Annotated in this window: 207 protein-coding genes, 1 other RNA gene and 3 pseudogenes (2 of these 211 cut by a window edge); 94 read left to right on the top strand and 117 right to left on the bottom strand. The window is 60.4% G+C overall.

What is annotated here, in order from left to right:
* A protein-coding gene (dadR, locus tag PI739_RS06950; RefSeq protein WP_003314011.1) for a transcriptional regulator DadR crosses the window boundary here: on the bottom strand, positions 1-348 show its 5' portion. The gene continues 141 nt to the left of window position 1, outside the view; only the first 348 of its 489 coding nucleotides appear in the window; it begins with the start codon at positions 346-348; its stop codon lies beyond the left edge, outside the window.
* A 157-nt stretch (positions 349-505) separates the two neighbouring features.
* On the opposite strand from dadR, the gene dadA reads away from it, so the two are divergent.
* The 6 genes from dadA (at position 506) to PI739_RS06980 (ending at position 6,535) form a co-directional block, all read left to right on the top strand.
* Positions 506-1,807, top strand: a complete 1,302-nt coding sequence (dadA, locus tag PI739_RS06955) for a D-amino acid dehydrogenase (protein ID WP_003367454.1) — start codon at positions 506-508, stop codon at positions 1,805-1,807.
* Positions 1,779-2,132: a RidA family protein gene (locus PI739_RS06960; protein WP_003432191.1), complete on the top strand. Its 354-nt coding sequence runs from the start codon at positions 1,779-1,781 to the stop codon at positions 2,130-2,132. The genes dadA and PI739_RS06960 overlap by 29 nt, the downstream gene beginning before the upstream one ends.
* Before the next feature lie 74 nt (positions 2,133-2,206).
* Positions 2,207-3,280, top strand: coding sequence for an alanine racemase (alr, locus tag PI739_RS06965; protein ID WP_044309689.1), 1,074 nt, complete (start codon positions 2,207-2,209; stop codon positions 3,278-3,280).
* Between the two features lie 125 nt (positions 3,281-3,405).
* Positions 3,406-3,954: a cupin domain-containing protein gene (locus PI739_RS06970; protein ID WP_003314015.1), complete on the top strand. Its 549-nt coding sequence runs from the start codon at positions 3,406-3,408 to the stop codon at positions 3,952-3,954.
* Between the two features lie 24 nt (positions 3,955-3,978).
* Positions 3,979-4,302 carry a c-type cytochrome gene (locus tag PI739_RS06975; protein WP_054081217.1) on the top strand — a complete coding sequence of 108 codons (324 nt, stop codon included), beginning with the start codon at positions 3,979-3,981 and terminating at the stop codon, positions 4,300-4,302.
* A 301-nt stretch (positions 4,303-4,603) separates the two neighbouring features.
* Entirely contained in the window at positions 4,604-6,535 is a 1,932-nt protein-coding gene (locus PI739_RS06980) for an acetyl-CoA hydrolase/transferase C-terminal domain-containing protein (RefSeq protein ID WP_054081218.1), read from the top strand.
* Between the two features lie 54 nt (positions 6,536-6,589).
* Here the strand turns inward: PI739_RS06980 and PI739_RS06985 are convergent, their stop codons facing one another.
* On the bottom strand, positions 6,590-7,114 hold the full coding sequence (locus tag PI739_RS06985) for an Mpo1 family 2-hydroxy fatty acid dioxygenase (protein WP_054081219.1): 525 nt from the start codon (positions 7,112-7,114) through the stop codon (positions 6,590-6,592).
* An 81-nt stretch (positions 7,115-7,195) separates the two neighbouring features.
* Here PI739_RS06985 and PI739_RS06990 point away from each other — a divergent pair, with 81 nt between their 5' ends.
* The 5 genes from PI739_RS06990 to gcvH all read left to right on the top strand — a co-directional run bounded on the left by PI739_RS06990 (position 7,196) and on the right by gcvH (position 12,570).
* Entirely contained in the window at positions 7,196-7,906 is a 711-nt protein-coding gene (locus PI739_RS06990) for a Crp/Fnr family transcriptional regulator (protein ID WP_054081220.1), read from the top strand.
* Positions 7,907-8,022: 116 nt separating this feature from the next.
* A complete protein-coding gene (locus PI739_RS06995) occupies positions 8,023-9,024 on the top strand; it encodes an extracellular solute-binding protein (protein WP_003432198.1) in 1,002 nt (333 codons plus the stop codon).
* A 261-nt stretch (positions 9,025-9,285) separates the two neighbouring features.
* Complete coding sequence (locus PI739_RS07000; protein ID WP_054081221.1) at positions 9,286-10,902, top strand: ABC transporter permease; 1,617 nt, start codon at positions 9,286-9,288, stop codon at positions 10,900-10,902.
* Between the two features lie 154 nt (positions 10,903-11,056).
* Positions 11,057-12,139 (top strand): glycine cleavage system aminomethyltransferase GcvT, encoded by a 1,083-nt coding sequence (gcvT, locus tag PI739_RS07005; RefSeq protein WP_003367434.1) that lies wholly within the window; start codon positions 11,057-11,059, stop codon positions 12,137-12,139.
* 44 nt (positions 12,140-12,183) lie between these two features.
* Positions 12,184-12,570, top strand: coding sequence for a glycine cleavage system protein GcvH (gcvH, locus tag PI739_RS07010; protein WP_003367432.1), 387 nt, complete (start codon positions 12,184-12,186; stop codon positions 12,568-12,570).
* 70 nt (positions 12,571-12,640) lie between these two features.
* Here the strand turns inward: gcvH and PI739_RS07015 are convergent, their stop codons facing one another.
* The 3 genes from PI739_RS07015 to PI739_RS07025 all read right to left on the bottom strand — a co-directional run bounded on the left by PI739_RS07015 (position 12,641) and on the right by PI739_RS07025 (position 15,344).
* Positions 12,641-12,961 carry a DUF2388 domain-containing protein gene (locus tag PI739_RS07015; RefSeq protein ID WP_002551535.1) on the bottom strand — a complete coding sequence of 107 codons (321 nt, stop codon included), beginning with the start codon at positions 12,959-12,961 and terminating at the stop codon, positions 12,641-12,643.
* Positions 12,962-13,101: 140 nt separating this feature from the next.
* Positions 13,102-14,886, bottom strand: coding sequence for a type IV pilus assembly ATPase TfpB (locus tag PI739_RS07020; protein ID WP_003432204.1), 1,785 nt, complete (start codon positions 14,884-14,886; stop codon positions 13,102-13,104).
* A gap of 110 nt (positions 14,887-14,996) precedes the next feature.
* Entirely contained in the window at positions 14,997-15,344 is a 348-nt protein-coding gene (locus PI739_RS07025) for an ACT-like domain-containing protein (RefSeq protein ID WP_054081222.1), read from the bottom strand.
* A gap of 125 nt (positions 15,345-15,469) precedes the next feature.
* Here PI739_RS07025 and PI739_RS07030 point away from each other — a divergent pair, with 125 nt between their 5' ends.
* A complete protein-coding gene (locus PI739_RS07030) occupies positions 15,470-15,949 on the top strand; it encodes an Lrp/AsnC family transcriptional regulator (protein WP_003432206.1) in 480 nt (159 codons plus the stop codon).
* A 306-nt stretch (positions 15,950-16,255) separates the two neighbouring features.
* On the opposite strand, the gene PI739_RS07035 is transcribed toward PI739_RS07030, so the two are convergent.
* On the bottom strand, positions 16,256-17,623 hold the full coding sequence (locus PI739_RS07035; RefSeq protein ID WP_003367425.1) for a CYTH domain-containing protein: 1,368 nt from the start codon (positions 17,621-17,623) through the stop codon (positions 16,256-16,258).
* A 163-nt stretch (positions 17,624-17,786) separates the two neighbouring features.
* Between PI739_RS07035 and argE the strand changes: the two genes are divergently transcribed.
* Both argE and argA read left to right on the top strand, forming a co-directional pair.
* Positions 17,787-18,935 carry an acetylornithine deacetylase gene (gene argE, locus PI739_RS07040; protein WP_003367423.1) on the top strand — a complete coding sequence of 383 codons (1,149 nt, stop codon included), beginning with the start codon at positions 17,787-17,789 and terminating at the stop codon, positions 18,933-18,935.
* 140 nt (positions 18,936-19,075) lie between these two features.
* The gene (gene argA / locus PI739_RS07045) at positions 19,076-20,374 is read left to right on the top strand and encodes an amino-acid N-acetyltransferase (protein WP_003367421.1); all 1,299 of its coding nucleotides are present in this window, start codon (positions 19,076-19,078) and stop codon (positions 20,372-20,374) included.
* Positions 20,375-20,704: 330 nt separating this feature from the next.
* Here argA and gshA read toward each other — a convergent pair whose 3' ends face one another.
* The 3 genes from gshA to PI739_RS07060 all read right to left on the bottom strand — a co-directional run bounded on the left by gshA (position 20,705) and on the right by PI739_RS07060 (position 25,241).
* On the bottom strand, positions 20,705-22,297 hold the full coding sequence (gshA, locus tag PI739_RS07050; protein ID WP_003432210.1) for a glutamate--cysteine ligase: 1,593 nt from the start codon (positions 22,295-22,297) through the stop codon (positions 20,705-20,707).
* Between the two features lie 242 nt (positions 22,298-22,539).
* Positions 22,540-22,923, bottom strand: a complete 384-nt coding sequence (locus PI739_RS07055; protein WP_003367417.1) for a PaaI family thioesterase — start codon at positions 22,921-22,923, stop codon at positions 22,540-22,542.
* Positions 22,923-25,241: a Tex family protein gene (locus tag PI739_RS07060; RefSeq protein WP_054081223.1), complete on the bottom strand. Its 2,319-nt coding sequence runs from the start codon at positions 25,239-25,241 to the stop codon at positions 22,923-22,925. Before PI739_RS07060 ends, PI739_RS07055 begins: the two co-directional genes overlap by 1 nt.
* A gap of 299 nt (positions 25,242-25,540) precedes the next feature.
* Here PI739_RS07060 and ompR point away from each other — a divergent pair, with 299 nt between their 5' ends.
* Both ompR and PI739_RS07070 read left to right on the top strand, forming a co-directional pair.
* Entirely contained in the window at positions 25,541-26,281 is a 741-nt protein-coding gene (ompR, locus tag PI739_RS07065) for an osmolarity response regulator transcription factor OmpR (RefSeq protein WP_003318889.1), read from the top strand.
* 163 nt (positions 26,282-26,444) lie between these two features.
* Positions 26,445-27,755 carry an ATP-binding protein gene (locus PI739_RS07070; protein ID WP_003432212.1) on the top strand — a complete coding sequence of 437 codons (1,311 nt, stop codon included), beginning with the start codon at positions 26,445-26,447 and terminating at the stop codon, positions 27,753-27,755.
* A 249-nt stretch (positions 27,756-28,004) separates the two neighbouring features.
* On the opposite strand, the gene PI739_RS07075 is transcribed toward PI739_RS07070, so the two are convergent.
* The 4 genes from PI739_RS07075 to PI739_RS07090 form a co-directional block, all read right to left on the bottom strand.
* Entirely contained in the window at positions 28,005-28,472 is a 468-nt protein-coding gene (locus PI739_RS07075; RefSeq protein ID WP_003367410.1) for an inhibitor of vertebrate lysozyme family protein, read from the bottom strand.
* Positions 28,473-28,474: 2 nt separating this feature from the next.
* A complete protein-coding gene (locus PI739_RS07080) occupies positions 28,475-28,639 on the bottom strand; it encodes a DUF1328 domain-containing protein (RefSeq protein ID WP_002555679.1) in 165 nt (54 codons plus the stop codon).
* 55 nt (positions 28,640-28,694) lie between these two features.
* On the bottom strand, positions 28,695-28,982 hold the full coding sequence (locus PI739_RS07085; RefSeq protein ID WP_003432215.1) for a hypothetical protein: 288 nt from the start codon (positions 28,980-28,982) through the stop codon (positions 28,695-28,697).
* Between the two features lie 229 nt (positions 28,983-29,211).
* The gene (locus PI739_RS07090) at positions 29,212-30,051 is read right to left on the bottom strand and encodes a BON domain-containing protein (RefSeq protein WP_003367404.1); all 840 of its coding nucleotides are present in this window, start codon (positions 30,049-30,051) and stop codon (positions 29,212-29,214) included.
* Positions 30,052-30,248: 197 nt separating this feature from the next.
* Between PI739_RS07090 and algB the strand changes: the two genes are divergently transcribed.
* Positions 30,249-31,595, top strand: a complete 1,347-nt coding sequence (gene algB / locus PI739_RS07095) for a sigma-54-dependent response regulator transcription factor AlgB (protein WP_003367401.1) — start codon at positions 30,249-30,251, stop codon at positions 31,593-31,595.
* Between the two features lie 10 nt (positions 31,596-31,605).
* Entirely contained in the window at positions 31,606-33,393 is a 1,788-nt protein-coding gene (locus PI739_RS07100) for a KinB sensor domain-containing domain (RefSeq protein ID WP_003367399.1), read from the top strand.
* A gap of 53 nt (positions 33,394-33,446) precedes the next feature.
* Here PI739_RS07100 and PI739_RS07105 read toward each other — a convergent pair whose 3' ends face one another.
* The 4 genes from PI739_RS07105 to PI739_RS07120 form a co-directional block, all read right to left on the bottom strand.
* Positions 33,447-34,226: an N-acetylmuramoyl-L-alanine amidase gene (locus PI739_RS07105; protein WP_054081224.1), complete on the bottom strand. Its 780-nt coding sequence runs from the start codon at positions 34,224-34,226 to the stop codon at positions 33,447-33,449.
* A 95-nt stretch (positions 34,227-34,321) separates the two neighbouring features.
* Positions 34,322-36,394: a GGDEF domain-containing protein gene (locus PI739_RS07110; protein WP_003432224.1), complete on the bottom strand. Its 2,073-nt coding sequence runs from the start codon at positions 36,392-36,394 to the stop codon at positions 34,322-34,324.
* On the bottom strand, positions 36,391-37,266 hold the full coding sequence (locus PI739_RS07115; RefSeq protein ID WP_003367393.1) for an endonuclease/exonuclease/phosphatase family protein: 876 nt from the start codon (positions 37,264-37,266) through the stop codon (positions 36,391-36,393). The genes PI739_RS07110 and PI739_RS07115 overlap by 4 nt, the downstream gene beginning before the upstream one ends.
* 9 nt (positions 37,267-37,275) lie before the next feature.
* Positions 37,276-37,920, bottom strand: coding sequence for a thiol:disulfide interchange protein DsbA/DsbL (locus tag PI739_RS07120; protein ID WP_003432225.1), 645 nt, complete (start codon positions 37,918-37,920; stop codon positions 37,276-37,278).
* 294 nt (positions 37,921-38,214) lie between these two features.
* Between PI739_RS07120 and yihA the strand changes: the two genes are divergently transcribed.
* Positions 38,215-38,850: a ribosome biogenesis GTP-binding protein YihA/YsxC gene (gene yihA, locus PI739_RS07125; protein WP_003341625.1), complete on the top strand. Its 636-nt coding sequence runs from the start codon at positions 38,215-38,217 to the stop codon at positions 38,848-38,850.
* Between the two features lie 241 nt (positions 38,851-39,091).
* Here the strand turns inward: yihA and polA are convergent, their stop codons facing one another.
* A complete protein-coding gene (polA, locus tag PI739_RS07130; RefSeq protein WP_058416125.1) occupies positions 39,092-41,857 on the bottom strand; it encodes a DNA polymerase I in 2,766 nt (921 codons plus the stop codon).
* A 74-nt stretch (positions 41,858-41,931) separates the two neighbouring features.
* On the opposite strand from polA, the gene PI739_RS07135 reads away from it, so the two are divergent.
* Both PI739_RS07135 and PI739_RS07140 read left to right on the top strand, forming a co-directional pair.
* Complete coding sequence (locus PI739_RS07135) at positions 41,932-42,219, top strand: DUF2782 domain-containing protein (protein ID WP_271351604.1); 288 nt, start codon at positions 41,932-41,934, stop codon at positions 42,217-42,219.
* 36 nt (positions 42,220-42,255) lie between these two features.
* The gene (locus tag PI739_RS07140; protein ID WP_271351605.1) at positions 42,256-43,206 is read left to right on the top strand and encodes a homoserine kinase; all 951 of its coding nucleotides are present in this window, start codon (positions 42,256-42,258) and stop codon (positions 43,204-43,206) included.
* A 249-nt stretch (positions 43,207-43,455) separates the two neighbouring features.
* On the opposite strand, the gene znuA is transcribed toward PI739_RS07140, so the two are convergent.
* A complete protein-coding gene (znuA, locus tag PI739_RS07145; RefSeq protein ID WP_072365153.1) occupies positions 43,456-44,397 on the bottom strand; it encodes a zinc ABC transporter substrate-binding protein ZnuA in 942 nt (313 codons plus the stop codon).
* Between the two features lie 67 nt (positions 44,398-44,464).
* Here znuA and PI739_RS07150 point away from each other — a divergent pair, with 67 nt between their 5' ends.
* Genes PI739_RS07150 through PI739_RS07165 form a run of 4 tightly spaced genes read left to right on the top strand, consistent with a single transcriptional unit; the run spans position 44,465 to position 47,271 of the window.
* Complete coding sequence (locus PI739_RS07150) at positions 44,465-44,947, top strand: Fur family transcriptional regulator (protein WP_003425978.1); 483 nt, start codon at positions 44,465-44,467, stop codon at positions 44,945-44,947.
* The gene (gene znuC, locus PI739_RS07155; RefSeq protein ID WP_003367380.1) at positions 44,947-45,735 is read left to right on the top strand and encodes a zinc ABC transporter ATP-binding protein ZnuC; all 789 of its coding nucleotides are present in this window, start codon (positions 44,947-44,949) and stop codon (positions 45,733-45,735) included. Before PI739_RS07150 ends, znuC begins: the two co-directional genes overlap by 1 nt.
* Positions 45,728-46,516 (top strand): zinc ABC transporter permease subunit ZnuB, encoded by a 789-nt coding sequence (gene znuB, locus PI739_RS07160; RefSeq protein WP_003432227.1) that lies wholly within the window; start codon positions 45,728-45,730, stop codon positions 46,514-46,516. Before znuC ends, znuB begins: the two co-directional genes overlap by 8 nt.
* 38 nt (positions 46,517-46,554) lie before the next feature.
* Positions 46,555-47,271: a PA5502 family lipoprotein gene (locus PI739_RS07165; protein WP_271351607.1), complete on the top strand. Its 717-nt coding sequence runs from the start codon at positions 46,555-46,557 to the stop codon at positions 47,269-47,271.
* Between the two features lie 151 nt (positions 47,272-47,422).
* Here PI739_RS07165 and katE read toward each other — a convergent pair whose 3' ends face one another.
* On the bottom strand, positions 47,423-49,573 hold the full coding sequence (gene katE, locus PI739_RS07170) for a catalase HPII (protein WP_003367375.1): 2,151 nt from the start codon (positions 49,571-49,573) through the stop codon (positions 47,423-47,425).
* A gap of 307 nt (positions 49,574-49,880) precedes the next feature.
* On the opposite strand from katE, the gene PI739_RS07175 reads away from it, so the two are divergent.
* From PI739_RS07175 to PI739_RS07185, 3 genes are read left to right on the top strand one after another with little or no spacing between them, the layout of a single operon-like run.
* Positions 49,881-50,888, top strand: coding sequence for a methionine ABC transporter ATP-binding protein (locus PI739_RS07175; protein WP_003317372.1), 1,008 nt, complete (start codon positions 49,881-49,883; stop codon positions 50,886-50,888).
* A complete protein-coding gene (locus tag PI739_RS07180; RefSeq protein ID WP_003317371.1) occupies positions 50,888-51,562 on the top strand; it encodes a methionine ABC transporter permease in 675 nt (224 codons plus the stop codon). The genes PI739_RS07175 and PI739_RS07180 overlap by 1 nt, the downstream gene beginning before the upstream one ends.
* Positions 51,563-51,612: 50 nt before the next feature.
* The gene (locus tag PI739_RS07185; protein ID WP_003432230.1) at positions 51,613-52,386 is read left to right on the top strand and encodes a MetQ/NlpA family ABC transporter substrate-binding protein; all 774 of its coding nucleotides are present in this window, start codon (positions 51,613-51,615) and stop codon (positions 52,384-52,386) included.
* A gap of 234 nt (positions 52,387-52,620) precedes the next feature.
* Here the strand turns inward: PI739_RS07185 and PI739_RS07190 are convergent, their stop codons facing one another.
* On the bottom strand, positions 52,621-53,253 hold the full coding sequence (locus PI739_RS07190; RefSeq protein ID WP_072365361.1) for an SCO family protein: 633 nt from the start codon (positions 53,251-53,253) through the stop codon (positions 52,621-52,623).
* A gap of 69 nt (positions 53,254-53,322) precedes the next feature.
* The gene (locus tag PI739_RS07195) at positions 53,323-53,817 is read right to left on the bottom strand and encodes a cytochrome c oxidase assembly protein (protein WP_003367368.1); all 495 of its coding nucleotides are present in this window, start codon (positions 53,815-53,817) and stop codon (positions 53,323-53,325) included.
* A gap of 280 nt (positions 53,818-54,097) precedes the next feature.
* On the opposite strand from PI739_RS07195, the gene PI739_RS07200 reads away from it, so the two are divergent.
* Complete coding sequence (locus PI739_RS07200) at positions 54,098-54,748, top strand: hypothetical protein (protein ID WP_003367366.1); 651 nt, start codon at positions 54,098-54,100, stop codon at positions 54,746-54,748.
* A 119-nt stretch (positions 54,749-54,867) separates the two neighbouring features.
* On the opposite strand, the gene PI739_RS07205 is transcribed toward PI739_RS07200, so the two are convergent.
* The 5 genes from PI739_RS07205 to PI739_RS07225 form a co-directional block, all read right to left on the bottom strand.
* Positions 54,868-56,400, bottom strand: a complete 1,533-nt coding sequence (locus PI739_RS07205; RefSeq protein WP_054081230.1) for a SulP family inorganic anion transporter — start codon at positions 56,398-56,400, stop codon at positions 54,868-54,870.
* 104 nt (positions 56,401-56,504) lie between these two features.
* A complete protein-coding gene (locus tag PI739_RS07210; protein WP_003432243.1) occupies positions 56,505-57,245 on the bottom strand; it encodes a carbonic anhydrase in 741 nt (246 codons plus the stop codon).
* A 207-nt stretch (positions 57,246-57,452) separates the two neighbouring features.
* Positions 57,453-58,511: a PA0069 family radical SAM protein gene (locus PI739_RS07215; protein WP_003432244.1), complete on the bottom strand. Its 1,059-nt coding sequence runs from the start codon at positions 58,509-58,511 to the stop codon at positions 57,453-57,455.
* A gap of 120 nt (positions 58,512-58,631) precedes the next feature.
* Positions 58,632-59,300, bottom strand: coding sequence for an isoprenoid biosynthesis glyoxalase ElbB (elbB, locus tag PI739_RS07220; protein WP_003432245.1), 669 nt, complete (start codon positions 59,298-59,300; stop codon positions 58,632-58,634).
* Between the two features lie 208 nt (positions 59,301-59,508).
* The gene (locus PI739_RS07225; protein WP_003367362.1) at positions 59,509-60,171 is read right to left on the bottom strand and encodes a DedA family protein; all 663 of its coding nucleotides are present in this window, start codon (positions 60,169-60,171) and stop codon (positions 59,509-59,511) included.
* Positions 60,172-60,402: 231 nt separating this feature from the next.
* Here PI739_RS07225 and hemB point away from each other — a divergent pair, with 231 nt between their 5' ends.
* Positions 60,403-61,413, top strand: coding sequence for a porphobilinogen synthase (gene hemB, locus PI739_RS07230; RefSeq protein ID WP_003317357.1), 1,011 nt, complete (start codon positions 60,403-60,405; stop codon positions 61,411-61,413).
* A 16-nt stretch (positions 61,414-61,429) separates the two neighbouring features.
* Positions 61,430-63,640, top strand: a complete 2,211-nt coding sequence (ppk1, locus tag PI739_RS07235) for a polyphosphate kinase 1 (RefSeq protein ID WP_003432250.1) — start codon at positions 61,430-61,432, stop codon at positions 63,638-63,640.
* Here the strand turns inward: ppk1 and ppx are convergent.
* The 5 genes from ppx to PI739_RS07260 all read right to left on the bottom strand — a co-directional run bounded on the left by ppx (position 63,627) and on the right by PI739_RS07260 (position 68,914).
* Positions 63,627-65,129, bottom strand: a complete 1,503-nt coding sequence (ppx, locus tag PI739_RS07240; protein WP_003367359.1) for an exopolyphosphatase — start codon at positions 65,127-65,129, stop codon at positions 63,627-63,629. The two genes, ppk1 and ppx, sit on opposite strands and share 14 nt — an antisense overlap.
* Before the next feature lie 936 nt (positions 65,130-66,065).
* Positions 66,066-66,800, bottom strand: a complete 735-nt coding sequence (locus PI739_RS07245; protein WP_003432251.1) for an amino acid ABC transporter ATP-binding protein — start codon at positions 66,798-66,800, stop codon at positions 66,066-66,068.
* Positions 66,787-67,437 carry an amino acid ABC transporter permease gene (locus PI739_RS07250; protein ID WP_032609283.1) on the bottom strand — a complete coding sequence of 217 codons (651 nt, stop codon included), beginning with the start codon at positions 67,435-67,437 and terminating at the stop codon, positions 66,787-66,789. The genes PI739_RS07245 and PI739_RS07250 overlap by 14 nt, the downstream gene beginning before the upstream one ends.
* Positions 67,434-68,099 carry an amino acid ABC transporter permease gene (locus tag PI739_RS07255; protein ID WP_003365831.1) on the bottom strand — a complete coding sequence of 222 codons (666 nt, stop codon included), beginning with the start codon at positions 68,097-68,099 and terminating at the stop codon, positions 67,434-67,436. The genes PI739_RS07250 and PI739_RS07255 overlap by 4 nt, the downstream gene beginning before the upstream one ends.
* A 29-nt stretch (positions 68,100-68,128) precedes the next feature.
* The gene (locus PI739_RS07260; protein WP_003365833.1) at positions 68,129-68,914 is read right to left on the bottom strand and encodes a transporter substrate-binding domain-containing protein; all 786 of its coding nucleotides are present in this window, start codon (positions 68,912-68,914) and stop codon (positions 68,129-68,131) included.
* Between the two features lie 250 nt (positions 68,915-69,164).
* Between PI739_RS07260 and PI739_RS07265 the strand changes: the two genes are divergently transcribed.
* The 6 genes from PI739_RS07265 (at position 69,165) to PI739_RS07290 (ending at position 75,250) form a co-directional block, all read left to right on the top strand.
* Positions 69,165-69,869, top strand: coding sequence for a FadR/GntR family transcriptional regulator (locus tag PI739_RS07265; RefSeq protein WP_003365835.1), 705 nt, complete (start codon positions 69,165-69,167; stop codon positions 69,867-69,869).
* A 121-nt stretch (positions 69,870-69,990) separates the two neighbouring features.
* The gene (trxA, locus tag PI739_RS07270; RefSeq protein ID WP_003365837.1) at positions 69,991-70,320 is read left to right on the top strand and encodes a thioredoxin TrxA; all 330 of its coding nucleotides are present in this window, start codon (positions 69,991-69,993) and stop codon (positions 70,318-70,320) included.
* Positions 70,321-70,551: 231 nt separating this feature from the next.
* The gene (rho, locus tag PI739_RS07275; protein WP_002551560.1) at positions 70,552-71,811 is read left to right on the top strand and encodes a transcription termination factor Rho; all 1,260 of its coding nucleotides are present in this window, start codon (positions 70,552-70,554) and stop codon (positions 71,809-71,811) included.
* Positions 71,812-71,938: 127 nt separating this feature from the next.
* On the top strand, positions 71,939-73,405 hold the full coding sequence (ubiD, locus tag PI739_RS07280; RefSeq protein ID WP_003317344.1) for a 4-hydroxy-3-polyprenylbenzoate decarboxylase: 1,467 nt from the start codon (positions 71,939-71,941) through the stop codon (positions 73,403-73,405).
* Positions 73,405-74,373 (top strand): CDP-6-deoxy-delta-3,4-glucoseen reductase, encoded by a 969-nt coding sequence (locus PI739_RS07285; protein WP_003432257.1) that lies wholly within the window; start codon positions 73,405-73,407, stop codon positions 74,371-74,373. The genes ubiD and PI739_RS07285 overlap by 1 nt, the downstream gene beginning before the upstream one ends.
* A gap of 208 nt (positions 74,374-74,581) precedes the next feature.
* A complete protein-coding gene (locus PI739_RS07290; RefSeq protein ID WP_003365840.1) occupies positions 74,582-75,250 on the top strand; it encodes a gamma-glutamylcyclotransferase in 669 nt (222 codons plus the stop codon).
* On the opposite strand, the gene glpT is transcribed toward PI739_RS07290, so the two are convergent.
* A complete protein-coding gene (gene glpT, locus PI739_RS07295; RefSeq protein WP_054081231.1) occupies positions 75,251-76,600 on the bottom strand; it encodes a glycerol-3-phosphate transporter in 1,350 nt (449 codons plus the stop codon). It abuts the gene before it with no gap.
* 274 nt (positions 76,601-76,874) lie between these two features.
* Here glpT and PI739_RS07300 point away from each other — a divergent pair, with 274 nt between their 5' ends.
* Together PI739_RS07300 and PI739_RS07305 are read left to right on the top strand one after the other, a co-directional pair.
* Positions 76,875-77,540, top strand: a complete 666-nt coding sequence (locus tag PI739_RS07300) for an energy transducer TonB (protein ID WP_408637167.1) — start codon at positions 76,875-76,877, stop codon at positions 77,538-77,540.
* Positions 77,537-78,172 carry an energy transducer TonB gene (locus PI739_RS07305; RefSeq protein ID WP_024661631.1) on the top strand — a complete coding sequence of 212 codons (636 nt, stop codon included), beginning with the start codon at positions 77,537-77,539 and terminating at the stop codon, positions 78,170-78,172. Before PI739_RS07300 ends, PI739_RS07305 begins: the two co-directional genes overlap by 4 nt.
* Before the next feature lie 70 nt (positions 78,173-78,242).
* Here the strand turns inward: PI739_RS07305 and PI739_RS07310 are convergent, their stop codons facing one another.
* The 4 genes from PI739_RS07310 to PI739_RS07325 all read right to left on the bottom strand — a co-directional run bounded on the left by PI739_RS07310 (position 78,243) and on the right by PI739_RS07325 (position 82,859).
* The gene (locus PI739_RS07310) at positions 78,243-79,034 is read right to left on the bottom strand and encodes a hypothetical protein (protein ID WP_054081232.1); all 792 of its coding nucleotides are present in this window, start codon (positions 79,032-79,034) and stop codon (positions 78,243-78,245) included.
* 48 nt (positions 79,035-79,082) lie between these two features.
* Positions 79,083-79,352, bottom strand: a complete 270-nt coding sequence (locus PI739_RS07315; RefSeq protein ID WP_054081233.1) for a bacteriocin immunity protein — start codon at positions 79,350-79,352, stop codon at positions 79,083-79,085.
* A complete protein-coding gene (locus tag PI739_RS07320; protein ID WP_054081336.1) occupies positions 79,349-80,980 on the bottom strand; it encodes a pyocin-S2/colicin E7-DNase domain-containing protein in 1,632 nt (543 codons plus the stop codon). Before PI739_RS07320 ends, PI739_RS07315 begins: the two co-directional genes overlap by 4 nt.
* Positions 80,981-81,875: 895 nt before the next feature.
* Positions 81,876-82,859 (bottom strand): NADPH:quinone oxidoreductase family protein, encoded by a 984-nt coding sequence (locus PI739_RS07325; RefSeq protein ID WP_074806610.1) that lies wholly within the window; start codon positions 82,857-82,859, stop codon positions 81,876-81,878.
* 130 nt (positions 82,860-82,989) lie between these two features.
* Here PI739_RS07325 and PI739_RS07330 point away from each other — a divergent pair, with 130 nt between their 5' ends.
* Positions 82,990-83,397, top strand: a complete 408-nt coding sequence (locus PI739_RS07330; protein ID WP_003365857.1) for a flagellar basal body-associated protein FliL — start codon at positions 82,990-82,992, stop codon at positions 83,395-83,397.
* Between the two features lie 6 nt (positions 83,398-83,403).
* On the opposite strand, the gene PI739_RS07335 is transcribed toward PI739_RS07330, so the two are convergent.
* Positions 83,404-83,853, bottom strand: coding sequence for an EVE domain-containing protein (locus PI739_RS07335; protein ID WP_003365859.1), 450 nt, complete (start codon positions 83,851-83,853; stop codon positions 83,404-83,406).
* A 194-nt stretch (positions 83,854-84,047) separates the two neighbouring features.
* On the opposite strand from PI739_RS07335, the gene PI739_RS07340 reads away from it, so the two are divergent.
* Positions 84,048-84,200: a hypothetical protein gene (locus tag PI739_RS07340; RefSeq protein WP_003317333.1), complete on the top strand. Its 153-nt coding sequence runs from the start codon at positions 84,048-84,050 to the stop codon at positions 84,198-84,200.
* Positions 84,201-84,245: 45 nt separating this feature from the next.
* On the opposite strand, the gene PI739_RS07345 is transcribed toward PI739_RS07340, so the two are convergent.
* The 4 genes from PI739_RS07345 to PI739_RS07360 all read right to left on the bottom strand — a co-directional run bounded on the left by PI739_RS07345 (position 84,246) and on the right by PI739_RS07360 (position 85,696).
* Positions 84,246-84,857 (bottom strand): 5-formyltetrahydrofolate cyclo-ligase, encoded by a 612-nt coding sequence (locus PI739_RS07345; protein WP_003365861.1) that lies wholly within the window; start codon positions 84,855-84,857, stop codon positions 84,246-84,248.
* Between the two features lie 94 nt (positions 84,858-84,951).
* A non-coding RNA gene (ssrS, locus tag PI739_RS07350) (6S RNA) lies at positions 84,952-85,130 on the bottom strand.
* A 30-nt stretch (positions 85,131-85,160) separates the two neighbouring features.
* Positions 85,161-85,490, bottom strand: coding sequence for a cell division protein ZapA (locus tag PI739_RS07355; protein ID WP_003317331.1), 330 nt, complete (start codon positions 85,488-85,490; stop codon positions 85,161-85,163).
* Positions 85,487-85,696 (bottom strand): TIGR02449 family protein, encoded by a 210-nt coding sequence (locus tag PI739_RS07360; RefSeq protein WP_002551573.1) that lies wholly within the window; start codon positions 85,694-85,696, stop codon positions 85,487-85,489. The genes PI739_RS07355 and PI739_RS07360 overlap by 4 nt, the downstream gene beginning before the upstream one ends.
* A 150-nt stretch (positions 85,697-85,846) precedes the next feature.
* Here PI739_RS07360 and PI739_RS07365 point away from each other — a divergent pair, with 150 nt between their 5' ends.
* The 4 genes from PI739_RS07365 to PI739_RS07380 all read left to right on the top strand — a co-directional run bounded on the left by PI739_RS07365 (position 85,847) and on the right by PI739_RS07380 (position 90,275).
* Positions 85,847-86,401 carry a YecA/YgfB family protein gene (locus PI739_RS07365; protein WP_003432285.1) on the top strand — a complete coding sequence of 185 codons (555 nt, stop codon included), beginning with the start codon at positions 85,847-85,849 and terminating at the stop codon, positions 86,399-86,401.
* A 74-nt stretch (positions 86,402-86,475) separates the two neighbouring features.
* Complete coding sequence (pepP, locus tag PI739_RS07370) at positions 86,476-87,810, top strand: Xaa-Pro aminopeptidase (protein WP_054081235.1); 1,335 nt, start codon at positions 86,476-86,478, stop codon at positions 87,808-87,810.
* Positions 87,807-88,994: a 2-octaprenyl-6-methoxyphenyl hydroxylase gene (gene ubiH / locus PI739_RS07375; RefSeq protein ID WP_054081236.1), complete on the top strand. Its 1,188-nt coding sequence runs from the start codon at positions 87,807-87,809 to the stop codon at positions 88,992-88,994. The genes pepP and ubiH overlap by 4 nt, the downstream gene beginning before the upstream one ends.
* A 51-nt stretch (positions 88,995-89,045) precedes the next feature.
* On the top strand, positions 89,046-90,275 hold the full coding sequence (locus PI739_RS07380) for a 2-octaprenyl-3-methyl-6-methoxy-1,4-benzoquinol hydroxylase (RefSeq protein WP_054081237.1): 1,230 nt from the start codon (positions 89,046-89,048) through the stop codon (positions 90,273-90,275).
* A 203-nt stretch (positions 90,276-90,478) separates the two neighbouring features.
* On the opposite strand, the gene PI739_RS07385 is transcribed toward PI739_RS07380, so the two are convergent.
* Positions 90,479-91,471: an AraC family transcriptional regulator gene (locus PI739_RS07385; protein WP_003365871.1), complete on the bottom strand. Its 993-nt coding sequence runs from the start codon at positions 91,469-91,471 to the stop codon at positions 90,479-90,481.
* Positions 91,472-92,108: 637 nt separating this feature from the next.
* Here PI739_RS07385 and PI739_RS07390 point away from each other — a divergent pair.
* The 4 genes from PI739_RS07390 to PI739_RS07405 all read left to right on the top strand — a co-directional run bounded on the left by PI739_RS07390 (position 92,109) and on the right by PI739_RS07405 (position 96,207).
* Positions 92,109-93,392, top strand: coding sequence for an MFS transporter (locus tag PI739_RS07390; protein ID WP_003432295.1), 1,284 nt, complete (start codon positions 92,109-92,111; stop codon positions 93,390-93,392).
* Positions 93,393-93,605: 213 nt separating this feature from the next.
* On the top strand, positions 93,606-94,187 hold the full coding sequence (locus PI739_RS07395; protein ID WP_003365875.1) for an alpha/beta hydrolase: 582 nt from the start codon (positions 93,606-93,608) through the stop codon (positions 94,185-94,187).
* An 83-nt stretch (positions 94,188-94,270) separates the two neighbouring features.
* On the top strand, positions 94,271-95,221 hold the full coding sequence (locus tag PI739_RS07400) for a sigma 54-interacting transcriptional regulator (protein ID WP_054081238.1): 951 nt from the start codon (positions 94,271-94,273) through the stop codon (positions 95,219-95,221).
* Between the two features lie 203 nt (positions 95,222-95,424).
* Entirely contained in the window at positions 95,425-96,207 is a 783-nt protein-coding gene (locus PI739_RS07405) for a MetQ/NlpA family ABC transporter substrate-binding protein (protein ID WP_003365877.1), read from the top strand.
* A 299-nt stretch (positions 96,208-96,506) separates the two neighbouring features.
* Here the strand turns inward: PI739_RS07405 and PI739_RS07410 are convergent, their stop codons facing one another.
* Positions 96,507-97,769, bottom strand: coding sequence for a lipase family protein (locus PI739_RS07410; protein WP_054081239.1), 1,263 nt, complete (start codon positions 97,767-97,769; stop codon positions 96,507-96,509).
* Positions 97,770-97,885: 116 nt separating this feature from the next.
* On the opposite strand from PI739_RS07410, the gene PI739_RS07415 reads away from it, so the two are divergent.
* On the top strand, positions 97,886-99,112 hold the full coding sequence (locus PI739_RS07415) for an MFS transporter (RefSeq protein WP_054081240.1): 1,227 nt from the start codon (positions 97,886-97,888) through the stop codon (positions 99,110-99,112).
* Between the two features lie 115 nt (positions 99,113-99,227).
* Here PI739_RS07415 and PI739_RS07420 read toward each other — a convergent pair whose 3' ends face one another.
* Positions 99,228-102,326 carry an autotransporter domain-containing protein gene (locus tag PI739_RS07420; RefSeq protein ID WP_054081241.1) on the bottom strand — a complete coding sequence of 1,033 codons (3,099 nt, stop codon included), beginning with the start codon at positions 102,324-102,326 and terminating at the stop codon, positions 99,228-99,230.
* 217 nt (positions 102,327-102,543) lie between these two features.
* Between PI739_RS07420 and PI739_RS07425 the strand changes: the two genes are divergently transcribed.
* The 8 genes from PI739_RS07425 (at position 102,544) to PI739_RS07460 (ending at position 113,569) form a co-directional block, all read left to right on the top strand.
* Positions 102,544-103,440 (top strand): TauD/TfdA dioxygenase family protein, encoded by an 897-nt coding sequence (locus PI739_RS07425; RefSeq protein WP_003432305.1) that lies wholly within the window; start codon positions 102,544-102,546, stop codon positions 103,438-103,440.
* A gap of 16 nt (positions 103,441-103,456) precedes the next feature.
* The gene (locus PI739_RS07430) at positions 103,457-104,338 is read left to right on the top strand and encodes an ABC transporter ATP-binding protein (RefSeq protein WP_054081242.1); all 882 of its coding nucleotides are present in this window, start codon (positions 103,457-103,459) and stop codon (positions 104,336-104,338) included.
* A 91-nt stretch (positions 104,339-104,429) separates the two neighbouring features.
* Positions 104,430-105,296 (top strand): ABC transporter permease, encoded by an 867-nt coding sequence (locus tag PI739_RS07435; protein WP_054081243.1) that lies wholly within the window; start codon positions 104,430-104,432, stop codon positions 105,294-105,296.
* Positions 105,297-105,334: 38 nt separating this feature from the next.
* Positions 105,335-106,354, top strand: coding sequence for an ABC transporter substrate-binding protein (locus PI739_RS07440; protein WP_003432311.1), 1,020 nt, complete (start codon positions 105,335-105,337; stop codon positions 106,352-106,354).
* A gap of 626 nt (positions 106,355-106,980) precedes the next feature.
* Complete coding sequence (locus PI739_RS07445) at positions 106,981-107,964, top strand: RHS repeat-associated core domain-containing protein (RefSeq protein ID WP_096105869.1); 984 nt, start codon at positions 106,981-106,983, stop codon at positions 107,962-107,964.
* 306 nt (positions 107,965-108,270) lie between these two features.
* A complete protein-coding gene (locus tag PI739_RS07450; protein ID WP_003432315.1) occupies positions 108,271-109,389 on the top strand; it encodes an efflux RND transporter periplasmic adaptor subunit in 1,119 nt (372 codons plus the stop codon).
* Positions 109,386-110,471: an efflux RND transporter periplasmic adaptor subunit gene (locus PI739_RS07455; RefSeq protein WP_003365897.1), complete on the top strand. Its 1,086-nt coding sequence runs from the start codon at positions 109,386-109,388 to the stop codon at positions 110,469-110,471. Before PI739_RS07450 ends, PI739_RS07455 begins: the two co-directional genes overlap by 4 nt.
* Complete coding sequence (locus tag PI739_RS07460) at positions 110,468-113,569, top strand: efflux RND transporter permease subunit (protein WP_044308748.1); 3,102 nt, start codon at positions 110,468-110,470, stop codon at positions 113,567-113,569. Before PI739_RS07455 ends, PI739_RS07460 begins: the two co-directional genes overlap by 4 nt.
* A 29-nt stretch (positions 113,570-113,598) precedes the next feature.
* Here the strand turns inward: PI739_RS07460 and PI739_RS07465 are convergent, their stop codons facing one another.
* The 13 genes from PI739_RS07465 to PI739_RS07525 all read right to left on the bottom strand — a co-directional run bounded on the left by PI739_RS07465 (position 113,599) and on the right by PI739_RS07525 (position 127,042).
* On the bottom strand, positions 113,599-114,099 hold the full coding sequence (locus tag PI739_RS07465) for a hypothetical protein (RefSeq protein WP_054081244.1): 501 nt from the start codon (positions 114,097-114,099) through the stop codon (positions 113,599-113,601).
* Positions 114,100-114,236: 137 nt separating this feature from the next.
* A complete protein-coding gene (locus tag PI739_RS07470) occupies positions 114,237-114,863 on the bottom strand; it encodes a class I SAM-dependent methyltransferase (RefSeq protein WP_054081245.1) in 627 nt (208 codons plus the stop codon).
* A gap of 56 nt (positions 114,864-114,919) precedes the next feature.
* Positions 114,920-115,564, bottom strand: coding sequence for a methionine ABC transporter permease (locus PI739_RS07475; RefSeq protein ID WP_044308745.1), 645 nt, complete (start codon positions 115,562-115,564; stop codon positions 114,920-114,922).
* Entirely contained in the window at positions 115,554-116,684 is a 1,131-nt protein-coding gene (locus PI739_RS07480; RefSeq protein ID WP_054081246.1) for a methionine ABC transporter ATP-binding protein, read from the bottom strand. The genes PI739_RS07475 and PI739_RS07480 overlap by 11 nt, the downstream gene beginning before the upstream one ends.
* Entirely contained in the window at positions 116,681-117,469 is a 789-nt protein-coding gene (locus PI739_RS07485; protein WP_003432321.1) for a MetQ/NlpA family ABC transporter substrate-binding protein, read from the bottom strand. The genes PI739_RS07480 and PI739_RS07485 overlap by 4 nt, the downstream gene beginning before the upstream one ends.
* Before the next feature lie 547 nt (positions 117,470-118,016).
* Positions 118,017-119,375, bottom strand: coding sequence for an LLM class flavin-dependent oxidoreductase (locus PI739_RS07490; protein WP_054081247.1), 1,359 nt, complete (start codon positions 119,373-119,375; stop codon positions 118,017-118,019).
* Positions 119,375-120,580: an SfnB family sulfur acquisition oxidoreductase gene (locus PI739_RS07495; protein WP_054081248.1), complete on the bottom strand. Its 1,206-nt coding sequence runs from the start codon at positions 120,578-120,580 to the stop codon at positions 119,375-119,377. The genes PI739_RS07490 and PI739_RS07495 overlap by 1 nt, the downstream gene beginning before the upstream one ends.
* A gap of 25 nt (positions 120,581-120,605) precedes the next feature.
* A complete protein-coding gene (locus PI739_RS07500) occupies positions 120,606-121,928 on the bottom strand; it encodes an SfnB family sulfur acquisition oxidoreductase (protein ID WP_074806641.1) in 1,323 nt (440 codons plus the stop codon).
* A 388-nt stretch (positions 121,929-122,316) separates the two neighbouring features.
* On the bottom strand, positions 122,317-123,036 hold the full coding sequence (locus PI739_RS07505) for a hypothetical protein (protein ID WP_024661618.1): 720 nt from the start codon (positions 123,034-123,036) through the stop codon (positions 122,317-122,319).
* Between the two features lie 577 nt (positions 123,037-123,613).
* Positions 123,614-124,357: an L-cystine ABC transporter ATP-binding protein TcyN gene (gene tcyN / locus PI739_RS07510; RefSeq protein ID WP_004409156.1), complete on the bottom strand. Its 744-nt coding sequence runs from the start codon at positions 124,355-124,357 to the stop codon at positions 123,614-123,616.
* Between the two features lie 3 nt (positions 124,358-124,360).
* Positions 124,361-125,029 carry a cystine ABC transporter permease gene (gene tcyL / locus PI739_RS07515; protein ID WP_003341471.1) on the bottom strand — a complete coding sequence of 223 codons (669 nt, stop codon included), beginning with the start codon at positions 125,027-125,029 and terminating at the stop codon, positions 124,361-124,363.
* A complete protein-coding gene (gene tcyJ / locus PI739_RS07520; RefSeq protein ID WP_003432330.1) occupies positions 125,026-125,823 on the bottom strand; it encodes a cystine ABC transporter substrate-binding protein in 798 nt (265 codons plus the stop codon). Before tcyJ ends, tcyL begins: the two co-directional genes overlap by 4 nt.
* Positions 125,824-126,043: 220 nt before the next feature.
* Positions 126,044-127,042 carry a D-cysteine desulfhydrase gene (locus PI739_RS07525; protein ID WP_054081249.1) on the bottom strand — a complete coding sequence of 333 codons (999 nt, stop codon included), beginning with the start codon at positions 127,040-127,042 and terminating at the stop codon, positions 126,044-126,046.
* A gap of 197 nt (positions 127,043-127,239) precedes the next feature.
* Here PI739_RS07525 and epsC point away from each other — a divergent pair, with 197 nt between their 5' ends.
* The gene (gene epsC / locus PI739_RS07530) at positions 127,240-128,193 is read left to right on the top strand and encodes a serine O-acetyltransferase EpsC (protein WP_003432332.1); all 954 of its coding nucleotides are present in this window, start codon (positions 127,240-127,242) and stop codon (positions 128,191-128,193) included.
* 12 nt (positions 128,194-128,205) lie between these two features.
* On the opposite strand, the gene PI739_RS07535 is transcribed toward epsC, so the two are convergent.
* From PI739_RS07535 to hutC, 6 genes are all read right to left on the bottom strand, one after another.
* Positions 128,206-128,913 carry an anti-sigma factor gene (locus tag PI739_RS07535; protein WP_003432333.1) on the bottom strand — a complete coding sequence of 236 codons (708 nt, stop codon included), beginning with the start codon at positions 128,911-128,913 and terminating at the stop codon, positions 128,206-128,208.
* A complete protein-coding gene (locus PI739_RS07540; protein ID WP_003365926.1) occupies positions 128,910-129,476 on the bottom strand; it encodes a sigma-70 family RNA polymerase sigma factor in 567 nt (188 codons plus the stop codon). Before PI739_RS07540 ends, PI739_RS07535 begins: the two co-directional genes overlap by 4 nt.
* A gap of 104 nt (positions 129,477-129,580) precedes the next feature.
* Entirely contained in the window at positions 129,581-130,114 is a 534-nt protein-coding gene (locus tag PI739_RS07545; RefSeq protein ID WP_003365928.1) for a DUF3455 domain-containing protein, read from the bottom strand.
* A 104-nt stretch (positions 130,115-130,218) separates the two neighbouring features.
* A complete protein-coding gene (gene nhaA, locus PI739_RS07550) occupies positions 130,219-131,394 on the bottom strand; it encodes a Na+/H+ antiporter NhaA (protein ID WP_003432334.1) in 1,176 nt (391 codons plus the stop codon).
* 49 nt (positions 131,395-131,443) lie between these two features.
* Positions 131,444-132,040, bottom strand: a complete 597-nt coding sequence (locus tag PI739_RS07555; protein ID WP_046718835.1) for a HutD/Ves family protein — start codon at positions 132,038-132,040, stop codon at positions 131,444-131,446.
* Positions 132,037-132,747 carry a histidine utilization transcriptional repressor HutC gene (hutC, locus tag PI739_RS07560; RefSeq protein WP_161420743.1) on the bottom strand — a complete coding sequence of 237 codons (711 nt, stop codon included), beginning with the start codon at positions 132,745-132,747 and terminating at the stop codon, positions 132,037-132,039. The genes PI739_RS07555 and hutC overlap by 4 nt, the downstream gene beginning before the upstream one ends.
* A 204-nt stretch (positions 132,748-132,951) precedes the next feature.
* Here hutC and PI739_RS07565 point away from each other — a divergent pair, with 204 nt between their 5' ends.
* The gene (locus tag PI739_RS07565) at positions 132,952-134,316 is read left to right on the top strand and encodes a formimidoylglutamate deiminase (protein WP_003365936.1); all 1,365 of its coding nucleotides are present in this window, start codon (positions 132,952-132,954) and stop codon (positions 134,314-134,316) included.
* Between the two features lie 89 nt (positions 134,317-134,405).
* On the opposite strand, the gene PI739_RS07570 is transcribed toward PI739_RS07565, so the two are convergent.
* The 7 genes from PI739_RS07570 to PI739_RS07600 form a co-directional block, all read right to left on the bottom strand.
* On the bottom strand, positions 134,406-134,984 hold the full coding sequence (locus PI739_RS07570; protein ID WP_003432336.1) for a lipocalin family protein: 579 nt from the start codon (positions 134,982-134,984) through the stop codon (positions 134,406-134,408).
* Between the two features lie 3 nt (positions 134,985-134,987).
* Positions 134,988-135,242, bottom strand: a complete 255-nt coding sequence (gene bamE / locus PI739_RS07575) for an outer membrane protein assembly factor BamE domain-containing protein (RefSeq protein WP_003403102.1) — start codon at positions 135,240-135,242, stop codon at positions 134,988-134,990.
* A gap of 251 nt (positions 135,243-135,493) precedes the next feature.
* Positions 135,494-136,504 (bottom strand): class 1 fructose-bisphosphatase, encoded by a 1,011-nt coding sequence (locus PI739_RS07580; protein WP_003341445.1) that lies wholly within the window; start codon positions 136,502-136,504, stop codon positions 135,494-135,496.
* 134 nt (positions 136,505-136,638) lie between these two features.
* The gene (locus tag PI739_RS07585) at positions 136,639-137,988 is read right to left on the bottom strand and encodes a DUF3999 domain-containing protein (RefSeq protein WP_054081250.1); all 1,350 of its coding nucleotides are present in this window, start codon (positions 137,986-137,988) and stop codon (positions 136,639-136,641) included.
* Between the two features lie 26 nt (positions 137,989-138,014).
* Complete coding sequence (locus PI739_RS07590; RefSeq protein ID WP_054081251.1) at positions 138,015-140,819, bottom strand: DUF2339 domain-containing protein; 2,805 nt, start codon at positions 140,817-140,819, stop codon at positions 138,015-138,017.
* Between the two features lie 267 nt (positions 140,820-141,086).
* The gene (locus PI739_RS07595) at positions 141,087-143,537 is read right to left on the bottom strand and encodes a glycogen/starch/alpha-glucan phosphorylase (RefSeq protein WP_271351620.1); all 2,451 of its coding nucleotides are present in this window, start codon (positions 143,535-143,537) and stop codon (positions 141,087-141,089) included.
* Between the two features lie 65 nt (positions 143,538-143,602).
* A complete protein-coding gene (locus PI739_RS07600; RefSeq protein WP_154583503.1) occupies positions 143,603-143,740 on the bottom strand; it encodes a hypothetical protein in 138 nt (45 codons plus the stop codon).
* A 77-nt stretch (positions 143,741-143,817) separates the two neighbouring features.
* Here PI739_RS07600 and pip point away from each other — a divergent pair, with 77 nt between their 5' ends.
* The 4 genes from pip (at position 143,818) to mdoH (ending at position 150,048) form a co-directional block, all read left to right on the top strand.
* On the top strand, positions 143,818-144,789 hold the full coding sequence (gene pip, locus PI739_RS07605) for a prolyl aminopeptidase (protein ID WP_003365948.1): 972 nt from the start codon (positions 143,818-143,820) through the stop codon (positions 144,787-144,789).
* A 39-nt stretch (positions 144,790-144,828) separates the two neighbouring features.
* A complete protein-coding gene (gene dtd / locus PI739_RS07610) occupies positions 144,829-145,266 on the top strand; it encodes a D-aminoacyl-tRNA deacylase (RefSeq protein ID WP_024662891.1) in 438 nt (145 codons plus the stop codon).
* 263 nt (positions 145,267-145,529) lie between these two features.
* Positions 145,530-147,473 carry a glucan biosynthesis protein G gene (locus PI739_RS07615; protein ID WP_003432358.1) on the top strand — a complete coding sequence of 648 codons (1,944 nt, stop codon included), beginning with the start codon at positions 145,530-145,532 and terminating at the stop codon, positions 147,471-147,473.
* Complete coding sequence (gene mdoH / locus PI739_RS07620) at positions 147,466-150,048, top strand: glucans biosynthesis glucosyltransferase MdoH (RefSeq protein WP_054081252.1); 2,583 nt, start codon at positions 147,466-147,468, stop codon at positions 150,046-150,048. The genes PI739_RS07615 and mdoH overlap by 8 nt, the downstream gene beginning before the upstream one ends.
* A gap of 338 nt (positions 150,049-150,386) precedes the next feature.
* Here the strand turns inward: mdoH and PI739_RS24855 are convergent, their stop codons facing one another.
* From PI739_RS24855 to ubiE, 13 genes and pseudogenes are all read right to left on the bottom strand, one after another.
* Positions 150,387-151,262 (bottom strand): methyl-accepting chemotaxis protein, encoded by an 876-nt coding sequence (locus tag PI739_RS24855; RefSeq protein ID WP_408637172.1) that lies wholly within the window; start codon positions 151,260-151,262, stop codon positions 150,387-150,389.
* Positions 151,245-152,414 (bottom strand): annotated as a pseudogene (locus tag PI739_RS24860) (methyl-accepting chemotaxis protein); the annotation flags it as partial. The pseudogene PI739_RS24860 and the gene PI739_RS24855, both read right to left, overlap by 18 nt.
* A gap of 118 nt (positions 152,415-152,532) precedes the next feature.
* Positions 152,533-153,396 (bottom strand): methyl-accepting chemotaxis protein, encoded by an 864-nt coding sequence (locus PI739_RS25070; protein WP_445576611.1) that lies wholly within the window; start codon positions 153,394-153,396, stop codon positions 152,533-152,535.
* A gap of 39 nt (positions 153,397-153,435) precedes the next feature.
* Positions 153,436-154,449: pseudogene (locus PI739_RS25075) on the bottom strand (methyl-accepting chemotaxis protein); the annotation flags it as partial.
* Positions 154,450-154,537: 88 nt separating this feature from the next.
* Positions 154,538-155,245 carry a 16S rRNA (uracil(1498)-N(3))-methyltransferase gene (locus PI739_RS07635; RefSeq protein WP_054081255.1) on the bottom strand — a complete coding sequence of 236 codons (708 nt, stop codon included), beginning with the start codon at positions 155,243-155,245 and terminating at the stop codon, positions 154,538-154,540.
* Positions 155,242-156,042 (bottom strand): twin-arginine translocase subunit TatC, encoded by an 801-nt coding sequence (tatC, locus tag PI739_RS07640; RefSeq protein ID WP_003365962.1) that lies wholly within the window; start codon positions 156,040-156,042, stop codon positions 155,242-155,244. Before tatC ends, PI739_RS07635 begins: the two co-directional genes overlap by 4 nt.
* Positions 156,039-156,515, bottom strand: coding sequence for a Sec-independent protein translocase protein TatB (gene tatB, locus PI739_RS07645; RefSeq protein WP_003365964.1), 477 nt, complete (start codon positions 156,513-156,515; stop codon positions 156,039-156,041). Before tatB ends, tatC begins: the two co-directional genes overlap by 4 nt.
* Positions 156,516-156,519: 4 nt before the next feature.
* On the bottom strand, positions 156,520-156,795 hold the full coding sequence (locus PI739_RS07650) for a twin-arginine translocase TatA/TatE family subunit (RefSeq protein WP_003316632.1): 276 nt from the start codon (positions 156,793-156,795) through the stop codon (positions 156,520-156,522).
* A gap of 44 nt (positions 156,796-156,839) precedes the next feature.
* Positions 156,840-157,172 carry a phosphoribosyl-ATP diphosphatase gene (locus PI739_RS07655; protein ID WP_002551631.1) on the bottom strand — a complete coding sequence of 111 codons (333 nt, stop codon included), beginning with the start codon at positions 157,170-157,172 and terminating at the stop codon, positions 156,840-156,842.
* 2 nt (positions 157,173-157,174) lie between these two features.
* A complete protein-coding gene (gene hisI / locus PI739_RS07660; RefSeq protein ID WP_003432368.1) occupies positions 157,175-157,567 on the bottom strand; it encodes a phosphoribosyl-AMP cyclohydrolase in 393 nt (130 codons plus the stop codon).
* A gap of 67 nt (positions 157,568-157,634) precedes the next feature.
* The gene (ubiB, locus tag PI739_RS07665) at positions 157,635-159,254 is read right to left on the bottom strand and encodes a ubiquinone biosynthesis regulatory protein kinase UbiB (protein ID WP_003365970.1); all 1,620 of its coding nucleotides are present in this window, start codon (positions 159,252-159,254) and stop codon (positions 157,635-157,637) included.
* On the bottom strand, positions 159,251-159,874 hold the full coding sequence (locus tag PI739_RS07670; RefSeq protein WP_003316636.1) for a ubiquinone biosynthesis accessory factor UbiJ: 624 nt from the start codon (positions 159,872-159,874) through the stop codon (positions 159,251-159,253). The genes ubiB and PI739_RS07670 overlap by 4 nt, the downstream gene beginning before the upstream one ends.
* A complete protein-coding gene (gene ubiE / locus PI739_RS07675) occupies positions 159,874-160,644 on the bottom strand; it encodes a bifunctional demethylmenaquinone methyltransferase/2-methoxy-6-polyprenyl-1,4-benzoquinol methylase UbiE (protein ID WP_002551635.1) in 771 nt (256 codons plus the stop codon). The genes PI739_RS07670 and ubiE overlap by 1 nt, the downstream gene beginning before the upstream one ends.
* Before the next feature lie 144 nt (positions 160,645-160,788).
* Here ubiE and PI739_RS07680 point away from each other — a divergent pair, with 144 nt between their 5' ends.
* The 3 genes and pseudogenes from PI739_RS07680 to PI739_RS07690 all read left to right on the top strand — a co-directional run bounded on the left by PI739_RS07680 (position 160,789) and on the right by PI739_RS07690 (position 162,027).
* Positions 160,789-161,067 carry a polyhydroxyalkanoic acid system family protein gene (locus PI739_RS07680; RefSeq protein WP_003316638.1) on the top strand — a complete coding sequence of 93 codons (279 nt, stop codon included), beginning with the start codon at positions 160,789-160,791 and terminating at the stop codon, positions 161,065-161,067.
* Positions 161,068-161,128: 61 nt separating this feature from the next.
* Positions 161,129-161,327, top strand: a pseudogene (locus tag PI739_RS07685) (phasin family protein); the annotation flags it as partial.
* A 10-nt stretch (positions 161,328-161,337) separates the two neighbouring features.
* On the top strand, positions 161,338-162,027 hold the full coding sequence (locus tag PI739_RS07690; RefSeq protein WP_054081256.1) for a phasin family protein: 690 nt from the start codon (positions 161,338-161,340) through the stop codon (positions 162,025-162,027).
* Between the two features lie 843 nt (positions 162,028-162,870).
* Here PI739_RS07690 and PI739_RS07695 read toward each other — a convergent pair.
* The 6 genes from PI739_RS07695 to PI739_RS07720 all read right to left on the bottom strand — a co-directional run bounded on the left by PI739_RS07695 (position 162,871) and on the right by PI739_RS07720 (position 170,232).
* Positions 162,871-163,248 (bottom strand): gamma-butyrobetaine hydroxylase family protein, encoded by a 378-nt coding sequence (locus PI739_RS07695; RefSeq protein WP_003316640.1) that lies wholly within the window; start codon positions 163,246-163,248, stop codon positions 162,871-162,873.
* Between the two features lie 92 nt (positions 163,249-163,340).
* Entirely contained in the window at positions 163,341-164,678 is a 1,338-nt protein-coding gene (hslU, locus tag PI739_RS07700) for an ATP-dependent protease ATPase subunit HslU (protein WP_003365974.1), read from the bottom strand.
* A 66-nt stretch (positions 164,679-164,744) separates the two neighbouring features.
* Entirely contained in the window at positions 164,745-165,275 is a 531-nt protein-coding gene (gene hslV / locus PI739_RS07705; protein WP_003392345.1) for an ATP-dependent protease subunit HslV, read from the bottom strand.
* A 206-nt stretch (positions 165,276-165,481) separates the two neighbouring features.
* Positions 165,482-166,177: an SPOR domain-containing protein gene (locus tag PI739_RS07710; RefSeq protein WP_099266747.1), complete on the bottom strand. Its 696-nt coding sequence runs from the start codon at positions 166,175-166,177 to the stop codon at positions 165,482-165,484.
* A gap of 1 nt (position 166,178) precedes the next feature.
* On the bottom strand, positions 166,179-167,915 hold the full coding sequence (gene argS / locus PI739_RS07715; protein WP_054081257.1) for an arginine--tRNA ligase: 1,737 nt from the start codon (positions 167,913-167,915) through the stop codon (positions 166,179-166,181).
* Positions 167,916-168,012: 97 nt separating this feature from the next.
* Entirely contained in the window at positions 168,013-170,232 is a 2,220-nt protein-coding gene (locus PI739_RS07720) for a primosomal protein N' (RefSeq protein WP_003365984.1), read from the bottom strand.
* Positions 170,233-170,401: 169 nt separating this feature from the next.
* On the opposite strand from PI739_RS07720, the gene rpmE reads away from it, so the two are divergent.
* The 3 genes from rpmE to PI739_RS07735 all read left to right on the top strand — a co-directional run bounded on the left by rpmE (position 170,402) and on the right by PI739_RS07735 (position 172,891).
* Entirely contained in the window at positions 170,402-170,623 is a 222-nt protein-coding gene (gene rpmE / locus PI739_RS07725; RefSeq protein ID WP_002551648.1) for a 50S ribosomal protein L31, read from the top strand.
* Positions 170,624-170,636: 13 nt separating this feature from the next.
* On the top strand, positions 170,637-171,440 hold the full coding sequence (locus PI739_RS07730) for a thermonuclease family protein (RefSeq protein ID WP_129484606.1): 804 nt from the start codon (positions 170,637-170,639) through the stop codon (positions 171,438-171,440).
* Between the two features lie 182 nt (positions 171,441-171,622).
* A complete protein-coding gene (locus PI739_RS07735; protein WP_003365988.1) occupies positions 171,623-172,891 on the top strand; it encodes a malic enzyme-like NAD(P)-binding protein in 1,269 nt (422 codons plus the stop codon).
* Positions 172,892-173,244: 353 nt separating this feature from the next.
* On the opposite strand, the gene PI739_RS07740 is transcribed toward PI739_RS07735, so the two are convergent.
* Positions 173,245-175,686: a penicillin-binding protein 1A gene (locus tag PI739_RS07740; RefSeq protein ID WP_376697638.1), complete on the bottom strand. Its 2,442-nt coding sequence runs from the start codon at positions 175,684-175,686 to the stop codon at positions 173,245-173,247.
* Between the two features lie 209 nt (positions 175,687-175,895).
* Here PI739_RS07740 and PI739_RS07745 point away from each other — a divergent pair, with 209 nt between their 5' ends.
* From PI739_RS07745 to hemE, 12 genes are all read left to right on the top strand, one after another.
* The gene (locus PI739_RS07745; protein WP_003365992.1) at positions 175,896-176,960 is read left to right on the top strand and encodes a pilus assembly protein PilM; all 1,065 of its coding nucleotides are present in this window, start codon (positions 175,896-175,898) and stop codon (positions 176,958-176,960) included.
* Positions 176,960-177,535, top strand: coding sequence for a PilN domain-containing protein (locus tag PI739_RS07750; protein ID WP_003365994.1), 576 nt, complete (start codon positions 176,960-176,962; stop codon positions 177,533-177,535). Before PI739_RS07745 ends, PI739_RS07750 begins: the two co-directional genes overlap by 1 nt.
* On the top strand, positions 177,532-178,155 hold the full coding sequence (gene pilO, locus PI739_RS07755) for a type 4a pilus biogenesis protein PilO (RefSeq protein WP_003432147.1): 624 nt from the start codon (positions 177,532-177,534) through the stop codon (positions 178,153-178,155). The genes PI739_RS07750 and pilO overlap by 4 nt, the downstream gene beginning before the upstream one ends.
* Positions 178,152-178,679: a type 4a pilus biogenesis lipoprotein PilP gene (pilP, locus tag PI739_RS07760; RefSeq protein WP_003350151.1), complete on the top strand. Its 528-nt coding sequence runs from the start codon at positions 178,152-178,154 to the stop codon at positions 178,677-178,679. Before pilO ends, pilP begins: the two co-directional genes overlap by 4 nt.
* A gap of 47 nt (positions 178,680-178,726) precedes the next feature.
* Positions 178,727-180,832, top strand: a complete 2,106-nt coding sequence (gene pilQ, locus PI739_RS07765; RefSeq protein WP_271351653.1) for a type IV pilus secretin PilQ — start codon at positions 178,727-178,729, stop codon at positions 180,830-180,832.
* Positions 180,833-180,836: 4 nt separating this feature from the next.
* Positions 180,837-181,355, top strand: coding sequence for a shikimate kinase AroK (aroK, locus tag PI739_RS07770; RefSeq protein WP_003365999.1), 519 nt, complete (start codon positions 180,837-180,839; stop codon positions 181,353-181,355).
* Positions 181,356-181,470: 115 nt separating this feature from the next.
* A complete protein-coding gene (gene aroB / locus PI739_RS07775; protein ID WP_044308720.1) occupies positions 181,471-182,574 on the top strand; it encodes a 3-dehydroquinate synthase in 1,104 nt (367 codons plus the stop codon).
* A 10-nt stretch (positions 182,575-182,584) separates the two neighbouring features.
* A complete protein-coding gene (locus PI739_RS07780) occupies positions 182,585-184,213 on the top strand; it encodes an SPOR domain-containing protein (protein ID WP_003432141.1) in 1,629 nt (542 codons plus the stop codon).
* A 356-nt stretch (positions 184,214-184,569) separates the two neighbouring features.
* Positions 184,570-189,015: a glutamate synthase large subunit gene (gene gltB, locus PI739_RS07785; protein WP_271351655.1), complete on the top strand. Its 4,446-nt coding sequence runs from the start codon at positions 184,570-184,572 to the stop codon at positions 189,013-189,015.
* A 121-nt stretch (positions 189,016-189,136) separates the two neighbouring features.
* Complete coding sequence (locus PI739_RS07790; RefSeq protein ID WP_010438787.1) at positions 189,137-190,555, top strand: FAD-dependent oxidoreductase; 1,419 nt, start codon at positions 189,137-189,139, stop codon at positions 190,553-190,555.
* Between the two features lie 424 nt (positions 190,556-190,979).
* A complete protein-coding gene (locus PI739_RS07795) occupies positions 190,980-194,240 on the top strand; it encodes a dermonecrotic toxin domain-containing protein (RefSeq protein WP_054081261.1) in 3,261 nt (1,086 codons plus the stop codon).
* A gap of 139 nt (positions 194,241-194,379) precedes the next feature.
* Positions 194,380-195,444, top strand: a complete 1,065-nt coding sequence (gene hemE / locus PI739_RS07800; protein WP_003366016.1) for a uroporphyrinogen decarboxylase — start codon at positions 194,380-194,382, stop codon at positions 195,442-195,444.
* Between the two features lie 60 nt (positions 195,445-195,504).
* Here hemE and PI739_RS07805 read toward each other — a convergent pair whose 3' ends face one another.
* The 4 genes from PI739_RS07805 to PI739_RS07820 form a co-directional block, all read right to left on the bottom strand.
* The gene (locus PI739_RS07805) at positions 195,505-196,980 is read right to left on the bottom strand and encodes an N-acyl-D-amino-acid deacylase family protein (RefSeq protein ID WP_054081262.1); all 1,476 of its coding nucleotides are present in this window, start codon (positions 196,978-196,980) and stop codon (positions 195,505-195,507) included.
* Between the two features lie 3 nt (positions 196,981-196,983).
* The gene (locus PI739_RS07810) at positions 196,984-197,844 is read right to left on the bottom strand and encodes a MurR/RpiR family transcriptional regulator (protein WP_003432135.1); all 861 of its coding nucleotides are present in this window, start codon (positions 197,842-197,844) and stop codon (positions 196,984-196,986) included.
* Positions 197,845-199,194 carry a GntP family permease gene (locus PI739_RS07815; RefSeq protein WP_054081263.1) on the bottom strand — a complete coding sequence of 450 codons (1,350 nt, stop codon included), beginning with the start codon at positions 199,192-199,194 and terminating at the stop codon, positions 197,845-197,847.
* Positions 199,195-199,484: 290 nt separating this feature from the next.
* The gene (locus PI739_RS07820; protein WP_074806878.1) at positions 199,485-200,753 is read right to left on the bottom strand and encodes an MFS transporter; all 1,269 of its coding nucleotides are present in this window, start codon (positions 200,751-200,753) and stop codon (positions 199,485-199,487) included.
* A 115-nt stretch (positions 200,754-200,868) separates the two neighbouring features.
* On the opposite strand from PI739_RS07820, the gene PI739_RS07825 reads away from it, so the two are divergent.
* Complete coding sequence (locus PI739_RS07825; RefSeq protein ID WP_003316669.1) at positions 200,869-201,759, top strand: LysR family transcriptional regulator; 891 nt, start codon at positions 200,869-200,871, stop codon at positions 201,757-201,759.
* Between the two features lie 724 nt (positions 201,760-202,483).
* Here the strand turns inward: PI739_RS07825 and PI739_RS07830 are convergent.
* The 18 genes from PI739_RS07830 to PI739_RS07915 form a co-directional block, all read right to left on the bottom strand.
* The gene (locus tag PI739_RS07830; protein ID WP_054081264.1) at positions 202,484-203,710 is read right to left on the bottom strand and encodes a beta-ketoacyl-ACP synthase; all 1,227 of its coding nucleotides are present in this window, start codon (positions 203,708-203,710) and stop codon (positions 202,484-202,486) included.
* Complete coding sequence (gene fabG / locus PI739_RS07835; RefSeq protein ID WP_003432130.1) at positions 203,710-204,438, bottom strand: 3-oxoacyl-ACP reductase FabG; 729 nt, start codon at positions 204,436-204,438, stop codon at positions 203,710-203,712. Before fabG ends, PI739_RS07830 begins: the two co-directional genes overlap by 1 nt.
* Positions 204,435-204,890, bottom strand: coding sequence for a hotdog family protein (locus PI739_RS07840; protein ID WP_003366036.1), 456 nt, complete (start codon positions 204,888-204,890; stop codon positions 204,435-204,437). The genes fabG and PI739_RS07840 overlap by 4 nt, the downstream gene beginning before the upstream one ends.
* Complete coding sequence (locus PI739_RS07845; protein ID WP_058397758.1) at positions 204,887-206,083, bottom strand: beta-ketoacyl-[acyl-carrier-protein] synthase family protein; 1,197 nt, start codon at positions 206,081-206,083, stop codon at positions 204,887-204,889. The genes PI739_RS07840 and PI739_RS07845 overlap by 4 nt, the downstream gene beginning before the upstream one ends.
* A complete protein-coding gene (locus PI739_RS07850; RefSeq protein WP_058397757.1) occupies positions 206,080-206,562 on the bottom strand; it encodes a hypothetical protein in 483 nt (160 codons plus the stop codon). Before PI739_RS07850 ends, PI739_RS07845 begins: the two co-directional genes overlap by 4 nt.
* Positions 206,559-207,293, bottom strand: coding sequence for a class I SAM-dependent methyltransferase (locus PI739_RS07855; RefSeq protein ID WP_058397756.1), 735 nt, complete (start codon positions 207,291-207,293; stop codon positions 206,559-206,561). Before PI739_RS07855 ends, PI739_RS07850 begins: the two co-directional genes overlap by 4 nt.
* Positions 207,290-208,537 (bottom strand): NAD(P)/FAD-dependent oxidoreductase, encoded by a 1,248-nt coding sequence (locus PI739_RS07860; RefSeq protein WP_003432124.1) that lies wholly within the window; start codon positions 208,535-208,537, stop codon positions 207,290-207,292. Before PI739_RS07860 ends, PI739_RS07855 begins: the two co-directional genes overlap by 4 nt.
* Positions 208,538-208,591: 54 nt before the next feature.
* Positions 208,592-210,955 carry an MMPL family transporter gene (locus PI739_RS07865; RefSeq protein WP_054081269.1) on the bottom strand — a complete coding sequence of 788 codons (2,364 nt, stop codon included), beginning with the start codon at positions 210,953-210,955 and terminating at the stop codon, positions 208,592-208,594.
* Positions 210,939-211,553 carry an outer membrane lipoprotein carrier protein LolA gene (locus tag PI739_RS07870; RefSeq protein ID WP_003432120.1) on the bottom strand — a complete coding sequence of 205 codons (615 nt, stop codon included), beginning with the start codon at positions 211,551-211,553 and terminating at the stop codon, positions 210,939-210,941. Before PI739_RS07870 ends, PI739_RS07865 begins: the two co-directional genes overlap by 17 nt.
* Positions 211,550-211,999, bottom strand: a complete 450-nt coding sequence (locus PI739_RS07875; RefSeq protein ID WP_271351661.1) for an acyl-CoA thioesterase — start codon at positions 211,997-211,999, stop codon at positions 211,550-211,552. Before PI739_RS07875 ends, PI739_RS07870 begins: the two co-directional genes overlap by 4 nt.
* Before the next feature lie 65 nt (positions 212,000-212,064).
* Complete coding sequence (locus PI739_RS07880; RefSeq protein WP_054081270.1) at positions 212,065-213,012, bottom strand: lysophospholipid acyltransferase family protein; 948 nt, start codon at positions 213,010-213,012, stop codon at positions 212,065-212,067.
* Positions 213,009-213,743, bottom strand: a complete 735-nt coding sequence (locus PI739_RS07885) for a glycosyltransferase family 2 protein (RefSeq protein WP_003366060.1) — start codon at positions 213,741-213,743, stop codon at positions 213,009-213,011. The genes PI739_RS07880 and PI739_RS07885 overlap by 4 nt, the downstream gene beginning before the upstream one ends.
* Positions 213,736-215,418, bottom strand: a complete 1,683-nt coding sequence (locus PI739_RS07890; protein WP_054081339.1) for an acyl-CoA synthetase family protein — start codon at positions 215,416-215,418, stop codon at positions 213,736-213,738. The genes PI739_RS07885 and PI739_RS07890 overlap by 8 nt, the downstream gene beginning before the upstream one ends.
* Before the next feature lie 10 nt (positions 215,419-215,428).
* Positions 215,429-215,974: a COG4648 family protein gene (locus tag PI739_RS07895; RefSeq protein ID WP_003432112.1), complete on the bottom strand. Its 546-nt coding sequence runs from the start codon at positions 215,972-215,974 to the stop codon at positions 215,429-215,431.
* Complete coding sequence (locus PI739_RS07900) at positions 215,971-216,225, bottom strand: acyl carrier protein (RefSeq protein WP_003432110.1); 255 nt, start codon at positions 216,223-216,225, stop codon at positions 215,971-215,973. The genes PI739_RS07895 and PI739_RS07900 overlap by 4 nt, the downstream gene beginning before the upstream one ends.
* 9 nt (positions 216,226-216,234) lie before the next feature.
* Positions 216,235-216,495 (bottom strand): phosphopantetheine-binding protein, encoded by a 261-nt coding sequence (locus tag PI739_RS07905; protein WP_003316688.1) that lies wholly within the window; start codon positions 216,493-216,495, stop codon positions 216,235-216,237.
* Entirely contained in the window at positions 216,470-217,282 is an 813-nt protein-coding gene (locus tag PI739_RS07910) for a lysophospholipid acyltransferase family protein (RefSeq protein ID WP_271351666.1), read from the bottom strand. The genes PI739_RS07905 and PI739_RS07910 overlap by 26 nt, the downstream gene beginning before the upstream one ends.
* Positions 217,258-217,977, bottom strand: coding sequence for a beta-ketoacyl synthase chain length factor (locus PI739_RS07915; RefSeq protein ID WP_003366073.1), 720 nt, complete (start codon positions 217,975-217,977; stop codon positions 217,258-217,260). Before PI739_RS07915 ends, PI739_RS07910 begins: the two co-directional genes overlap by 25 nt.
* A gap of 308 nt (positions 217,978-218,285) precedes the next feature.
* Here PI739_RS07915 and PI739_RS07920 point away from each other — a divergent pair, with 308 nt between their 5' ends.
* Positions 218,286-219,065 (top strand): ParA family protein, encoded by a 780-nt coding sequence (locus PI739_RS07920; protein WP_003366075.1) that lies wholly within the window; start codon positions 218,286-218,288, stop codon positions 219,063-219,065.
* Positions 219,066-219,251: 186 nt separating this feature from the next.
* Here the strand turns inward: PI739_RS07920 and PI739_RS07925 are convergent, their stop codons facing one another.
* A complete protein-coding gene (locus PI739_RS07925) occupies positions 219,252-219,656 on the bottom strand; it encodes a PAAR domain-containing protein (RefSeq protein WP_003366077.1) in 405 nt (134 codons plus the stop codon).
* A gap of 262 nt (positions 219,657-219,918) precedes the next feature.
* On the opposite strand from PI739_RS07925, the gene mdcA reads away from it, so the two are divergent.
* From mdcA to madM, 9 genes are all read left to right on the top strand, one after another.
* Positions 219,919-221,595, top strand: coding sequence for a malonate decarboxylase subunit alpha (mdcA, locus tag PI739_RS07930; RefSeq protein WP_054081271.1), 1,677 nt, complete (start codon positions 219,919-219,921; stop codon positions 221,593-221,595).
* The gene (locus PI739_RS07935; RefSeq protein ID WP_003366081.1) at positions 221,595-222,470 is read left to right on the top strand and encodes a triphosphoribosyl-dephospho-CoA synthase; all 876 of its coding nucleotides are present in this window, start codon (positions 221,595-221,597) and stop codon (positions 222,468-222,470) included. Before mdcA ends, PI739_RS07935 begins: the two co-directional genes overlap by 1 nt.
* 1 nt (position 222,471) lies before the next feature.
* On the top strand, positions 222,472-222,771 hold the full coding sequence (locus PI739_RS07940) for a malonate decarboxylase subunit delta (protein ID WP_003366083.1): 300 nt from the start codon (positions 222,472-222,474) through the stop codon (positions 222,769-222,771).
* Positions 222,764-223,615 carry a biotin-independent malonate decarboxylase subunit beta gene (locus tag PI739_RS07945; RefSeq protein WP_054081272.1) on the top strand — a complete coding sequence of 284 codons (852 nt, stop codon included), beginning with the start codon at positions 222,764-222,766 and terminating at the stop codon, positions 223,613-223,615. The genes PI739_RS07940 and PI739_RS07945 overlap by 8 nt, the downstream gene beginning before the upstream one ends.
* Positions 223,612-224,412, top strand: coding sequence for a biotin-independent malonate decarboxylase subunit gamma (gene mdcE / locus PI739_RS07950; RefSeq protein ID WP_044308705.1), 801 nt, complete (start codon positions 223,612-223,614; stop codon positions 224,410-224,412). Before PI739_RS07945 ends, mdcE begins: the two co-directional genes overlap by 4 nt.
* On the top strand, positions 224,406-225,044 hold the full coding sequence (locus tag PI739_RS07955) for a malonate decarboxylase holo-ACP synthase (protein ID WP_003432096.1): 639 nt from the start codon (positions 224,406-224,408) through the stop codon (positions 225,042-225,044). Before mdcE ends, PI739_RS07955 begins: the two co-directional genes overlap by 7 nt.
* Positions 225,041-225,976, top strand: coding sequence for a malonate decarboxylase subunit epsilon (mdcH, locus tag PI739_RS07960; protein WP_003432095.1), 936 nt, complete (start codon positions 225,041-225,043; stop codon positions 225,974-225,976). The genes PI739_RS07955 and mdcH overlap by 4 nt, the downstream gene beginning before the upstream one ends.
* Before the next feature lie 69 nt (positions 225,977-226,045).
* On the top strand, positions 226,046-226,462 hold the full coding sequence (madL, locus tag PI739_RS07965) for a malonate transporter subunit MadL (protein ID WP_003366092.1): 417 nt from the start codon (positions 226,046-226,048) through the stop codon (positions 226,460-226,462).
* A gap of 1 nt (position 226,463) precedes the next feature.
* On the top strand, positions 226,464-227,228 hold the full coding sequence (gene madM, locus PI739_RS07970) for a malonate transporter subunit MadM (RefSeq protein WP_054081273.1): 765 nt from the start codon (positions 226,464-226,466) through the stop codon (positions 227,226-227,228).
* Between the two features lie 66 nt (positions 227,229-227,294).
* Here the strand turns inward: madM and PI739_RS07975 are convergent, their stop codons facing one another.
* A complete protein-coding gene (locus PI739_RS07975; RefSeq protein ID WP_054081274.1) occupies positions 227,295-228,221 on the bottom strand; it encodes a LysR family transcriptional regulator in 927 nt (308 codons plus the stop codon).
* A gap of 154 nt (positions 228,222-228,375) precedes the next feature.
* Between PI739_RS07975 and trhA the strand changes: the two genes are divergently transcribed.
* Positions 228,376-228,990, top strand: a complete 615-nt coding sequence (gene trhA / locus PI739_RS07980) for a PAQR family membrane homeostasis protein TrhA (protein WP_003432091.1) — start codon at positions 228,376-228,378, stop codon at positions 228,988-228,990.
* A gap of 106 nt (positions 228,991-229,096) precedes the next feature.
* Here the strand turns inward: trhA and PI739_RS07985 are convergent, their stop codons facing one another.
* The gene (locus tag PI739_RS07985) at positions 229,097-229,816 is read right to left on the bottom strand and encodes a 16S rRNA (uracil(1498)-N(3))-methyltransferase (RefSeq protein ID WP_003366101.1); all 720 of its coding nucleotides are present in this window, start codon (positions 229,814-229,816) and stop codon (positions 229,097-229,099) included.
* A gap of 134 nt (positions 229,817-229,950) precedes the next feature.
* A protein-coding gene (locus PI739_RS07990; protein WP_003366102.1) for an adenosylmethionine--8-amino-7-oxononanoate transaminase crosses the window boundary here: on the bottom strand, positions 229,951-229,994 show its end. Its footprint extends 1,363 nt past the window's final position; the window shows 44 of its 1,407 coding nt (coding positions 1,364-1,407); the start codon falls outside the window, past its right edge; its stop codon occupies positions 229,951-229,953.

Below are 229,994 nucleotides of genomic sequence, written 5' to 3' on the forward strand. Positions count from 1 at the left end.
GACCAGGTAGTCGAAGTCGCCGGACACCAGATGGCACTCCAGCACATGGGGAAGCTTCAGCACGGCACGGCGGAATTCTTCGAAGGTGTCGCCAGACTTGTAGTCCAGGCTGATCTCGACGAATACCAGCAGGCTGGCCTTGAGGCTTTGCGGATTCAGCCGGGCGGTGTAGCCCATGATGATCCCCTCGCGTTCCAGCCTGCGCACCCGCTCTGTACAGGGCGTAGTTGACAGGCCGACCCGCTCGCCAAGCTCGGTGAACGAGATGCGCCCGTCGGCCTGCAGGATGCGCAGAATATTGCGATCGATCTTGTCCAGCTCACGATTTGACTGGTGTTGAGTGCGCACGGGTCATTTCCCCTCTAGCAAAGCGTTTATCGCCGCGAATAAACACCAAATATAGATCTTTATACAGTGAGAAGCACTGCCCATTGCTCAATATACTGCGCACATCCTTGCTTAAAACTTCGAATTATCAGCGGATATCCGCGATGAGGTCATCGACATGCGCGTTCTGGTCCTGGGTAGTGGCGTTATCGGTACAACCAGTGCTTATTATCTGGCGCGTGCCGGTTTCCAGGTGACCGTCGTTGACCGTCAGCCTGCTGCCGCCATGGAAACCAGTTTTGCCAATGCCGGCCAGGTTTCTCCGGGCTATGCCTCGCCATGGGCTGCGCCGGGTGTTCCGCTCAAAGCGCTCAAATGGCTGCTGCAGCGCCATGCGCCATTGGCGATCAAGGCGACGGCGGATATCGATCAGTACCTGTGGATGGCGCAAATGCTGCGCAACTGCACGGCCAGCCGTTATGCCGTCAATAAAGAACGCATGGTACGCCTGTCCGAATACAGTCGCGATTGCCTGGATGAACTGCGCCTCGAGACCGGCATCGCCTACGAAGGGCGCAGCCTGGGCACCACGCAGTTGTTCCGGACCCAGGCCCAGCTGGACAACGCCGCCAAGGACATCGCTGTGCTCGAGCAGTCCGGTGTTCCTTACGAACTGCTGGATCGCGAAGGCATCGCCCGTGTCGAGCCCGCACTGGCCGGTGTGACCGGCATCCTCAGCGGTGCGTTGCGCCTGCCCAATGACCAGACGGGTGACTGTCAGTTGTTCACCACGCGCCTGGCGGAAATGGCCGTGGCGCTGGGTGTCGAGTTCCGCTACGGGCAAAACATCGAACGCCTTGATCACGCTGGCGACCGCATCAATGGCGTGTGGATCGACGGCAAGCTCGAAACCGCCGATCGTTACGTGCTGGCGCTGGGCAGTTACTCGCCGCAGTTGCTCAAGCCGCTGGGCATCAAGGCACCGGTCTATCCGCTGAAGGGCTACTCGCTGACCGTGCCGATCACCAACCCGGACATGGCACCGACTTCGACCATTCTCGATGAAACCTATAAAGTCGCGATCACCCGTTTCGACAACCGGATCCGCGTCGGTGGCATGGCGGAAATAGCCGGTTTTGACCTGTCGCTCAATCCGCGTCGACGCGAAACACTGGAGATGATCGTCGGTGACCTCTATCCTCAGGGCGGCGACCTGACCCAGGCCGATTTCTGGACCGGGTTGCGTCCGACCACGCCCGATGGCACACCGATTGTGGGTGCAACACCGTTCCGTAACCTGTTCCTCAATACCGGCCATGGCACTCTGGGCTGGACGATGGCGTGTGGTTCCGGTCGCTTGCTGGCAGACCTCATTGCCCGCAAGACACCCCGTATCAGTGCTGAAGGCCTTGATATCTCTCGTTACGGCAACACTCAGGAGAATGCACAGCATGTCAATCCAGCGCCAGCTCACCAATGAGCGCATGAGTCAGGTCGTTGTCCACAATGGCACCGTCTATCTGTCGGGCCAGGTCGGCAATGACATGACTGCGGATGTCGAGCAGCAGACCCGAGAGGTTCTGAACAGCATCGAGCGCCTGCTTGACCTGGCCGGCACCGACAAGACGCGTATCCTGTCGGTCACCATTTACCTGAAAGACATCAATGCCCACTTCGCCGGCATGAACAGCGTCTGGGACAAATGGCTGCCCAAGGGTTTCGCGCCTGCACGCGCAACGGTCGAGGCCAAGCTGTGCCAGCCCGAAATGCTTGTTGAACTGTCGGTGGTCGCCGCGCTGCCTTGAGCCTTTTTGCCCGGCGCGTTCCTGCGTCGGGTTCGTCCTCTCCCTTTCCATCCTTTCAGGCAAGTAACGTCATCATGCGTCCAGCCCGCGCCTTTATCGATCTTCAGGCACTGCGTCACAACTACCAATTGGCCCGTGAAAACAGCGGCGGCAAAGCGCTCGCCGTCGTCAAGGCCGATGCCTATGGTCACGGCGCGGTGCGCGTCGCGCAGGCACTGGAGTCACAGGCCGACGGTTTTGCAGTGGCTTGCATTGAAGAAGCTCTGGAGCTGCGTGCGGCAGGCATTCGTGCGCCGGTCCTGCTGCTTGAAGGCTTTTTCGAGGCCGACGAGCTGGCGCTGATTGTCGAGCATGACCTGTGGACCGTTGTACACGCGACCTGGCAACTGGAGGCCATCGAGCAGGCGCGCCTGGGCAAGCCGATAACCGTCTGGCTCAAGCTCGACACCGGCATGCACCGGGTTGGCCTGCATCCTCACGAGTACCAGGCGGCTTATCAGCGTCTGCTGGCAACCGGCAAAGTGGCCAGAATCGTGCTGATGAGCCACTTCTCCCGCGCCGATGAGCTGAACAGCGCCTGCAGTGATGAGCAGCTCGCCGTATTCGAGACCTTTCGCAAGGGGCTGGCAGCGGAAACCAGCCTGAAAAACTCCCCGGCGGTGCTGGGCTGGCCACAGATCCCGAGCGACTGGTCGCGTCCGGGCATCATGCTCTACGGTGCTACGCCGTTTGATCAGGTGCACCCGCTGGCGGATCGCCTGCAACCGGTGATGACCCTGGAATCGAAGATCATCAGCGTGCGTGAACTGCCCGTTGGTGAGCCCGTGGGCTATGGCGCGACATTTGTCTGTGACCGGCCTTTGCGTATCGGCGTTGTAGCGATGGGCTACGCCGACGGCTATCCGCGTCACGCGCCGACCGGCACGCCCGTGCAGATCGACGGCCAGCCGTCCAGACTGCTCGGACGGGTGTCCATGGACATGCTCTGCGTCGACCTCACCGATGTGCCGCAGGCCGGGCTTGGCAGCCGTGTCGAGCTGTGGGGCAAGCAGGTGCTCGCCAGTGAAGTGGCCCAGCGTGCAGAAACCATTCCCTACGAAATCTTCTGCAACCTGCGTCGCGTTCCGCGCATCTATTCCGAAGACTGATTCATCTCTCTGTGCCCCAGGCCGCAGTGGGTCAGGTGTCTGTCGAAGTGTTGTAAATATCGAACGCTGTTGCCATGATGGCGTTCATACCGACTAGACCTGACAAAACCTGGGGGAATATCGCATTGGACGTGGGTGAACGACTGCAATCGATTCGCAAGCTCAAGGGCCTGTCCCAGCGTGAACTCGCCAAGCGCGCAGGTGTGACCAACAGCACCATCTCCATGATCGAAAAAAACAGCGTCAGCCCTTCGATCAGTTCGCTGCGCAAGGTGCTCGGCGGCATCCCCATGTCCATGGTCGAATTTTTCTCGGAAGAATCCGTGCCCGAGAACGCAGCTCAAGTGGTGTACAAGGCCAGCGAGCTGATTGATATCTCGGACGGTGCAGTGACCATGAAGCTGGTCGGCAAATCGCATCAGGGCCGCGCCATCGCCTTTCTCACCGAGACCTACCCACCGGGTGCCGACACTGGCGAAGAGATGCTCGTCCACGAAGGCGAAGAGACCGGCATCCTCGTCGAGGGGCGGCTGGAACTGGTGGTCGGGCTGGATACCTATGTGCTTGAAGCGGGTGACAGCTACTATTTCGAAAGCACCCGGCCGCATCGCTTTCGTAACCCGTTCGACGTGCCGGCACGATTGATCAGTGCGGCCACCCCGGCCAATTTCTGACCCGCCCCTTGCGATGAGTGATGCGTGAAACTGACCCGGAAGATTCTGAGCAGCGCAGGCGTTCTGGCGTTGTGGGCGTTCAATGCGCAAGCCGCCGATACCGCCCGAGTGCCTGACGACATCATCGCGGCCCATTGCGTCGCCTGTCACAGCGTCGGCCTGCTCAACGCGCCGAAGATCGGTGACACAGCGGCCTGGGAACAGCGGGCCCAGCAAAAAGGCGGCCTTGATGGACTGCTGGCCAGCACCATCAAAGGCATCGGCATAATGCCCGCGAAAGGCACCTGCGGCGATTGCACAAACGACGAACTGAAGAGTGCCATCCAGAGCATGTCCGGGCTGAAGTGAGGTGCACGCTCGTTCACACGCTGGAGCGCCTGGCGCTGTACATGCGTGTTGTGGGAGCGAGCCGGGCGACGCTTCGCTCGCTGGCGGAGATGATGTTTAGATCGATGCTTTTTTGGCGATAGTCCACGCCCTTTCGCGAACAAATTCGCTCCTACGCCCTTCGGGCAGAAGCCTGGGAGCCTTTTGTCCCGGGCGTTCCAGGACTTGTGTATAACGATGATGCTCTGCGTGGCAGAGCATGCAGCACTTTGACGTTGTCGTCGGTCCAACCTGCACCCAATAACAATTCAGGAGAGCTGGGATGCCGTATTCCTGTTCCATTGAGCATGCCGTCGATCACGTTCTTGCGCAGCTACCCGAGCATATCCACCTCGGCATGCCGCTGGGGCTGGGCAAGCCCAACCGCTTCGTCAACGCGTTATACCAGCGCATCAGCGAGTTGCCCGAACGACGGCTGACGATCTACACCGCGCTGACACTCGGGCGGCCGACGCCGGGGGAGGGTTTGCAGGCGCGGTTTCTCGAACCGTTTCTGGAACGCGTCTTCGCTGACTATCCAGAGCTCGATTTCCTGGCTGCGCTGCGCCGCGACAAACTCCCTGCCAATATCCATGTGCAGCAATTCTTCATGCAGCCAGGCAGTTTGCTCAACAGCCAGTCAGCCCAGCAAGACTACGTCAGCAGCAATTACAGCCACGCCGCCCGCGACATCAACGCCAACGGCCTGAATCTGGTCGCGCAACTGGTGGCCCGTGACGAGCAGCGTCCAGGCACGTTGAGCCTGAGCTGCAACCCGGACGTGACCCTCGACCTGTTGCCCATGATCGCCAAGCGCCGGGCTGCCGGGGAGACCATTCTGATGCTCGGCCAGGTGCACGCCGACCTGCCGTACATGCCGGGCGACTCGGAACTGGATGTCGACGCCTTCGATGTGCTGATCGATGAAGACGAGCGCAGTACGCTGTTTTCCACCCCCAACATGCCGGTAGGCTATCAGGATCACCTGATCGGTCTGCACGCCAGCACGCTGGTGCGTGACGGTGGCACGTTACAGATCGGCATCGGCTCGATGGGCGATGCACTGACCGGCGCGCTGCTGGCCCGTCAGGCCGATAACGAAACCTGGCGCGGCCTGCTGGCCGAGTTGAACATGAGTAACTGGCAGACCCTGATAGATCGGGAGGGCGGCGTTCAGCCGTTCGCCTGCGGCCTTTACGGTTGCAGCGAAATGTTCGTCAACGGCCTGCTGGTACTCGCCGATGCCGGCATCGTGCGGCGCAAGGTGTATGCCGATGCAGAGCTGCAACGGCTGGCCAACATGGGCACGCTGGATGAGGATGCCCATCCTGGTGGCGTAGTCGTGCATGGCGGCTTTTTCCTCGGCCCGCGCAGTTTCTACGCGCGACTGCGCGAGCTGCCCGCCGAGCGGCTGGCGCAGTTCAACATGACCGCCATCAGCTACATCAACGAGCTTTACGGCCAGGAAGAACTCAAGCGCCTGCAACGCCGCGATGCGCGCTTCATCAACAGTGCATTTACCGTCACCCTGATGGGCGCGGCGGTGGCTGATCAACTGGAAGATGGCCGGGTGCTCAGTGGCGTGGGCGGTCAGTACAACTTCGTGGCGCAGGCCCATGCATTGGAAGGCGCCCGTTCGATTCTGATGCTGCGCAGCTGGCGTGAGTCGGGCGGCGAGGTCAGCTCCAACATCGTCTGGCAGTACGGCCACACCACCATTCCCCGACACTTGCGCGACATTGTCGTGACCGAGTACGGCATCGCCGATCTGCGTGGGCAGACCGATGCGACGGTGATCGAGCGGATTCTGAACATCACCGACTCGCGGTTTCAGTCGGGCCTGATCGAACAGGCGCAAAAGGCTGGCAAGCTACCCAAGGACTTCCGTCTCGATCCGCGCTTCACTGACAACACACCCGAGCGCCTCAAGGACACCGCATCACGCTATCCGTCGCTGTTTACCGAGTACCCGCTGGGGTGCGACTTTACCGCCGAGGAGCGCGATCTGCTGAGAGCCCTGAACTGGCTGAAGAGCAAGCTCAAGCTCACTGAAATCCTCGAGCTGGGCAAGGCGACCCTCGATGCTCCGGACCCCGAAGCCTTCCTTGCGCACTTGCAACGCATGCAGCTCGACCAACCGCAGGGCTTGCGCGAAGAGTTGTATCAGCGGCTGTTGCTGGCCGGGTTGCAGAACAGCACCGGGCTTGCCGGCTAAGAGGCGGGCACTGATCGTTGTTGCTGGTGACGATTGGTGCCCGGCGCTTGGCGCCTAGGTCGTCGCCTTGCGGGTCGCACGCCCGACCGGGCCGACGCGCTCTTCGATGGCGTGCTGCAGCAGTTTGCGCTGGCCCATCAGGAACGCCAGCTCCGCGACCACAAACAGCGGGCCGATGATCAGCCCGGTCAGGTCATCGATGAAGGCCGGTTTGCGCCCCTCGTAGTAATGGCCGACGAACTGGATGATCCAGCCAATCACAAAGAGCCCGACGCCCGCACTCAGCCAGACCATGGTTGGCTGCTGCGCAAGGTTGGCCCCGGCCCAGATGCACAGCGCCAGTAATACTGCCATGAGGATGCCCAGAGCGCGGTCGAGTCGCAGGTAAAAGACCGTCGAGCCCAGGGCCAGAAGCGCCGCCGGTGAAAGCCACAGCCCGCTTATATTCCATCCCGGTCGTGAGAGAAGCACCGCCACGGCCAGCACGATCAGTGGGATACCCACGAAGTGCGTCACGATATTGCGCGAATCACGGTGATAAGCCGCGTATTGGCTGAGATGATCGACAAGGTTTTTCATTATTATTCCTGCCTGAGACGATGGCCAGCGTGAGCCTGATTTCTTGTACAACATGCATGGCTGAAAGAGAAGGGAGCAAAAATGACAAATGGAGTGTCGTGGCGGTCACGATTGCTATCCGATTACTGGTTTTCCCATCTGCCTGCCGATCTGCAGGATAGCCTGCTGGAGGCTGCCCGCCAGCGCCGCAAGACGCCCGGCCAGCGGCTGTTCGACAAGGGCGATCTGCCCTGCGGTGTTTATGTGCTGCTGGAGGGCCGCGTGCGGATCGGCGGTACCCACGAGCAGCGGCTGCTGAGGCACGTGGAACCTGCAAGCGCGCCGTGCTGGTTTGGCGAAGTCTCGCTGTTTGACGGGCTGCCGCGCCGTTTCGAAGTCTGCTCGCTGGAACAGAGCATCTTCCTGCACATCCCGCAGCCATTCCTGGCCCGGCTGCTCGACAGGCACCCCGAGTACTGGCGCTGGTTTGCCGCACTGCTCGGCCAGAAGGTCGGCTTGCCACTGCAGAGCCCCGAGAAAATGCGTCGCCTGCCGCCGCGGGCGCGGGTTGCCTGGCGCCTGTTGATGCTCAGCGAGGGGTATGGCCCGTTGAGCCAGGCAAGACGCCTGATTGCGCTGGACGACATTCAGGCCGCGCAGCGTCTCGCGCTTGCCTCGCCGGCCTTGCTGGAAGTGCTCCAGGACCTGCATGAGCGCAGGATCGTGCGCTTGGGAGAGGGGCACCTGGAGGTGTTCGATGTGGACAAGCTGCGCCGGGTCGCGAACTTTTCCAGAGCCAGGGCTGTGTGCTGATCACCGGTCATGATCGAGCCTGGACACATCCGGTAACGGCTCCGCTGCCGCTTCGATTGAGATAGCAAATGGGATTCACTACCATTTTGCCTCCTTTGCGAACGCGAGATACCCCGATGCAGGCAAGCAAGCGTCTTCTGGCTGCTCTGACACTGACTTTACTGGGCAGCACCGCTCAGGCTGCCGATGAAGTGGTGGTGTATTCATCCCGGATCGACGAGCTGATCAAGCCGGTATTCGATGCGTACACAGCCAGTACCGGGGTGAAGATCAAATTCATCACCGACAAGGAAGCGCCGCTGATGCAGCGCATCAAGGCCGAGGGCCAGAATGCGACCGCCGACCTGTTGCTGACGGTCGATGCGGGCAACCTCTGGCAGGCCGAGCAGATGGGTATCCTGCAGCCGTTCACCTCCCCGGTGATCGAAGCCAACATTCCGCCGCAGTATCGCTCATCGACGCACGGCTGGACCGGTCTGAGTCTTCGCGCGCGCACCATCGCCTATTCCACCGACCGCGTGAAGCCTGCCGAGCTGAGTACCTACGAGGCGCTGGCCGACAAGAACTGGGAAGGCCGCCTGTGCCTGCGTACCGCGAAGAAGGTCTATAACCAGTCGCTGACCGCTACGCTGATCGAAACCCACGGTGCCGAAGCGTCGGAGAAAATCCTCAAGGGCTGGGTCAACAACCTGTCCACCGACGTGTTCTCCGATGACATCGCAGTGCTTGAGGCGATCAATGCCGGGCAATGCGACGTGGGCATCGTCAATTCCTATTACTACGGCCGCCTGCACAAGGAAAAACCGGACCTGGCGGTGAAGCTGTTCTGGCCGAACCAGGCGGATCGCGGTGTGCACGTCAACCTGTCGGGTATCGGTCTGACCCAATACGCTCCGCACCCTGAAGCGGCCAAGGCACTGGTCGAGTGGATGACCGGCCCTGAGGCGCAGAAGATTTTCTCCAGCGTCAATCAGGAGTTCCCGGCCAACCCGAACGTGGCGCCTTCAGAAGAAGTGGCGAGCTGGGGGCAGTTCAAGGCCGACACCCTCCCGGTCGAAGTGGCAGGCAAGCGCCAGGCAGAAGCGATACGCATGATGGATCGCGCGGGCTGGAATTGATTTAATACCCAGTGCCTTATCGTTATACATAAGACTCGTGGGAGCGAGCTTGCTCGCGAAGAGGCCGGCACAGCCCCGTAAATGAGGTGTTTGGACTGTTGCTTTCGTAAGCAAGCTCACTCCCACAAAGGTGTATGTCCGGCCTGATACTACGGTTCATCCCCCCCATTTTCCGGGTGTGTAACGGTGGGCGCTCCAGCGCCCTAGACGAATGACGCAGAGACTTGTCACTCACTCATCCATCCCGATTTCGAGAACACCGTGGCCCATCCTGCCCAACGCCGCTGGTACCCCCTGGTTTTCGCCATCGCAGCGCTGGTCGTGCTGCCGCTGAGCGTTTTGCTGCTGTCGTGGGAGACGGTTGACCAGCAGATATGGTCGCACCTGCTCGAAACCCAGATGGCGCGTCTGCTGAGCAATACGCTGATCCTGGTGCTGGGTGTCGGCGTGGGCGTGACGTTGCTGGGGGTGAGCCTGGCGTGGCTCACCAGCCTGTGTGAATTCCCCGGTCGCCGCTGGCTGGACTGGGCGCTGATGCTGCCTTTCGCGATCCCCGCCTATGTGCTGGCGTTCGTGTTCGTCGGGCTGCTGGATTTTTCCGGTCCGGTGCAGACCCTGTTGCGCGAATGGTTCGGCTCCGGTCTGCGCCTGCCTCGGGTGCGCTCCACCGGTGGGGTGATCATCGTCCTGGTGCTGGTTTTCTATCCTTATGTCTACCTGTTGGCGCGCACGGCGTTTCTGGCGCAGGGCAAGGGCTTGATGGAAGCTGCGCGAGTGCTGGGCAACACACCCCTGCAGGCGTTCTGGCGCGTGGCGCTGCCAATGGCGCGTCCGGCCATCGGCGCGGGGGTGGCGCTGGCCCTGATGGAAACCCTGGCCGATTTTGGTGCGGTGTCGGTGTTCAACTTCGACACGTTCACCACTGCCATCTACAAGACCTGGTACGGCTTCTTCAGCCTGTCCAGCGCTGCGCAACTGGCCAGCCTGCTGCTGTTGGCCGTGCTGGTGCTGCTGTACGGCGAACGCCGCGCCCGGGGTGCAAGCCGACCGGCCAACGAGCGTCCGCGTGGCGCTGCGCTTTACCGGTTGCGCGGCCTCAAGGCATTGGCCGCGAGCTTCTGGTGTGGGCTGGTGTTTCTCTGTGCTTTCGTGGTGCCGATGCTGCAACTGATCGTCTGGGTCTGGCAGCGTGGCCGCTTCGATCTGGATGAGCGCTACACAGGGCTGATTCTGCACACGCTCTATCTGGGTGGCATGGCGGCGTTGATCACCGTCAGTGTGGCGCTGATTCTAGCATTTGCCCGACGTATGGCGCCCACGCCTGCGATCCGCTCCGGCGTCAGCCTCGCCAATTTGGGCTACGCATTGCCTGGCTCGGTACTGGCGGTTTCAATCATGCTGGCGTTCAGTTACCTGGACCGCGAACTGGTCATTCCGCTGTCCGGCTGGCTGGGCGGCGCAGGCAAGCCTTTGCTGCTGGGCAGCCTCTCGGCCTTGCTGCTGGCTTATCTGGTGCGCTTCATCGCCGTCGCCTTCGGTCCGTTGGAGCACAGCCTGTCGCGTATCCGCCCGTCATTGCCTGAAGCGGCGCGCAGTCTGGGGGTCAGCGGACCAAAGTTGTTTCTCAACGTGTATCTGCCGTTGCTGGTGCCAGGGGCGCTGAGCGCGGCGCTGCTGGTGTTCGTCGATGTGCTCAAGGAAATGCCGGCAACCCTGCTGATGCGCCCGTTTGGCTGGGATACGCTGGCGGTACGCATCTTCGAAATGACCAGCGAGGGCGAGTGGGCACGGGCTGCGTTGCCAGCTTTGTCGCTGGTGCTTGTAGGACTATTACCCGTCATTGGGCTGATTCGCCGCTCTGCCCGTCAGACTGGCTAGGTGCGGGGTTCTCACCTTGCGGCTACAATGCGCCGCAATTGGTGCGGTCTGTCAGACAATTCGGTCAGCTGTTACGTGCTGCAAACTCCGGTTTATTGGGGGGCTTGCCGATCTCGTCTGCCCGCACCTTCGCCACGCCCGGAAGGAGAAACCCATGGGACAGCGTACCCCCCTGTTCGACCTGCACCTCGCCCTTGGCGCGAAAATGGTCGATTTTGGTGGCTGGGACATGCCGTTGCATTACGGATCGCAGGTCGAGGAACACCATCAGGTGCGTCGCGACTGTGGGGTCTTCGATGTCTCTCACATGAACGTGATCGATGTGCTCGGCCGTCAGGCCCGGGTCTGGCTGCGTCGTCTGCTGGCCAATGATGTAGACAAGCTCAAAACCCCCGGTCGTGCCTTGTACAGCGCCATGCTGGACGAGAGCGGCGGGGTGATCGATGACATGATCGTCTACCTCACGCCTGAAGGTTATCGGCTGGTCGTCAACGCGGCGACCGGCGTCAAGGATCTTGCCTGGATGCAGGCGCAACTGGGCGACTTCGACGTGCAACTGGTCGAGCGCAGTGAAATGGCAATGCTCGCCATTCAAGGCCCCAAGGCCAGAACCCGTATCGCCGAGCTGGTTTCAAGCGCCCGCGCCGAACTGATCCACCAGCTCAAGCCGTTCGAAGGGCTTGATGACGGTGACTGGTTTATCGCGCGCACCGGCTACACCGGCGAGGACGGCCTGGAGATCATGCTGCCTGCCGAAGAGGCTCAAAGCTTTTTCAATGAATTGGTTGGCGCGGGTATTTCGCCGATCGGCCTGGGCGCTCGTGACACGCTGCGTCTTGAGGCGGGCATGAACCTGTATGGCCAGGACATCGGTGAACATGTTTCGCCCTTGGCCTCGAATATGGCCTGGAGCATCGCCTGGGAGCCTGCCGACCGTGATTTTATCGGTCGCAAGGCACTGGAGAGCGAACGGGCTGAAGGAACCGCCTTCAAACTCGTGGGATTGGTGCTCGAAGAACGCGGCGTTTTGCGGGCGCATCAGGTGGTACGTGTCGCAGAAATTGGCGAAGGAGAGATCACCAGTGGTAGTTTCTCTCCTACGTTGAGCAAATCGATTGCACTGGCTCGCGTTCCGATGGCGACCGCTGACCGGGCCGAGGTGGAAATCCGCGGCAAATGGTACCCGGTGCGCGTGGTGCAGCCTGCGTTCGTGCGCCACGGCAAAACCTTGATCTAACCTAATGGCGGGTTTTCCGCTGACCCGATGTTGAGGATGACTAAATGAGCAATATTCCCGCCGAGCTGCGTTTCGCCGAAAGTCATGAGTGGGCACGTCTGGAGTCAGACGGCACCGTGACCGTTGGCATCTCGGACCATGCACAGGAAGCACTGGGCGATGTGGTCTTCGTCGAACTGCCGGAAATCGGCAAAGTGTTCGCTGCCGCTGACACCGCCGGTGTTGTGGAGTCGGTCAAGGCTGCTTCGGATATCTACTCGCCGGTTGCGGGCGAGGTGATCGAAGTCAACGCAGCGCTGGGCGATTCGCCCGAGTCGCTCAACAGTGATCCGTACGACGCCTGGATCTTCAAGCTCAAGCCAAGCGACGCCAGCGGCGATCTGGCCAAGCTGCTGGATGCAGCCGGGTACAAGAGCGCTATCGGCGAATAACCGATTGCCGCTCACAAAAATGCCGCTCCATGGAGCGGCATTTTTTATGCGCGAAGCTAATCGGCAAGACTTACTGGTTTTCAGCGACCAGATTCTTATCCAGGATCGCGTTGGCCAGTTCCATGTCGGTGGCTTTCAGGCCTGGATTGTCTTTGCGCACCTGCTCGATGGCCGCTTCCAGGAACGGACCGCGGATGCCACCGTCGCTGGCGACGAAGCTGCCTGCGTCGTCCTGGGCGGCAACGATCAGCTTGTGATCCTTGAAGGTCAGGTAAGTCGAGCCGGTGGTTGCACCGGAAGACAGCACATTACGCCAGAAGGTGTCAGCCATCGCTGAACCCATTGGGATGGAAAGCAAGGCTACGGTGGCGACAGCGAACTTGAGACGCATGATGAATTACTCCAGCTGTGGTTGTTCTGAGGGGTTGGATAGCCAAAGCTACGAACTAGTTCAATCAAGGTGTACCGCGTAGTTCACTTTAGCTGGCTCGCCATGCCGCGCGGCCTTCTGGAACAACGCTTTCACCCTGATCAACGTTGTTCGCTCTGCGGTGTCACCCTCAACACTTCCTCGAGTGTAGTCAGGCCTGCCGAGACTTTCTGCGCGCCGGACAGACGCAGGCTGCGCGTACCTTCCTTGAAGGCCTGACGACGCATGGCGGTCAGGTCGAGGTCCGCCGAGATCAATGCCTTGATGTTGTCGGACATGACCATGATCTCGTAGACACCCGCCCGGCCCCGATAGCCGGTATCTCGGCATTCCACACAACCGACTGCCTGATGCGCGCCGGGTGGCACCGGTGCCTGCCAGGGGCGCGTCAGGGTTTGCCAGTCGGTTTCGTTCAGGTTGATCGGGGCCTTGCAGTGCGGGCAAAGGGTACGCACCAGACGCTGGGCCATGACGCCGAGGATGGTCGCCTTGAGCAGGTAGTGCGGCACACCCAGTTCGAGCATCCGGCTGATGGCGCTGGGTGCGTCGTTGGTGTGCAGCGTCGACAGCACCAGGTGACCGGTAAGCGCCGCCTGAATTGCCATTTCAGCGGTCTCCAGGTCGCGAATCTCGCCGATCATGATGATATCCGGGTCCTGTCGCATCAGCGCGCGCACGCCGGCGGCAAAGCTCAGTTCGATGTTGTGCTGCACCTGCATCTGGTTGAAGGCCGGCTCGACCATCTCGATGGGGTCTTCGATGGTGCACAGGTTGACCTCGGAGGTCGCCAGTTTCTTGAGGGTGGTGTACAGCGTGGTGGTCTTGCCCGAACCGGTCGGGCCGGTGACCAGAATGATGCCGTTGGGCTGGCGGGTCATTTCCTGCCAGCGCCGCAGGTCGTCACTGGAGAAGCCCAGTTGGTCGAAGTCCTTGAGCAACACCTCGGGGTCGAAGATCCGCATGACCATTTTTTCGCCGAACGCGGTCGGCAGGGTCGACAGGCGCAACTCCACTTCACGATTTTCAGGCGTGGTGGTCTTGACCCGCCCGTCCTGTGGTTTGCGTTTTTCGGCGACGTTCATCCGCCCCAGGCTTTTCAGGCGGCTGACAATCGCCATGATCACCTGCGCCGGAAACTGGTAAACGTTATGCAGCACCCCGTCGATTCGAAAGCGTACGGTGCCCTGTTCGCGGCGCGGCTCGATGTGAATATCGCTGGCGCGTTGCTGGAAGGCGTACTGAAACAGCCAGTCGACGATATTGACGATGTGCGCGTCGTTGGCGTCAGGCTCCTGATCGCTGGCGCCGAGCTTGAGCAACTGTTCGAAGTTACCCATGTTGCTCATTTTTTGCTCAGAGGCGCTGGCACCGCTGACCGACTTGGCCAGCCTGAAAAACTCCATCGCCATGCGCTGGATGTCTGACGGGTTGGCGACCACACGTTTGATCTGCAGCTTGAGCACATGCGCCAGGTCGGCTTCCCATGAGCGCACATAAGGCTGCGCGCTGGCGATGGTCACCGATTCGCGATCGACCGCCACGGCCAGAATCTTGTGGCGCTGGGCAAAGGCGTAGGACATCAGTGGCGTGACCGCCGCGACGTTGATCTTCAGCGGATCGATACGCATGTAAGGCTGGCCACAGGTTTTGGCCAGCCAGGCGGTCAGGGTTTCCACGTCCAGCTTCTTGCCCGGCCGCTTGAGGTCGTCAAACTGCAGCGAAGCGAGAAACTCGAGGGGATGCAACTGGATGTTCACCGCGCTGCGACGTTGGGTGAGTGCCGTTTCCGCGTCGTCCTGGCCGAGATAGCCTTCGGCAACCAGATCACGCAACACATCATTCAGATCGAGCCAGCGATCCTGTGAAGAGGGGGCCAGGGCTGCCATGTGCGCTCCTTGAGGCAATTCGTCATTGGACGATGAACAAGAGTAGACGCCAAGCGTGACAGCGTTGTTCGTTCTATGCGACCGGGAATTGCCGGAGCAGGCGAATTGATTCAGGCCGTCGCCAGGGCGACACGGGATTGCGCGGTATTGCGGGCGTCGACTTGCTCGACCTCCACTGAGCAGACGTCGATCAGGTTGCGCATTTTTTCACCAATCACTTGTGCCCGATGCCAGCTCAATCTGGAGACCTGAAGATCGATGAGCAGCAGGTTCTCTTGCTGCACGGCACTCAATTGGTCGGGAATCAGGTACTGCATGGCAAACAGGTTCAACACCTGACAGAGCAAGGCAGGCTCGGCTTCGGCGCAGACACGGTAGCGTGCGCAGCACTGCGCATTGCTCGACGACCAGCTATCTGGACGCTGCGAAGGGGGGGTGACGGCTTCGAGATTGGGCATGCTGGTACTCCAGAAGGATGCTGGAAATCTTTGCATGCGTGAAAAGAAATTTCTGGTCCATCATTGGGTGGATTAGTCTTTATAAGACTTGTTAATGCGCCACAGACTGTTTGAGAAAATTAATTATGCAAATCGAGCTGGACAGTTACGATCGCAGGATTCTGGCGCTGCTGCAGGAAGACGCTTCGCTTTCCAGTGCGCAGATCGCCGAGCAGGTCGGTCTGTCGCAATCACCCTGCTGGCGCCGCATCCAACGGCTCAAGGATGAAGGCGTGATTCGCCGTCAGGTGGCGTTGCTGGACCGCAAGAAAATCGGTCTGAACACACAGATATTCGCCGAGGTAAAACTCAATGCCCACGGACGCTCCAACTTCACCGAGTTCACCGACGCGATTCGTGGTTTTCCGGAGGTGCTGGAGTGCTATGTGCTGATGGGGTCGGTGGATTTTCTGCTGCGCATCGTGACGCCGGACATTGAGGCATACGAGCGGTTCTTCTTCGAAAAGCTGTCGCTGGTGCCCGGCATCCAGGAAGTGAACTCGACAGTAGCGCTGTCAGAGATCAAATCCACCACCAGCCTGCCGCTGCTGCGCCAGGGAGGCTGAACTCATACCGGATGCCGAGGTGCGCTTTTGGCTATCGTGCCAATGCTCCGCGTTGGCATGCAGTTCGTGACGCTCTGCGTCACAAGTTTGCGCCGCGCCGCACACTCAAGATCGGACGCAGAGCGTCCAGAACGGCGTCCCCACGCGGAGCGTGGGGACGATAGTTAACCTACGCATCAAGATGACTATCGTGCCAATGCTCCGCGTTGGCATGCAGTTCGTGACGCTCTGCGTCACAAATTTGCGCCGCACCACATGTTCAAGATCGGACGCGGAGCGTGGGGACCAATGCCACGAATCCAGCCCTTACAAGCGCAGCAGGGTTTTCCACGCGCGGCTCTGGAATACGGTGATTGCCTGTTGCACGCGGGCATCGAGGACTTCGTCGCTGATGTCCAGATGCGCCAGTTCTTCCAGCTTGCGCAGTTCGCCATACAAGCGATCCAGTTCCGGCAGGTCCAGCGCGCCGCGTGCCCAGTGCAGCCAGGACTGGATGCGCTCGATGCGGGGCAGTTGCTCTGCCAGGTCTTCCGGCTGCTGCTGATAACGACTTAATTGCAGGGACGTGGCTTCTTCGCCCAGCAGGCGTGGCAGCCAACTGCTCAACAGTGCGGCGCCCTGACGATTGCCGCGGGTGTTGCGTTCGGTGGTCCAGCTGCGGGCCAGCAACCAGCGTGAGGTATTCAGCGAGAACTCGCCCCAGCGCGTGTCCTGCAATTCTTCCAGGAATTGCTCGTGGGCGGCACCGCGTACATCGGCATCGTCCTGCCCGGCCTGAACCAGCGGTCGCCAGTCTTCCAGCAAGGCGTCCAGCGCAGTACGCAGTTGTGCAGTCGAGGTGCGTGGCGCGGCCTGGCCGAGGCTGCTGGTCAGGGCGCGCAGTTCGGCGAGCATCTCGACCCAGTCCTGCAGCAGACGCCAGTGGCCGTTGAAACGGTATTGCTCGGCCAGACGCTGGCTGCTGCCCAGCAGATGCCAGGCCAGCGCGGAATAAGCGTCGTCCAGCGGCGTTTCTGCGTGCAGAGCGGGAGCGTGCAGGCTCAGCGAGTAGCTGCTGGCATCGAGCAGACGATAGCCGCGTTCGGCCTTGCTGATATCACACGGCATCAGCGGCAGCGTTGCAGCCAATTCGGCGGCCAGCTCCAGCAGCGCGGCAGGTTCGCCTTCACGCAGCTCGAGTTCCAGCTCGCAGATTTCTTCCTTCTGCTTGCCCGCCACTACCTGGCCCAGGTCCAGTGCGGCTTCGATCACCACTTTGGCCTTGCCACGGCCCCAGGCGATCTCGGCTTTCTCACGCACGAAATCGGTGGTGAACAGCGGCTTGATGGTTTTCTTGTCCAGATCGGCCAGTTGCTCGGGCCAGCAATCGCCTTCGAGCTTCTTCAGGTCCAGCTTGGCCTTGCTCAGGTCCCAGTTGTATTCATTGCGCTCGGACAGGCCGGCCACGCTTTGCCCGCGAGTCTTCATGGTCTGGATGATCTGATCGCCGTCGCGGCGGATGCGCAGGGCGACTTTGGCCTGCGCCAGCTCACCTTGCGGGGTATCGAAATACTGGTTCGACAGTTCAAGGCGCTCCCAGCCACTCTTGTTGCGCTTCTTGAGCAACGGGTGTTCACGCAGTGCAGCGAGGGTCTCGCGGCTGACGCGGAGTTTGATTTCTGTTTCTTTTTGCATGGCCGGGGGAATCCAAACGCTGATACGGATAAACGGGAGCGCAGCCCATGATTGAACGGCTGCTGAGGCCGTCAGTGTACAGGACATGGCCCGAAACGGTTTATTCCTGGGTTGCTATGGCCCTATGATGGGCCGTGTTCCGTCCCGATTACAGGAAGCGTCCATGCCGTTGCCGTCCATGAAAGACCAGTTCGCCGCCCTGATCGCCGTACCCTCGGTGAGCTGCACTCAGCCTTCTCTGGACCAGAGCAACCGCCCCGTCATCGATCTGCTGGCCGGATGGCTCGGCGATCTGGGGTTTGCCTGCGACATCCAGCAAGTGTCCCCCGGCAAGTTCAATCTGCTGGCGACCTATGGAACAGGCCCAGGCGGTCTGGTACTGGCGGGGCACAGCGATACCGTGCCGTTCGACGAGGCGCTGTGGAAGACCGACCCCTTGAAGCTGACCGAGGTGGATGGCCGCTGGGTCGGGCTGGGCAGTTGCGACATGAAGGGCTTTTTTGCGCTGGTCATCGAAGCGGTGCGTGGCCTTCTTGACCAGCCGTTCAAGCAGCCGCTGCTGATCCTCGCCACTTGCGACGAGGAAAGCTCGATGGCCGGTGCCCGTGCGCTGGCCGAGGCCGGCCGCCCGCTGGGTCGTGCGGCGGTGATTGGCGAGCCGACCGGGCTCAAGCCGATCCGCCTGCACAAGGGCGTGATGATGGAGCGCATCGATATTCTCGGGCGCAGCGGCCATTCCTCCGATCCGAGCCTTGGGCACAGCGCACTCGAAGCCATGCACGACGCCATCAGCGAACTCAAGGGCCTGCGCACGCAGTGGCAAGCGAAGTACCGCAACCCGCAATTCACGGTGCCGCAGCCGACGCTGAACCTGGGCTGTATTCATGGCGGCGACAACCCGAACCGGATTTGTGGCCAGTGCTCGCTGGAATTCGACCTGCGTCCGCTGCCGGGCATGGACCCGGAAGTGCTGCGCTCGGCCATTCGGCAGAAGCTGCAGCCGCTGGCCGAGCTGCATCAGGTACAGATCGACTATGCGCCATTATTCCCCGAATGCGCGCCGTTCGAGCAGGTCGCTGACGCTGAACTCGTGCGTGTCGCTGAACGTCTGACCGGTCATACGGCCGCAGCAGTAGCATTCGGCACCGAAGCGCCTTATCTTCAGCGCCTTGGCTGCGAGACACTGGTGCTCGGCCCGGGCGACATCGCCTGTGCGCATCAGCCGGGGGAATACCTCGAAATGTCACGTCTTGACCCTACAGTGCGTCTGTTACGTCAATTGATCGAACATTACTGCCTGACGCCCCAGTGAGTCAGGCATAACCTGTGTTAATGAAAGCATCTTGAGTAAAAGGAGACTGCGCGTGCTGCCAAGCCTGTTCCGACGATAACCACCACACCGTTGTGCGTGCTTCTTTTTTTCGTCCATTTTTTCTACAGGCTCTTGTTGTCATGCCCGAATACGTCAACTGGCTTCGCCACGCGTCTCCGTACATCAATGCTCACCGCGATTGCACCTTCGTCGTCATGCTGCCCGGCGACGGCGTTGCGCACCCCAATTTCGGCAACATCGTCCACGACCTGGTGCTGCTGCACAGCCTGGGCGTGCGCCTGGTGCTGGTTCACGGTTCCCGCCCGCAGATTGAAAGCCGTCTGGCTCAGCGCGGTATCACCCCGCGCTTCCACCGCGACATGCGTATCACCGATACCGAAACGCTGGAGTGCGTGATCGATGCCGTGGGTCAGCTGCGCATTTCGATCGAGGCGCGTCTGTCGATGGACATGGCCGCCTCGCCCATGCAGGGCTCGCGGTTGCGAGTGACCAGCGGCAACGTCGTCACCGCACGGCCTATCGGTGTGCTTGAGGGTGTCGATTATCAGCACACCGGCGAAGTGCGCCGGGTCGACCGCAAGGGCATCAATCGCCTGCTGGACGAGCGTCATATCGTGCTGTTGTCGCCATTGGGTTATTCACCGACCGGCGAGATTTTCAACCTGGCCTGTGAAGACGTCGCCACCCGCGCGGCCATCGATCTGGCCGCCGACAAACTGCTGCTGTTCGGCGCCGAAACCGGCTTGCTGGACGAGCAGGGCCGGTTGGTGCGCGAACTGCGTCCGCAACAGGTGCCCGCGCACCTGCAGCGCCTGGGTGCCAACTATCAGGCGGAACTGCTGGACGCCGCGGCCGAGGCCTGCCGTGGCGGTGTCGCGCGCAGCCATATCGTCAGTTATGCCGAGAACGGCGCGCTGCTCACCGAACTGTTTACCCGCGATGGCGGCGGCACGCTGGTCGCGCAGGAGCAGTTCGAACTGGTGCGCGAAGCGGCCATCGAGGACGTCGGCGGTCTGATGGACCTGATCACGCCGCTGGAAGAGCAGGGCATTCTGGTGCGTCGCTCCCGCGAAGTGCTGGAACGCGAGATCACGCAGTTCAGCGTGGTTGAGCGCGAAGGGCTGATCATCGCCTGTGCTGCGCTGTATCCGATTGCCGATTCGGAGTCGGGCGAGCTGGCGTGTCTGGCGGTCAATCCGGAATACCGGCACGGTGGCCGTGGTGACGAGCTTCTGGAGCGTATTGAAAACCGCGCCCGGGCCCTGGGTATCAAGACCCTGTTCGTCCTCACCACCCGCACCGCACACTGGTTCCGCGAACGCGGTTTCGAACCCAGCAGCGTCGACCGTCTGCCAAGCGCTCGCGCCTCGCTGTACAACTACCAGCGTAATTCGAAGATCTTCGAAAAGGCGATATAAGCCTGGGGGCGGACGCAGAGCACTCTTGGCTATATTTTGTGGGAGTGAGCTTGCTCACGAAGAGGCTGGCACAAGCCGCCGGAAAGGGACGTTTGAACCGTCCCTTTCGTGAGCAAGCTCACCCACGCCCTTCGGGCAGAAGCGCAGAGCCTTGGGCACGATAGTTGAGATGATCGTTCCTCACGCTCCAGCGTGGGAATGCAGTTCTCGACGCTCTGCGTCGTCAAGAGGACGCGGAGCGTCCAGAAAGGCATGCGACGCAGAGCGCCGCACGATAGTCGCGCCTGCACCGGCACCTTCGAGAGCAAGCTCCCCACAGTGATTGCACGATCAGTTGCTGATCGACAGAATGCTCGCCTGATACGACCCCACGAACGTGTCGAAATCCACCACTTCCTCGGTCGCTTCCAGTTCGGCCTGTTCTTCGATCGAGGTTTTGGCCTGGGCTTCGAAGTCTGCCTGTTCCTGAGCGCTCAGCGGGTGAGTGCGGAAGTATTCGGCATGGACCTGACTCTGGCGCAGGGAGAACGCGGTAAAGCCCTCGTTATGCGCTTCCATGCTGGCCAGCACCTGAGCAGACGGTGTGAGCGCGGTATCGTCGATCTTGGCCTGTTGCACGGCAATCGATTTGAGGTGCTCATCGGTGCCCTGAGCCTGATCGAGCAGGCGGGCAATCGGCGTTATCTTCTCCACCAGCTCGGTTGCCCAGGTCTTGAGATCGACAGGGCGGTTGTCACGCATCAGGCTCAGGCCCGGGCGACGCCCTTCCTTGACCACTGACAGGAAGTTCGAGCTTGCGTTGGAGCATTCGTGGCTGGCCAGTTGCTGGCTTTCCTCGAGGGCGCAATACAGCACGAAGGCATCGATGAAGCGCGACTGCTCCAGGCTGATGCCGGTCGGCAGGAACGGGTTGATGTCCAGGCAGCGAACTTCGACGTACTGCACACCACGGGCCACCAGCGCCTGAATAGGGCGTTCGCCGCTATAAGTCACACGCTTGGGACGAATGTTGGAGTAGTACTCGTTCTCGATCTGCAACACATTGGTATTGAGCTGTACCCACTCGCCGTTCTGGTCATGAGTGCCGACCTCGACGTAAGGCTTGTAAGGCGTGGCCACAGCCTTGCGCAGGCTATCGGTGTAGCTGACCAGATCGTTGTAGCAAGGGGTCAGGTCGGCCTGGGCGTCACTCTGATAACCCAGGTCGCTCATGCGCAGACTGGTGGCGTACGGCAGGTACAGGGTGTCGGCGTCGAAGTGTTGCTCCAGCTGATGCTTGCGGCCGCGCAGGAACCCCGCGTCGAGTGCCGGTGAAGCACCGAACAGGTACATCAACAGCCAGCTGTAGCGGCGGAAGTTACGAATCAGCGCGATGTAGGAATGCGACTGGTAGTCGCGGGCATCGCCGGCAAAGTCTTCGGTCTGCTTGAGCAGCGCCCACGCGTCTTCCGGCAACGAGAAGTTGTAGTGAATGCCGGCAATGCACTGCATGGTCTTGCCGTAACGCAGCGCCAGGCCCTTGCGGTACACGTACTTGAGCTTGCCGATGTTCGACGTGCCGTAATAGGCAATCGGTATGTGCTCTTCGTCCGGCAACGGGCAAGGCATCGACGGACTCCACAGCAGTTCGTTGTCCAGCTTGCTGTAAACGAAGCGATGGATCCGGTCCAGGTTGTCGATGGTCTCGGCCGGGTTCTTCAAGGCTGGCGTGATGAACTCCAGCAGCGATTCGGAATAATCGGTCGTCACCTGACCATTGGTCAGGGCGGCACCCAGAGCTTGCGGGTGGGGCGTCCGGGCCAGTTCTGCCGTTGCGGTAACGCGCAGGCACTCACGCTCGATACCGTGCAGGCACTGCTCCAGCAGAGAGAGGTTGTTACGCTCGCCGAGCAATGCAAGACGACGGTTTAAAAGTTCGCTCAAGGTGTAATCCTTCACGCATCGGTCGCCCCGATATGGGGGTGGACTTGACGGTCTACAAGGGTGAAGAAAGGAACTGGCGTAGTCGCCTGGTGGGTCGGTAGCGCCTGTTCACAATCACTGCTCTTTGTCGTACTACCCAAATGGACTCGGCACCACGCTAATGGTGCCGAAATTAACCCAAATGATGTCGGTACGGCTAGGTTCAGTTCGCAGGGATGCTTTTCATCAGCCCTTGATCAAGTCTAGATCACCGCAAATGTGCCCTGGGCCTTGGCGACGAGCTTGTCGCCCTGAACGACTTCAGCCTCGACCACCAGCGTGCGGCGACCCGCGTGCAGCACCTTGGCGATGCACAGGACTTCGCCCTCGGAGACGCCACGCACGTAGTTGATCTTGCACTCGATGGTCACGCTGCGCTGGTCGAAACCGTGAGCGCTGGAACAGGCCAGGCCCATGGCGATATCGACCAGGCTGAAGATTGCACCGCCGTGCATCACGTTGCCGCGATTGCGCAGGTGCGCCTCCAGCGGCAACGCAACTTCGGCAACGCCCTCGTCCAGACGCCGCAGCTCGCAGCCGAGCATCTTGAAATAGGCGCTGTGGGTCAGATCTTCAGGAATATCCATCAGCGCTTCTTCAGTTGCTTGGCATTGGCGAACAGCGACGCCATCGCATTGTTGGCGGGCGCTGGCGCAGTGGTTTCCTTACGCGGAGCGTTGTTCTGACGAGGCGAAGAACCTGGACGGGCACCGCGTGCGCCATCGATTTTCTCGCCGGGCGTGTCGCTCATGCGCATCGACAGGCCGACGCGTTTGCGCGGGATATCGACTTCCATGACCTTCACTTTCACCACATCACCGGCCTTGACCGCTTCACGCGGGTCCTTGATGAACTTCTCGGACAACGCCGAGATGTGTACCAGACCGTCCTGATGCACGCCGATATCGACGAACGCACCGAAGTTGGTGACGTTGGTGACCACGCCTTCGAGGATCATCCCCAGTTGCAGGTCCTTGAGGTCTTCGACCCCGTCCTGGAACTCGGCAGTCTTGAACTCCGGACGCGGATCACGGCCCGGTTTTTCGAGTTCCTGAAGGATGTCGGTCACGGTCGGCAGACCAAAGGTCTCGTCGGTGAATTTCTTCGGGTCCAGGCGCTTGAGAAAGCTGGCGTCGCCGATCAGCGAGCGAATGTCCCGGTCGGTTTCAGCCGCAATGCGCTGCACCAGCGGGTAGGCTTCCGGGTGAACGGCGGAGGCGTCCAGCGGGTTGTCACCGGTCATGACGCGCAGGAAACCGGCGGCCTGTTCAAAGGTTTTTTCGCCCAGGCGGCTGACTTTCTTCAGCGCCGCGCGGGTCTTGAACGCGCCGTTTTCATCACGATGCGCAACGATGTTCTGCGCCAGCGTGGTGTTGAGGCCGGAAATGCGTGCCAGCAGCGCCACGGAGGCCGTGTTCACGTCCACGCCCACGGCGTTCACGCAGTCTTCCACCACCGCATCCAGGCCGCGCGCCAGCTTGAGCTGCGACACGTCGTGCTGGTACTGGCCGACCCCGATGGATTTCGGGTCGATTTTCACCAGTTCGGCGAGCGGGTCCTGCAAGCGACGGGCAATGGATACCGCGCCACGGATCGACACGTCGAGGTCCGGGAACTCCTTGGCGGCCAGTTCCGATGCCGAGTACACCGAAGCGCCTGCTTCGGAGACCATGACCTTGGTCATCTTCAGACCCGGGTATTTTTTGATCAGGTCGGCAGCCAGCTTGTCGGTTTCGCGGCTGGCGGTGCCGTTGCCGATGGCGATCAGGTCGACCGAATGCTTGGCGCACAGTGCGGCCAGTACGGCGATGGTCTGGTCCCACTGGTTTTTCGGTACGTGCGGATAGACGGTGGCGTAGTCGAGCAGTTTGCCGGTGGCGTCGACCACGGCGACCTTGCAGCCGGTGCGCAGACCTGGGTCGAGGCCCAGCGTGGCACGCTGACCGGCCGGCGCGGCCAGCAACAGGTCGTGCAGATTGTGGGCGAACACATTGATCGCTTCGGTTTCCGCGCCGTCACGCAGCTCACCCAGCAGATCGGTTTCAAGGTGGCTGTACAGCTTGACCTTCCAGGTCCAGCGCACCACTTCGACCAGCCATTTGTCTGCCGGGCGGTTCTGGTTCTGGATGCCGAAGCGCTCACCGATCATCAGCTCGCACGGGTGCATGGCGCCCGGCAATTCTTCACCGACTTTCAGTGCGGAGCTCAAAAAGCCTTCGTTGCGACCACGAAAAATCGCCAGCGCACGGTGCGACGGCATGCTCTTGAGCGGTTCGTCGTGTTCGAAGTAGTCGCGGAACTTGGCGCCTTCCTCTTCCTTGCCCGGTACCACGCGTGCGCTGATCACCGCTTCCTGCTTGAGGAAGCTGCGCAGCTTGTCCAGCAGCGAGGCATCCTCGGCAAAGCGCTCCATCAGAATGTACTTGGCGCCTTCCAGCGCGGCCTTTACATCGGCTACGCCTTTTTCCGCGTCGACGAAGCGGGCTGCTTCTGCTTCAGGGGCCAGGCTCGGGTCGTTGAACAGGCCATCGGCCAGTTCGCCCAACCCGGCTTCAAGGGCGATCTGGCCCTTGGTGCGGCGTTTCTGCTTATAAGGCAGGTACAAGTCTTCGAGGCGGGTCTTGGTATCGGCCAGCTTGATGTCGCGCGCCAGCTCCGGGGTCAGCTTGCCTTGCTCTTCGATGCTGGCAAGAATGCTGACGCGCCGTTCGTCCAGTTCACGCAGATAACGCAGGCGCTCTTCCAGATGGCGCAGTTGCGTGTCATCAAGACTGCCGGTCACTTCCTTGCGGTAGCGGGAAATGAAGGGCACAGTCGAGCCTTCATCCAGTAGTGCTACGGCCGCTGCGACCTGTTGTGGGCGTACGCCGAGTTCTTCGGCGATGCGGCTGTTGATGCTGTCCATAAAACCACCTGGAGTTGTGAGCAAAAAACTGGGCTATGTACGAATTGCCTTGCCTGGGTATCGTGCGCCAGCATTTATTTTCAGGGCTGGCGAACCGCCATGAGTCCGGCGTTGCCTGACTTCGAGGGCGGCGCATTATACCCAGCGAAGCCGGATTAGGGGATCGGCCGACAAATGGGGTGTTTTTTCGGCGAAAACGCAGGCACAAGTGTCGCCTCCAGTAAAATCTGCTAACAATGCACAAGGTGCGCATCACCGCAGCTACGCCATAATGCGCCCCGAGATCAGAGGAGCATCCGATGAGCAGCACCGCACAAAATGCCGAAGGCGAAAAAATCCTTATTGTCGATGACGATCCGGGGCTGAGCAGTCTCCTGGAACGTTTTTTCACCAGCAAGGGCTACCGTGCCCGCGCCGTGGCAAATGTGGAACAAATGGACCGACTGCTGGCCCGTGAGGTTTTCAACCTTGTGGTGCTGGACCTGATGCTGCCTGGCGAAGACGGCCTTTCAGCCTGTCGTCGTCTGCGTGCCGCGAACAATCAGGTGCCGATTATCATGCTGACCGCCAAGGGCGATGAGCTGAGCCGCATCAAGGGGCTCGAACTGGGTGCTGACGATTATCTGGCCAAGCCGTTCAACCCGGACGAGCTGATGGCGCGGGTCAAGGCGGTGTTGCGTCGTCAGGCGGCACCGGTGCCCGGCGCCCCTGGCAGCGAAGACGAGTCGGTCAGTTTCGGTGACTACGTGCTGTCTCTGGCAACCCGCGAGCTCAAGCGCGGTGAAGAAGTGCACATGCTCACCACCGGTGAATTCGCGGTACTGAAAGCGCTGGTCATGCACGCTCGCGAGCCGCTGACCCGCGACAAACTGATGAACCTGGCGCGTGGCCGGGAGTGGGATGCGCTGGAGCGATCCATCGACGTACAGATTTCCCGTCTGCGTCGCCTGATCGAGCCTGACCCGTCCAAGCCCCGTTATATCCAGACGGTCTGGGGCGTAGGTTATGTATTCGTTCCGGACGGTGCCGGAAGTCGCTGATAACCCGGTTGTCGGCACAGACATCCGTCATTGCTGCCAGTTACGTCGATAATCTTTCACAAGCTTATCGACGTACTGGTTTTTTGCGTTCGTCCATCGGGTCCGGCCCGCGTTCGGCAAACCTGCGAGCCTCGCTCGCCCTGCAAAGTGTATGGCTGCAGTTATGAAGACTCCGCTCTGGTTCCCGCAAAGCTTTTTCTCCCGCACGCTCTGGCTGGTGCTCATCGTCGTGCTGTTTTCCAAGGCCCTGACGCTGGTTTATCTGCTGATGAACGAAGACGTGCTGGTCGACAGGCAATACAGCCACGGCGTTGCTCTGACACTGCGTGCTTATTGGGCTGCCGGTGAAAGCGACCGCGATGCGATTGCCGAGGCGGCAGGTCTGATTCGGGTGGTGGGCGGTGGCGTGCCGGAAGGTGAGCAGCACTGGCCTTACAGTGAGATCTATCAGCGGCAGATGCAGGCTGAGCTGGGCGCCGACACGGAAGTGCGTCTGCGGGTACACGCGCCACCCGCGCTGTGGGTGCGAGCGCCGAGCCTGGGTGACGGTTGGCTGAAAGTGCCGCTTTATCCGCACCCGTTGCGCGGTCAGAAAATCTGGAACGTGCTGGGCTGGTTCCTGGCCATCGGGTTGCTCTCCACGGCATCAGCCTGGATTTTCGTGCGTCAACTGAGTCAGCCGCTCAAGCGTCTGGTGTTTGCGGCGCGCCAGTTGGGGCAGGGGCGCAGCGTGCGGCTGCCGGTGAGTGACACGCCGAGCGAGATGACCGAAGTCTATCGGGCCTTCAATCAGATGGCCGAAGACGTCGAGCAGGCCGGGCAGGAACGCGAGCTGATGCTGGCCGGGGTTTCCCACGACCTGCGCACACCGCTGACGCGCCTGCGCCTGTCTCTGGAGCTGATGAACGACAATGAGTTCTCCGAAGGCATGGTGCGCGATATCGAGGACATGGACGCCATTCTCGATCAGTTCCTGGCGTTCATCCGCGATGGCCGTGACGAGGAGATCGAAGAGGTCGATCTGGGGCATCTGGTGCGCGATGTGGTTGCACCCTTCAATGACGATGAAGACAGCATCCGTCTGTGTCTGGAGCCTATTCCGCCCTTCCCGCTGCGTCGGGTGTCGATGAAGCGCCTGCTGACCAACCTGATTGGCAATGCCAAGCACCATGCCGGCAACGGTATCGAAGTCGCTGCCTATGTATCCGGTGACCGAAACGCGCCCTACGTAGTGTTGAGTGTGCTGGACAGGGGGGCGGGCATCGATCCGTCCGAACTGGACACCATTTTCAACCCGTTCATTCGCGGTGATCGCGCACGCAGTGGCAAGGGCACCGGCCTCGGCCTGGCCATCGTCAAGCGTATTGCTGCCATGCACGGGGGTAACGTCGAGTTGAGGAATCGTTCGGGAGGTGGTCTTGAAGCACGCGTCAGGTTGCCACTGGGGCTGATGTTGCCGAGGGATGCAATTTAGGATCGAAGCAGGAAGGAAATATAAAGCGCCGTGCAAGGTCACTGGAGGCGTTCGAAAGGTCGACGCATTCTCGTGGACTTGCACGGCGGCTTGCCTGACCCGGCCCTTGGCGGAGGTACTCCCTGTACCCCTAGGTCACGCCGATCCACTTGATCAACGCGTCCCGGCCCCCTGGTCATGCGCGTACCTTCCTCAGGCCGCACAAAGCCGAAAGGTGTCGACTCCTGGAGTCGACACCTTTCTTCTGAATCAATACCAGTTAGGGTCTTTGCGCAGCTCTTCATTCAAGAGCTTTTGCATACCCTCGTCAGGCTTACCCAGATAACGGTAAGTCGCGTGACGTGTTGGCGATTTGTCTGCGGGAAGACCGGCAGGCACTTCAACCAACATAGCGTAAGCATCTTCCTTGTCGAGGCTGAAAGCCACGATCAGGCGCTTGCTTTTGCACGTATCGGCCGTTTCGCAAAGCGGCCCAACCAGATAGTTGTCGCCATCTTCAGTGGCCGCCGTCATCTGCTGCTCGGAAGCACCGGACAGGTTGATCACCCAATCCGGCAAACGCTCTTCCTTCTTGACGACTTTCGCCCAGGTGGTGCGGTACTCGGGGGCGGAGCTCAGAAGCTCATTGACCCGAGACTGTCCATCATTGGCTGCCATGGCCATGACACTGCCACCCATCAACAGGGCGGCGGCCAGTGTGCGAAATGACGTGTGCATTATCAGCCTCGACCGCGACGACCGAAGAAGAACGACACAACGAACATCACCAGGAAGACGACGAACAGGATCTTGGCGATACCAGTAGCCGTGCCCGCGATACCACCGAAGCCCAGTACTGCAGCGACGATAGCGATGATCAGAAACGTGATTGCCCAACTCAACATGGTGATACTCCTTTTTGATGCCGTTTTAATAAGGGGTGCAGCTTTTAAGGTCGGGTCAGAAAACCCATTTTTGCTGTGGAGCGACTTCATCTACAGAAACCAGGCCGTCAACGTTGCGCAGGCTTGAGGACATGTCCTTGACCGCTGGAGCGCTGACGCCGCGATAGGAGATGCTGCTGGTCTGGATGAATTGCTGTTTTGGTTGAGTTGCCTCGTTGGCTTGATTCCAACGCTGGAACTGCTGAATGGCGATCAGAGTGACGAGCAGGGCAAGGAGCAGAAAAAGACCTTGCTGGATGTGCAGGGGAGAGATACGCAATTGTGAAATACGCTGGCTGTTCATCTGCAAACTCCCCTGGCCTGAGTGGGCATTCAATCTGATGGGTCGTTGTGTATCGACCTTTGTTGAATAGGTTATTGCAGACTGCATGCCAGTTTTTTGAGTGGATTAAAATCCTTTAAAATCAACAGCTTATTAAGTTTGCCGAGAGCGTCCTACCAGCAAGCTGCACGATTACCCCTTTGTAATCGTGCGTTCTGCACGAAGCGTTCGACACGCCGGCCCTGAACTGTCAGCCTGCGCTGCGCGCCATGACCTTCAGTGCGTCGCCGTTGACGCCTTTTACGCCACGAATATTTCGCGCGATTTCCACGGCCAGTTCCTTCTCGGCGAAGTTGGCAACCACGCCATTCAGGCTGACCACACCTGCCTTGGTGTCTACTTTGATATTCAGCCCATCCAGCGTCCGGCTGTAGATCAGGCTCGCCTTGACCTTGCTGGTGATCCAGGCGTCACTCATTTCCTCGGTCGGGGTCAGCGACTGTGGCTGGGTCTTGGCCGCAATCGAGTCGGCCGCGCTGAGGCTGATCAGGTTGTTGACGCTGACCACGCCATCGGTGTTACTCGCCAGGCTGCCCGCCAGTTCCTTCGCTTCAGGGCTTTGCGCGCGGCCCTTGAGGGTGATCACGCCGTCCTTGCTGTCAACATCGATGGTCAGCGCTTCGGTCACGCTGCTCCACAGCAGTTTGGATTTCACCGTCGCGACCAGCGTCGCATCCTCGAAGCGCTGAGCCATGTTGGTCCGTGTGCCGGGCTCGCTGGCAACAGAAGGATCTACCTCCAGCTGGTTGTCGACCTTTTCAATGCCTTTGGTATCCAGCGCGATGCGTTCGGCCAACTCGCGGTCCACTTCGTTTTCAACCTTGCCCTTGAGCGTCGCGGTGCCTTGTTCGACACCCACATCGATCTTGAACGGGCTCAGATGCTTGTTCAGCGCGAAAGCTGTCCAGATCGAACCTTCCTGACGCGCCTCGGCGAGTTGAGTGGGCAGGTCTGGCTGGGCGAGCACCGGGCCGCTGCCCAGCAGCGCAGCGGCGGCCGTGATCAGAGCAATCTTTTTCAGTGAAAACATAGGAGCGTTCCTTTTGCGGTGAGATCTCGTCTCCGAATGGACGGTTTTAACGGCATAAACGCGGATTAATCAGGCTGTTCGCCATTAGCTGATCAGAAAGCTACCATGCATGCCGAAGAATCAATCAGAATTGACCATGCAACTTGCCCGATGATTCCGAGACTAACTGAGACAATTCATTAAGGAGCGTAGGAAAAATGGAAGCAGCCACTGAGAATCAGGGCCGTATTCTGCTTGTGGACGATGAGTCCGCCATCCTCCGCACTTTCCGGTACTGTCTGGAAGACGAAGGCTACAGTGTCGCCACTGCCAACAGCGCTGCCCAGGCCGACACGCTCATGCAGCGTCAAGTATTCGATCTGTGCTTTCTCGATTTGCGTCTGGGCGAAGACAACGGCCTGGACGTGCTGGCGCAGATGCGGATTCAGGCGCCGTGGATGCGTGTGGTGATCGTGACTGCCCATTCGGCGGTGGATACCGCTGTCGATGCCATTCAGGCGGGCGCAGCCGACTACCTGGTCAAGCCGTGCAGTCCTGACCAGTTGCGTCTTGCAACGGCCAAGCAGCTTGAAGTCAGGCAACTGTCTGCCCGTCTCGAAGCACTGGAAGGCGAGGTTCGCAAGCCCAAGGATGGTCTGGATTCCCACAGCCCTTCGATGATGGCGATACTGGAAACGGCCCGCCAGGTTGCCGTGACCGATGCCAACATCCTGATTCTGGGCGAATCGGGTACCGGTAAGGGCGAGCTGGCCAGGGCGATTCATGGCTGGAGCAAACGGGCCAAGAAGTCCTGCGTCACCATCAACTGCCCGTCGCTGACCGCAGAACTGATGGAAAGCGAACTGTTCGGCCACAGTCGTGGCGCCTTTACCGGTGCCAGCGAAAGCACGCTGGGCCGCGTCAATCAGGCCGATGGCGGCACCCTGTTCCTCGACGAAATCGGTGACTTCCCGCTGACGCTGCAGCCCAAATTGCTGCGCTTCATTCAGGACAAGGAATACGAGCGCGTCGGTGACCCGGTGACCCGCCGTGCCGACGTGCGCATCCTGGCGGCCACCAACCTCAACCTTGAAGACATGGTGCGCAGCGGGCGTTTCCGTGAGGATCTGCTGTACCGCCTGAACGTGATCACCCTGAATCTGCCGGCCCTGCGTGAGCGCAGCGAAGACATTCTGACCCTCGCGGACCGCTTTCTGGCGCGTTTCGTCAAGGAATACGCGCGTCCGGCCCGAGGCTTCAGCGAAGAGGCCCGTGCCGCGCTGCTCAATTACCGATGGCCAGGCAACATTCGTGAGCTGCGCAACGTGATTGAGCGTGCCAGCATCATCTGTCCACAGGATCGCGTAGAGGTCAGTCATCTAGGCATGGCTGAGCAACCGACCAACAATGCACCACGTGTGGGCGCGGCCTTGAGTCTGGACGAGCTTGAAAAGGCACACATCGGGGCCGTACTGGCAACCAGTGAAACCCTTGATCAGGCCGCCAAGACGCTGGGTATCGATGCTTCGACGCTTTACCGCAAACGAAAACAGTACAACCTATGAAATACCTCAAATGAAGCTGGCCATGAAGTTGCGCACTCGCCTCTTCCTGAGTATCTCGGCGCTTATCACGGTCGCGTTGCTCGGGCTGCTGCTGGGGCTCGTCAGTGTCATGCAGATGGCCCGTACTCAGGAATCACTGATTCAGCATAACTTCGCCATCCTCGATCTGGGTTTGAAGTTGCGCCAGAACATGGGTGATCAACTGGCGTTGATGACCGGTGCCAATCGCAATGAGGCTGAGCTGGACAGAATCCAGCAGCAGTTCGAAGAACTGCTGGAGGAAGGGTCGGCGCAGGACACCCAGCAAAATGTGCGTAACGGTTTTGAGAAGACCCGGGGCGATTATCAGCGATTCATTGCCACCTGGAAGCAATATGGCGATGATCCGCGAGGCATGCGGGGCAACCCGCAACTGAGCGAGAGTTTCGACGCTCTGCGCAACGGTCTGCTGAGTGTGCATCGCAAGGCACTGGAGAACATCAGCACCGCCGAGATCAATTCCAGGGACCGTGCATTGTGGATCGCCGGCTTGTTGGGGCTGGTCGGGCTGGCGGTGCTGTGCATCGGCTTTGTGACCGCGCACGGCATCGCCCGCCGTTTCGGTGCACCGATCGAGGCGCTGGCCAAGGCTGCCGATCGCATTGGGGAAGGTGATTACGAGGTCACGCTGCCCATTTCCTCGGCCGCAGAAATGAACCTGCTGACCCGGCGCTTCGGCATCATGGCCGAAGCCCTGCGTCAGCATCAGGCGACCAACGTCGATGAGCTTCTGGCGGGCCAGCAGCGCCTGCAAGCGGTCCTCGACAGTATCGACGACGGCCTGTTGATGATCGATCGCCAGGGGCACCTGGAGCACCTGAACCCTGTTGCGCAGCGCCAGCTCGGATGGGACGAGAGTCGCCTTGGGCAAAGTCTCGGCGAGGCATTGAGCCGTCCAGAACTGGATGAGCAACTGCATCTGGTGCTGCGGGGCGGAACGCTGGAGCGCGCGCCGGAAGATCTGGCCATCGAAATCGACGGCGAGTCTCGATTGCTGACCTACAGCATGACACCGGTCAGTCACACCAAGGGCCACATCCTGGGTGCTGTGATGGTGCTGCACGACGTGACCGAACAGCGTGCTTTCGAGCGGGTACGCAGCGAGTTCGTCCTGCGCGCCTCGCATGAGTTGCGCACGCCGGTCACGGGTATGCACATGGCGTTCGGCCTTCTTCAGGAGCGTCTGCATTTCGCTCCCGAGTCCCGTGAGGCCGATCTGCTCAATACAGTCACCGAAGAGATGCAGCGCCTCATGCAGCTCATCAACGACCTGCTGAATTTCTCGCGTTACCAGAACGGTCTGCAGAAGCTGAAACTTGCACCTTGCTCCGTCGAGACCTTGCTGCAGGAAGCCAAGGCGCGCTTCGAGGATCAGGCCCAGGAGCAGGATATTGTGCTGATGCTGGATATGCAGGAGCCCATGCCGCGTCTGCATGCCGATCAGTCTCAACTGGAGCGGGTGCTGGATAATCTGCTGGACAATGCATTGCGTCACACGCCGCCGAACGGCCTGATCCGCCTGCAGGCCAGGCGTCACGGCGAGCGGGCGATCATCAGTGTCGAGGACAACGGTGAAGGCATTGCCTACGGACAGCAGGGGCGGATCTTCGAACCCTTCGTCCAGGTGGGTCGCAAGAAAGGCGGCGCCGGGCTCGGGCTGGCGCTTTGCAAGGAGATCGTCCAACTGCACGGCGGACGAATGGGCGTGTACTCAAGGCCAGGGCAGGGCACGCAGTTCTATATGGCTTTACCGCTCTGAGGGCTTGATCGCCAGGCCCTCATCGGCTGACTGAGCGCCAGCCCCCATGCGCTTCAATTCGAGTGATTGAGCACCTGCAGGATGGCCGCGCTCTGTGCGTCGGGCTCGCCGTCGAAGCGTGCCGGGCGATAGTGCATCTGAAACGCGGCCAGTACCTGGCGCGTAGCGACGTCCAGCTCACCGGTTTGCGGAGTGCTGTAGCCCAGGCGTGCCAATTGCTGCTGGAACCAGGTGATGCTCGGCAGGTTGGCTGCCAGCAATGCCTGACGCTGGGCAACCTGGCGTTCGTCCGGCCAGTTCCCCAGACCTTCGGCAGCGAGGCGTTTCCACGGGAACAGCGGCCCCGGGTCCTGCTTGCGCAACGGGGCGATGTCGCTGTGACCGATGATGTGTTTGGGGTCGATCCTGTTACGTTTGACGATGTCCTTGAGCAGGACAATGATCGACTGGGTCTGCGCTTCGGTGTACGGATACCACAGGCGACCTGTCGGCGTTTCCTTGAAGCCCGGGTTGACGATCTCGATGCCGATCGAACTGGAGTTGAGCCAGGTGCGGCCTTCCCACTCGCTTTCGCCGGCATGCCAGGCACGCGCGTTTTCATCGACCAGCTTGTAGATGGTGGCCTTGCTGTCGTCACCGATCAGGTAGTGGGCGCTGACCTCGCCATGGGTCAGTAATTGCAGCGAGCGTTCCAGCGACGCCGAGGTGTAGTGCATCACCACATACTGGGCTCGGCCATCGAAATTTACCGAGGGGTGGCTGGTGTCCAGCCTGGGGCCGCTGGCGCAGGCAGTGAGGATGAGCATGATAAAGGCGGAGAAATACAGCTTCATGAGGTCGGCAGCGTCGGCAGGAAATGAAACATCATAACAAAATGTGTACAAATAGCATGGGCCGCCGACTATTTGTTCAGGTCAAAATGTTTCAGTCAGCCTTGTTCGATGCGGTTCCGGCCGTTCTCCTTGGCTTTGTAAAGCGCCTGGTCGGCACGTTTGATAGCGGTGTCGCTCCGTTCTCCGGGGCGAAAAGCCGTCAGGCCAATGGACACGGTGATGGTGACTCGCTCACCCTTGAAGTGGAAGGGGCATGACTCTACGGCGGCGCGCAGTTCGTCGAGCAGCGTCAGCCCCGTGGCAGGAGGTGTTGCAGGCAGCAGCATGACAAATTCTTCGCCGCCAAAGCGTGCGAGGAAGTCGTTGGCGCGCAGGCGTTTGCTGAACACATTGGCGACAATCTTCAATACCTTGTCGCCAGCCAGATGCCCGTAACCATCGTTGATGCGTTTGAAATGGTCCAGGTCCAGAATGCAGACCAACAGACTGTTTTTTTCTTCCTGCCACCGGGCCATCTCTTGTTCGAGGCGCTCGCCCCAGGCTGCTCGATTGGGCAGTCCGGTGAGCGGGTCGATCAGGGCCTTTTGACGCTGTTCTTCCAGGTGAGTCCTGAAACCCAGGGCTTCCTGTTCCATACTCGCGACGCGGGCTGCCAGACCTTGCAGTCGCGAGGCCACTTCGCGCTCGCGTGCATCGCGCTTGAGCTGGTAGTGATCCATGGTGCCGAGCAGGGCTTCAAGCCGATTGTCGAGCACCCGCTTGAGGCTGGGCAGATCGGAGGCGTCCTGAACACTGCTTTGCAGACCGCCCACTTGTTCGCGCAACTGGTCGTTGAGGTCGCGCGCGGTGGACTGATCCTCGGCGTGATCTTCACTGGCCGCCTGCAAGTGGCTCTGAAACGATTCGAGCCGTTCATTGAGCTGCTTGAGGTAGGTGCCGAACTCCTGTTGACCGCCGTTGTTGATCGCCAGCATCAGCACCGCCATATCGTCGAGGATCGGCAGCAATTCGTACCAGTTAAGCCCATGTTTCAAGCGTAACTGCATATCCTCAACCTGCGGGCGAAAGTGCTCGGAGAGGGTCAGGTCGTCCAGCAGGCCCAGCAGGGTTTGTTCAATATGCGCAGCCACCGAGCTGTAGCTGGGCTCGGGTGATGAGGGTAGAGCGTAGCCTTCTTCGCCTTCTGCCGTCTCGGGCTGCTGCTCGGCCTCTGCGTCGGGTTCTTCAACTGTCGCGTCGATTGGCGCGGGCCGTTGTTGATAGGGCACTGACGGAACAGGCGCCAGGAGATCCGCGAAATCGATGGGTTCGACAGTGACAGGTGCAGGTTCGGCGAAGGACTCTGCCGGTGCTGGAGCAATATCCGCAGCCGTGACCGATGGTGCAGGTTCTTCAGGCGTTGCAGCGGCGGGTGTCACGACGGCAGGCGTATCGGTTTCCGGGACAGGCGTGGGCGGTGTGCTGTCTGTGGCCGCGGTTGCTACGGTGGCAGGTGAGTCATCGGCCTCGGCTTCGCCATGAGCGATGTCTGCCGGGGCGTGAGTGCTTGCTGCCTGCGGCTCTGCATCGGGCTCATGCGTGTCCGGTGCCGAGGTGGGGTCTTCGGGGTGAGCAGCCTCGGGATGAGTATCGTTGCCTTGGCCTTCGCGCGAACCGAACAGGCGTTGCAGCAATCCCTGGCGCGGACCTTCCTCGGGTTTTTCAACCTGCGTCAGGGCCTGGCCCTGCAAATTGCTCAACTCGCCGAGCAGCAAGGGCAGCTCACGGGCTTGTGAGGCACGCTCTTCAAGCTCCTTGGCAAAGCGCTTGAGTGGCTTGCGTACGTCGCGTGGCAGCGGCAATGACTGCAGTTGCGCAACCAGTGCGGTCAGTGCCGAGCTGATTTGCGCGGCCCGTACTTCGCGGCGTTGTTCAGAGTCCAGTACGGCCTTTTCGAGGCGCGGGATCAGGGCTGCCAGGCCCGCGTCCATATCATCCTTGCGGACAATTTCGCGCATCTCCTTCATGCATTCGTCGACGGCGCGGTCAGAGCCCTCTGCCGCCAGACTGCTGCGTACCAGACCGCGTCGCAACAAATCGAGCCGCGCATCCCAGCGCTTTTCGAGCTTGTCCTGTTGCTCGATCCCTTTAAGGTATTTCTCTTTCCAACGCTCCGCGTCGTCGCTCATGCAAGGCTTCCACCAGAGGGCACAGGCAGTGAGTCCCCACGCAGTGAGTCAGGCAGGCGAATCTCGACAGCGACAGGCAGATGATCGGAAATGGGCTGTGCCAGCACCTGCACACGTTCGAGCGTCAGGGTCGGGCTGAGCAAAATGTGATCGAGGCAACGTTGTGGTCGCCAACTGGGGAAGGTTGCTTCTATCTGCGGAGCCAAAAGCCCCAGGTCCCGTAGCGGCGAGTGTTCCAGCAGGTCGTTGGCATGGGTGTTCATGTCGCCCATCAGCACCTGATGGCGGTAACCGCCGATCAGTTCGCGAATGTAGGCGAGCTGCCGGGTTCGGGTTCGGGTCCCCAGCGCCAGGTGCATCATGACCACGACCAGGGCATCTTCGCCCTCGCCGAAGCGCACGAGAATTGCGCCGCGCCCGGCAGGACCCGGCAGCGGATGATCCTCGATCTTGGTCGGGCGCAGACGGCTCAACACACCATTGCTGTGCTGCGCCAGGCGCCCGAGGTTGCGATTGAGTTGTTGATACCAGTACGGAAAACCACCCAGCTGGGCAAGGTGCTCGACCTGGTTGATAAAGCCGGAGCGCATGCTGCCGCCGTCGACTTCCTGCAGTGCCACCAGATCGAATTCATTGATCAGATCGCCGATCTTCTGCAGGTTGCCAGCTCGACCGCCATGCGGCAGCAAATGCTGCCAGCTGCGCGTCAGGTAATGATGGTAGCGCTGGGTACTGATACCCACCTGGATATTGAAACTGAGCAAACGCAGCCTGCCGTCTTCCGGCAAGCCGTTTTGCAGCAGATGATGTTCGTTGACCTGCGGATCATGCAGGCCAACGATACGGGTACTGCCTTTGCCCCAGCGGCGCATGATGTGCGCTTACTTGGCGGCTGTGCTAGCCGCTCGCTCTTTGGCAATCAGTTGATCGGCAACTTCCAGGGTCTTTTCCGGACCACCGGCAGAACCCAGGTCAAAGCGGTACTTGCCATTGACGATCATGGTCGGAACGCCAGTCACTTCGTACTTCTTGGCCAGTTCCTTGTACTGGGCGATCTTGCCCTTGACTGCGAAAGAGTCGAACGTTTTCAGGAAGTCTTCCTTGTTCACGCCCTGTGTGGCGACGAAGTCAGCCATGTCATTCTTGTCGGTCAGACGCTTGCCGCCTTTCTGGATGGCTTCGAATACGGCGGCGTGAACCTTGTGCTCGACGCCCATGGTGTCGAGGGTGATGAACAGCTGGCCGTGTGCATCCCACGGGCCGCCGAACATGGCAGGGATGCGTACGAACTTGACGTCGGACGGCAGTTTTTCAATCCACGGATTGATCGTTGGCTCGAACGCGTAGCAGTGCGGGCAGCCATACCAGAACAGCTCGACGACTTCGATCTTGCCTGGCTCGGCAACAGGCACAGCGCTCGCCAGCTCGACGTATTGCTTGCCTGCCTCGATGGGCGTGGCGGCCTGGGCGGACATACCGAACAGACTGGCGGCAACCAGAGCGGCGCTGATGATCAGATTACGCATGCTTTACTCCTGAGCAGATTGAATCGCCTTCAAGCGACGGTGGTTTCGACCGGACGCGAAAGCCTGAGTTCGTTAGTGTAACGCTGAGGTTGTAAAAATGGGCGACCGCGGACGGCCTTTTTGCATAAGGAGTGAAGCAGGTCATGTCTGAATGTTCCAGCACACCGGTCAGAGCGGCGCGATACGGTGTGAGTGTGGGCCGGGGGACAGGTGTGTCATTATATGCGCACGCATCCAAACGAAACCGACACCTCTTGCCGCACCCCTTGCAGGCAGGTCTTCACCGGAAATCACATGCAACTCAAAAACCCCATTCTCGGTCTGTGCCAACAGGCCACGTTCATGCTCAGCGCCGCCAAGGTCGACCAATGCCCCGACGACGAAGGTTTTGAGGTCGCATTTGCCGGTCGCTCCAACGCGGGCAAATCGAGTGCGCTGAACACCCTGACCCACGCCAGCCTGGCGCGCACATCCAAGACCCCGGGGCGTACCCAGTTGCTGAATTTTTTCGGCCTGGACGAAGATCGCCGTCTGGTCGACCTGCCCGGTTACGGCTACGCCAAAGTGCCCATCCCGCTCAAACTGCACTGGCAGCGTCACCTGGAAGCCTACCTGGGCAGCCGCGAAAGCCTGAAGGGTCTGATCCTGATGATGGATATCCGTCATCCAATGACCGACTTCGACGTGCTGATGCTGGACTGGGCCATCGCCAGCAACATGCCGATGCACATTCTGTTGACCAAGGCCGACAAGCTGACCTACGGCGCGGCCAAGAACACACTGCTCAAGGTTCAGGCCGAGATTCGCAAAGGCTGGGGCGATGCAGTGAGCATCCAGTTGTTCTCGGCCCCCAAGCGCATGGGGCTGGAAGAGGCTTACACCGTGCTGGCCGACTGGATGGAACTGGAAGACAAGGCGCCTGCGGAGTAAATCGCAGGCAAAAAAGACCCCGGACTTCGCATGGGGAGGGGGAAGTTCCGGGGCTTAAGGTCCAGACCTTAGGGTGGGATCTGGATAACTGCCAACACTTAACACAACTAGGAGCACGATCGATTTTTCAACCAATCGACACGTCTGACTCCTGTCCAAACGGTTAAGTTCCAGCAGTGAAGAAAAGTTCACATTTCCTACAATATTTGACGAACCTGCGCACAGGTTCGCCTCTTCAGGCTCAGTGAGCCTCGTCCCAATTGTTGCCAACCCCCACTTCCACCAGCAACGGCACGGCCAGTTCCGCTGCGCCGCTCATGTGTGGACGGATCTGTTCACTGATCTGATCGACCAGGTCCTCGCGCACTTCAAGCACCAGTTCGTCGTGAACCTGCAGGATGACCCGAGCATCCAGACCGGACTCGTCCAGCCAGCCATTCACCGCCACCATGGCTTTCTTGATGATGTCCGCAGCGGTGCCCTGCATCGGCGCGTTGATCGCCATGCGTTCCGCGCCTTTGCGCAGGGACTGGTTTTTGGCGTTGATGTCCGGCAGGTACAGGCGGCGGCCGAAGATGGTTTCGACAAAACCTTGCTCGGCAGCCTGGGCGCGGGTGCGCTCCATGTAGTTCAGCACGCCAGGGTAGCGGGCGAAGTAGCGGTCGACATACGCCTGTGACTGCTTGCGATCGACGCCAATCTGCTTGGCCAGGCCGAACGCGCTCATGCCATAGATCAGGCCGAAGTTGATCGCCTTGGCGCTGCGACGCATGTCAGTGGTGACGTTTTCCAACTCGACGCCAAACACCTCCGCAGCCGTCGCGCGGTGAACGTCCAGGTCATTGCGGAATGCGTGCAGCAAGCCTTCGTCCTGGGCCAGATGCGCCATGATCCGCAGTTCGATCTGCGAATAGTCGGCGGCCAGCAGCTTGTAGCCCTTCGGAGCCACGAACGCCTGACGGATGCGCCGGCCTTCAGCAGTACGAATCGGGATGTTCTGCAGGTTCGGATCGCTGGAGGACAAACGCCCGGTGACCGCCACCGCCTGATGATAGGAGGTGTGAATACGCCCGGTACGCGGGTTGATCTGCTCCGGCAGGCGGTCGGTGTAGGTGCTCTTGAGCTTGCTCATCGAGCGGTATTGCATCAGCACCTTGGGCAGCGGGAAATCCTGCTCCGCGAGTTCGGCAAGCACGGCCTCGGCAGTCGATGCCTGACCGGTGGCGGTCTTGCTGAGAACCGGCATACCAAGTTTTTCGTAGAGAATCACGCCCAGTTGCTTGGGCGAGCCGAGGTTGAACTCTTCGCCGGCAATGGCGAAGGCCTCGCGTTCCAGCGCGGTCATCTTGTCGCCCAGTTCGACGCTCTGGATGCCCAGCAGGTTGGCATCGACCAGCGCGCCCTGGCGCTCGATACGTGCCAGCACAGGCACCAGCGGCATCTCGATATCGTTCAATACCGGCTGCAGGGTCGGAATCGCGGCCAGCCGTGCGTCGAAGACTTCATGCAGGCGTAGGGTCAGGTCCGCTTCTTCGGCGGCGTAATTGCCCGCCTGCTCCAGGGCAATCTGGTCAAAGCTCAGTTGTTTGGCGCCTTTGCCGGCAATCTCCTGGAAATTGATCGGCGTGTGCGTCAGGTACTTGGCCACCAGGCTGTCGCGGTCGTGGCGGGTGGCGGTGGAGTCCAGTACATAGGATTCCAGAATGGTGTCGAAGCGCACGCCCTGCAGGTCGATGCCTTGAGCCTGATCGCCGTCGATCGCGCAATTGGCAAGCAGGTTGATGGCGAACTTGGCGTGCTGGCCGACCTTGATTTTTTCCGGGTCTTCCAGCAACGGCTTGAGCGCCTTGAGCACGGTGTCGCGGTCCAGCTGCTGCGGCACGCCCATGTATGAATGGGTCAGCGGAATGTAAGCGGCTTCGTGGGTCTGAATGGCGAAGGACAGGCCGACCAGTTGCGCACGCTGGGCATCGGTGCCGTTGCTCTGGGTGACGAAGGCAAACAGTGGCGCGGCCTGCAGCTTCTTCAGCCAGGCATCGAATTGGCTCTGTTCAAGAATGACTTCATAAGCCGCTTCTCTGGCCTCAACGGTCGGCTCTTCGACGGTCAGCTCCTGGCCGGCACGTTTGGCGTCGCGTTGCAGGTCTTCGATCCAGCTCTTGAATTCCAGCTCGGCGTACAGCTCCATCAACGTGTCGCGGTCGGGCTCGCCGCAATGCAATTGATCCAGTTCGATGTCCAGCGGGACGTCGATCTTGATGGTCGCCAGTTCGTAAGACAGAAAGGCCATCTCACGATGTTCTTCGAGTTTGGCGGCCAGGGTCTTGGCGCCACGGATCGGCAGGGAGGCGACCTTGTCGAGGTTCTCGTAAAGCTCCTTGATGCCACCGCCAATGCCGACCAGCAAACCGACCGCGGTCTTCTCGCCAACGCCGGGCACGCCGGGAATGTTGTCGACCTTGTCGCCCATCAGGGCCAGGTAATCGATGATGTGCTCCGGACCGACGCCGAATTTCTCTTTCACGCCCGCGACATCCAGCACGCTGCCGGTCATGGTGTTGACCAGAGTGATATGGCCGTCGACCAGTTGCGCCATGTCCTTGTCGCCGGTGGAAATCACCACTGGACGATCGGCCGCCGCGCTGCTGCGTGCCAGCGTGCCGATCACGTCATCGGCTTCGACGCCTTCGACGCACAGAAACGGGTAGCCCATGCCTTTGACGCAGGCATGCAGCAGGTCGACCTGCACACGCAGATCGTCCGGCATGCTCGGCCGGTTGGCTTTGTAGTCGTTGTACAGCGCATCACGGAACGTCCCGCCCTTGGCGTCGAACACCACCGCGAGCGGGCTTTCCGGATACTGGCGCCGCAGGCTTTTGAGCATGTTGAGCACGCCCTTGACGGCACCGGTCGGCAATCCTTTGGAGGTGGCCAGTGGTGGCAGTGCGTGGAAGGCGCGGTAGAGGTAAGAGGAACCGTCTACCAGGACGAGTGGCGCTTGGGTCATGAGCAGAATCAACCTTTTCGGCGGGGTCGGCGCTAGAATGCGCGAACCATTGACGACAAAGGGACAAGGTTATCATGTGCAAGGTAAATCGACTGATATTGACCGGACTGTTGGCCTTTTGCCCTTTGTTCGCTATTGCAGCAGAAAATCCACCTTCAGCGGCGCCGGACGTTACTATTCGCACCGACGGTGACAGAACCATTCAGGAATATCGCCAGAACGGCTTTCTGTATGCGGTTAAAATCACCCCGAAACACGGCAAACCCTATTTTCTGGTGCGCGCCGATGGTACAAGCCCCAATTTCATTCGTTCGGACCAACCGGACATGCTGATCCCGCAGTGGGAAATATTCAGCTGGTAGCACCCTACATTCACTTCAATCGTTGGCAGTCCTGATATGTCCGTTTTTACCCCCCTGGCTCGGCCCGAGCTGGAAACATTTCTCGCCCCTTACGGGCTCGGCCGTCTGCTTGACTATCAGGGCATCGCTGCCGGTAGTGAAAATACCAATTACTTCATCAGCCTGGAGCAGGGCGAGTTCGTGCTGACGCTGGTCGAGCGCGGCCCGGTTCAGGAGATGCCGTTCTTCATCGAACTGCTCGACGTGCTGCATGAAGCCGATCTGCCGGTGCCTTATGCGCTGCGCACCACCGATGGTCAGGCGCTGCGCGAACTGGCAGACAAACCGGCGCTTTTGCAGCCGCGTCTGCCGGGCAAGCACATCAGCGAGCCGAACACCCAGCATTGCGTGCAGATTGGCGAGTTGCTGGCCAACCTGCATCTGGCGACCCGTGGGCAGATCGTCGAGCGCAAGACTGATCGCGGCCTGGACTGGATGTTGAGCGAGGGGCGCAATTTTCTGTCGCACCTGGGCGAGACCCAGCGGGCGCTGCTTGAAAACAGCCTTCAGGAGATCGAGGCGTTCAAACCACAGATCATGGCGCTGCCGCGTGCCAATCTGCATGCCGACCTGTTTCGTGACAACGTACTGTTCGAAGGGACGCACCTGACCGGGTTGATCGATTTCTACAATGCCTGTTCGGGGCCGATGCTGTATGACCTGGCGATTGCTCTCAACGATTGGTGTTCCCGCGAAAACGGTCAGCTCGATGCTGTCCGCTCCCGTGCCTTGCTGGGTGCCTATGCGGGCTTGCGACCGTTCACGGCGGCTGAGTCGAAGCTCTGGGCGACCATGTTGCGTATCGCTTGCGTGCGTTTCTGGCTGTCACGTTTGATCGCCGCCGAAACCTTCGCCGGTCAGGACGTGCTGATTCATGACCCTGCGGAGTTCGAGCGCCGCCTGGCCGAGCGCCAGGAAGCGCACATTGCGTTGCCGTTTGCGCTCTGAGACCAGACCTGTCTCCGCGCGTCTGAACCCGTCGGAGGGTTGACTCTCGTTCCCATGCTCCGCGTGGGAATGCAGTGCGTGAGGCTCCGCGTCGCAAGAGGACGCGAAGCGTCCAGACCGGCATGCCCACGCGGAGCATGGGCACGATAGTGTTATCCCTGACGACTATCGTTCCTCACGCTCCAGCGTGGGAATGCAGTTCGTGACGCTCTGCGTCACACAGCAGTGCTGCGATGTGGGCGGTGGCAGTCAGAGACTGCTCAGGCAACCTGCCAAATCATCCGCCAGCTTTTGCAGGACTTGCTCGTAACCCTGCGCGGTGGCCGGGGTGTAGCCGCCCAGTCCATCCAGTTCGGCCAGTTTGACCGGCAGGCCGGCGCTCAGGGTTTCGGCCAGGCGCGGGCGCAGGGGTGGTTCGCTGAATACGCAGGTCTTGCCGGCAGCTTTCAGGCGTTCGCGCATGGCGGCGACGTGCTGGGCGCCGGGCTGGATCTCGGCGGCGATGGCGAATACCCCGGCATGCTTGAGCCCATAAGCCTCTTCGAAATAATCGAAGGCCTCGTGGAACACGAAGTAGGGCTTGCCTGCCACTGCGCTGACACGCTGCTTGATACGGCCGTCCAGCGTATCGAGGCGTTTGCTGAAGGCCTCGGCGTTGCTGGCGTAGCGTGCTGCATTGGAAGGGTCGGCAGCGCTCAGGTCAGTGGCCATTTTTGCGGCGATCACCCGCGCGTTGACGGTCGACAGCCACAGGTGCGAATCGAGACTGCCGGGCCGGTGGTCGTGGTCATGTTCGTCTGCGTCGTTGTCGTGATCATGCTCGTGGTCATCATGCGAGGCATTGTCTTCGCCAAAGTGACGCAAGTGCATGCCCGGCAGCGTCTGCACGGCAACTGCAGGCAGTTTGCGGCCCTGAAGGACGCGCGGCAGGAAGGTTTCCATGTCCGGGCCGATCCAGTAGAGCAACTCGACTTCCTGTACGCGCCGTACGTCGGATGGGCGCAGCGCATAGTTATGCGGTGATGCACCCGGTGGCAGAAGCACTTCCGGTGTCCCGACGCCATCCTGCACAGCCGCTGCAATCAGTTGCAGAGGCTTGATGCTGGTCAGCACTCGGACTTCGGCCTGAGCAGGGGCGATGATCAGCAGGCTGACCCAGAAAACAGCAGCAAGATTTAAAAGACGGCGCACTCGAATCACTCATATCAGCCAGGAACGGGTAACATAATAACGTCTCTAGCCAATATCGTCGCTGCTCATGCCCAATACTCCCCTGGCCAGTCGCCCCCATGACCACTCTCACTGCGTGCATTCGGCCCTGGCCGAAGCCGATGCGCTGTGCGCCAAACAGGGTCTGCGCCTGACCACCTTGCGCCGTCGCGTGCTGGAACTGGTCTGGCAAAGCCACAAGCCGCTGGGTGCCTACGACATCCTTGCAGTGCTGAGTGATGAAGACGGTCGCCGTGCGGCCCCGCCAACCGTTTACCGTGCGCTGGATTTCCTCCTGGAAAACGGGCTGGTGCACCGTATTGCCTCGCTCAATGCCTTCACGGGCTGCAACCACCCCACCCACGCGCATCAGGGACAATTCCTGATTTGCCGCCTGTGTCATGCGGCAATCGAGCTGCAGCACCCGGCCATCAGCAATGCCGTGGTCGATGCCGCCGCAGGCGTCGGCTTCGCGGTCGAAGGCCAGACGGTCGAGATCGTCGGCGTGTGCGCTGGCTGCAAGGCCGCTTGATGTCGGATGCATTGATACGTCTGGACAAGGTCGCCGTTACGCTTTCCGGGCAAAACGTGCTGGATGACATCCAGTTGAGCGTCAAACCCGGCGAGATCGTCACTTTGATCGGCCCCAACGGTGCAGGCAAGACCACGCTGGTGCGTGCGGTGCTCGGACTGCTCAAGCCCGACGCCGGTAGCGTCTGGCGCAAGCCGAGGCTGCGTGTCGGCTACATGCCGCAAAAGCTGCATGTGGACCAGACGCTGCCGCTGTCGGTGCTGCGTTTCCTGCGTCTGGTGCCCGGTGTGGATCGCACGGCCGCAGCGTCGGCGCTGGAAGAAGTCGGCGCCGGGAAAGTCATCGACAGCCCGATTCAAGGCATTTCCGGTGGCGAGATGCAGCGTGTTCTGCTGGCGCGCGCGTTGTTGCGCAAGCCTGAGTTGCTGGTCCTCGACGAACCGGTGCAGGGTGTCGACGTGGCCGGACAGGCCGAGCTGTACAGCCTTATTACCCGGCTGCGCGACCGCCACCAGTGCGGCGTGTTGATGGTTTCCCATGATCTGCATCTGGTCATGAGCACCACCGATCAGGTGGTGTGTCTGAACCGTCACGTCTGCTGCTCCGGGCATCCCGAGCAGGTCAGCCATGACCCCGCCTTTGTCGAGCTGTTCGGCAACAATGCGCAGAGCCTGGCGATTTATCACCACCATCACGACCACGCCCATGATCTGCATGGCGCGGTGGTGAATGACGCTGCGTCCCTCCCTCATACTCATGTTCACGGAGACAGCTGCAAGCATGGCTGATTTTCTACTGTATGCCTTGCTCGCAGGCGTTGCGCTGGCCGTGGTTGCTGGCCCGCTGGGATCATTCGTGGTCTGGCGGCGCATGGCTTATTTCGGCGACACACTGTCCCACGCCGCGCTGCTCGGCGTCGCGTTGGGCTTCCTGCTGGATATCAGCCCGACCATCGCGGTGACGTTCGGCTGCCTGCTGCTGGCGGTGTTGCTGGTCACGTTGCAACAGCGCCAACCGCTGGCCTCGGACACGCTGTTGGGGATTCTGGCACCAAGCACCTTGTCGCTGGGGCTGGTGGTGCTCAGTTTCATGCACGAAGTGCGCATCGACCTGATGGCCTACCTGTTCGGCGATCTGCTGGCTATCAGCCCGGCTGATCTGGGCTGGATTCTGGGCGGCAGCACGTTGGTTTTGGTGCTGATCGTCGCGCTGTGGCGCCCGCTGCTGGCAATGACCGTGCACGAAGAACTGGCGCGGGTCGAGGGCCTGCCGGTTGCTACACTGCGCATGACCTTGATGCTGCTGATCGCCGTGGTGATCGCGGTGGCGATGAAAATCGTCGGTGTTCTGCTGATTACCTCGCTGTTGATCATCCCGGCGGCTGCGGCACAGCGTCACGCCCGTTCGCCGGAGCAAATGGCGCTGGGCGCAAGCCTGTTGGGCGTGATAGCCGTGTGTGCCGGGCTATCATTGTCGTGGTTCAAGGACACCCCTGCCGGACCGTCTATAGTGGTTTGCGCTGCAGCGTTGTTCTTGCTCAGCTTTGTTCTACCCAGGCGAGCGGTGTAGACTTGCTCGTTTTTTGCGCAAACTAGAGAATCGCAGGAATGAAGCCGTTCGCCCCACGCTATCTGCTGCTTGTCGCATTTTCCATCCTGCTGGGTGCCTGCCAGAGTGCGCCCACTGTCAAGACGCCTGCCTCCGAGGCCCAGCCTGACGCGTTCGCTCAGCTTGAGCAGAACATCGCCGGTAATGAGCTGGCAACGGCTGAGGACCAATTGGCGGCGTTGCAGGCTGCCAATCCTGCCGACATCCGTCTTGAGCCTTTTCAGCGTCGTTTGGCCGAAGCCTATCTGAGCCGCAGCCAGATCAGCCTGCAGAAGGGTGACATGAACGCGGCGGCCTCTGCGCTGAGCCGCGCACGCGCCCTGATGCCCAAGGCACCGGCGCTGACCAGCGGCGTCAACGGCGCCATTGCCCATGCGCGCAAGGCCGAGCTGGAAAAAGCCGAAGAGGATTTGAAGGCGGCCGAAGCCAGAAGGGTTGCCAAGCTCATCGATCCGTCGGCAGAAAGCACGACAATTGAACTCAAGATCGGCGATATACGTGCATTGCGTCGTCAACTGGACGATATCGCAGCGGATACCGTAGCGTTCAACTGTGAAGTGCTGATGGTGGTGCCGCGCACCGAAGACTATCCGTGGCTGGCCACGTTGCTGACCAAGCGGGTGGTCAAGGCCAATCCGGATTTCGAGCTGCAATTGCGTCGCCAGATCGAGCGCAATGAAAAAGCGCAGATCATCCTGACGCCAGCGAAGCCCTGAGTCGATCCTCCAAAGCGGACGCAGAGCGTCCAGAACTGCATTCCCACGCGGAGCGTGAGGAACGAGAAGTGTTGCGGAGTCTATGTGGGGGCGGGAACGTTCAGAAAGGCGCTCCCACGCCGGAGCGTGGGAGCGATGTAGCAGCGTCAGATCAAGCCGGAACAGCCTTGGCTTTCACTTCACGATCCCACACACGGTGCTGAGCAATCGCGTTGAAGAACGCTTTGAACGATTTGCTATCGGACACTTCCAGCAGCCCGGCATCTTCTTCCAGGCGTAGCAGGCTCAACAGCTCTTTGGCTTCCCCGGCAAAGGAGATGGCCTTGAGGTGCTTGTAGGCTTCCAGGATGAAGTGCAATGCCACGCCGTCGCCTTTCAGGGCTTCGATCGAAGCCTTGCCACCCGGCACGAACACTGCGTCGAACGCTACCGAAGGCAGGCCTTCAGCCGATGCGTCCACTGGCAGGCTCTTGCCGTCAGCTGTCTTGACCGGTGCGGAGGTCGGGCCCAATACCTTGGCGTGTGCGCCTTCGGCAGTCAGTGCAGCCTTCATGGCTTCGACCGCTTTGCCGTCGACGCCGTCAGCCACAAGAATGGCAACCTTGCGCGAAACGATATCGCCAGACAGCAGGTTGACCTGGCTCAGCGCCGGCGACTCTTTTACCGATGTCTGACGCGCAGGTACGGTACCGGCTGTCGGTGCTGGCAAGCCCAGGTTGGCAGCTACACGTTTGGCCAGCTCCAGATCGATGTTGGCCAGAATCTCGTTGACCTGACGGGCACGGATGTACTCGCGCTCGACTTTGCCCAACTCGAAGCTATAGGCCGCGATGATGTGCTCTTTCTCGTGATGGCTCATGCTCTGGAAGAACAGGGTGGCCTGCGAGAAGTGATCGCCGAACGATTCGCTGCGCTCACGCACCTTGTGCGCTTCAACGCGCTCAGGGTAGGTCTCGAAGCCGCCATCTACCGGGCCGGCAGGGGTTTCTTTCGGCCAGCCGCCATCGATCGAGTTCGGCTCGTAGGAGGCGCGGCCCTTGTCGATAGTGGTGCGATGCTGTGCGTCACGCTGACCGTTGTGGTTCGGCGCAATCGGACGGTTGATCGGGATTTCGTGGAAGTTCGGCCCACCCAGACGGCTGATCTGCGTGTCGGTGTAGGAGAACAGGCGACCTTGCAGCAGCGGGTCGTTGGAGAAATCGATACCCGGCACGATATGGCCGGGGCAGAAGGCAACCTGCTCGGTTTCGGCGAAATAGTTGTCCGGGTTACGGTTCAAGACCATCTTGCCCAGCGGGGTGACCGGCACCAGCTCTTCCGGGATGATCTTGGTCGGATCGAGCAGGTCGAAGTCGAACTTGTGCTCGTCCTCCTCGGCAACGATCTGTACACCCAGTTCCCATTCTGGATAGTCGCCCATCTCGATGGACTCCCACAGGTCGCGGCGGTGGAAATCGGTGTCCTTGCCGGCGAGCTTCTGTGCTTCGTCCCAGACCAGCGAGCACACGCCGAACTTGGGCTTCCAGTGGAACTTCACGAAGCTCGACTTACCTTCGGTGTTGATGAAGCGGAAGGTGTGGATACCAAAGCCCTGCATGGTGCGCAGGCTTTTCGGGATCGCACGGTCGGACATGGTCCACAGCACCATGTGCGCGGATTCCGGCACCAGCGAGACGAAGTCCCAGAAGGTGTCGTGAGCCGAGCCGCCCGTCGGGATTTCGTTATGCGGCTCGGGTTTCACCGCGTGCACGAAGTCAGGAAACTTGATGGCGTCCTGAATGAAGAACACCGGCATGTTGTTGCCCACCAGGTCGAAGTTGCCTTCGTCGGTGTAGAGCTTGACGGCAAAGCCACGCACGTCACGCACGGTGTCGCCCGAGCCGCGTGGGCCCTGAACGGTGGAGAAACGCACGAACACAGGGGTCTTTTTGCCCGGATCGCGCAGGAAGCCTGCTTTACTCAGGGCGCCGTGGTCTTCGTAAGTCTGGAAATAGCCATGTGCTGCAGTACCGCGGGCGTGGACGATACGCTCCGGAATACGCTCATGGTCAAAGTGCGTGATCTTTTCACGCATGATGAAGTCTTCAAGCAGCGATGGGCCGCGGCTGCCGACTTTCAGTGTGTTCTGGTTATCGGAAATCTTGACACCGTGATTGGTGCGCAGGGCCTGCTGGGTCGCGTCCGAGCGGAACTGCTCAAGGCTTTCCAGCTTCTCGTTGGTATTGCCACGGTCCAGGGTGTCGGTACCTGCCAATTCGCTCTTGGGCGTTTGGGTTACAGGTGGTGCGTTCTTGCTAGCCATCAGAGACTCCTTATCTCGCCCCAATCATTGAGTTGGGTTCGCTGAATACGACTTCCCTGGCGTAAGCGGGAAATCACGGTATCCAAGAAGTGACCGGAGCAAAAAACAGCCGTTCCTTTTATTTTCGACCTGCGATCACCAACGGTCGTGTTATGTCCATTGCGCAGGACAGCCTGCAAATAAATGCTAAGCACAGCGGGCAGGACAGGCTAAAATGCGCGCCCGGCTCAATCTGGCCGAGGTAACGAAGCAAGTGGAATTGATCCACTGCGCTGATTTTTTAACGCGCCCCCACAAGGTTCGCTCCGTGATCGAGTTTCATAACGTCCACAAAACCTATCGGGTGGCAGGCAAGGAAATACCGGCCCTGCACCCCACCAGCCTGCGCGTCGACAGTGGCCAGGTGTTCGGCATCATCGGCCACTCCGGCGCGGGCAAAAGTACCTTGCTGCGTCTGATCAACCGCCTGGAAACCCCGAGTGGTGGACAGATCGTGGTCGATGGCGAAGACGTCACTGCGCTCGACGCCAATGGCCTGCGCCGTTTCCGCCAACAGGTCGGGATGATTTTCCAGCACTTCAATCTGCTGGCGTCCAAAACCGTGGCCGACAACGTCGCCATGCCGCTGACCCTGGCAGGCGATATGCCGCGCAAGCAGATCGACCAGCGTGTGGCCGAGTTGCTGGAGCGGGTCGGATTGTCCGATCACGCCAAAAAGTACCCGGCACAACTGTCGGGCGGCCAGAAGCAGCGTGTCGGCATCGCCCGCGCACTGGCTACCAAACCCAAAATCCTGCTGTGCGATGAAGCCACCAGCGCACTGGACCCGCAGACCACTGCGTCGGTCTTGCAACTGCTGGCCGAGATCAATCGTGAGCTGAAGCTGACCATCGTGCTCATCACCCATGAAATGGACGTGATTCGTCGCGTCTGCGATCAGGTGGCCGTGATGGACGCCGGGGTGATCGTCGAGCACGGCAGGGTCGCTGATGTGTTTCTGCATCCACAACACCCGACCACCAGGCGCTTTGTGCAGGAAGACGAGCAGGTCGACGAAAACGAACAGCGCGATGATTTCGCTCACGTTCAGGGCCGTATCGTGCGTCTGACGTTTCAGGGCGAGGCCACCTACGCGCCGTTGCTCGGCACGGTGGCGCGGGAAACCGGCGTCGATTACAGCATCCTCGCCGGTCGTATCGACCGCATCAAGGACACCCCTTACGGGCAGTTGACGCTGGCCATCACCGGCGGCGACATGGACGCCGCCTTCGCGCGCTTCACCGCCGCTGATGTTCATATGGAGGTGCTGCGCTGATGGACGCTTTTCTGAACCTGTTTTCCAATGTCGACTGGTACGAGATCTGGGTGGCCACTGGCGACACGCTGATCATGCTCGGTGTATCGCTCGGTTTCACCATCCTGCTCGGCCTGCCGCTGGGCGTGCTGATGTTTCTCACCTCGCCGCGTCAGTTGCTGGAGCACAAGCAGCTTTATGCGACGGTCGGGGTGATCGTCAACATGCTGCGCGCGCTGCCGTTCATCATCCTGCTGATCGTGATGATGCCGTTGACCGAGATCATTACCGGTACGTCACTGGGCATCCTCGGCACGTTGCCGCCGCTGATCGCCGGTGCCACGCCGTTCTTTGCGCGCCTGGTAGAGACCGCCTTGCGCGAAGTGGATCGCGGCATCATCGAAGCCACGCAGGCCATGGGCGCGACGACCCGGCAGATCATCGTCAAGGCGCTGCTGCCTGAGGCGCGCCCCGGCATTCTGGCGGCGATCACGGTGACCGCCATTGCGCTGGTGTCGTTCACGGCCATGGCCGGTGCGGTGGGCGCTGGCGGTCTGGGCGACCTGGCGATTCGTTATGGTTATCAACGCTTCCAGAACGATGTGATGTTCGTGACGGTCGTATTGTTGCTGGTGCTGGTGCAGATTCTGCAGACCATCGGCGACAGACTGGTCGCGCATTTCACACATCGTTGATCGAATCCGTTGGTATTGGCCCGCCTGTGCGGGCCCGAAGGAGTTGTTGCATGAAGAAACTATTGGCCATATTCGCCGCTGTCACCGCCTTGTCCGCGCAAGCCAACGAAACCCTGACCGTCGCGGCCTCTGCCGTGCCGCACGCCGAGATCCTCGAGTTCGTCAAACCGACCCTGGCCAAAGAAGGCGTGGATTTGAACATCAAGGTGTTCAATGACTACATTCAGCCTAACGTGCAGGTGTCGCAGAACCGTATGGACGCGAATTTCTTCCAGCACCAGCCGTATCTGGATGAGTTCAATAAGGGCAAAGGCACTGATCTGGTGGCCGTGGCCAAGGTGCACATCGAGCCTTTCGGCGCTTACTCCGACAAGTTCAAGACGCTGGCGGAGCTTCCCAACGGCGCCAATGTCGCCCTGCCCAATGACGCCACCAACGAAGGCCGCGCCTTGCTGCTGCTGGCCAAGGCAGGTCTGATCACCCTGAAAGAGCCGGGCAACATCCTGTCCAAGCCTTCGGATGTCGTGAATAACCCGAAAGACCTGAAATTCCGTGAACTGGAAGCGGCCACGCTGCCCCGCGTCCTGACTCAGGTCGATCTGGCGCTGATCAACACCAACTACGCCCTGAGTGCCAAGCTCGACCCGACCAAGGACGCGCTGATCATCGAAGGTGCCGATTCGCCCTACGCGAACATTCTGGTGGCCCGCCCGGACAACAAGGACTCGGACGCGATGAAGAAGCTGGTGGCCGCCTTGCAGAGCCCGGAAGTGAAAACATTCCTGACCGAGAAGTACAAAGGCGCTGTGGTTCCGGCGTTCTGATCCGATTGTACCTTGCGGTTCTCGCGCCAGTGCTCTGCGTCCCTTGTGACGCAGAGCGTCGGGAACACCTTATCGCTCCCACGCTCTGCGCTCATAGTTATACAGGCGCGTCGTGGGAGCGAGCTTGCTCGCGAAGAGGCCGGTAAAGCCTCCAGAAAATAGAGCGTTTGGACCAAGTCTTCGTGAGCAATGCGGATCGCCGCCCCGGTCACTCCCGCAGGAATCTCACAGGCCCTAATCCCTTTCCAGCAGCCCCGGCAATTGCTTCACCAGCTTCTGATTGTTCAGCGGTGCGCGGATAAAGCCTCGCTGCGTACCATCCGGGCCGATCAAAGCCAGATTACCGCTGTGATCGACGAAGTAGTTCGCTTTGCTGGTGTCTGCGGGAATGAACGGAATGCTCACGGCATTGGCCAGTGTCTGGATATCAGCGACAGGCGCCGTCAGGCCGATGTACTGCGGGTCGAAGTAGCCCAGGTATTGCTTGAGCTGCTGCGGCGTGTCGCGGTTCGGGTCGACGCTGACCAGTACCACCCGCATGCGCTTGACTGTCTCTTCGGGCAGCTCGGTCCTGATCTGCTTGATCTGCGCCAGGGTCGTGGGGCAGATGTCCGGGCAGAAGGTGTAGCCGAAGAACATCAACGTCCATTGGTCTTTCAAGCCATCAAGCGCTACAGCCACGCCGTTCTGGTCGGTCATGCTCAGGGCCGGTAACTGGCGGCTTTTGGGGAGCAGCACAATACCGGCGTCGTTGAGCGCCGCCTGGTCCTGTGGGGTGCGGCCAGTCAGCACCTGGCTGAGGATCACGCCCAGAAGCAGGGCGACAATGGCAGCAACAATGAAAACGGTTTTCTGAGTACGGGTCATGGTGTCGGCGCGGGTAGTGATCGGCATGCGGCCGGGGATGATGGCCTATATTGCGCACCGAGCCTAGATCTAGGGCGTGGTGACATCGAACAGCGTATAGGCCAGCGTCAGACGTTTTACATCCTCGGGTATGTCACGGTCGACGATGAAGCGTACCGGCATCTCGATGTGCTCGCCCGGCTGTAATGTCTGTTGGGTGAAGCAGAAGCATTCGGTCTTGTGAAACCACGCTGCGGCCTTTCCGGGCGAAATACCCGGTACGGCCTGGGCTTTCATCGGTCTGTCGGTCGGGTTCTGCGCGATGAAGATCATCTCGTTGAGCGCTCCGGGATGGACCTGCATCTGGCGCGACTGCGGGTAGAACGCCCAGGTCATCCCCGCTGCATTGCCGGCAGTGAACAGCACATCGATCTGGCGTGAAGCGTCCTGACCCGCTACGCCATTGTCGTTGTGTCCGGTTAGCACGCCGTAAAGCGACGGCAATGCCAATCCGCACATCAACATGATCACTATTAAACACGTCAAACGCAGAACGAGCTGTTTGGACAAAAGAGGCTGGCTCATGCGTGGCTCACTTTTTATGTCTGACAGCGTGTCGAAATAGCTGCGGGCGACTTCAGAGTAGCCTGCTTATTCAAAACGCGAACTGCAGCGCACCCGCATCGCCGGGGGAAGGCAGTCGTTTTCGGTCAAAAGTTGAGCAAAATATGCCCTGATAGCGCAAATGTATCTAAATGTGAGTTGCATATAGCAAAACCGTCTTAAGCATTTAGTTAAGCAAGCTAACGTATGACTCTCCATCAACGAACCATGGGGTCTGACGCCTCAAGGAGTCCCAGCAGCCATGAACACCGCCGCATTGCGCGAGCAGATACAACTAGCCCATCAACATGAGGCCCGGACCGGCCACTTGCTGCAACAGTTGGAACAAAAGCTCCCACATCTTCATCCCGCCATCCACCTGCCGGAAGTCGACGCGAAAGACGTACTGACGCGTTTCGTCACGGCCTATATCGATCTGGTCCCCGATCTGCTGGACGCTGCCCATGAGGTCGCGCTGCACGCCGGGATCGAAGGGCAGATAAAGCCGGTGTTGAAAATCGCCGAGCATTTTTTCGCGGCCCCGCCTTCCATCATGGATGGGCATGAAGGCCTGGAAAGCCTGTTGGACGAGGCTTATCTGGCGCATCGGCTGGTCGAGGAAGTGAATGACCTGTACATCAAGCATTTCGGTCAGCCGCTGATACCGTCAAATACCACGGTTGCCAGCGTGATTGCCCACCAGTTGATCGGCGAGCAATTTGCCAACCAGCTGGACGAAGCGGTTCACCATGCTGTCGATGAGCTGCTTGATGAGGAGAGTTTCGCGCTGGACTCGGTCGAGGCCTACCGCGAGAAGCTGATCAGCCCTGAAACGGGTGCGGCCTGGCAGCGCTGGCCAAGCCTGTCACGGCAATTGGGCGTCGGCCTGGAGCTGGAGCGCTCCGCGGTCTGATTCAGAGGCCCGAATCACTGTCTTCGCCCGCAATGGAAGGAGCCGGATATCGCTCCGCTGCTACGCGAAGACCCATCCGGCTCACATGTCCCAGAGCTGTGATAACAGGGTAGCGACTGTCAGGCGGCGCCCGAGCCGATCCCCGTTGTCGTGTAGATCCGCCCTTCAAGACGACGCTTCAAGCCACGCGATTCGATAAGCAACCGGGTGCCATGAGCGGCATTCGAACGACCCCATTCTTCCAGCAGTTCCAGACACGAGTGGTCGATGTAGGACAAATTGCCCAATGGCACATGCACCGTGCTGCCCTGCGGAATAGTGCCCAGTGCCTGAGTCAGCGCTGGCACCTTGAGGAACGTTGCGGCACCGACCAGGCGCAGCTCGAATTCCTTCTCGCCCGCCAGCTCGACCACACTGATCTTCAGACGCGAAGCCTTGAACGCCAGCTTCACCAGGGTCAGACCAAAACCGACCAGTACACCGGTCAGCAGGTCGGTGAAGATGATCGCCACGGCAGTCGCCGCATAGGTGAACATCGGCATCCGGCCATAGCGACCCAGACCACGAAACGCCTTCAGATCGACCAGCTTCAGACCGGTATAAACCAGCACACCAGCCAGACTCGCGACCGGAATACTCTGCAGTACGCTCGACAGCAGCAACACGAACGCCAGCAGCCACAGGCCGTGGAAGATCGTCGAGAAGCGCGTGGTGGCACCGGCCTGGACATTGGCCGAGCTGCGCACGATAACGCCGGTCATCGGCAACGCACCGAGCACGCCGCAGAGCATGTTGCCCACGCCTTGAGCGCTGAGTTCCTTGTCGAAGTCCGAACGCTGGCCACTGTGCATGCGGTCAACCGCCGAGGCAGAGAGCAGCGTTTCGGCACTGGCAATGAACGCCACAACGATAGCGGCAACCAGAATGGCCGGGTCGGCCAGGTTCATCAGGTCGGCCGGGCGAAGCCAGTCGATGGCGTCGGCCAGGTTGTCAGGCACTTCGACACGCTTGACCTGCAAGGCCATGAACAGGCTGATGCCGGTTGCGATACCCACGCCCAGCAGCGCGCCGGGTACGAAGCGCAAAGACTGCGGACGAAGTTTTTCCCAGCCCCACATGATCAGCATGGTGCCCAGACCGAGCATACCGGCCTGCATGCCGGTGCCTGGTCCGAAGGCCTGGATCAGTGTGGAAGGGAAGGCGATCAGATTGTCCAGCCCGGAAGGTTTGGGACCGCTGTCGAACATCACGTGTGCCTGTGACAGTACGATCAACACGCCGATACCGGCGAGCATGCCATAGACCACCGCAGGCGCCGTGACCCGGAACCAGCAGCCAAGCTTGAATCGACCTGCCAGCAGCTGAAGTAACCCGGCGAGTACCAGAATAGGACCCAGCATGGCCATGCCGTGCTCGCGTACCACTTCAAAAACCAGTACTGCCAGACCGGCTGCGGGTCCGCTGACCTGCAACGGAGAACCGGCTATCCAGCCGACTATAAGCCCGCCTACGATGCCGGTGATCAGACCTTTGGCCGGAGGCATGCCGGATGCGATGGCGATCCCCATGCACAGCGGCAGGGCGACCAGGAACACGACCACGGAAGCGAGCAGCTCACGTGGTAAAGCGGTTTTCAATGCTGTAATACCCATGACGCTTCTCCGGAATTCTTCAGACGAGGCAAGACGGGCGACGCGCATCCTGCGCAGCCGCCATCAGCTGATAAAGAAGGGCTTGCCGTCAGTCGGACTGGTGATCAGTCGGCTGAAAAGCGTGCTTTCGGTGAAGCCATCGGCGTCGGTCCCGAACCGTCGAGCGGTATGAAACGATCGAGCTCGGCGTCATAAGCCAGGATTTCGCTGGTTTCGATGCTGTAGACCCAGCCGTGAATGAACAATTGGCCGCTGGCCATTTTTGCTGCGACCGAAGGGTGGGTGCGCAGGTGTTGCAACTGGGAAATCACGTTTTCCTGAGTCAGGACCTGCATGGTTTCCAGTTCGCCGCTGCAGCTGCAGTTCTGCTCGACTACCGTGCGGGCAACCTCGGCATGACGCAACCAGGCTTTTACCGTAGGCATCTTGTCCAGGCTGTCAGGGTTGAGCACTGCGCGCATGGCGCCGCAGTCAGAGTGTCCGCAAACGATGATGTGCTGCACGCCCAGTGCAACTACTGCGTATTCCAGAGCGGTGGACACGCCGCCGTTCATCTGGCCATACGGCGGGACGACGTTGCCGACGTTACGCGTGACGAACAGGTCGCCAGGCGAACTTTGGGTGATCAATTCGGGCACGATGCGCGAGTCGGCGCAGGTGATGAACATGGCCCGTGGCGATTGGGCAGTCGCCAGCTTCTTGAACAGCTCTTCCTGCTGGGGGAAGACCTCGTTACGGAAATGTACAAAGCCATCGACGATATGTTTCAACGCTACGTCGGCGCTGTCTGAATGGCTTGATGTGCTGGACGACGTAGCCGAATGCTGTTTACCGATGTCTGTCATGTCTTCATCCTCTCTGACGAATTGATGTGGATTCTTCATGCCTGTTTGACCAGAGCCGGATGTGATCCCTCTCTGAAGGGCATCACGAACAAATCCCTTGAGCGCTATCGCTGATGACACTCCGAGTAACAGACTAATCGCCGAAGCTTAAACGAAACTGAATGCGATGGCTCTGGGACGCGGGTTTGCACGATAGTACCAAGTTCATCACAGCAGCGACATTTGTCCTCCCGGCGGACAAAACGCATCGCAATCGAGTGCAAATCCACCACGTTTGTTCAATCCGAGTCGTTTGATTGCCAAGGCATAGCGTTGAGCCAGCAGGTCGGCAAACGGTCCTTCGCCACGCATTCGAGACCCAAATGTGCTGTCGTACACGGCTCCGCCGCGACTTTGACGAATCAGACTCATCACATGATCGGCGCGTTGCGGGTAATGTGTCTTCAACCACTCGTCGAACAGCGGCGCGACTTCCAGCGGCAGGCGCAGCATGACGTAGCTGGCGCTCAGGGCGCCCGCAGCCTTCGCTTCGCTCAGCAGTGCCTCCAGCTCGCTGTCGTTGATCATCGGGATCATCGGCGCACACAGCACGCCGACCGGGACACCTGCCTGGCGCAATACCCGAATGGCCCGCAGGCGAGCCTTGGGCGCCGCTGCCCTGGGTTCGAGGATGCATTTGAGCTCGTCATCCAGCGTCGTCAGGCTGATGAAGACCGACACCAGCCGCAGCCTGGCCATTTCTGCCAGCAGATCCAGGTCGCGCAGGATCAGCGAGCCTTTGGTAATGATGCTGACCGGATGCCGATAGCGCAGCAACACCTCAAGCGTCGCCCGAGTGATGCGGTACTCCCGTTCGATCGGCTGGTAGGGGTCGGTGTTGGCCCCGAGGGTGATGGGCGCGCAGCGGTAGCCGGGTTTGGAGAGCTGTTGCTCAAGCAACGCCGCCGCGTTGGTCTTGGCGATCAGCTTGGTCTCGAAGTCCAGGCCGGGAGACATGTCCCAATAGGCGTGGCTGGGTCTGGCGAAACAATAGATGCAGCCGTGCTCGCAGCCCCGGTAAGGGTTGATCGACCTGTCAAAGGGGATATCCGGCGAGCTGTTGCGGGTGATTATGCTTTTGGCTGTTTCGCTGGTGACCTGGGTGCCTTGCGTGAGTGGCACTTCCTGATACCAGCCATCGTCTTCAGCCACTGATTGACTGGGTGCGAAACGGTTATGCGGATTGCTGGCAGTACCTCGGCCACGAACCGGATAGAGGCTGGACATCTGGCATTACTCGTATACTGTTCATGCGTACAGTACAGCATAAAGCCCGGATGGATCACTAAGGTCGGCCTGCAAAACACCGCTCGCCTGACGGGCGGTATTTTGCAGACAGGGCGACGGTCAGGCATCGCCCTCGTGAGTCAGCTCCAGCACACGGTCAACCAGCTTATTGATGCCCGAGGCCGCCTCGCTGATGCTTTTGGCGACCATATAGGCAGGCGTGCTGACCAGTTTTCGCGCTTCGTCCTCGACGATGTCATCGACGGCGCATTCTGAATGACTGCCACCCATTTTGGTGATGGCCGCGGCGGTTTCAGGGTCGTTACCGATGGTGCAGGTCACGCCGGGACCATAGATCTTGGCCGCAAGTGCCGGGGTGATGCAGATCAGCCCGACCGGTTTGCCGGCTTCGGCAAACGCCTCGGCGAGCTCCAGCAACCCGGCTTCGACCTGGCAGGCATGGCCTTGCAGGGCAAGGTCGGAAAGATTCTTTGCCGAGCCGAAACCGCCCGGGATGATCAGGGCGTCAAAGTCTTCGGCATTCGCCTCGCGGATGTCTTTCACTTCGCCCCGTGCAATGCGCGCAGACTCGACCAGTACATTGCGCGACTCGGGCATTTCCTCACCGCTCAGGTGATTGATGACGTGATGCTGAGTGATGTCAGGCGCGAAGCACTGAACCTGCGCACCGCGCTGATCCAGGCGCAACAGGGTAAGAACGCTTTCGTGAATCTCGGCACCGTCGTAGACGCCACAGCCGGAGAGGATTACAGCCACTTTTTTCTGCATCGATTTCGGCTCCTTGTGCTTGAGCAACCTAAGGCTTCTTTTAATTTGTCTGTTCAGTTGATCGCTTTGCGGGCCGAGTGTTCAGTTGAGGGATTGCTGGCTGCGCACAAGGTGCATGGGGAGGGTGGTGGTCGCGAGGTCTGCAGCGTCTGTGCGCTGTCGCCGAGCGAGGCCTGTCAGCCTGCGCTCGGGAGAGGTACGGGGGAGTTTATTCGTCGGACTTTTTCGTCAGATCGACGGGCACGGTGACCGGCGTTTCCAGGTCGGAGGCCGCTGCCGATGCGCAGAAGCGGCTCTTTTCTGCACGCTCTTCACGGGCGATGCGGGCGTTCTTGATGCGTCTGCGTATCCACAGGGCCAGCCCCAGCAGTACCAGCGCGCCCAGCACCCAGAGTTCATATTTCTTGACGTTGCCCAGCAAGCCTTCGAGAACCGCGCCGAAGTGGTAAGCAGCCGAACCCAGCGCCGCAGCCCAGACAGCTGCGCCGATACCGTTCAGCAGAAGATAACGCCCGGGTGGATAACCTGACAGGCCGATGGCCACGGGCATGACCGTTCGCAGCCCGTACACGAAGCGGAAGCTCAATACCCAGATATCCGGGTGCTTGCGGACCAGCCGCAGGGCCTTGTCGCCCATGAGTTGCCAGCGAGGCTTGCGCGCCAGGAGCTTGCGGCCGTGCTTGCGCCCCATGAAATACCACAACTGGTCACCCGCATAACTGCCACAAAAGGCCACGAGGATGACGATGTTGAGGTCCATGTATCCGCGAAACGCCAGGAATCCGGCAAGAACCAGAATGGTCTCGCCTTCAAAAAAGGTGCCGAGGAACAGGGCAAAGTAGCCGAATTCGTTCAAGAAATTCTGGAGCATTGTCTGGATGCTGGCGAAATGAACGCGCAGCCTAACGCGCCCAAGGCAATCATGAAAGTGTCCATATGTGTCTCGACGTTAAAGATTCTTGCAACCACAATGGTCGTATCCCCTTGAAGGCCGTGACCGCGACGTGCAGTCGCAGGTCGAACCATGACTGTCACACATTGGTCATAATGGCGGCTTATAACTGTCGCGCTTGCCCGCGTAAGCGGGCTCAGGAGTCTCGCCGTGAGCTTTACCCCCGCCAACCGCCTGTTTCCTCTCACTCGTCTGCGCCGTAATCGCCGCGACGACTTTTCCCGTAGGCTGGTGCGTGAAAACGTTGTCACTGTCGACGATCTGATTCTTCCCGTATTTGTCCTCGATGGTGAAAACCGTCGTGAATCCATCGCCTCGATGCCCGGCGTCGAGCGCTTGAGTGTGGATCTGTTGCTCAAGGAAGCCGAACACTGGGTCGCGTTGGGTATCCCTGCGCTGGCGCTGTTCCCGGTGACACCGCCGGAAAAGAAATCCCTCGACGGTGCCGAAGCCTGGAACCCGGACGGCATCGCCCAGCGCGCGACCCGCGCCCTGCGTGACCGTTTCCCGGAGCTGGGCGTCATCACTGATGTGGCGCTGGACCCGTTCACCACCCATGGTCAGGACGGCATCCTCGACGAAGAGGGCTATGTTCAGAACGACATCACCGTCGACGCGCTGGTGAAGCAGGCGCTGTCGCACGCCGATGCCGGTGCTCAGGTGGTCGCGCCGTCGGACATGATGGACGGTCGCATTCAGGCCATCCGCGAGTCTCTGGAGCTGGCCGGGCATGTAAATGTCAGGATCATGGCCTATTCGGCCAAGTACGCCAGTGCCTACTACGGTCCGTTCCGTGACGCGGTGGGTTCTTCGCTGAATCTGGGCAAGGCCAACAAGGCCTCTTATCAGATGGACCCGGCCAACAGCAACGAGGCCCTGCACGAAGTGGCAGCCGACCTTGCCGAAGGCGCCGACATGGTCATGGTCAAGCCTGGCATGCCTTATCTGGACATTCTGTACAGGGTCAAGGATGAGTTCAAAGTGCCGACCTTTGTTTATCAGGTCAGCGGTGAATACGCGATGCACATGGCCGCAATCCAGAACGGTTGGCTGAGTGAAGGGGTGATTCTCGAATCCCTCACTGCCTTCAAACGCGCCGGTGCCGACGGCATCCTTACCTACTTTGCTGTCCGCGCCGCTCAACTGTTGAAGGGGCAATAGCCTCACAGGAACATTCATGAATACCGAAGCACTCATCGAAGCCGCTGTTCAAGTCGATGTCCCGGAGGCAACGCCCGTGGTCGAACCTGACATCGAAGTAATCCCGGCCATCGAGGCACCCGCCGCTGCGGTGCCCGCTATCGTCGCCCCGAACCTGGACGACAGCAGCCTGTATATCCACCGTGAACTGTCGCAACTGCAGTTCAATATCCGGGTTCTGGAACAGGCGCTCGATGAGTCCTACCCATTGCTGGAGCGGCTGAAGTTTCTGCTGATCTTCTCCAGCAACCTCGATGAGTTCTTCGAGATTCGTGTTGCGGGCCTGAAGAAACAGATCACCTTTGCCCGCGAACAGGCGGGCGCCGATGGTCTGCAGCCGCATCAGGCGCTGGCCAGGATCAGCGAACTGGTACACGGTCACGTGGATCGTCAGTACGCGATCCTCAACGACATTCTGCTGCCGGAACTGGAGAAACATCAGGTCCGCTTCATTCGCCGCCGTCACTGGACGGCCAAGCTCAAGGCCTGGGTACGACGCTATTTCCGCGACGAGATCGCGCCGATCATCACCCCGATCGGTCTCGATCCGACGCACCCGTTCCCGTTGCTGGTCAACAAGAGCCTGAACTTCATCGTCGAGCTTGAAGGTATCGATGCCTTCGGGCGCGACTCCGGTCTTGCGATCATTCCCGCGCCGCGTCTGCTGCCGCGTGTGATCAAAGTGCCGGAAGATGTCTGCGGGCCTGGCGACAACTTCGTGTTCCTGTCGTCGATGATCCACGCCCACGCTGACGATCTGTTTCAGGGTATGAAGGTCAAGGGCTGCTACCAGTTCCGCCTGACCCGAAACGCCGACCTGGCGCTGGACTCCGAAGATGTGGAAGACCTGGCGCGCGCACTGCGTGGCGAGTTGTTCTCGCGTCGCTATGGTGATGCGGTACGTCTGGAAGTGGCGGATACCTGCCCGAAACACCTGTCGGACTACCTGCTCAAGCAGTTCAACCTGAACGAGTCCGAGCTGTATCAGGTGAATGGTCCGGTCAACCTGACACGTCTGTTCAGCATCACCGGCCTGGACAGCCACCCCGAATTGCAATACCCGCCGTTCACGCCAGCCATTCCCAAGCTGCTGCAGAACAGCGAAAACGTTTTCAGCGTGGTCAGCAAACAGGACATCCTGTTGCTGCACCCTTTCGAGTCCTTCACGCCAGTGGTCGACCTGCTGCGCCAGGCGGCAAAAGACCCGCACGTGCTTGCGGTACGCCAGACGCTGTATCGCAGCGGCGCGAACTCGGAAATCGTCGATGCGCTGGTCGATGCCGCGCGTAACGGTAAGGAAGTCACTGCGGTGATCGAGCTGCGTGCGCGTTTCGACGAAGAGTCCAACCTGCAACTGGCCAGCCGTCTGCAGGCCGCCGGTGCAGTGGTGATCTACGGCGTGGTCGGCTTCAAGACCCACGCCAAGATGATGTTGATTCTGCGTCGCGAAGCGGGCGAGATCGTGCGTTATGCGCATCTCGGGACCGGCAACTACCACGCCGGTAACGCGCGTCTGTATACCGACTACAGCTTGCTGACCTCCGATGACGCGTTGTGCGAAGACGTCGGCAAACTGTTCAGCCAGTTGATCGGCATGGGCAAGACGCTGCGCATGAAGAAGCTGCTGCATGCGCCGTTCACGCTCAAGAAAGGCATGCTCGACATGATCGCCCGCGAGACGCAATTTGCGCTCGACGGCAAGCCTGCGCACATCATCGCCAAGTTCAACTCGCTGACCGATCCGAAGATCATCCGGGCGTTGTACAAGGCCAGCCAGTCCGGAGTACGCATCGATCTGGTGGTGCGCGGCATGTGCTGTCTGCGTCCGGGCATCGCCGGGGTTTCGCACAATATCCATGTGCGCTCGATCATCGGCCGCTTCCTGGAACACACGCGAGTGTTCTACTTCCTTAACGGCGGCGACGAGCAGATGTTCCTGTCGAGTGCCGACTGGATGGAGCGCAACCTCGACAAGCGCGTCGAGACCTGCTTCCCGGTGGAAGGCAAGAAGCTGATTCTGCGTGTGAAAAAGGAACTGGAAAGCTATCTGACCGACAACACCCACAGCTGGCTGTTGCAGCCGGACGGGCGTTACGTGCGCAGCACGCCGACCGGTAATCAGAACCCGCGAAGCGCCCAGGCGACCCTTTTGGAGCGCCTGAGCAACCCGGTCCTCAGCGTACGCTGAAGACGATGCCGACTCGGGTCAGCCACTCCGCTTCCAGGGCGAAGTCGGCCTGAGTCAGCTGGTTGTTGTCCAGCCAGCCTTTCGGGAATTCGGCGTCCAGATTCGGGCCGTCGGCACGCAACACCACACGTGGCATCTCTTGGGTGCCGCGAATGTGGTGAAACAGAATCGCAAAGCGCAACAGCACGCACAAGCGAATCAGCTTGATGCCTTCGTCGCCGAAATCGGCGAACTTGTCCTTGGGAATATTACGGCGATGACCGCGCACCAGCAGTGCGAGCATTTGCTGGTCTTCGCGTGAGAAACCGGCCAGGTCGGAGTGCTCGATCAGGTACGCGCCGTGCTTGTGGTAGTGATAGTGGGCGATGTCCAGGCCGATTTCGTGCACCTTGGCCGCCCAGCTCAGCAGTTCGGCGTAGCTCTCGTGCTGTAATTCCCAGCTCTCGGCGACTTGCTCCAGTGCATGCAGCGCCTTGGCTTCGACGCGTGCCGCCTGTTCCAGATCGACGTGATAACGCTCCATCAGCGAGCTGAGCGTACGCTCACGGACGTCTTCATGATGATGGCGGCCCATCAGGTCATACAGCACGCCTTCACGCAGGGCACCTTCGCAGTGATCCATGCGCTTGAGTTCGAGGGCGTCGAAGATGGCTTCGAGAATCGCCAGGCCTGCGGGGAAAATGGCGCGACGGTCGGGCTTGATGCCGTCGAAGTCGATCTTTTCCACATCACCCAGCTTGAACAGCTTGCGCTTGAGCCAGGCCAGCCCTTCGGCGTTGACCTCGCCAGCGCCGTAACCATTGGCCTTGAGCGCCAGGCCGATAGCACGAATGGTGCCTGACGAACCAATCGCTTCATCCCACTTGAGGCGATGCAGTGCGTGTTCGATGCTCATGATTTCCAGACGGGCAGCGGTGTAGGCCTGAGCATAACGGGCCGGTGTCACCTTGCCGTCGCGGAAGTAGCGCTGGGTAAAACTCACGCAGCCCATCTGCAGGCTTTCACGCAGCAGCGGCTCGAAGCGCTGGCCGATGATGAATTCGGTACTGCCGCCGCCGATGTCGGCGACCAGACGTTTGCCCGGGGTATCGGCCAGCGTGTGGGAGACGCCCAGATAAATGAGGCGCGCTTCCTCGCGGCCGGAAATCACTTCCACCGGGTGGCCGAGGATTTCTTCGGCGCGGTGAATGAAGTCGTTGCGGTTACGCGCCTCGCGCAGGGCATTGGTGCCCACGATGCGTACCGCACCGAGCGGCAGCCCGTTGATCAACTGGGCGAAACGTTTCAGGCAGTCGAGACCGCGTTGCATGGATTCTTCGGTCAGCTGGCGCTCTTCGTCGATGCCTGCGGCCAACTGCACCTTCTCGCCCAGGCGCTCAAGAATGCGAATCTCGCCCTGATTGGCTTTTGCCACAACCATATGAAAGCTGTTGGAGCCCAGGTCGATAGCGGCGATCAGTGAAAAATTCTTGGGTGTTGAGTGCGGCATGGTCAGGAAATCCGGTTCGATAACCGGACCATCGTGCCACGATCCATGCTTGCCGCCAACGCGAAGCTGTTCAGGCACCGGAAATACCCGGTATTACTCGCGCGCGTGGCGTATGGCTATCAATGCCATGTGACGCAGAGCTTCACCAAAATGCATTGCCACGCTAAAGCGTGCGGAACGAGAGGTATCCCTAAGAACGCCATCGTGCCTATGCGCCGCGCTCAGCGTAAAACACAGTCGTCGTGGGAGCGAGCTTGCTCGCGAAGAGGCCGGTGCAGCCCCCGGAGATATGGTGTTTGGACCAACGCCTTTGTGAGCAAGCTCACTCCCACCAAGATTTCTGTCCAGCCCTATACAGCATGCAGCTGTGACGCGGAGCGTCACGAAATGCATTCCCACGCGGAGCGTGAGGAACGATAAGTGCCCGCAACATGCTCCGCGCTCATCGTTACACACACACACGTCTTCGTGGGAGCGAGCTTGCTCGCGAAGAGGCCGGTGCAGCCCCTGAAAATATGGCGTTTGGACCAAAGTCTTCGTGAGCAAGCTCACTCCCACCAAGATTTCTGTCCAGCCCGATACAGCATGTAGCTGTGACGCGGAGCGTCACGAAATGCATTCCCACGCGGAGCGTGAGGAACGATGAGTGCCCGCAACATGCTCCGCGCTCAGCGTTACACACAAGTCTTCGGGGGAGCGAGCTTGCTCGCGAAGAGGCCGGTGCAGCCCCCGGAGATATGGTGTTTGGACCAAAGTCTTCGTGAGCAAGCTCACTCCCACGAAGATTTCTGTCCAGCCCACAGCATGTAGCTGTGACGCAGAGCGTCACGAACTGCATTCCCACGCGGAGCGTGAGGAACGATAGGTGCGCGCAAGACCACTATCGATGCTCCGCGTGCGCATGCCGTTCCGGACGCTCTGCTTCCAGGTCCAGCCTCAGGCGTGCTCCACTGTGCCGATGAAGTTCGCCAGTTCCGGGGTTTTCGGGTTGGCGAAGAGTTCTTTCGGATCGCCCACTTCGTGCACCTTGCCCTGGTGCATGAACACCAGCTTGTCACCCACTTCACGCGCGAAGCGCATTTCGTGGGTGACCATGATCAGGGTCATGCCATCGGCTGCCAACTGGCGCACCACGCTGAGCACTTCGTTGACCAGCTCCGGGTCCAGTGCCGAGGTGATTTCGTCGCACAGCAATACCTTGGGCGACATCGCCAGCGCTCGGGCAATCGCTACGCGTTGCTGTTGACCACCGGACAGGCGATCCGGGAAGGCGTCGAACTTCTCGCCCAGCCCGACGCGTTCGAGCATCTTCCTCGCCAGTTTGGCGGCCTCGGCCTTCGGTACTTTCTGCACGACCTGCGGCGCAAGCATGACGTTCTCACCCACGCTCAGGTGCGGGAACAGGTTGAACTGTTGGAACACCATGCCGACCTTCTGGCGCAGCGTGCGCAGGTCAGCGCGCGCGGCGTCCAGGTATTCGCCATCGACCTCGATCACACCATCGTTGATCGACTCCAGACCGTTGAGCGTGCGCAACAGGGTGCTTTTGCCCGAGCCGCTGCGACCGATGATCGCCACGACCTGGCCTTCTTCGACCGACAGATCGATGCCTTTGAGTACGTGATGATCGCCATAGTATTTATGCAGGGCGGAAATTCTAAGCAGAGGCATGCAGTCTCCTTTCCAGATGGCGCGCGCACAGCGACAAGGGGTAGCACAGGATGAAGTAGCCCAGAGCAACGAAGCCATAGACCATGAAAGGTTCGAACGTAGCGTTGGCCAGCATGCTGCCTGTCTTGGTCAGTTCGGTGAAACCGATGATCGACGTCACTGCAGTGCCTTTGACCACCTGCACGGAAAAGCCGACCGTCGGCGCGACCGCGATGCGCAACGCCTGCGGCAGAATCACGTAACGCATCTGCTCGAATGGGGTTAGCGCCAGGCTCGCGGATGCTTCCCACTGGCCCTTGGAAATCGATTCGACGCAGCCACGCCAGATTTCCGCAAGGTAGGCGCTGGTAAACAGCGTCAAGGCCAGTGCCGCCGCAGCCCAGGGCGAAATGTTCATGCCCATCAGGGCGACGCCGAAGAACACCAGGAACAACTGCATCAACAGCGGCGTGCCCTGAAACAGTTCTATATAGAGTTTCGCGGTCACGCGCGGGCCGGATTTCTCCGAGGTGCGCATGCCCATGATCAGCAAGCCGATCAGCCCGCCGCCGATGAAGGCCACCAGCGACAAGGCCACGGTCCATTGCAGGCCGATCAGCAGATTGCGCACGATGTCCCAGAGGGTGAAATCCATCAGCTGTTCCTCGAGATGTAGCGACGCCCGATCCAGGCCAGCAGTTGCCGGATCAGCAGCGCCATGGCCAAGTAGATCAGCGTGGTCACAATGTAGGTTTCGAACGAGCGGAAGTTGCGTGACTGAATGAAGTTGGCAAAGAAGCTCAGTTCTTCAGTGGCAATCTGCGAGCAGACCGACGAGCCCAGCATGACGATGATGATCTGGCTGCTCAGTGCCGGCCAGACCTTGCCCAGCGCCGGAACCAGCACTACGTGGCGAAAGGCTTCGTAACGGTTCATTGCCAGCGCAGCCGACGCTTCAAGCTGACCCTTGGGAATCGCCTGGATACCCGCCCGCACGATTTCGGTCGAGTAGGCACCCAGGTTGATGACCATCGCCAGCACCGCTGCCTGCCATTCCGTGATCTGCACGCCCAGCGACGGCAGACCGAAGAAAATGAAGAACAGCTGGACCAGAAACGGTGTGTTGCGGATCAGCTCGACATAGATGGCAAAGATCGTCGCAAAAGGCTGAATCTTCCAGGCCCTCACGACGGCACCGACAATACCGAGACTGACGCCCAGCAGGGTGCCAATGGCCGTCAGTTCCAGCGTGAACAAAGCCCCGCGCAACAGCAGATCGATGCTCTGCAGGACCGGTGTAAAGTCGAAGTGATAAGCCATTGGTGAATCCTGTTACCGGAAAGCAGTGATCAGAGATCGGCAGGCAGCGGTTGCTTCAGCCATTTCTGGGAAGCATTTTCCAGCGAGCCGTCAGCCTTGGCGGCATTCAGAATCTCATCGACCCTGCCCAACAGTTCCGGCTGACCCTTGTTCACGCCGACATACACGGGCGAGTCCTTGAGTTTCACTTTCAGTGCCGGGATGCGCTTGGGATTGCGCTCGCTGATCGCGACCATCACCACGTTGCCGCTGGCAATCAGGTCGGTCTGACCGGCCAGATAGGCTGCGATGGTGGAGTTGTTGTCTTCGAAGCGCTTGATGACCGCGCCTTCCGGAGCCACTTTCGACAGCTCGATGTCTTCGATAGCACCACGGGTGACGCTGATGGTCTTGCCTTTCAGGTCAGCGATGTCCTTGACCGGCGAATCAGGTGGACCGAATACCGCCAGGTAGAACGGTGCGTAGGCGCGTGAGAAGTCGATGACTTTTTCGCGGTCCGGGTTCTTGCCCAGGCTGGAGATCACCAGGTCGACCTTGCCGGTGGTCAGGAACGGAATGCGGTTGGTGCTGTTGACCGGGGTCAGTTCCAGCTTGACCTTCAGCTTGTCGGCCAGCAGTTGTGCGGTGTCGATGTCCAGGCCGCGCGGTTTCATGTCGGGGCCGACCGAGCCGAATGGCGGGAAGTCCTGCGGAACGGCCACCTTGAGGGTGCCGCGCGCTACAACGTCGTCCAGGCCGTTGGCGTGGGCGGGTGTCTGGCTCAGCATCAGACTGGCAAACAGTGCAGTAAGCAGGGCGCTGTAACGCTTGGTCATATGAAGTCTCCGGGCGAAACGAAAGGTGTTGGCCTGTCTCCAGTGCACAGCGCATGCCATTCGGTCATTACCTGCCATGAATCAAGGTTTGCAGCGCATTTATGGTCTTACTGGTCTGACCAGTTGGAGGAGGCCTCGCCCTGCTTTGGCGCGCTTTAAAGCCTTGCTGCCCCAGTGCTGGGCGTCGCTTGCCGAATGTTCGAGATGGCGATAAAAGGGATTTTTACTGGACTGACTGGCCTGAACAGTGATGCCGCACACTTCACTCGCAGTACCCGAATCAGCCCTCCGGGCCATTCGCAAATTGATCGCCGAGCAAGGGTACAAGCCCGGCGAGAGCCTGCCGTCGCAACGCGATCTGGCGGTTTTGCTGGGGGTCAGTCGGGCGTCCCTGCGTGAAGCCTTGTCATCGCTCAGCGCACTCGGAGTGGTCAGTGTCCAGCCCGGCAAAGGCGTCTTCGTGCAGTCGATTTCTGAACCAGAACAGCGCACAGGTGGTTTTTCCTGGCCTTATGAAGCTCAGGTTTCCCCGGCCGACACCTTTCAGTTGCGCTATGCACTGGAAGGTTTTGCTGCGGGAATGGCAGCGGTGACCCTGACCGCCGACGAGCGGGATGTGCTGGAGGACAACGTCGAAGCCATGCGCCTGGAGTTGCGTGCCGGTGACTTCGAGGCTGCGGCGCGGCTCGACTTCGAGTTTCATCGGCACATTCTGGTCGCCAGCGGCAATCAGGCGATGCTCGGGATCGTGACTGCCGGGGCCGACATCTTTCTGGAAAGCCAGAAGATGCCGTTCATCCGGGCGGCCAGGGTCATGGAAACCTGGCAGGAGCACCGCAAGATCCTTCGCGCGCTGGCCCGACATGCGTCAGGGCCTGCGCAAAAGGCCATGCAGGACCATATTCGTGGCGCGGCACTGCGCACCGGTATCGTGTTCGTTTCGCCCGCCAACTGAACGCCGGCCATAACTGCAGTCATGGCTCATCATAGTCAGACTCAATGAACCTTCGCTTCCTGAATCACCTGAGGCCCGCTATGATGAGCGTCGTTTTTAGCCTATGAACTCGGAGACTTCCATGAGTAGCGACCTTATCAAACACGTCACCGACGCCACCTTTGAAGCCGAAGTACTCAAGGCTCAGGGTCCTGTGCTTGTTGACTATTGGGCTGAATGGTGTGGCCCTTGCAAAATGATTGCCCCGGTTCTGGACGAAATCGCCAGCACCTACGAAGGCAAGCTGACTGTTGCCAAGTTGAACATCGATGAAAACCAGGACACTCCTGCCAAGCATGGTGTTCGCGGTATCCCTACGCTGATGCTGTTCAAGAACGGCAATGTTGAAGCGACCAAAGTCGGCGCCCTGTCGAAGTCGCAGCTGGCTGCGTTCCTCGACGCCAACATCTGAGGCGTTTCAAAGCCCCGCAAATCGCGGGGTTTTTTTCGGGTGTCGTACTAGACGCCTGGAAAATCAGGTGGTACATTCGGCCCCGCAACGGCTTCTCCGTTGCCCCCTGCTAGCCGTCGCCGACGCTCTCCTTTCGATTTAGTACGCGATCCTGTCGCCTTCTCTGCGGCGCGGCCTCATTAAGCCAAAAGCTTAATTTCCCCCTCCATACATGATTACGTCATTCCCCATATGAACCTGACTGAACTCAAGCAAAAGCCGATTACCGAATTGCTCGAAATGGCCGAACAGGCTGGCATTGAGAATATGGCCCGTTCGCGCAAGCAGGACGTCATTTTCTCCCTGCTCAAACGGCACGCCAAAAGTGGCGAGGAAATATCCGGTGATGGCGTGCTGGAGATTCTCCAGGACGGCTTCGGTTTCCTGCGCTCTGCAGACGCTTCCTACCTGGCCGGCCCGGATGACATCTATGTCTCCCCCAGCCAGATCCGCCGCTTCAACCTGCGTACCGGCGACACCATCGTTGGCAAGATCCGTCCACCCAAGGAAGGCGAGCGTTATTTCGCTCTGCTCAAGGTCGACACGATCAACTACGACCGTCCGGAAAACGCCAAGAACAAGATTCTGTTCGAAAACCTGACGCCGTTGTTCCCGACGATCCGCATGAAGATGGAAGCCGGTAACGGCTCCACCGAAGACCTGACCGGTCGTGTGATCGATCTGTGCGCACCGATCGGTAAAGGCCAGCGTGGTCTGATCGTTGCTCCGCCGAAGGCGGGCAAGACCATCATGCTGCAGAACATCGCGTCGAACATCACGCGTAACAACCCGGAAGTGCATCTGATCGTTCTGCTGATCGACGAGCGCCCGGAAGAAGTGACCGAGATGCAGCGCACCGTGCGCGGCGAAGTGGTTGCCTCGACATTCGACGAACCGCCAACCCGTCACGTACAGGTTGCCGAAATGGTGATCGAGAAGGCCAAGCGCCTGGTCGAGCACAAGAAAGACGTCGTTATCCTGCTCGACTCCATCACCCGTCTGGCTCGTGCCTACAACACCGTCATCCCGAGCTCCGGCAAGGTATTGACCGGTGGTGTCGACGCTCATGCACTCGAGAAGCCAAAGCGTTTCTTCGGTGCTGCGCGTAACATCGAAGAAGGCGGCTCGTTGACCATCATCGCCACCGCACTGGTTGAAACCGGTTCGAAGATGGATGAAGTGATCTACGAAGAGTTCAAGGGTACTGGCAACATGGAGCTGCCTCTGGATCGTAAGATCGCAGAGAAGCGCGTGTTCCCGGCCATCAACATCAACCGCTCCGGCACACGCCGTGAAGAGCTGTTGACCGCTGATGACGAGCTGCAGCGCATGTGGATTCTGCGCAAGCTGCTGCACCCGATGGACGAAGTCGCGGCTATCGAGTTCCTGATCGACAAGCTCAAGCAGACCAAGACCAACGACGAGTTCTTCCTGTCCATGAAACGCAAGTAACGGGCAGGCTGAAACAAAAAATGGTGCCCTTCGGGGCACCATTTTTTTTGCCTGCATGCCGCCGATTAGCTGCCTTGAAGGGCTGGAGCAGGTACGATGTGCGTCTATTGGATAAATGGCCGGGTTAATGAAATTCAAAGATCTTAGGGATTTCGTGCAGCAGCTTGAGCAGCGCGGAGAGTTGAAACGCATCCAGATGCCGATCTCGCCTGTGCTGGAAATGACTGAAATCTGTGACCGTACCTTGCGTGCCAAGGGCCCGGCCCTGCTGTTCGAAAAACCGGTTGGTTTTGATATCCCGGTGCTGGGCAACCTGTTCGGCACGCCGGAGCGCGTAGCCATGGGCATGGGCGCCGAAGCGGTCAGTGAGCTGCGTGAAATCGGCAAGCTGCTGGCGTTTCTCAAAGAGCCTGAGCCACCCAAGGGTTTGAAGGACGCCTGGTCCAAGCTGCCGATCTTCCGCAAGGTCATCGCCATGGCACCAAAGGTCGTCAAGGATGCACCGTGCCAGGAGGTCGTCATCGAAGGCGATGACGTCGACCTCGGCATGCTGCCCGTGCAGACCTGCTGGCCGGGTGATGTCGCGCCGCTGATCACCTGGGGCCTGACCGTCACCAAAGGTCCGAACAAGGAGCGCCAGAACCTCGGCATCTATCGCCAGCAGGTCATCGGTCGCAACAAGATCATCATGCGCTGGCTCAGCCATCGCGGTGGTGCGCTGGACTTCCGCGACTGGTGCGTCAAGCATCCTGGCGAGCCTTATCCGGTCGCCGTCGCACTGGGCGCGGACCCGGCGACCATTCTTGGTGCGGTGACGCCGGTACCGGACAGCTTGTCCGAATATGCCTTTGCCGGGCTGCTGCGTGGCTCGCGCACCGAGCTGATCAAGTGCCGTGGCAGCAATCTGCAAGTCCCGGCCAGCGCCGAGATCGTGCTCGAAGGGGTGATTCATCCGGGCGAGATGGCCGACGAGGGGCCTTACGGCGACCACACCGGCTATTACAACGAAGTCGACAGCTTTCCGGTGCTGACCGTCGAGCGCATCACGCACCGCATCAAGCCGATTTACCACAGCACCTACACCGGTCGTCCGCCTGATGAGCCGGCGATTCTGGGCGTCGCGCTGAACGAAGTGTTCGTGCCGATTCTGCAAAAGCAGTTCCCGGAAATCGTCGATTTCTACCTGCCGCCCGAGGGTTGCTCGTACCGCATGGCGGTGGTGACCATCAAGAAGCAGTATCCCGGCCATGCCAAGCGCGTGATGCTGGGCGTCTGGTCGTTCTTGCGCCAGTTCATGTACACCAAGTTCGTGATCGTCACCGACGACGATATCAATGCACGGGACTGGAATGACGTGATCTGGGCCATCACCACGCGCATGGACCCCAAGCGCGACACGGTCATGATCGACAACACGCCCATCGATTACCTCGATTTCGCCTCGCCGGTGTCCGGCCTGGGATCGAAAATGGGGTTGGATGCCACGAACAAATGGCCAGGTGAGACCAGTCGCGAGTGGGGCAGGGCGATCGTCAAGGACGAAGCCACCACACGCCGGGTGGATGAAATCTGGACTCAGTTGGGAATAGATTGATGCGCGTAACCTTGCAGCCATCAGGTGCGGTGCTGGAAACCCTGCCGGGCGAGCGGATACTCGATGCTGCACAGCGTCTGGGTTACGAGTGCCCGCAGAGTTGTCGCAATGGCAACTGCCATGTCTGTTCGGCTCTGCTGGTCGAGGGCCGTGTGATGCAGTCGGGGCAGACGCTCGATCACGGCGAAATTCACACCTGTGTGGCCGAGCCGCTGACTGAGTGTGTGGTGCTGTGGGATGGCGTGCTGGCCAAGGGTGAACTGCCGGTGCGCAGCTTTGCCTGCCAGTTGAGCGAATGTGTCGAGGTGGGTGGTGATGTCTGGCGGGTCGGCCTGCGCGCGCCGGCTGGCAAGCCACCGCGTTATCACGCCGGGCAGTACCTGATGATCGAGCGCGAGAACGGCGAGAAGTCGGCGTTTTCCATCGCATCGGCGCCGCACAGCGGTCGCGACCTGGAGCTGCACGTGCTGGCTCGTGAAGACAGTGCGCGCAGTCTGATCGAGCAGCTGCAACGCAACCGCATGGCACGGGTCGAGCTGCCCTTTGGCGACACCCACCTTGCAGAGCTGCCGGACGGGCCGCTGGTGCTGATCGCGGCCGGTACGGGCATGGCGCAAATGAACAGTTTGTTGGAACACTGTCGCTCCACAGGCTTCAGTCATCCCGTGCACCTTTACTGGGGCGTGCGTCGTCCCGAAGATTTCTACCAGGTCAGCCATTGGGATGAGTGGGCGAAACTGCCGAACCTGTTCCTGCACAAGGTTGTCAGCGACCTGTGCGGCTGGGAGGGGCGTTGCGGTCTGCTGCACGAGGCGGTTTGCGAGGACATCAAGGACCTGTCGGCCGTCCACGTCTACGCCAGCGGCTCTCCAGCGATGATCTACGGAACGCTGGACGCTCTGGTCGACGCCGGAATGGATGCCCATCAGATGCGCGCAGACGTATTCGCCTACGCACCGCGTCCGTAATGCCGGACTGACGGCTGCATGAGTGGAGTGTAAATTGCTTTAACTGATTACAACCGATGGCGACGCCTGTTCGTCGCCAGGCAAACTTTAGTAACGGCAGGCCCTTGGCCTGTGGCAACAACCGAACCACGACACCCTGATGCCGCTCAACCACGAGCGAGTCGGCGGGGCTCGGTAAAAACTGACAGTCAGACTGTCAGGGAGGCAAATGGAGAACCCAATCAACGAGTTGGCCGTTGCAGTGCATGACGGCCTTGGCCTGACGTACCCGCCCGTTATCGATATGGGCCCACAGCTTACCCGCGAGCAGTTGCTCGCATCCATGAACGCCACCATGCGTCGTCACAAGGGCGGCCCGGTCTGGCTGTTCGCTTACGGCTCACTGATCTGGCGTCCCGAGTGCACCGCCGTGGAGAGCCAGCGCGCCCGAGTGCACGGTTACCACCGCGGGCTTTACCTCTGGTCGCACGAACACCGTGGCACGCCTGAAGTACCGGGGCTGGTATTTGGTCTGGATCGTGGCGGTTCATGCACCGGCTTTGCCTATCGTCTGCCGGATGAATGCCTGGAAAAATCGCTGCTGGCCTTGTGGGAGCGCGAGATGCCGTACCCCTCGTATCGCCCGCACTGGCTCAATTGCCGCCTTGAAGATGGCCGGAAGGTGCAGGCGCTGGGCTTCGTGCTCGAGCGGCATCTGCCCAGCTACGCAGGCAACCTGCCGGACAGCGTGCTGAGCCAGGTGCTCGCCAGCGCCAGAGGACGCTATGGAACCACCCGCGAGTACGTGGAGCAGACCGCCAAGGCCCTGCGTAGCCACGCCATGCCAGACCTGAATCTGGAGGCGCGGCTCAAGCGCTGCAAGTCAGAGACTGCCTGATCAGCCTTTGATGTCGCGGGACGTGCTGGCGACCTGCTTGTGCCGCAGCGTCGGCGCAAGGAACACCATCGCCAGAATGCACGCGCCGATCAACAGCACGAAGCCGCCATCCCAGCCGAAGTGGTCAACCGTGTAGCCCATTGCCGCGCTGGCCGCGACCGACCCGCCCAGATAGCCGAACAGCCCGGTAAAACCTGCCGCCGTGCCTGCTGCCTTCTTCGGCGCCAGTTCCAGCGCCTGCAGGCCGATCAGCATCACCGGGCCGTAGATCAGGAAGCCGATGGACACCAGGGCGATCATGTCGACGGTCGGATTGCCTTCAGGGTTCAGCCAGTACACCAGCGTGGCGATGGTCACCAGAAGCATGAACACCATGCCGGTCAGGCCGCGATTGCCCTTGAAGATCTTGTCCGACATCCAGCCGCACAGCAGCGTGCCCGGAATGCCCGCCCACTCGTAGAGGAAATAGGCCCATGAGGTCTTGTCGACCGTGAAGTGCTTGGCTTCTTTCAGATAGGTCGGTGCCCAGTCCAGCACGCCGTAGCGCAGCAGGTAAACGAACACGTTGGCCATGGCGATGTACCACAGGAATTTGTTGCGCAGCACGTACTTGATGAAGATTTCCCTGGCGCTGAATTCTTCTTCGTGGCTGGCATCGTAGCCTTCCGGATAATCGTTCTTGTAGTGCTCGATAGGCGGCAGGCCGACCGATTGCGGTGTGTCACGCATGGTCGCGAAGGCGAACACCGCGACCAGCAATGCAACCGCCGCCGGCACGTAAAACGCCGCATGCCAGTCGTTGGTCCAGCCCATGCCGAGCAGGAACAGTGGGCCGATCAAACCGCCGCCGACGTTGTGCGCCACGTTCCACACCGACACCACACCGCCGCGCTCTTTCTGCGACCACCAGTGGACCATCGTCCGCCCGCTCGGCGGCCAGCCCATGCCCTGTGCCCAGCCATTGATGAACAGCAGCACGAACATGATCGTGACACTGGACGTCGCCCACGGCGCGAAGCCGAAGATGAACATGATCCCCGCAGAGACCAGCAGGCCGAACGGCAGGAAGTAACGCGGGTTGGAGCGATCCGAAACGATGCCCATGAGGAATTTCGACAAGCCGTAGGCAATTGCAATGGCAGACATCGCCACGCCCAGCTGGCCACGCGTATAGCCTTCGTCGATCAGATACGGCATCGCCAGCGAGAAATTCTTGCGCAGCAGGTAGTAACCCGCGTAACCGATAAAGATGCCTGCGAAGATCTGCCAGCGCAGACGGCGATAGGTACTGTCTACCTTTTCTTCGGGAAGGGGTGCCTGATGCCTGGCAGGGCGGAAAAACCCAAACATGGAGAAGCTCCTGATTATTGTTGTTTTTGCGAATGCGAATATTACATTTTCATTACAGAAAAAAGCAGTGCCTTCGGGCTGATTCCTTGTAGGAAATGCAGGCGATCGGCTGTTCTTTTACGAACATTGCGCAAATGTTTAAAGGTGTTTCAAGTATTTGGGATGGGTCCTACAGGCGTACCGGAAGTCGTGTGCTGACTGATATGTCGGCAGGTTCTTACCATCGTCATCACTGCGCCCTGGAGGTGCACCACGACGATGAGCCCCTACAACAATGAGAATGACCGCGTTCATGATTGCCGCATCACTGGCCCCTCACGTAGGCGCTGCAGAGCCATTTCTGGTGCCGATATACACGCCGACACCGGTTTTTCCGCCTGAGCTGGTCAAGACCCGCTACGCAGGCAAGGTCCGCGCCCAGCTGTGGATCAAATCCGACGGGCAGGTTCGTGAAGCTAGGGCGATCGAGAGCGGGCATCCGCAGCTCGCCGCAGCAGTGGAGCAGGCACTCCGCCAATGGCGCTATAAACCCTGGGTCGGAACAGTCGGCGCACCGCCCATGACCACGATCACCGTGCCCGTCATTTTTGATTCCCACGGCTATCGGCGCTTCAATACCGAAGTGACCGTGGGCCTGGGCAACATCCGCTGCGGCTACCTGAACGACGAAGTGAAATCCGCCCGCCAGTACTATCCCAAGGAACCGCTGAGCAAGGTCGACGTGTTCTGGCACACCGGGCAGGCACTGTTCGGCAGCCATGTTGCCCACCTGCGTAGCGAGCCGCAACGCCAGGTCTTGCTTGAGCAACTGGGCGCCGCGATACCGATGATGGTCAGCAATTGCCGAAGCAATCCCGATCGTCTGTATGGCGACTATCTGCCAGCGCCGATCAAGGCGTTGATGGTCGGGTTGGCCGAGCAAGCGGAGGGCGGCGAATGAGCCGCGTGCTGGGTTGCATGATGATTACAGGGTTGCTTTGGGCGGGGGGAGCACAGGCGTTGCCGTCGTATCCGGTGCCGTTGCATATGCCTGAGCCGGGCTATCCGACATCAATGCTTCGTTCCTCCGTAAAACGCAGTGTCAGCATCAGGGTTTTCATTCAGGCCGATGGACGCGTGCGCTTCCTGGAAGTGCTGGGGGCGCCCGATCCGAGGCTCATCAGCCTGACCCGAAGTGCTGTCGAACAGTGGGTCTTCGAACCTTGGCAGCCGCCGGCCTCTCACCCCGAGGGCGAAGCAGTTACGGTCACGTTCAATTTCACAGGGCGGCCACATGTCAACCCGCCGCTGACAGCCAATGTCGAGCTGAAGCAGGTGTTGTGCTGGCAGCTGAATACGGAAATGTTCGAGGGACGCAAATGGCGCAAGGACGTCAAGCCGGATGCGCTGATGCGCACAGAACTGTACCTGTCGAGCAGTCCGGTCGTAGAGCAGTTTCTCACTCTGGACGAGCGTCAGGCCCTGGTTCTTGAGCTGCTGGAAGCGACGCCGGGTATTGTCGCTCAATGCCAAAAAAATCCGATGCGCAGGTATGTTGATTATTTGCCGGAGAATGTGAGGAAGGCGTTGTAAGGGAGGGCGCGTTAGCGAAATGCGGGGACCAAAGCATTATTGCCTTGGTCCCCGCACTGTTGGTGAGCGGTTAGTGAGTCGCGCTCATATTTTGAATCGCTTCAAGCTGACTCATATCGAACGCCCCGTGAGCGCTGATCGTATTCGAGAAGTCGGTGATCGCGATTTCGATAGTGCCCCTCAGCACCTTGATCGCATTATCGATTTCTCGCGACGCCTCAGGCCCGAACGTCATCTCTATCGCTCGGTTGGATTCGGCCTCTTTAGCGCGAGCTTCCTCGGCGTTGCGTAGGGCCAATGCGTGCTCGGCTTCTTCGACCTGACGCTGTGCAAGCTGGAACGCTGCCTCTATAGCTCGCTGCTGCGCAGCATGTTCTTCCGCGAGTCGGCGAGCCGCCTCTTCCGCCTCGGCTCGCGCGCGCGCTTCTTCTTCGGCTTGGCGTTGTGCGGCTTCTTGGGCCATGCGCTCGTTATACTCGCGTTCCTGTTCTATCAGCCGAGCATGCAGCGATTCGAGATTGCCTTTGAGTTCGTTTAGAAAGCGGATGCTCTCCATATGAAAACGGGCGTCTCCCGTCATATAGTAAAAATCAGTAGGCACCCCGCCTGGCATACCCCGCATCTGTGCGTTTAACTCAAGAGACGATTTATCCCAGGGATCAGTGCCCCACAAAAAATACGAATTGTCGATGTGGTCCTGTTGCAAGGGAGCGCGTTTGCTGGCAACCAGATGATTGATAGCGTGTATGTGTTTGTCGGTTATATCGATGTAACGTGTTCCGTTCCAGTCGCCGACGTGAGCCGCAAGCTCGGCTTGCAGAAAGCCAGGTAATTGCTGGAGGTGATGATGTAATTCTTCCATGGATGATTTCCTTTTTTATAGTGTTAGAGCTGTTTGTGTATGGGGCTCTTACTCTTTGAAGCCCGGCTTGCCATTTTTTGCTCGCCACTCTTTTATTTCTTTCATAACCCCTGCAGCGCTATCCTCCCGGCCTTCGGGTGGATAACACAATAAATCTGATTTTTCTGGATGTTCAGTCACTTCTGCAACGTGATCGATAAGGCTAATGACGTATTCTTCAGCATTTTCTTTGGTTGCGCTTACGCCGTTAAAAAGTTCGTTCAGGATTTCCATGAACTCAGCTTCGGTATAGTCGCTCAATTGAGATTTGAGTTTCATTGGTTTTTCCTGTGAGCTTGAATATGGTCTTTCGGCGTCATGATTACCAAATTGTCCAAGTCGTAAACTGCTCCGCCTTCGCTAATCCAGTGTTTGTGATGGATTTCATATTTCACACGTTTACCTACCCTATCTGCTGCCCTGACAAGAGGTGCACGTTTATCTGATACCTCAATACGGCTTAATTCCCCAAGATGTCGGCTCAACTCCGGGTCTTTTGATACCTCTAACCAGATCGCTTCCCTTAACTTGGCAAAGCTTGCGAATGGTCGCCCACTCAGCTTTTCCGCAACACTGGAAGGAATCGGCGCTGGTTGGCTTGCCGTCGGCCCTCTCAGCCAGGTAGCTGTCACCGCCTCGCCATGCCCACTCGCAACCCCCGGAATCGACCTCGGGTCCTTGAACAGCAGGTAGCTATTCGGCAGCCCTGAATCAATCGGCGATATGAGAATGTAATCATCAGGATCATCTCGATCAATCGCCGGGTAAGCTTCAAGCTCGGGTACAAAAGGTGTTACCACGTTGCCTGGATTTACCGGCAAAGCGGGTGGTCCTGCGGGTGAGCTTGTCGAGCTGTCCGCCGGTCGTGCTATTGGCGTCCATATCAGTGCCGGTGTCGATTCCCCGTCACGGATAAACTCGTAGGAATTGTTCTGTGCGTTATAGGTGAAAGTTCTTACGCGAACCTTGGTACCAACTTTCACACCGTCCGTAGCTACCCAGCGTGTAGCGCCGCTTGTGCCAGCTTCATCGGATGTCAGTCGATGAGGGACATCCAGCGTGCCCTTGACGCTGGCAAGGTAGTGCAGATCGATATGCGGCGGCAGGTTGAGCTGCGACAGAGGTGTGGCGATAACGGCGGGCGGCAGTTCTGCGTCGCCCAACGGTTGTGGATACATCGCCAGCAACGTAACCAGATTGCTGCCCAATGTTCTGGTCGCAATCCTGATGAGTTGATCCTTCGCGATGTTGGTCGCAACGGTTCTGATGCCTGGTGCTGCGGTGGTGGTTGACGCGGGGGCAATAACTGACCACAACTTGTCGATGCCAGCGGCCTGTCGTGCTTCCTGACTCGCCGGTTTATTGGCCAGCGACAGTTCAGCATGGCGCATGGAAAGCGCTGCTGATTGTTCATTGAGCAGCGTGACCGACTCGGCAAGAAGCTTTGCTTCGTAGGTTTGAGATAAAGCGTTTACCCACGCTTCATGGGCCTGCTGCACACGTGGCGGATCACCCTGGCTGTAGTACACCAGATAGTTCAGGTGGTCTTTTTGTGTAGCATGGTCAAGTTCTTGACCGGTGAGACTCAGAGCCTGAGCGCGACGCTCGTCCAGTAACGGTTGTTTGATTGCAAGTAAATAGTTAACCCTGGTTTTTTTCTGAAGTATAAGCTCAAGAGCCTGCTCGTCGCGTGGGGGATCAGCATTTAGATCATGACCTGACGCTATTTCTTTTTGAAGATCATTCGGCAGCGATGCAGAAGCCAGTAAGTAGTTTTGTGCCAATCCAGATTGTAACGAGGGATAGGACGCTGTCAGCGTTTCAAGAGCCTGTCGATGTGCCTGATCTTTTTCGGCCTGTGCGCGCACCTGCGCTTCAACGCGCTCTCGCTCGGCGGCTTCCGCCATTGCCCGAGCATGCGCCTCGGCTTCTACTCGTGCGAGATGAGCCGCGTGTTCTGCTGCTTGCCGCTGTGCCAACGCATGCGCCTCTGCCTCTTGTTGCCTTAATAGACGTCTCAGCTGTTTATTAGTGATACCTCTTCGGCGACCGCGGCCTGGGCCTAGGCCGGTAGTGCTGGGTCCATTGCCGCTACCAACGACTCCAATGTTCCAACCGGAATTGCTGCCGTTGCTTTCCGCACCGATATGAAAGTTTTTTGATAAATCCGAATCCGGGCGCATTGGAATACCACGGTCTACCAGGATGTTTTTTTCCGGAGGGTCATCGTTACTGTTATTTTCGCTCATACAATTTCCTTTTTTTTGTATGACGATAGGCTAACAAAGGCTTTTTTCTGAAAAGCCATAATTATGTATGGGTGATGTGCCAACTTCCTGATTTATAGTGTTTAGTAAGCTCGCAAATTTACTGCCTGCACTAAAGTCACTGTGATTATTTGAAGATGCTGCCTTAGTGGTTTATATATTTTCGCGTTTACCTTCTAATAAAGAAGGCTATGCGAGCAGTGTGAGGATTTCTTCTCGGTGCGTACAAAGCTTCAGTCACGGACAGCGTGAGTGCCGCGTACTTGTGGGAGTGAGCTTGCTCACGAAGACGTCGGTACAGCCGACGGATATCTCTCGTCTCGCACGCGTCAGCGGGAATGCCTTTCGTAAGGCTCCGCGTCACCATTCGCTCCATGATGCACATTCAAGATTGGACGCGGAGTCTCCAGAGAAGCGTGAGCGAGCATGGCAACGAAAATGTTTGTTGCCCTGTGAATACGCCTTCGCGAGCAAGCGAAGCTTCGCTTGGATCGCATCCCCATGTCAGGGAATCTCGCGTGTATTTGCGTGAGTTTCAGGCTTTGCCAACCAACACCACCACCTTCCCCACAGCCCTGCGCCCCCCCAACAAATCAATCGCCTCCCCAGCCCTTTCCAGCGGATAAACCGTCGACACCAGCGGCTTCAATTTCCCTTCTTCAAACCACGCAAACAGCTGCTTGAAGTTCGCCGCATTGTCCTGCGGTTGTCGCTGCGCAAACGAGCCCCAGAACACGCCGACCACCGAGGCGCCCTTGAGCAGGGTCAGGTTGACGGGCAGTTCCGGAATGCGGCCGCTGGCGAAGCCGACGACCAGCAGGCGACCGTTCCAGGCGATGGCGCGGATGGCCTGGTCGAAAAGGTCGCCGCCGACCGGGTCGTAGATCACGTCGGCGCCGTTGCCGTTGGTGAGACGTTTTACTTCGTCCTTGAGGCTGGTTTCGCTGTAATTGATCAGTTCGTCTGCGCCTGCGTTTTTGGCGACTTCAAGTTTTTCCGCGCTACTGGCGGCGGCGATGACGCGGGCGCCGAGGGCTTTGCCAATTTCCACGGCGGCCAGGCCGACGCCGCCGGATGCGCCGAGCACCAGCAGGGTTTCTCCCGCTTGCAGGTTGGCGCGTTGTTTGAGCGCGTGCATGGAGGTGCCGTAGGTCATGCTGAATGCGGCCGCCGTGGTGAAGTCCATGCCCTGCGGAATCGGCAGTACGTTGTAGTGGGGAACGGCGACCTGTTCGGCAAAGCTGCCCCAGCCGGTGAGCGCCATGACACGGTCTCCGGGTTTCAGGTGGCTGACGTTTTCCCCGACGGCGGCTATCACGCCTGCGGCCTCACCACCCGGTGAGAACGGGAAGGGGGGCTTGAACTGGTATTTGCCCTCGATAATCAAGGTGTCGGGAAAGTTGACCCCGGCGGCGCGCACTTCAAGCAGAATTTCGTTCTTTTTGATCGCGGGGCCGGGGACGTCTTCGAGCACCAGTGTGCTGGCAGGACCGAAGGCTTTGCATAACAGGGCTTTCATCGGGCTATTCCTTTTCCGGTAATGGCCGATAAAGTCAGTTAAGCGGGTTCCCGGGTCAACAAGCATGGCCCTGCCTGATAAGCACACATAAGCTGTAAGCTACGTGGCAAACCGTATTAAGGAGTGAACTGTGAAAGCGTGGATTCTGATGTTGCTGGCCTTGTCATTGCCTGTCATGGCGCAAGAGGAAGCCAAGGAAGAAGGTGGTGCGCCCAAGGCGGCTTATGTCTCGCTGACGCCTCCGTTCGTGGGTAACTACGCGCTCGATGGCGGCCCCAAGCTGCGTGTCTACAAGGCTGACATTTCCTTGCGTGTGACCGGTGCCGACGCCGAGGCCGCCGTGAAGCGCAATGATGCACTGATCCGCAATCAACTGGTTTCGCTGTTCACTCAGCAGACCGTTGATTCCATGAGCAGCGCCGAAGCGAAGGAAAACATTCGTCAGGAGGCACTCAAGCAGGTTCAGCGCGTTATGAACGATGAAGAAGGCAAGCCGATTGTCGAAGACCTGCTGTTCAATAACTTCATCGTTCAATAACGTCCGTCAGCGCAGTGCCAGTATCGCCGCCCATTGCTCGGCGGTGACCGGCATCACCGAGAGCCGGCTGCCTTTCTGTACCAGAGGCAGTTGCTCCAGCTGGCTTTGTTGCTTGAGATAGCCCAGCCCCAGCACGCGCTTGAAGTTCTCCACGAACTCGACGTCGATGGCACTCCACGGATTCTTTTCCTCTGTGGCCTTGGCGTCGTGATAGTGGCTCTCGGGGTCCAGTGCGGTGGGGTCCGGATAGGCTGACCTGGCGATTTTGGCGATGCCGGCGATTCCCGGCTCCGGGCAACTGGAGTGGTAGAAAAAGAACGCGTCGCCCTCGGTCATGGCTCTCAGAAAATTACGCGCCTGATAGTTGCGCACCCCGTCCCAGCGAGCGTTGCCCAGTCGTTGCAGGTCGCTGATCGAGAATTCATCAGGCTCGGACTTCATCAGCCAATAGGCCATTGTGCTCACTCCACAGACAAAAAGTTCACGGTATTTCGAATGGCTTGATGACAAACCGACAATCGGTTCGCGCCACTATTTGCGTACTGGTTCACGTTACCGCAAAATGCCGCCCTTTAAAGTTCCACGCTGCTGCACGGCCTATACAAAAACCGATGCTGACATCGTATTGATTTGCCTAAGGAGGGCAGTCAATGAAACGCAAGCCTGATTTACTCTGGATTCTGGTTATTTTGTTTGGCTTGGGTGTCGTGACAACCGGTTATGCACAGAGCTTGTGGTCCACCAAGGATGACGCTCCAGTCGAGATCACTCAGCAGCAGCAAAAAGTCCCCGGCAGGCATTGAGCCCTGCTTGTACTCTGATCGTTGATTGCCCTGTTGGCTGAACGATCAGAGTGTCTGCGTCACATACCAGCCTTTATCCGATACCGTGCCTTGCAGCGGTACATCCCAACTGGCCTGCGCCAGTCGATCCACTTTCTGACACTCGTGAGCCAGTCCCAGTAACACCGGTTTGCGCCAGGTCTTTCTGCGCGCCAAGTACGCCAGGCTGCGGTCGTAGAAACCTCCGCCCATGCCGAGGCGACCGCCTTCGTCATCGAAACCTACCAGCGGCATCAGAATCAGGTCGAGCGCCCATATAGTGCGCTGTTTTGCCCGGTCAATGCGCGGCTCGGGGATGCGGAAACGGTTGGGGATGAATGTCTCGCCGGGACGCACGCGCTGAAAAACCATGCGGGTGCGCGGCCATGCGTTGAGCACCGGCAGATAGGTTGCCTTGCCGCGGCGCTGGGCTTCGCGCAGCAACAGCCGCGGGTCGATCTCACCATCCATCGGCAGGTACAGCGAAACATGTCGGGCACGTCGAAACAGTGGGTGCTGCGCCAGTTGACGGTAAATATCCCGTGCGGCTTCGCGTTGCTGGCTGCGGCTCAAGGCTTTGCGTGCCTTGCGTAGCTGGCGGCGCAATTGCGGACGTGTAAGTGACTGGGCGCTGATCATGAGCAGGAGGTCATGCAGGCTGATCCGGAAAGGAGGTTGAAGCTTGAGCGGGGTCGTCGTTGCCAGACAACGGGGCTGGCAACTGACCGAATATGGACTCCCCGACGAACCGCTGTCGGTTTAGCCCTTGAACCCGAAAGTTCAAGGTGGAGATTGCAGGAGGTTTTAAGGCTTTCCGTCGAGCGGACATGCACACCAACCCCAACGTGCAACCCCCGTGGTTGTGCGTATCGGCTCAGGGACATGACCGACTGGCAAGCACTCCAGGGAGCAGCGCGAGTATACAGAAATGCCCCGCAATAATCAGCCCCGAGTTGAATCCGGTGTGCCGGGCGTGTCTGTCGCCAGCACCAGATCGACCTTGTCGAGCAGATCGCGGACCTGTTCGCGGGTTGAACCGCTGGTCTGTACGTCAGGCAGATGTTCCTTGTGCAGCAGATCGTGAGTGATGTTGAGAGCGGCCATCACGGCGATGCGATCGGCGCCGATGACTTTACCGCTGCTGCGGATTTCACGCATCTTGCCATCCAGGTAGCGGGCGGCGCTGACCAGGTTGGTGCGCTCTTCCTGAGGGCAGATGATCGAATATTCCTTGTCCAGGATCTGAACGGTAACGCTGTTGCCATTGCTCATGAGTCTTGCTCCAGGGCTTTAAGGCGCGAAATCATTGACTCGACCTTCTGCCGGGCGATTTCGTTTTTTTCAATCAGTTGGGCACGTTCCTCGCGCCAGGTCTTTTCCTGAGCTAATAAGAGTGCGTTTTGGCCTTTAAGTTGCTCGGCATACTTCAGGAGCAGCTCCACACGTTTCATCAGCGCTTGCAGGTCGGTGTCTTCCATTGTTTTCCACTGAATACTTTCTGATGAATGGCAGGGGGAGCGATGCTTGTGCTCAAGCTCGAACCACCGTCCGGGTGATCTTGTCGCGCGGATAGTCTAGGATACAAGGCCTTCATTCTAGACATTGCGCCGTTTGGCGACTAGCTACCCATGCCCATTCAGAATTCTCCGTACAAAGCGTTCGCCACTCTGCTCAACAGTGGCGGTCACCAGGTATCTCCTGCCGAGCTGCATGGCCTGTTGCTGGGGCGCAGTTGCGCAGCTGCCGGTTTCGACAACGAAGGCTGGTTCGCCGACGCGTCGCAACTGCTGGAAACCGAGCCGCAAGACAATATCCGTCAGGCGCTCATCGGTCTGCAAGAGATGGTCAAGGGCGAGCTCACCGGCGACGACATGACCGTTGTGCTGTTGCTGCCGGGCGACGACGAACCACTGACCGAGCGCGCTGCTGCGCTGGGCCAATGGTGTCAGGGATTTTTGACAGGCTTCGGTCTGAACATCGGTGACAAGCCGCTGGGTACAGAGGCCAAGGCCGTTCTTGAGGATCTGGCGGCGATTGCGCAGGTTCAGGACGCGCTGGAAGAGTCCGAAGACGGCGAAACCGACTACATGGAAGTCATGGAGTACATGCGCGTAGCGCCGCTGCTGCTGTTCACTGAATTCAACGAGCCGTCCGCGCCGCAACCCAAGCCTTCACTGCACTGATAGCCGATCACTGCGACACCGGCCTGCGCGTGCCATAGCGCGAGCCGGTGGACTCCATCAGGACGCTGCTGCCCATGATTCAGATCCCTAAGTCCGAATACGCCCGCCGCCGCAAGGCTCTGATGGCTCAGATGGAGCCGGACAGCATTGCCATCCTGCCGGCCGCTGCGGTTGCCATTCGCAATCGTGACGTCGAGCACGTCTACCGGCAGGACAGTGACTTTCAGTACCTGAGCGGCTTTCCCGAGCCGGAAGCGGTGGTGGTGCTGATCCCCGGTCGTGAATACGGCGAGTACGTCTTGTTCTGCCGCGAGCGCAATCCCGAGCGCGAGCTGTGGGAAGGTCTGCGCGCAGGCCAGGAAGGCGCGATCCGTGAGTACGGTGCAGACGATGCGTTTCCCATCAATGACATCGATGAAATCCTGCCCGGCCTGATCGAAGGCCGGGATCGGGTGTATTCGGCGATGGGCAGCAATCCCGAATTCGACCGGCACCTGATGGACTGGATCAACGTGATTCGCTCCAAAGCGCACCTCGGTGCCGAGCCGCCCAAGGAGTTCGTGGCGCTGGACCATCTGCTGCACGACATGCGCCTGTACAAGTCCGCTGCGGAAATCAAAGTCATGCGTTGCGCGGCAGATATTTCGGCGCGGGCTCACGTGCGTGCGATGCAGGCCTGCCGCGCCGGGCTGCACGAGTTCAGCCTGGAAGCCGAACTGGACTACGAGTTTCGCAAGGGCGGTTCGAAGATGCCTGCCTACGGCTCGATCGTTGCCTCGGGGCGCAACGGTTGCATCCTGCATTATCAGCAGAACGACGCGGTGCTCAGGGACGGTGATCTGGTGTTGATCGACGCCGGCTGCGAAATCGACTGCTATGCCAGCGACATCACCCGTACCTTTCCGGTGAGCGGCAGGTTTTCCCCCGAGCAGAAAGCCATTTACGAGGTGGTGCTCAAGGCCCAGCATGCGGCCTTCGAGGCCATCGGCCCCGACAAGCACTGGAACCAGGCACACGAGGCGACGGTCAAGGTCATTACCGCCGGGCTGGTCGAACTGGGCCTGCTGCGCGGCGACGTTGGCGAGCTGATCGAAAGCGAAGCCTACAAAATGTTTTACATGCACCGTGCCGGGCACTGGCTGGGCATGGATGTGCACGACGTAGGCGAATACAAGGTCGGCGGCGAGTGGCGCGTACTGGAGGTCGGCATGACGCTGACCGTTGAACCCGGGATTTACATATCCCCCGACAACCTGGAAGTCGCGAAGAAATGGCGAGGTATTGGTGTGCGAATCGAGGATGACGTGGTTGTGACCAGGCAGGGGTGTGAAATTCTGTCCGGCGGCGTGCCCAAGACCGTCGCCGAGATCGAGGCGCTGATGGCGGCTGCACAGGAACAGGTCGCATGAGCCGCTTCAATATCGCCATCGTCGGCGGCGGGCTGGTCGGTGCAAGCCTTGCGTTGTCGCTGCAGGCTGGTGCCAAGGCGCGCGGCTGGAAAATCGTGCTCATCGAACCCTTCGCGCCGGGTGAGGCCTGGCAGCCCAGTTACGATGCGCGTTCTTCGGCACTGTCGTTCGGCTCGCGACGCATCTATGAACGGATTGGCCTCTGGCAGCAGATTTCCCGACGCGCCGAGCCGATCCTGCAAATCCAGGTGTCGGACCGTGGTCGCTTCGGCGCCACTCGCCTGTCTGCGATTGAAGAGGGCGTTCCGGCGCTCGGCTACGTAGTCGAAAACGCCTGGCTCGGTCAGGCTCTGTGGGCCGGGCTGGATCGTGATGTGGTCAGTTGGCGTGTGCCGGCCGAGGTCAAACACATGCAGCCATTGGCCGACGGTTATCGCCTGAGCCTGAGTGACGACAGCGAGCTGGACTGTGACCTGGCGGTGCTGGCCGACGGCGGCCGCTCCAGTCTGCGCGAGCAGCTGGGTATCGGGGTGCGGCAACGGCCCTACGATCAGCATGCGCTGATTGCCAATATCACGCCGAGCGAAGCTCACTGCGGGCAGGCGTTCGAACGTTTCACCGAGGACGGGCCGATGGCGCTGCTGCCATTGCCGGAAAACCGCTGTGCGCTGGTCTGGACGCGTCCGGGCAACGATACCCAGCGCCTAGCCGAGCTGGACGACCGCAGTTTTCTGGAAGAGCTGCAGGGCGTGTTTGGCTATCGCCTGGGCACGCTGCGTCAGGTCGGTGCACGGCATGTCTACCCCCTGGCGCTGATCGAGGCCGAAGAGCAGGTGCGTTCGCATCTGGTGATTCTGGGTAATGCGGCGCACAGCCTGCATCCGGTCGCCGGGCAGGGGTTCAATCTGTCCTTGCGTGACGCCGATGCACTGGCCGGGACGCTGCTGGACAGCGCCGCGCCGCCCGGTGAGTTGTCGACTCTGCAGCTCTACCGTGAGCGTCAGCGTCAGGATCAGCAATTGACCGTGGGCTTCTCCGACAAGGTGACACGCCTGTTCGGCAGCTCCCGGTCGGCGGTTGCCACCGGGCGTAACGTCGGGTTGCTCGGCCTCGACCTGCTGCCCGCCGCCAAGCGCTGGTTTGCCCGCCAGGCCATGGGGTTGGGGACTCGATCCGATGTGTGAATCACACACTTTAAACACAGGGCTTCGGCCGCAAGCGAGAACGGTTTGACCATGGAAACGCGCGCAGATGTGCTGATTGTCGGAGCCGGAATGGTCGGCAGTGCCCTTGCCTTGGCATTGCAGGGCAGCGGCCTTGATGTGCTGGTGGTCGACGGTGGACCGCTGAGCGTCGAGCCATTTGATCAACAGTCGGGCTTCGAGCCGCGGGTCAGCGCCCTGTCGGCGGCCAGCCAGCGAATCCTTCAGCGTCTGGGTGTGTGGGAAGGCATCGCAGCCCGGCGCATCAGCCCGTATGCGCATATGCACGTCTGGGACGGCAGCGGCACCGGGCATATTCACTTCTCGGCCTCCAGCGTGCATGCCGACGTGCTGGGCCATATCATCGAAAATCGTGTGGTGCAGGACGCGCTGCTCGACCGCCTGCATGCCAGCGACATCGGTCTGCTGGCCAATGCGCGGCTTGAACAGATGCGTCACTCCGGCGATGACTGGCTGCTGACCCTGGCCGATGGTCGTCAGCTGCGCGCACCGCTGGTGGTGGCCGCCGACGGTGCGAATTCCGCTGTGCGCCGCCTGACCGAAACGCCGACGCGTGAATGGGATTACCTGCATCACGCCATCGTCACCAGTGTGCGTACCGCCGATCCCCACAGAAAAACCGCCTGGCAGCGTTTCACCGATGACGGGCCGCTGGCCTTTCTGCCGCTGGAACGCGAGGACGAGCACTGGTGCTCCATCGTCTGGTCAGTCACACCTGCCGAAGCCGAGCGCCTGATGGTGCTGGAGGATGACCTGTTCTGCCGCGAACTGGAGCAGGCATTCGAAGGGCGACTGGGCCAGGTGCTGTCTGCCGATAGCCGCCTGTGCGTGCCGCTGCGTCAGCGTCACGCCAAGCGTTACGTTGCCAGCGGATTGGCGTTGATTGGCGATGCGGCACACACCATTCACCCGCTGGCCGGGCAGGGCGTGAACCTCGGTTTCCTCGACGCCGCAGTGCTGGCGGAAGTACTGACCCATTCTGCAAAGCGTGGCGAGCGCTGGTCTGACCTGCGTGTGCTGGGCCGTTACGAGCGCCGCCGCATGCCGCACAACCTCGCGCTGATGGCCGCGATGGAAGGCTTCGAACGCCTGTTCCAGGCCGACCCGCTGCCCTTGCGCTGGTTGCGCAATACCGGCCTGAAAATGGTCAACCGCATGCCCGAAGCCAAATCGCTGTTCGTGCGCGAGGCGCTGGGGTTGTCGGGGGACCTGCCCGAGCTGGCGCGGATCGAAGCACACTAGAAGCCAATACATACCTGCTCGGAGCATGGGTACGATGGTGTTCTTCCGGGCACGTTACGCTCGCGATCCCCCAGACACCTATCGTTCCTCACGCTCCAGCGTGTGAATGCCTGTCGTGACGCTCTGCATCATGGATCTGCGCTGCGCCGCTTGATCAAGAGTGGACGCGCAGCATGGGCACGATGGTGTGTCCCTGACAATGCTCAACGCACCACGCCGCTGCGGTACTGTTCTGGCGTCAGTCCGGTCCAGCGTTTGAAGGCGCGGCTCAGGCAGTCGGTGTCGGAAAAGCCCAGCAGGTAGGCGATTTCGCTCAGCGAGCTTTGCTGATCGTTCATGTGCAGCAGCGCCAGGTTCTGGCGGCATTGATTGAGCAGCAGGTCATAGCAGCAGCCCTCGTCGGCCAGATGGCGCTGCAGGCTGCGCGTGCTCAGGTGCAGGGCTTCGGCGATGCTTTGGGCGGTGGGCTCGCCGTCCGGCAGCAGGGTTTCGATGGCCGAGCGTACGCGCTGTTCCCAGATCAGTGACGGTAACGGATCTCCTTGGGATTCCTGGCCGTTCAGCTGTACCGGCCCGTCATCCAGATGGCTGTCGAATTGATCACCGCCAAACTCCAGCAGGTTCTCCTGCGCCGCAAACGTGACCGGTGAACGAAACAGGTCGTGCCAGGGCTGCGGATCCTCGGGTGCCGGACGTTGCAGGTGCACGGCGAGCGGCGCATAGCCCCGGCCTAGCCGGTTGCGGCAGGTGCGTACGTAAATGGCGGCAAATGCATCCAGCAGCTCATGAACCGGTGACTGACAGGATGGCGGCGTACCGAAGCGGAATTCATAACGCTCGCCGACTGTTCTGAAATCCAGCTCCAGAGAGTCCTCGGCCATCGAGCGGTAACGTACGATGCGCTCGAAAACCTCGCGCAACGAGCCGCTGGCGACAAGCGTGTAGCCCAGCGCATGAAACGCCGTCGGGCTGACAAAGCGTGAAACACGCAAACCCAGGGCTGGGTCAAGGCTGGCTTGCACTGCGCGTTGCCAGAGCGCGGCGGTGACATCCGGCGAGAATTGCGCATCGGGTTCACTCAGCCTGTTCAGGTCAATACCCGCGCTTCGGCACAACGCATCGCTGTCCATACCCAAGGCAATGAGCTGCTTGCGCAGAGCGGGGGTCCAGCTGGCGAGACTGCTTGGCTCAGGCATGCGGACGCCTCTTCCTGGCATAAAGTGACTTCGGCAGCAGGCCGGTGCCGACAAGGCACCACCGGGCAACTCCATTGCCTGACGCCGTCACCAAGAATGAGAGCATTTGTGACAGTTGTGCAAGTGCCAGGACGCGTTTCTTGCCGTCACATAGAAAATAGTTCGCGCTCTAATCGCTGAGCAGTCCCCCATAGGCCCAAACGAGCTATCAGCAGTCGCCAATTGCGCAGTCGTCGTATAACGCGAAAACGCTCCTTCCCTTCTCAACACGTCGCCAGCCCATGCTGATGAAGGTCAGAGCGTTTCTGTCATTTGACACTGGAATGGCAAATGACTATAAGTTCTCCATGTTGTACGACAACATAAGACTCGAATAAAATTACAACCACAAAAATAATTCAAAGAGTAACAACCTCATGATCAGTCTGAATTCTCAGGCCATAAAGGCATGCTCCTCGTGCGAAAAATCTGTTTTTACGCATGATCGTCGGCAGAAAGCGCCTAAAAGTCTTCTGAAGAAACCGTAACCTGAAGTTACATAAAACCAGCCGCCTCACGGCCTTGGCCGCGGGACGCTCATCGCCAATCTAAAAATAAACAGGGTGAAGAGATGAAGATAAAAGGTATTCGGTGGTGGATGGTGGGGCTGGTCACGGCCGGCCTGGTCGTCAACTACCTGGCACGCAATACGCTGTCTGTCGCAGCACCGACGCTCATGAGCGAGCTGAGCATCTCCACCGAGCAGTACGCGCACATCGTGGTCGCCTGGCAATTGTGCTATGCCATCATGCAGCCCGTTGCGGGCTACATCATCGACGCGATCGGCACCAAGATGGGCTTTGCGATTTTCGCCATCGCCTGGTCTGCCGCCTGTGCTGCCGCCGCATTCGCAACCGGCTGGCAGAGTCTGGCGATCTTCCGCGGCATGCTCGGCCTGACCGAAGCCGCGGGGCTGCCGGCAGGCGTCAAGGCGACCACCGAATGGTTTCCGGCCAAAGAGCGCTCGGTCGCCATCGGCTGGTTCAACATTGGCTCGTCGTTCGGCGCATTGCTTGCACCCCCGCTGGTGGTCTGGGCCATTCTGCAGAGTGGCTGGGAGCTGGCGTTCCTGATTGTCGGCGGTCTTGGCATTGTGTGGAGCGGCCTGTGGCTGCTGTTGTACAAGCATCCGCGCGATCAGAAGCGTCTGGGCGATGCCGAACGCGACTACATCCTCAGCGGCCAGGAAGCGCGTCTGAAGGATGCACCTGCCCGGAAAGGCAGTTGGAAGCGACTGTTCAAAAACCGTAATTTCTACGCGATTGCTTCGGCGCGAATCCTCTCCGAGCCTGCCTGGCAGACCTTCAATGCGTGGATCCCGCTGTACCTGATGACCGAGCGCCACATGAACATCAAGGAAGTCGCGATGTTCGCCTGGCTGCCGTTTCTGGCGGCTGACATTGGCTGCGTACTGGGCGGCTACCTCAGCCCGCTGTTCCACAAGTACTGCAAGGTGTCACTGTTCACCTCGCGTAAGATGGTCATGCTGTTCGGCTGCTCCTGCATGATCGGGCCGGCGTGCATCGGGCTGGTCGAAAGCCCCTACACCGCCATTGCCTTGCTGTGCATCGGCGGTTTTGCCCACCAGACCCTGTCGGGCGCGCTGTATTCGATCACCTCGGATTCATTCGGCAAGAACGAGGTGGCCACAGCGACCGGGATGGGCGGAATGTTCGGCTTTTTCGGGGCGGCGGCGTTCACCATGGTGTTCGGCGTGCTGGTCACCAAAATCGGCTACAGCCCGCTGTTCGTGGTGCTGGCAATCTTCGACATCGTCGCTGCGATTGTGGTGTGGAACGTTGCCCGTGAAGTCCCGCAGTACGACGAGCCGGTACCGCTGCCTGCGGGCGAGCAGAGCCCGCGTACTGTGCCTGCAACCTGAGGCCGTCGTAATCCTGTAACGAAGTACGGATAGTCTTTGCCCTGAAAGTGATTTTTATTAGAGGCCGTTCCTCGAAGGCAGGGAGTGGCCTCTTTTTTTGTCTATTGGCTGATATTCGTTTTGGAAATTAACAAATAGCTTCTTATTCCTTAGCGAATATAACTTCCATCCCTATACTCGTCTCATGAACGCATACATGCAGGAGGCGAATCCATGCATAACGAGTCGATCCGGTATCTGATCGTGCCAGGCTGGCAGGGGTCTCCTGATGATCATTGGCAGACCCACTGGCAGAACAGCCTGCCCAACAGCACACGTGTGGAACAGGCCGACTGGCTCAAGCCTCGTCGTGAAGACTGGGTCGGCGAGTTGCAGCGCACGATTGCTGCGCACGACACCCCCGTGATCCTGATCGCTCATAGCCTGGGTTGCGTCACCGTCGCGCATTGGGCTCAACTTGCGCCGCTGGAAACCTTGCGTCAGGTGCAGGGCGCGCTACTGGTGGCACCGGCCGACGTCGAGCGTCCGAATTGCCCGCCTGCGTTGCGTAATTTCGCGCCGATCCCTGCTGATCTGTTGCCGTTTCCGACGCAGATTGTCAGCTCTGACAACGACCCTGCGGTCAGCTCCCAGCGCGCCATGGAAATGGCCCGTCACTGGGGCGCGGAAGTCGGGTTTCTGAGTCAGGCCGGGCATATCAACGTCAAGTCCGGTCATCAGCGCTGGGAGCAGGGGTTCGCCTACCTGTACCGGCTGCAAAACCGTCTGGAGCAACACGCGCGTCGTCGCGCATGACCGGGCAGCCTATTTATCGGACTCTCCGGGTCCTGTCTTTTTAAACGCTTGAGCCATCGCAAGGGCTCAGGCGGGAGTGTGCCATGAGTCTTCACGAAAACTTCGGCCAGCCGCTGCTGACCTTTCCCGATGCGGAAAAAAGCCCACTGAGCATTCGCGCCAAGGCGCTGGTGTTCATTGACCCACGCTCGCGCCGATTGCGTGAAGAAATGGAGCAACTGGCTCCCCGTTCTCTACCGGTACTGATCCGTGGCGAGTCCGGGACCGGCAAGGAGTTGCTGGCCCGGCATATTCATCGCGGCAGTGATCGCTCGGGTTTATTCGTTTCGGTGAACTGCGGTGCGATCAGCCCGACCTATGCCGACGCCGAATTGTTCGGCTACGCCGCCGGAGCCCACAGTGGGACGGTCAGCAGCCGCGCAGGCTGGTTTGGCTCGGCCAACGGTGGCACCTTGTATCTGGATGAAATCGGCGACCTGCCGTTGCCGATTCAGGTCAAGCTGCTCGCGGCGCTTGAGAATCACGAAGTCACGCGAGTGGGCGCGCAGCAGCCGAGCCCGGTCGATGTGCGTCTGGTCGCAGCCACCAGTATCGATCTGGCGCAGGCCGTGGCTGCCGGCAAATTCCACGAGCGGCTTTATCACTACCTCAGCGAGGGCCGCCTCGATCTGCCGGCGTTGCGCGAGCAGCCGGGCAACATCCTGCCGCTGGCCGAATATTTTGTCGGGATCTACAGCCAGCGTCTGAATCTGCCGGTGCAATTGATCAGCGAGGATGCGCAGCGCACGCTGGAGGCTCACAGCTGGCCCGGTAATACCCGTGAACTCGAGAACGTCATTCACTTTGCCTTGCTGGTCAGCAGCGGTGATGAAATTCGGGCTGAAGATATCAATCTGCCGAACATCGCCGATCCGTTCACGCTGATCGAGCGCCAGACGCAGCTATTGCTCGATGGTGGTGATCGCAGGCAGCTGTCCGCGCTCAGGCAACTGCTTGAAACAGTCACCTCAGAGCTGGCGCGGCGTCCTGCTTGAGCGCGCCCCAGCACGGTCCTGATGAGGTAGAGTAGATGCTGATGCAAAAAAGCATAAGCACTCGATTAAAAAGTATTTTATCGGAATATAAAACACCGGTAATGTCAGCGTGATGTCGCAGGGTTCGGATAGCTGTGACAAACCATTGAATAATAAGGTGTCATTTCTAGATGACGCTCTCGGATTTTCGTTAAGGACATTGCATGAAAAAGACGTTTTTGCTGACCGCTCTGGCGGCTGTGTTCTCCATTGGCCTGGCTCACGCAGGTGAAAAGCTGGTCGTCGGCGCGACGCCAGTACCGCACGCGGAAATCCTTGAGCTGATCAAGCCGACCCTGGCCAAAGAAGGCGTGGACCTGGAAATCAAGGTCTTCACTGACTACGTGCAGCCAAACGTTCAATTGAGCGAAAAACGCCTGGATGCCAACTATTTTCAAACCAAGCCTTATCTGGATGGCTTCAATAAGGGCAAAGGCACCAATCTGGTGACTGGCGTGGGCGTACACGTCGAACCGTTCGGCGGCTACTCCAGCAAGTACAAGAAGCTGGCTGATTTGCCTGAAGGCGCAACCATCGCCATTCCAAACGAAGGCAGCAACGCAGGCCGCGCACTGCTGCTGTTGCAAAAAGGTGGCCTGATCACCCTGAAGGATCCGACCAACGCCCTGTCCACGCCGAAAGACATCGCAACCAACCCGAAGAATTTCAAGTTCCGCGAGCTGGAATCGGCTGTACTGCCACGTGCGTTGAAGCAGGTTGACCTTGCCTTGATCAACACCAACTACGCGCTGGAAGCCAAGCTCAATCCGAAGAAAGACGCGCTGATCATCGAAGGTGCCGATTCGCCGTACGTGAACTTCCTCGTGACCCGCGAAGACAACGCTCACACCGACGCCATCGAAAAACTGTCGAAAGCGTTGACCAGCCAGGAAGTCAAAGACTTCATCAACAAGAAGTACGATGGCGCGGTACTGCCTGCGTTCTGACCCTCTGAGTGTCGTGCGTAATCTAACTATCGTGCGACGCTCCGCGTCGCATGCCGTTCTGGACGCTCTGCGTCCTCTTTCGAGCATGTGGCGCGGCACAGATCTGTGACGCAGAGCGTCACGCAAGGCATTCCTGCGCTGGAGCGTGAGGAACGATAACATCACTATCGTGCGACGCTCCGCGTCGCATGCCGTTCTGGACGCTTTGCGTCCTCTTTTGAGCATATGGCGCGGCGCAGACCTGTGACGCGGAGCGTCACGCAAGGCATTCCTGCGCTGGAGCGTGAGGAACGATCATCTCACTGTCGTGCGACGCTCTGCGTCGCCCCACAATTCCCCGCCATAAACTCCCCCGAAAACGCTTTCTCGACAAAGCGCGTCGAGTCCGGCAGAGAGCCATTCACCGCTCCCGAGTGATCCAGCTGCGGGTAGTAATGCCACTCGATGCGGTCGCCGACCTTGCACGCGTCTTTCACCAGCGCGATCTGGCTGCGAACAGGTGAAATGACATCCTTGCCTCCCGTACCGATAAAAACCGGAATGTCCGACTTTAACGTCGGGTAGTCCGATTGGCGATTGACCTGATCAAGTGCCTTATCGGGTGAGCGTTTGAAGCTGTTGTTGAATGTCAGTCCATCCGCGACCACCTTGCGCTCGATGGCTTGCAGGCATTCACGCTGACTGGTTTCGAACGCGAGCTTTGCGCGGTCGCTCAGGTAATCGGCAGGATGCAGCGACGGGTCGATCAGCGCGGCAGTACTCAGTCGCAACAGGTTATAGGCCAGCGATGGCGTGACCTGATCGCGGAAGGTGTCCGGTCCGGCATGTTTCTCATGCGATTGAGCCATCGGATACGGCGTCCCGGTCGCAACCACTCCGACAATGTTCAATTCGGGCGCATAAGTCTTCTGGTAGACGGCCGTTGCGAAAGCGGCACGGCCACCTTGCGACTGCCCGAACACAACCACCCGCGAAGACAGATTGAAGTCCGCCTTCTGAACCGCACGAACGCTGTCGAGCACACCATACGCCAGCGGACTGCTCAGCCCGAACGGGTGCAGCCCCGGCGTGCCCAAACCCTGGTAATCAGTAGCCACAATCGCATAGCCACGCCCGAGCCATTCATTCAGATAGCGCGTGTCGCGATCACTGCGCCCGGCAAAGGAAGGCGCACAGATGTCCGCGCTACCAACCGTGCCATGCGCCCACGCCATCAGCGGCCATCCGCCCTTTGGCGGCTCACCCTTGGGCATGAACAAGGCTCCTGACACTGCGACTGGCTGGTTGTTGAGCCCGTCTGTCGAGGTGTACAGGATGCGGACATTCTGTCCGGCACTCTCAAGGCTCTGCGTGGCCGTCAGCGGCTCCGAGCGCAGCAGTTGGCCCGGTGTCGACGGCACTTTATCCGGCCATGTGTAAAATGCGGGAACACCGCCTTCGCCCGGGTCTGACTGGGCAACGGCGACAGTTTTCATGGAAGTGCCTGGCACTGCGCTGCAAGCTGCGAGCAGGACCATCAACAGAGTGGCCAGAACGGCCGAATACCTTGGCGATGAGTTCATCGGTATTTCTCCACAAGCTGACAGGAGAGAGCGCATCAGCATCGATGTATCAAGCCGATTATGACCTGAGCGATGATAACTGACGCACGCGCTGCCAGTACTGAACGGAGTTCTTCATGCGCAAGGATTACCTCGCTTTCTTCATCTCGCTTTTCCTGTCCAGGCTGGCGGATCAGATCCTGTTGTTTATTGTGCCGCTGGTGGTGTTCCAGACCACCAACAGCGCTTCATGGGCGGGGCTGGCGTTTTTCGTCGAATCGTTACCGAGGTTTCTCGCGTTTCCGTTGTGCGGCGCGTTGTGCGACAAGTATTCGCCTATCAGAATTCTGCACATCAGCCAGGTCTACCGGGCATTGCTCTGCGTGCTGGCGATGGTGTTCTACGCACTCTTTGGTGGCATTGGATGGCTCGTGGTTCTCTCGGCATTGTGCGGGGTGCTGACCACGCAAGGCATCATGGCGCGCGAAGTGCTCATGCCGCATATCTTTCAGCACTACAGCTACACCAAAACGTTGTCCTATTCCCAGATCGCCGACCAGTCAGGGCTGGTTCTCGGGCCCTTGGTCGCGGCACTGATACTTGAGGTGTGGGCCTGGTACTGGGTCGTACTGTTGACCGCCGGACTATTCATGCTGGCAGACCTCTGCATGTTGGCTTGGCAACGTCTTGGCCGTTTTAAGCTGGAAGTGTTCGAGCAGCATCAAGACATCTGGCTGCAGCCCTTGCGGATTGCGTTCGGGCATATCCGTTGCCTGGCAGAGTTGAAAAAGATCATCACGCTGGCAGTAGGGGTCAACCTGATTGTCGGCGTCACTCTGGCGACCTCGGCAGCCATGGTCATCGGCGAGTACAGCGCAGGCAAGGATAACTATGCAGGGCTGCAGGCGGCGGGGGCAGTGACCACTATCGTGATCCTGTTCTTCCTGGCCCGTGTGGTGCTGCCTTTGCGGGTGCTGGGCGGTGTCGGGTATTTAATGATCGCGATCGGGGCATTCATCAGCGCCCTGAGCCCGAACCTGATTGGCTATGCGCTGGGGTTTCTGTTGATCGTCGGCTTCGACAAGATGTTCAACGTCTACATGCGCACCCTCCGGCAGCGGGTGATACCGCCCCAGGACTTTGGCAAGACGGTGGGCGTGATCACGTTGCTCAACAACCTGTCGCAGCCTCTGGCGGGTTTGCTGGTGGCCCTGCTCGCAGCGCCTTTGGGCATTCGCCAGGTCATCCTGAGTTTCGCCATGCTGACGAGCGTTATCGGGGCGGGTGCCCTGTGGTGGTTTGCAAAGGCACGCAGCCCATTCCCGACCCCGATTGTTGAGGCTGATCGGGAGGCCGGGAAATGAAAACGAGAGGGTTAGAGCTGGATGGAATTGAGGGTCAACGCAAGAGCGCTCAGACCCCCTGATAACTTTGGCAGGCTGCTCTCCGTCACTACAGAGAGCAGCCGCCGCTTCAGCCTTAAAACGCCAACGTCACCCGAGCATTCAGCGACTGATCCGAAGCATCGTTACTCACCTGACCGTCGTAACTCAGGCCCACGCTCAGCGTATCGCTCAACCCCAGGTCGACGCCTGCGCCGAGCACGGCGGCGCTGCGGGCGATCGGTGCGCCGGAGAGTTCGAAGGTGCTGCCGCCGCTGAAGGCTGAGCGGCTTTCCGGGGTGACGTCACCGTAGGCGCGACGCCAGCCCAGTGTGGCGTTGGGTTTGATCACGACGCTGCCAGCGTTCAGGCGGGTCGCTGCACGCAGGCCCAGGGTACTGAAGGTGATGTGGTTGTCCTGGGATTTGTTCTGCAGGCTGATGGCGTTGCTGTTCTCGTCGAAGGCGTCGGTGTCGAGGCGCACATGGGCGAGGTTGGCGAAGGGTTCAAGCAGCGCATTGCCCATTTCGATGGAGTAGCCCAGCTCGCCGAAGACCTGATTGGTCGCTGCCTTGTAGTCTTCCTTGAAGTGCTCGGACGAGCCCGGCAGGTCCAGCGTACGCTTGGCGGTCAGCTCATGCCAGGTGCGTACCGCGCCGAGGCGCAGGCCCAGTTGGCCCCATTTCGCGCCGCCGTAGACACCCAGATGATAGTTGTCGCTGTCGGTCGAGCCAGACGCGTGGCGCAGGTCGAAGCTGCTGTTGCTGAAGCCTGCCAATGCACCCACACGCCAGGTGTCGTCGAGCGGTACGTCGGCGCCGAACAACAGGCCGCTGGTGCGGGTTTCCAGGCCCGAGGCGTCGCGGCTGCTGTCGGTCTGGCCGGTCGCGCCGATGGCTTGGGTCCACACCACACCACGCGAGGCATCACCGGCGAGGGTTTGTGTGGTGCTGCCGAATGCCTGTGTGGACTGCGCTTGTTGCATGCGATCGTTCATGGCATTGCGCACCAGCCGGCTGTCTTCGATCAGCGCAGATTGAGTCGATGCGTGCAGCTCGTTGGACAGCGCGCTGAACGTGGCCTGCGCCGTCGAGGCGTCGTCCTGCACCACCTGACGCCATAGCGCGTTGCCTGCGCCCGCGCTGTCCAGACCCTGCGCGACCGCCTTGGCGTTGCGCGTGGTCGCCAGGCTGGCGAAGGTTTGTGCGTTGCGATCCAGCGTCAGCCCTACGTCGGTCGCGGTGTAGTTCAGCGTCGGGGTAAGGAACGCGAAGTTGGTTTGCACGGCGGCAAATGCACCGCTCACGCCACCGGCTGCGGAAATGATCGAGTAACGGCTGGCGGCCAGCCAGTTACCGCCTTCGACCAGCGACAGCGTGCTGTTATTGATCGTCGCGCGGCCGCTGGCGACGATGCGGTCGGCATTGCCATTGGCGTCCGATTCCACTTGATAAACCGAACCCTGAGCCAGGTTGACGTCACCATTGACGTTCAGCTGCCCGACCGAATTACCCGGTGCGACCACGCCGCCCTGAGCGACGTTGATGCCGCCAACGGTGCCGTTGCCACCCAGCGTCGCGCCTTGCTGCACGCTGACGATGGAGTTGCCGAGGTTGCCATTCACTGCCAGGCGACCGGCCTGCACGGTGGTCGCGCCGGACAGGCTGCTGTTGCCGGTCAGGTTCAGTGAACCGACGCCGCGTTTGATCAACGCGCCGTTGCCGGTCAGGGAGTTGGCGAGGGTGTCGTTGGTGGACTGATCGACCACCAGCGTTGCGTTGTCGGTGATCGTGCCGCTGCCGAAGGCCTGGGCATGACCGGTCAGGGTGCCGCCGTTGATCAGCGTGCCGCCCGAGTAGGTGTTGTTGCCGGTCAGGATCAGGTTGCCCGTACCGTTCTTGATCAGCGCACCGCTGCCGCTGATGTCGTTGCGCCAGGCGTCGATGGCGTTATAGCCGCCCAGGCTGGCGTTCATGTTGACGGTGACGTTGGAATTGAACGCGCCGTAACCATCGCCTGCGGCATACAGGTTCAAGCGACCGTAGCCACCTGACTGATCGATCACTGCGTAGCCCGACGACAGCTCAGTGGTCGCCAGAATCTCGCGGCGCTGGCTGGCGTCCAGGTACGGGAAACGTGTTTCCAGCAGCACTTCAGCGTTGGTCGGCACGACCGGCGCGAGATTGGTCGGACCGACCGGGTCGAAGCCGTAGGTCATGCGCGCGGTATACAGCGCCTTGTCCTGCGCATGCTGGGAAGTGCGATCGGTGGCCGGGTCGATGGCCGTCATGCAATTGTTGACGTCGCCGCCGCACTGAGCGGTGAAGTAGGCCAGGGCCTGCGCGCGAGCATCGGCGCGCAATTGCGTGTTGGCGGAATTGGACAGGTTGTCGATGGCGAAATAGGTCGCGGTGATTCGCCCGCCCATCACGTCGAAGGGCGAGTGCATGCCCGCTTCGATGCGGTTGTCGCCGATTTCCGAAGCACGCAGCATCAACTCGCTGAACCGCTCGGGGATCGCGTAGGCCAAGGCGTAGGCTGACAGGTAGGCAGCGTTGGTGTGCCCGCTGGGGAAGCCCGAGTCACTGGCCGGCGTGGTGCTTTCGGCCGGCCGCAGGGACGGCGCGACGACGAATGCCAGGCTCTGTCCGTCGAGGCTCTGCCGCCATGGCCGTGGATACAGATAGTGGGACTTGGCCGGAGTCGTGGAGGCATCGTTGCGCACGGCACCGACCAGGTCGACCACCTTGCCCAGCGCCGAAGATGAACTGCCTGCGCCATTGCCCTTGTCGTCGTACCTGACGGTTTTGTTGCTGTCGTCGAATTGCGTGATCGTCGTGAACGCGCCCGCGCCGGCTTTGTAAGCATCGCTCAGCGAGCCCAGGCCGCTGATGGCGCTGTAGCTCTGGTCGCGGCGGTCATCGAAGTAGGCGGCGGTTTCCTGCGCCAGCGTGCGCGAGTTGGCGCGGTCGACCACGATCTGCAGGTTGCGTCGCAGCAGGCTCTGACCGAGGGCAGTCGGCGTGCCGGTGTCCCAGGTCGCACCGGTCGTCCACAGGGTGTTGAACCCGGAGAGCAGGTCGACACCGTTTATACGATTGTCATTGGCACGGCTCGCTGCCTGAACCGAGACGGCAAGCAGCGAAAGTATCAATGACGACACCATTACATGGGCAACCGGTTTATTGGATCGCATAGCGGGCGCTTCACTCGATTCGGATGAGGCGCCGACCCTAGCAAGGCGGTCTTACACTTGGATGTATCTGTCGTGACACATTTATGCTGGCTGACGCTACACAGCGAGGCAGTGAAAAAATCAGCACTATGGATATTCCTTAACGGTATTTAAATTATCTTTCTTATACCTATAGAGTTTCGTCTTTCAGTCACACAGCCCTGGAGTCGGAGTTCTCATGCCAGCAGCCTCCCTCGCTTCATCGTCCGCTCAACCTGCTTCGCAATCCTTCGAAGTGCGTCCATTCACCGAAAAGGTGGGCGCTGAAATCGTTGGGCTGGATCTGTCCAGGCCGTTGAACGATGCCGACTTCGCTCGTGTGCATCAGGCACATCTGGATCACCATGTCGTGGTGTTTCGCGATCAGCAGATCACGCCGCAACAGCAGATCGATTTCAGCCGGCGTTTTGGGGTGCTGCAGATCCATGTGCTCAAGCAGTTTCTGTTGGCCAACCATCCGGAAATCCTGATCGTCTCCAACATTGTCGAGAACGATAAGCCTGTGGGCCTGGGCGATGCCGGCAAGTACTGGCATTCGGACCTGTCTTACAAAGAGCTGCCGAGCCTGGGCTCAATGCTTTACGCCCAGGAGCTGCCAAGTGAAGGCGGCGATACGCTGTTTGCAGACATGCACCTGGCGTGGGAAACGTTGCCGCAACACCTGCGCGATGCAGTCGCAGGGCGCTCGGCGGTGCACAGTTACACCGCACGCTACGCCGAGGGCCATAACGCCGCCAACTGGCGTCCGACCCTGACCGCCGAGCAACTGGCTCAGGTGGTGGAAGTCAGCCACCCGATCGTTCGCACCCACCCTGAAAACGGGCGCAAGGCGCTGTTCGTCAGCGAGGGTTTCACGACGCGCATCCTCGGTCTGCCGGAAGACGAGAGCCGTCAGATTCTCAACGAGATTTACGCCCATAGCGTGAAGCCCGAGCACATCTATCGGCACCAGTGGCAGGCCGACGACATGGTGTTCTGGGACAACCGTTCCCTGATCCATCTGGCTGCCGGCTGCCCGGCGCACCTGCGTCGCAAACTGCATCGCACGACCATTCAAGGCACCGCGCCATTTTGATCCAGGAGAGCCGTTCATGAATGCTGTCGCGCAAGGCCACACGGCCAGCACCAGCACCCAACCGCAACCGGCTGAACAGCCTACTGCTGAAGCCTTGCTGCAAGTTCGCGGCGTCAGCCTCGAATACCGCACACCAGAACGTGTGGTACGGGCAACGCATCAGGTCAGTTTCGAAGTCGATCCGGCCGATCGTTTCGTGCTGCTCGGCCCATCCGGTTGCGGCAAGTCCACATTGCTCAAAGCCGTAGCCGGGTTCATCCGGCCCAGCGAGGGCGAGATTCGTCTGGCGGGTCATCAGGTCACCGAACCTGGCCCGGACCGCATCGTGGTGTTTCAGGAATTCGACCAGTTGCCGCCGTGGAAAACCGTGATCGAGAACGTCATGTTTCCGCTGCTGGCATCGCGCACCCTGAAGCGTCCCGAAGCGCTGGAGCGTGCACGTTACTACCTGGAAAAGGTCGGCCTCAGTGCGTTTGCCGATGCCTACCCGCACACCTTGTCCGGTGGCATGAAAGCCCGCGTGGCGATTGCCCGGGCCTTGGCCATGCAGCCGAAAATCCTGCTGATGGATGAGCCGTTTGCCGCGCTCGATGCACTGACCCGACGCAAGATGCAGGAAGAGCTGCTTGAGCTGTGGGAAGAGGTGCGCTTTACGTTGCTGTTCGTCACGCACTCCATCGAAGAAGCGCTGGTGGTCGGTAACCGCATCCTGCTGCTGTCACCGCATCCGGGCCGCGTACGGGCGGAAATCAACAGCCATCAATACGACCTGAAAAGCCTGGGCGGCGTTGGTTTTCAGCAGACCGCGCAGCGTATTCATCGTTTGTTGTTCGATGAGGGCGAGGCCGGGCCGGTGGAGCAGGATCTGAATTTTCAGGACATCCGGATTGCTTACTAGGCGACTGCCTTGATCGTTCCCACGCTCCGCGTGGTAATGCCTTTCAGGACGCTCCGCGTCCTATCTACACGATTACCGGGAAACCCGAATCATGAGCCTCGCACCTCCCGCTCGCGAAGAATATGAAATCACGCTGGAGCCTTTCACTCAGGAAGACCTGGCCCGCGACCTGCCCCTGGCACAGCGCATCTGGCAACTGAGCTGGGTGCGCAAATGCATCATCATGATCGCCCTGGCGGTGATCTGGGAACTGGCTGCACGTCTGCAGAACAACGACCTGCTGTTGCCGAGCTTTCTGCAAACGGCGGCCGCCTTTTATGACGGGCTGATCTCCGGCGAGCTTCCAGGCAAGGTGTGGATTTCCCTGACCGTACTGATTCAGGGCTACCTGATCGGCATCGTGCTGGCGTTCGCCCTGACCACCCTGGCAGTGTCCACCCAACTGGGCCGCGACCTGCTCGGCACGCTGACTGCGATGTTCAATCCGCTGCCGGCCATTGCCCTGTTGCCGCTGGCGCTGCTGTGGTTCGGGCTGGGCCAGAACAGCCTGATCTTCGTGCTGGTGCATTCGGTGCTGTGGGCGCTGGCGCTCAATACTTATGCGGGCTTTCTCGGTGTCTCGGAAACCCAGCGCATGGCCGGGCGCAACTATGGTCTCAAAGGCCTGCGCTTTGTCTGGCACATCCTGATTCCTGCTGCGCTGCCATCGATTCTCGCCGGTCTGAAAATCGGCTGGGCCTTTGCCTGGCGCACGCTGATCGCCGCCGAGCTGGTGTTTGGCGCGTCCTCCGGCAAGGGCGGTCTGGGCTGGTACATCTTCCAGAATCGTAACGAGTTGTATACCGACAAGGTCTTTGCCGGTCTGGCAGCGGTGATCCTCATCGGCCTGCTGGTCGAGAACCTGCTGTTCGCCAACATAGAGCGCCTGACCGTCAAGCGCTGGGGCATGCAGCGTTGAAACGCCGTCTTTTTTTGAATAATCAGGGTGGGAACCACATGAACACTGCATTTCAACGCCCGGCACTGACTGTGCTGGCGGCGACGCTTGGCTTGTTTGGCGCGCTGCTCAGTGGCGGCGCTCAGGCTGAAGGCAAGATCAGCATCGCTCAGCAATTCGGCATCGGCTACCTGATCCTCGACGTGGTGCGCGATCAGAAGCTGATCGAGAAACACGGCAAGGAGCAGGGTCTGGATATCAAGGTCGACTGGAACAGCATCTCCGGTGCCACGGCGATGAACGAAGCGCTGCTGGCCGGCGCGCTTGACGTGGTGTCGGCAGGCGTGCCGCCGATGCTGACCGTCTGGGACCGCACCAAGGGCAAGCAGAACGTCAAGGCGATTGCCTCGCTGGGTTCGATGCCCAATTACCTGCTGACCAACAACCCCAGCGTCAAGACCCTCAAGGACTTCACCGAAAAGGACCGCATCGCCGTACCGGCTGCGGGCGTGGGCTTCCAGTCGCGCACATTGCAGATCGAAACCGCCAAGCTGTTCGGTAACGACAACTACAAGAAATTCGACAACATCTCGGTCAGCCTCGCGCACCCGGACGCGACCTCCGCGCTGATTGCCGGTGGTTCGGAAATCAACTCGCACTTCTCCAGCCCGCCGTTCCAGTACCAGGAACTGGAGAACCCCAACGTGCATAAGGTGCTCAGTTCCTATGACGTGCTGGGCGGCCAGGCGACGTTCAACGTGCTCTACACCACCGAGAAATTCCACGACGAAAACCCCAAGACCTACAAGGCGTTCTACGACGCGCTGGCCGAAGCCGAGAAGATCATCAAAGCCGACAAGCCTGCTGCCGCGCAGACCTACATCCGCGTCGAGCAATCGAAGCTGCCGTTGCCACTGGTAGAGAAAATCGTCGCCGACCCGGAAATCGACTTCACCGTCACGCCGCAGCGCACCTTTATCTACGCCGAGAAACTGCATGAGCTGGGCGTGTTGAAAAACAAGGCGGCGAGCTGGAAGGACTACTTCTTCGAAGAAGCGCACGGCACCGAGGGCAGTTGATCGACGCGTTTTGAAGATGACGCGGAGCGTCATGAAGGGCATTCCCACGCGGAGCGTGAGGAACGATAGAAGATCTCCCGGGCGCCTATCGTTCCTCACGCTCCAGCGTGGGAATGCCGTTCTGGACGCTCTGCGTCCTCTTCTGAACAAATCAGGTTACTTCCGCTCACGAAAAACCTGTCCTGCAGGACCTTTCTTTCAGTCTTTTCTCTTTCCTGCGTATGACCTTTCCTAGAAAATCCCGGGCCCTTGCGCCTGCCAAATCCGCACACTAGGCTGCGTCGGTCGCTGGTTTTTCAGCGATCGGGTTTAGCAGCCTGTCCAGAGACACGCAGCGCAATTACCGTTTTATGGCGGCTTTGCGTGGGGCACTTTCGAGTGCGCCGGGTCTGTGTTCTCTACCGGTCTGCTAACCCGCGTCAAAGTCGCCACCCTTGTTTGTTTAGCAGCAGGCATCTGATCAATATGGCCAAGGCCGAGCTGGAGCGCTCGCTGGAATGCGTCCAGAACCCCTGACATCCCTGATGCAACCTAGCAGTTCTACGAGTAGCCGCTGCGGTCCCTGCAATGCATTGTGTGCTTGAAGAGGCCTGTCTCGCTAATCAAGACCACTCCGGTTACTCGCCATGCGCCAGCAAACTACTCTGTGCCGTTACCGCTACGACGCGCTTGACCGGCTCGCGGCTCGCACGCCTGCGGCAGGGACCATTGCCCGCTCGTACTATCAGTCCGACACCTTGGTCAGCGAGATTCAGGGTGCAGAACACGTTCGATTCCTGCATCACGGTCGTCAGTTGCTGGCCACGCAGTCAGCGCTCGCCACGCTGTTGATCGGCTCGGACCAACAGCACAGCGTGCTCCACACCGTATCGGCCAGCTTGTCTGACCCTATCGCTTACACCCCCTATGGGCATGGGCAAGCGTTGAACCAACTGCCAGGCTTCAACGGTGAGCGCCCCGATCCATTGACCGGTCATTATCTGCTGGGCAACGGCTATCGCGCCTATAACCCTGTTCTGATGCGCTTCAACAGTCCCGATAGCCTGAGTCCGTTTGGCAAGGGTGGAATAAATGCCTATGCGTATTGTGCGGGGGATCCGGTCAATCGATCTGATCCGACGGGGCATGGCTTTCTTGAGGATGTGGAAACTTCCCTCTACATCGGTGCTGCAATTCTGAGCGGCATTATTGGTTTGCTGGCGGTCCGTGCACCTATAAGAGCTGTACTAAAAGGTGTCAAAGTGAAGCCTCAGGCTGTCGCCAGCAATAACCTGGCTTTTCCCGTTCAGGAGACAAGAAGACCGGCGAATACAGCGGAAAAAATCTCGGCATTCACCGGAGTGTCTGCACTGGTTGCCACTTCGGCATGGGCCACTTCCTTCGTTCTGACAAAAACTGACCCTGAATCGCCAGCAATTCGCCCACTGAGGATTGCCGCTATCCTTATTGCTTACCCGACGGCTGGGCTGCGTGGCTGGTCAATTGCTCGTTCCATAATGGACAAACGGGTCCAGAAAGCAGTGCCTGTGCTTCTTAAAGGCCCTGCCATGAGACGCTCAAGTAATACGTCGAACATTAGTAATGCTTCGGTCATCCGAACGGCCTTGTGATATTTGCTACCACTTGTCAGGCACCTTCCCCCCGATACTGACCTTTCTGGCAGTAGCCCCTCATCCCGAATCGGTTCAGGCTGAAGCCTTTACTCCATCATCAGGGATCGATCACGGCTCTCCTCTGCCGATACACTTACGACCCGCCGGACCACGTTTCTTCGCTGACGCCACTCGCTCAAGCCGTCTCCCGGCGCTTCTACAACGCAAGCCCCAATGAACCCTCCCTCTCGCACACAGTCGCATACTCACGCTATTCTCTCGCCCTGATCACGCCCGCATCCGGCAGTTGCACAAGGAGTCTGCATGCCCGTTCGTATTTCAAGACTGGTTACGTTCGGTCTGGCTGCTGCATTGGCGGCGCTGGCCGGTTGTGGCGAGGAAAAACCGGCGGCGCCCGAACTGCCCAGGGTTTATGTGCAGACGGTAAAAAGTGCCGACTTCGCCGCCAGTGTCGCCCTGACCGGTGATGTTCAGGCGCGGGTGCAGACCCGGCTTTCATTCCGAGTCAATGGCAAGATCATTCAGCGTAATGTCGATGTGGGCGACCGGGTCACTGCCCGGCAGGTGCTGGCGCGGCTCGACCCCAAGGATCTGCAGGTCAATGTCGACTCGGCCGCTGCTGCTGTGGCCGCCGAGCAGGCCCGCGTGAATCAGGCCAGCGCTGCTTTCGTCCGACAACAAAAATTGTTGCCCAAGGGCTATACCAGCCGCAGCGAATATGACTCTGCACAGGCCGCCTTGCGCGGCAGTGAAAGTTCGTTGAAGGCGGCGCAGGCGCAATTGGCCAATGCCCGTGAACAACTGGGTTACACCGCTCTGGTCGCTGACGCACCGGGTGTGATCACCGCGCGTCAGGCTGAAGTCGGGCAAGTGGTGCAGGCCACCATGCCGATTTTCGATCTGGCGCGCGACGGTGATCGCGATGCGGTGTTCAACGTCTACGAGTCCCTGTTCGTCAAGCCGCCCACCGATCAGGCCGTGCAGGTCACGTTGCTCGATAACCCGACTATCAAGGTCAGCGGCAAAGTGCGTGAAGTGACCCCGGCGGTGTCGGCGCAAACCGGCACCTTGCAGGTCAAGATCGCGCTGGACCCGCTGCCTGAAGGCATGGACCTCGGCTCGGTGGTCAGCGTGGCACTGAGCGCACCGGCCAATGCCAGTGTCGAGTTGCCATGGGCGGCGCTGACCAAGGACCTCGGCGAGCAGTTGGGCAAGCCTGCCGTGTGGGTGGTGGACGAGCAGGGCAAGGTCAATCTGCGCAAGGTCACCGTCACCCGTTACCTGACCGCCAAAGTCATCATCGGCGACGGGCTCAAGAGTGGAGAGAAAGTCGTGGTGGCAGGCGGACAGTTGTTACACCCGGACATGCAGGTCGACATTGCCGAACAGCCCAAGCAGCAGAACGCACAGGTGCAGCCATGAAGCGTCTGTCATGCGTAGCGCTGGGCAGCCTTTTGTTGAGCGGCTTACTATTGAGCGGTTGTGGCAAGGATGAAACACCTCCTGAACCGGTGCGTCCTGTCGTCTTCGTCGAAGCCCGACCTGAGTCCGTCCAGGATTTCGGGCGCTTTGCCGGCAATATCCAGGCGCGTTATCAAAGTGTGCTGGGCTTTCGGGTCGCGGGGCGCATCGCCCGGCGCGACGTCGACGTAGGCGCTGAAGTCAGGAAAGGCGATTTGCTCGCAACCCTCGATCCGACCGATCAACAGAATACAGTGCGTGCCCGGCAGGGCGACCTGGCCAATGTTCAGGCGCAGTACATCAACGCCCAGGCCAATGCTCGCCGCCAGCAGGAACTGTTCGATCGCGGCGTCGGTGCCCAGGCGCAACTGGACATCGCCCTGACCGATCTGAAGACCGCCAGCTCGTCGCAGGAACAGGCCAAGGCCGCGGCTCAACAGGCCCGCGACCAATTGAGTTACAGCGAGCTGCGCAGTGATCACGACGCAGTGGTCACCGAATGGAAAGTCGAAGCCGGGCAGGTGGTGACAGCCGGTCAGGAGGTCGTGACCCTGGCGCGGCCGGACATCAAGGAAGCGGTGATCGACCTGCCCGATACACTGGCCGACCAATTGCCGTCCGACGTGGTATTCACCGTCGCCAGTCAGCTGAATCCGGAAGTGAACACCACCGCCACCCTTCGTGAAATCGAACCCCAGGCCGACCGCACGACGCGTACTCGTCGTGCGCGTCTGTCGCTGGCGCAAACGCCAGCGGCGTTCCGCCTGGGCACGGCCATCAGCGTGACGCTCAGTTCGACCATCACACCGCGCATGCGCCTGCCGATCAATGCCCTGCAGGAAGTCGATGGCAAACGCCAGATCTGGATCGTCGATTCGCAGAGCCAGACGGTTAACCCCAGAGCCGTCACTATTGCCAGCCGTGACAGCGACTCTTTCGTGCTGACCGATGGCGTCAAAGCGGGTGAAAAAGTGGTGAGCGCGGGCGTCAACAGCCTCAAGCCGGGCCAGAAAGTCAAAGTCGATGAGGAAAGCCCGCGATGAAAGGGAATTTCAATTTATCCGAGTGGGCCATCAAGCATCAGTCGTTCGTCTGGTACCTGATGTTCGTCGCGCTGTTGATGGGCGTGTTTTCCTACATGAAGCTTGGGCGCGAGGAAGACCCGTCCTTCACCATCAAGACTATGATTATCCAGACCCGCTGGCCGGGCGCGACGGTGGACGAGACCCTCGAGCAGGTCACCGACCGCATCGAGAAGAAGCTCGAAGAACTTGACTCGCTGGACTACGTGAAGAGCTACACACGACCGGGCGAGTCCACAGTCTTCGTGTACCTGCGTGACACCACCAGTGCCAAGGCGATACCGGAAATCTGGTATCAGGTGCGCAAGAAGGTCGATGACATCCGTGGCCAGTTCCCGCAGGGGCTGCAAGGCCCGTCGTTCAACGACGAGTTCGGCGATGTATATGGCTCGATCTATGCGTTTACCGCAGACGGTTTCTCGATGCGTCAGTTGCGGGACTACGTCGAGAAGGTTCGCGCCGACATCCGCGACGTGCCTGGCCTGGGCAAGGTCGAGATGATCGGTCAGCAGGACGAAGTGGTGTACCTGAACTTCTCGACACGCAAACTCGCAGCATTGGGCATCGACCAGAGCCAGGTGGTGCAAAGCCTGCAATCGCAGAACGCGGTGACGCCTGCAGGTGTTATCGAAGCCGGGCCGGAGCGGATCTCGGTACGCACCTCCGGGCAGTTCGCGTCCGAGAAGGATCTGGCTGCGGTCAATCTGCGCATCAATGACCGTTTTTACCGTCTGAGCGACATTGCTGACATCACCCGCGGCTACACCGATCCGCCCAAGCCGCTGTTCCGCTTCGATGGCAAACCGGCGATCGGCCTGGCCATCGCGATGCAGAAGGGCGGCAACATCCAGTCCTTCGGCAAGGCGCTGCACGAACGTATGGACGCTACCACAGCGGAGCTGCCAGTCGGCATTGGTGTGCACAAGGTCTCGGATCAGGCCGAGGTGGTGAACAAGGCTGTGGGCGGCTTCACCAGCGCGTTGTTCGAGGCGGTAATTATCGTGCTGTTGGTCAGCTTCGTGAGCCTCGGGTTTCGCGCAGGGTTGGTGGTTGCGTGTTCGATTCCGCTGGTACTGGCGATGGTGTTCGTGTTCATGGAATACAGCGGCATCACCATGCAACGGATTTCCCTCGGCGCGCTGATCATCGCCCTCGGCCTGCTGGTGGATGACGCCATGATTACCGTGGAAATGATGGTCACACGGCTGGAAATGGGGGAGTCCAAGGAGCAGGCCGCGACATACGCCTACACCTCGACAGCGTTCCCGATGCTCACCGGTACGCTGGTGACTGTGGCTGGCTTTGTGCCGATCGGACTGAACAACAGCTCGGCGGGGGAGTACACATTCACGCTGTTTGCCGTGATTGCCGTAGCGATGCTGGTGTCGTGGGTGGTTGCCGTGCTGTTTGCGCCGGTGATCGGCGTGCACATTCTGAGCGCCAACATCAAGCCCAAATCCGAAGAGCCGGGCCGCATAGGCCGGGCATTCAACGGCAGCATGCTCTGGGCCATGCGTCATCGCTGGCTGGCGATTGCCATCACGGTAGGGTTGTTCGCCGCGTCGCTGTTCTCCATGCAGTTCGTGCAGAACCAGTTCTTCCCGTCTTCGGACCGCCCGGAAATACTGGTCGACCTGAACCTGCCGCAGAACGCCTCGATCAACGAGACGCGCAAGGTGGTGGATCGTTTTGAAGCGAGCCTCAAGGACGATCCGGACATCGAGCGCTGGAGCACCTACATCGGCCAGGGCGCGTTGCGTTTCTACCTGCCGCTCGATCAGCAGCTGGAAAATCCGTTCTACGCCCAGCTGGTGATTGTCAGTAAAGGCCTGGAGGAGCGTGGCGCGTTGACTGCCCGTCTGCAAAAACGCCTGCGTGATGACTTCGTCGGCATCGGGTCCTATGTGCAGGCGCTGGAAATGGGCCCGCCGGTGGGTCGTCCGTTGCAGTATCGCGTCAGCGGCGAGAACATCGACAAGGTACGCCAGCACGCCATCGAACTGGCTACGCTGCTCGATCACAACCCGCATGTGGGCGAAGTGATCTACGACTGGAACGAGCCGGGCAAGGTCCTGCGCATCGACATCAACCAGGACAAGGCCCGGCAGTTGGGTCTGTCGTCGGAAGACGTCGCCAAGCTGATGAACAGCGTGGTCAGTGGTTCTACCGTGACCCAGGTGCGCGATGATATCTACCTGATCAACGTGATCGGGCGTGCTGAAGATGCCGAGCGCGGCACACCGGAAACCCTGCAGAACCTGCAGATCGTGACGCCGACCGGCACGTCGATCCCGCTGCTGGCGTTCGCCACGGTCGGTTACGAGCTGGAGCAGCCATTGGTCTGGCGCCGCGATCGCAAGCCGACCATCACGGTGAAAGGCGCCGTCCGCGATGCAATTCAGCCGACTGATCTGGTCAAGCAGCTGCAACCGGAAATCGACAAGTTTGCCGCAGGTCTGCCGGTCGGCTACAAGGTTGCAACCGGCGGTACGGTCGAAGAAAGCAGCAAGGCGCAGGGGCCGATTGCCAGCGTTGCGCCGCTGATGCTGTTCCTCATGGCGACGTTCCTGATGATTCAGTTGCACAGCATTCAGAAGATGTTTCTGGTGGCCAGTGTCGCGCCTCTGGGGCTAATCGGTGTGGTGCTGGCGCTGATCCCGACGGGGACGCCACTGGGGTTCGTGGCGATTCTCGGGGTGCTGGCGCTGATCGGCATCATCATCCGCAACTCGGTGATTCTGGTGACCCAGATCGATGCCTATGAGCGCAGTGGGTATCTGCCTTGGGACGCTGTGGTCGAAGCCACCGAGCATCGCCGTCGTCCGATCCTGTTGACGGCGGCAGCGGCCAGCCTGGGCATGATTCCAATCGCCCGTGAGGTGTTCTGGGGGCCGATGGCCTACGCCATGATCGGCGGCATCATCATCGCCACGCTGCTGACCTTGCTGTTCCTGCCAGCGTTGTACGTGGCCTGGTATCGCATCAAGGAACCGACCGACGAACAGCGTCGCGAAGCGGCTGACAAGGATGACGGCGAGCACGCGCAGCCAGCGCATTGAGGTCGGCATGCCCTGCCGCCTGTGGGCAATCAGTCGGTCTCGTCTGCGTCTTTGACGTCGATAGTGGACAGGCTGAGGTTGGCGAACCGTACCGGGCCGTACGGTGAAGCCAGCCTTGAGTTTGAGAGCGAGAAGCGGAACGTGTTCGAAGGCGCCGACAGATTCACGAAGCATTTTTCAAGCGCTTCTCCGAACGTAATGTCGCCTGAAAAATGTTCCCACTCTTCAGTGGCGAGGCCAATGACCGGTGTCAGATTCAGCGCGCCCTCTTTGTTGTAACCTCCCACGGCTATAACAAAGAGCGCCTCGTCTAATTTCAGGTCTGCGCTGTGCACATCGAACTCGATATGCAGGGTTGAGTCAGGCAGCGCATTGATAAATTGGCTTACGGTCACTCCAGTCGCATCCAGTTTGATGCTCTGCCCATCCCCTGCGGGCCAAGGCTTGAAGTCAGGATCAAAGCCCTCCGGTGCTGCCCAGTACTTGAGATCGTCGCTGAAGTTGCCGTTTTTCACGAATTCGGTCGCCATGATCAGTTCCTTTGATCGGTTCAAATGGATTCCATTGCCAGCCGCCTGCGTAGGCGGATGGGAGTCCATCCTAAGGCGCGTGAGTATTTGCCGATACTGTCAGAAGTAACAGCACGCGGACTGCACAACGCCGGACATCACTGACGCCGCCAGACACTCGCCAGCCACGGCTGCTGCTCTCTCGGCAATCCGGCGGGGCGGTAGTAATGCTCCAGTTCGATAAAGCCGGCTTCGGTCAGCAATGTGCGCCATGATTCCAGGTCGTGATAAGCGCCGTAACGCTCGCCGTTCCAGCCTTCCTGATTCTCACCACGCGGGTTGGAGCTGAACAGCACGCCGCCCGGCTTGAGCGCGTCATGCAACTGACGCAGGACGCGCGGCAGCTCCTGTTTGGGGATGTGAAACAGCACCGCGTTGGCGAAAACGCCATCGAAGCGGCTGTGCGGCAGGTCGAGTTCGAGGAAGTTTTGCTGCAGCACTTCGCAACCGGTCTCGGCACGGGCCATCTCGGCGAAACGTTCGGACCCGTCGAGCCCGACCGCCACATGGCCCATCGCGGTAAACGTTTTCAGGTCGCGGCCCGGCCCGCAGCCGAAATCGAGAATCTGCCAGGGTGCCGGTCCTTCGATATGCCGCAGCAGGGCGTCGATGTTCTGGCTGACGTCGTGGTCGCGAGTGCCTTCGCGGAAGTCGTCGGCCACGCGGTTGTAATTGCCGAGGGTCGCGGAGGTGATCTGCGCAAGGGTCTGTGGATCGAGTTTCATCAAGGGCGGTCCGGTAAAGGAAGACCGCCAATATACCCTCGCTGCGTTGCGGCTGCTCAGCGCCTGTCGAAGCTGCGTGCCAGCCGGTCCCCGCCCAGCTGCACCAGCGCGACGACCGCTACCAGCAAGACAATCACTGTCAACATCACCTGCGTGTCGAAGCGCTGATAGCCATAGCGATAGGCAATATCGCCCAGCCCGCCTGCGCCGATGGCACCGGCCATGGCCGATGAGTTGATCATGGTCACCAGCGTGATCGTAAAGCCGCCGACGATACCGGGACGCGCCTCCGGCAGCAGCACATGCCAGATGATATGCCAGCGCCGACAGCCCATCGCTTGCGCGGCCTCGACCAGACCATGATCGACCTCCCGCAGGCTCACTTCAGCGACCCGCGCAAAGAATGGCGTGGCGGCAATGGTCAGCGGCACGACGGCTGCCCATACGCCATACGTGGTGCCGACGATCATCCGCGTGAACGGAATCAGCGCGACCATCAGGATCAGAAACGGAATCGAACGAAACAGGTTCACGAAGCCACCCAGCACCCGGTTGATCCCCGGTGCTTCGTAGATGCCGCCTTTGGAACTGGTGACCAGAATCACTGCCAGCGGAATGCCCAGCAGCAGTGCGATCAATGACGACACACCGACCATCAGAAACGTGTCGAGGGTGCCTTGCAGCAAGCGATCAACCCACATAACCCAATACCTCCGCGCGTGGCGCCAGTGTGCGGGCGCGCGCCAGCAGTTCTTCCCGGCTGTGTGGCGAGCCGGCAACCGACAGAATGAGATGCCCGATGGGCCGTTCCTGAATCCGCTCGACGCCGCCCTGCAGCAATTGCACCTTGCCGCCCAGCGCGGCAAACAGCGCGGCCAGATCCGGCCCTTCGTCACTGACACCGGTGAAATGCACGTCCAGCAGCAGGGCCGCATCGGATCGTTGCGGCTGATCGCTCAGGCGCTCTGCCCACTCTTTCGGCAGCCCGGTTTGCAGCGGAGCCAGCAAGGTTTTGCTGACGTCGTGCTGCGGGTCGCCAAACACCTGCCATACCGGCCCCTGCTCGACGACTCGCCCCTGTTCCAGCACCACCACGCGGTGGCAGATATCACGGATAACCGCCATTTCATGGGTGATCAGCACGACGGTCAGGCCCAGGCGCTGGTTGATCTCGCGCAGCAGGCCGAGGATCGACTGGGTGGTTTCCGGGTCCAGCGCCGAAGTGGCTTCGTCGCACAACAGAATCGCCGGGTCGTGTACCAGCGCGCGGGCGATGCCGACACGCTGTTTCTGCCCGCCGGACAGTTGCGCGGGGTACGCCTTGTGCTTGTCCTGTAAACCCACCAGTTCCAGCAACTGCGCGACCTTGCGCGCGCGTTGCTCCTTGGGCACACCGGCAACCTTGAGCGGCAGTTCGACGTTCTGCCAGACGGTCTTGGCCGACATCAGGTTGAAGTGCTGGAAGATCATGCCGATGCGTCGGCGTAGCTCAACCAGCTTGTCTTCGTCGAACTCGCCGATATCCACCTGATCGATCAATACGCGACCGCTGCTCGGTTGTTCCAGGCGATTGATGGTGCGGATCAACGAGGATTTGCCTGCGCCGCTGCGGCCGATAATGCCGAAGATCTCGCCGCGCTGGACGGCCAGATCGATATTGCCCAGCGCCTCCACCGTGCCTTGCTTGCCGTGATAGGTCTTGCCCAGGTTGATGAAGCGCACATGCGCGCGATTCAGCTCCGGGTGCAGCTCGGCCTGTTGCGCCCGTTGACCTGCGCCCGCAGTGTCGAGTGGCCGCTGGCGTTGCGCGGTCGCAGTCATTCTTTCCACCCGGCCTGATAAAGCTTGCCGTTGACCTTGTCCAGCGAAGCGCGGACGACCGGCGAGTGTTGGTAAATGTCGACGAATTTCGCCAACCGCGGGTCATCCTTGTGATCAGGTTTGATCACGAACTGAATCACGTATTCCGGGTGGTCCAGGCCGTCGAACAGGATCGCCGAGTCAGCGGGAAAGGTCTTGGCCAGACGGATGTAGGCGGGGTAGCCCTGCACCAGATCGGCATCGTCGTAGGCTCGCACCAGTTGCACGGCTTCGACCTGTATGAGCTTGAGTTTTTTCGGGTTGGCCGTGATGTCTTCTTCGGTGGCCTTGTAACCAACACCTTCCTTGAGCGTGATCAGCCCGGCCTTGGCCAGCAGTTGCAGGCCGCGTCCGCTGTTGATCGGGTCATTGGCGATGGCCACGGTGGCGCCGGTCGGCAGCTCATCGAAGCTTTTGTACTTTTTCGAGTACAGACCTACGTTGTTGATGATCCCCGGTGCGTAAGGCACCAAACCGAAGCCAGCGGCTTCGTTGGCATTGGTCAGGAACGGGATGTGCTGAAAATAATTCACGTCGATATCGCCGGCAGCGAGGCTGACGTTGGGCGCGATCCAGTCGGTGAACTCGACCAGCTCGACCTTCAGGCCCTGCTTGCCAGCCTCTTCGACAGCGGCTTCCAGCGGTATCGCGAAGGCTGCCGTGGTCCCGACTTTCAGGGGTTTATCGTCAGCGTAAGCGGTCAGGGTCAACAGGCCGAGGGCCAGTGCAGCGAGGGTTTTGCTCATGATGTGGTCCTTTTAAAAATACCTAAGTCTCGTTCCCACGTCTTGCGCTTATCGATCCTGTGGGAGCGAGCTTGCTCGCGAATAGGCCAGTGCAGCCGCAGAAAGCAGGGCGTCTGGGCAATCGCTTTCGCGAGCAAGCTCGCTCCCACAAAATCTGTGTACAACGCCAGGCGCTTCAGCGTGGGCGCGCATGTCATCATCAACTACGCCGGTGTGCATCCCACTTAGCGCATAGGCCCTGTGGGAGCGAGCTTGCTCGCGAATAGGCCAGTGCAGCCACAGAGAGCAGGGCGTCTGGCCAATCGCTTTCGCGAGCAAGCTCGCTCCCACAAAATCTGTGTACAACGCCAAGTGCTTCGGCGTAGGTGCGCATGTCGTCATCAATTACGCCGGTGTGTATCCCCCGCAGCGCATCGGTCCTGTGGGAGCGAGCTTGCTCGCGAATAGGCCAGTGCAGCCCCAGAAAGCAAGCGCTTTCGCGAGCAAGCTCGCTCCCACAAAAACTGTGTACAACGCCAAGTGCTTCGGCGTGGGGCGCATGTCGTCATCAAATAGGCCGGTGTGCCGCCCCCCCATGCCGTTGCGGTAAACGGTCGGTGCCTTCCGGAAACAGTTTTTTGCGCAGGCTGCCTTCTTCGTAAGCGGTCTTGTATGAGCCGCGGCGTTGCAGTTCCGGGATCACCAGGTCAATGAAGTCCTCGTAACTTTCCGGGGTGACGATGCGGGTCAGGTTGAAGCCGTCCAGGCCGGTTTCGTCGATCCATGACTCCAGTTCGTCGGCGACCTGTTCGGGCGAGCCGATCAAGGTGATGTAACGGCCGCCCAAGGCGTGCTGGTCGAGCAGTTTCTGGCGCGTCCAGTCGTTGTTTTTCAGGTTCCTGGTCGCCGATTGAATGGCGTTGTTTTTCACGTACTGAATGGGTTCGTCGAGTTCGTACTCAGAAAAATCGATGCCCGTGGACGCGGCGAAGTGCGCCACGCCGGCTTCGGCGCTGGCATGGCGGCGGTATTCGGCGTGCTTCTCCCTAGCCAGTGCTTCGGTGGCCGCGACGATCACGTTCAGGCCCATGAACACTTTGATGTCGTCCGGGTTGCGCCCGGCCTGCACGGCACTGGCGCGCACCTTGTCGACCTGCTCGCGGGTCGCTGCCTTGTTCTGCCCGCTGATGAAAACGCATTCGGCGTTCTTTCCGGCAAACTGCAGGCCGCGCTCCGAACTGCCGGCCTGAAACAGCACCGGCGTGCGTTGCGGCGACGGTTCGCAGAGGTGATAACCCTCGACCTGATAGAACTCGCCCTGGTGCCGGACCTTATGCACCTTGCCCGGCTGGGCGTAGACGCGCTGCTCGCGATCATTGATCACGGCATCGTCTTCCCAACTGCCTTCCCAGAGCTTGTACAGCACCTCCAGGTACTCGTCGGCCTGATCATAACGGCGGTCATGCTCGTTCTGCTCGCTGAGGCCCATGGCCCGCGCCGCGCTGTCGAGGTAGCCGGTGACAATGTTCCAGCCCACCCGGCCACGGCTCAGGTGATCCAGCGTCGACATGCGCCTGGCGAACAGATAGGGCGCGTCGTAGGTCAGGTTGGCGGTCAGGCCGAAGCCCAGGTGTTTCGTGACCCCTGCCATCGCCGAGACCAGCAGCAGTGGGTCGTTGACCGGCAACTGGATCGCCTCCTTGAGGGTAACGTCCACCGAGTTCTGATACACGTCATACACGCCCACGATGTCGGCGATGAACAGGCCGTCGAACAACCCGCGTTCGAGCAGTTTCGCCAGGTCAGTCCAGTACTCCAGGCTGTTGAATTGCGTCGAGGTGTCCCGTGGATGGGTCCACAGGCCATGGTTGATATGGCCGATGCAGTTCATGTTGAACGCGTTGAGGAGGATCTTTTTACGCGCCATCAGATCGTCCCCCGCAGGGGAGGATTAGTGTCGTTGAGGTAGTAATTGCCGATGGCGTGAAACTTCCAGCGTACCGGGTCGTGCAGCGTATGAACGCGCGCGTTGCGCCAGTGGCGATCCAGGCCGTGTTCCGCCAGCGTGGATTGACTGCCCGCCAGTTCGAACAGCGTGCTGCCGGCGGCCAGGGAAATCTCCGTGCTGATGGCGCGCGCTTCGGCCACGGCTATCGAGGCCGCGGCGACGGTTTCGGCATTGCTGTCGGCCTGAGCGACATCGAGAAACTCTCCGGCGCGCTCGAGCAGTGCTTCGGCGGCGTGCAGGCGAATACCCAGCTTGCCGAAGCTGTGCAGCGTCAGCGGGTCATCCACGGCCTTTTCAATACCCGAATCGATCCATGGCCGGGTACGCGTCCGCACGAACCTCAGGGCGTCCTCGAAGGCTGCGCGGGCAATGCCGGTGTCGATCGCCGCATGGAGAATCTGCGCCAGTGGCCCGACCGTGGTGGGGCGCTGGAAGGCGCTCTGGAACGGCACCACATCGCGGGCGCTGACATACACATTGTCGAACACCACCGAGCCGCTGCCCGTGGTGCGCTGCCCGAAACCGCTCCAGTCGTCGATGACGCTGAGCCCCTCGCTGTCATGCGGCACGAACACCAGTTGCTGCACACCCTCGTCGTCAATCACCGAGGTGGGAATGCGTTGCGCGTACAGCGCGCCGGTGGCGTAGAACTTGCGGCCGTTGATGCGATAACCGTCCCCGTCGCGGCTCAGGCGAGTGGTGCGGTCATGTGCGGTTCTGGTCCCCAGTTCGGCCAGCGCATTGCCGAAGCGTACGCCCGCCAGTGCCTCGGCGTACAAGCGCGCCTGTTGTTCCGGACTGCCGTTCACGCGCAGCACTTCCAGGGCGTAAAAGTGGTTTTGCGGAATCTGGCCCAGCGAGCCATCGGCTTCGGAAATCAGCTGGATCACCTTGGCCAGCGTGACATTGGAAACACCCGCGCCGCCGAAGGCTTGCGGCACACTGATGCCCCACAGACCGGACTGGCTGAACAGGTCCAGTTCGGCATGCGGCAAACGGCGTTCGCGATCGCGTTGCGCGCTGTCGGTTTTCAATTGCAGGGCCAGTTCGCGGGCTGTGTGCAGGGCCTGAGCGTCACTGGTGATCAGCGCTGCGTTAGCGCGCGCTTTTGGGTTGAAACTCATGAAGGGTGTTCTCCAGTGGTCTGGTTCAGATCCAGGAATGGCGAGCAGGCAGGGTGCCGTTCAAATGCCACGTGCCGACCGCGTGGTATTTCCAGCGCACCGGGTCATGCAGGGTGTGGACGCGCGCGTTGCGCCAGTGGCGGTCGAGATTGAACTCGGCCAGGGTCGCGCGGCTACCGGCCAGTTCGAACAGCTTCTCGCTGGCCAGCAGCGAGATCTCGGTGGTCAGGACTTTGGCCCGCGCCACTGCAATGGAGGCGCGGGCTGCCGATTGCTCATCGATAGGCGCAGCGCTGATTTCGTCGAGTTCCTGGCCCGCCTTGCGCAGCAGCGCTTCTGCGGCGTGCAGTTCGAGTTTCAGCTTGCCGATGTCGGCGATCACATAGAGGTCATCGCTGGCGCGCTCGACGTTGGCGTCGATCCACGGACGGGATTTCTCGCGTACAAAAGCTATCGCATCGTCGATGGCCCCGCGCGCTATGCCCGCATCGATGGCGGCCTGGATCAGTTGCGAAACGGCACCCTGAATGTTCGGCGTCAGGGACAGGCGCCAGTTATCGACCACCAGCCCGGCGTCCACCGGAACATTGTCGAGCAGCACCGTGCCGCTGGCGGTGGTGCGCTGGCCAAAGCCCGACCAGTCATCAACGATGCGCAGGCCCGGTGTGCCACGCTGGACGAAGGCCATGATCTGCCGCCCCTGGTCATCCAGCGCCTTGACGGCAACCCAATGCGCGAACAACGCGCCGGTGGAGTAGAACTTCTGTCCGGTGATGGCCAGGCGGTCGCCATTGGCGGTGATCCGTGCCTTGAGTTCCAGCGTGTTTTTGGTGCCGCGCTCGGGCCCGGCGTTGCCGATGCGCCAACCGTCCAGCACGCTCTGGAACAGTGTTTTCTTCTGTTGCTCGGTGGCGCTGCCCTGCAGCAGATGCAGAATGCCGAACTGGTTTTGCGGAATTTGTCCCAGTGCCGGGTCGGCAGCAGAAATGATCCGGAAGACTTCAGCCACTGTGACGAACGATACTTGCGGGCCGCCGTATGCGCGCGGGACGGAAATACTGCCCAGTCCGCTGCGAGTGAACTGTTCGATTTCAGCCCATGGCAAGGCACGTTGTCTGTCACGATTGGCAGCATTGATCTGTGCGGCTGCGGCCAGTTCATGGGCTGCTGCAATGGCTTGCGCGTCGTTTTGCAACACGGTGGCCTTCAGCAGGCGGGGAGCAGCGTCAGGCTCTTGTGAAGCCTCGACGCGTTGGGTCGCTACCGTCGCCGGATCAGACTCGCGTCGCTCACCGTCAATCGATACGACCCTGGGTTTATCCACAGGGGTAGTTGTGAAAGGGACCATCGGAACCTCGTAGCAGTAGGCCGCATCAGGTGCGGCTGGAAAACATCACGATGTCCGGTGGTCCGGTGCATATACCCTAAGCGTGTATAAAAGTTTTTAAAACGTGCTTTTTGGAATAAGCATAGACAGTTATTGTCAGTCGCCAATGCCGCTTCATATCCTCACCTCGCGTAACGCACGATGTTAGACGTCTGCGCAGAGCCAAGTACGGATGAAACACGGCGTATGCCGGAGCGACGTTGAACTTTCTTACACGCGTGGCCAATGTTTAATGCAGGTAATGAGCGTGAATAACTAACGCTTCGTTTTTAGAATGGTCCGTGCGGTGTTGTCCATTGAACAGTATTGTCGAGTGATGCGGTTTGTCCGACTTGCCGTCGTCAGGCATTCAATGGCCCAGCGGTTGGATCCTTATTATTCGGGGTGGCGCCCAGAGCGAGTTGTTGCCCACCCGGTCGATAACACAGTAACTCACTTCCAGCCGTTGTTCGTCTCCGCCTTCGCGTATCAACTCAGGCGGTACGACCAGGTCGACCGGCTCACCGATATCGTCGGCAGTGAGCGGCGGCAGGTCCATGCGCAGATCACCCCAGCGCACGGTGATCTCGTCGTGAACAGCCATGTTCAGATAAGGCTCGATGGTCATCGGCAAGCCGCCTTCCAGGTGCCTGCGCGAGAGTCCGTGGCGTATGACCGATGGCGCAACATAGAGTGGCGCCAGCCCCTGGTTTTCTTCCGTGTTGGCGCTGACCAGCCGCCCTCCCGGTGCGTTCAGCTTGACCCATAGCTTGCGGCAGGGCGAGGTCACAGGCACTCCGCCTATCTTCATGACCCGGTAGTAAGTTCTCGCCTTGCCATTCTGCAGAAAACTTTCCGGCACACGTAGGACGACAGGCTTGCCGACGTCGGATGCCTTCAAAATTGTTGACGCGACGTAACAGCCGTCCCAGAACAGTTCGATCAGATCGCCCTCTTCCATGCTGCCATAGGGTTCAACATGAACAACGAGTTGAGAGGCGTTCCTCACGCCTATGCCATGTCGGCTGGCCAGCGGAACAGAAGGGATAGGCAAGCCCAAGGGGCTGGCGTTGCAAGTATTTTGACGCATGTCGGGGTACTCCAGATAATCAATGGTTCAAGTAAAGAATCGTCATAAGTTGTCATGTTCAAGTAATGAAGTGTGCGTTTCAGGCAGGGGGATAATTACCTTAAATATCCAAGCTATGGCAAACATTACAAACGGTATTAAAGGTGTGCTTGAAACTTTACTGCCCCACTGAAATGCGTGAAGTAGGTGAGCTAATGGGCTTTGCGGGAACTTGTCAATGTGCGAAGTGCATTTAAGGACTGTTTACTTGAAAACCGGATACTTCCTACGCTGTGTGTTTGGAACCGTTGACTCCTCACGAAACAACCGTCCTACCACAAAGTATCAATGGCAACAGGCCGTAACCGACAGCAGAGTGTCCGGAAGGGAAAGTCTGGCAACACGGACGCGCAGTGGCGCGCCCGGCTACGAATCAAGGAGCAGGAAGTACGTGGGCTAATTTTATTATTTCGATGATTTTTCGGGAAATTACGCGGGAATTCAGCAAGGATATTGAACGATTAATCCTTCCGGAAATGTAAGAAAAAAGCAGCGCCGCTGGATGGACGCTGCTTTTTGCAGATGCTGATCGTCCTGATCAGGAGCGGGTACGCTCGAGAAACTGCCTGGTGCGTTCTTCTTTCGGGTTGGCGAACAGCGCCTTGGCTTCGCCTTGCTCCACGATCACTCCCTTGTCGATGAAGATCACCCGGTTGGCGACGTCCCGGGCAAAGCTCATCTCGTGAGTGACGATGACCATGGTGCGGTTCTCTTCAGCCAGCGCGCGGATGGTGGTCAGCACCTCGCCGACCAGCTCAGGGTCCAGAGCCGAGGTCGGCTCGTCGAACAGGATCACTTGCGGCTCCATCGCCAGCGCCCGTGCAATCGCCACGCGCTGTTGCTGCCCGCCGGAAAGGCGTCGCGGGTAAGCGTCTTCCTTGCCGCTCAGGCCGACCTTGGCGAGCAGCTTTCTGCCCAGCGCCTCGGCGGCTTCGCGGGCCACCTTCTTGACCACCACCGGACCTTCGATGACATTTTCCAGTGCGGTGCGATGCGGAAACAGATTGAAGTTCTGAAACACGAACCCGACCTGCTGACGCAACTGGCGGATCAACCCCTGTTGCTGGTTCATGGAGCGGGTGCCATCAATCTCGATGTCACCGACCTTGATCCTGCCGCTGTCAGGCGTTTCCAGCAGATTCAGGCAGCGCAGCAGGGTGGTCTTGCCCGAGCCGCTGGGCCCGATGATGGCCACCACTTCCCCGGCTTCGATACGCAGATCGATGCCCTTGAGCACCTCATTGCCCTTGAATGCCTTGGTGAGTTTTTCAACCACTATCATGTGTCAGGTCTCCAGATCGTGCCGGTTGACCCTGGCTTCCAGCTTGTTTTGCAGGTGCGAGAGCGCCGTGGCAAGGATCCAGTAGATCAGTGCAGCGGCCAGGTACATGGTGAAAATTTCGAAGGTGCGTGCGGTGATCAACTGCGCCTGACGGAACAGCTCCGGCACCTGGATGGTGGCTGCCAGCGCCGTGTCCTTGACCAGCGAGATGAAGCTGTTGCCCAGTGGCGGCAATGCGGTGCGTGCGGCCTGCGGGAGGATCGCCCGACGCATGGTCTGCCAGCGGGTCATGCCGATACTGGCCGCGGCTTCCCACTGGCCGCGCTCCACCGAACTGATGGCCGCGCGCAGGATTTCGCAGGCGTAAGCGGCCATGTTCAGGGAAAAACCGATCAGCGCAGCGCTCAGCGGTTCGAGCTGGATACCCAGCTCCGGCAGGCCGTAATAAATCACGAACAGCTGCACCAGCAAGGGCGTGCCGCGAAAGAACGACACGTAGATGCGTGCTATCCAGTTCACCGGTTTGATGCGCGAGAGGCGCATCAAGGCCAGGCCGAAGCCCAGCAGCAAACCGAAAAACATCCCGCCAATACTGAGGAAGACGGTGTAGTACGCGCCCTTGAGGAGGAAGGGCGCGGAGTCCAGCGCGAGCTGAAGGCTCTCTTCAATCATTTGGTGACGTCAGCGTTGAAGTACTTTTCCGACAATTTCTTCAGCGTACCGTCGGCACGCAGCTTGTCGATGGCCTTGTCGATGGCCGCCAGCAATTCAGGCTCGCCTTTGCGCAGGGCAATGCCCGATTCCTGGCGGGAGAAGGCGTCGCCTGCAGGGACGAGTTTGTTTTTCGTTTTGGCAGCCATTTCCAGGGCGGCCAGACGGTCAACGAGGATCGCATCGATACGACCTACACTCAGGTCCTGGATCTTGCTCGGGTCATCGTCATAGGTTTTGACGATCGCGCCCGGAACGTTCGCCTTGAGCCATTCCTCGTAGTTGGTGCCCAGGCCCACACCGACCTTCTTGCCGGTCAGGTCTGTGGCTGTCTTGATCTTGTCTTCGTTCGTCTTCAGAACCAGCGCCTGAATGCCGGACACGGTGTAGGGCTCGGAGAAGTCGTACTTCTTCTTGCGCTCGTCGGAGATGGTCACCTGGTTGATCACCACGTCCAGACGCTTGGAGTCCAGAGCGGCCAGGATGCCATCCCATTTCGACGGCTGGATCTTGGCCTTCACGCCCAGTTCCTTGGCCAGCGCTTCGGAAAACTCGACTTCGAAGCCGGTGAGCTTGCCGCTCTCATCGACGAAGCTGAACGGTGGGTAAGTGCCTTCCAGGCCTACATTGAGCGTACCGCTGTCCTTGATTTTCTGCAGTTGCTCGCCAGCCATGGCTTGCCCGGCGATACCGGCATTGAGCATCAAGCCCATTGCCGAGAAAAGAAACGTACGACGAATAGCGGAAATGTTCATGCAAGCCCCTTGTTGGTATGGAAGTGTCTGGCCATTTTCTGACCCGACTCAAGCAACTTCGTGCTGATTATTCAGCTTTTTTTCAGGCAGTTACGTCAGGTATAAGGTTAAGCGTTGTGGTCTGCCGGGCGCGACTATATAGCCATCAGCTTATGAGGAAAAATAACAAAAAAAGTTATTTTCCCTCGACAAAAGCATAAAGGACCCGTTGGCTGAAACGTCACTGGTCGAACGCATCCGGATAGGCAAACAGCGCTGGCGCACCGCCGGTGTGCAGAAAGATCAGTGGGCCGTCGTTAAAGCGTTGACGACCGATACCATCGAGCAGACCGGACATGGCCTTGCCGGTGTAGACCGGGTCGAGCAACAGCCCTTCGTGGCTGGCCACCAGCTTGATAGCTGACAGCGTGCCGGCATTCGGTTCGCCATACCGTGGCGCGAAATACTCATCCCACAGTTCGACCTTGAAGTGTTCGGGCAACGGAGCGCCGAGCAACTCTGCGGTGCGCTCGGCCAGGCCCTGAACCTTGGGCAACTGTGCTTCTTCACTGCGCGACACGGTCACGCCGATGACCGGCAATTGCGGCAGCTCGTGAGCCAGAGCCAGCGCTATACCGCTGTGCGTGCCGGCACTGCCGGAGGCCAGAACGACGGCAGCAAACTCGATACCGGTTTGCTTGATCTGCTCGGCCAGTTCCAGCCCGGCGCGCACATAACCCAGCGCCCCCACCGGGCTCGAGCCACCGATGGGCACCAGATAAGGCTTTTTGCCGCTGGAACGCAGGCGTGCCGCCAGGGCGTGCAGTTGCTCGTCGGCGTTGTCGAGGTTTTCCACCAGCTCGACCTTGGCATCGAACAGCTCCAGCAGCAGGCGGTTGCCGTTTTTCAGGTAACTGGGGTCTTCGGTGCCGATGGGGTTTTCCAGCAGCGCCACACAGCCCAGGCCCAGGCGCGCGGCCAGCGCTGCGGTCTGGCGGACATGGTTGGACTGGATGGCCCCGGCGGTGATCAGTGTGTCGGCACCCTGGGCCAGCGCATCGGCGGCCAGGTACTCGAGTTTGCGCACCTTGTTGCCGCCCAGGGCCAGCGTCGTGGTGTCATCCCGCTTGATGTAGATATCACGATCTGCCCAGACCGACAGGCGCTCGAGCTTTTCCAGAGCCGTTGGCGCGCTGATCAGGTCCAGGCGATTGAAGCGGGCAAGCTGATTTTTGATCATGGTGGTCGATAAGCCGTGTAAAGAGTCAGCGGACTATAGGCAGACGTTTCTCGCACGGCAACTTATCTGTGCGCACGGCTCTCTTCGTGTATTCCGACAGAAATTGTTGTTTTTTTCGTCTGAATGTTTGCCGTAGAGTGGCAACAGCAGCGGCCCGTACTGTCGGTCGCCACCCTTCACATCAAGGAGAGTCAAGCGTGAGCGATATTCCAGAAGCGTCCGCCGACGGCCGCTCCAGCCACTGGCAGTTGCAGCGCATCGTCAGCCAGTTGCGCAGCGCGCGTGAAGACTGGCGGGCTCGCAACAGGCGAGTGAGCGGTGAACACGGTGGGCGTGAGCTGCCTTCGCGTGCGGCCATGGGCGAGATTCTTGAAGCCTTGAGCGGCGCACTGTTCCCGATGCGTCTGGGCCCGGTGGACCTGCGTGAGGAAAGCGAGGACTTCTATGTCGGCCATACGCTGGATGTGGCGCTCAACGCACTGCTGGCTCAGGCCCGGCTTGAATTGCGCTACGTGGCCCATCAGCAGGGCGGTGACCTGAAGAGCATCGATGCGCGAGCACTCGAGCTGATCCAGGGTTTCGCCATGGCCCTGCCGGGTATTCGTCTGCTGCTGGACACCGACGTGCTGGCCGCCTATCACGGCGACCCTGCGGCGCGCAGTGTCGATGAAGTGCTGCTGTGCTATCCCGGCATTCTGGCGGTGATCCACCATCGGCTGGCGCATTATCTGTATCGCGCCGGCTTGCCGTTGCTGGCGCGTATCAGCTCGGAAATCGCCCATTCGGCGACTGGTATCGATATTCATCCGGGTGCGCAGATCGGCCCGAGCTTCTTTATCGATCACGGAACAGGCGTGGTGATTGGCGAAACCGCGATCATCGGCGAGCGGGTGCGGATCTATCAGGCCGTGACCCTGGGCGCCAAGCGCTTCCCGTCGGACGAGGACGGTCAGTTGCAGAAAGGCCACGCACGGCATCCAATCGTTGAAGACGACGTGGTGATCTATGCGGGTGCGACCATTCTGGGCCGCATTACCATCGGCAAGGGTTCGACCATCGGCGGCAATGTCTGGCTGACGCGCAGCGTACCGGCAGACTGCAACCTGACCCAGGCCAACCTGCTGCAACAGGACGACTGCAGCCGCAAGTAAGCGGCCTTCGCGTCAGATCACCTTCACCGCCCGGCCGATGAACTGAATCGGCCCGGTGGGTTTGCCGATTGGCGAGCCAGTGGATTTCTCCAGTGTCAGCTCGAACAACTGGTTGGGTTGCAGCGGCGGCAGTTTATCCAGCGGCACATGCAGGCTCTCTCCCGGCTTGACCAGCCCAAGCGAAACCGGGCCTTGCCAGTCGTCACCCTTGGTCCAGAACTCCAGCGCCTTGTCGGTCGGAACCTCGAACACGCCCAGCGGGATAAGCTGTATTTCCTGCGGGTTACTGGCCTGCACGACCCAGCCGGGAGCCTTGTCCTGCGGTCCTACGAGGACCACCAGATAAGACGGTTGCGCCGGTGCGCGGGTCAGCAGCGTCATGCCCAGTACCAGTGAAGCAGCCAGGCCTGCTCCGGCCAGGCCGCGCCAGATCGACAGGTTGTCCCACCAGCGAACGCGCGGTCTTTGCGGCGTGCTGGCAGGCGCGGTCATGTCCAGCAGGTTACGTTCGATACGATCCCACAGGCCGGGCGAGGGCATCACCGGTTCGGCCAGTTCGGTCAGGGGCAGCAGACGCTGTTCCCAGGCATCGACGGCGGCCTGCAGGTCGGGCTCGCGCGACAGGCGACGCTCTACCTCGAGCCGCTTCTGCGCCGAGAGCGTGCCGAGTACATACTCGCCCGCCAGCTCGTGAATGTTGTCGTCTAAAGGCCGGGTCATCCCATGCACTCCCGCAAAGCCGTCAGGCTACGCTTGATCCAGGCTTTGACCGTCCCCAATGGCGCGCCAATTTTCTGCGCGATTTCCTGATGCGAATAACCGTCCACGTACGCGTGAAAAACACAGTTGCGTCTTACCGGCTCCAACTGCTCCAGGCATGACGTGATCCGTCCTGGATTGACCTGCCAATCGAAGGCATCGCCGATTTCCTGCCAGCCTTCCAGTGTCGCCTGTTCATGATGATCTTCACTGCCGTCGTCCTCGACACGCACTTCGCGAGCCGTATTGCGCAATGTGTTGAGCGCCAGGTGGCGGGTCACGCTGAAGATCCAGCCACGTGCCGAACCACGCGAGGCATCGAAGCTGGCCGCGTGGGACCAGATTTTCAGGAACGCGTCATGCACGATGTCTTCGGCCAGCGCGCGGTCACGCACCAAGCGCTGAGCGACGCCGAGCAACCGGGCGCTTTCCTGTTGATAGAGACGCTGCAAGGCCTGCTTTTCACCGCGAGCGCAGGCCTGCAACGTCGCTTCGTAATCAAAGAGAGATTCGTGCGAAGACAAGATGATCCGCCATCAATGGAAGACTACTGCCTCGTTGACATCACGAGGCTCCCGCGCAGCAGCATAGACCACTGGCTGCGCAGTCACCCGGTGAATGATGGCTATCAGCTTGCAGTCCAGAACAGGTAGTCGGCCTGATACTTGACCACTTCCTTCGCGCCCTTGTTGCTCTCTGCGCAGGCTTTAGCCGGGGCAACGCCGCCTTTCAGGGCTACACGCTGAATGTACGTGACGCCGGTCATTGCGCCCTTGCCTTCGGCCGGGTTGGCCTTGACCAGCTGGTACGGCAGGTTGCCAGCGCTCGAAGGGGCCACGGCGACTTGAGTGCCGGTTATTTTGGAACCGTCTTTGGCTTCCCAGGTGGCAGGTGGGCCGTAGTAGGTGCCGACCTGTTTGCCGCTCTTGTCGTTGAGCACTGCTTTGGGACCGACGAACGCCCACTCCATTTCGTTGGGCATGTTGGCCTTGGCGCGGCACTCGTAGGTGATCTCGCCAACCCCGGTGGTTTGCATGCCGACCTTGTTGCCAGCCGGCACACGTACGCTTTCGGGGAGGTCGGTCTGAGCCATGGCAACAGACGACAGGCAAGTGAAGGCCAGAGTGGTACCAGCAAGGCAGAGCAAGCGTTTTGCGTTCATGCAGAAATCTCCAGAAGGTTTAACCGCGCTCAGCAACTCGAAGTGGCTGCTGAATGTACTACCCGCGAGAAACCCATCTGGATGCAGTGATTTGAAAATATTTTTCAGCGCCGGCTGAAACGGCTGCGCAGCAGCACAATCCCGGCAATCGCGGCCAGACCCGAGCCGATCAGTACGCCGACCTTCACCTCGTCGATCAGGTGTTGCGAGCCGGGGAACGCCAGGTTGCCGATGAACAGGCTCATGGTGAAACCGATGCCGCACAGAATCGCCACGCCGTACAGTTGCACCCAGTTGCTGCCCTCCGGCAACACCGCCAGCCCGGCGCGGATGGCCAGCACGGCGGCGAGAAACACGCCGATCTGCTTGCCCACGAACAGCCCCAGCGCAACGCCCAGCGGCACAGGATCGACCAGGTTGCCCAGGGTAATGCCGGCCAGCGACACGCCCGCATTGGCAAAACCAAAGATCGGCACCACGGCGAAGGCCACCCAGTAGTGCATCTTTTCTTCGAGGAACAGCAGCGGCGAGCGGGCTTCTTCCTCGGGCTTGCCCATCGGGATGCACAGCGCCAGGGCGACACCGGCCAGCGTGGCGTGTACGCCCGATTGCAGGACGAAGAACCACAGCAGCGCGCCGAGCAGCAGATAGGGCAACAGACGGCGCACGTTCAAACGATTCATGACGATCAGCACCGCCAAGGTCACGAAAGCGGCTGCCAGCATCGGCAGGTTCAGACCGGAGCTGTAGAAGAAGGCGATGATCGTCACGGCGCCCAGATCGTCGAGGATCGCCAGCGCGGCCAGAAACACCTTCAGCGAGGTCGGCACCCGGTTGCCGAGCAGCGACAGCACGCCGAGAGCAAAGGCGATGTCGGTGGCTGCCGGGATCGCCCAGCCGCTCAGGGTCTGCGGATTGCCCCAATTGATCGCGATGTAGATCAGCGCAGGCACCAGCATGCCGCCTGCCGCTGCAAAGCCGGGCAGGGCTCGTTGCCCCCAGGTCGCCAGACCACCGGCGAGGACTTCACGTTTGATCTCCAGGCCGACCATCAGGAAGAAGATCGCCATCAGCCCGTCGTTGATCCACAGCTCGACCGAGAGGCCCAGCCAGACGCTGTGCAGGATCGAGAAATAGCCGGCAGAAAGAGGCGAGTTGGCAACGATCAATGCCGCCAGCGCAGCGGCCATCAACACGATGCCACCAGCTGATTCGGAGGCGAGGAAGCGTGCGAGGACGGCAATGCCTCTGGGCGTTTCCCGGTTCGGAACTTGAGTCATGGTTGTCCTTGAAACGAAGCACTTTTTTATCGTAATGCCAGGAATGCGGTTACTGGCCTGTGGCAGTGAGCTCAATCAGGCAGCAACGGCTGGCGCGAGGCGATTGCAGTTCGACTTCGAGCAGACCGCCAGCATTGTCCACCTGAGCGCAATCGTGTTTGCCAAGAATTTCCCACGGCTGGCTGTCGACGCTGATCGCCACTTGCTCGGCCATACTGAACAGCACCAGGGTGCTGGCAGAGCTGAACAAGCGTTGCGGGTGACGCACGTCTATCCAGTGCAGACGTGCAGTGTAGCGGTGTGGGGCGTAGATCAGGTTGAAATCGCGAATCGGCCCGTCCAGCAAGGTGCAATTGACCTGGCTGTCACCGCTGAATGCGAACGGGTCCGATGGCAGCAGCGGACGACTGCTCAGACCATCCACGTCCAGCGTCATGCCCGTGCCCTGCAGGACGGTGATGATGCGTTGATAACCGGCGAACACCGAAAAGCCGCCCGAGGTTTCGATGTCGGCAATCGACAGCCGCCAACCGAAACCGTCCAGATCCTGGCCTGCGTCGCGAGCGATCTCTTCCGTGCTGCCACCGCCGTTTTTCCACGGCATGCGCGGGTAGTCGACGGCGCGCAAAATGCGGGTCTGGCTCATTTGGTAAAGCGTCCTTCCAGGCGATGACGGGAGCCGGGGTGGATCAGGCGCGCAGCGGTAACCGGCTGACGACCAGACCAGGTCCGACGGCGAATCAGCAGGCAGGGCTCCCCCGCCTCAATCTGCAACAGCCTGCATTCATCGGCTTCGGCGAGAATCGCCTCGACCACATGCTCACCTTCGGTGAGCGGCGCAACCTGCGAGAGGTAGGCGTAAGGCGTCTGCAGGGTAAAGTCCTGCCGGAGGTAGTCCGGAGCGACCTGGGCGTTCACGAAGCGGTCCTCGATCTGCACCGGGATGTCGTTCTCGTAATGCACGATCAGCGAGTGGAAAACCCGCTGGCCTTCGCGCATGTCCAGCGCCAGGGCGCGCTCGGAGCCAGCGGCTTCCTCCTTGAGGACCATGACCTTGCACGTGTGGCGATGGCCGCGCGCGGCAATCTCGTCGGCAATGTTATGCACTTCGAACAGCGCCGACTGGCTCTTGGGCTCGGCGACAAAGGTGCCGACGCCCTGCATGCGCACCAGCAGGCCCTCGGCGGTCAGCTCGCGCAGTGCCCGGTTTATGGTCATGCGGCTGAAGCCCAGTTGCGTCACCAGTTCGCTTTCCGACGGCACACGGTGATGCGGCGGCCAGGTGCCGTTCTGAATCTGCAGAGCGATCATCTGTTTCACGCGGGCGTACAAGGGTGCGGGACTTTCGCCCATCTGGGCTGCCAGGGAAGAAGCGGCGGGCGGAGTCGACACGTGGGAGTCCTTGTTGTTCGAGACGGTGTTTTCGAGCGCATTCAGACGCTGCAAAGCGCTCACGCTAACCATTAACCTGCTGCTCGGCAAGCGTGCAGGCGGTTTACCGGTCGCTGAAACGTCTGTATATGTATATACAAATTACAGTGATGAGGTGTGAAGTCAATGTCAGCCTTCTTTGCCGAGCGCGCGTTACTCCCCGACGGCTGGGCCAGCAATGTGCGTCTGGAGGTCAGTCAGGACGGTATTTTGACCCGCGTCGAGGCCGATGCCGCTCAGCAGGGCGCCGAGAAAGTCAGCGGGCCTTTGCTGCCTGGCATGCCTAACCTGCACTCCCACGCGTTCCAGCGTGCAATGGCCGGGCTTGCGGAAGTGGCCGGCAACCCCAACGACAGTTTCTGGACCTGGCGCGATCTCATGTATCGCCTGGTGGGGCGCATCAGCCCGCAGCAGTTGGGCGTTATCGCTCGTCAGCTGTACATCGAGATGCTCAAGGGCGGCTACACCTCGGTGGCCGAATTTCATTACGTGCATCAGGACAGTGACGGCAAGCCCTATGCCGATCCTGCCGAGCTCGCGCTGCAGATCAGCCAGGCGGCCGGTTCGGTCGGTATCGGCCTGACCTTGCTGCCGGTGCTGTACAGCCATTCCGGCTTTGGCGGGCAGGCACCCAACGAAGGCCAGCGGCGTTTTATCCACAGTACCGACAGCTATCTGGATGTGCAGGCTCGTCTGCGTCCGGTTCTGGCGGCTCAGCCTGCCCAGCAACTCGGTCTTTGCTTCCACTCGCTGCGCGCGGTGACGCCGCAGCAGATCAGTGAGGTGCTGGCGGCCAGCGACCGGCAGTGTCCGGTGCATATTCATATCGCGGAGCAGCAGAAGGAAGTCGATGACTGCCTGAGCTGGAGCGGTCGGCGCCCGTTGCAATGGCTGTATGAAAACGTGCCTGTGGATAACCGCTGGTGCCTGGTCCATGCGACCCATGCCGAGGCGGATGAAGTGGCTCTGATGGCGCAAAGCGGCGCGGTGGCCGGGTTATGCCTGACCACCGAGGCCAACCTCGGCGACGGGATCTTTCCGGCGGTGGACTACATTGCTCAGGGCGGTCGCTGGGGAATCGGCTCGGACAGTCACGTCTCGCTCAGTGTGGTCGAGGAACTGCGCTGGCTGGAATACGGCCAGCGTCTGCGCGATCAGCGCCGCAACCGGCTGTATCGCAGCGATCAGCCCATGGTTGGCCGCACGCTATATGACGCTGCACTTGCCGGTGGCGCGCAGGCATTGGGGCAGCAGATTGGTACGCTGCAAGTGGGTCAACGCGCCGACTGGCTGGTGCTGGATGGCAATGACCCGTACATCGCCACGGCCTCGGAAGACGCCATCCTCAACCGCTGGCTGTTCGCCGGCAGCGACCGGCAGATCCGCGACGTGGCGGTCAACGGGCGATGGGTCATACGTGAGGGGCGACACGCCGCAGAACAACAAAGCAACCGCGAGTTCGCGCAGGTGTTGAGGGAATTGCTCGGCTGATGCAAGAGAGGACGCAGAGCGTCCAGAACGGCGTGCCCACGCGGAGCATGGGCACGATAGTGTTCTTGCGGACGCTTGTTCCAGCCTGGTTACTTCTCGCCCTTGCCGATCTTCGAGTCATCCTCGCGCCAGATCAGGCGTGAGGTGTCGTAGCCTTGCTGGCGGGCCTTGCTCAGCATGTCTTCCCTGACCGATGCGGAGACGGTCGGTGTACGCGACAGCAGCCACAGGTATTTGCGATCCGGGTTGCCGACCACGGCGGTACGGTAGCCTTCGCTGACGTCCAGAATCCAGTAATCACCCTTGGCGACGCTGGGCAGCAGGCGCGAGAACCAATTGTCGAACACAACCCACAGTTTGTCGGTCTTGCCCGCAACCTGCGGCGAAGCCGTACCCGTTGCTTCTTCCCACTTGCCTTCAATCGTGCGGCAGCGGTTGGTCACTGCGATGTTGCCGTCGTCCTTGAGCGTGTAACGCGCCTCGGACTGAGCGCACTTGCGCTGGAAAAACATCGGCAAGCGGGCGATCTCGTACCAGGTACCCTGATACTGCTTGAGGTCGACGTTACCTACAGTCTTTGGCTCGAGGTTGTCAGCCGAGTGGGCAAAACCGATGGCCAAAAAGCTGGCCATGACACAAATTCCAAAACGTACCAGTACCTTGATCATGGGTTATTTCAGACCCTGACCCGAGAACAGCACCACCTTGTCCGCTGCGTATTGCACGCTGATAAAGGTGTTCTGGTCGCCCCAGGTGCAGCTCGACATGCCCAAGGCACCCGAACATTCCGTCGGGCTGCCCAGCAAGGACTCGACTTGAGCCTTGGGCATGCCAGCGGACAGTTTGGAATAGTTTTCCTGAGTGATCTTGCTGCAGGCAGCCAGCAGGACGCAGAACGAGAGTAACGCGACAGAACGCAAGGACATGGATGTAGCTCCTGAACGGAAGGGGGTCGCGTCGCAGTGCAAGCCGGTGCAGTCTGGCGCTGGCGCAGTACCGCAAGCTTAGAAGAGAAAAAGGGACTCTGGTTCCCGGACGGCGCAAGGATTTGTGCCGAGGATCAGATAGTTGGCCCGCAGACGGGGCTGAGCGAATGGCTGACTGCTCGTGTTTCAGAGCATTGGCTCACTCGGCAGTGATCGAGCATGGCCCGATCACTACCGGTGCAGAAGGCGTCTTACGCCTTGTGATACGCGGTGGCACGCTCGACTTCTTCCTTGGAACCCAAGTACACCGCTACGCGCTGGTGCAGGCCTTCAGGCTGAATGTCGAGAATGCGCTGATGGCCGTCGGTGGACGCGCCGCCAGCCTGTTCTACCAGGAAGGACATCGGGTTGGCTTCGTACATCAGGCGCAGCTTGCCCGGCTTGGAAGGCTCGCGGCTGTCGCGCGGGTACATGAACAGGCCGCCACGGGTCAGGATACGGTGCACGTCGGCAACCATCGCCGCGACCCAGCGCATGTTGTAGTTCTTTTTCAGCGGACCGTCTTCACCGGCCAGCAGCTCGCTCACGTAGCGCTGTACCGGGGCTTCCCAGTGACGCTGGTTGGACATGTTGACCGCGAACTCCTGAGTGGACTCCGGGATGGTGATGTCTTCGTGAGTCAGCACGAAGCTGCCCATTTCACGGTCCAGGGTGAAGCCTTTCACGCCATCGCCCAGGGTCAGGACCAGCATGGTTTGCGGACCGTAGATGGCGTAACCGGCGGCGACCTGTTCGGTGCCTGGCTGCAGGAAGGCCTTTTCATTCAGCGCTTCGTTCTGGCTCAGGTATTCGTTCGGGCAGCGCAGTACCGAGAAGATCGTGCCGACCGGTGCGTTGATGTCGATGTTCGACGAGCCGTCCAATGGGTCGAAAACCAGCAGGTAGGCACCCTTCGGGTATTTGCCCGGGATCTGGTAGGCGTTGTCCATTTCTTCGGAAGCCATGCCGGCCAGGTGACCGCCCCATTCGTTGGCTTCGAGCAGAATCTCGTTGGAGATCACATCGAGCTTTTTCTGCACTTCGCCCTGCACGTTTTCGGTGCCCATGCTGCCCAGTACGCCACCCAGCGCGCCCTTGGAGACGGCGTGGCTGATTTCCTTGCATGCGCGCGCCACAACTTCGATCAGGAAGCGCAGATCGGCAGGGGTGTTGTTGCTGCGAGTCTGCTCAATCAAGTAACGACTTAGTGTAACGCGGGACATGGATAGCTCCGAAAATAGGGGGTATGAAAACCCGCGCAGTTTAACGCGAGTGGCGACGTAATACTGCTATGAGACTGGCTTAAGACTGTTTCAGTTCAGATGTCAGGCGAACCGCACCTGACAGGCCGCCCGTTTTAGCGTTTTGCAGCGCGCAGCGTGCTGAATGCCATCCAGCCAAGGAACACCACGCCAAGCAGCAGAAGGGCCCAAAGCCCCAGGCGTTTGAAGTCAGTAGTTTGTTGCACGGCGATCGGCGCAGCGGCCATGTTGGCCACGGTAGCCGTGGCCGGGCTTGCTGTGCCGAGAGTCGCGAGCTTCTCCGGGCTCAGGTCGGGAATCAGCGTGGCCAGCGACAGGTTGGCAGCCTTGACGCTTGGGTTGCCGATTGCCAGGGTGAAGGGCCCGTTACCGCGCGCCAGGAACACCACCTCCGTGGCAGGCACGGCCACACTCAACTGCGGCGCTTCACTGCCCAGTCCGCCGCCGCGATCATCCACCACCAGCTTGAGCTGCCGAACGATGCGTCCGGACAATTGCAACTGGTCCTGCAGGACATCGCTGTTGTTCTGCGACAACCGATACAGCAGGCCGCTGCTGATTGGCTGCCAGGGCTGCCCGGCATCGAGCCGGCCGTAGAGCGTCGCCGGTGCCAGGCTGTTGGGCTGGGTGATGTCGATCCTGACGCGGCCTATCGGCAAGCCGGTGGGCAGTTGCCAGACATACTCGTTGGGGCTTTCGACGCTGCCCTTGACCGGTGGCGACCAGGTCAGCGGCGTGGCTGGAGTGTCGCTGCTGGCACTCAGCAGGTGCGCAGAGATCAGCAGCGGCGCACTGTGCGGGGAATGCCACAGCAGGCGCAGATAGCGCGCGCTCTGGCCGGGCAGGCCGACTTCGCGCTGTTCGACCACTTCGTCGGCAAACGACAGCCGTGCAACCTGTCCCTCGCCCCAGTTGCGCCAGTGCTGCAGGTCATCACTGGCTTCAATGCTGAAGTTCTGGAAGCCCTCCCGCTCGGTGCTCCAGTCGATAACCAACTGCTCCAGCGGAGCCTTGATTGCGCTGGTGTCCAGCAACCAGCCGCGCAGCACTTCTTCGCCCGCTTCGATATCGCTTTGTGGCTGGACCTCGATCACGCTGCCGTTGCTGGAGCGCTCGATACGGATGACCGGCGCGGCGTCGGCTGATTCCTGTGTGCTGTACAGGGCGAACCAGTTGACCTCAATCGGCACCGGCTCCTGTTCGGGGGCGGGTTGGCGCGGCGTGATCGAGTAAGCCTGCGGCTGGCCCTCGGCATTGAACACACGTACATCGCTCAGATCGGTCTGCCGGGCATTCAACTGGACGGCAAGCGGCAACTCGATGCGATACCACGGCCCTTCGCCGCTCAGGCTCAGCGGCGTCTGGCTGGCAAAGTCCGCCGGTTTGTCCTGAGCGAGGGCGGTTATCGCCGTGCACAAGGCCAGGCCAAGCACGGCGATCTTCATGGCAGGATGACTCAAGAACGGTTTCCTCATAGCGTGTCCGGCGCGGCAGTCGAGCCTGGGCCGGGTTCTTCGCCGGCCTCTGTGGCAGAGTGTTTCGGCGGTAATGGTGCGAAATATCCCACCACCAATAGCAAAATGCCAACACCGATGAACGAGACGATGCGCTCCATGCCGCCACGATTGCTCAGCTCGACGAAGAACAGCTTGACCACCACCACCCCGATCAACGCTGCGCCGCCCAGCCACAGCTGGCGGTTGGAGCGCATGTGACCGCCGATCATCAGGGCCAGTGCCATCAGCGTCCAGACTATCGACAACCCGGCCTGGACGCGCATCGAGTCGAGCAGCGCCCCGGTGTTCCATGGCACATCAGCCCAATGATGCGCCGTGCGCATGACCATTGTCGTGACCAGCGCGAACAGCGAGGCGCCAGCCACCAGCAAGGCAGCGTTACCAAGGCGCATGACCTGTTTGCGCAGCCACAGGCAGACCCCTGCCAGTGACAATAGCAAACCGATTTCCAGCGGGTTGAACAGCGGGATATACGGCAGTGGTTCCGCTGCGCCGTCGCTCAAGGTATTCGCCAGCCAGAACCACGCCAGCATCAACACCGCCAGCGGCGCAGCGGCACCGAGGTGATAGGCTTCGGGGCAGGCTTTTACCGGCCACGGCCATTGGCGCGCCGAGCTCATCGCCAGCAGGAACAGGCTCGGCAGAATCGCCCAGCCCAGCCAGCGCCAAGCGTTGTAATGTTCGGACAGTTGCAGCAGGCCGAAGCGCAGTTCCAGGGCCAGCACGGCGATGATCAGCAGGCAGCCCGCGGTGTGAGCGACACGTCGTGCGAGGATGGGCTGCCGGTCTGCCAGATAGCGCAGAGTCAGCAGATGCACGGCGAACACCACCAGCCAGGCCAGCCAGCCCCAGTGGGCGGCGGGGTGGTAATGTTCACTCAGCGAGCCCGACAGTAATGCTGCGCTGACGGGCGTAAGCGTGCTGCACAGCGCGGCGAGGTCTGGCCAGCGCAAGCGCACGGACAGCACTGTCCAGATTGCCACGCTGAGCGCGGCGGCGATCAACAGCACAGACGTCTGCACTCCAATGGGAACGTACAACTGCACGACGCTGATCAATGAAACCGACCACCAGATCGCACCCCATACGGTCAGTACGGTTCTGGCGACTTTTTGATCGATAAGGGTCAGGGTGTTGAAGCGGTACGCACTCCAGGCACTGACCAGCGCACCGATGGCCAGGATCATCGGCGTCCAGTAGTCGTCAGCCGAGTCGGCACTGCCTGACGCATTGATCAACATCACGCTGGCGCACAGTTGCAGCAGCAGGCCGAAAGCCTGTGCCAGCTTGCGCTGCTGCCGCAAACCCAGCCAGAAAATCGCCGCGCCTTCCACAGCCCACGCGCTCGTCGTCCACTGAGAACCCAGGCCCAACGGGATCGCCAGCGTGGCAAACACCACGCCCAGCGCCAGGCAGGTTTCCATCAGCAAGGCGGTTTGGCCCGGTGCACGTGCTGCCAGCCAGCGTGCCAGCGCCATGTAGATCAAGCCCAACCCAAGCGCGCTGAACGCAGCGCCGAATTCCAAATGCTCGACGAGCGCATATTGCAGGCCGAAGCCGACTATCGGCGTGCCCAGCAACAACGTGCCGTCGACGTAATCGCCCTGACGCGCAGCCCAGCGCAGCATGGCTTCGCGAGTATGGTCAGGTGGCGCGCTGTCCAGTTCGAGCAGTTTGCGGCGGGCAAACAGCAGGCCGATGGCCAGATACATCAGGAAGAACACCATCAGAAAGGGCTCGGTGCTCCAGAACAATGCCGGAGTGTAAGCCTGCAGGCCCCAGGCGAAGCCGATGCCGAAAGTGCCGAAGAAGCCGATCAGGTTGAGCGTGCGCCAGGCCTTGAACCATGCGATGGCGATGATGCCCGCATTGAGTAGGGCAAAGTAACTGAACAGCGAGATATGGCTACCTTGCCCGGTCGAGGCCAGCAACGGTGCCGCGAAGCCGCCGAGCGCGCCAGCGCAGGCGAGTGCCAGCGAATTTTGCGTCAGCGCCAGAATGGCTGAGAAGCTGGTGATTGCGACCAGCAGCGCGAAGCCCAGGGTCGGGTCCAGCAGGGTGTGCAGTTTCATCGCGGCGAACACGGTCAGGTACAGCACCCCAACGCCTGCGCCTTGCAGCATCAAGGCGTAAGGACCGTTGCGCCTGCGCAGCCACCAGCCCAGACCGAGCAGGGCCAGCGCACTGGCGGCGACTGCGGCGTAGCGTGCTTCAAGCGGCACGACCATGCCCTCAGTGGCATAGCGCAGCAAAAACGCCAGGCCGAGGAACAGCACCACGACACCCACGCGCAGCACTGTATTCCCGCCCAACAGCCAGTCTTTTGCGGCGTTGATCGCGCTGTCCAGCGGGTTGGTTTTTGCTGTGTTGGTTGGCTCGTGTATCGGCGGGGCGGGCTCGACAGGTGTTGCTACCTGCGGCGCTTCGTCCGGCAGGTCCCAGATCAGCTCGGGGCCGTCGCCGGGTGCTTCGACAATGATCGCATCGAGTGGAAGCGGCGCAGGGTCCTGCGCAGGCGGTACGCCAGGCGCGGACTGACGTTCGAGTGCGCTCAGGCGCTGTTGAAGGGCGTCGAGGGATTTGCGGTTTGCGAGCAGTTGTTGCTGCTGATCAGCCGATTGCCTGCCAAGCACGCGCACGCGAATGCCGGCCCACATGGCCCAGCCCATGACTGCACCGATCAGTGCACCGGCCCACTCGTCATAACTCAGCGAATAGCCCAGCGCCGCGCCGCCCAACACCAGACAAATCCAAAGCACGCGACGACATCCTTTTCGATGTGTGAAGGTTCATCGAGCGCAGTATATAGGGGCGGGCGGACATCGTTTGTAATGTTTTATGCCGGGGGCACCAGAGTCTCTGCAGGACTGAGACAGATCCTCGTGGCGCTTGTGGGAGTGAGCTTGCTCACGAAGGCGTCGTTTCGAGCGCCTTCTTTGCGGAGACCTTAATGGCCTCTTCGCGAGCAAGCGAAGCGTCGCCCGGCTCGCTCCCACTGGGGTTGTGAGTCTTTTCAGGCTCTGACGTCAGTCCAGCGCCTTCCAAATGTCTCCGGCGTACTCGCGGATGGTCCGGTCTGAGGAGAACCAGCCCATGCGTGCGGTGTTGAGGACCGCCGAGCGCCACCATTCCTTGGAGTCGTGCCAGCGCTCTTCGACCTTGGCCTGGGCCGCCCAATACGAGTCGAAGTCAGCGCAGACCAGGAAGCGGTCATACGCCAGCAACTGATCGATCAGCCCCACATAACGGTTCGGATCATCCGGCGAGAACACACCGCCACGGATCGCCTGCAGGACATCGTTCAAGCGTCCGGAGGCGGCCACATCGTCATGCGCGCTGAATTCACCTGCACGCTTGCGGGCTTCGACCTGTTGCGAGGACATGCCGAAGATGAACATGTGTTCCAGCCCGACCTGCTCGCTCATCTCCACGTTGGCACCGTCCAGAGTACCGATGGTCAGTGCGCCGTTGAGGCCGAACTTCATGTTGCTGGTGCCGGATGCCTCCAGGCCCGCGGTGGAAATCTGCTCGGACAGGTCGGCCGCCGGGATGATGCTCTCCGCCAGGCTGACGTTGTAGTTGGGCATGAACACCACTTTCAGCAGACCGCGCACCGTCGGATCGTTGTTCACGGTCCGCGCGATGTCGTTGGTCAGCTTGATGATCAGCTTGGCCGAGTGATAACTGGCCGCCGCCTTGCCGGCGAAGATCTTCACCCGTGGCACCCAATCGGTACCCGGCTCGGCGCGAATGGCCTGATACAGAGCAACCGTGTGGAACAGGTTCAGCAACTGGCGTTTGTATTCGTGAATCCGCTTGACCTGAACGTCAAACATCGCGGCAGGATTGACGGCAATGCCCAGGCGCTCGTGAATGATCGCGGCCAGCGCACGCTTGCTGTGCAGGCGTTGATCGGCCATCTGCTTGCGGAACGACGACTTCTCGGCGAACGGCTCGAGCTCTTTGAGGCGCGTCTCGGCGTTGTCCAGAACATCCTCGCCGAGTGACTCGACAAGCATCTCGGTCAGCTTCGGGTTGGCCTGGAACAGCCAGCGGCGGAAGGTGATGCCGTTGGTCTTGTTGTTGATCCGCTCCGGGTAGATCTTGTGCAGCTCGGCGAACACGGTCTTGCGCATCAGCTGGGTGTGCAGCGCCGAAACGCCGTTGACGCTGTGCGAGCCGAGGAACGCCAGGTTGCCCATGCGTACCCGACGACCGTTGTCTTCTTCGATCAGCGATACGGCACGCAGTACGTTGACGTCGTCGACGCCTTTGGTGCGCAGTGTGTCAATGTGCTGCGCGTTGATCAGGTAGATGATCTGCATGTGGCGCGGCAGCATCCGCTCCATCAGACCGACCGACCAGGTTTCCAGCGCTTCAGGCAGCAGGGTGTGGTTGGTGTAGCCGAGGGTGCCGACGGTGATTTTCCACGCGGTGTCCCACGGGATGTTGTGGTTGTCGATCAACTGACGCATCAGCTCGGCCACTGCGATCGAGGGGTGCGTGTCGTTCATCTGAATCGCCGCGTGCTCGGACAGATCCGTCAGCGTGGCGTGTTGGTTCAGATGGCGGCGCAGCAAGTCCTGCAGCGACGCGGAGACGAAAAAGTATTCCTGACGCAGACGCAGTTCCTGACCCGCTTCGGTTGCATCGTTCGGGTAAAGCACGCGGGAAATGCTTTCGGCGCGCACCACTTCGGCAACCGCGCCGAAGTGATCGCCGGCGTTGAAGCGTTCCAGGTGCAGGTCTTCTACTGCACGGGCGCGCCACAAGCGCAGCGTGTTGACGCTCTTGCCACGCCAGCCTACCACCGGGGTGTCATAGGCGATGGCCCGAACGGTCTCGCCCGGACGCCATACCTGACGCGAGTCGCCTGCTTCGGTCGGGACCGTGTCGACGCTGCCGCCGAAGCCAATGGAGTAAACCACCTCAGGGCGTTCGAATTCCCATGGGTTACCGAAGTCCAGCCAGTTCTCGGTTTGTTCCTGCTGCCAGCCATCGACGATGCCCTGACGAAACAGGCCGTGCTCGTAACGAATGCCGTAACCATGACCCGCGATACCCAGGGTCGACATGCTTTCCATGAAGCACGCCGCCAGACGACCCAGGCCGCCGTTACCCAGTGCCGCATCCGGTTCAAGCAGGCGGATGCGCTCGATGTCCACACCCAGTTCGGTCAGCGCCTCGCGAGCGACTTCGAGCAGGCCGAGGTTACTGAGGCTGTCGTACAGCAGCCTGCCTATCAGGAATTCGAGAGACAGGTAGTAAACGCGTTTCTGAACCTTGCGATAGATCTGCCGCGTGTGGTCCATCCAGTGTTCGACCATGTGGTCGCGGGCGGCAAGGGCAACAGCTTCAAACCAGTCATGCTCAAACGCATGGTCGGGGTCCTTGCCCACCGAGTAGGTGAGTTTGGCGAGCACAGCGGCGCGAAAAGCGGCCACATCAGCGTCACGAACAAGTGGTTCCTGAGACATCGGTAAAACCTCAAGTAGTCTGACGAATGGAAAACGGGATTCTTAGACTGTAGGCGTGTCGTCAATTATTTCCTGAAAAAAAGAGAAATAATTGACGGCACAGCTCTCGCTTCGACCCAGCGCAACGGCTCTGGTTCGCGCACCGTTGAAATTGGCAAAACGCTTGCATCGTTCGTTCCATCCTGATCGATGACGTGCAGCATGCTGATTCTTCGTTTCGGGTTTATGATGCCCCACGGCAGAATAATAGAAGCCTCTAAATTGGACTTATGGAGCACTTATGCAGACTTTGTACCCGCAGATCAAACCCTACGCCCGGCACGATCTGGCCGTGGAACAACCGCATGTGCTTTACGTCGATGAAAGTGGCTCGCCAGAAGGGTTGCCGGTGGTGTTCATCCACGGCGGCCCGGGTTCGGGATGCGATGCGCACAGTCGCTGCTATTTCGATCCCAACCTGTACCGCATCGTTACGTTCGACCAGCGCGGCTGCGGTCGTTCCACTCCGCATGCCAGCCTTGAAAACAACACCACCTGGAAACTGGTGGAAGACCTTGAAGCGATCCGCGAGCACCTCGGGATCGACAAATGGGTGTTGTTCGGCGGTTCGTGGGGCTCGACCCTTGCCCTGGCGTATGCTCAGACCCATCCCGACCGCGTGCACGCGCTGATCCTGCGTGGCGTATTCCTTGCCCGTCAGCAGGAAATCGACTGGTTCTACCAGGCAGGTGCCAGCCGTCTGTTCCCGGATTATTGGCAGGATTATGTCGCGCCGATTCCGCTGGACGAGCGTGACAACATTCTGGCTGCCTTCCACAAGCGGCTCACCGGGCCGGATCAGATTGCCCAGATGCATGCCGCCAAGGCCTGGTCGACCTGGGAGGGGCGTTGCGCCACCTTGCGGCCCAATCCGCAAGTGGTCGATCGCTTCGCCGAGCCGCACCGTGCGTTGTCCATTGCGCGCATCGAATGCCACTACTTCATGAACAACGCCTTTCTGGAAGACAACCAGCTGATTCGCGACATGCCGAAGATCGCGCACCTGCCGGCAATCATTGTCCACGGTCGTTACGATGTCATCTGTCCGCTGGACAATGCGTGGGAGCTGCACCAGAACTGGCCTGGCAGCGAGCTGCAGGTGATTCGCGAGGCCGGGCACTCGGCAGCCGAACCCGGTATCGCCGACGCACTGGTGCGGGCCGCTGCAGAAGTTGCGCGCAACCTGCTCGACCTGCCGCCCGAAGAAGCGTGACAGTGATCCGGTATTGGTTTTGAGTCTGGAAAGGCATCTATGAAAGGTTTGTTGCAGCGCGTGCGAAGTGCGCGCGTCGAGGTCGGCACCGAGGTCGTGGGTGCCATTGAACAGGGCATACTGGTGTTGGTGGGAATAGAGCCTCAAGACACCCGCGCCAGTGCCGATAAGTTGCTGCACAAGTTGCTCAATTATCGAGTGTTCAGCGATGCCGAGGGCAAGATGAATCTGTCTTTGCGCGAGGTGAGTGGCGGCTTGTTGCTGGTTTCCCAGTTCACGCTGGCTGCAGACACCAAAAGCGGGTTGCGCGCGGGCTTCTCTAAAGCCGCGCCTCCAGCGCTGGGTGCCGAGTTGTTCGACTATCTGTTGAGCCAGGCCAGAATCGCGCATCCCACGGTAGCGGCGGGCCAGTTTGGTGCAGACATGCAGGTGCACCTGATAAATGATGGCCCCGTGACATTTTTGTTTGATACATAAGCTACGATTTCACTTTGTCCCCCTGAATTCATCTGTCTTGCGGGAATAAATTTCTTTGTCATACCTGATGCGTTGTGGCGCGTGCTACTGGATAATCGCGCGCTACGGGGATCGACACTGTTGGTCCATTTGGTATGACAAAAGCGGTTCTGACACCGGGTTGGGGAATCATTAAGCCCATTCGGAGTCGGAACAATGCTCGCCAACCCGGCATTGATAGCTGGCCGTTGGTTTTTTCATCTGTTTTTCGGCGAGGGTTGCTCGTGATTGTTAGTCCCTGTGATGCTCCAAAGACACCTGTCAAGCGGTTGCGTAGTGCACTTCTGGCAAGCTCGGCCCTTGTATGCCTGTTCAGTGCAGGTCAGCTGTGGGCGTTCAACCTTGATGATGTAGCGGCGAAGGCCAAAGAAATGGCCGGGCAGAAGTTCGAGGCTCCGAGGAGCAATCTGCCGAACGAGCTGCGCGACATGAAGTTCGCCGATTATCAGAAGATCCGCTTCCGTGATGACAAGGCCGAATGGGCGGGCGAAAAGACTCCGTTCAAAGTGTCTTTCTACCACCAGGGCATGCACTTCGACACGCCGGTCAAGATCAACGAAGTGACCGCGACCAGCGTCGACGAGATCAAATACGACCCGAGTCGTTTTGACTTCGGCGATCTGAAGATCGACCCAAAATCCACCGAGAAACTGGGTTATGCCGGTTTCCGTGTCCTGTATCCGATCAACAAGGATGACAAGCAGGACGAAATCATGACCATGCTGGGCGCGAGCTACTTCCGCGTGATCGGCAAGGGTCAGGTTTATGGCCTGTCCGCGCGCGGCATGGCGATCGACACTGCCTCGCCGTCCGGTGAAGAATTTCCGCGCTTCAAGGAATTCTGGATCGAGAAGCCGGGCCCGGATGACAACCATCTGGTGATCTTCGCACTGCTCGACTCGCCGCGTGCCACTGGCGCCTATCAGCTGACCCTGCGTCCGGGTACCAACACCCTGGTTGACGTGAAGTCGCGCATGTTCCTGCGTGACAAGGTCAACAAGCTGGGCGTTGCTCCGCTGACCAGTATGTTCCTGTTCGGCGCCAACCAGCCTTCGCGTGTGCCTAACTACCGTCGTGAACTGCACGATTCCAGCGGTCTGTCGATCCAGGCGGCCAACGGTGAGTGGCTGTGGCGTCCGCTGAACAACCCTAAACATCTGTCCATCAGCAGCTTCTCGGTCGAGAACCCGCGTGGTTTTGGTCTGCTGCAACGCGGCCGCGACTTCAGCCAGTACGAAGACCTGGATGACCGCTACGACAAGCGCCCAAGTGCCTGGATCGAGCCGAAGGGCGATTGGGGTAAAGGGACTGTCGAGCTGGTCGAAATCCCGACTGCCGACGAGACCAACGACAACATCGTGGCCTACTGGAAGCCTGAAACTCTGGCAGAACCTGGCCAGGAAATGGCGTTCGACTACCGTTTGCACTGGACCATGCAGGAAAACTCGATCCACTCGCCGGATCTGGGCTGGGTCAAGCAGACCCAACGCTCCATCGGTGACGTGCGTCAGTCCAACCTGATCCGTCAGCCGGACGGCAGCCTTGCCTTCCTGGTCGACTTCGTGGGCCCGGTTCTCGCCGCACTGCCGGAAGACAAGACCATTCGCAGCCAGGTGACCACTGACGACAACGTCGAACTGGTGGAAAACAACCTGCGCTACAACCCGGTCACCAAAGGCTACCGCCTGACCCTGCGGGTGAAGGTCAAGGACTCCAGCAAGCCGACCGAAATGCGCGCCTACCTGTTGCGTGAAATCCCTGCCGAGCCAGGCAAGGAGCCTGCGCTGCTCGTGGCTGACAAGGCCGAAGAGAAGAAGGCTGCCGCCAAGGAAGCTGCCAAGCCGGCAGTCGCCAAGGAGTCCGCCAACGACCAGGTAGAAATCGCCAAGGCCGATGCGCCGAAGGCCGAAGCTGCCAAGCCTGAGACTGCCAAGTCTGAAGCTGGCAAGGCTGACGCAGCAAAAGCTGACGCAGCCAAAGGCAAAGGCGAAGTCGCCAAGGCCGACGCAAGCAAAGCCGACGCATCCAAGGCTGAAGTAGCCAAGGATAAAGACGGTAAAGAAATTCAGCAGCCTGAAACCGAGGCAGCGCCCACCCATCCGGAACCGGCCAAGACGTTGCAAGTCATGACCGAGACCTGGAGCTATCAGTTGCCGAGCGATGAGTAATTCTCTACCGGTGCCAATGTCTCTGAACGAGTACCTGGCGCATTTACCGATGAGCGACGAGCAGCGGGCAGAACTTGCCAGCTGCACGACCTTCGCCGAATTGCATGAGCGACTTTCCGCGCAGCCGGTCACTGACCCTGCCGAGGCCGCTCAGGCTTCGGTGGGTCGCCGTCTGACGCTGACCACTGCAGATCAGTTGGAGGACGCTGAGATGCTCGGCGTCGATGCCAGCGGTCGCCTGTGCCTCAAGGCGACACCGCCGATTCGCCGGACCAAGGTCGTGCCAGAGCCATGGCGCACCAACATTCTGGTGCGCGGCTGGCGTCGCCTGACCGGCAAGACCAACCCGCCCAAGCCCGCGCATGATGATCTGCCGCGGGATCTGCCGAAGGCGCGCTGGCGCACCGTCGGTTCGATCCGTCGCTACATCCTGCTGATCCTCATGCTGGGCCAGACGATCGTGGCTGGCTGGTACATGAAGGGCATCCTGCCGTATCAGGGCTGGTCGCTGGTTTCGCTCGACGAAATCACCCGTCAGACCTTCGTGCAGACCGCCTTGCAGGTCATGCCTTATGCCTTGCAGACCAGTATCCTGTTGCTGTTCGGGATTTTGTTCTGCTGGGTATCGGCCGGTTTCTGGACCGCGCTGATGGGTTTCCTTGAGCTGCTCACCGGTCGCGACAAATATCGCATCTCGGGTGCCAGTGCTGGCAACGAGCCGATCGAAAAGGGCGCACGTACTGCGCTGGTCATGCCGATCTGCAACGAGGACGTGCCTCGGGTTTTCGCCGGTCTGCGCGCTACGTTCGAGTCGGTAGCTGCCACGGGTGACCTGGATCGTTTCGATTTCTTCGTGCTCAGCGACACCAACGAAACCGACATCGCCGTTGCCGAGCAACAGGCGTGGCTGGACGTGTGCCGCGAGACCAAAGGTTTCGGCAAGATCTTCTATCGTCGCCGTCGCCGCCGCGTAAAACGCAAAAGCGGCAACCTCGACGACTTCTGCCGTCGCTGGGGCGGTGAATACCGCTACATGGTCGTGCTGGACGCCGATAGCGTCATGAGCGGTGAGTGTCTGACCAGTCTGGTTCGCCTGATGGAAGCCACGCCGGACGCCGGTATTATCCAGACCGCGCCACGTGCGTCGGGTATGGACACGCTGTATGCACGCATGCAGCAGTTCGCTACCCGGGTCTATGGCCCGCTGTTCACCGCCGGTCTGCACTTCTGGCAGTTGGGTGAATCCCACTATTGGGGTCACAACGCGATCATCCGCATGAAACCCTTCATCGAGCACTGCGCCCTGGCGCCGTTGCCCGGCAAGGGCGCGTTCGCCGGTGCGATCCTCTCCCACGACTTCGTCGAAGCTGCGCTGATGCGCCGTGCCGGCTGGGGCGTGTGGATTGCGTACGACCTGCCAGGCAGTTACGAAGAGTTGCCGCCCAACCTGCTGGACGAACTCAAGCGTGACCGTCGCTGGTGCCACGGCAACCTGATGAACTTCAGGCTGTTCCTGGTCAAGGGCATGCATCCGGTTCACCGTGCGGTGTTCCTGACCGGTGTGATGTCTTATCTGTCGGCACCGTTGTGGTTCTTCTTCCTCGTGCTGTCCACGGCCCTGCTGGCGGTGAACACGCTGATGGAGCCGACCTACTTCCTTGAACCGCGTCAGCTGTATCCGCTGTGGCCACAATGGCACCCGGAAAAAGCCGTCGCGTTGTTCTCGACGACCATCGTCCTGCTGTTCCTGCCTAAACTGCTCAGCGTCATTCTGATCTGGGCCAAGGGCGCGAAAGGCTTCGGTGGCAAGTTCAAGGTCACTGTTTCGATGCTGCTGGAAATGCTCTTCTCGGTGCTGTTGGCTCCGGTGCGCATGCTGTTCCACACCCGCTTCGTACTGGCCGCTTTCCTGGGCTGGGCCGCGACCTGGAACTCGCCGCAACGCGACGATGACTCCACGCCGTGGATCGAGGCTGTGAAGCGCCACGGTCCGCAAACCCTGTTGGGCGCGTGCTGGGCCTTGCTGGTGTTCTGGTTGAACCCAAGCTTCCTGTGGTGGCTTGCGCCGATCGTGGTGTCGTTGATGCTGTCGATTCCGGTGTCGGTGATTTCCAGCCGTACCAATCTGGGCGTCAAGGCGCGTGACGAGAAGTTCTTCCTGATTCCTGAAGAGTTCGAGCCGCCGCAAGAGCTGATCTCGACGGATCAGTACACCTACGAGAACCGCTGGCATGCGCTGAAGCAGGGCTTCATTCGGGCTGTGGTCGACCCGCGACAGAACGCTTTGGCTTGCGCCCTGGCGACGTCGCGTCACCGTCAGGCTCAGCCTATTGAAGTGGTGCGTATGGAACGTGTTGATCAGGCACTCAAGGTCGGCCCGGCAAAACTCGGCAATCAGGAACGCCTGATGCTGCTGAGCGACCCGGTCGCCCTTGGCCGCTTGCACGAGCGCGTCTGGAGCGAAGGTCACGAAGAGTGGCTGGCCGCGTGGAGAGCTTCCATCGAAGCCGATCCGCATGCGCCTTTGCTGCCTTTGCAGCCTGTAGGTAAAGCATCGGAGCCGGTCCCGGTCTAAAACCGCCCGGCTACGAAAAGAGCCCCTGACGCCTAACGCGTCGGGGGCTTTTTTATTGGGCTTTGTGGCACATACATGCACAGGACATGGTCAAGACGGGTTCTCCAGAACCCCGATCGTTCCTCACGCTCCAGCGTGGGAATGCGGTTCACGAAGCTCCGCGTCGCAAGAGGACGCAGAGCGTCCAGACCGGCATGCCCACGCGGAGCATGGGTACGATAGTGTTATTCCTGACGACGATCGTTTCTCACGCTCCAGCGTGGGCACGATGATGTTCTCCGGTATGCCTGCGGGCACGATGGCGTTGTCCGGACGTCTACCGGCGTGATGGCATGGGTTCAACCCACCCTGAATCGCCCCACCAGTGCCTGCAGGTGCGTTCCCAGTCTGGCGAGTTCGACGCTGGAGGTTGCGGTTTGCTCGCTGGCTGCAGCGGTCTGTTCGGAGATGTCGCGTACGCTGATGACGTTACGGTTGATCTGTTCGGCGACTACGCTCTGTTCCTCGCTGGCGGTAGCGATCTGTTCGTTCATGTGCTGGATCGTCGCCACGGTGCGGGTGATCTGCTCCAGTGCGCCACCCGCGCGACGGCTCAGCTCAACCGTGTTGTCGGTCAGGGTGCGGCTGTTATCCAGGGTGGTTGCGACTTGTTGGGTGCCGGTTTGCAGGGCGGCGATCAGCTCTTCGATTTCCTCGGTGGACTTTTGCGTGCGTTGCGCCAGACCACGGACTTCATCGGCAACCACCGCGAAGCCGCGCCCGGCCTCTCCCGCGCGCGCTGCCTCGATGGCCGCATTGAGGGCCAACAGGTTGGTCTGCTGTGAAACAGACTTGATCACATCCAGAACGCCAACGATCTTGTTGCTTTCCTGCTTGAGCGCGCTCATCGACTGCGTGGAGTTCAGCACCTCGCGAGCCAGTTGCTCGATCTGACTGATCGCCTGCCCGACCACTTCATCGCCACTGCGCGCCTGTTGATCCGCCTGAGCGGCCGCCTGCGACGCTTCCTGCGCATTGCGCGCGACTTCCTGCACGGTTGCGGCCATTTCATTCATGGCCGTGGCCACCTGATCGGTTTCGTCTTTCTGACTGGTGACCCCGATGCAGGTCTGCCTGGTCACTGCTGACAATTGCTCGGCCGCGCTGGCGATCTGCGATACGCCCTCGCTGATGCCGCCAACCAGTTCGCGCAGGCTGATGGTCATGGTTTGCATGCTGCGTTGCAACTGACCCATTTCGTCACGGCGTGTGACCGATATGTCCCGACTCAGGTCGCCCTGGGCGATGCGTGCTGCGGCCCCCAGAGTCTGCTGCAACGGCACGGTGATCTGTCGGGTCATGATCCAGGCGGCAAGCAATCCGATCAACAATGCCAGGCCTGCAACACTGCTCAGCATGGCGCTGGAGTTGGCCGCCTCGCTGTCACGCTGGGCAGTCTGCAGGCGGTTCAGCGCCGCGACGGAGTCCAGCAGCGTTTCGCCAAGACCTTCCATGATTTCCTGATCCGCTTCGGCCTTGGTCTGTATCTGCTTGAACTCGCCAAGCCGTTCCCGATAACTCTGCAAGGCGGCGGTCGCCGGGCTCAGGCCCTGAAGGCTTTCATTGCCCTGATCCTGAGCGATCTGCCCGATCTCCTTGAGCGCTTCGTCGATGGCCGCAATGGCCGCGTGCTCATCCGCGTCGCGGGTGGTGAAGGTATACGCCTGCACCTGATAACGAGCGGTCTGCACCTGCTGCCTCAGTTGGGAAATGTTGGTGAACTCCTCCATCCGCTCGCTGCTGTCCTGTTCCTGGCTGACGCTTTTGAGTACCTCTACCTCAACCTGCGCGATGGCCTGCAAGGCCTGTTCGGACGTCTGCTCCAGGCGCGCGCGTATCTGGTTGCGGGTTTGTCGGTTGGTGCGAACGTCCGCGAAGGTCTTTTCCAGCCTGTTCAGCATCTCGAACTGGCCGTTTAGCAGCTTGATGGTTGCCTCCTCCTCACTCTGTGTGTGCAGCAGGGTGAGTTGGGCTTTCATTTCATTGAGCTTTTCTGTGACCAGCGCGGTGCTCTCCGGCGTTTTTTCGACGCGGTCGGTGATTCGCTCGGCGCGCAGGTCTTTGGTCAGACCGTTGAGCTGGGCGATGTCCGAGAGCGACTCCGAGCGGTCGATCATGGTGTACAGGCCATGCCAGCCGGTCAGTGTGATGATCAGCGTCAATAGCAGCACCAGGCCGAAACCCAGGGACAGCTTGAATCTGACGTTCATGTTGCCGAGCGCTTGATTGATCAGTCGGAACATTGGAATCTCCTGCAATGAGCGAACAAAAGCACGTTCCGAACCCGTCGGGACGTGCGTTGTGAGCGCATCGGCGTGGTGACTCATTGCGTGACCTGAGAAGGTCGTAGGAGATTTCCGAGTACGAAGGAGGGGTGAACGCTGTCACATTTAGTTGGGGAAAATGGCCCGCGCCGAGTGCGGGCGCGGGCTGTGTGCTGACATGTCAGACGGTGAAGCGGCTCACCAGCACCTGAAGGTGGTTGCCCAGTCTTGCGAGTTCTACGCTGGAAGCTGCGGTTTCTTCACTGGCCGCAGATGTCTGCTCGGACACGTCGCGGACGTTGATGATGCTGCGGTTGATCTCTTCGGCGGTGGCGCTCTGTTCTTCGGCGGCGGCGGCGATCTGCTGATTCATCGCCTGGATCGCCGAGACGGTTTTGGTGATGCTTTCCAGCGATCCTCCGGCCCGACGTGTCAGTTCCACGCTGCTGGTGCTCAGCTCGCGACTGCTGTCCATGACCGTTGTGGCCTGCTGTGTGCCGCTTTGCAGGCCGGCAATCAGTGCTTCGATCTCTTCGGTGGATTTCTGCGTGCGCTGCGCCAGACTGCGCACCTCATCGGCAACCACAGCAAAGCCCCGACCGGCCTCACCGGCGCGGGCTGCCTCGATAGCGGCGTTCAAGGCCAGCAGGTTGGTCTGTTCGGCGACCGATTTGATGACGTCCAGCACGCTGCCGATCTTGTCGCTTTCCTGTTTCAGCGCGCCCATCGCTTCGCTGGAGTTGCCCACCGCGGAGGCAAGACGTTCGATTTGCGCAATGGCCTCGTTGACCACTCGTTCGCCATCACGGGCCTGACGGTCTGCCGCCACTGCTGCTTCCGAGGCTTCCTCGGCGTTGCGCGCAACCTCCTGAACCGTTGCCGTCATTTCATGCATGGCGGTGGCGACCTGATCGGTTTCGACCTTCTGGCTGTTGACTCCGGCGCTGGTCTGCTCGGTGACCGCTGACAGCTCTTCCGCCGCGCTGGCGATCTGGGTGACGCCATCGCGAATCCCGCCGACCAGCTCACGCAGGCTCACCGTCATACGTTGAATCGTGGCCTGCAGTTTGCCCAGTTCGTCCTTGCGATCAACCTTGAGGTTGCGACTCAGGTCGCCCGAGGCCACCCGCTCCACTACTTCGAGGGTCTCCTGCAACGGGGTGGTGATCTGGCGAGTGATGACCCACGCCGCGAGAATGCTCAGCACCAGCGCCAACGCCGTAGCGGCAGCGATCATCGTGACCGACTTGGCGCTGTCTGCGTCACGGCTCTTGTTCTGCCGGATGATCAGGTCGTTGCTGGTGTCGAGCATGCTGACGCCCAACGTGGTCATTTTATCCAGTGCGGCCTTGGAGGCGGCCTGGGCATCGCGGTAGCGGCCCACAGCCGCGCGGTAGCCATTGAGCCCGGCGATGGCCTGTTGCAGCATGGGCGAATAAGTGGAAGAAATGTCGCCAGCCAGCGTGTTGATCCCGGTCACCGCGTCATCGATGGCCTTATTGGCGTCTTTTTCGAAATCGGGACGGCCGCTGTAGGTGTAACCACGTACCTGAAAACGCGCCTGCTGAATCAGCTTGCTGACGCCGACGATGCCATTGAAGGCCAGGATGTTATCTTCCTTGAGCAGTTCGGCTTCGATCCTGTCGGCCTGATCCACCGCTTTGTCGGCGTTTTCGCCCATCTGGCTGCGGCTCGCTTCGCGGGTTTCGATCGCCTTGCTCATGTCCTCGAAGGACTGGCGGTAGTCGCGGGTCGCCTGAATCTGGGCATCCAGCAATTGCAGGTTCTCGGGGGATCGCAGCAGGTTCCTGGCGCTTTGCAGCGCGGCGTCCAGCTGATCGAGCGTACTTCTGACCTTCGCTGCGGTCTCTGCGTTGTACAGCGCCTCGTAGCTCATACGGTTGATGCGCAACTGAAGGGTCAGCTCATTGACCTGCGCAATCGCAGTAACACGGTCCCCACGATCAATAAGGGCCTGATTGCTGAACCAGCCGGTGGCCGAAATCATCAGCGTCATCAACAGCACCAGGCCAAAGCCGATCGCCAATTTCAGGCTGACACTCGCATTGGCGAGGCTTTTGGATAACCCACGAGACATGATCACTCCTTGACGTCTTTTGCTCTAAGTATGCAATTGCATCGGCCAGTTATCGGTTAACTGAAGCGATTGAGTCGACACTGACAGCTTAGAACAAGCGGGCGAGAAGGGCCGTTACAGCGGTTTCGACGCGCAGGATACGTTCGCCCAATTGCACGGGCTGCAAACCCGACTGACGCAACAGATCGATTTCGTAGGGTATCCAGCCCCCTTCAGGGCCGATGGCCAGCGTGACTTGCTGTGTGACCGCACGAGGGCAGGCGGGGAAATCACCGGGATGGCCAACCAGGCCCAGTGTGTCGAGCGCGATCTGCGGCAAGCGATCTTCAACGAAAGGCTTGAAGCGCTTTTCGATCACAATCTCAGGCAGCACCGAATCGCGCGCCTGTTCCAGGCCCAGAATCAGTTGCTCGCGGATGGCTTCAGGCTCTAGAAACGGCGTCTGCCAGAAGCTTTTTTCCACCCTGTAGCTGTTCAGCAGGATGACTTTCGGCACGCCCATGGTCGCGACGGTCTGAAACACCCGGCGTAACATCTTGGGACGTGGCAACGCCAGCAGCAGGGTGAGCGGCAGTTTTGCCGGCGGAGCACTCTGCAGTTCGACACGCAGCTCTGCCTCATGGGGTTCAAGGCGCAGCAGTTCGGCATTGCCCAGCAGGCCGTTGACGCGGCCCACCCGCACAGTGTCGCCGACCTCTGCGCGGTGCACCTCCTGCATGTGCTTCAGGCGGCGATCACGCAGAACCACCCGGTCAGCCGCAATGAAATCGGCTTCCTCAAGCAGCAGCAGGTTCACGGTGTGGTCGCGGGTGGCTGGTCCTGCTTGTCAGCGTCCTCGGTCTCATCGTCCGGATGTTCGCCACGCTTCTTGATCATCGTGCTGCACAGTACGCCCAGCTCGAAGAGCAGCCACATTGGCACTGCCAGCAGCGTCTGCGAGAAGATGTCCGGCGGCGTCAGGATCATGCCGACCACGAAGCAGCCGATGATTACGTAAGGGCGGATCTTCTTCAGGTATTTGACGTCGACGATGCCGATCCACACCAGCAACACCACGGCCACCGGGATTTCGAAGGCCACGCCAAAGGCGAAGAACAACGTCATCACGAAGTCCAGGTAACTGGCGATGTCGGTCATCATCGAAACGCCTTCCGGCGTCACGCTGGCGAAGAAGTGGAAAATCAGTGGGAAGACCAGAAAGTAGGCAAACGCCATGCCTGCGTAGAACAGGATGATACTCGACACCAGCAGGGGCACCGCGACGCGCTTCTCGTGCTTGTACAGGCCTGGCGCGATAAAGCCCCAGATCTGATGCAGGATGACCGGCATGGACAGAAACAGCGCGACCATCATGGTCAGCTTGAACGGCGTGATGAACGGCGAGGCCACATCGGTGGCGATCATCGTTGCGCCTTCAGGCAGATAGACTCGCAGCGGTGCCGAGACCAGTGTGTAGATCTTCTGCGTGAAGTAGAACAGGCCGGCAAAAATCAGGAACACTGCCGCAACACAACGCAACAGACGTGTACGCAACTCGGTGAGGTGCGAGATCAGCGGCATTTGCTGATCGTTTTCCGGGATATCAGCGCTCATGGTGCTCGCGGTGGCAATGACGAATCGTGGGCGGGAGGCGTCGGGACCGGTGTGCCGGCGTCAGCCGGTTTCGCGGTTTTCTCCAGCGACAGCTCGGTCTTCGGCGCCGCAGGTTGTGCCGGGCCGATTTCGTGGTGTGCGGCTTCATCGTGCGCGGGGCTTGCCGCTTCGGCTGCTGCCGGTGCGGGCGACGGGTTTACCGGCTCGGAGCCGTTCTCGGGCGGCTGATTGGGCGCGAACATTTTGCGCGCTTCGTCTTCCAGCGAAAGAATGTGCTCGTTGTGCAACTGCCGACGAATCTCGTCAGCCCCGATTTCACGTTCAACTTCCTGTTTGATCGCATTGAAGCTGCGCTTCAACCGACCGATCCATAAGCCTGCGGTGCGTGCAGCACCCGGCAGGCGCTCGGGACCCAGTACCAGCAAGGCAACCAGGCCAACGAGCAGCAGTTCAGAGAAGCTGATACCGAACATGGGCTTAAACCTGGTCTTTGCGGATCGGCTCGTCGACTTTGTGCGCCTGAGCGTCAATAGTGTGCGGCTGATTCAGCGGCGAGCCCTGTGGCGCTGGCTGGGCCTGCTGGGGTTGAGGTGCAGGCTGTTCGGCTGGCTTGTCGTCGTCATTCATCGCCTTGCGAAAGCCCTTGATCGATTCGCCGACGTCGCTGCCCAGGCCCTTGAGTTTCTTGGTCCCGAAAACCAGTACAACGACGATCAGGATGACGATCCAGTGTTTCCAGTCAAAAATACCCATGAAACAGTCCTCGTAAAAGATTTCAAGCTTGAAAGGGGAGAGCGTTACTCTGCCGTGCGAGCGGCTTTTTCCGCGTGGCCGGACAAGCCGAATCGGCGGTCCAGTTCATCGAGCACGGCCTGCGGGTGCTGACCCAGCGCGGCGAGCATCACCATGCTGTGGAACCACAGGTCAGCGGTTTCGTAAATCACGTCACTGCAATCACCGCTGACCGCAGCGTCCTTGGCAGCGATGATGGTCTCGATCGACTCTTCGCCGAGCTTTTCCAGAATCTTGTTCAGGCCCTTGTGATACAGGCTTGCGACATAGGAGCTGTCGGCAGCGGCGTCCTTGCGTGATTCCAGCACTTCGGCCAGACGGGACAACGTATCAGTCATGTTCAATGGCCTGCCTGGTAAATAGCATCAGGATCTTTCAGAACCGGGTCTACGGTCTTCCAGCCTGAATTTTCATACACTCGGTAGAAGCAACTTTCGCGGCCGGTATGGCAAGCGATGCCACCTATCTGCTCGACCATCAGGATAATGACGTCGGCGTCACAGTCCAGGCGCAGTTCATGCAGCTTTTGCACATGACCCGATTCTTCACCTTTGCGCCAGAGTTTGCCACGCGAACGCGACCAATAGATGGCACGGTTCTCGGACGCCGTCAGGCTCAGGGCCTCGCGGTTCATCCATGCCATCATCAATACCCGGCCGGTCTTGTGATCCTGAGCAATTGCAGGCACCAGACCGTCGCTGTTCCAGTGAATCTCGTCCAGCCAGTCTTTCATATCTACTCCGGCAGCCGGCGTTCATGCCCGGCGGATTGAACAGTGTGCCAGCGCCATCCGCTGCTGGCTATCGGCGAACGATCAGATACAGCCCGGCGATGAGCATGATCGCCGCCGGCCACGCGGTGAGCGTCAGCAACTGGGTAGCGGCCTCGCTCATCACCCAGCCCTGTATCGCGCCGCCGACCAGCAATGCCGCGCCGATCAGCCGCAGGACCGGCTCGTCCTTGCGATCGTGCCACGGGCGCGGCGGATCCGAGGCGTGCGGGCGGGACATGCGCTCCAGCAGGTCACGGGTCATGCCCGCGATGTGCGGCAGTTGCTCGACCTGTGATTGCAGATTGCCCAGCAGGGTCTTCGGGCTGACCCGTTCGCGCATCCAGCGCTCCAGATAAGGCTGCGCGGTGCTCCACAGGTCCAGATCAGGGTACAACTGACGACCCAAGCCTTCGATGTTGAGCAGGGTCTTTTGCAGCAGAACCAGTTGCGGCTGGACTTCCATATTGAAGCGGCGCGCGGTCTGGAACAGACGCATCAGCACCTGGCCGAAGGAAATATCCTTGAGCGGCTTCTCGAAAATCGGCTCGCAGACCGTGCGGATGGCCGCTTCGAATTCATTGAGCTTGGTCTCTGCCGGCACCCAGCCCGAATCGATGTGCAGTTGCGCAACGCGACGATAATCTCGTTTGAAAAAGGCAAACAGGTTACGCGCCAGATAATCCTGATCTTCCGGGGTCAGACTGCCGACGATACCGCAGTCGATGGCAATGTACTTCGGCGCCCACGGGTTGACCGTGCTGACGAAAATGTTGCCAGGGTGCATGTCGGCGTGGAAGAAACTGTCGCGAAATATCTGCGTGAAGAAAATCTCCACACCGCGCTCGGCGAGCAGTTTCATGTCGGTGCGCTGATCGGCCAGCGCGGCCAGATCGGTTACCTGAAGCCCGTAGATGCGCTCCATGACCAGCACTTTCGGGCGGCACCAGTCCCAGTAGACTTGTGGCACGTAAAGCAGGTCGGAGCCTTCGAAATTGCGCCGCAACTGGCTGGCGTTGGCCGCTTCACGCAGCAGGTCGAGTTCGTCGTAGATGGTCTTTTCATAATCCATCACCACCTGCACCGGGTGCAGCAGGCGGGCATCGGCGGAGACGCGCTCGGCGGTGCGGGCGAGAATGAACAGCCACGCCAGATCCTGGCCGATGATCGGCTTGAGGCCGGGGCGTACCACCTTGACCACGACTTCTTCGCCGGTCTTCAGGCAGGCGGCATGCACCTGAGCGACCGAAGCGGATGCCAAAGGCTTCTCGTCAAAGCGGCTGAACACGTCACAGATGCGCGCGCCGAGCTGTTCTTCGATCAGCTTGATCGCCAGTTGCTGATCGAACGGCGGCACGCGGTCCTGCAGCAGCATCAGTTCGTCGGCGATGTCCTCGGGCAACAGGTCGCGCCGGGTGGACAGCAATTGCCCGAACTTGATGAAAATAGGCCCCAGGTCCTGCAGCGCCAGACGAAAGCGTACGCCCCGGCTCAGCTCGGATTTGCGCCGTGGCAGCCAGCGCCAGGGCAGCACGAAACGCAGCGCGAGCATCCACCACGGCAGGGGCAGGGCGAACAACAGGTCATCGAGGCGATAGCGGATAACGACACGTTGAATGCGAAACAGACGGCGGACGGCAAGCAGCTTCATGCGTTATCGCTGGTATTGAGGGAGTGGGCAAGGCGGGCAAAGCGCGCCTCGAGGCGTTCCAGATCGAGCTTGATCTGGTCGAGTTCGGCAAATCGTGCTTCGGCTTCATGCTTGCCTACAAGGGTGCGCGATTCTTCGCTGAGGTAGTCGGCAACGTTCTGGCTGAGGCTGTTGAAGCTTTCCCGCGTCCAGCGCCCACTGTTGCGCAGGTGGCTGCTGAACAACTGGCTGGCCACCGGGCCGATCCAGTTGGACAGTTCGTGTTCCCAGTCCAGCTCCAGGTCCTGAAGAATGCCGACCAGTTCCAGCAGCGCGCCGCTGTCACCGTCGAGTTCTACATCCGGGCCGTGCAACACAGCGGTTTTGTCTTTGCTCAGGGCCAGGCGCACCAGGCTGGAAGCCGGCGCGCGCAGGGTGCAGTCAGCCTCGGCAGCCCAGTCAGCGGCGAGCAGCAAGCCTTCGTCGCTGGGCAGGATGAACAGCTTCAGGGACGGATCGCGACAGTCCACCGCAATGACACGTCCGGACAGACGCGCCATGCGTGGCAGCGCGGTGCTGTCCAGGCGCAGCACCCGATTGATGCCGTGCTCGATGCTGGCGAGCAGCCCCCGGAGCAACATCAGGGTTTGATACCGCGATGCAGGGCCACGACGCCGGCAGTCATGTTGTGATAGGTCACGCGGTCAAAACCGGCTTCTACCATCATCGACTTGAGGGTTTCCTGGTTGGGGTGCATGCGGATCGATTCGGCCAGATAACGGTAGCTTTCCGAGTCATTGGTGACCAGCTTGCCCATCAACGGCATGAACGCGAACGAGTAGGCGTCGTAGGCCTTGGACATCAGCTTGTTGGTCGGCTTGGAAAACTCCAGTACCAGCAGACGACCACCCGGCTTGAGCACGCGCAGCATGGAACGCAGGGCGTCTTCCTTGTGCGTCACGTTGCGCAGGCCGAACGCGATGGTCACGCAGTCGAAATGGTTGTCCGGGAATGGCAGCTTTTCGGCGTCTGCCTGGACGAACTCGACGTTGCCCGACACACCCAGGTCCAGCAGGCGGTCACGGCCGACCTTGAGCATGGAGGCGTTGATATCAGCCAGTACCACCTGGCCGGTCGGACCGACCAGGTTGGAGAATTTGCGGGTCAGGTCGCCCGTACCGCCAGCAATATCCAGCACGCGGTTGCCGGTGCGGACGCCGGACAGCTCGATTGCGAAACGCTTCCACAGGCGATGCATACCGCCGGACAGCAGGTCGTTCATCAGGTCGTACTTGGCCGCTACCGAATGGAAAACCTCAGCGACTTTTTCTGCCTTCTGGCTTTCCGGTACATTTTTGTAACCGAAGTGAGTCGTAGGTTCGGCATCGCTGCCTTTGCGCTGATCGTTCATATCGCTTCACCGGAATAGAGTGCGGGTCATTCTAATCGCCAAGGCCGGCTTTGTCTTGACAAGGCTCACCTGCAACGCTTTCTTGGATGCGGGCGGGTGTATATAGTTGCGCCGCATTTCATATGACGATCAAGGAAGCCTCCGATGGCCAAGATAACCGTTGAACGCCCGCACGCCCTGGGCCTTGAGAAGGCTCGCGAAAAGGCCGAGCAACTGGTCGAGAAGCTGTCCACCCGATACGGACTGGCTCACGAATGGGCTGGCGATACCGTAAAACTGGAGGGCAAGGGAGCCAAGGGTGAGGTCGAGGTCGAAGAGGCTTTGATCCGCGTCAACATCGAGCTGAACTTCATCCTGTCGGCCATGAGCGGTTCGATCAAGACAGAAGTCGAGCGCGTTCTGGACAAGGCGCTCGCTGCCTGAGCGTTGTACGCAGCCCATTTTTTTCTTCGCCGCCGTATGCCCATGCGCTCTTTTGTGAGCGCAAATCGACAGAATCGAGCGTGCTTTCGACCTTAGAGTCGCAAAGGCCTTGAACCGGGTCGGTATCCCGTCTAAACATGATGTAGACACGCTCTTTGCCAGGCTCGATGAGCTGACGGCATTGCTCGAGCGTGTCGGGCCGATAAAAGCTCGAACGCTGCGTGCCGAAACGACTCGGGTGTTCCAAGTCTGGACGATAAGGAGAACAGGATGGCTGGCAAGAAAAAAACCGACAAAGATGGCAGCTCCTGGATGGGCGAGGTTGAGAAGTACTCTCGTCAGATCTGGCTGGCTGGTTTGGGCGCGTATTCCAAGATCAGCAATGATGGCAGCAAGCTTTTCGAGACCCTGGTGAAGGACGGCGAAAAAGCCGAGAAGCTGACCAAGGCAGAAGCGCAGAAGCAGCTCGATGACGTCAAGAGCACCAGCAAGTCGGCCAAGTCCCGTGTGGACGACGTGAAAGACCTTGCGGTTGGCAAGTGGAACGAGCTGGAAGAGGCTTTCGACAAGCGCCTGAATGGCGCGATTTCACGCTTGGGTGTGCCGAGTCGCACTGAGGTGCAGGCGCTGCACAGCAAGGTCGACCAGCTGAGCCGACAGATCGAGCTATTGGTGGGCGCGAAAGCCAAACCGGCTGCCTCGCGCACTGTGGTGGCCAAACCGGCAGCGGCGAAGAGCGCGGCAAAACCGTTGGTCAAGGCTGCTGCCAAACCTGTCGCCAAAGTGGCGGACAAGAATGTAGCGGCCAAGCCAGCCGTCAAGAAAGTAACGGCCAAGCCCGTCGAGGCTGCCAAAAAGCCTGCCGCAGCGAAAAAACCAGCGGTAAGAAAGCCAGCCGCCAAACCTGCGGCCAAGCCTTCTACGCCGGCCGCATCGGAAAAACCCGCGATTCAGTCCTGATACCCGGCTGCAACAAAGAAGACCGGACGCAGAGCGTCCAGAACGGCATACCCACGCGGAGCATGGGTACGATGGTGTTCTTACGGGCGACTATCGTTCCTCACGCTCCAGCGTGGGAATGCAGTGGGTGACGCTCTGCGTCACAGATCTACGCCGCAACCGTGTTCAGGGATGACGCAGAGCGTCCAGAGCGGCATACCCACGCGGAGCATGGGCACGATGGTGTTCTTACGGACGACTATCGTTCCTCACGCTCCAGCGTGGGAATGCAGTGGGTGACGCTCTGCGTCACAGATCTACGCCGCAACCGTGTTCAGGGATGACGCAGAGCGTCCAGAACGGCATACCCACGCGGAGCATGGGCACGATGGTGTTCTTACGGGCGACTATCGTCCCTCACGCTCCAGCGTGGGAATGCAGTGGGTGACGCTCTGCGTCACAGATCTACGCCGCAACCGTGTTCAGGGATGACGCAGAGCGTCCAGAGCGGCATACCCACGCGGAGCATGGGCACGATGGTGTTCTTGCGGACGACTATCGTCCCTCACGCTCCAGCGTGGGAATGCAGTGGGTGACGCTCTGCGTCACAGATCTACGCCGCAACCGTGTTCAGGGATGACGCAGAGCGTCCAGAGCGGCATACCCACGCGGAGCATGGGCACGATGGTGTTCTTACGGACGACTATCGTTCCTCACGCTCCAGCGTGGGAATGCAGTGGGTGACGCTCTGCGTCACAGATCTACGCCGCAACCGTGTTCAGGGATGACGCAGAGCGTCCAGAACGGCATACCCACGCGGAGCATGGGCACGATGCTGTTCATGCGGACACCTGTAAGGCGGGGTCAGAGCATCAGTTTGATGACGTGTTCGGAAGGGTCGCGGGATTTGCCGGCTTTCTCAAGCTCCTGCAAGTAGTCTTCCCACAGCGAAGCCTGGCGTGTGGCCAGTTCGTACAGGTATTCCCAGGTAAACAGGCCGCTGTCATGGCCGTCATCGAAGGTCAGCTTAAGCGCATATTGCCCGGCAGGCTCGACCTTGGTCAGGCCGACTCCCAGTTTGCCGAATTGCAGGATCGGCCGGCCGTGGCCCTGAACTTCCGCAGAAGGGGAATGCACCCGCAGAAATTCGGCGGGCAAATGGTATTCCTCATCCGGCGCGTATTTCAGCGTCAGGGTCTTGGAGGCCTTGTGCAACTGGATGGCAGTGGGCAGTGCGGGCATGGCTGCAGTCTCGGGTTTTAAGCGTCGGGCAGAAGCAAAAAGCTGCAAGAGTGAACAACCTCTTGCAGCCTGAAATGCCAACCGCGTGTGGCTTAGAGAATATAACGCGACAGGTCTTCGTTTTCTGCCAGATCACCCAGGTGACTATTGACGTATTCCGCGTCGATCTCGATCGGCGCTGCGTCAGGGTTGATGGCCAGGTCTCCGGCGCTGAACGAGACTTCCTCAAGCAGGCGCTCAAGCAGCGTATGCAAGCGGCGGGCACCTATGTTCTCGGTCTTCTCGTTGACCTGCCAGGCAATCTCGGCCAGACGCTTGATGCCTTCAGGCTTGAACTCGATCTTCAGGCCTTCGGTCTTGAGCAGCTCGCGATACTGTTCGGTCAACGATGCATGCGGCTCGCTGAGGATACGCTCGAAGTCCTGTGGCGACAGCGCCTTGAGTTCAACGCGAATTGGCAGGCGGCCCTGCAGCTCGGGGACCAGATCGCTTGGTTTGCTCAAATGGAATGCGCCCGACGCAATAAACAGGATGTGGTCGGTCTTGACCATGCCCAGTTTGGTGTTCACGGTGCAACCTTCGATCAGCGGCAGCAGGTCGCGCTGCACGCCCTCACGGGACACGTCGACACCGCCCGAATTACCGCGCTTGGCAACTTTGTCGATCTCGTCGATGAACACGATGCCGTGCTGCTCGACCGCTTCCAGTGCCTTGGCTTTCAGCTCTTCTTCATTGACCAGACGGCCAGCTTCTTCTTCGCGTACCAGCTTGAGCGCTTCCTTGACCTTGAGCTTGCGGCTCTTGGTTTTGCCTTTGCCCATGTTGGCAAACAGGCTCTGTAACTGATTGGTCATCTCTTCCATGCCAGGCGGCGCGGAGATATCGACACCAACGGCTTCGTTGATCTCGATTTCAATTTCCTTGTCATCCAGCTGGCCTTCGCGCAAACGCTTGCGGAACAGCTGACGGGTATTGGAATCGCTGCTCTGCGCCGGGTCCTCGTTGAAACCCACCCGGGCAGGTGGCAGCAGGGCGTCGAGAATGCGCTCTTCGGCGGCATCTTCGGCGCGGTGACGCACCTTGACGATTTCCTGTTCACGCAGCAGCTTGATCGCAGCATCGGCCAGATCACGGATGATCGACTCTACATCACGACCCACATAACCCACTTCGGTGAATTTGGTGGCTTCGACCTTGATGAACGGTGCGTTGGCGAGCTTGGCCAGACGACGGGCGATTTCGGTCTTGCCGACACCGGTCGGGCCGATCATCAGAATGTTCTTGGGGGTTACTTCGACACGCAGTTCTTCAGGCAACTGCATGCGGCGCCAGCGATTGCGCAGGGCAATGGCCACGGCGCGCTTGGCATCGTCCTGGCCGATGATATGGCGGTTAAGTTCATGGACGATTTCGCGGGGAGTCATTGACATGGTTATTCACGGTCCTCTGTTGCGGGCAAGTCGATGGGGCCACAGGGTGTGCGGCCCGGCAGCGGCTTAGCCAGCGAGGTCCTGCTCCTCAATGGTGATGTTGTGGTTGGTGAACACGCAAATGTCGCCGGCGATATGCAGTGAAGTCTCGGCAATTTCGCGGGCCGACAGGTCGGTCTTGAGCAGCAGGGCGCGTGCTGCGGCCTGAGCGAATGCGCCGCCGGAGCCCATGGCGATCAGGCCGTCCTCGGGCTCGACCACGTCACCGTTGCCGGTGATGATCAGCGAGGCGTCCTTGTTGGCGACGGCCAGCATGGCTTCAAGACGGCTCAGTGAGCGATCGGTGCGCCAGTCCTTGGCCAGTTCGACGGCTGCACGAACCAGATGCCCCTGGTGTTTTTCCAGCTGGGCCTCGAAGCGTTCGAACAGCGTGAATGCATCGGCGGTCGCGCCAGCGAAGCCGGCGATCACTTCACCGTGATACAGGCGGCGTACCTTTTTGGCGTTGCCTTTCATGACGGTGTTGCCCAGAGAAACCTGGCCGTCGCCAGCCATGACGACTTTACCGTGGCGGCGCACTGAAACGATGGTGGTCAAGGGAGAGTCTCCACACTGCGGGGCGAAAATGCCCTGATGCAAACTCATATGGGGGTGTGGGTGAGTATTTCAACCTTGAGGATGAACAGCGAGGATAACTGGCGGCTGACTGCCGGAGGCATAAATCTCCGGCAGTTGTAACGGCCTCTTCGTGAGCAAGCTCACTCCCACCTATAGCGCAGAGCGCTTTGCGCGCTCTGTTTCAGCTAGCGGCTCTGACGCTGTTGCAACAACAGGTTACTAAATCCGCCGCTTGCCAGTTGTTTCTGGGCGGTGGTCAGTTGTTCGCGGTTGCTGAACGGGCCGACCAGTACGCGATACCAGGTTTCATCCTTGACGGTGCCCGACTCGACGGTAGAGGTCTGACCCAGCAGGATGATTTGCGCGCGAACCTTCTCGGCGTCAGCCTGTTTGCGGAACGAGCCCGCCTGCAGGAAGAACGTCGTCACCGCGGCCGGCTTGGTGGTCACAACCGGTGGCGCTGGCGGAGGCGTCAAGCCACTGAGGGCTGCCTGGGCACGTGCCGTGTCGATCTTGGCTGCCTGTTCCGGCGAGACCGGTGCTGTCGGTGCCACTGGCGGCGGGGTCTTCTCCGGCACGGCTTCGTTCGGCACGATCACTTCCGATTCCGGCAGCAATGTATAGAAGTCGTACTTGGGTTTGACCGGCGCCGTCGGGCTCGGTGGTGTCTTGTTCGCCTCGGCGATCTTCGCGGCCTTGGCGTCCGCCTTGACCCGCTTGACGTCATCGCCACCGGGCTCGAGCTTCATCAAAAAGACCACGAATGCGCCCACGGTCAAGCCAATCGCCAGCCACAACCATCCTGGAATCGGCTTCTTCGCGGGTGCCTGATAACGGCTGGCGCCCCGCTTGGGTGCCGGTTTCTTCTTCGCAACTGCCAACTTACATACGCTCCAGAGTTTCCAGACCCAATAGGTCCAGGCCTTGCTTGAGGGTGCGGCCGGTCAGGGCAGCCAGACGCAGACGGCTCTGTTGCTGATCGGGGTTTTCCGCACCAAGGATCGGGCAGTTTTCGTAAAAGCTCGAAAACAGACCCGCAAGGTCATACAGGTAAGCACAAAGTACGTGCGGTGTGCCTTTTTCTGCGACGTTGTTCAGTGTTTCGGTGAATTGCGCCAGACGTGCGGCCAGTTCCTGTTCCTGCGGCGCTGCGAGGACAATCTGGCCCTTGCTGGCGTCAAACGCGCTGCCCAGCTTGCGGAACACGCCCGCCACACGGGTGTAGGCGTACAGCAGGTAGGGCGCGGTGTTGCCCTCGAAACTGAGCATCTGATCGAAGTTGAAGCTGTAATCGCTGGCGCGGTGCTTGGAAAGGTCGGCGTATTTCACCGCACTGATGCCCACGGCCTTGGCAATGCTGCGCAATTCTGCTTCAGCGACTTCCGGGTTCTTTTCCTTGACCAGGGTGTAGGCGCGCTCTTCGGCTTCATCGAGCAGGTCGATGAGCTTGACCGTGCCGCCGTCGCGGGTCTTGAACGGGCGGCCATCGGCGCCGTTCATGGTGCCGAAGCCCATGTGTTCGAGCTGCATGCCGTCATGCACGAAACCGGCGCGGCGCGCCACTTCGAACACCTGCTGGAAGTGCAGGGCCTGACGCTGGTCGACGAAATACAGCACGCGGTCGGCCTTGAGCACCTTGCTGCGATAACGGATCGCTGCCAGGTCGGTGGTGGCGTAGAGATAACCGCCACCGGCCTTCTGCACGATGACCGGCAACGGCGTGTCATCGGCGGTGCGGAATTCTTCGAGGAACACGCATTGTGCGCCATTGCTCTCGACCAGCAGGCCTGTGGCTTTCAGGTCGTTGACCACATTGGCCAGGTCATCGTTATAGGCGCTTTCGCCCATCACGTCGGCCGGGGTCAGCTTGACGTTAAGGCGCTCGTAGGTCTCCTGGCAGTGCGACAGCGAGATGTCCTTGAAGCGCGTCCACAGCGCCAGGCACTCGGCATCGCCGGCCTGCAGCTTGACCACCAGACCACGAGCACGCTCGGCGAACTCTTCGGACTCGTCAAAGCGTTGCTTGGCGGCGCGGTAGAAGTTTTCCAGGTCGGACAGCTCGTCGCTGGTCGCTGGCTTTTCCTGCAGATAGGCCAGCAGCATGCCGAACTGGGTGCCCCAGTCGCCCACGTGGTTCTGACGAATGACCGTGTCGCCGAGAAACGTCAGGACGTTCGCCACGCCGTCGCCAATGATGGTCGAGCGCAAATGGCCAACGTGCATTTCCTTGGCCAGATTCGGTGCCGACAGATCGACGACCACGCGCTGTACAGCGCCCGCCTTGCGGACTGACAGGTGCGCGTCGGCCAGTGCAGCGTCGAGGCGTGCGGCCAGCGCGGCAGTGTTCTGGAAGAAGTTCAGGAAGCCCGGCCCGGCAATTTCGACCTTGCTGACCTGCTCGTCGGCCGGCAGTGCGGCGATCAGCTTTTCAGCCAGATCGCGCGGTTTCATGCCGGCAGGCTTGGCGAGCATCATCGCGATATTGCTGGCGAAGTCGCCGTGCGTCTTGTCGCGGGCGTTTTCCACCTGAATCGCCGGCGTCAGCCCTTCTGGCAAGACGCCCTCGGTGACGAGACGGGTCAGGGCTTGTTGAATCAGCTGGCGAATCGTGTCTTTCATGGTGCTCTCTTCGACCGCAAGCGCGGTGGCGCTTCGATGCGCGGGTGGAAAAACTCTGCATTATCCGTTGCTCAAGCCTGCTTGCCAACGGCGTGACTTAATAAAGATCCACAGGATCCACATCCAGCGACCATCTGACCTGCCGGCCGCTGGGCATTTGCTCCAGCGCGAGCAGCCAGGTGGCAAGCAATTTATGCAAGGGCGCACGGGCGCTGGACTGCACCAGCAACTGCGCGCGATAACGTCCGGCGCGGCGTTCCATCGGTGCCGGAACCGGGCCCAGCAGCTCAATGCCGCCCAGCGCCATCTGCGCAACCAGTTGCTCCGCATCGCTGCAGGCCTGATCGAGAAAGGCCTCGGCCTGTCCCGGCTTGTGCGCTTCGGCGCGCAGCAGTGCGAGGTGTGAAAACGGTGGCAGACCCGCCGAACGGCGCTCGCTCAAGGCCTGTTCGGCAAAGGCGAAATAACCCTGCTCGGTCAGCTGAATCAGCAGTGGATGGTCGGCCAGGTGGGTCTGGATGATCACCTTGCCAGGTTCTTCGGCGCGCCCGGCACGGCCTGCCACCTGAACGATCAGTTGCGCCATGCGCTCGCTGGCGCGAAAGTCGCCGGAAAACAGCCCGCCGTCGGCGTCCAGAATCGATACCAGCGTGACCCGGGGAAAGTGATGGCCCTTGGCGAGCATTTGCGTGCCGACCAGAATGCATGGCTGGCCGCGCTGGATCGTCGTGAACAGCTGGTTCATGGCGTCCTTGCGCGACGTGCTGTCGCGGTCGACACGCAGCACGGGGTAGTCCGGAAACAGAATCGCCAGGCGCTCTTCGGCGCGCTCGGTGCCGGCGCCTACCGGGCGCAAATCCACCTTGCCGCACGACGGACACTGGCGCGGTACACGCTCGACATACCCGCAGTGATGGCAGCGCAGTTCGCCCGAGCGCTGGTGCACGGTCATGCGTGCATCGCAGCGCTGGCAGCCGGACATCCACCCGCAGTCGTGGCACAGCAAGGTGGGTGCAAAGCCGCGACGGTTGAGGAACACCAAGACCTGCTGGCCTGCCGCGAGCGTCTGACCGATGGCCTGCTGCATGGGCCCGGAGATGCCGCTGTCCAGCGGTCGGCTCTTGACGTCCAGGCGCATGAAACGCGGCTGCTGTGCGCCGCCCGCGCGCTGATTCAGGCGCAGCAGGCCGTAGCGGCCAGTGTAGGCGTTATGCAGGCTTTCCAGGGACGGAGTGGCCGAGCCCAGGACAATCGGAATGTTTTCCTGACGCGCCCGCACCAGGGCCAGATCGCGGGCGTGATAGCGCAGACCTTCCTGCTGTTTATAGGAGCCGTCGTGTTCCTCGTCGATGATGATCAGCCCGGGGTTTTTCATCGGCGTGAACAGCGCCGAACGCGTGCCGATGATGATGTCCGCCTCGCCATCGCGAGCCGCCAGCCAGGCATCCAGCCGTTCGCGGTCGTTGACCGCCGAGTGGACCAGCGCAATGCGCGCATTGAAGCGCTGCTCGAAGCGCGCCAGGGTCTGCGGGCCGAGGTTGATTTCCGGGATCAGCACCAGCGCCTGCTTGCCCGCCTCGAGGGTCTCGCGGATCAGTTGCAGATAGACTTCGGTCTTGCCGCTGCCGGTGACGCCGGCCAGCAGGAACGCATGAAAGCTGTCGAACCCGGCGCGGATCGCTTCGTAAGCGGCGCGTTGTTCGGTGTTGAGCGGCAATTCAGGCTGGGCCAGCCAGTGTTCATGGCGTGCGCTGGGCGCATGGCTGCGGACCTCGACGTACACCAGCTCCTTGGCCAGCAACAGGTTGAGGCTGTCCTTGTTGAGCATCAGCTTGCTGAGCAGTTGATGCGCCACCCCGTGCGGGTGCTGGGCAAGGGTGGTCAGGGCCTCGCGCTGCTTGGGCGCGCGGGCGATGCGCGGATCGTCGACGCTGGCACCCGGTGCAACGTGCCAGAAGCGTTCCTGGCGGCTTTCGGCCAGTTCGCCCTGACGCAGCAACACCGGTAAGGCCCAGCTCAGCGTGTCGCCCAGGCTGTGCTGGTAATACTGCGAGGTCCACAGGCACAGTTTGAACAGCGCAGGTGGCAGCGGCGCTTCGCTGTCGAGCAGGGCGATTGCCGGCTTGAGCTTGTCGGCGGGCACTTCGCTGTGATCGACCACTTCCACCAGAATGCCGATCATTTCCCGGCGTCCGAACGGCACTCGCAGACGCATGCCCGGCTGCAAGGCGCTGCGCGACACGCCCGCTGGGGCGCGGTAGTCGAACAGGCGGCGAAGCGGCGAGGGCAGGGCAAGGCGCAGGATGGCGTCGGGCACGCGGTGTTTCCCTGTGGTGATAAGTGATGACGGAGGCGCGATCTTAGCAGACGACCGGTGTGAAGGTTCGCTTGCGTCGTTGCAATTGTCTGGTACTATCCGCAGCCTATTTCCGTGCGGTATTCAACAATAGTGTTGAGTGGCGGCGCGTTAGACCGAGGAAGTACCGATGAAAGCTGATATCCATCCAGTTTACGAAGCCATTGACGCTACCTGCAGCTGCGGCAATGTCATCAAGACCCGTTCCACCCTGGCCGCTCCTCTGAGCCTGGACGTGTGCAACGAGTGCCACCCGTTCTACACCGGCAAGCAGAAGACGCTTGACGTTGGCGGCCGTGTCGACAAGTTCAAATCCCGTTTCGGTGCGTTCGGCGCTACCAAAGCGAAGTAAGACTGGCTGCCCTATGGGCATCTCCAGACTGCTTGAAAAGGCGCTCCTTGTGGGCGTCTTTTTTATGCCCGCGATTTGGGTGTCCGGCGCGCAGGCCTTCTGCCCGGCACCTGCCTCGTTGCCGGTCGCACAGGTACAGCGTGTAGTCGACGGCGACACCTTGAAGCTGATCGATGGCCGCAGCGTGCGGATGATCGGGCTCAATACGCCTGAAACCGGCAGGAAAGGCCGGTCTGCCGAACCGTTTGCCGAGGCTGCCAAAAAGCGCTTGCAGGCGCTGGTGAATGAAAGCGGCGGCAAGGTTGGTTTGCGTATCGGTCCGCAGGGCAAGGATCATTACGGCCGCACGCTGGCCAACGTCTATGACCGTAAAGGCGCCAACCTTGAGGCGCAGTTGCTCAGCGAAGGGCTGGGCTATCTGGTGGCCGTTGCGCCCAATGTCAGGCTGGTCGCTTGCCAGCAGGGCGCGGAGCGTCAGGCACGTCAGGCGCGTCTGGGTGTATGGCGTAATTCGCCAGTGCAGTCCTCGACCCGGCTGAATAAAAGCGGGTTCGCGATTGTGTCCGGTCAGGTCAGGCGTGTGCAGCGCAACCGCGGTGGTATCTGGATCGAGTTGCAGGGCTCGCTGGTCTTGCGTGTCGCGCCTGACCACCTGAGTGCCTTCGATACGGCGATGCTCCAGCGCCTCGAAGGGCAGCAGGTCGAAGCGCGTGGCTGGGTCGTCGATCGCTCCCGACGCGGAGGCCTTGAAGCGGGGCAGTCCCGCTGGCTGCTGCCACTGACCCATCCCGCAATGCTGGACGTTTCACGTCGCTAGACGCGGCCTTCAAACCGGTGATCTGACGAGCGTGACCGAGTGTTCACGTTTCAGGTCTCTAAGCGTAAAGTCTAAGCCCGAGCCTATTGACAGCAGTGACTGGTCAGTCTTGTTAGGACTATGCATCTTGCGTATCCTCGGCGGTCCGTCTGTCCCACAGTAAAAAAAGCGGAATCCAATACATGTCAGATCTGAAAACTGCCGCGCTCGAATACCATGCCAATCCTCGTCCGGGGAAGCTGAGCGTCGAACTCACCAAGCCGACCGCAACCGCTCGTGACCTGGCTCTGGCCTACAGCCCTGGCGTTGCTGAACCCGTGCGTGAAATTGCCCGTGACCCCGAGCTGGCTTACAAGTACACCGGCAAAGGCAACCTGGTAGCAGTTATTTCCGATGGCACCGCGATTCTCGGCCTCGGCGATCTGGGTCCGTTGGCTTCCAAGCCGGTCATGGAAGGTAAAGGCGTTCTGTTCAAGCGCTTCGCCGGTATCGACGTTTTCGATATCGAAGTCGATTCCGAAAGCCCACAGGCCTTCATCGACACCGTAAAACGTATCTCCATCACCTTCGGTGGCATCAACCTGGAAGACATCAAGGCACCTGAGTGCTTTGAAATCGAGAAAGCGCTGATCGAACAGTGCGACATCCCGGTTTTCCACGATGACCAGCACGGCACCGCTATCGTGACAGCGGCCGGCATGATCAACGCGCTGGAAATCGTCGGCAAGACCCTCGATTCGGCGAAGATCGTCTGCCTGGGCGCTGGCGCTGCGGCCATCTCCTGCATGAAGCTGCTGGTGAGCATGGGCGCGAAGATCGAAAACATCTTCATGGTCGACCGTACTGGCGTTGTCCACTCCGGCCGTACCGACCTTAACCAGTACAAGGCTGCGTTCGCTCACGCTACCGAGAAGCGCTCGCTGACTGACGCGCTGGATGGCGCTGACGTATTTGTAGGCCTGTCCGGTCCTAACCTGCTGAGCGCTGAAAACCTCAAGCTGATGGCCAAGGACCCGATCGTGTTCGCCTGCTCGAACCCTGATCCGGAAATCTCCCCGGAACTGGCTCACGCCACGCGCAGTGACGTGATCATGGCCACTGGCCGTTCGGACTACCCGAACCAGGTCAACAACGTACTGGGCTTCCCGTTCATCTTCCGCGGTGCTCTGGACGTTCGCGCCAAGCGCATCAACGAAGAAATGAAAATCGCCGCGGCCAACGCCCTGCGCGAACTGGCCAAGCTGCCTGTGCCACAGGAAGTCAGCGACGCCTACGGCGGCATCAAACTGGAATTCGGTCGTGAGTACATCATTCCGAAGCCAATGGACACCCGCCTGCTGGGCCTGATCGCCGATGCAGTGGCCAAGGCCGCTATCGAAAGCGGCGTTGCCACCCTGCCGTATCCGAAGCACTACCCGCTGACCAGCGTGGATGATGTGTTCAAGGGCTGATCCCTGACCCAATAAAAAACCCCTGCAGCGATGCAGGGGTTTTTTTATGCCTTGGATGCCCTGCTCTTGTGGGGCATTTTCAGGGATTGAACTAGCCTCTTCGCGAGCAAGCTCGCTCCCACATAGCCCCGGATTATCCTGAAAGTCCCCGAATCCGTGGGAGTGAGCTTGCTCACGAAGAGGCCTGTGCAGCCGCTGAAAATCTATTGACCCACTAATACGCCTTCGCGAGCAAGCTCGCTCCCACAAAGCTCCGGATCGTCCTGAAAGTCCCCGACTCCGTGGGAGTGAGCTTGCTCACGAAGAGGCCTGTACAGCCTCTGAAAATCTACTGATCCATTAAGTCTGTGCTATCAGAACAAATCGATCGGCGCTGACTCATCTGCCGGCAACGGGCTGCCCGGTGCGCTGCTGCCGCCCAGTTCGTTGACGCTTGGCGGTGTGTCTTCGCTTTTGAACAGCTCGAAGAATGCGTTCGGCGTGCTTGGCGTGGCGGCGCGGCCACTCAATGGGTCGACGCGCAGGCTGAGAATGCCTGGCGGTTCGGCCTGCTGATGCGGCGGCTTGTCCTTGAGCGCGGCGCTCATGTAGTCCATCCAGATCGGCAGCGAGACCGTGCCACCGAATTCGTGACGGCCAAGACTTTCAGGCTGATCGAAACCACTCCACACCGTGGTCACGTAGTCCGCGTTATACCCGGAGAACCAGGCATCCTTGGAATCATTGGTGGTACCAGTCTTGCCAGCGATGTCCGGTCTGTTCATGGACAGTGCGCGGCGCCCGGTGCCGCGCTTGATCACGTCCTGCAGCATGCTGTTCAGAATGTACGTGGTGCGCGCATCGACCACACGCTCTGCCACTGCGGGCGCCTGAGGCTGAGCAGGTGCCCTTGGCTCACCGGTGACCACGCTCGGGCTGTCATGTACCGCGAAGGTCGAGGTGTTGGGCGCGGTATTGACGTCATTGACCGGGACGCTTGGCGGGTTGGCGACAAACAGGGTCTGGCCGTCACGGTTCTCGATGGTCTGGATCAGATAAGGGCTGACCTTGTAACCGCCGTTGGCGAAGGTCGCCCAGCCGGTGGCGATTTCCATCGGGGTCAATGTCGCCGTACCCAGTGCCAGCGACAGGTTGCGCGGCAAATCCTGCTTGGAGAAGCCGAAGCGGGTGATGTAGTCGATGGTGCTGTCGATGCCGAGGGCCTGGAGCAGGCGGATCGATACCAGGTTACGAGACTTGTACAGCGCCTCGCGCAGGCGGATCGGCCCAAGGAAGGTGTTAGTGTCATTTTTCGGACGCCATACCTTGTCCAGGTATTCGTCGACGAACACGATAGGCGCGTCGTTCACCAGGCTGGAAGCGGTGTAACCGTTATCGAGCGCAGCGCTGTAGATGAACGGCTTGAAGCTGGAGCCCGGTTGACGTTTGGCCTGCATGGCGCGGTTGTAGTTGCTCTGCTCGAACGCAAAGCCGCCGACCAGGGCGCGAATGGCACCGTTTTGCGGATCAAGCGACACCAGGGCGCTCTGCGCGACGGGAATTTGACTGAATTTCAGCGAGCCATCGTCCTGGCGCAGCAGACGAACGAGGTCGCCGACCTTGGCAACGTCAGCCGGCTGCTTCGGATTGGCGCCCAGGCTGTTGGTATTCAGGTAAGGACGCGCCCACTTCATGGTGGCCCAGTCGACGGTTTCTTCCTTCTCGCCGTTGCGGGTCAGAACGCGTAGACCGGTCTTGTCGACCTGCGTCACGATGCCGGGCTCGAGGCCGTTGATCATGCGCTGCTTGGTCAGTTCCTGTACCCAGTTGGCGCGGGTCATGCCCGGGAAGCGGCTTTCCGGACCACGGTAGCCGTGGCGCTGGTCGTAATCGATCAAGCCCTGCTGAATGGACTTGTTGGCGTGCTCCTGAAGGTCGCTCGGCACAGTGGTGGTAACGCGGAAGCCTTCTGTATAGGCCTCGCTGCCATAACGGCCGACCATTTCAGCCCGCGCCATTTCAGCGATGTACGGTGCATTCACTTCCGGCGTCGGCACGTGATAACTGGCGTTGAGCGGCTCATTCAACGCGGCCTGGTAAGCGGTCTGGTCGATCTTGCCCAAGCGATACATGCGGCCCAGGATCCAGTCGCGACGTTCCTTGGCACGGGTCGGGTTGGCCAGTGGGTTGAAACGTGACGGTGCCTTGGGCAGACCGGCAATCATGGCCATTTGCGCAAGGCTTACATCACGGATCGACTTGCCATAGTAGACTTGCGCCGCCGCCTCGATCCCATAGGCGCGGTTACCCAGATAAATCTTGTTGACGTACAGCTCGAGAATCTCGTCCTTGGTAAGTTGGCGCTCGATTTGCAAGGCCAACAGAATCTCGGTGGTTTTGCGCGAAAAGCTGCGCTCGCTGGTCAGGAAGAAGTTTTTCGCGACCTGCATGGTGATGGTACTGCCGCCTGACTGGATATGGCCGCTCTTGACCAACTGAGTGGCGGCGCGCATCAGGCTGCCCGGGTCGACGCCATAGTGGTTGGCGAAGTTGTCGTCTTCGGCCGACAGCAGTGCGTTGATGAAATTGGGCGGGATTTCCGCGAAGCGAATCGGCGTGCGGCGCATTTCACCGAACTCGGCAATCAGCTTGCCGTCGCTGGTGAACACGCGCAGGGGGATTTGCAGTTGAATGCTTCGCAGCGCGTCAACGGATGGCAGGGTCGGGCTCAGGTAAAGAAACGCGCCGCTCAGGCCAAGCAACAGCGAGCAGAATACCGCGACGAGGGACCACCAGAAAAACTTCAGCAGGCGTATCAAGGCTTTTGGATTTCCAGAAAAAATAATGGGTTAAGCGCAGGCATTTACAAATGAACACGCCTTGAAGCTTTGTTAAATGAAAAAAACGCTGGGCATTATAAGCATTTTTCGTCCCCAAGCGTGATTTGCGCTACTGTCAAGGCTGTCGACAGTGACGTTGGCCCGAAATAACTCCGTAAGTGACGGAAACTCATAGGAATCAGGTTGTGTTCGAACTCTTCAGTAAGAAGGCCAACACCCTTCTAGGGATCGATATTAGCTCCACCTCGGTAAAACTCCTGGAATTGAGTCGTTCCGGCACCCGTTACAAGGTCGAGTCTTACGCAGTAGAGCCCTTGCCGGCCAACGCTGTCGTCGAAAAGAACATTGCCGAACTCGAAGGGGTCGGACAGGCGTTGTCACGCGTACTCGTCAAGGCCAAGACCAGCGTCAAGATCGTGGCGGTTGCCGTGGCCGGTTCGGCGGTGATCACCAAGACCATCGAGATGGACGCCGGTCTTTCCGACGATGACATGGAAAACCAGCTCAAGCTTGAGGCTGACCAGTACATCCCCTATCCGCTGGAAGAAGTCGCCATCGATTTCGAAGTGCAGGGCTACTCGGTGCGCAACCCCGAGCGCGTCGAGGTGTTGCTGGCTGCCTGCCGCAAGGAGAACGTCGAAGTGCGCGAGGCCGCGCTGGCACTGGCCGGGCTGACCGCGCGCGTCGTCGATGTCGAGGCCTACGCCCTTGAGCGCTCGTTCGGGTTGCTGGCTGCGCAACTGGGCAACGGCCATGACGAACTGACGGTGGCCGTGGTCGATATCGGCGCCACCATGACCACCCTGAGCGTGCTGCATCACGGCCGGATCATCTATACCCGCGAGCAGCTGTTTGGCGGGCGCCAGCTGACTGACGAAATCCAGCGCCGCTATGGGCTCTCCATGGAGGAAGCCGGGCTTGCCAAGAAGCAGGGCGGCTTGCCCGACGACTACGTCAGCGAAGTGCTCGACCCCTTCAAGGAAGCGCTGGTGCAGCAGGTTTCCCGCTCCCTGCAGTTCTTCTTCGCGGCCGGTCAATACAACTCTGTGGATCACATCATGCTGGCAGGCGGCACGGCTTCGATTTCAGGGCTGGAGCATCTGATCCAGCGACGCATCGGCACTCCGACCATGGTCGCCAACCCGTTTGCCGACATGGCCCTGAGCGCCAAGGTCAATGCCGGGGCCCTGGCCAGTGACGCGCCAGCCCTGATGATCGCCTGTGGCCTGGCGTTGAGGAGCTTCGACTGATGGCGCGGATCAACTTATTACCGTGGCGCGAAGAGCTTCGCGAAGAACGAAAGAAACGCTTCCTGACCGCACTGGTCGGCGTGCTGGTGGTGTCAGTCGGCATTCTGTTTCTGATCGATCGTTACGTCAGCAATGCCATCGAGCATCAGATGGCGCGCAATGCCTTTCTGCAGACGCAGATTGCCCAGCTCGATATCCGCATCAAGGAGATCAGTGATCTCAAAGCCCGGCGCAAACAGCTGCTCGAGCGCATGAAGATCATTCAGGACCTGCAAGGCAACCGCCCGATCACCGGGCGCGTCTTCGATCAACTGGCGCGGACCCTGCCGGACGGCGTCTACTACTCACAGGTCAAAATGACCGACAAGCTGATTGCCATCAATGGCGCTGCCGAGTCGAACAACCGGGTTTCCGACCTGATGCGTAATCTTGAAGCCTCTGACTGGCTGGAAGCGCCGAGCCTGACCGAGGTCAAGGCCACCACGGCCGGTGCCGTGGATCAGGCCAATGTCTTTCAGCTGACCGTACGCCAGACCCAGCCTCCGGTTGCCGCTGCCCCAGGAGCCAAGCCATGAATATGTCCGAATGGCTGGAAGGGCTGCGCAAGGTCGATCTGAGCGAGCTGGACCTGAACAACCTGGGCTCATGGCCCGCAGCGGTCAAGGCCATTGCCGGGCTCCTGGTTGCGGTCATGATTTTCGCACTGGGCTATTTCTTCTTTATCCAGGACCTGGAAACCCAACTGGAAAGCGCTCAGAACAGCGAGGTGACGCTCAAGGAGCAGTTCTCCAACAAGGCCTTCCAGGCGGCCAACCTCGAGCCGTACAAGAAGCAGATGGAAGAGATGGAAAACACCTTCGGCGCCCTGCTGCGGCAATTGCCCAGCGACACCGAAGTGCCCGGCCTGCTTGAGGACATCACCCGCACCGGGCTGGGAAGCGGGCTTGAGTTCGAGGAAATCAAGCTGTTGCCCGAGGCGGTCCAGCAGTTCTACATCGAGCTGCCGATACAGATCACCGTGGTCGGTGGTTATCACGACCTGGCGACCTTCGTCAGCGGTGTAGCCAGCCTGCCGCGCATCGTCACGCTGCATGATTTCGAGATCAAGCCGGTCGATCCCAAAGTGCCGACCAAGTTGCGCATGAGCATTCTGGCCAAGACCTACCGCTACAACGATGAAGGGCTGAAGAAATGAGGGCGGCGCGATTGCTGTGCGTCAGTGTGGTTCTGGCAGGGCTGGCCGGTTGCGGTAATGACAATGATTTTGCCGATCTGTCCGAATTCATGGATCAGGCCAGAGCCCGCCCGAGTGGCAACATCGAACCTTTACCCAAGTTTCGGCCGTACGAGGCGTTCACCTACAACGCCTCCACGCTGCGTAGTCCTTTCCAGCCGCCGGTCAAGATCGACCTGCTCAACCGCCAGAAGGGTTCACGGCTGGTGGCGCCGGACGAACACCGGGTCAGGCAGTTTCTTGAAGGTTTCAATATCGAGTCGTTCGAGATGGTCGGCACGATTGGCAACGAGTCGGGGACGTTTGCCCTGCTGCGCGGTGCCGGAGGTGTTCATCGCGTCAAGGTGGGCGATTATCTGGGGCGTAACAACGGCCGGGTAGTGTCGATCGGCGACGCGCAGGTTGATGTCATCGAAATTGTTCCTGATGGAGAGGGGGCGTGGCTGGAAAGGCCACGCACTATCGCCCTCAAAGAACGCTCATGAAGTGGGCAAGGCCAAGTATGCACAGTAGCGCTCAACGGAAATTGATCATGACCCGGATTCTCTCGATTATCGGCGTGTCGTTATGCATCGCGGTGCTGGCGCCGGTTCTCCAGGCTGCCAACCTCAAGACCCTGGATGTCGCCGCCCTGCCGGGTGACCGCATCGAGCTGAAGCTGGCATTCGACGCCCCGGTGCCGGCACCGCGCGGTTACACCACGTCGCAACCAGCGCGCATTGCGCTGGATCTGCCGGGTGTTACCAGCCAGTTGACGACCAAAAGTCGTGACCTGGGCACCGGTAATGCGCGCAGTGTGGTTGTGGTACAGGCTCAGGACCGCACCCGGGTGATCATCAACCTGACCACGCTTTCGCCGTACAGCTCCCGCGTCGATGGCAACAATCTGTTCGTGGTCATCGGCCAGGGTGCCGGCGCCGCGCAAGCTTCCCAACCGACCACCGCAATGGGGGCGCAACGGGTCGCGGTGCCACCGCCCACGCCTGCATCCGCCAAACCGTTCATCCCCGCAGGCGTCAAGGCCATCCGCAATGTCGACTTCCAGCGTGGCGAGTTGGGTGAGGGCAATGTGGTCATCGACCTGAGCAACCCCAGCATTGCCCCTGATATTCAGGAGCAGGGCGGCAAGATCCGCGTGGACTTCGCCAAGACCCAGCTGCCCGAACCGCTGCGCGTCCGGCTGGACGTCAAGGACTTCGCCACGCCGGTACAGTTCGTCAGTGCTTCGGCGTCGGGTGACAAGGCCAGCATTTTGATCGAGCCGTCGGGCGCCTTCGACTACTCGGCGTTCCAGACCGAAAACAAGCTGACGATCAGCGTGCGCCCGTTGACCAACGAGGATCTGGACCGCCGCGCCGCCGACAAACCGGTGTACACCGGTGAAAAGCTGTCGCTTAACTTCCAGGACATTGATGTGCGTTCAGTGCTGCAGCTGATTGCCGACTTCACCAACCTCAATCTGGTGGCCAGTGATACGGTCCAGGGCGGTATCACCCTGCGTCTGCAGAATGTGCCATGGGATCAGGCGCTGGACCTGGTGCTGAAAACCAAGGGCCTGGACAAGCGCAAGGTCGGCAACGTGCTGCTGGTTGCGCCAGCTGATGAAATTGCCGCCCGCGAGCGTCAGGAGCTGGAGTCGCTCAAGCAGATCGCCGAGCTGGCGCCCCTGCGTCGTGAGCTGCTGCAAGTCAATTACGCCAAGGCTGCCGACATCGCCAAGCTGTTCCAGTCCGTGACCAGTGCCGAGTCCAAGGCCGACGAGCGCGGTTCGATCACGGTGGACGACCGGACCAACAACATCATTGCCTACCAGACCCAGGAGCGCCTCGACGAGCTGCGTCGTATCGTGTCGCAACTGGACATCCCGGTACGCCAGGTGATGATCGAGGCGCGCATCGTCGAGGCCAACGTCGATTACAACAAGCAACTCGGGGTTCGCTGGGGCGGTTCTACCAACACCAGCGGCAGCGGCAAATGGACAACCTACGGGCTGGATAATAACGGTGACGAGGCCGGTAACACCGGCAGCAGTACTACCTCCAACGTGCCGTTCGTGGACCTGGGCGCAGCTAATGCGACGACCGGTATCGGCCTGGGCTTCGTGACCAATAACACGCTGCTGGACCTTGAGCTGAGTGCCATGGAGAAAACCGGTAACGGTGAAATCGTCTCCCAGCCCAAGGTGGTCACCTCCGATAAGGAAACCGCCAAGATCCTCAAGGGTACGGAGATCCCGTATCAGGAATCCAGCTCCAGCGGTGCGACCACCGTGAGCTTCAAGGAGGCCTCCCTGTCGCTTGAGGTAACGCCGCAGATCACGCCGGACAACCGCATCATCATGGAAGTGAAGGTTACCAAGGACGAGCCGGACTACCTGAATGCGGTGCTGGGCGTACCGCCGATCAAGAAAAACGAGGTCAACGCCAAGGTGCTGATTTCCGACGGCGAAACCATCGTCATCGGTGGTGTGTTCTCGAATACGCAAAGTAAAGTTGTCGATAAAGTGCCATTTCTTGGCGATGTACCGTATCTTGGCCGGCTTTTCAGGCGCGATGTGGTATCCGAGTCCAAATCCGAGCTGTTGGTATTTCTGACTCCGCGTATCATGAACAACCAGGCGATTTCTGTGAGTCGTTGATTTTGTGCGAAATTTAATACTTGTGGGGCCGATGGGTGCTGGCAAGAGCACCATCGGCCGTTTGCTTGCCAAAGAATTGCGACTGCCGTTCAAGGATTCCGACAAGGAAATCGAGCTGCGTACGGGCGCCAACATTCCCTGGATCTTCGACAAGGAAGGCGAGCCGGGTTTTCGTGATCGCGAGCAGGCCATGATTGCCGAACTGTGCGACGCCGATGGCGTGGTTCTGGCGACCGGCGGTGGCGCGGTCATGCGCGGCGAAAATCGCCAGGCACTGCGGGCCGGCGGGCGCGTGGTGTATCTGCATGCCTCGATCGAGCAACAGGTGGGGCGCACCGCGCGTGATCGCAATCGTCCTTTGCTGCGTACCGCCGATCCTGCCCGGGTACTGAGCGAGCTGCTGGCCATCCGCGACCCGTTCTATCGGGAAATCGCCGATATCGTGATTGAAACCGATGAGCGGCCTCCCCGAATGGTGGTTCTCGAGATACTGGCGCGACTGGCAGAGCTTCCTCCCCGTTAAAGCGCAGGCGAAAATGCGCTATTCTCGTCGACCAGCAAAACAGCGTCGGTTCATGGCCTTGCGTCATGAGATGCTGAAGCACAAACCGTCCAATCGGTAATCAATGTGGGGACACATGCAGACACTTAAGGTCGAGCTTGGTGAGCGTAGCTACCCGATCCATATTGGCGAAGGCCTGCTGGATCAGCCAGAGCTCCTGACCCCGCATATCGTCGGGCGTCAGGTGGCTATCGTTTCCAACACGACAGTGGCACCTCTGTACCTGGAGCGCCTGACGCAAACCCTGGCCGGTTACAACGTTCTGCCGATTGTTCTGCCCGATGGCGAGGCGTTCAAGAACTGGGAAACCCTGCAGACCATTTTCGATGGCTTGCTGACCGCTCGCCATGACCGTCGCACCACGGTCATCGCTCTGGGCGGCGGGGTGATCGGCGACATGGCCGGGTTTGCCGCCGCCTGTTATCAGCGCGGCGTGAACTTCATCCAGATCCCGACCACGCTGCTGTCTCAGGTGGACTCATCGGTCGGCGGCAAGACCGGTATCAATCATCCGCTGGGCAAGAACATGGTGGGTGCCTTCTATCAGCCGAGCGTGGTGCTGATCGATACCGCTTCGCTCAATACCCTGCCCGAGCGTGAACTGTCCGCCGGGCTGGCCGAAGTCATCAAATATGGCCTGATCTGCGACGAGCCCTTCCTGACCTGGCTCGAAGAGCATGTCGATGCACTGCGCGGCCTGGACCAGGCGGCGCTGACCGTAGCCATCGAACGTTCCTGCGCCGCCAAGGCGCTGGTGGTCGGCGCCGATGAGCGCGAGTCCGGCGTTCGTGCGACATTGAACCTGGGTCACACATTCGGGCACGCCATCGAGACGCATATGGGCTATGGTGTCTGGCTGCATGGCGAGGCGGTTGCTGCCGGTACGGTCATGGCGCTGGAAATGTCCTCGCGCCTGGGCTGGATCAGCACGCAGGAGCGGGATCGCGGCATTCGTCTGTTTCAGCGTGCCGGGCTGCCGGTCGTGCCACCGCAGGACATGACGGAAGACAATTTCCTCGAACACATGGCGATCGACAAGAAAGTCATCGACGGTCGCCTGCGTCTGGTGCTGTTGCGCCGGATGGGTGAAGCGGTCATCACGGACGATTATCCAAAAGAAGTATTACAGGCCACCCTGGTTGCGGATTATCGCGCCCTGGTGGATCAGCTCAGAGGTTAACGGAAACCCCATGACTAGTTTGCATGCCGACGAGGCCTTCCTCGGCCATTATCAGTTGAGTCATGACCCCTTTGCTGCGCGGGTACCTGGCTTCAAATTCTTTCCTGCCCAACGCAAGCCTGTGCTGGGTCAGCTTCATCATCTGGCGCGCTACAGCCAGCTGCTGCTGGCGGTCACCGGGCCTCAGGGCAGCGGCAAGACCCTGCTGCGCCAGGCGCTGGTGGCGAGCACCAACAAGCAGTCGGTGCAAAGTGTCGTGATTTCTGCGCGCGGTGCAGGTGATGCGGCAGGCGTGCTGCAGCAGGTCGCGCAGGCGCTGAGCGTCGCGCAGGCTGAAATGCAGTCGATCCTGTCGCAGGTCGTGCAGCTCGGGCTGACCGGCCAGGAAGTCTACCTGCTGGTTGACGATGCGGAACAACTTGGCGATTCGGCGCTCGAAGCGTTGCTGGGTCTTGCTGCGGGAACGCCTGAAGGGCGTCCGCATGTATTCCTGTTCGGAGAGCCATCGCTGCTCGATCGTCTCGATCAGATGTGTGCCGACCTGCAGGGTGATGTCGAAGGCGAACGCTTTCACGTCATCGAGCTGCAACCCTATACGGAAGAGGAAACCCGGGAGTATCTGGCTCAGCGTCTGGAGGGTGCAGGGCAGGGAATCGCGTTGTTCACCGCCGACCAGATCACCGATATTCATGAACAGTCCGATGGCTGGCCTGGCGCAATCAACCAGGTAGCCCGCGATTCAATGATCGAGGCGATGATCGCGAGTCGTTCCGCGGTCAAGCGCCCAAGTGTGGGGTTCAAAATGCCGAAAAAACACGTATTGGCCTTGGGTGCCGTTGTCATAGTGGCCGTGGCAGCAGCCGTGCTGATCCCGGGTCGCGGCGACAAGACGGGTACACCCGCCAATGCCCCGGCTTCCGCTCAGGCGCAACTGCCGCTGGGTGAAGGCAAGCCAACTGCTCAACAATCGAATAACGGCAGCCCGGCCATCGAATTCGCTGGTAACTCCCAGCCGATGCCGCTACCGATGAATGGCTCTCAGCCGGTGATGCGCGGTCCTCTGGCCGAGGCTGCCGGGTCCAGTGATTCCGACGAAGACGCAGTGCCGACAGGTTCGCCTGCACAGCCGCCGACCGTCACCACTACGGCGCCGCCAGCGGGTGTACCGGCAGGTCAGGCCGCAGCACAGACGCCTCGCTCGTCCATCCCTGCACCGACCCCGGCACCTGCGCCAGCCGCCAAGCCGGCCCCTGCGCAGACTCAGGTCGCGACAGCCAAGCCTGCCCCGACTCCGGCTCCGGCTGCCAAGCCTGCTGAAAAACCGGCAGCGGCGGCGGCCAAACCGGCTGCCGGCGGTAGCTGGTACAGCAGCCAGGCACCCGGTCACTACGTGGTCCAGATCCTCGGCACCAGCTCCGAAGCGACGGCTCAGGCCTACGTTGCAGAGCAGGGTGGCGAGTATCGTTATTTCAAGAAAACCCTGCAGGGCAAGCCGCTGTACGTCGTGACGTACGGCAACTTTCCTGACCGTGCTGCCGCCCTGGCAGCCATCAAGGTATTGCCAGCCAAGGTTCAGGCTGGTAAACCTTGGCCTCGTACTGTCGCCAGCGTCCAACAAGAGCTCGGCGCCACTCGTTGAAGTCGCAGCGGCCCTACCCGGGCCGCCCGCCGACCTACCTGACTTAACCCGCCTGAGCGCGCCGCATGTCGGCGCGCCTTGCGGCGTCTGCGTTACAAGCGCCTTACAGTCTCCCGTCGCGTCAGTCAGATTCACGAAGAAATACTTTGACTAGCACAGCGACCCGTTTTAAAACTTTCATAATTGCGACATTGATTATCAGCCAGTCGTCGTTAAATTTGTTAGCCCTTGTGTCGCTGTGTACAATGACCTCCGTTTTGCCTGTCCGAAGCTGGCGCACGTTCGGCGTGACAGGTAATTGGTTGAATTAAAAGGAAATTTGCCTCGAATAGAGGCAGCCTGGTGAGAAAGTGTCTATGAAAGCAGGTCTGTACCAACCAGATGAATTCAAGGATAACTGCGGCTTCGGCCTGATCGCTCATATGCAGGGCGAGCCCAGTCATCACCTGTTGCAGACGGCCGTTCAGGCCCTGACCTGCATGACCCACCGTGGCGGTATCAACGCCGACGGCAAGACCGGCGACGGTTGCGGTCTGTTGATTCAGAAGCCCGACGGCTTCCTGCGTGCGATCGCCAAGGAACACTTCGCCGTCGATCTGCCCCGCCAATACGCTGTGGGCATGGTGTTCCTCAATCAGGACGACGCCAAGGCCGACGCCGCACGCGAAAACATGAACCGTGAAATCCTCGCCGAGGGCCTGGATCTGGTGGGCTGGCGTCAGGTGCCGATCGATACCAGCGTTCTGGGTCGTCTGGCGCTGGAGCGCCTGCCGAAAATCGAGCAGGTATTCATTGGCGGTGAAGGCCTGAGCGATCAGGAATTCGCCATCAAACTGTTCAGTGCGCGTCGCCGCTCGTCGGTGTCCAACGCCGCAGATACCGATCACTACATCTGCAGCTTTTCGCACAAGACCATCATTTATAAAGGCCTGATGATGCCGGCCGACCTCACGGCCTTCTTCCCGGACCTGAGCGACGAGCGTCTGCAGACCGCTATCTGCGTGTTCCACCAGCGTTTTTCCACCAATACCCTGCCGAAATGGCCGCTGGCGCAGCCGTTCCGCTTCCTCGCCCACAACGGCGAGATCAACACCATTACCGGCAACCGCAACTGGGCGCAGGCGCGACGCACCAAGTTCACCAACGATCTGATGGACCTGGACGAGCTGGGCCCGCTGGTCAACCGCGTGGGTTCTGACTCGTCGAGCATGGACAACATGCTCGAGCTGATGGTCACCGGCGGCATCGACCTGTTCCGTGGCGTGCGCATGATCATTCCGCCTGCGTGGCAGAACGTCGAGACCATGGACCCGGACCTGCGGGCGTTCTATGAGTACAACTCCATGCACATGGAGCCGTGGGACGGCCCTGCGGGCGTGGTCATGACCGAAGGTCGTCATGCGGTCTGCCTGCTCGACCGCAACGGCCTGCGCCCGGCGCGCTGGGTCACCACCAAGAACGGCTACATCACCCTGGCGTCGGAAATCGGCGTATGGGACTACAAGCCTGAAGACGTCATCGCCAAGGGCCGCGTCGGCCCTGGGCAGATCTTTGCCGTGGACACCGAAACCGGTCAGATCCTCGACACCGACGCCATCGACAACCGCCTCAAGTCGCGTCATCCGTACAAGCAATGGCTGCGCAAGAATGCCCTGCGCATTCAGGCCACCATGGAAGACAACGACCACGGTTCGGCTTTTTACGACAGCGAGCAGCTCAAGCAGTACATGAAGATGTATCAGGTCACGTTCGAAGAGCGTGATCAGGTGCTGCGTCCGCTGGGTGAGCAGGGCCAGGAAGCCGTAGGCTCGATGGGTGATGACACGCCAATGGCTGTGTTGTCGCGTCGTGTGCGTTCGCCTTACGACTACTTCCGCCAGCAGTTCGCGCAGGTGACCAACCCGCCGATCGACCCGCTGCGCGAAGCCATCGTCATGTCGCTGGAAATCTGCCTCGGTGCCGAGCGCAACATCTTCCAGGAATCGCCGGAGCACGCCTCGCGCGTGATCCTCAGTTCGCCGGTCATTTCGCCAGCCAAGTGGCGGTCGCTGATGAACCTGGAGCGTCCGGGCTTCGAGCGTCATATCATTGACCTGAACTACGATGAAAGCCTGGGTCTTGAAGCCGCTGTGCGCAGCGTTGCCGACCAGGCCGAAGAGGCCGTGCGTTCCGGTCATACGCTGATCGTGTTGAGCGACCGACACATCGCACCGGGCAAACTGCCGGTGCACGCTTCACTGGCGGTCGGCGCGGTTCACCACCGTCTGACCGAACAGGGCCTGCGCTGCGACAGTAACATTCTGGTCGAAACCGCGACGGCGCGTGACCCGCACCATTTCGCCGTGCTGATCGGCTTCGGCGCCTCGGCGGTCTATCCGTTCCTGGCTTACGAAGTGCTGGGCGACCTGATCCGTACCGGCGAAGTGCTGGGCGATCTGTACGAAGTCTTCAAGAACTATCGCAAAGGCATCACCAAGGGCCTGCTCAAGATCCTCTCGAAGATGGGCATCTCGACCGTTGCGTCCTACCGTGGCGCGCAGTTGTTTGAAGCCATCGGCCTGTCCGAGGAAGTCTGCGATGTCAGCTTCCGCGGTGTGCCGAGCCGCCTGAAGGGCGCGCGTTTCGTCGACATCGAAGCCGAACAGAAGGCGCTGGCTGCCGAAGCCTGGAGCCCGCGCAAGCCGATCCAGCAAGGCGGCCTGCTCAAGTTCGTGTTTGGTGGCGAATACCACGCCTACAACCCGGATGTGGTCAGCACCCTGCAGGCTGCCGTGCAGCAGGGCGACTACAGCAAGTTCAAGGAATACACCTCGCTGGTGGACCAGCGTCCGGTGTCGATGATTCGCGACCTGCTGCAGGTCAAGACACTCGATCAGCCCTTGAACATCGACGAAATCGAGCCGCTCAGCGAAATCCTCAAGCGCTTCGACTCGGCCGGTATTTCGCTGGGTGCCTTGTCGCCCGAGGCCCACGAAGCGCTGGCCGAGGCGATGAACCGTCTGGGCGCGCGCTCCAACTCCGGTGAGGGTGGCGAAGACCCGGCTCGTTACGGCACGGTCCGCAGCTCCAAGATCAAGCAGATCGCGACGGGCCGCTTTGGCGTGACGCCCGAGTACCTGGTCAATGCCGATGTGCTGCAGATCAAGGTTGCGCAGGGCGCCAAGCCGGGCGAGGGCGGGCAATTGCCGGGCGGCAAGGTCAATGGGCTGATCGCCAAGCTGCGTTATGCGGTGCCGGGTGTGACGCTGATTTCGCCGCCACCGCACCACGACATCTATTCCATCGAAGACTTGTCGCAGCTGATTTTTGACCTGAAACAGGTCAACCCGGCGGCGCTGGTGTCGGTCAAGCTGGTGGCAGAAGCGGGCGTCGGCACCATTGCCGCCGGTGTCGCCAAGGCCTACGCCGACCTGATCACCATTTCCGGTTACGACGGTGGCACCGGTGCATCGCCACTGACCTCGATCAAATACGCCGGCGCACCGTGGGAGCTCGGGCTGGCCGAAACTCACCAGACCCTGCGCGGCAACGACCTGCGCGGCAAGGTTCGGGTACAAACGGACGGTGGTCTGAAAACCGGCCTGGACGTGATCAAGGCTGCCATCCTCGGGGCCGAAAGCTTCGGCTTCGGCACCGCGCCGATGATCGCGCTGGGCTGCAAATACCTGCGTATCTGCCACTTGAACAACTGCGCCACCGGGGTAGCGACCCAGAACGAAAAGCTGCGCAAGGACCACTACATCGGCACCGTCGACATGGTGATCAACTTCTTCACCTACGTGGCAGAAGAAACCCGCGAATGGCTGGCCAGGCTGGGTGTTCGCTCGCTGGAAGAGCTGATCGGCCGTACCGACCTGCTGAACATCCTGCCGGGCGAAACCGAGAAGCAGCAGCATCTGGACCTGACACCCTTGCTGGGCAGCGACCATATTCCGGCCGACAAGCCTCAGTTCAGCCTGGTGGATCGCAACCCGCCGTTCGACAAGGGCCTGCTGGCCGAGAAGATGGTGGAGATGGCCAGGCCGGCCATCGAGGCGCTCAGCGGCGGCGACTACGAACTGGAGATCTGCAACTGCGACCGTTCGATCGGCGCGCGCATCTCCGGCGAAATCGCCAGACTGCATGGCAACCAGGGCATGAACAAGGCACCTGTCACCTTCCGCTTCAAGGGCACTGCCGGCCAGAGCTTCGGGGTGTGGAACGCCGGTGGCCTGAACATGTATCTGGAAGGCGATGCCAACGACTACGTCGGCAAGGGCATGACCGCTGGCAAGCTGGTGATCGTGCCGCCCAAGGGCAGCCCGTTCAAGACCAACGAAAGCGCGATTATCGGTAACACCTGCCTGTACGGCGCAACTGGCGGCAAGCTGTTTGCAGCGGGCACGGCTGGCGAGCGTTTCGCTGTGCGTAACTCCGGTGCCCACACTGTCGTTGAAGGCACTGGCGATCATTGCTGCGAATACATGACGGGTGGTTTCGTCTGCGTACTGGGCAAGACCGGCTATAACTTCGGTTCCGGCATGACCGGTGGTTTTGCCTACGTGCTCGACCTGGACAACACCTTCGTTGACCTCGTCAACCATGAACTGGTCGAGATCCAGCGTATCAGCGGCGAATCGATGGAGGCTTACCGCACTCACCTGCAAAGCGTCCTGAATGAGTACGTCGCGGAAACCGACAGCGAATGGGGCCGTAATATCGCGGAAAACCTGGACGATTACCTGCGTCGTTTCTGGCTGGTCAAGCCCAAGGCTGCCAACCTGAAATCGCTGCTCTCCAGCACTCGGGCCAACCCGCAATAACAGCAGCTGCGAGCGGCGAGCTTCACGCCGCACGTTAACAGCAGTGCGCCAATTGCCTGCGATCATGATTCCCGCAGCTTCAGGCTTGTAACCTGAAGCTGCTGCAAAGAGGCTCCAGAGAATGGCTGAACGTCTCAGTAACGACTTCCAGTTCATCGACGTCGGACGTAAAGACCCGAAGAAGAAACTGCTGCGTCAACGCAAGAAAGAGTTCGTGGAAATCTACGAGCCTTTCAAGCCCCAGCAGTCTGCCGATCAGGCGCACCGCTGCCTGGGCTGCGGCAACCCGTACTGCGAATGGAAGTGCCCGGTGCACAACTTCATTCCCAACTGGCTCAAGCTGGTCGCCGAGGGCAATATCCTCGCGGCTGCGGAATTGTCGCACCAGACCAACACCCTGCCGGAAGTCTGCGGCCGCGTGTGCCCGCAGGATCGCCTGTGTGAAGGTGCCTGCACACTGAACGACGGTTTCGGTGCGGTGACCATCGGTTCGGTCGAGAAGTACATCACCGACACTGCTTTCGCGATGGGCTGGCGTCCGGACATGTCCAAAGTCGTGCCCACCGGCAAGCGCGTCGCGATCATCGGCGCAGGGCCTGCGGGCCTGGGCTGTGCCGACGTGCTGGTGCGTGGCGGCGTGACCCCGGTGGTGTTCGACAAGAACCCGGAAATCGGCGGTCTGCTGACCTTCGGCATCCCGGAATTCAAGCTGGAGAAATCCGTGCTGAGCCATCGCCGTGAAGTGTTCACCGGCATGGGCATCGAATTCCGGCTAAATACCGAAGTCGGCAAGGATGTCACCATCGATCAACTGCTCGAAGAATACGATGCGGTGTTCATGGGTATGGGCACCTACACCTACATGAAAGGCGGCTTCCCCGGTGAGGATCTGCCGGGTGTGCACGATGCGCTCGACTTCCTGATTGCCAACGTCAACCGCAACCTGGGCTTCGAAAAGGCGCCGGAAGACTTCGTCGACATGAAGGGCAAGCGGGTCGTGGTTCTGGGCGGTGGTGACACGGCGATGGACTGCAACCGCACCTCGATCCGCCAGGGCGCCAAGTCAGTGACCTGCGCCTACCGCCGCGACGAAGAAAACATGCCTGGCTCGCGCAAGGAAGTGAAAAACGCCAAGGAAGAAGGCGTGAAGTTCCTCTACAACCGTCAGCCTATCGCCATCATCGGCGAGGGCAAGGTTGAAGGCGTGAAAGTGGTCGAGACGCGCCTGGGCGAACCGGATGCCCGTGGTCGTCGCAGTCCCGAGCCGATTCCGGGCTCCGAAGAGATCATCCCGGCAGAAGCCGTGGTCATCGCCTTCGGCTTCCGCCCAAGCCCGGCGCCATGGTTCGAGCAGTTCACCATCAGCACCGACAGCCAGGGCCGTGTCGTGGCCCCGGAACAGGCACAGTACAAGCACCAGACCAGCAACCCGAAGATATTCGCCGGTGGCGACATGGTGCGCGGCTCCGACCTGGTGGTGACCGCTATCTTCGAAGGCCGTAATGCGGCTGAAGGGATTCTGGATTACCTGGGCGTCTGAGTCTGGTGTTGCCGGGGTGTGTCGTTACTGACGCGCACCCCGACAACAAGCGTCTACCCTTCGTATGCACTGTGCCAATGTCTCTGACATCCCGCCCGGCACTTACTCTCTGGACTCGGTGTAACTCGCTCAGGAAGAGCGCTTCCACCGGGGAAGGCAGTGATGAATAGTCGTTTTTGCCTGTTTCCTGCGCTTTGAATGCGTCAGGCGCGTGTGCGCTCGACGTGGCGGGTTTGAGATCTTCTGAAACAACCCCGATTCTCCGATCACGACCTGTTCGTAAGGGGCGCGATACTCGATTGTTAACGCCTTGTTTCTGCCCTCGGTTTCTGCTTCCGGAAGGCGTTACGCTGTTGCGCTTTCATCGGGATGCCAATTGCCGTGCAGGCACTCCCGCCATCCATGTCGCTATAAGGAAATAGCCATGTTGAAAGCCGCCCCCATGGGCAAACTTGCTCTATCCAAAGAACAGAAACTTCTCGGTCCGGACAGGTTCACGCCCAGTACGGTTGCCGTACGCGAACACCGGGCTCGAGAACGCGCGGACCGGATAATCGACCAATTCATCGGGCGCTTTACAGAGAAGAACTTTTTCCCTGAAGGCGGTGAAGATGCGTTATTCGCCTTGCTGGTTCAGTTGCCTGACTGGCCTGCCGACCTGTCTATCAGGATTCACAACGAAAACGACGAAGTGCTCGCGGTCTTTTTGAAAGGCAGCGATGAAAGCGCCGTTCAAGGCAGCATCGTCCTGATGCAAAACGCCGATGCCTATATCGTTCCGGATGATGTTCCGGTCTCCAATGATGAGCCGTTGCTGCACTGGGTGTTCAGTCAGTTGCCGGCAGGTTCCAGTCTCGGCATGGGTGGCAACTTTCCCGGCAGTCACAGTGATGACGGACGAATCGTTACCCTGCGCGAGCAAATAGCGGGTCTGGCAAATGACCAAAGGCCGCTGTTATTCGATGCACTGGTGGCGGCCGATGAGGGCGCCTCGAAGGGGCAACTGGATACCCGCACACGCAATCCTTTCCTGCCACTGTGGGTTCGTCAGCAGACTCTGCTTTCTGCGGTCCTGAGCGAGCTATGCGCTTTATACCCGGATGTTCCGGCCGGTCGTCTCGAAGGACTGTTGGAGCAGATGCCGCTGACAGAGCAGGAAGAAGCTGACTTTCTGGATAATGTTGTTCTGCCGGAGTCTTTCGACGAGGCGATGAGCATTTCTCTGGATGAGTGGAGCAGCAGTCTGGCTATCGACGGCCTGTCGCGAACGCGGAGCTTCAATACCTACACGGATGAGCTGGCCCGCGAGATCATCAGAGAGTTGCTGACTGCCGAATCGGGGCGAGAGCTGGTGATCTTCGAACCCGGCGAGAGCGAGTATTTTCCGGAAGACCCTGACGATACCCGTATCGTTCTGCTGCATGACGGCTACGGCAACTACAGTGCTCGGGACACCGAAAGCGGCGGGTTTTTCTCATTCAAGCCGGGTACCGACAGCTTCTATCTTGCGATCAGTTCGCAACTGAAAGCCGAAGAGCGTTTTGCGCTGGGCATGCAGTTCGAGCAGGATGTGAAAGGCATTCGCGACGTTCTGACCCGGCGTGCCATTGAGAAAAATCGCGGCTGGTTCGACCCTGAGCAACCCACTGAAATCGAAAACGATTGTCTGCCTGACTGGTTCGCGAACGCGACCGATGTCGAAAAACAAAGCTGGAAAGTGGCGGTGCAGGACTACAGCCAGGCGTTGCTCGAAGCCCAGGCACCTGACCTGCCGGATCCTTCCGTTTACGGACAGCCTGACCGGTTGCGTAACTACGCGCGGGGAAAACTGCAAGAGCGAATTTTGCTCGACCACGGCATTACAGTGGATCCTGACCGCATCAGCGTTCATACCACCAGCGTCGAGATTGATCCGGGCATCGGCATTGATATCGATTATGAATATGTCGGCCCTTCCGAGCTGGAGCCGCATTACGAAACGCAAGAGCGCAGCCTTACAGATCTGTCGCTGGAAAACATTGCACTCACCAATATCAACTTTCTACTCACCGGTCGCGCGTTTGACGATCAGGGGCAACTGCTCAGTTTCCTCAACGCCGGTTATCTGTTCGGCCTGATTCGTGAGCTGAACATTGGTGAAGATTACTCAAGGTACCTCAGCATAGTCCTGTCCACGTCGGCGGCAGGACAATGGCACCGTGAGCGTTATGCACGCGTCATGCGCGCACAAATGCGCCTCGACGCGATCGAAGCGAAAATGGCGGGAGACTTTCTGGGCGATGGCGGGCTTCCTCCCGAGCTGGCGAACAGAGGCTACAAATGGGTTGCCGCTGTGCTCGATCACCCAGTTGACAGTGATGATCGCGCGACGGTGGAGGGGCATCGTATTCAGGTCAGCCAGTTATCCATCAATGGCGTGTCATTGAGTGGTGTATTGGTGATCGGCACCGAGTCGCGCGCCAGCGTCGCCAACGTGGTGGTTTTTACCCCGCAGGCTCCTGACGGCATGTGCTTCCGGGAAATGAGCGATACGCAGGAGTTCCGGCAGCGGATATTGCTTGAGCCCGAATTGCTGAACTACCTGGTGAGCAGGGCACCTTTGGCCTCACAGGCCGATGTCAGGCAGGTACTGACCGCTGGCCGTGACACGCTGTTCATGGAACTGCAGCCGTGTACCGGGAGTTTTCTTGAGGTGGTCTATGAGTCTGAAGTCGCACGGGTCATTTCTGCTGTCGATGAACAGACCAATACCAACTGGGAAACCTATTGGGAAAGTGCCTGGGAAATCACCAAAACCGTTGGCGACATCCTCCTCACCTTCACACCTTTTAAAGTGCAACTGCCGATCGCTGCCCTTCGCAGTTTTTACGCTATCTGGCAGGGCGTTGGAAAGAAGTCCAGCGAACAGGGGAGTGCCCCGTTGTATTTGGTTCAGGCGGCATTGTTGCTGGCCGATGGGCTGACGTTGTCAAAAGGGCGGCGGGTCAGAACATCTTCTACGGCAACGGTTGGCCGCTCTGTGCTCGATCCGAAAACAGCGGTATCCAAAACGCCTGTCGGGCTGAAAGCGCGCAGTGACGGGATTTACCGGAGCATCCATGAGAAGGCTCAAGAAGGTGTACCGAGTCGCTTTTACGCCGTGCAACAGGAAAAAGTCTATGCCGTCAGATACGACTCAGATTGTGCGGCATGGCGGGTTATTGATTCGCGGCGACCGGATGCGTATTACCAACTGCCGATCCAGCTCGACGATCAAGGTGTCTGGGTACACGCGTCGGCCGGTTTGCGCGGTGGCGGCAGACACCGGATAACCAAGCTGCCCACGGAAACAGGGAACGGTACGGATACACCGGGCAAGAGTGCTGGAAAACTCAGGTACAAAATACACATGAGTGATTTTTTCAACGCTGCCGAATTCAAAAGAGCGGATAAGGAGATACAGGCCAAAGACCTGGAAGCCTCAGTCAAGAATGCTGTTGAGAAGTACGTTCTTGATGGCGCCGCTCACCTGCATAGATGGAAACCCACTGCAAAAAATAAACTGGATAAAAACGCAAAGTTTTTTTTCCTGGACTTGCCCTCCATTGGCGATAGCACCGGGAGAGGGGATTGGCGTCTGGTGCTCAAGCGTGTGGAAAAAGGCATGCTCGAGCCTTTCGATATCCTCAACCATAAGCAAATGTGACGGAAATCAGCCGGTTCTGAAGGCGCATGCCCGTGCATAACGACAGCAAATCGGCACGATAGACAAAAGGCACGGCTCTCGCCGTGCCTTTTGCGTCGAGCTCTGAGAAAATGCCGGCACTTTTATTGCGGATGCCGACATGACTGCCCTGAAGAACGACCGTTTCCTTCGCGCTTTGCTCAAGCAACCCGTAGACGTCACGCCGGTATGGATGATGCGTCAGGCAGGTCGCTACCTGCCGGAATACCGCGCCAGCCGCGCCAGTGCCGGGGACTTCATGAGCCTGTGCAAGAACCCGCAGTTCGCCTGTGAAGTCACTTTGCAGCCGCTGGATCGCTACCCGCTGGACGCGGCGATTCTGTTCTCCGACATCCTGACCATTCCCGATGCAATGGGGCAGGGGCTGTACTTCGAAACCGGCGAAGGCCCGCGCTTCAGGAAAACCGTCAGCACGCTGGCCGACATCGAAGCGTTGCCGATCCCCGATGCGCAGCAGGACCTGGGCTACGTGATGGATGCGGTCAGCACCATTCGCCGCGAACTCAACGGTCGCGTACCGCTGATCGGTTTCGCCGGCAGCCCGTGGACGCTGGCGACCTACATGGTCGAGGGCGGTTCGTCAAAAGACTTCCGCAAATCCAAGGCCATGCTCTACGACAACCCGCAAGCGATGCACCTGCTGCTCGACAAGCTGGCGCAGTCAGTGACCTCCTACCTCAATGGCCAGATTCTGGCCGGTGCGCAAGCCGTGCAGATCTTCGACAGCTGGGGCGGCAGCCTGTCTTCGGCGGCGTATCAGGAGTTCTCGCTGGCCTACATGCGCAAGATCGTCAACGGCCTGATTCGCGAAAACGACGGGCGCAAGGTGCCAGTGATCGTGTTCACCAAAGGTGGCGGTCTGTGGCTGGAAAGCATTGCCGACATCGGTGCGGACACCCTCGGGCTGGACTGGACCTGTGACATCGGCGAAGCGCGTCAGCGTGTCGGCAGCAAGGTTTCGCTGCAAGGCAACATGGACCCGACCGTGCTGTACGCCCGCCCGGAAGCCATCCGCCAGGAAGTCGCACGCATCCTTGCCAGCTACGGCAGCGGCACCGGGCACGTCTTCAACCTCGGCCACGGCATCACCCCTGAAGTCGACCCGGCGAATGCCGGCGCGTTCATCAATGCAGTGCACGAGTTGTCGGCGCAGTATCACCAGTAATTGCCGAGCCAACGAGGCGTCGATGCCTCACGACGCATCGATTGATTTAAGCGCCGACGACTACGTCGGCGCTTTTGCATCCGCAAAGCCCTGCCGCAGCGAACCGCTGCGTGGCAGGAATCTACCTTGGCGCTCGCCTTGCGCCTTGCCTTCTGCGTAGCTCAGGCGACCGTTGACCCAGACACCGTCGATGCCCTGCGCCGCTCGCTGAGGGTCTTTGAAATCCGCCACGTCGCGCACGGTTTGCGGGTTGAACAACACCAGATCCGCCCAGTAACCCTCGCGAATAAGGCCGCGTTCGTGCAAGGCGAAGCGCGCGGCTGACAGCCCGGTCATTTTGTGTACGGCGGTGTGCAACGCAAACAGCCCCTTGTCGCGGCTGAAATGCCCAAGCACTCTCGGGAACGCGCCCCACAGGCGCGGATGAGGAAACGGGTCTTCCGGAAGGCCATCGGAGCCGATCATCGCCAGCGGGTGAGACATGATGCGTTCGACGTCGCCCTCATCCATGCCGTAGTACACCGCACCCGCAGGCTGTAACTTGCGTGCGGCGTCCAGCAATGACAGCCCCCAGTCGGCGGCAATGTCCTGCAGATCCCTGCCGCCCTGATCCGGGTGTGGCGTAGACCAGGTGATGGTAATGCGAAATGCGTCAGTCACCTGTTTAAGGTCCAGCGTTGAAGAACTGGCCGCATAGGGATAGCAGTCGCAGCCTACCGGATGGTCCTGCGCGGCCTCTTCCAGGGCCGCCAGCAGTTGCGGGCTGCGTCCCCAGTTGCCGGCACCTGCGCATTTCATGTGCGAGATGATGACCGGTGAGCGCGCATGGCGACCTATATCGAATGCTTCTGCCATGGCCTCAAGCACCGGCTCGAATTCGCTGCGCAGGTGGGTGGTGTAAATCGCGCCGAACGCGCTGAGTTCCTCAGCCAGTTGTTTGACCTCGCTGGTTTCGGCCGAGAACGCCGAAGCGTAGGCAAGGCCGGTCGACAACCCCAGCGCGCCCGCTTCCAGGCTGTCGCGCAACTGCTCGCGCATCGCGGCGATTTCTTCCGGGCTGGCGCTGCGCAACAAGTCATCCATGTGGTTGCTGCGCAAGGCGGTATGGCCGATCAGGGCCGCCACGTTAACGGCGGGCCGGGCGTTTTCAACCGCCGCGCGGTAGTCGGTGAAACGTGGATAGACGAACGCCGCGGCGTCGCCCAGCAGGTTCATCGGGTCGGGCGGATTGCCGCTCAGCGAGACCGGCGCCGCGCTGATCCCGCAGTTGCCGACGATGACGGTCGTCACGCCCTGGCTGATTTTCGGCAGCATCTCGGGTTTGCGGATGACCACCGTATCGTCGTGGGTATGCACATCGATGAATCCGGGGGCCAGCACGCGACCGGCCGCATCGATTTCTTCCCGGGCACTGGAACCGGCCAGACTGCCGATGCGCTGGATGCGCCCTTCGCTGATCGCCACATCGGCGCGTACCCCCGGCGTGTCACTGCCGTCGATGACCAGTGCGTTGCGAATGATCAGGTCATAAAGCATGGTTCAGTCTCCCAGCGGCAGGCCATCTTCACCGCCACGGTATTCATCCAGCGCAAGCTTGATCCGGCGCAGCCGCTCCTGATTGTCTTCAGGGCTCGCCAGCGCCAGTTCAGTGGCCAGCACATCGATGGTCAGCAGCATGCCGTAACGCGCTGCGGTAGGTTTATAGATGAAATTGGTTTCAGCAATTTGCAGCGGCAGCACAACCTCGGCCAGTTGTGCCAACGGTGAGTCAGGCAGCGTGATGGCCAGCACGCGGGCACCGTAGCTGCGGGCCAGGGTCACGGCGTCGAGCAGTTCCGGTGTACGCCCGCTGAGCGAGCAGACAATCAGGCTGTGTTGTGGGCCAAGCGTAGCGGCGACCATGCGCATCATCACCGGGTCGCGGCAGGCGGCCACCGGGTAACCCAGGCGCACCAGCCGGGTTTGCAGTTCCTCGCTGCACAGGCTGGAGCAACCGCCCATGCCGAATGTGTGAATCATGCGTGCGTCGGCGACACAGGCGATGGCGGCGGCAAAGCGTGTTGCATCGAAGCCTGCCAAGTGCTGGCGCAGGGTCGCTTCGATGTCGTCGACGATCCGGGTGAAAAACGCCGACTGCTCCGGCGCCGGTTCAGGATGAAGGAAGCGGCTGCCGACGCCGCTGGCCTGGGCCAATTGCAGGCGCAAATCGCGCAGATCCCGACAACCGATGCTGCGTGCGAAGCGTGACAGCGTCGCACTGCTGACCTCGGCGCGGCTGGCCAGCTCATCCAGACTGGCACTGGCCGCGAAGGCGATATCGCTGAGCAACAGCCTGGCGATTCGTCCCTCTCCCGCGCTGAGGGAATCCTGACGGGCACGTATCTGGTACAGAATGTCCACTCAAAGCACCTGCGACAGGCCCAGCGTCAGGGCAAAAGCGACGACAGAAATCAGCGTCTCCAAGACCGTCCAGGTCTTGAACGTTTGCGCGACGGTCATATTGAAATACTCCTTGATAAGCCAGAAACCACCGTCGTTGACGTGGGAAAAGATCACCGAGCCTGCGCCCGTCGCCAGCACCAGCAATTCGGGGTGCGGGTAACCCAGCCCCAGCGCGACAGGCGCAACAATGCCCGATGCGGTGGTCATTGCTACCGTCGCCGAGCCTGTCGCTACACGCATCAGTGCCGCGAACAACCAGCCCATCAGCAAGGGTGAGAGATGAAAGTCCTGCGCCAGACCAACGATCTGGTTGGTGACACCGCTGTCGACCAGAATACGGTTCAAACCGCCACCGGCACCGACCAGCAACGTGATGCTGGCAGTCGGTGCCAGGCACTCATTGGTGAATTTCAGGATCGAGTCGCGGTTGAAACCCTGAGCGATGCCCAGCGTCCAGAAACTCAACAGGGTGGCCAGCAGCAGGGCGATCACCGAGTTGCCGATGAACAGCAAAAAGCCATTGAACGCACTGCCCGGTGTGCTGATCAGGTTGGCCCAGCCACCCAGCAGCATCAGCACCACCGGCAGCAGAATCGTGGCCATGGTCAGGCCGAAGCTGGGCAGCTTCTGGCGTGGTTCGCGGTCGAGAAACTGCTTGGCCAGCGGGTTTTCAGCTGGCAAGTGGATGCGCGGCACAATGAATTTGGCATACACCGGACCGGCGATGATCGCCGTGGGGATGCCGATCAGGATGGCGTAGAAGAGCGTTTGCCCCACCGACGCCTGATACGCCTGCACCGCGAGCATCGCAGCAGGGTGTGGCGGCACCAGCGCATGCACCACCGAGAGACCGGCGACCATCGGCAGGCCGACCATCAGAATCGACACCCCGACACGCCGGGCCACGGTAAAGGCAATCGGCACCAGCAGAACGAAGCCGACTTCGAAGAACAGTGGCAAGCCCACCAGAAACGCAATGCAGACCATGGCCCAGTGCGCGTTACGTTCACCAAAGCGGTCGATCAGAGTGCGCGCCACCTGCTCGGCGCCGCCAGACTCGGCCATCATCTTGCCAAGCATGGTGCCCAGCGCCACGACCAGCGCGATATGCCCCAGCGTCTTGCCAACCCCCGCTTCATAGGAGGCGACCACGCCACTGGCCGGCATTCCCGCGACCAGGGCCAGACCGACCGAAACAAGCGTAATGACGATAAACGGATTGAGGCGGTAACGCGCGATCAGCACGATCAAGGCGATGATGGCGACAGCGGCGTAGACCAACAGCGAAATACCGGGAGACGGCGACATAGCGGCGGTTCCTTGCAGAATGGGTAGGCGAGAGCGCAATACCGACAGCTGAAGCCGTCAGCCTGAAGGCGACTCGGGGGTACTCGGCAGGGATGACGCAATAAGGTGGAGCAGGGGCGTTTCAGGGCGATCACAGGTATTCATTGTTTTTATCTCTGCTTTCGTGATGAAAATAAATTACACGAAAACGAAATATAAACAAATATATGAAAATAAATTTCTTGGAAGGGGTTAGGTGGCTGATGGGAGTGCCATTGCGTCCCCCCCATCCGCCTGCGTCTGCCGGGTGACTAAACCTTCGCCCCCAGCGGCTGCAACCTTGCCAGCCGCAGCGCTACCCCGAGGGCGATCAGCAGCAACACGCCGATAAACAGCCCGATGCCGTTCCATCCCGCGTAGTGCCAGAATACGCCGCCGCCGGTTCCGGCTACGCTCGAGCCTGCGTAGTAACAGAACAGGTACAGGGACGCGGCCTGGCCTCTGGCGGTGGTGGCCCTGCGTCCGACCCAGCTGCTGGCCACCGAATGTGCGCCGAAGAAGCCGAAAGTGAAGATCAGTACGCCGACGATCACCAGCGGCAGCGGGGTGAACAGGGTCAGCAGCAGGCCGGCCAGCATCATCACGATCACGGCCCAGAGCACCTGTCGGCGGCCAAGGCGGTCAGCCAGCGAGCCGATCTTTGCCGAGCTGTAGATGCCCGACAGGTACACCACGGAAAACACCCCGACCACGGCCTGGCTCAGGTTGTAGGGTGCGCTCAGAAAGCGGTAGGCGATGTAGTTGAACAGCGTGACGAATGCGCCCATCAGCAGAAAGCCGGTCAGAAACAGCAGCGGCAAGCCTGCATCGCGAAACTGCACCACAAACCCGTCGAGCAGACTGCGAGGGTGCAGCGAGCGCGGGCGGAAGTTGCGTGACGCCGGCAGGATCCTCCAGAACACCGCTGCGGCGATCAGCGCCAGCCCGCCAACTACCAGCATTGCCGCATGCCAGCTGACATAGTCGATCATCACCCCGACGATCAGCCTTCCGCTCATACCACCGACGGCGCTGCCGCCGATATACAGCCCCATCGCCAGACCCAGATGGGTGGGGTGGATCTCCTCGCTCAGGTAGGTCATCGCCACTGCGGCCAGGCCGCTCAGTGACAGGCCTACCAGGGCGCGGGTAATCAGTACGCCCTCCCAACTGGGCATCAAGGCGCTGGCGATGGTGAACAGCGACGCACAGAACAGCGCCATGACCATCACCGGCTTGCGCCCCAGCCGATCGGATATCGGCCCGGTGATCAGCAGGCCGATGGCGAGCATTGCCGTGGCGACGGACAGGATCAGGCTGCTTTGTGCCGCCGTCAGGGAGAACTCGTTGGACAGCGTCGGCATCATCGGCTGAACGCAGTACAGCAGGGTAAAGGTCGAAAACCCGCCAGCGAACAGCGCCAGAGCAGTGCGTTTGAAAAGCGGCGTGTTCTTTTCGATGTAGGTATCGCCGGGCAGTGTCGACGACTGTACGGACGGGGTGTTCAGGTCTGGGGTGGGCGGGGCGACGGCAGGGTTCACAAAGACCTCAGGGCACGATTGAGCAGGCGATGAAAAAATCATATAGCTCGCTAATCATTCCATCCAATATATTGTTCGACCTGTTTGATAGGTAAAACGACTTAATGGAGGCCGCATGGAATTGCGTCATCTGCGTTACTTCATCGCGGTTGCCGAAGAGCTGCATTTTGGCCGCGCCGCGCAGGCGCTGGGTATTTCGCAACCGCCGCTCAGCCAGCAGATTCAGACGCTGGAGCAGGAACTGGGCACGCGCTTGTTCGAGCGCACCAACCGGCGCGTCGAGTTGAGCGAATCCGGGCGGCTGTTTCTCGACGAAGCACGGCTGGTGCTGGCGCAGGTCGACAAGGCCACTGACGTGGCGCGGCGTGCGCAATTGGGTGAGATCGGCGAGCTGAAGATCGGCTTTACCTCGTCTGCGCCGTTTACGTCGAGCATTCCGCAGGCGATTTTTGCTTTCCGCCAGGCCTACCCGGACGTGCACCTGACCCTGACCGAGATCACCAGTCAGGAAGTGGCGGCAGGTCTTGAAGACAAAACCATTCAGGTCGGCATCATGCGCCCGCTGGCATTGCCCGATTCACTGGTGGTGTTCGAATTGCTCAGTGAACCGCTGGTGGCGATCATGCGTGCCGACCATCCTCTGGCGGCAGAAAGCGAGGAGGGGATCTACATGGCAGCGTTGGCCGCCGAGCCGTTCGTGTTCTTCCCGCGCACCTACGGCAGCGGCATCTACGCGCAAGTCCTGAGCCTGGCGCGCGCCGCAGGGTTCAGCCCGCTGATCACCCAGGAAGCGGGCGAAGTGATGACCATCATCGGCCTGGTTGCAGCAGGATTGGGCGTCACCGTACTGCCTGCGTCCTACCGGCGAATGCGCATCGACGGCGTGGTCTACCGCAACGTCCTCGACCCCGGCGCAACCAGCGCGGTGTGGCTGGTGCAACGCAAGGACGAACAATCGCCCATGGCCAAGGCGTTCACCGAGCTGTTAACGCGCAATGTGGGGTGATTCAAAGGTGCTGATGATAGGACGCAGAGCGTCCAGAACGGCATGCGACGCAGAGCGCCGCACGATAGTTGAGATTCTGGCCGCAGGCCGTGGGAGCGAGCTTGCTCGCGATCTGCCGGGAACCGGCAGTAAGACCGGTGAATGCGGTGGGCCGGGCCGCTGAGCGTCCAGAACGGCATACGAAGCGGAGCGCCGCACGATAGTTGAGATTTTGGCCGCAGGCCGTGGGAGCGAGCTTGCTCGCAATCTGCCGAGAACCGGCAGCAGGACCGGTGCATGCGGTGGGCCGCTGAGCGTCCAGAACGGCATACGACGCAGAGCGCCGCACGATGGTTGAGATTCTGGCCGCAGGCCGTGGGAGCGAGCTTGCTCGCGATCTGCCGGGAACCGGCAGCAAGACCGGTGCATGCGGTGGGCCGGGCCGCTGCGGAGCGCCGCACGATAGTTGAGATTCTGGCCGCAGGCCGTGGGAGCGAGCTTGCTCGCGATCTGCCGGGAACCGGCAGCAGGACCGGTGTATGCGGTGCATCAGGCATGGCCGGGCCGCTTCTCAGCCGGTCATAACCTCCCGAACGTCCTGCGGGCAGCAGCCCTCTCTTGTAGGCATGTTGATACCTAAAGATCGGACGCAGAGCGACCAGAACTGCATTCCCACGCAGGAGGGTGGGAACGACAAGTGTGTGGACTGGAGCATGAGGAGCGGCAGGCGTCTCAGAGAACACCCTTAGCGCCAACGCCTGAAGATCAGCGAGGTGTTCACGCCGCCAAATGCGAAGTTGTTGTTCATCACGTATTCGTTGCTCATGTGCCTTGGTTCGCCGACGATGTAGTCCAGTTCACCGCACTGTGGGTCGATGTCGACCAGGTTGAGCGTATGGATATAGCGATCGCTGTTGAGCATTTCGATGCTGAACCATGACTCCAGCGCGCCGCACGCTCCCAGCGTGTGGCCGAGGAAGCTTTTCTGCGAGCTGAGCGGCATGCGCGGGCCGAACAGGCTGCTGGTGGCCAGGGTCTCGGCGATGTCGCCCTGTTCGGTGGCGGTGCCGTGGCCGTTGACGTAACCGATGGCGTCGGGCGGCAGGTTGGCGTCTTCGAGGGCCAGCTCCATCGCGCGGCGCATGGTGGCCTGCTCGGGGCGAGTGCTGTGCGCGCCGTCGGCGTTGCTGCCGAAGCCGACGATCTCGGCGTAGATGTGCGCGCCACGTGCCTGGGCATGCTCAAGCTCTTCAAGCACCAGCATGCCGCCGCCTTCGCCGATCACCAGGCCGTCGCGTCCGCTGTCGTAGGGGCGTGGCGTGCTGTGGGGCGCATCATTCTTGAGGCTGGTGGCGTACAGTGCGTCGAACACCATGGCCTCGGTCGGGCACAGCTCTTCAGCCCCGCCCGCCAGCATCAGCGGCAGACGGCCGAACTTGATCGCCTCGTAGGCATAGCCGATGCCCTGACTGCCACTGGTACAGGCGCTGGAGGTCGGAATCAGGCGTCCGGTCAGGCCGAAGAAAATGCTGATGTTGGCAGCGGTGGTGTGCGGCATCATGCGCACGTAGGAGTTGGCGTTCAGGCCCACAGCCACCGAGTTGATCAACATGTTGCCGAAAGCCTTGATCTCGTCGGTGCTGCCGGTGGACGAGCCGCAGGCCGTGCCCATGCGGCCATCGCGAATGATCGGGTCATTCAGCAGCCCGGCGTCGATCAGGGCCTGCTCCGCAGCCGCCACGGCCAGACGGGACACGCGGCCCATGCTGCGCAGTTGCTTGCGCGTCCAGTGCCCCGGCACGACGAAATCGTTGATAGGGCCAGCCAGGCGGGTATTGAGCTCGGCAAAACGGTTCCACTCGTCCATCCGGCGAATGCCGCTGCGATTGGCCGTGAAGCTGGCATCGATAGTCGGCCAGTCGCTGCCCACCGAAGTGATGCCGGACATGCCGGTCACTACCACACGCTTCATCAGCACAGTCCCCCGTTGACGGCCAGAACCTGACGAGTGATGTAGCTCGCTTCGGCCGACATCAGAAAATTCACGGCCCCCGCCACTTCCTCGGGCGTGCCCATGCGTTGTGCCGGAATCATTTTCATCAGTTCGTCAACGGGCACGTTCTCGTCGAGCATGGCCGTATCGATCAGCCCCGGCGCGACGCAGTTGACGGTGATCTTGCGTTTGCCCAGTTCGATGGCCAGCGCCTTGGCGGCACCGATCAGCCCTGCCTTGGAAGCGCTGTAATTGACCTGGCCGCGATTGCCGATCAGCCCTGAAACCGAGGTGATGCAGACGATGCGCCCTGCTGCACGACGGCGAATCATCGGCATCGTCAACGGGTGCAGGACATTATAGAAACCGTCCAGGTTAGTACGCAGCACCTGATCCCAGTCATCGTCGCTCAGCGCCGGAAACGCGCCGTCGCGGGTCAGCCCGGCGTTGAGTACCACGCCGTAATAGGCGCCATGCGTCTCCACATCCTGTTCCAGAATTGCCTTGCAGGCGGCACGGTCCGAGACATCGAATTGCAGCACGCGTGCCTGACGGCCCAGCGCAACGACTTCGGTCTGCACGGCTTCGGCTTCGCTGCGGCCGGTGCGGCAATGCAGGATCAGGTCGTATCCGGCCTGCGCCAGACGCAGGGCGATGGCGCGGCCGATGCCACGGCTGGAGCCGGTGACCAGTATCGATTCAGTCATGCCGGGGCTCCTTCAGCCAGGTAGTCAGCAGTGTTGGGCGGGCAATATACATTGAGTCGGGCAAAAGCCTCGATACCCGGGCCGGTGAGGGTGCATTCGAACATGCCCATGCCGTTGTCGTCCTGCAGGGAGCGCACGGCATGGATGTGCAGTTCACTGCCCAGTGGGAAGCGTGTCACGTTGCAATCGAACTTGCGGCTGCCAAGCAGAAAACCCAGCTTGACCGCTTCGCCGTTGTTGCGCGCCTTGCAACCGGCATAGGCCGCGACGCTCTGCGCCATCAGCTCTATGCCCAGCCATGCGGGCAGGCTGCCGTCGGCTTGATTGAACAGGCCGTCGGCGCGTACGGTCAGGCAGGTTCGAATCTGTTCTTCGTCAAAGCTCAGCACCTGATCGATAAGGATCATGTCGCCGGCATGGGGGATGAGTTCGGCGAGCGGCCACTCGGTCATGGGGCATCTCCGATAATCAGGCTGATGTTGTTGCCACCGAAGGCAAACGAATTGCTCATCATGTAACGAGCGCTTTCAGGTGTCAGGCGCGAGCCTGCGTGTGTCCATTGCAGCGCAGGCAGCAGTGGATCGGCCTCGCTGTCCCACAGGTGCGGGGGCAGGGCCCGTTCGGCATTCTGCGGTGCCAGGCTCAGCCAGCAAAACGCCGCTTCCAGCGCGCCCGCTGCGCCCAGGGTGTGGCCGCTGAGCGGTTTGGTCGAGGAGCAGGGCACGCCGTTCGGAAATACGCCCTGCACGGCCAGGCTCTCCATCGCGTCGTTGTGCGGCGTGGCGGTGCCATGCAGGTTCAGATAACTGATCTGCTCCGCCTCGAGTCGCGCATTGCGCAACGCTTGCAACATTGCATCGCGCGCACCACGGCCGGTGGGTTCGGGGGCCGAGATGTGGTGAGCGTCGCAGCTGGCACCTGCACCCAGCAGGGCAATCGAGTGCCTGCTGTCGGCTTCGCGAGTCATCAGGAACAGTGCGGCCGCCTCGCCGATATTGATCCCGTTGCGGTTGCTGGAGAACGGATTGCAGAGCTGCGGCGACATGGCCTCGAGTGCCGAGAACCCCTGCAGGGTCAGCCTGCACAGGCTGTCGACGCCGCCGCACAGCACGGCATCGCACAGGCCCATGTCCAGCGCCCGCCGCGCACTGAGCAATGCCCGCGAGCTGGAGGTGCAGGCTGTCGAGATGACGTAGGCCGGGCCGCTCAATTGCAGCCAGGCGGCGAGAAAATTTGCCGGTGCGCCCAGTTCCTGCTGCCGATAATCGTAATCGTCGGGGAAGGTCCGCTCGCGCAGCCAGACGGCCATGCTCTCGCTCGCTTCATCGATGCCCGAGGTGCTTGTGCCGATGATCACGCCAATCCGCCCGGCGCCGAAGCGGGTGATGGCCTGGCTGATGTCCTCCTCAATCTGCAGGGCGGCGGCCAGCAGCAGCTGGTTATTGCGGCTGCGATGCAAATGCACGGCCGGCGGAATGGGCGGCAGTGCGGATTTGACCGCACCGACCGGCAACGCACGTTCCGGTACCCAGCCGCTTTCGAACACCATACCCGAGCTGTCACCTGCGAACAGCCTGCGCGACACCTCTTCACGGCTGTCGCCCAGCGAGCAGATCACGCCCAGCGCGTTGAGATAGGCGGTCATGGCAGGCTCTCGTTGTTCAGTGGTGTGACCTTGTAGCTCAGCCTGTCCTTGAGGCGAATAGTGAATGCGTTGGCCGACTGATATTCGACCAGCCAGCGATCGTCCAGGCGTCGCTGCATGCCCTGGCGGTAAGCCGTCGGGTAGCGGCCATGCATTTCCAGGTCCGGGGTCATGGCGAACATCAGCGCAGCGAACAGCTCGCGGGCTTCGGGATTGGGCGGCAGCAAACCGTCGGCTTGCCATTTGCCGTCGATCAGCAACTGGCGCGCCTGGGGAATGCCCAGCGGGTCCATCATCGACCAGCGCAATCCGCCGTTTTCGCGCTGGATGATCAGTAACCAGTCCTGATGCTGATCGGCCTGGCGACGCTCGATGTGCAGCTGCATCGGCAATTGCATGGTCGGTGCGCTGGTCGGCAGCGGGGCTTGTGCCGCACAGCCGCCGAGCAGCAGGAAGGCTAAAAACAGTATGCGAATCATGATGCTTCCACTTCCAGGGGTTTGCGGGCCACGACATTGACCAGCGTTTCCTCACGTTGCCCGAACGGCCTGGGCTTTTGCAGTTTCAAGACTTCGAGCAGGCCGAAGTCCCTGGCGCGGCTCCACCACAGGTAAGGGTACGAAACATTCGGTGCATCGAACTCGAAACCCTGGTCGCGGATCATCTGCAGATACTGCGCCGCGCTTTTCTGAACATGCATCGGGTGGCGGAACAGCCAGCGAATTACCCAGGTGTCGATGTACGCCTCGGTCGACTCGGCGAACAGCAGGTAGCCGCCCGGTTTGAGTACCCGGTAAAACTCGGCCAGCGCTTGTTCCTGCTCCACCAGATGATGGAAAGTCTGGTGGCAGAACAGCAAATCGACGCTGGCGTCGGGTACTGGCAGAGCTGCGCAGTCGCTGCCGATCAGCTCGACCTCTACGCCCCTGGCCCGCGCCTCTTCGCGACTCATCTCGAGGCTGTGCGGATCGGCGTCGACACCGATGAGCCTGGACGGCTGAAAAACCTTGTTCAGATGCTGGAACGAGCGGCCTTGCCCGCACCCGGCGTCGAGCAACACCGGCGCAACCGGCGGCGGGCTGGCGAACAGGCTGTGCAAGTCGTCTATCGCCACGCGCAGCACGCGGTACTGCCAGATGTTGCTGCGCAGAAACCACAGGCCGAAGCGGGTTTCCTCGACATAACTGTCACTCAGGAACGGTCGACTCATGAACCACCGTCCGCGCAGATTTCCGAAAGTGTGCGCAGGCGGCGCTTGGGCTCGCTGACAAACGGATTGCGTTCGTCCCAGGCATAACCGGCCAGAATCGAGCTGATCATGCGGCGGATGTCCGGAGCGCTGCCGGGGTAGAAAATCACGCTCTGGAACGTACCGTCATACCAGCCCTCGACATAGGCACGAAAGGTGTCGACGCCACGTTTCAATGGCACCGCGAACTCGCTTTCCCAATCCACGTTTTCGCCCTGCAACTGGCGGCTCAGCACGCCAGCCGCCATGCTCGCCGAACGCATGGCGATGGTCACACCTGACGAAAACACCGGGTCGAGGAATTCCGCCGCATTGCCCAGCAGCGCAAAGCCTTTGCCGTGCAGGGTCTTGACGTTGGCCGAGTAGCCGCCGATGGTTCTCGCTGGCGTATCCCAGACTGCGTTTTTCAGCACGCTGGCCAGTTGCGGTGTTTCATCGATAAAGGCGCGCAGGCAGGCATCCAGATCCTCGGGCTTGTCCTTGAAGCGTTCAGCCGAGGCGACCACGCCTATCGAACAGCGGCCTTCGCTGAACGGGATCGACCAGAACCACACATCGCTGTGCTGCGGATGGATGCTGACGAGAATCTTGCGGCGGTCGAAGGGCGGGCTTTCGATGCGGTCTTCGATATGGGTGAACACCGCCTGGCGCACCGGAAAACCCGACGGCGCTTCCAGATCCAGCAAGCGCGGCAGCACACGGCCATAGCCGCTGGCGTCGAGTACGAAGCTGGCCTGCACGCTGTATTCGCTGCCGTCCTCACGCCTCACACGCAAAACCGGCTGCGGGCCATCGAAGTCGGCGCTGACGATCTCTTCCTGATAGCGGATGTCCACGCCTTGCAGCGCAGCCTGATCGGCGAGCAGTTTGTCGAACTCGCTGCGCTGCACCTGAAAGGTCGTCGGCTTGCCGTTGCTGAACGTATCGCTGAAGTCGAAATCGCTGTATTGCTCGCCACGCGCGAAGGCTGCGCCATTTTTGGGCTGGAAACCGGCGGCCTGCACGGCCTCCAGCATCCCGGCTTCTTCGACGAAGTCCAGGCAGTGGCACAGCAGGCTTTCACCGATGGAGAAGCGCGGAAACAGCTGGCGCTCGACGATCAGCACGTCATGGCCCTGGCGTTTGAGCAGGGCAGCCGCTATTGAACCGGCCGGGCCGGCACCGATGATGACGACCTGACGAATTTCCCTATCAGTGATGGGCACAGGTATTCCTTTTCGGTTGAGCGGTGGCTGGGAGTGACGACAACGCTGCAAGACTCATGCGTGTGGCCCTTCAGCATTGGCTGGCGAATGAAGCGCTTTACGCGGGCTGGCCCAGGGCGCCAGCAGGAAGCTGAACGCCAGCCCCAGACTGACCGACAGGCCGAAGTTGCTGATCGCCGGGGTGCTGGAAACGGCCAGCAGGCCGAACGACAGCCAGGTGGTGACCGCTGCCAGCAGCGTGCCCAGCAGGCTGACTGCCGCGCCGCCTATCTGCTCGCGCATCAGGATGGCGTAATCGACGCTGATCGCCGTGACCAGCAACAGGCCGAACAGGCTGAACAGAGTCAGCGGCTGACCGAGCCAGCCCAGGCTAGCCAGGCTGCACAGGGCCGCCAGCAGGGGCAGGGCGACGATGCGCAACGCACCGCCGAAGCCAAACGGAGCGATCAGCAGCAGGACGATCAGTACGCACGATGCCAGCTTCAATTCCGCTGCGCTGATCTGCGTGTGGGCAAACACCTCGTTGAGCTCACCCAGGCGGTCGACCAGTTGCACGCCCTCCAGTCCGATGGCCTGCACGCGCAGCAACGCCATGCTGTTCATGCCACGCAGGCTGACGATGCTGGCTACCTGAGCGTCGCCTTCGGCATCTTCGCTGGCGCCCAGCCAGAGCGTGCGCCACGGTTCGCTGAGCGGGCCTTGAAGCGCCTGATCAATGTCTTGCGTTGGCAGTGCCTGCAATTGCGCGAGTTCGGTTTTCAGTGCGTTGGCCGGAACGCCAAGCTGTACCAGTGGCTCCCAGTGTTGCGGCAATTTGCCCAGTGCATCACGGGTCAGTTGCTGCTCGGCAGGCGAATCCAGCAACTGGTTGAGCGCCATGTAGCCTTGCAGCTTGTCCATGCTGACCAGTTGGTCGAGCCGTTGGGTCAGTTCGGACTGCCGATCCAGCAACTGCTGTTGGTCCTTGCCGCGCACCAGAAAAAACTGGCTGGTGGGCTGATAACCGGTGATCCGTGCGATGGCCTGGGCTTCATCGGTCAACGCCTGAGGTGCTGCCACCCATTGGCGGATATCGTTCTTGGTGGTCAGGTGCCAGAGTCCGCCGCCACAGAAGACCAACAGCAGCACCAGCAGGATCGGTGTGCTGATGCGCAGCAGCAAGGCGGCGCGGCAATCGAGCATCAATTGCGCCAGTTTCAGCGGCCACTGGGCAGGGCTGATCTCGACTTTTGCGAGCAGCGCGGGCAGCAGGCACACCGCCGTCAGGTAGGCGCCGATCAGGCCGGCCGCCGAGAACACCGCAATTTGCGTGAGTGCCGGAAACGGCGTCCAGGCCAGCGCCAGGTAGCCGATGCAACTGGTGATCAGGCTAAGGCTCAGGCCCGGCAGGGTCAGGCGCAAGGCGGGCCAGCTGCGCCAGGGTTTGAGGCTCCAGCTCTTGGACAGGTAATGCAGCGGGTAATCCACCGCCACCCCGATCAGGCTCGAGCCCAGCACCAGCGTCATGACGTGCATGCTGCCGAATATCGCAACGCAGGCCACCGCGCCGAAGAGCATGCCGACCACCACCGGCACGAATGCCAGCAGCACGCTCCAGCGGCGGAAGGCGAGTAACAGCAACAACAGGATACCGATCGTTGCGCCACCGCCGACCCAGGTGATTTCCCGGCTGGCCTGCTTCTGCCCGTCGGCAGCGTAAAGCAGCCCGCTGGCCGCGAGCAATTGACCACCCGCCTGACTGGCCTGCACCCGCGCTTGCGCCAGCAGGTCCGCGACCTGGCCGGGCAGGTGCATGTCGAAGGCATCGGTTCGGGTTCGCGAACGCAGCAGTACCCAGCTTTTGCCCTCGGCGCTGGCCACCAGCGCGCCACTGGCCAGGTCCGCCTCGACCGAGCCCTGCTTCGGCAGGCCGTTCTGGATACGTCCGGTCAGCCCCAGCCAGTCATCCTGGCCAGGCACCAGGCTGAACCCGGCAAACGGGTCGAACAGCGTCTGTACGCGCTGTTCGATGAAGGTTTTCGGGTCGTCGATCAGCAGTGTGCGGTCCGCTGTCGGCAGCATGGCGATGCGCCCTTGCAGCAACTGGGTGCGCAACGCGGGCAGATCGGCCTGCAGCGACCACTGGACCTTCTCGAACAGGCCGGTCGACTGCCATTGTTCAGCCAGATTGCGTGCCAGTTCGACAGCCTTCTGCCGATCGCTGTGGCCCACCAGCACCAGCATTTCGCGGTTGAGCGGTTCCTGCATGCGCTTTTCGGCGCTCACGACCAGTTCGTCGTTATCGGTGCCCGGCACCAGCTCCATCAGGTTGGCCGACAGCGGCGAGCGGTCGTGCCACTGCCAGCCCGCGAGCGCCAGTACGCCCGCCAGAATCAGCAGGAACAGTCGCGGCAACAGCCGCTCAGTCTTTGAAGTCATTACGCTGCGCATCGGTCAGGGTCGGGGCACTGCTGCTGTCGATCATTTTCAGGACCGTGCTGTCGCCCTGGGTTTCCAGCAGCTCGATACGCTGCACCAGTTCGCCACCGTCGATGTTGATCTGTTTGAACACTTGTTGCAGCAGCATCGAACGCGGCGTCAGGGTGAGGTGCCAGGCATTCGCCTCGCCCTTGAGCTGCAAGTCGAAATCCCGCTGCAGACCGCTACTGTCGCCTTGCAAGACCGCCAGGAACAGACGGTTCTGCTCGGCGCCGGCGTTCTTGTTCGGCACCGGCTTCCAGGTGCTGACATTGCCATCGGCTTCACGACGGGCAATACCGTCGGCATTGATGCGGTAATCCTGTTTGAGCGGTGTTTCCAGCAGCCAGAGCAGCCCGAAATCCCTGGCGAGCACGAAGCGGCCCTTGCTGAGCAGCGGTTGCGGCAGGGCGCGCAGGTGTTTTTCCTGAACGAAACGACCCTGCACCACGGCAGGCTTGGCGAGCTGATCGCTCAGTTGTTGCAGATCGAACGCCTGCGCCAGAGAAGAAAGGCACAGCAGACCCAGCAGAATCAAGGTACGAAGCGGGCGGTTCATGGCGAGGCGCTCTCTATTGTGCTCTCAAGGGCAGTTTTGACGGCATCGATGAACACCTGCGGCGAGGCCAGTTGCATTTCCCGGCTCTGGCTGTCGACGGCGACCTGCACAGTGCTGGCGCGGGTCAGGCGCTCACCGGTGTGTGCATCGGTGATCAGGTAATTGATCTTCAGACGGTTCTCCCACTCCACCAGACTGACGCGCACGTTCAGTGTCTGACCGAACACGGCGCTGCGCACATAGCGCAATTGCAGATCGATCACCGGCCAACCATAACCGGATTCGAGCATCTGCATGTAGTTATGGCCGATATGATCGAGCAGCGCGCAGCGCGCCACTTCGAGGTACTTCACGTAGTGCCCGTGCCAGACGATGTTCATCATGTCGACGTCGAAAAACGGCACGACGATTTCAGTGTCGATGTGCAGGAAACCCTTACTGCGCATGTAACCTCCTGTGGCGATCCGCGCTGATTTTACAACGCAGCACATGACCGCCGAGCGCGATCAGCTCATGAGCCTGATTCATCGGCAGACTTCCAGAATGGGTAGAAATTGAACCACTGCTGCGGCGCTTCCAGGCAATAGTGCCCAAGACGCTCGGCATAACACGTGGTCCACTGCTCGATGACCTGGGCACGGTCGCTGCGCCGCCACTCGATGGCGTCGGCGAACGGTTCGAGAATTACCCGATAGCCTTTCGCACCCTTGAGGCAAAAGAACAGGTTGACCGGGCACTTGAGCAGCCCGGCCAGCAGCCAGGGGCCTTGCGGGAAGTTGGCCGGCTGACCGAGAAAGTCGACCTGCACATTGCGCCCGCCATGCAGCGCGACGCGGTCACCGGCGATGGCCAGCCACTCGCCTTCGTCCAGACGCTGGCTTAATTGCAGCATGACGGCCGGGTCCAGCTCGCTGACCTGAATCAGGCGCAGATGTGTCGCGCCGGCTTCACCGAGCAGGCGATTGAAGCGTTCGGCATGTTTGGTGTGCACCAGCACGTTCATGGTGACCTTTTCGCCGAGTTCGGCCAGCGCTCGGCACACTTCAAGGTTGCCCAGGTGCGCACCGACCAGCATCTGTCCGCGTTGGCCACGCAGGTTCTGGCGCAGCAAGGCCTGGTCGACGATCTCGATCTGATCGATACCCAGCCTGCCGTTCCACACGTCGAGCTTGTCGAGCAAGGCATCGGCGAATGCCATGAACTGCCCGAACACCCGGCGCTGGCTGGGCCGCAGTTCGGGTTTGCCGCTCCAGTCCGCCAGGTGCTGCTGGTATTGCCAGATGCTGTGCCGGGCACGTCGGCCGAAGACAAAGAAATACAGGACGATGCCATACAGCACCGGGCTGAGCAGGCGCCGACCGAGCACCCGCATGCCCCAGGCGGTGAGTTTCATGAGCATGAAGCTGCCGCGCTCCTGATGACTGGCCCAATGCTCCTTGGGCGACTTGTCGATGCTCATGGCCGCCACCGTCGCCACAGGAGCATTGGCAGGCGTAGCAGCATGCCGAAGAACAGCTTGGCGTGCATTTTCGAAATCAGGGCGTTGTCATGAAACAGGCGGAAATGCGACAGGCCGTCCTGCGGGTAATGAACGCGGGTCGGCAGCCAGCGCATCGGCTGGCCGCGCCAGGACAGGCGCACGAGCATTTCCGAGTCGAAATCCATGCGTCTGCCGATCTGCACGCTGTCGATCAGCGCCAGGACCGGGGCCAGTGGATAGAGGCGAAAGCCGCACATGGAATCGCGAATGTGCAGTGACAGGGTGTTGATCCACACCCAGACGTGGGTCAGGTAGCGTGCATACAGACGGCCTTTGGGCACGCTCTCGTCAAACTGCGGATAACCGCAGATCAGCGCATCCGGGTGCTGGCGCGACTGCTCCAGAAACACCGGAATATCACTCAGATCATGCTGGCCATCGGCATCGACCTGCAACGCATGGCTGAAACCCAGCCGGATCGCCTCGCGAAAGCCGGCCATTACCGCGCCGCCCTTGCCCTGATTGACCGGCAGGCGCAGCAGGTGGATAGCCTCACCCTGCGCCAACTGCTGTAACACGGCTTCGCAGGCCGGACTGCTGGCATCGTCCACCAGAATGCACGGCAACCCGGCGTTGCGCACGGCCTTGACCACGTTGGGCACGGCCAGCTCGTGGTCAAACACCGGAATGATCACGCAAGGCTTATGCATGGTCGTCCTCCAGGAGGATGCGGCCACTGGAGCAGGGCGCGTTGTCGGCGTTGCGAAAGGCGAAGTGCAGCTTGGAGCGTGTCGCATCGAAGCGCAGTGTCAGCGTGAGGCGATCACCGGGACGCACCAGTTGTTGAAATTTGAGCACCTCCATACCGGCAAATCCGCATGGCAGGTCGAGCAGTCGCTGGCCCAGGCTGATCGCCCAGTCGACTTGCACCACGCCCGGCAAAATCGGCGCCTTGGGAAAGTGGCCGCTGAAAAACGCCAGATCGGGCGGGACGCTCAATTGCAGGTGCAGCTCGCCTTCGACGTTCTGTTGCTCAAGCACTTCCGGCTGTTTCGAGCGTGGCGCCAGCAGCAGCGCCTCGACCTCTGCCTGAGGCAGCTTGCCCTGGGCGTTGAGCGGCATCTGCCGCAGCAGACGCCAGCGACGCGGCAGGGCGATGGTTTCGCAGTGCGGTTGCAGGTACTGCCGCAAGGCTTCGGTGAGCGCCCGACGGCCCTGATTGCGCAGGACCAGCAAGCCCGCGTCGCTCAGCACCAGCAGCGCGCCCAGCGAGGCACGGTTTGCCTGCACCACGCCAAGGCGCGCTTCACTCACCCACGGGTGAGCCGCGAGGGCCTGCTCGATCAGCGGCAAGGACACGCGCTTCTCTTCGAGTTTGACGATGCGGTCGAGCCTGCCCAGCAGTTCGAAGCGCCCGTCTGCACCGATCAGCGCCGCATCGGCGGTCTGCTCGACATGGCCGGGCGGCAGATAGGGCGAGCTGATGCGCAGCGCACCTTGCGCATCCTGACTCAGCTCTACGCCGTCGAAGGCCTGCCAGCGTTGCCCGCCCTGACGCCAGGCGATGCCGCCGGTTTCCGAGCTGCCGAGAATTTCCGTCGGCCACTGACCGAGGCGTTGCTGCAGGCTCTGTGCGGCTTCGGCCGGCAATGCGCCGCCGGAAGAGAACACCCGGCGCACGGCGGCAAGACCCGGCCAGTCGAGATTGTCGCCCATGCGCTTGAGCAGCGCAGGGCTGGCGACCCAGGCGAATGACGGGTATTCACGGCTGGCGCGTTGCAGGTCTTCGGCGAACGGCAACTGACGGCGCACGAACGGGCGTGCCGCGCACAGCGGCCAGAGCAAACGAAACAGCAGCCCGTAAATATGTTGCGTCGCCACGCTGCCGATCATGCATGCCGTGCCGAGCTCCGCGCCCCACAGCTGCTCCAGCCCGCAGACTTCGTTGGCCAGTTGCCGCAGGTGTTTTTCGATCAGTTTGGGCTCGCCGCTGGAGCCGGAGGTGCACAGGCTCAGCCGGCACTGGTCGAGGTCCAGCGCTGCCGCGGGGAGAGGCGCGGCATGCAGGTCGCTCAGGTGGGTGTCACCCGGCAGGTCAGTCAGCCACAGGTCGACCTGATTCGCCCAGCGCTCGCGGGTCTGGCCCTGCAAGTCGGCGGGCAGCAACACGTGCACACCTGCGCGCCAGGCCGCGAACAACGCAATGGCCAGGTCGGCGGCATCCTCGAGGTGCACTGCAAGGCGTGTGATGCCGCGCGCGTTCAGCCCCGCAGCCACGCCGAGCGCCTGATCACGAAACTGCGCGTGGTCGAGGGTCGGGGCCAGCGTCAGCAGCCGGTCGGGCAGCGCATCGAGCAGCAGGTGTTCCAGGTTCAACCAGTTCATGCGATCCATTTCATTTGCCGCCCGCTGAGGGTGGGCGGACGATCCATTCAACAGCGAATAACACGCCCATCAGGCCGTAGGAAATCAGGCCTGTGTACAGCGTCCACCATGACAACGGTGCCCACAGTGTCAGGATGGCTGACGTGAGGCCGTTGACGAGAAAGAACAGGCACCAAATCTGCGTGACTTTACGTGTATAGCGGATACCCGCCTCAGGCAGATCGGGACGGTTCAGGCGCGCCATCTTTTCCACGATCGGCGGGCCGTAGACCAGGCTTGAGCCGAACAGGCCGAGCATGAAGGTGCTGACCAGTACCGGGTACCAGCGCAGCATCATGTGACTGTCGAGGGCGCCGAGCACCGCGCAAAAGATCAGCGCTACAATCGCCATCGCCAGGCTGCCTTGCCTGCGCTCTCCGGTCAGGGCGCGCGCCAGCCACAGGCTGCCCAGCAGCAGCGCGAACTGCCAAGGGGCGAAATGCTCGGTCCCCCAATAGACGGCGAATGGATAGAGCACGCCGGCCAGCACCAGAATCAGGCCAATCAGCCGCTTCATTCGGCGGTGTTGACCAGTTTGTAGACGGCCTCTACCACGTCATTCACGGTCCTCACCGACTTGAACTCTTCAGCCGCAATCTTTTTGCCGGTCTTGCGTTTGATGTGATCGATCAGGTCCACGGCATCGATGCTGTCGATTTCCAGGTCCTGATACAGGTTGGCTTCAAGCGTGACTCGCTCAGGCTCCAGTTCGAACAGTTCCACCATTGCGGTGCGCAGGATTTCGAAGATGTCTTCACGGGTTTGCATGTTCAATTCTCAGGCCGGTTGTCTGGCGCTGACGAAGGCCGCAAGGCTGTCGACGCTGGCGAAATGGTTACGGGTGTCCTTTGCATCGGCATCGATCCTGATGCCATAACGCTTCTGGATGGCCAGGCCCAATTCGAGCGCATCCACCGAGTCCAGTCCCAGTCCTTCGCCAAACAGCGTCATATCGTTGCCGATATCTTCCGGGGTGATGTCTTCGAGGCCCAGGGCATCGATGATCAACAATTTAATGTCCTGGTGCAGATCGCTCATCTGAGGCGAGCTCCTTGGTGAAATAGTCATGCAGGTAATCGTTGAGCTTGCGGGACGCCAGGGGCGGTGGGCCTAGCGCACTGAAGGCGGTTGGTTCTATATCGGCACCGACGCGCAAAGTGAAGTGCACGCGGCGTTGCGGAATGCGATACCAGGGCTCGGCCTTGGTCAGGGTGGTCGGCTGGACCTTGATCGTCACCGGGGTGATGACGCTCGCGCCACGCAGCGCAATGGCGGCCGCGCCGCGGTGAAAGACAGGCGGCTGGCCTGGCTGGGTGCGCGTGCCTTCCGGGAAAATGATCAGTGTCTGGCCGCTTTGCAGGCGCTCTACGGCGACGTCTAGCATCTCCATGCTGCCGTCGTTGCTGATGTAACCGGTGGAGCGCACAGGGCCGCGGGTGAACGGGTTCTCCCACAGGCTGCGTTTGACCACGCAGTTGGCGTCACGCACCAGCCCGATCAGAAACACGACATCGATCAGTGACGGGTGATTGGCGATGATCATCTGCCCTGGGCGACCAAGCTTTTCGGCGCCTTGTACGTCATAGGTCAGCACCCGCATGCGCGCCATGATGCGGATGAACAGCCAGAACAGGCGGCTGATGGTCCGTCGCGCGCGGCGCTGATGGCTGGCCACACTGCCAGGCAGGCAACTCAATACTGGAAAAACGAACAACCGCAGGCATAAACCGCTCAACCCGAACAGGGCAAAGCTGATGCCTGTTGCCAGCAGACGCCAGTAATAGGCGTCCCGACCTTTTTTCAGTGACTGCGTTGCCAGTTCCATAACCGGTTATTCCAAGGGTGCAGGCAGACGGATTGATCAGTGTGCAAGGCCCGCAGCAGGTTCAGGGCATGGGGCCACTGAGTGCGCTTGGTGCCTTGCGTATCGGTGTTCAGAGACAGTTGCCACTCATTCCCCGGCGTCAGCAGCAAGCCGACCGCGTAGGGAAAGGGCACGTCATCAATCCATTGGGCATAGGCTTGCGGCGGCTGTTCTTCAGTCACCACAAGCAATACTGCTTCTGCTCCCTCGGCCAGCAACGCTGCGGCCTCGAATGCTCCATACTCCAGCCCGTCGCCTGTGGCGGCCAGGGCTGTCATCTCACTTGTTTCACCGCGCATGATCGACCACAGACCAATGATGGCGTTATGCACTGAAAGGCTGAACTGGGTCGGTGAAAGCGGCTCGTTGGCGGCCAGATCACGCAGGATCTCAAAGGTCCTCGGGGTTTCTCCGTGGCGCGAGACAAACACCAGCGGGACGCGCTCCAGCCCTTCAGTCAATGGCCAGCCGACGGCAAACGCCATTCTCGCCATGCGGCCCAGGCGGCGGCGTTGCATCGCAGGAAGAAAAGACACGTCTGGCGCTGCATCACTGGTTTCCAGCAGCGTCGGATCGAGGCTCCATCGCTGCCAGTCTTCCGCGCTCGCCAGGCCCGGCGCCCAGGCTTGCCATCGTGCAATGTTGAAGGTGATCAAGGCTTCTCTTCCCGCCCCTGCGGGCTTGTTTCTCGCTACATCGATATCAGGTCGATATCAGCCTGGGTGCGGTAATTGACCGAGTGCGCGCATTATCCTGATGGGGCTCATTACTAGCAAATTTGTTACATAAAAACCGTTTACAGGCGTGTATTTTAAGGTTGAAGTCGTTTTTCTGTATGACAACCGGCCAGCAACTGTTTTGCGTTAAGCTCACCGTTGTCACATGCACTGTCTAGACTCGATTTCCTCTTACGGTCGTTATCGGCCACTCCTGCTGTTTCTTCATCTTTCAAGGAATCCAAAGCATGCGTCGCGTGGTATTCAATCAGAAGGGCGGTGTCGGCAAATCGAGCATCGCCTGCAATCTGGCTGCAGTCAGCGCTCACGAAGGCTATCGGACGTTATTGATCGATCTCGATGCCCAGGCCAACTCGACTCAGTACCTCACCGGCCTGACCGGTCAGGACATTCCGATGGGGATTGCCGAGTTCTTCAAGAACACGCTGTCCGGCTCACCGGTCGCCAAAAAGAACCACGTCGATATCTACGAAACACCGTTCGACAACCTGCACGTGATCACGGCGACTGCAGAGCTTGCTGACCTGCAGCCCAAGCTCGAGGCCAAGCACAAGATCAACAAGCTGCGCAAACTGCTCGACGAGTTGAGCGAAGATTACGAGCGTATCTATCTGGATACGCCGCCAGCACTAAATTTTTATGCGGTTTCGGCGTTGATCGCCTCTGATCGGGTGCTGATCCCTTTCGACTGCGACAGCTTCTCGCGACAGGCGCTGTATGGGTTGATGCGCGAGATCGAGGAGTTGAAAGAGGACCACAACGAAGGTCTTCAGGTTGAAGGCATCATCGTCAACCAGTTCCAGCCCAGAGCCAGCCTGCCGCAGCAGATGCTCGACGAACTGATTGCCGAAGGCCTGCCGGTGCTGCCGGTCTATCTCAACGCCTCGGTAAAAATGCGCGAGTCGCATCAGGCCAACCTGCCGCTGATCCACCTCGACCCACGGCACAAACTGACGCAGCAGTTCATGGAACTGCATCACTTGCTCGAGACCAACGCCCATCCGTGATGGGCATACCTATACGGAGCCTTGGCGCTACAGTTGAAACGCAAGTCATGTGGGAGCGGGCTTGCTCGCGAAGGGGCCGGTACAGACCCCGAAAGCAGGGCGTTTAAACCACCGCATTCGTGAGCAAGCTCACTCCCACAAAGCATGTGTATGCTGAATACGGAGCATGGGCACGAGATTCGCAACTCAACATGGCTGCGAAAGAGGCCTGAGTACTTCGGGCGTATAGCTGCCGTCTCTCAATGAGCGCGCCAGATGTTCGGCATAGAGTCGCGCTGTCGAGGCCAGTTCTTCGGGGATGGCGACGGTCGCGTCCATGTCGGCCCGGACGTGCTCCTGCGAGGTGGTCAGCGTGTTGCTGCCGGGTGCACAGCCACACTGCACCTCATGACCCTGAGTAGCGACCGCCACAAGTTCGTCGATGTAGGTGGGGTTTCCCTGGGCGATGAAGCCAATCTGCCTGCAGGCCGGGCACCACACCGGGTCACCCATGCGCGCCACACGACGCAGTTCGATGACTTCGCTTGCCGATGCGGCCAGCACGAAGCCGCCGGTGGTAGTGAGATCGCCTTCCCTGACTATAAATGACATCGCGCTACTGCCTCTGGTTTACGGAAAACCTCAAGGCTAGGCGCAAACACGGATTCCGATAGCACCCCGAGCCCTTTAAAGACCGGTCCTACGCAATTACCAGCCGGGCGTTTCGAGCATGTTGCATGCGCGACGACGCACCTGGCGAAACGTCCGTTTCCCTATCGTTACTCCAGCCGTAATGATTCGACGCGCTGCTTGATTGATGCCCGACCGCTATCGCTCCTAAGGTGGCCGACGACAGCAAAATCGTGGAGCGATCATGACAACAACAACTTCCCCCGACGCACGCTGGACACGTCGTCGCAGCGAGAAGCAGCGGCGTCTGGAGCAAGTGCGGGCGTTGGCCGATGGTGTGGTGTTGCCGACCGGCAATATCGTCGCCGCGCTGGAGGCCCTGCTGGTTTCCGGCGACCGCGTGGTGCTTGAAGGCAACAATCAGAAGCAGGCGGACTTCCTCTCCCGCGCGCTGGCCAAAGTCGATCCGGGCAAGGTGCATGACCTGCACATGATCATGCCGAGCGTCGGCCGCGCCGAGCACCTTGACCTGTTCGAACAAGGCATCGCGCGCAAGCTGGACTTCTCGTTTGCCGGCACGCAAAGCCTGCGCATCAGTCAGTTGCTGGAAGACGGCCTGCTGGAAATCGGTGCGATCCACACCTACATCGAACTCTATTCACGGCTGGTGGTGGACCTCATCCCCAACGTGGTGCTGGCGGCAGGCTTCATGGCCGACCGCGCCGGCAACATCTACACCGGGCCCAGTACCGAAGACACCCCCGCACTCATCGAACCGGCGGCATTCAGCGACGGCATCGTTATCGTCCAGGTCAATCAGCTGGTCGATGACGTCAGCGAGCTGCCACGGGTGGATATCCCGGCCTCGTGGGTCGACTTTGTGGTGGTCGCCGACAAGCCGTTCTACATCGAGCCGCTGTTCACCCGCGACCCGCGCCACATCAAGCCGGTGCATGTGCTGATGGCAATGATGGCGATTCGCGGCATCTACGAGAAACACAATGTCCAGTCGCTGAACCACGGCATCGGTTTCAATACCGCCGCCATTGAGCTGATTCTGCCGACCTACGGCGAGTCGCTGGGCCTGAAGGGCAAGATCTGCCGCAACTGGACACTCAATCCGCACCCGACGCTGATCCCGGCCATCGAAAGCGGCTGGGTCGAGAGCGTGCATTGTTTTGGCACCGAGCTGGGCATGGAGAACTACATTGCTGCCCGCCCGGATGTGTTCTTCACCGGACGCGATGGCTCGCTGCGTTCCAACCGCCAGCTCTGCCAGCTGGCCGGGCAATACGCCGTGGACCTGTTCATCGGCGCAACCCTGCAGGTCGATGGCGACGGGCACTCCTCGACAGTCACCCGTGGTCGTCTGGCCGGCTTTGGTGGCGCGCCGAATATGGGCCATGACCCACGCGGCCGGCGTCACGCCACGCCCGCCTGGCTCGATATGCGTCAGCAGCACGATGACGGCCCTTCTGCCTACCTGGAGCGCGGCAAGAAGTTGGTGGTGCAGATGGTCGAAACGTTTCAGGAAGGCGGCAAACCGACCTTTGTCGAAACCCTGGACGCCGTCGAAGTGGCGAAGAAAAGCGGCATGCCGCTGGCGCCGATCATGATCTACGGCGACGACGTGACCCACCTGCTGACCGAAGAAGGCATCGCCTATCTTTACAAGGCGCGCAGCCTTGAGGAACGCCAGGCGATGATCGCGGCAGTGGCGGGCGTGACTGTGATCGGTTTGCGCCACAACCCCAAGGACACCGCGCGCATGCGCCGTGAAGGGCTGATCGCGCTGCCCGAAGACCTCGGCATTCGTCGCACCGACGCCAGTCGTGAACTGCTGGCCGCCAAGAGCATTGCCGATCTGGTTCAGTGGTCCGGTGGCCTCTACAACCCGCCTGCCAAATTCAGGAGCTGGTAATGAGCGCACTTCAATTGGCACCGCAATCGGCCTCGCTGGCAGTACGACTGGCCGATCTGGCCGTCGACGCCTTGATCGACGAAGCCGACCTGTCGCCCAAACCGGCCCTGGTGGACCGGCGTGGCAGCGGCGCGCACAGCGATTTGCACCTGGGGCTGATGCATTCCTCGGCGCTGTCATTGTGGCCGACTTTCAAGTTGATGGCTGACGCCGCCACGCAGTTCGCTGTTGTGGACCGGCCATTGCGTGAGGCACTGGGCAGGCTTGGCCGTGAAGGCGAAGCCACCATGCTGCGCACCACCAGCGGGGTGAATACGCATCGCGGCGCGATCTGGGCGCTGGGTCTGCTGGTGACCGCTGCCGCGCTGGAGGCTCGGGATTGTGCGCCCGATGCCATCTGCGCGCGCGCTGCCGCTTTGGCCCAGATCAAGGACCGCCAGGTGCTCACGCAGAATAGCCACGGTGATCAGGTAGTTCGTCGTTACGGCGTCATGGGCGCCAGAGAGCAGGCGCAGCAAGGGTTCCCGGCGGTCAGGCTGTTCGCCTTGCCACAACTGCAACGCAGCCGTGCGGCAGGCAGCGGCGAACAGAACGCTCGGTTGGATGCGCTGTTGGCGATCATGACTACGCTGGACGACACCTGTGTGCTGCATCGCGCCGGCATCGAAGGGCTGAATGCCATGCAGCGCGGGGCACAGCGCGTGCTCGACGCCGGAGGCAGCGCCAGTCTGGCGGGCCGCCGCGCACTGAACGAGCTTGATCAGCACTTGCTGGCCCTCAATGCTTCGCCCGGTGGCGCGGCGGATCTGCTGGCTGCCTGCCTGTTCATCGATGGCCTTGAGCCTGCGCTCGGCCCTGTTTCGAGGAGTGCCTGAAATGGAAACCCTGTCTTTTGAATTTCCTGCCGGACAGCCGCCGAGGGGGCGTGCGCTGGTGGGTGTGGTGGGCTCCGGTGATCTGGAGGTGCTGCTGGAACCCGGTAAACCGGGCACCTTGTCGATTCAGGTGGTGACGTCGGTCAACGGTGCCTCGCTGCGCTGGCAACACCTGTTCGAGCGCATGTTCGAGGGGCAGACCCCGCCTGCGCTGAGCATCGATATTCATGACTTCGGCGCGACGCCCGGCGTCGTGCGTTTGCGCCTGGAGCAAGGCTTCGAGGAGATCGGTCATGACTGATAGCGCACGTTTGCTGAATCAGCACAGTTTCATCGAATTGGGTGCCCGACAGCGCGCCCGCGCCTTGCTGGATGCAGGCAGCTTCCGCGAACTGCTGGGGCCGTTCGATCGGGTCATGTCGCCGTGGCTGGCCATGCAGGGCGTGGTGCCTCAGGCGGATGACGGCGTGGTGGTCGCCAAAGGCACTGTCGATGGTCGGCCAGTGGTCATCGCCGCCATCGAAGGCTCGTTTCAGGGCGGCAGCATGGGCGAAGTCGGCGGCGCGAAAATGGCCGGCGCGCTGGAACTGGCTGCCGAAGACAACCGCAACGGCATTCCCACCGCTGCTATCTTGCTGCTGGAAACCGGTGGTGTGCGTTTGCAGGAAGCCAATCTGGGCCTGGCCGCGATTGCCGAGATTCATGCCGCGATAGTCGATCTGCGTCAGTACCAGCCGGTGATCGGTGTGGTGGCAGGCAGCGTCGGCTGCTTTGGCGGGATGTCCATCGCCGCAGGGCTGTGCAGTTACCTGCTGGTGACCCAGGAAGCACGTCTGGGCCTGAACGGTCCGCAGGTGATCGAGCAGGAAGCCGGCATCGAAGAATACGACTCCCGTGACCGTCCGTTCATCTGGAGCCTGACCGGTGGCGAGCAACGCTTTGCCAGCGCTCTGGTGGATGGTTTTGCTGCCGATGATGTCGCCGATGTCCGCCAGCAGGTCAGCGGCTGGCTCAAACAGGGCGTGCCCGACACGCATCGCAGCAGTCAGTACCCACTGTTCCTGCAGCGACTGGCCAGCCTGGACACTGAGCCGCAAATTGATCCGCAAAGCGTTCGTACCCTCTATCAAGGAGCCCGGTCATGAGTCATTCACAGCGGGGTTTGAACTGGTTCAACGCCTTGAGCGCAGGCGCCCGTGAGGTCACTGGCCTGCCTGCCTCACTCAAGGTCGCCGACGGTTTTCTCGGCGAGCAGGCGGTGCGTTTTGTTGCAGTGATTGCCGATACCGACAACCGCTTTCCCCGGGCGCGTCAGGGCGAAGTCGGCCTGCTGGAAGGCTGGGGCCTGGCCAAGGCGGTGGACGAGGCCATCGAGCAGGATCGCGACCGCGCCGAAAAACGTGCATTGATTGCCATCGTCGACGTGCCGAGCCAGGCCTACGGGCGTCGCGAGGAGGCGCTCGGTATCCATCAGGCATTGGCCGGAGCTGTGGACAGTTACGCGCGAGCGCGTCTGGCGGGACATCCGGTGATCGGTCTATTGGTGGGCAAAGCCATGTCCGGCGCATTCCTGGCCCACGGCTATCAGGCCAATCGATTGATCGCGCTGCGTGATCCCGGCGTGATGGTGCATGCGATGGGCAAAGCCTCGGCAGCCCGCGTAACCCTGCGCAGCGTCGAGGACCTGGAAAAGCTCGCCGCCAGCATCCCGCCGATGGCTTACGACATCGACAGTTACGCCAGTCTCGGTCTGCTGTGGGAAACCCTGGCGGTCAGCCAGATCGAACAGCCCGCTGCTGATGACCTGATTCAGGTGCGCAACGTGCTGAGCAGTGCGATCAAGGACGTGCAGGCCCGCGGCGTCGATCTGAGCAGCCGGCTGGGTGCGAGCAACCGTGCGGCGTCGGCCAATGTGCGTCAGTTGCTGCGGGCGCAATGGTGATCAGCAACACTGGCGCAGTGCTGCCCCATGATTTGTTGTGGGGCATGCCGCTGTCTGCGTTGCCGGACGACGCGCCCAAATGGGCGGTCGAGGCCGTGCTGGCCGGGCAACCGGTGGTGGTCCGGCGTCAGGCAATGCCCGCCGGGCAGGTGGCGGTGGGCTTGCGCGGTCGCGGTCGGGAGCAACGCTATGCCGCAAGCATGCCGTTGGCCGACGTCTGCCGAAGGGTCATGCCCGAGCAGTTGATCGAAGCCCCGACCGAGAGCCTTCAGCAATGGCCGGCGTTGCAGGCGTTGCGCCAGATCCGTCCGGTCATGGAGGCGCTGGAGCTGGACTGGGGCGTCGGCGGCAGTGCCGGATTCGAGCTGGCCAGCGGTATTGCGGCGTTGCATCAGGACAGCGATCTGGACCTGATTCTGCGCACCCCGGGGCGCCTAAGTCGCCGCTGCGCCGCCGAGCTGGTCGAGGCGCTGGAAACCTCGGTCTGTCGGGTCGACGTTCAGCTGCAACTTGAACACGGTGCCGTGGCGCTGCGTGAGTGGGCGCGGCCAACGGGGCGGGTGCTGCTCAAGACCGCCAGCGGCGCGCGGTTGGTTGCAGACCCATGGCACCTGGGGCAGGTGTGCGCATGAGCAGCCTGTGGGTATTTCCCGGCCAGGGCGCCCAGCAAGCCGGCATGCTGCATCAGTTGCCGGACGAGGCCGTGGTGCGCGATTGCCTGCAGGAAGCCGCCGATGCGCTGGGCGAAGACGTGCTGGCGCTGGACACTGCCGAGGCACTGCAAGCCACCCGTGCCGTTCAGCTTTGCCTGCTGATCGCTGGCGTCGCATGCGCGCGCGTGCTGCAGGCGCGTGAGTGTGTGCCGGACTACCTGGCAGGGCTGTCCATCGGCGCTTATCCGGCAGCAGTGATTTCGGGAGCGCTGGCTTTTGACGACGCCGTGCGCCTGGTCGCGCTGCGTGGCGAGCTGATGCAAAGCGCCTGGCCGCAGGGTTACGGCATGACCGCGCTCATCGGTCTGGACCAGACGCAGGTAGAAGCGCTGATCGCGCAGGTACACAGCGCGAAGGCACCGGTATTTCTCGCCAATATCAACGCCGACAACCAGATGGTGATCTCCGGCAGTACCGAGGCGATGCATCAGGTCGGTCAACTGGCCAAGGCTGCCGGAGCGGCAGCGGTCAAGCGTCTTGCGGTCAGCGTGCCGTCACATTGCGCCTTGCTGGACGCTCCCGCGCAACAACTGGCCGAGGCCTTTTCAAGGGTCGCGCTAAAGGCACCCACCATACGTTACCTGAGCGGCAGCACGGCGCGACCTGTGCGCAATGCCGAGAAGCTGCGTGACGACCTGGCGTTCAACATGTGTCGGGTCATCGACTGGCGCAGCACCGTGGAAACCGCCTGGGAGCGGGGCGTGCGCCTGCACATCGAGTTGCCGCCCGGCAGCGTGCTGACCGGGCTGGCGCGCAAGGTATTCCAGCAGGGCACCGCGCTGGCTTTTCAGGCTGCGCGCCTGGACAGCCTGGTTGCGCTGTCGCGCGAGGAGGGTCGCCGCACCCCATAGAGCCGCCGTGCAGCTGCTACGAAGGACAAAAACAACAACTTCAGCAATGCAAACAGAGGAATAACAACAATGATTATCTATGGTGTTGCACTACTGGCCATCTGCACGCTTGCGGGCGTGATTCTCGGCGATATGCTCGGCGTTCTGCTGGGCGTGAAATCCAATGTGGGCGGGGTCGGGATCGCCATGATCCTGTTGATCTGCGCGCGCCTGTGGATGGAAAAACACGGCGGCATGAGCAAAGACTGCGAAATGGGCGTGGGTTTCTGGGGCGCGCTGTACATCCCGGTGGTGGTGGCGATGGCCGCACAACAAAACGTTGTAACCGCACTCAAGGGCGGGCCGGTGGCGGTGCTGGCCGCTGTGGGTTCGGTGGTGCTGTGTGCCTGCACCATCGCAGTGATCAGTCGTACCAATCGCGGCGAGCCGTTACCCAAGGAAGAGCCGCTGCTGACGCCTGAAATCGCCCCGGCTGGAGGTCGCTGATATGTGGGATCTCATCGAGAAGGGACTTGAACACAACGGCCTGATCACCGCATTCGCCTTCGTCGGCATCATCATGTGGTTGTCTGTGGTGCTGTCCAAACGCCTGACGTTCGGCCGGGTGCATGGTTCGGCCATTGCGATCGTCATCGGGCTGATTCTGGCCTGGGTCGGCGGCACCTTGACCGGCGGCCAGAAAGGGCTGGCGGATATCACGCTGTTTTCCGGTATCGGCCTGATGGGCGGGGCGATGCTGCGTGACTTCGCTATCGTGGCGACGGCTTTTGAAGTGCAGGCCACCGAAGCGCGCAAGGCCGGGCTGATCGGCGCCATCGCCTTGCTGCTGGGCACGATTCTGCCGTTTATCGTCGGCGCGAGCATTGCCTGGCTGTTCGGTTATCGGGACGCGATCAGCATGACCACCATCGGTGCCGGGGCGGTGACCTACATTGTCGGCCCGGTGACCGGTGCTGCGCTGGGTGCCACCTCCGATGTGATGGCGCTGTCGATTGCCACCGGCCTGATCAAGGCGATTCTGGTGATGGTCGGCACGCCCATGGCGGCGCGCTGGATGGGGCTGGACAATCCGCGCTCAGCGATGGTTTTCGGTGGTCTGGCGGGTACTGTCAGCGGCGTTACCGCAGGGCTGGCGGCAACCGACCGGCGTCTGGTGCCTTATGGCGCGCTGACCGCTACGTTCCACACCGGTCTGGGCTGCCTGCTCGGGCCATCGGTGCTGTACTTCATCGTGCGCGCCATCGTCGGCTAGGCGCTTTACTAAAAGTGGCTGCGCTCGGTGATGCTTCGTTCGCCGACTTTTCGTACAGAGCCTAGGTCAGGTCATCTGTTCCAGCAGCCGGTTCGCGTACATGCGGCACTCGGCCAACAGCGCGAGCAGGTTGGGATCGCGCTGTTTGGACTTGAGGAACACCATGCCGATGTGTTGCTGCATCCGGTAGCGGCTTTGCAACGGAATCAGGCGCACGCGGTTTTCATAGACCGCGGCGATTCTTCCCGGCAGCAGTGCATAGCCGACGCCGGAGCTGACCATGCTCAGCAGGGTGAAGATGTCATTGACCTGCATCGCCACCTTGGGCTCGAAACCGGCCTGCCGGAACACGCGGATCCCGTCGCGGTGCGTGGCAAAGCCTTGGGTCAGGGTGATGAACGTCGCTTCGCGCAGATCGCCCAGGTCCACTTCAGGGTGTTCGGCGAACGGTGAGTCGGTGGGGACGGCGAGAAAGATGTCGTCGGAAAACAGCGCCAGATGCTCGCAGTCCGGGTCGTTGGTGCTCTCATCCAGTGACACCAGCATCGCATCGACTTCCATGTTCTTGAGCTTGTAGAGCAGGTCCATGTTCGAGCCCAGAATCAGGTCGATATTCAGCTCGCTGCGGCGGATCTTCAGGCCCATGATCAACTGCGGCACGGTCTTGACGGTCAGCGAATACAACGCCCCCAAGCGAAACCGCGCCGCTGAGAAGCCTGCCGCCTGACGGGTCAGTTCCACCGTGGCGAGCACGTCCTGGACCAGCCTCTGCGCACGCTCTTCAAGTACATACGCGCTTTCCAGCGGCGTCAGGTTGCGGCCCTCATGCTTGAACAGCGGGCAACGCAACGCACTTTCCAGCGAATGAATGGCGCGGTGCACGCTGACGTTACTGGTCTGCAGCTCCTCCGCTGCACGTGCCAGATTGCCGGTGCGCATGAAGGCCAGGAATATTTCCAGTTTCTTGAGCGTCAGTTCGTCATCGATCTGCATGTCGTGGCGCTTATGGTTGAGGTGCGCTGATTGTGCACAACTCATGCGTCGATAGCTGCTTAAAATATCCGTCACTGACACGGGTGTTGCGGTTTGTTTCAATAACCCGGAGTCTCTGTTTCCAGTGTTTTCGCCACAAGAGGGTATCGAGCGGATGTACTACGGAGAAAAATTCAATGCCTGGTCGCACTTGGTCGGCGCTGTGCTGGCAGCCGTCGGTGCGATCTGGCTATTGGTCATGGCCAGCCTGCATGGCGATGTCTGGAAAGTGGTCAGCATGGCCATCTATGGTGCGTGTCTGGTGACGCTGTACAGCGTCTCGACGGTCTACCACAGCGTCAAGGGACGCTCGAAATCGATCATGCAGAAGGTCGACCACTTTTCGATCTATCTGATGATTGCCGGCAGCTACACCCCGTTCTGTCTGGTGACATTGCGCGGCGCATGGGGCTGGACCCTGTTCGGAATTGTCTGGGGGCTGGCGCTGATCGGCATCCTGCAAGAGATAAAACCGCGCTCCGAAGCGCGAATCATGTCCATCGTGATCTACGCCGTGATGGGCTGGATCGTGCTGGTGGCCGTCAAGCCACTGCTGGCTGCACTCGGTGTGTCGGGGTTCATCTGGCTGGCCGGAGGCGGCGTGCTGTACACCGTCGGCATCCTGTTCTTCGCCTACGACCAGATCCGCCACTTTCACGGTATCTGGCACCTGTTCGTCATCGGCGGCAGTTTGATGCACTTCGTGGCGATTTGTTTTTATGTGCTGTGAAAGTGGCCAGGTTCAGGCCTCAATGGCTGGGTAAATGCAAATCCTTGTGGGAGCGAGCCGGTGTCTGATTCTGAGCGTGCAGCGCGTTTGAGGACGCATCAAATGATCAAAAATCGCCCCACAGCTGTTGCGCCACGCTGAGCGCGACCACGGGAGCGGTTTCAGTGCGCAGCACGCGCGGGCCGAGGCGTGCGGCGTGGAAGCCGGCGTCTTGCGCCTGATCGACTTCCGCATCGTTCAGGCCGCCTTCCGGACCAATCAGAAAGGCCAGGCTGGCAGGCTTGTCATGACTGGTCAGAGGTTCAGCCACCGGGTGCAGGACCAGTTTCAGGTCGGCCTCGGTGTGCTTGATCCACTCGGCCAGCGGCATCGGCGCATGAATCACCGGCACCACGGAGCGGCCACATTGCTCGCAGGCGCTGATTGCGATCTGCTGCCAATGCGCCTGACGCTTCTCGGCACGTTCGTCCTTCAGGCGCACCTCGCAGCGTTCGCTGACAATCGGCGTAATTTCGCTGACGCCCAGTTCGGTGGCCTTTTGAATGGCCCAGTCCATCCGCTCGCCGCGCGACAGGCCCTGACCGAGATGAATGCGCAGGCCTGACTCTTGCTGCCCGGCAAAGCTCTCGGTGAGCTGTACATGCACGCGCTTCTTGCCGACTTCCAGCAAGGTGCCGCGAAACTCCTGGCCCGAACCGTCGAACAGTTGCAGCGCGTCACCTTCGGTCATGCGCAACACGCGGCTGATGTAATGCGCCTGGGCCTCAGGCAGTTCATGCTCGCCCAGACTCAGCGGCGTTTCAGTAAAAAAGCGGGACAGTCTCATGGTGTGTCTCGGTTCTGGTGTTCGTTTTGTGATGACGCATTCGCGAGCAAATGAAGGTCGCCCGGACAGGCCCCTGCCAGTGGGAGCGAGCTTGCTCGCGAAGGCGCCAGTCCGGCTACATTTAATTCCAGCCTTTAACCCGGATCCCTGAAGTCCGGATGAAAGTTCTCGCGCACGG

The organism is Pseudomonas cerasi (assembly GCF_027983475.1).
Taxonomy (GTDB): Bacteria; Pseudomonadota; Gammaproteobacteria; order Pseudomonadales; family Pseudomonadaceae; genus Aquipseudomonas; species Aquipseudomonas cerasi.

Coding starts and splice junctions, on each gene's coding strand:
- dadA (WP_003367454.1), top strand. CDS start 506: ATGCGCGTTCTGGTCCTGGGTAGTGGCGTTATCGGTACAACCAGTGCT.
- PI739_RS06960 (WP_003432191.1), top strand. CDS start 1,779: ATGTCAATCCAGCGCCAGCTCACCAATGAGCGCATGAGTCAGGTCGTT.
- alr (WP_044309689.1), top strand. CDS start 2,207: ATGCGTCCAGCCCGCGCCTTTATCGATCTTCAGGCACTGCGTCACAAC.
- PI739_RS06980 (WP_054081218.1), top strand. CDS start 4,604: ATGCCGTATTCCTGTTCCATTGAGCATGCCGTCGATCACGTTCTTGCG.
- PI739_RS06985 (WP_054081219.1), bottom strand. CDS start 7,114: ATGAAAAACCTTGTCGATCATCTCAGCCAATACGCGGCTTATCACCGT.
- PI739_RS06990 (WP_054081220.1), top strand. CDS start 7,196: ATGACAAATGGAGTGTCGTGGCGGTCACGATTGCTATCCGATTACTGG.
- PI739_RS06995 (WP_003432198.1), top strand. CDS start 8,023: ATGCAGGCAAGCAAGCGTCTTCTGGCTGCTCTGACACTGACTTTACTG.
- gcvT (WP_003367434.1), top strand. CDS start 11,057: ATGGGACAGCGTACCCCCCTGTTCGACCTGCACCTCGCCCTTGGCGCG.
- gcvH (WP_003367432.1), top strand. CDS start 12,184: ATGAGCAATATTCCCGCCGAGCTGCGTTTCGCCGAAAGTCATGAGTGG.
- PI739_RS07015 (WP_002551535.1), bottom strand. CDS start 12,961: ATGCGTCTCAAGTTCGCTGTCGCCACCGTAGCCTTGCTTTCCATCCCA.
- PI739_RS07020 (WP_003432204.1), bottom strand. CDS start 14,886: ATGGCAGCCCTGGCCCCCTCTTCACAGGATCGCTGGCTCGATCTGAAT.
- PI739_RS07025 (WP_054081222.1), bottom strand. CDS start 15,344: ATGCCCAATCTCGAAGCCGTCACCCCCCCTTCGCAGCGTCCAGATAGC.
- PI739_RS07030 (WP_003432206.1), top strand. CDS start 15,470: ATGCAAATCGAGCTGGACAGTTACGATCGCAGGATTCTGGCGCTGCTG.
- PI739_RS07035 (WP_003367425.1), bottom strand. CDS start 17,623: ATGCAAAAAGAAACAGAAATCAAACTCCGCGTCAGCCGCGAGACCCTC.
- argE (WP_003367423.1), top strand. CDS start 17,787: ATGCCGTTGCCGTCCATGAAAGACCAGTTCGCCGCCCTGATCGCCGTA.
- argA (WP_003367421.1), top strand. CDS start 19,076: ATGCCCGAATACGTCAACTGGCTTCGCCACGCGTCTCCGTACATCAAT.
- PI739_RS07055 (WP_003367417.1), bottom strand. CDS start 22,923: ATGGATATTCCTGAAGATCTGACCCACAGCGCCTATTTCAAGATGCTC.
- PI739_RS07060 (WP_054081223.1), bottom strand. CDS start 25,241: ATGGACAGCATCAACAGCCGCATCGCCGAAGAACTCGGCGTACGCCCA.
- ompR (WP_003318889.1), top strand. CDS start 25,541: ATGAGCAGCACCGCACAAAATGCCGAAGGCGAAAAAATCCTTATTGTC.
- PI739_RS07070 (WP_003432212.1), top strand. CDS start 26,445: ATGAAGACTCCGCTCTGGTTCCCGCAAAGCTTTTTCTCCCGCACGCTC.
- PI739_RS07075 (WP_003367410.1), bottom strand. CDS start 28,472: ATGCACACGTCATTTCGCACACTGGCCGCCGCCCTGTTGATGGGTGGC.
- PI739_RS07080 (WP_002555679.1), bottom strand. CDS start 28,639: ATGTTGAGTTGGGCAATCACGTTTCTGATCATCGCTATCGTCGCTGCA.
- PI739_RS07085 (WP_003432215.1), bottom strand. CDS start 28,982: ATGAACAGCCAGCGTATTTCACAATTGCGTATCTCTCCCCTGCACATC.
- PI739_RS07090 (WP_003367404.1), bottom strand. CDS start 30,051: ATGTTTTCACTGAAAAAGATTGCTCTGATCACGGCCGCCGCTGCGCTG.
- algB (WP_003367401.1), top strand. CDS start 30,249: ATGGAAGCAGCCACTGAGAATCAGGGCCGTATTCTGCTTGTGGACGAT.
- PI739_RS07100 (WP_003367399.1), top strand. CDS start 31,606: ATGAAGCTGGCCATGAAGTTGCGCACTCGCCTCTTCCTGAGTATCTCG.
- PI739_RS07105 (WP_054081224.1), bottom strand. CDS start 34,226: ATGAAGCTGTATTTCTCCGCCTTTATCATGCTCATCCTCACTGCCTGC.
- PI739_RS07110 (WP_003432224.1), bottom strand. CDS start 36,394: ATGAGCGACGACGCGGAGCGTTGGAAAGAGAAATACCTTAAAGGGATC.
- PI739_RS07115 (WP_003367393.1), bottom strand. CDS start 37,266: ATGCGCCGCTGGGGCAAAGGCAGTACCCGTATCGTTGGCCTGCATGAT.
- PI739_RS07120 (WP_003432225.1), bottom strand. CDS start 37,920: ATGCGTAATCTGATCATCAGCGCCGCTCTGGTTGCCGCCAGTCTGTTC.
- yihA (WP_003341625.1), top strand. CDS start 38,215: ATGCAACTCAAAAACCCCATTCTCGGTCTGTGCCAACAGGCCACGTTC.
- polA (WP_058416125.1), bottom strand. CDS start 41,857: ATGACCCAAGCGCCACTCGTCCTGGTAGACGGTTCCTCTTACCTCTAC.
- PI739_RS07135 (WP_271351604.1), top strand. CDS start 41,932: ATGTGCAAGGTAAATCGACTGATATTGACCGGACTGTTGGCCTTTTGC.
- PI739_RS07140 (WP_271351605.1), top strand. CDS start 42,256: ATGTCCGTTTTTACCCCCCTGGCTCGGCCCGAGCTGGAAACATTTCTC.
- PI739_RS07150 (WP_003425978.1), top strand. CDS start 44,465: ATGCCCAATACTCCCCTGGCCAGTCGCCCCCATGACCACTCTCACTGC.
- znuC (WP_003367380.1), top strand. CDS start 44,947: ATGTCGGATGCATTGATACGTCTGGACAAGGTCGCCGTTACGCTTTCC.
- znuB (WP_003432227.1), top strand. CDS start 45,728: ATGGCTGATTTTCTACTGTATGCCTTGCTCGCAGGCGTTGCGCTGGCC.
- PI739_RS07165 (WP_271351607.1), top strand. CDS start 46,555: ATGAAGCCGTTCGCCCCACGCTATCTGCTGCTTGTCGCATTTTCCATC.
- katE (WP_003367375.1), bottom strand. CDS start 49,573: ATGGCTAGCAAGAACGCACCACCTGTAACCCAAACGCCCAAGAGCGAA.
- PI739_RS07180 (WP_003317371.1), top strand. CDS start 50,888: ATGGACGCTTTTCTGAACCTGTTTTCCAATGTCGACTGGTACGAGATC.
- PI739_RS07185 (WP_003432230.1), top strand. CDS start 51,613: ATGAAGAAACTATTGGCCATATTCGCCGCTGTCACCGCCTTGTCCGCG.
- PI739_RS07190 (WP_072365361.1), bottom strand. CDS start 53,253: ATGACCCGTACTCAGAAAACCGTTTTCATTGTTGCTGCCATTGTCGCC.
- PI739_RS07195 (WP_003367368.1), bottom strand. CDS start 53,817: ATGAGCCAGCCTCTTTTGTCCAAACAGCTCGTTCTGCGTTTGACGTGT.
- PI739_RS07200 (WP_003367366.1), top strand. CDS start 54,098: ATGAACACCGCCGCATTGCGCGAGCAGATACAACTAGCCCATCAACAT.
- PI739_RS07205 (WP_054081230.1), bottom strand. CDS start 56,400: ATGGGTATTACAGCATTGAAAACCGCTTTACCACGTGAGCTGCTCGCT.
- PI739_RS07210 (WP_003432243.1), bottom strand. CDS start 57,245: ATGACAGACATCGGTAAACAGCATTCGGCTACGTCGTCCAGCACATCA.
- PI739_RS07215 (WP_003432244.1), bottom strand. CDS start 58,511: ATGTCCAGCCTCTATCCGGTTCGTGGCCGAGGTACTGCCAGCAATCCG.
- elbB (WP_003432245.1), bottom strand. CDS start 59,300: ATGCAGAAAAAAGTGGCTGTAATCCTCTCCGGCTGTGGCGTCTACGAC.
- PI739_RS07225 (WP_003367362.1), bottom strand. CDS start 60,171: ATGCTCCAGAATTTCTTGAACGAATTCGGCTACTTTGCCCTGTTCCTC.
- ppk1 (WP_003432250.1), top strand. CDS start 61,430: ATGAATACCGAAGCACTCATCGAAGCCGCTGTTCAAGTCGATGTCCCG.
- ppx (WP_003367359.1), bottom strand. CDS start 65,129: ATGCCGCACTCAACACCCAAGAATTTTTCACTGATCGCCGCTATCGAC.
- PI739_RS07245 (WP_003432251.1), bottom strand. CDS start 66,800: ATGCCTCTGCTTAGAATTTCCGCCCTGCATAAATACTATGGCGATCAT.
- PI739_RS07255 (WP_003365831.1), bottom strand. CDS start 68,099: ATGGCTTATCACTTCGACTTTACACCGGTCCTGCAGAGCATCGATCTG.
- PI739_RS07260 (WP_003365833.1), bottom strand. CDS start 68,914: ATGACCAAGCGTTACAGCGCCCTGCTTACTGCACTGTTTGCCAGTCTG.
- PI739_RS07265 (WP_003365835.1), top strand. CDS start 69,165: ATGCCGCACACTTCACTCGCAGTACCCGAATCAGCCCTCCGGGCCATT.
- trxA (WP_003365837.1), top strand. CDS start 69,991: ATGAGTAGCGACCTTATCAAACACGTCACCGACGCCACCTTTGAAGCC.
- rho (WP_002551560.1), top strand. CDS start 70,552: ATGAACCTGACTGAACTCAAGCAAAAGCCGATTACCGAATTGCTCGAA.
- ubiD (WP_003317344.1), top strand. CDS start 71,939: ATGAAATTCAAAGATCTTAGGGATTTCGTGCAGCAGCTTGAGCAGCGC.
- PI739_RS07285 (WP_003432257.1), top strand. CDS start 73,405: ATGCGCGTAACCTTGCAGCCATCAGGTGCGGTGCTGGAAACCCTGCCG.
- PI739_RS07290 (WP_003365840.1), top strand. CDS start 74,582: ATGGAGAACCCAATCAACGAGTTGGCCGTTGCAGTGCATGACGGCCTT.
- glpT (WP_054081231.1), bottom strand. CDS start 76,600: ATGTTTGGGTTTTTCCGCCCTGCCAGGCATCAGGCACCCCTTCCCGAA.
- PI739_RS07300 (WP_408637167.1), top strand. CDS start 76,875: ATGAGAATGACCGCGTTCATGATTGCCGCATCACTGGCCCCTCACGTA.
- PI739_RS07305 (WP_024661631.1), top strand. CDS start 77,537: ATGAGCCGCGTGCTGGGTTGCATGATGATTACAGGGTTGCTTTGGGCG.
- PI739_RS07310 (WP_054081232.1), bottom strand. CDS start 79,034: ATGGAAGAATTACATCATCACCTCCAGCAATTACCTGGCTTTCTGCAA.
- PI739_RS07315 (WP_054081233.1), bottom strand. CDS start 79,352: ATGAAACTCAAATCTCAATTGAGCGACTATACCGAAGCTGAGTTCATG.
- PI739_RS07320 (WP_054081336.1), bottom strand. CDS start 80,980: ATGGCGGAAGCCGCCGAGCGAGAGCGCGTTGAAGCGCAGGTGCGCGCA.
- PI739_RS07325 (WP_074806610.1), bottom strand. CDS start 82,859: ATGAAAGCCCTGTTATGCAAAGCCTTCGGTCCTGCCAGCACACTGGTG.
- PI739_RS07335 (WP_003365859.1), bottom strand. CDS start 83,853: ATGGCCTATTGGCTGATGAAGTCCGAGCCTGATGAATTCTCGATCAGC.
- PI739_RS07340 (WP_003317333.1), top strand. CDS start 84,048: ATGAAACGCAAGCCTGATTTACTCTGGATTCTGGTTATTTTGTTTGGC.
- PI739_RS07345 (WP_003365861.1), bottom strand. CDS start 84,857: ATGATCAGCGCCCAGTCACTTACACGTCCGCAATTGCGCCGCCAGCTA.
- PI739_RS07355 (WP_003317331.1), bottom strand. CDS start 85,490: ATGAGCAATGGCAACAGCGTTACCGTTCAGATCCTGGACAAGGAATAT.
- PI739_RS07360 (WP_002551573.1), bottom strand. CDS start 85,696: ATGGAAGACACCGACCTGCAAGCGCTGATGAAACGTGTGGAGCTGCTC.
- PI739_RS07365 (WP_003432285.1), top strand. CDS start 85,847: ATGCCCATTCAGAATTCTCCGTACAAAGCGTTCGCCACTCTGCTCAAC.
- pepP (WP_054081235.1), top strand. CDS start 86,476: ATGATTCAGATCCCTAAGTCCGAATACGCCCGCCGCCGCAAGGCTCTG.
- ubiH (WP_054081236.1), top strand. CDS start 87,807: ATGAGCCGCTTCAATATCGCCATCGTCGGCGGCGGGCTGGTCGGTGCA.
- PI739_RS07380 (WP_054081237.1), top strand. CDS start 89,046: ATGGAAACGCGCGCAGATGTGCTGATTGTCGGAGCCGGAATGGTCGGC.
- PI739_RS07385 (WP_003365871.1), bottom strand. CDS start 91,471: ATGCCTGAGCCAAGCAGTCTCGCCAGCTGGACCCCCGCTCTGCGCAAG.
- PI739_RS07390 (WP_003432295.1), top strand. CDS start 92,109: ATGGTGGGGCTGGTCACGGCCGGCCTGGTCGTCAACTACCTGGCACGC.
- PI739_RS07395 (WP_003365875.1), top strand. CDS start 93,606: ATGCATAACGAGTCGATCCGGTATCTGATCGTGCCAGGCTGGCAGGGG.
- PI739_RS07400 (WP_054081238.1), top strand. CDS start 94,271: ATGAGTCTTCACGAAAACTTCGGCCAGCCGCTGCTGACCTTTCCCGAT.
- PI739_RS07405 (WP_003365877.1), top strand. CDS start 95,425: ATGAAAAAGACGTTTTTGCTGACCGCTCTGGCGGCTGTGTTCTCCATT.
- PI739_RS07410 (WP_054081239.1), bottom strand. CDS start 97,769: ATGAACTCATCGCCAAGGTATTCGGCCGTTCTGGCCACTCTGTTGATG.
- PI739_RS07415 (WP_054081240.1), top strand. CDS start 97,886: ATGCGCAAGGATTACCTCGCTTTCTTCATCTCGCTTTTCCTGTCCAGG.
- PI739_RS07420 (WP_054081241.1), bottom strand. CDS start 102,326: ATGCGATCCAATAAACCGGTTGCCCATGTAATGGTGTCGTCATTGATA.
- PI739_RS07425 (WP_003432305.1), top strand. CDS start 102,544: ATGCCAGCAGCCTCCCTCGCTTCATCGTCCGCTCAACCTGCTTCGCAA.
- PI739_RS07430 (WP_054081242.1), top strand. CDS start 103,457: ATGAATGCTGTCGCGCAAGGCCACACGGCCAGCACCAGCACCCAACCG.
- PI739_RS07435 (WP_054081243.1), top strand. CDS start 104,430: ATGAGCCTCGCACCTCCCGCTCGCGAAGAATATGAAATCACGCTGGAG.
- PI739_RS07440 (WP_003432311.1), top strand. CDS start 105,335: ATGAACACTGCATTTCAACGCCCGGCACTGACTGTGCTGGCGGCGACG.
- PI739_RS07445 (WP_096105869.1), top strand. CDS start 106,981: ATGCGCCAGCAAACTACTCTGTGCCGTTACCGCTACGACGCGCTTGAC.
- PI739_RS07450 (WP_003432315.1), top strand. CDS start 108,271: ATGCCCGTTCGTATTTCAAGACTGGTTACGTTCGGTCTGGCTGCTGCA.
- PI739_RS07455 (WP_003365897.1), top strand. CDS start 109,386: ATGAAGCGTCTGTCATGCGTAGCGCTGGGCAGCCTTTTGTTGAGCGGC.
- PI739_RS07460 (WP_044308748.1), top strand. CDS start 110,468: ATGAAAGGGAATTTCAATTTATCCGAGTGGGCCATCAAGCATCAGTCG.
- PI739_RS07465 (WP_054081244.1), bottom strand. CDS start 114,099: ATGGCGACCGAATTCGTGAAAAACGGCAACTTCAGCGACGATCTCAAG.
- PI739_RS07470 (WP_054081245.1), bottom strand. CDS start 114,863: ATGAAACTCGATCCACAGACCCTTGCGCAGATCACCTCCGCGACCCTC.
- PI739_RS07475 (WP_044308745.1), bottom strand. CDS start 115,564: ATGTGGGTTGATCGCTTGCTGCAAGGCACCCTCGACACGTTTCTGATG.
- PI739_RS07480 (WP_054081246.1), bottom strand. CDS start 116,684: ATGACTGCGACCGCGCAACGCCAGCGGCCACTCGACACTGCGGGCGCA.
- PI739_RS07485 (WP_003432321.1), bottom strand. CDS start 117,469: ATGAGCAAAACCCTCGCTGCACTGGCCCTCGGCCTGTTGACCCTGACC.
- PI739_RS07490 (WP_054081247.1), bottom strand. CDS start 119,375: ATGGCGCGTAAAAAGATCCTCCTCAACGCGTTCAACATGAACTGCATC.
- PI739_RS07495 (WP_054081248.1), bottom strand. CDS start 120,580: ATGAGTTTCAACCCAAAAGCGCGCGCTAACGCAGCGCTGATCACCAGT.
- PI739_RS07500 (WP_074806641.1), bottom strand. CDS start 121,928: ATGGTCCCTTTCACAACTACCCCTGTGGATAAACCCAGGGTCGTATCG.
- PI739_RS07505 (WP_024661618.1), bottom strand. CDS start 123,036: ATGCGTCAAAATACTTGCAACGCCAGCCCCTTGGGCTTGCCTATCCCT.
- tcyN (WP_004409156.1), bottom strand. CDS start 124,357: ATGATAGTGGTTGAAAAACTCACCAAGGCATTCAAGGGCAATGAGGTG.
- tcyL (WP_003341471.1), bottom strand. CDS start 125,029: ATGATTGAAGAGAGCCTTCAGCTCGCGCTGGACTCCGCGCCCTTCCTC.
- tcyJ (WP_003432330.1), bottom strand. CDS start 125,823: ATGAACATTTCCGCTATTCGTCGTACGTTTCTTTTCTCGGCAATGGGC.
- PI739_RS07525 (WP_054081249.1), bottom strand. CDS start 127,042: ATGATCAAAAATCAGCTTGCCCGCTTCAATCGCCTGGACCTGATCAGC.
- PI739_RS07535 (WP_003432333.1), bottom strand. CDS start 128,913: ATGACCCGGCCTTTAGACGACAACATTCACGAGCTGGCGGGCGAGTAT.
- PI739_RS07545 (WP_003365928.1), bottom strand. CDS start 130,114: ATGAACGCAAAACGCTTGCTCTGCCTTGCTGGTACCACTCTGGCCTTC.
- nhaA (WP_003432334.1), bottom strand. CDS start 131,394: ATGACTCAAGTTCCGAACCGGGAAACGCCCAGAGGCATTGCCGTCCTC.
- PI739_RS07555 (WP_046718835.1), bottom strand. CDS start 132,040: ATGAGCCAGACCCGCATTTTGCGCGCCGTCGACTACCCGCGCATGCCG.
- hutC (WP_161420743.1), bottom strand. CDS start 132,747: ATGGGCGAAAGTCCCGCACCCTTGTACGCCCGCGTGAAACAGATGATC.
- PI739_RS07565 (WP_003365936.1), top strand. CDS start 132,952: ATGTCAGCCTTCTTTGCCGAGCGCGCGTTACTCCCCGACGGCTGGGCC.
- PI739_RS07570 (WP_003432336.1), bottom strand. CDS start 134,984: ATGATCAAGGTACTGGTACGTTTTGGAATTTGTGTCATGGCCAGCTTT.
- bamE (WP_003403102.1), bottom strand. CDS start 135,242: ATGTCCTTGCGTTCTGTCGCGTTACTCTCGTTCTGCGTCCTGCTGGCT.
- PI739_RS07580 (WP_003341445.1), bottom strand. CDS start 136,504: ATGTCCCGCGTTACACTAAGTCGTTACTTGATTGAGCAGACTCGCAGC.
- PI739_RS07585 (WP_054081250.1), bottom strand. CDS start 137,988: ATGAAGATCGCCGTGCTTGGCCTGGCCTTGTGCACGGCGATAACCGCC.
- PI739_RS07595 (WP_271351620.1), bottom strand. CDS start 143,537: ATGTCTCAGGAACCACTTGTTCGTGACGCTGATGTGGCCGCTTTTCGC.
- PI739_RS07600 (WP_154583503.1), bottom strand. CDS start 143,740: ATGCTGCACGTCATCGATCAGGATGGAACGAACGATGCAAGCGTTTTG.
- pip (WP_003365948.1), top strand. CDS start 143,818: ATGCAGACTTTGTACCCGCAGATCAAACCCTACGCCCGGCACGATCTG.
- dtd (WP_024662891.1), top strand. CDS start 144,829: ATGAAAGGTTTGTTGCAGCGCGTGCGAAGTGCGCGCGTCGAGGTCGGC.
- mdoH (WP_054081252.1), top strand. CDS start 147,466: ATGAGTAATTCTCTACCGGTGCCAATGTCTCTGAACGAGTACCTGGCG.
- PI739_RS24855 (WP_408637172.1), bottom strand. CDS start 151,262: ATGCAAACCATGACCATCAGCCTGCGCGAACTGGTTGGCGGCATCAGC.
- PI739_RS25070 (WP_445576611.1), bottom strand. CDS start 153,396: ATGACGGTGAGCCTGCGTGAGCTGGTCGGCGGGATTCGCGATGGCGTC.
- tatC (WP_003365962.1), bottom strand. CDS start 156,042: ATGAGCGCTGATATCCCGGAAAACGATCAGCAAATGCCGCTGATCTCG.
- tatB (WP_003365964.1), bottom strand. CDS start 156,515: ATGTTCGGTATCAGCTTCTCTGAACTGCTGCTCGTTGGCCTGGTTGCC.
- PI739_RS07650 (WP_003316632.1), bottom strand. CDS start 156,795: ATGGGTATTTTTGACTGGAAACACTGGATCGTCATCCTGATCGTCGTT.
- PI739_RS07655 (WP_002551631.1), bottom strand. CDS start 157,172: ATGACTGATACGTTGTCCCGTCTGGCCGAAGTGCTGGAATCACGCAAG.
- hisI (WP_003432368.1), bottom strand. CDS start 157,567: ATGAAAGACTGGCTGGACGAGATTCACTGGAACAGCGACGGTCTGGTG.
- ubiB (WP_003365970.1), bottom strand. CDS start 159,254: ATGAAGCTGCTTGCCGTCCGCCGTCTGTTTCGCATTCAACGTGTCGTT.
- PI739_RS07670 (WP_003316636.1), bottom strand. CDS start 159,874: ATGTTGCTCCGGGGGCTGCTCGCCAGCATCGAGCACGGCATCAATCGG.
- ubiE (WP_002551635.1), bottom strand. CDS start 160,644: ATGAACGATCAGCGCAAAGGCAGCGATGCCGAACCTACGACTCACTTC.
- PI739_RS07680 (WP_003316638.1), top strand. CDS start 160,789: ATGGCCAAGATAACCGTTGAACGCCCGCACGCCCTGGGCCTTGAGAAG.
- PI739_RS07690 (WP_054081256.1), top strand. CDS start 161,338: ATGGCTGGCAAGAAAAAAACCGACAAAGATGGCAGCTCCTGGATGGGC.
- PI739_RS07695 (WP_003316640.1), bottom strand. CDS start 163,248: ATGCCCGCACTGCCCACTGCCATCCAGTTGCACAAGGCCTCCAAGACC.
- hslU (WP_003365974.1), bottom strand. CDS start 164,678: ATGTCAATGACTCCCCGCGAAATCGTCCATGAACTTAACCGCCATATC.
- argS (WP_054081257.1), bottom strand. CDS start 167,915: ATGAAAGACACGATTCGCCAGCTGATTCAACAAGCCCTGACCCGTCTC.
- rpmE (WP_002551648.1), top strand. CDS start 170,402: ATGAAAGCTGATATCCATCCAGTTTACGAAGCCATTGACGCTACCTGC.
- PI739_RS07730 (WP_129484606.1), top strand. CDS start 170,637: ATGGGCATCTCCAGACTGCTTGAAAAGGCGCTCCTTGTGGGCGTCTTT.
- PI739_RS07735 (WP_003365988.1), top strand. CDS start 171,623: ATGTCAGATCTGAAAACTGCCGCGCTCGAATACCATGCCAATCCTCGT.
- PI739_RS07750 (WP_003365994.1), top strand. CDS start 176,960: ATGGCGCGGATCAACTTATTACCGTGGCGCGAAGAGCTTCGCGAAGAA.
- pilO (WP_003432147.1), top strand. CDS start 177,532: ATGAATATGTCCGAATGGCTGGAAGGGCTGCGCAAGGTCGATCTGAGC.
- pilP (WP_003350151.1), top strand. CDS start 178,152: ATGAGGGCGGCGCGATTGCTGTGCGTCAGTGTGGTTCTGGCAGGGCTG.
- pilQ (WP_271351653.1), top strand. CDS start 178,727: ATGACCCGGATTCTCTCGATTATCGGCGTGTCGTTATGCATCGCGGTG.
- aroB (WP_044308720.1), top strand. CDS start 181,471: ATGCAGACACTTAAGGTCGAGCTTGGTGAGCGTAGCTACCCGATCCAT.
- PI739_RS07780 (WP_003432141.1), top strand. CDS start 182,585: ATGACTAGTTTGCATGCCGACGAGGCCTTCCTCGGCCATTATCAGTTG.
- gltB (WP_271351655.1), top strand. CDS start 184,570: ATGAAAGCAGGTCTGTACCAACCAGATGAATTCAAGGATAACTGCGGC.
- PI739_RS07790 (WP_010438787.1), top strand. CDS start 189,137: ATGGCTGAACGTCTCAGTAACGACTTCCAGTTCATCGACGTCGGACGT.
- PI739_RS07795 (WP_054081261.1), top strand. CDS start 190,980: ATGTTGAAAGCCGCCCCCATGGGCAAACTTGCTCTATCCAAAGAACAG.
- hemE (WP_003366016.1), top strand. CDS start 194,380: ATGACTGCCCTGAAGAACGACCGTTTCCTTCGCGCTTTGCTCAAGCAA.
- PI739_RS07805 (WP_054081262.1), bottom strand. CDS start 196,980: ATGCTTTATGACCTGATCATTCGCAACGCACTGGTCATCGACGGCAGT.
- PI739_RS07815 (WP_054081263.1), bottom strand. CDS start 199,194: ATGTCGCCGTCTCCCGGTATTTCGCTGTTGGTCTACGCCGCTGTCGCC.
- PI739_RS07825 (WP_003316669.1), top strand. CDS start 200,869: ATGGAATTGCGTCATCTGCGTTACTTCATCGCGGTTGCCGAAGAGCTG.
- PI739_RS07830 (WP_054081264.1), bottom strand. CDS start 203,710: ATGAAGCGTGTGGTAGTGACCGGCATGTCCGGCATCACTTCGGTGGGC.
- fabG (WP_003432130.1), bottom strand. CDS start 204,438: ATGACTGAATCGATACTGGTCACCGGCTCCAGCCGTGGCATCGGCCGC.
- PI739_RS07840 (WP_003366036.1), bottom strand. CDS start 204,890: ATGACCGAGTGGCCGCTCGCCGAACTCATCCCCCATGCCGGCGACATG.
- PI739_RS07845 (WP_058397758.1), bottom strand. CDS start 206,083: ATGACCGCCTATCTCAACGCGCTGGGCGTGATCTGCTCGCTGGGCGAC.
- PI739_RS07850 (WP_058397757.1), bottom strand. CDS start 206,562: ATGATTCGCATACTGTTTTTAGCCTTCCTGCTGCTCGGCGGCTGTGCG.
- PI739_RS07855 (WP_058397756.1), bottom strand. CDS start 207,293: ATGAGTCGACCGTTCCTGAGTGACAGTTATGTCGAGGAAACCCGCTTC.
- PI739_RS07865 (WP_054081269.1), bottom strand. CDS start 210,955: ATGACTTCAAAGACTGAGCGGCTGTTGCCGCGACTGTTCCTGCTGATT.
- PI739_RS07870 (WP_003432120.1), bottom strand. CDS start 211,553: ATGAACCGCCCGCTTCGTACCTTGATTCTGCTGGGTCTGCTGTGCCTT.
- PI739_RS07875 (WP_271351661.1), bottom strand. CDS start 211,999: ATGCGCAGTAAGGGTTTCCTGCACATCGACACTGAAATCGTCGTGCCG.
- PI739_RS07880 (WP_054081270.1), bottom strand. CDS start 213,012: ATGAGCATCGACAAGTCGCCCAAGGAGCATTGGGCCAGTCATCAGGAG.
- PI739_RS07885 (WP_003366060.1), bottom strand. CDS start 213,743: ATGCATAAGCCTTGCGTGATCATTCCGGTGTTTGACCACGAGCTGGCC.
- PI739_RS07890 (WP_054081339.1), bottom strand. CDS start 215,418: ATGAACTGGTTGAACCTGGAACACCTGCTGCTCGATGCGCTGCCCGAC.
- PI739_RS07895 (WP_003432112.1), bottom strand. CDS start 215,974: ATGAAGCGGCTGATTGGCCTGATTCTGGTGCTGGCCGGCGTGCTCTAT.
- PI739_RS07900 (WP_003432110.1), bottom strand. CDS start 216,225: ATGCAAACCCGTGAAGACATCTTCGAAATCCTGCGCACCGCAATGGTG.
- PI739_RS07905 (WP_003316688.1), bottom strand. CDS start 216,495: ATGAGCGATCTGCACCAGGACATTAAATTGTTGATCATCGATGCCCTG.
- PI739_RS07910 (WP_271351666.1), bottom strand. CDS start 217,282: ATGGAACTGGCAACGCAGTCACTGAAAAAAGGTCGGGACGCCTATTAC.
- PI739_RS07920 (WP_003366075.1), top strand. CDS start 218,286: ATGCGTCGCGTGGTATTCAATCAGAAGGGCGGTGTCGGCAAATCGAGC.
- PI739_RS07925 (WP_003366077.1), bottom strand. CDS start 219,656: ATGTCATTTATAGTCAGGGAAGGCGATCTCACTACCACCGGCGGCTTC.
- mdcA (WP_054081271.1), top strand. CDS start 219,919: ATGACAACAACAACTTCCCCCGACGCACGCTGGACACGTCGTCGCAGC.
- PI739_RS07935 (WP_003366081.1), top strand. CDS start 221,595: ATGAGCGCACTTCAATTGGCACCGCAATCGGCCTCGCTGGCAGTACGA.
- PI739_RS07940 (WP_003366083.1), top strand. CDS start 222,472: ATGGAAACCCTGTCTTTTGAATTTCCTGCCGGACAGCCGCCGAGGGGG.
- PI739_RS07945 (WP_054081272.1), top strand. CDS start 222,764: ATGACTGATAGCGCACGTTTGCTGAATCAGCACAGTTTCATCGAATTG.
- mdcE (WP_044308705.1), top strand. CDS start 223,612: ATGAGTCATTCACAGCGGGGTTTGAACTGGTTCAACGCCTTGAGCGCA.
- PI739_RS07955 (WP_003432096.1), top strand. CDS start 224,406: ATGGTGATCAGCAACACTGGCGCAGTGCTGCCCCATGATTTGTTGTGG.
- mdcH (WP_003432095.1), top strand. CDS start 225,041: ATGAGCAGCCTGTGGGTATTTCCCGGCCAGGGCGCCCAGCAAGCCGGC.
- madL (WP_003366092.1), top strand. CDS start 226,046: ATGATTATCTATGGTGTTGCACTACTGGCCATCTGCACGCTTGCGGGC.
- madM (WP_054081273.1), top strand. CDS start 226,464: ATGTGGGATCTCATCGAGAAGGGACTTGAACACAACGGCCTGATCACC.
- PI739_RS07975 (WP_054081274.1), bottom strand. CDS start 228,221: ATGCAGATCGATGACGAACTGACGCTCAAGAAACTGGAAATATTCCTG.
- trhA (WP_003432091.1), top strand. CDS start 228,376: ATGTACTACGGAGAAAAATTCAATGCCTGGTCGCACTTGGTCGGCGCT.
- PI739_RS07985 (WP_003366101.1), bottom strand. CDS start 229,816: ATGAGACTGTCCCGCTTTTTTACTGAAACGCCGCTGAGTCTGGGCGAG.